This is a genomic window from Corynebacterium sp. KPL4072 (assembly GCF_037908395.1).
Lineage (GTDB): Bacteria > Actinomycetota > Actinomycetes > Mycobacteriales > Mycobacteriaceae > Corynebacterium > Corynebacterium kefirresidentii.
In genome coordinates this window covers 1-224,459 of the sequence record NZ_JBBMGE010000005.1, presented here as the reverse complement: position 1 = coordinate 224,459, position 224,459 = coordinate 1, and the positions used below count along the sequence as shown (strand labels likewise).

The 224,459-nt window shown below is 57.9% G+C and carries 219 protein-coding genes, 4 tRNA genes and 6 pseudogenes; 102 read left to right on the top strand and 127 right to left on the bottom strand.

Translation table 11 applies throughout. The annotated features are described in order from the left end of the window. Positions 1–95 precede the first annotated feature (95 nt). Together WMP97_RS07250 and WMP97_RS07245 are read left to right on the top strand one after the other, a co-directional pair. Positions 96–2,072 (top strand): galactan 5-O-arabinofuranosyltransferase, encoded by a 1,977-nt coding sequence (locus WMP97_RS07250; protein WP_034656153.1) that lies wholly within the window; start codon positions 96–98, stop codon positions 2,070–2,072. A gap of 74 nt (positions 2,073–2,146) precedes the next feature. After that, a complete protein-coding gene (locus WMP97_RS07245) occupies positions 2,147–5,608 on the top strand; it encodes an arabinosyltransferase domain-containing protein (RefSeq protein ID WP_340440170.1) in 3,462 nt (1,153 codons plus the stop codon). Here the strand turns inward: WMP97_RS07245 and WMP97_RS07240 are convergent. The 3 genes from WMP97_RS07240 to WMP97_RS07230 form a co-directional block, all read right to left on the bottom strand. Further along, positions 5,547–6,923 carry a PepSY-associated TM helix domain-containing protein gene (locus tag WMP97_RS07240; protein WP_340440169.1) on the bottom strand — a complete coding sequence of 459 codons (1,377 nt, stop codon included), beginning with the start codon at positions 6,921–6,923 and terminating at the stop codon, positions 5,547–5,549. The genes WMP97_RS07245 and WMP97_RS07240 overlap by 62 nt on opposite strands. A 63-nt stretch (positions 6,924–6,986) precedes the next feature. Beyond that, positions 6,987–7,880, bottom strand: a complete 894-nt coding sequence (locus WMP97_RS07235) for an alpha/beta hydrolase (protein ID WP_340440168.1) — start codon at positions 7,878–7,880, stop codon at positions 6,987–6,989. A gap of 39 nt (positions 7,881–7,919) precedes the next feature. Then, positions 7,920–9,854 carry a M13 family metallopeptidase gene (locus tag WMP97_RS07230; protein ID WP_340440167.1) on the bottom strand — a complete coding sequence of 645 codons (1,935 nt, stop codon included), beginning with the start codon at positions 9,852–9,854 and terminating at the stop codon, positions 7,920–7,922. A gap of 42 nt (positions 9,855–9,896) precedes the next feature. Between WMP97_RS07230 and WMP97_RS07225 the strand changes: the two genes are divergently transcribed. Beyond that, positions 9,897–10,478 (top strand): hypothetical protein, encoded by a 582-nt coding sequence (locus WMP97_RS07225; protein WP_023020337.1) that lies wholly within the window; start codon positions 9,897–9,899, stop codon positions 10,476–10,478. Beyond that, complete coding sequence (locus tag WMP97_RS07220; RefSeq protein ID WP_340440166.1) at positions 10,479–11,330, top strand: PrsW family intramembrane metalloprotease; 852 nt, start codon at positions 10,479–10,481, stop codon at positions 11,328–11,330. It abuts the gene before it with no gap. A gap of 72 nt (positions 11,331–11,402) precedes the next feature. Here WMP97_RS07220 and WMP97_RS07215 read toward each other — a convergent pair whose 3' ends face one another. Then, positions 11,403–12,302 carry a LysR family transcriptional regulator gene (locus WMP97_RS07215; protein ID WP_023020335.1) on the bottom strand — a complete coding sequence of 300 codons (900 nt, stop codon included), beginning with the start codon at positions 12,300–12,302 and terminating at the stop codon, positions 11,403–11,405. A gap of 131 nt (positions 12,303–12,433) precedes the next feature. On the opposite strand from WMP97_RS07215, the gene WMP97_RS07210 reads away from it, so the two are divergent. Beyond that, a complete protein-coding gene (locus WMP97_RS07210) occupies positions 12,434–14,104 on the top strand; it encodes a thiamine pyrophosphate-dependent enzyme (RefSeq protein WP_340440165.1) in 1,671 nt (556 codons plus the stop codon). Here WMP97_RS07210 and WMP97_RS07205 read toward each other — a convergent pair. Next, positions 14,097–15,356, bottom strand: coding sequence for a helix-turn-helix domain-containing protein (locus WMP97_RS07205; protein ID WP_340440164.1), 1,260 nt, complete (start codon positions 15,354–15,356; stop codon positions 14,097–14,099). The two genes, WMP97_RS07210 and WMP97_RS07205, sit on opposite strands and share 8 nt — an antisense overlap. A gap of 167 nt (positions 15,357–15,523) precedes the next feature. On the opposite strand from WMP97_RS07205, the gene WMP97_RS07200 reads away from it, so the two are divergent. From WMP97_RS07200 to WMP97_RS07190, 3 genes are all read left to right on the top strand, one after another. Then, positions 15,524–16,777 carry a M20 family metallo-hydrolase gene (locus tag WMP97_RS07200; protein WP_340440163.1) on the top strand — a complete coding sequence of 418 codons (1,254 nt, stop codon included), beginning with the start codon at positions 15,524–15,526 and terminating at the stop codon, positions 16,775–16,777. A gap of 72 nt (positions 16,778–16,849) precedes the next feature. Then, positions 16,850–18,175 (top strand): amino acid permease, encoded by a 1,326-nt coding sequence (locus WMP97_RS07195; RefSeq protein WP_023020331.1) that lies wholly within the window; start codon positions 16,850–16,852, stop codon positions 18,173–18,175. Positions 18,176–18,273: 98 nt separating this feature from the next. Continuing rightward, complete coding sequence (locus tag WMP97_RS07190) at positions 18,274–19,314, top strand: histidinol-phosphate transaminase (RefSeq protein WP_023020330.1); 1,041 nt, start codon at positions 18,274–18,276, stop codon at positions 19,312–19,314. A gap of 71 nt (positions 19,315–19,385) precedes the next feature. Here the strand turns inward: WMP97_RS07190 and gabT are convergent, their stop codons facing one another. Beyond that, positions 19,386–20,714: a 4-aminobutyrate--2-oxoglutarate transaminase gene (gabT, locus tag WMP97_RS07185; protein ID WP_340440162.1), complete on the bottom strand. Its 1,329-nt coding sequence runs from the start codon at positions 20,712–20,714 to the stop codon at positions 19,386–19,388. 151 nt (positions 20,715–20,865) lie between these two features. Here gabT and WMP97_RS07180 point away from each other — a divergent pair, with 151 nt between their 5' ends. After that, positions 20,866–22,359 carry a PucR family transcriptional regulator gene (locus WMP97_RS07180; protein WP_340440160.1) on the top strand — a complete coding sequence of 498 codons (1,494 nt, stop codon included), beginning with the start codon at positions 20,866–20,868 and terminating at the stop codon, positions 22,357–22,359. A 108-nt stretch (positions 22,360–22,467) separates the two neighbouring features. Here WMP97_RS07180 and WMP97_RS07175 read toward each other — a convergent pair whose 3' ends face one another. From WMP97_RS07175 to WMP97_RS07125, 11 genes are all read right to left on the bottom strand, one after another. Next, positions 22,468–23,334 (bottom strand): hypothetical protein, encoded by an 867-nt coding sequence (locus WMP97_RS07175; RefSeq protein WP_340440159.1) that lies wholly within the window; start codon positions 23,332–23,334, stop codon positions 22,468–22,470. Positions 23,335–23,361: 27 nt separating this feature from the next. After that, positions 23,362–23,679, bottom strand: a complete 318-nt coding sequence (locus WMP97_RS07170) for a DMT family transporter (RefSeq protein ID WP_340440157.1) — start codon at positions 23,677–23,679, stop codon at positions 23,362–23,364. Further along, positions 23,676–24,035: a DMT family transporter gene (locus WMP97_RS07165; protein ID WP_301715889.1), complete on the bottom strand. Its 360-nt coding sequence runs from the start codon at positions 24,033–24,035 to the stop codon at positions 23,676–23,678. Before WMP97_RS07165 ends, WMP97_RS07170 begins: the two co-directional genes overlap by 4 nt. Continuing rightward, positions 24,032–24,337, bottom strand: coding sequence for an MGMT family protein (locus tag WMP97_RS07160; RefSeq protein ID WP_301715890.1), 306 nt, complete (start codon positions 24,335–24,337; stop codon positions 24,032–24,034). The genes WMP97_RS07165 and WMP97_RS07160 overlap by 4 nt, the downstream gene beginning before the upstream one ends. A 5-nt stretch (positions 24,338–24,342) precedes the next feature. Continuing rightward, positions 24,343–25,170, bottom strand: a complete 828-nt coding sequence (locus WMP97_RS07155; RefSeq protein ID WP_340440156.1) for a VOC family protein — start codon at positions 25,168–25,170, stop codon at positions 24,343–24,345. After that, the gene (locus tag WMP97_RS07150) at positions 25,171–25,455 is read right to left on the bottom strand and encodes an RNA-binding S4 domain-containing protein (RefSeq protein WP_340440155.1); all 285 of its coding nucleotides are present in this window, start codon (positions 25,453–25,455) and stop codon (positions 25,171–25,173) included. 35 nt (positions 25,456–25,490) lie between these two features. Then, complete coding sequence (locus WMP97_RS07145) at positions 25,491–26,426, bottom strand: alpha/beta hydrolase family esterase (protein WP_340440154.1); 936 nt, start codon at positions 26,424–26,426, stop codon at positions 25,491–25,493. Then, positions 26,419–26,748, bottom strand: coding sequence for a YbjQ family protein (locus WMP97_RS07140; protein ID WP_340440153.1), 330 nt, complete (start codon positions 26,746–26,748; stop codon positions 26,419–26,421). Before WMP97_RS07140 ends, WMP97_RS07145 begins: the two co-directional genes overlap by 8 nt. Positions 26,749–26,757: 9 nt before the next feature. After that, entirely contained in the window at positions 26,758–27,432 is a 675-nt protein-coding gene (locus tag WMP97_RS07135) for a LysE family translocator (protein ID WP_317001456.1), read from the bottom strand. Between the two features lie 136 nt (positions 27,433–27,568). Further along, the gene (locus WMP97_RS07130) at positions 27,569–28,153 is read right to left on the bottom strand and encodes a LysE family translocator (RefSeq protein WP_340440174.1); all 585 of its coding nucleotides are present in this window, start codon (positions 28,151–28,153) and stop codon (positions 27,569–27,571) included. A gap of 42 nt (positions 28,154–28,195) precedes the next feature. Beyond that, positions 28,196–28,546: a VOC family protein gene (locus WMP97_RS07125; RefSeq protein WP_340440151.1), complete on the bottom strand. Its 351-nt coding sequence runs from the start codon at positions 28,544–28,546 to the stop codon at positions 28,196–28,198. Between the two features lie 112 nt (positions 28,547–28,658). Between WMP97_RS07125 and WMP97_RS07120 the strand changes: the two genes are divergently transcribed. Next, on the top strand, positions 28,659–29,384 hold the full coding sequence (locus WMP97_RS07120; protein ID WP_316981728.1) for a TIGR02391 family protein: 726 nt from the start codon (positions 28,659–28,661) through the stop codon (positions 29,382–29,384). Positions 29,385–30,293: 909 nt separating this feature from the next. On the opposite strand, the gene WMP97_RS07115 is transcribed toward WMP97_RS07120, so the two are convergent. The 5 genes from WMP97_RS07115 to betA all read right to left on the bottom strand — a co-directional run bounded on the left by WMP97_RS07115 (position 30,294) and on the right by betA (position 35,192). After that, positions 30,294–32,186 (bottom strand): heavy metal translocating P-type ATPase, encoded by a 1,893-nt coding sequence (locus WMP97_RS07115; RefSeq protein WP_340440150.1) that lies wholly within the window; start codon positions 32,184–32,186, stop codon positions 30,294–30,296. Beyond that, positions 32,183–32,542, bottom strand: coding sequence for a Cd(II)/Pb(II)-sensing metalloregulatory transcriptional regulator CmtR (cmtR, locus tag WMP97_RS07110; protein ID WP_340440149.1), 360 nt, complete (start codon positions 32,540–32,542; stop codon positions 32,183–32,185). The genes WMP97_RS07115 and cmtR (WMP97_RS07110) overlap by 4 nt, the downstream gene beginning before the upstream one ends. A gap of 82 nt (positions 32,543–32,624) precedes the next feature. Further along, positions 32,625–32,867, bottom strand: a complete 243-nt coding sequence (locus tag WMP97_RS07105) for a hypothetical protein (protein ID WP_445293086.1) — start codon at positions 32,865–32,867, stop codon at positions 32,625–32,627. A gap of 253 nt (positions 32,868–33,120) precedes the next feature. Then, positions 33,121–33,240 carry a chemotaxis protein gene (locus tag WMP97_RS07100; RefSeq protein ID WP_340440148.1) on the bottom strand — a complete coding sequence of 40 codons (120 nt, stop codon included), beginning with the start codon at positions 33,238–33,240 and terminating at the stop codon, positions 33,121–33,123. Positions 33,241–33,416: 176 nt separating this feature from the next. Beyond that, on the bottom strand, positions 33,417–35,192 hold the full coding sequence (gene betA, locus WMP97_RS07095) for a choline dehydrogenase (protein ID WP_248099306.1): 1,776 nt from the start codon (positions 35,190–35,192) through the stop codon (positions 33,417–33,419). Between the two features lie 333 nt (positions 35,193–35,525). Between betA and betT the strand changes: the two genes are divergently transcribed. Continuing rightward, complete coding sequence (gene betT, locus WMP97_RS07090; protein WP_023020311.1) at positions 35,526–37,775, top strand: choline BCCT transporter BetT; 2,250 nt, start codon at positions 35,526–35,528, stop codon at positions 37,773–37,775. A 45-nt stretch (positions 37,776–37,820) separates the two neighbouring features. Beyond that, positions 37,821–39,398, top strand: coding sequence for an aldehyde dehydrogenase family protein (locus tag WMP97_RS07085; protein ID WP_340440147.1), 1,578 nt, complete (start codon positions 37,821–37,823; stop codon positions 39,396–39,398). Positions 39,399–39,539: 141 nt separating this feature from the next. On the opposite strand, the gene WMP97_RS07080 is transcribed toward WMP97_RS07085, so the two are convergent. Next, complete coding sequence (locus WMP97_RS07080; protein ID WP_316328666.1) at positions 39,540–40,085, bottom strand: NADPH-dependent FMN reductase; 546 nt, start codon at positions 40,083–40,085, stop codon at positions 39,540–39,542. Between the two features lie 38 nt (positions 40,086–40,123). Then, a complete protein-coding gene (locus tag WMP97_RS07075) occupies positions 40,124–40,813 on the bottom strand; it encodes an alpha-ketoglutarate-dependent dioxygenase AlkB (RefSeq protein WP_340440146.1) in 690 nt (229 codons plus the stop codon). Positions 40,814–40,963: 150 nt separating this feature from the next. Here WMP97_RS07075 and WMP97_RS07070 point away from each other — a divergent pair, with 150 nt between their 5' ends. Then, the gene (locus WMP97_RS07070; RefSeq protein ID WP_301715902.1) at positions 40,964–41,431 is read left to right on the top strand and encodes a MepB family protein; all 468 of its coding nucleotides are present in this window, start codon (positions 40,964–40,966) and stop codon (positions 41,429–41,431) included. 339 nt (positions 41,432–41,770) lie between these two features. Next, entirely contained in the window at positions 41,771–42,481 is a 711-nt protein-coding gene (locus WMP97_RS07065) for an ASCH domain-containing protein (RefSeq protein WP_340440145.1), read from the top strand. Between the two features lie 70 nt (positions 42,482–42,551). Here the strand turns inward: WMP97_RS07065 and WMP97_RS07060 are convergent, their stop codons facing one another. Then, entirely contained in the window at positions 42,552–42,881 is a 330-nt protein-coding gene (locus WMP97_RS07060; protein ID WP_239206745.1) for a hypothetical protein, read from the bottom strand. Positions 42,882–43,052: 171 nt separating this feature from the next. Here WMP97_RS07060 and WMP97_RS07055 point away from each other — a divergent pair, with 171 nt between their 5' ends. Continuing rightward, complete coding sequence (locus WMP97_RS07055; protein WP_340440144.1) at positions 43,053–43,718, top strand: sugar O-acetyltransferase; 666 nt, start codon at positions 43,053–43,055, stop codon at positions 43,716–43,718. After that, the gene (locus tag WMP97_RS07050; RefSeq protein ID WP_340440143.1) at positions 43,719–45,986 is read left to right on the top strand and encodes an ATP-dependent RNA helicase; all 2,268 of its coding nucleotides are present in this window, start codon (positions 43,719–43,721) and stop codon (positions 45,984–45,986) included. It begins immediately after the preceding gene. Here the strand turns inward: WMP97_RS07050 and WMP97_RS07045 are convergent, their stop codons facing one another. Then, on the bottom strand, positions 45,987–46,757 hold the full coding sequence (locus WMP97_RS07045; RefSeq protein ID WP_200288417.1) for a TSUP family transporter: 771 nt from the start codon (positions 46,755–46,757) through the stop codon (positions 45,987–45,989). Positions 46,758–46,870: 113 nt separating this feature from the next. On the opposite strand from WMP97_RS07045, the gene WMP97_RS07040 reads away from it, so the two are divergent. Beyond that, the gene (locus WMP97_RS07040) at positions 46,871–47,962 is read left to right on the top strand and encodes an AbrB family transcriptional regulator (protein WP_340440141.1); all 1,092 of its coding nucleotides are present in this window, start codon (positions 46,871–46,873) and stop codon (positions 47,960–47,962) included. Here the strand turns inward: WMP97_RS07040 and WMP97_RS07035 are convergent. Together WMP97_RS07035 and WMP97_RS07030 are read right to left on the bottom strand one after the other, a co-directional pair. Next, positions 47,959–49,629 carry a DUF885 domain-containing protein gene (locus WMP97_RS07035; RefSeq protein WP_340440140.1) on the bottom strand — a complete coding sequence of 557 codons (1,671 nt, stop codon included), beginning with the start codon at positions 49,627–49,629 and terminating at the stop codon, positions 47,959–47,961. The two genes, WMP97_RS07040 and WMP97_RS07035, sit on opposite strands and share 4 nt — an antisense overlap. A gap of 69 nt (positions 49,630–49,698) precedes the next feature. Further along, positions 49,699–50,268 (bottom strand): LOG family protein, encoded by a 570-nt coding sequence (locus WMP97_RS07030; RefSeq protein WP_340440139.1) that lies wholly within the window; start codon positions 50,266–50,268, stop codon positions 49,699–49,701. A gap of 108 nt (positions 50,269–50,376) precedes the next feature. Here WMP97_RS07030 and WMP97_RS07025 point away from each other — a divergent pair, with 108 nt between their 5' ends. Beyond that, entirely contained in the window at positions 50,377–51,510 is a 1,134-nt protein-coding gene (locus WMP97_RS07025) for an ROK family transcriptional regulator (protein WP_340440138.1), read from the top strand. On the opposite strand, the gene WMP97_RS07020 is transcribed toward WMP97_RS07025, so the two are convergent. The 14 genes from WMP97_RS07020 to kdpF all read right to left on the bottom strand — a co-directional run bounded on the left by WMP97_RS07020 (position 51,493) and on the right by kdpF (position 66,833). Continuing rightward, the gene (locus WMP97_RS07020; RefSeq protein ID WP_340440137.1) at positions 51,493–52,089 is read right to left on the bottom strand and encodes an HAD-IA family hydrolase; all 597 of its coding nucleotides are present in this window, start codon (positions 52,087–52,089) and stop codon (positions 51,493–51,495) included. The genes WMP97_RS07025 and WMP97_RS07020 overlap by 18 nt on opposite strands. Positions 52,090–52,102: 13 nt before the next feature. Then, positions 52,103–52,456, bottom strand: a complete 354-nt coding sequence (locus tag WMP97_RS07015; RefSeq protein WP_239207771.1) for a hypothetical protein — start codon at positions 52,454–52,456, stop codon at positions 52,103–52,105. A gap of 82 nt (positions 52,457–52,538) precedes the next feature. After that, entirely contained in the window at positions 52,539–53,039 is a 501-nt protein-coding gene (locus WMP97_RS07010; RefSeq protein WP_023020290.1) for a ferritin, read from the bottom strand. 285 nt (positions 53,040–53,324) lie between these two features. After that, on the bottom strand, positions 53,325–54,806 hold the full coding sequence (locus WMP97_RS07005) for a SulP family inorganic anion transporter (RefSeq protein WP_340440136.1): 1,482 nt from the start codon (positions 54,804–54,806) through the stop codon (positions 53,325–53,327). A gap of 21 nt (positions 54,807–54,827) precedes the next feature. Beyond that, positions 54,828–55,340: a phosphoribosyltransferase gene (locus tag WMP97_RS07000; protein WP_005326355.1), complete on the bottom strand. Its 513-nt coding sequence runs from the start codon at positions 55,338–55,340 to the stop codon at positions 54,828–54,830. Between the two features lie 73 nt (positions 55,341–55,413). Next, positions 55,414–56,817: an AMP nucleosidase gene (gene amn, locus WMP97_RS06995; protein ID WP_340440135.1), complete on the bottom strand. Its 1,404-nt coding sequence runs from the start codon at positions 56,815–56,817 to the stop codon at positions 55,414–55,416. Positions 56,818–57,050: 233 nt separating this feature from the next. Beyond that, positions 57,051–58,199, bottom strand: coding sequence for an MFS transporter (locus WMP97_RS06990; protein ID WP_340440134.1), 1,149 nt, complete (start codon positions 58,197–58,199; stop codon positions 57,051–57,053). Further along, the gene (locus WMP97_RS06985; protein ID WP_005326349.1) at positions 58,192–58,497 is read right to left on the bottom strand and encodes an ArsR/SmtB family transcription factor; all 306 of its coding nucleotides are present in this window, start codon (positions 58,495–58,497) and stop codon (positions 58,192–58,194) included. Before WMP97_RS06985 ends, WMP97_RS06990 begins: the two co-directional genes overlap by 8 nt. A gap of 586 nt (positions 58,498–59,083) precedes the next feature. Next, positions 59,084–59,797 carry a response regulator transcription factor gene (locus WMP97_RS06980; protein WP_340440133.1) on the bottom strand — a complete coding sequence of 238 codons (714 nt, stop codon included), beginning with the start codon at positions 59,795–59,797 and terminating at the stop codon, positions 59,084–59,086. Continuing rightward, on the bottom strand, positions 59,790–62,384 hold the full coding sequence (locus WMP97_RS06975; RefSeq protein WP_340440132.1) for an ATP-binding protein: 2,595 nt from the start codon (positions 62,382–62,384) through the stop codon (positions 59,790–59,792). The genes WMP97_RS06980 and WMP97_RS06975 overlap by 8 nt, the downstream gene beginning before the upstream one ends. A 12-nt stretch (positions 62,385–62,396) precedes the next feature. Further along, positions 62,397–62,948 carry a potassium-transporting ATPase subunit C gene (locus WMP97_RS06970; protein ID WP_239206733.1) on the bottom strand — a complete coding sequence of 184 codons (552 nt, stop codon included), beginning with the start codon at positions 62,946–62,948 and terminating at the stop codon, positions 62,397–62,399. A 17-nt stretch (positions 62,949–62,965) separates the two neighbouring features. Beyond that, complete coding sequence (gene kdpB / locus WMP97_RS06965; RefSeq protein ID WP_340440131.1) at positions 62,966–65,029, bottom strand: potassium-transporting ATPase subunit KdpB; 2,064 nt, start codon at positions 65,027–65,029, stop codon at positions 62,966–62,968. Further along, entirely contained in the window at positions 65,026–66,741 is a 1,716-nt protein-coding gene (kdpA, locus tag WMP97_RS06960; protein WP_340440130.1) for a potassium-transporting ATPase subunit KdpA, read from the bottom strand. Before kdpA ends, kdpB begins: the two co-directional genes overlap by 4 nt. After that, on the bottom strand, positions 66,738–66,833 hold the full coding sequence (gene kdpF, locus WMP97_RS06955; RefSeq protein ID WP_005328272.1) for a K(+)-transporting ATPase subunit F: 96 nt from the start codon (positions 66,831–66,833) through the stop codon (positions 66,738–66,740). Before kdpF ends, kdpA begins: the two co-directional genes overlap by 4 nt. A gap of 535 nt (positions 66,834–67,368) precedes the next feature. Between kdpF and WMP97_RS06950 the strand changes: the two genes are divergently transcribed. After that, the gene (locus tag WMP97_RS06950) at positions 67,369–68,358 is read left to right on the top strand and encodes a lipase family alpha/beta hydrolase (RefSeq protein WP_200288427.1); all 990 of its coding nucleotides are present in this window, start codon (positions 67,369–67,371) and stop codon (positions 68,356–68,358) included. Here WMP97_RS06950 and WMP97_RS06945 read toward each other — a convergent pair whose 3' ends face one another. From WMP97_RS06945 to bioB, 3 genes are read right to left on the bottom strand one after another with little or no spacing between them, the layout of a single operon-like run. Then, on the bottom strand, positions 68,359–69,282 hold the full coding sequence (locus WMP97_RS06945) for a Sir2 family NAD-dependent protein deacetylase (RefSeq protein ID WP_340440129.1): 924 nt from the start codon (positions 69,280–69,282) through the stop codon (positions 68,359–68,361). A gap of 10 nt (positions 69,283–69,292) precedes the next feature. Continuing rightward, positions 69,293–69,565 carry a biotin synthase auxiliary protein BsaP gene (gene bsaP, locus WMP97_RS06940; RefSeq protein ID WP_340440128.1) on the bottom strand — a complete coding sequence of 91 codons (273 nt, stop codon included), beginning with the start codon at positions 69,563–69,565 and terminating at the stop codon, positions 69,293–69,295. Continuing rightward, positions 69,565–70,545, bottom strand: coding sequence for a biotin synthase BioB (gene bioB, locus WMP97_RS06935; protein ID WP_034655643.1), 981 nt, complete (start codon positions 70,543–70,545; stop codon positions 69,565–69,567). Before bioB ends, bsaP begins: the two co-directional genes overlap by 1 nt. 77 nt (positions 70,546–70,622) lie before the next feature. On the opposite strand from bioB, the gene WMP97_RS06930 reads away from it, so the two are divergent. Both WMP97_RS06930 and WMP97_RS06925 read left to right on the top strand, forming a co-directional pair. Further along, a complete protein-coding gene (locus WMP97_RS06930) occupies positions 70,623–71,933 on the top strand; it encodes a M20/M25/M40 family metallo-hydrolase (protein WP_340440127.1) in 1,311 nt (436 codons plus the stop codon). A 22-nt stretch (positions 71,934–71,955) separates the two neighbouring features. Next, positions 71,956–72,516, top strand: a complete 561-nt coding sequence (locus WMP97_RS06925; protein ID WP_445293085.1) for a hypothetical protein — start codon at positions 71,956–71,958, stop codon at positions 72,514–72,516. On the opposite strand, the gene WMP97_RS06920 is transcribed toward WMP97_RS06925, so the two are convergent. Genes WMP97_RS06920 through WMP97_RS06910 form a run of 3 tightly spaced genes read right to left on the bottom strand, consistent with a single transcriptional unit; the run spans position 72,513 to position 73,997 of the window. Continuing rightward, complete coding sequence (locus WMP97_RS06920; RefSeq protein ID WP_301732814.1) at positions 72,513–72,818, bottom strand: CHY zinc finger protein; 306 nt, start codon at positions 72,816–72,818, stop codon at positions 72,513–72,515. The genes WMP97_RS06925 and WMP97_RS06920 overlap by 4 nt on opposite strands. Continuing rightward, on the bottom strand, positions 72,796–73,635 hold the full coding sequence (locus WMP97_RS06915) for a hypothetical protein (RefSeq protein ID WP_023020273.1): 840 nt from the start codon (positions 73,633–73,635) through the stop codon (positions 72,796–72,798). The genes WMP97_RS06920 and WMP97_RS06915 overlap by 23 nt, the downstream gene beginning before the upstream one ends. After that, complete coding sequence (locus tag WMP97_RS06910; RefSeq protein ID WP_023020272.1) at positions 73,635–73,997, bottom strand: hypothetical protein; 363 nt, start codon at positions 73,995–73,997, stop codon at positions 73,635–73,637. Before WMP97_RS06910 ends, WMP97_RS06915 begins: the two co-directional genes overlap by 1 nt. A 118-nt stretch (positions 73,998–74,115) precedes the next feature. Between WMP97_RS06910 and WMP97_RS06905 the strand changes: the two genes are divergently transcribed. The 6 genes from WMP97_RS06905 to WMP97_RS06880 all read left to right on the top strand — a co-directional run bounded on the left by WMP97_RS06905 (position 74,116) and on the right by WMP97_RS06880 (position 78,210). Next, positions 74,116–74,550, top strand: coding sequence for a hypothetical protein (locus WMP97_RS06905; RefSeq protein ID WP_259824823.1), 435 nt, complete (start codon positions 74,116–74,118; stop codon positions 74,548–74,550). After that, positions 74,547–75,347, top strand: coding sequence for a PrsW family intramembrane metalloprotease (locus tag WMP97_RS06900; RefSeq protein WP_340440126.1), 801 nt, complete (start codon positions 74,547–74,549; stop codon positions 75,345–75,347). The genes WMP97_RS06905 and WMP97_RS06900 overlap by 4 nt, the downstream gene beginning before the upstream one ends. A 95-nt stretch (positions 75,348–75,442) precedes the next feature. After that, positions 75,443–76,639 carry an HNH endonuclease signature motif containing protein gene (locus WMP97_RS06895; protein WP_340440125.1) on the top strand — a complete coding sequence of 399 codons (1,197 nt, stop codon included), beginning with the start codon at positions 75,443–75,445 and terminating at the stop codon, positions 76,637–76,639. Between the two features lie 28 nt (positions 76,640–76,667). Continuing rightward, positions 76,668–77,246 carry an LURP-one-related/scramblase family protein gene (locus WMP97_RS06890; RefSeq protein ID WP_023020268.1) on the top strand — a complete coding sequence of 193 codons (579 nt, stop codon included), beginning with the start codon at positions 76,668–76,670 and terminating at the stop codon, positions 77,244–77,246. A gap of 20 nt (positions 77,247–77,266) precedes the next feature. Continuing rightward, a complete protein-coding gene (locus tag WMP97_RS06885) occupies positions 77,267–77,851 on the top strand; it encodes a TetR/AcrR family transcriptional regulator (protein WP_239206188.1) in 585 nt (194 codons plus the stop codon). Further along, a complete protein-coding gene (locus WMP97_RS06880; RefSeq protein ID WP_340440124.1) occupies positions 77,848–78,210 on the top strand; it encodes a DoxX family protein in 363 nt (120 codons plus the stop codon). Before WMP97_RS06885 ends, WMP97_RS06880 begins: the two co-directional genes overlap by 4 nt. 137 nt (positions 78,211–78,347) lie before the next feature. Here the strand turns inward: WMP97_RS06880 and WMP97_RS06875 are convergent. The 4 genes and pseudogenes from WMP97_RS06875 to WMP97_RS06865 all read right to left on the bottom strand — a co-directional run bounded on the left by WMP97_RS06875 (position 78,348) and on the right by WMP97_RS06865 (position 80,645). Continuing rightward, a pseudogene (locus WMP97_RS06875) lies at positions 78,348–79,046 on the bottom strand (IS6 family transposase). A gap of 71 nt (positions 79,047–79,117) precedes the next feature. Next, a complete protein-coding gene (locus tag WMP97_RS11850; RefSeq protein WP_445293084.1) occupies positions 79,118–79,396 on the bottom strand; it encodes a pentapeptide repeat-containing protein in 279 nt (92 codons plus the stop codon). Positions 79,397–79,465: 69 nt separating this feature from the next. Beyond that, complete coding sequence (locus WMP97_RS06870) at positions 79,466–79,798, bottom strand: hypothetical protein (protein ID WP_340440123.1); 333 nt, start codon at positions 79,796–79,798, stop codon at positions 79,466–79,468. Positions 79,799–80,336: 538 nt separating this feature from the next. Beyond that, a complete protein-coding gene (locus tag WMP97_RS06865; RefSeq protein WP_340440122.1) occupies positions 80,337–80,645 on the bottom strand; it encodes a recombinase family protein in 309 nt (102 codons plus the stop codon). 75 nt (positions 80,646–80,720) lie between these two features. On the opposite strand from WMP97_RS06865, the gene WMP97_RS06860 reads away from it, so the two are divergent. Further along, the gene (locus tag WMP97_RS06860; protein WP_340440121.1) at positions 80,721–80,930 is read left to right on the top strand and encodes a hypothetical protein; all 210 of its coding nucleotides are present in this window, start codon (positions 80,721–80,723) and stop codon (positions 80,928–80,930) included. A gap of 60 nt (positions 80,931–80,990) precedes the next feature. On the opposite strand, the gene WMP97_RS06855 is transcribed toward WMP97_RS06860, so the two are convergent. After that, positions 80,991–81,725 (bottom strand): hypothetical protein, encoded by a 735-nt coding sequence (locus tag WMP97_RS06855; RefSeq protein WP_340440120.1) that lies wholly within the window; start codon positions 81,723–81,725, stop codon positions 80,991–80,993. 135 nt (positions 81,726–81,860) lie between these two features. Here WMP97_RS06855 and WMP97_RS06850 point away from each other — a divergent pair, with 135 nt between their 5' ends. Continuing rightward, entirely contained in the window at positions 81,861–82,763 is a 903-nt protein-coding gene (locus WMP97_RS06850) for a DUF2262 domain-containing protein (RefSeq protein ID WP_340440119.1), read from the top strand. A gap of 178 nt (positions 82,764–82,941) precedes the next feature. Here the strand turns inward: WMP97_RS06850 and WMP97_RS06845 are convergent, their stop codons facing one another. Next, positions 82,942–83,220: a GtrA family protein gene (locus WMP97_RS06845; protein ID WP_340440118.1), complete on the bottom strand. Its 279-nt coding sequence runs from the start codon at positions 83,218–83,220 to the stop codon at positions 82,942–82,944. A gap of 146 nt (positions 83,221–83,366) precedes the next feature. Continuing rightward, positions 83,367–83,990, bottom strand: coding sequence for a DJ-1/PfpI family protein (locus WMP97_RS06840; protein WP_340440116.1), 624 nt, complete (start codon positions 83,988–83,990; stop codon positions 83,367–83,369). A gap of 325 nt (positions 83,991–84,315) precedes the next feature. Here WMP97_RS06840 and WMP97_RS06835 point away from each other — a divergent pair, with 325 nt between their 5' ends. The 6 genes from WMP97_RS06835 to WMP97_RS06810 all read left to right on the top strand — a co-directional run bounded on the left by WMP97_RS06835 (position 84,316) and on the right by WMP97_RS06810 (position 87,591). Next, a complete protein-coding gene (locus WMP97_RS06835) occupies positions 84,316–84,717 on the top strand; it encodes a hypothetical protein (protein WP_340440115.1) in 402 nt (133 codons plus the stop codon). Between the two features lie 105 nt (positions 84,718–84,822). After that, positions 84,823–85,287 carry a hypothetical protein gene (locus tag WMP97_RS06830; protein WP_340440114.1) on the top strand — a complete coding sequence of 155 codons (465 nt, stop codon included), beginning with the start codon at positions 84,823–84,825 and terminating at the stop codon, positions 85,285–85,287. 240 nt (positions 85,288–85,527) lie between these two features. Next, complete coding sequence (locus WMP97_RS06825) at positions 85,528–86,019, top strand: hypothetical protein (RefSeq protein ID WP_340440113.1); 492 nt, start codon at positions 85,528–85,530, stop codon at positions 86,017–86,019. A 12-nt stretch (positions 86,020–86,031) separates the two neighbouring features. Further along, positions 86,032–86,247: a hypothetical protein gene (locus WMP97_RS06820; protein ID WP_299137749.1), complete on the top strand. Its 216-nt coding sequence runs from the start codon at positions 86,032–86,034 to the stop codon at positions 86,245–86,247. A 24-nt stretch (positions 86,248–86,271) separates the two neighbouring features. Then, positions 86,272–86,724 carry a hypothetical protein gene (locus tag WMP97_RS06815; protein ID WP_299137750.1) on the top strand — a complete coding sequence of 151 codons (453 nt, stop codon included), beginning with the start codon at positions 86,272–86,274 and terminating at the stop codon, positions 86,722–86,724. 381 nt (positions 86,725–87,105) lie between these two features. Then, positions 87,106–87,591 carry a hypothetical protein gene (locus tag WMP97_RS06810; protein ID WP_340440110.1) on the top strand — a complete coding sequence of 162 codons (486 nt, stop codon included), beginning with the start codon at positions 87,106–87,108 and terminating at the stop codon, positions 87,589–87,591. Between the two features lie 126 nt (positions 87,592–87,717). On the opposite strand, the gene WMP97_RS06805 is transcribed toward WMP97_RS06810, so the two are convergent. The 3 genes from WMP97_RS06805 to WMP97_RS06795 form a co-directional block, all read right to left on the bottom strand. Beyond that, the gene (locus WMP97_RS06805; RefSeq protein ID WP_340440109.1) at positions 87,718–88,113 is read right to left on the bottom strand and encodes a hypothetical protein; all 396 of its coding nucleotides are present in this window, start codon (positions 88,111–88,113) and stop codon (positions 87,718–87,720) included. A gap of 398 nt (positions 88,114–88,511) precedes the next feature. Beyond that, the gene (locus WMP97_RS06800) at positions 88,512–88,634 is read right to left on the bottom strand and encodes a hypothetical protein (protein ID WP_340440107.1); all 123 of its coding nucleotides are present in this window, start codon (positions 88,632–88,634) and stop codon (positions 88,512–88,514) included. After that, complete coding sequence (locus WMP97_RS06795; RefSeq protein ID WP_157749111.1) at positions 88,631–88,810, bottom strand: hypothetical protein; 180 nt, start codon at positions 88,808–88,810, stop codon at positions 88,631–88,633. The genes WMP97_RS06800 and WMP97_RS06795 overlap by 4 nt, the downstream gene beginning before the upstream one ends. Before the next feature lie 436 nt (positions 88,811–89,246). Here WMP97_RS06795 and WMP97_RS06790 point away from each other — a divergent pair. Then, positions 89,247–89,956 (top strand): annotated as a pseudogene (locus WMP97_RS06790) (IS6 family transposase). Between the two features lie 156 nt (positions 89,957–90,112). Here WMP97_RS06790 and WMP97_RS06785 read toward each other — a convergent pair. Beyond that, positions 90,113–90,712 carry a cadmium resistance transporter gene (locus WMP97_RS06785; protein ID WP_239207750.1) on the bottom strand — a complete coding sequence of 200 codons (600 nt, stop codon included), beginning with the start codon at positions 90,710–90,712 and terminating at the stop codon, positions 90,113–90,115. Continuing rightward, positions 90,709–91,068 (bottom strand): Cd(II)/Pb(II)-sensing metalloregulatory transcriptional regulator CmtR, encoded by a 360-nt coding sequence (gene cmtR, locus WMP97_RS06780; protein ID WP_003849933.1) that lies wholly within the window; start codon positions 91,066–91,068, stop codon positions 90,709–90,711. The genes WMP97_RS06785 and cmtR (WMP97_RS06780) overlap by 4 nt, the downstream gene beginning before the upstream one ends. A gap of 1,110 nt (positions 91,069–92,178) precedes the next feature. Here cmtR (WMP97_RS06780) and WMP97_RS06775 point away from each other — a divergent pair. Next, positions 92,179–92,415, top strand: coding sequence for an exonuclease domain-containing protein (locus tag WMP97_RS06775; RefSeq protein WP_234288142.1), 237 nt, complete (start codon positions 92,179–92,181; stop codon positions 92,413–92,415). Here the strand turns inward: WMP97_RS06775 and WMP97_RS06770 are convergent. Together WMP97_RS06770 and WMP97_RS06765 are read right to left on the bottom strand one after the other, a co-directional pair. Further along, entirely contained in the window at positions 92,393–93,874 is a 1,482-nt protein-coding gene (locus tag WMP97_RS06770) for a multicopper oxidase family protein (RefSeq protein WP_061925641.1), read from the bottom strand. The two genes, WMP97_RS06775 and WMP97_RS06770, sit on opposite strands and share 23 nt — an antisense overlap. A 71-nt stretch (positions 93,875–93,945) precedes the next feature. After that, complete coding sequence (locus WMP97_RS06765) at positions 93,946–94,515, bottom strand: CueP family metal-binding protein (protein WP_023020258.1); 570 nt, start codon at positions 94,513–94,515, stop codon at positions 93,946–93,948. A gap of 404 nt (positions 94,516–94,919) precedes the next feature. Here WMP97_RS06765 and WMP97_RS06760 point away from each other — a divergent pair, with 404 nt between their 5' ends. The 5 genes and pseudogenes from WMP97_RS06760 to WMP97_RS06740 form a co-directional block, all read left to right on the top strand. Further along, on the top strand, positions 94,920–95,642 hold the full coding sequence (locus tag WMP97_RS06760) for a response regulator transcription factor (protein ID WP_034656116.1): 723 nt from the start codon (positions 94,920–94,922) through the stop codon (positions 95,640–95,642). Next, on the top strand, positions 95,639–96,766 hold the full coding sequence (locus tag WMP97_RS06755) for a sensor histidine kinase (protein WP_061925635.1): 1,128 nt from the start codon (positions 95,639–95,641) through the stop codon (positions 96,764–96,766). The genes WMP97_RS06760 and WMP97_RS06755 overlap by 4 nt, the downstream gene beginning before the upstream one ends. Positions 96,767–96,877: 111 nt before the next feature. Then, positions 96,878–97,202 (top strand): annotated as a pseudogene (locus WMP97_RS06750) (heavy-metal-associated domain-containing protein). Between the two features lie 51 nt (positions 97,203–97,253). Next, positions 97,254–99,488, top strand: a complete 2,235-nt coding sequence (locus tag WMP97_RS06745; RefSeq protein WP_340440105.1) for a copper-translocating P-type ATPase — start codon at positions 97,254–97,256, stop codon at positions 99,486–99,488. 93 nt (positions 99,489–99,581) lie between these two features. Beyond that, positions 99,582–99,992: pseudogene (locus WMP97_RS06740) on the top strand (IS6 family transposase); the annotation flags it as partial. Between the two features lie 151 nt (positions 99,993–100,143). On the opposite strand, the gene WMP97_RS06735 reads toward WMP97_RS06740, so the two are convergent. Further along, a tRNA-Leu gene (locus WMP97_RS06735) sits at positions 100,144–100,231 on the bottom strand. Positions 100,232–100,430: 199 nt separating this feature from the next. On the opposite strand from WMP97_RS06735, the gene WMP97_RS06730 reads away from it, so the two are divergent. The 9 genes from WMP97_RS06730 to WMP97_RS06690 all read left to right on the top strand — a co-directional run bounded on the left by WMP97_RS06730 (position 100,431) and on the right by WMP97_RS06690 (position 110,280). Further along, positions 100,431–101,264, top strand: coding sequence for a DUF3662 and FHA domain-containing protein (locus tag WMP97_RS06730; RefSeq protein ID WP_200288457.1), 834 nt, complete (start codon positions 100,431–100,433; stop codon positions 101,262–101,264). Between the two features lie 25 nt (positions 101,265–101,289). Beyond that, positions 101,290–101,742: an FHA domain-containing protein FhaB/FipA gene (locus tag WMP97_RS06725; protein WP_005329668.1), complete on the top strand. Its 453-nt coding sequence runs from the start codon at positions 101,290–101,292 to the stop codon at positions 101,740–101,742. Next, the gene (locus WMP97_RS06720) at positions 101,739–103,103 is read left to right on the top strand and encodes a PP2C family protein-serine/threonine phosphatase (RefSeq protein WP_340440104.1); all 1,365 of its coding nucleotides are present in this window, start codon (positions 101,739–101,741) and stop codon (positions 103,101–103,103) included. Before WMP97_RS06725 ends, WMP97_RS06720 begins: the two co-directional genes overlap by 4 nt. 3 nt (positions 103,104–103,106) lie before the next feature. Then, entirely contained in the window at positions 103,107–104,459 is a 1,353-nt protein-coding gene (locus tag WMP97_RS06715) for an FtsW/RodA/SpoVE family cell cycle protein (protein ID WP_340440103.1), read from the top strand. Further along, complete coding sequence (locus WMP97_RS06710; protein WP_340440102.1) at positions 104,456–105,886, top strand: penicillin-binding protein 2; 1,431 nt, start codon at positions 104,456–104,458, stop codon at positions 105,884–105,886. Before WMP97_RS06715 ends, WMP97_RS06710 begins: the two co-directional genes overlap by 4 nt. Continuing rightward, positions 105,886–107,331, top strand: coding sequence for a serine/threonine-protein kinase (locus tag WMP97_RS06705; RefSeq protein WP_340440101.1), 1,446 nt, complete (start codon positions 105,886–105,888; stop codon positions 107,329–107,331). The genes WMP97_RS06710 and WMP97_RS06705 overlap by 1 nt, the downstream gene beginning before the upstream one ends. A 3-nt stretch (positions 107,332–107,334) precedes the next feature. Continuing rightward, complete coding sequence (pknB, locus tag WMP97_RS06700; RefSeq protein ID WP_340440100.1) at positions 107,335–109,293, top strand: Stk1 family PASTA domain-containing Ser/Thr kinase; 1,959 nt, start codon at positions 107,335–107,337, stop codon at positions 109,291–109,293. A 64-nt stretch (positions 109,294–109,357) separates the two neighbouring features. Further along, on the top strand, positions 109,358–109,627 hold the full coding sequence (gene crgA / locus WMP97_RS06695) for a cell division protein CrgA (RefSeq protein ID WP_005326260.1): 270 nt from the start codon (positions 109,358–109,360) through the stop codon (positions 109,625–109,627). A gap of 74 nt (positions 109,628–109,701) precedes the next feature. Continuing rightward, positions 109,702–110,280, top strand: coding sequence for a hypothetical protein (locus WMP97_RS06690; protein WP_301732827.1), 579 nt, complete (start codon positions 109,702–109,704; stop codon positions 110,278–110,280). On the opposite strand, the gene WMP97_RS06685 is transcribed toward WMP97_RS06690, so the two are convergent. From WMP97_RS06685 to WMP97_RS06670, 4 genes are all read right to left on the bottom strand, one after another. Beyond that, positions 110,277–110,972 carry a CPBP family intramembrane glutamic endopeptidase gene (locus WMP97_RS06685; RefSeq protein WP_316330807.1) on the bottom strand — a complete coding sequence of 232 codons (696 nt, stop codon included), beginning with the start codon at positions 110,970–110,972 and terminating at the stop codon, positions 110,277–110,279. The two genes, WMP97_RS06690 and WMP97_RS06685, sit on opposite strands and share 4 nt — an antisense overlap. Positions 110,973–110,977: 5 nt before the next feature. Then, positions 110,978–112,435, bottom strand: a complete 1,458-nt coding sequence (locus WMP97_RS06680; protein ID WP_340440099.1) for a phytoene desaturase family protein — start codon at positions 112,433–112,435, stop codon at positions 110,978–110,980. Between the two features lie 306 nt (positions 112,436–112,741). Continuing rightward, entirely contained in the window at positions 112,742–113,395 is a 654-nt protein-coding gene (locus WMP97_RS06675; protein WP_340440098.1) for a rhomboid family intramembrane serine protease, read from the bottom strand. Positions 113,396–113,503: 108 nt separating this feature from the next. After that, complete coding sequence (locus WMP97_RS06670; RefSeq protein ID WP_034656094.1) at positions 113,504–114,034, bottom strand: peptidylprolyl isomerase; 531 nt, start codon at positions 114,032–114,034, stop codon at positions 113,504–113,506. A gap of 69 nt (positions 114,035–114,103) precedes the next feature. On the opposite strand from WMP97_RS06670, the gene WMP97_RS06665 reads away from it, so the two are divergent. Continuing rightward, the gene (locus WMP97_RS06665) at positions 114,104–114,763 is read left to right on the top strand and encodes an HAD family hydrolase (RefSeq protein WP_340440097.1); all 660 of its coding nucleotides are present in this window, start codon (positions 114,104–114,106) and stop codon (positions 114,761–114,763) included. On the opposite strand, the gene WMP97_RS06660 is transcribed toward WMP97_RS06665, so the two are convergent. Beyond that, the gene (locus WMP97_RS06660) at positions 114,723–116,360 is read right to left on the bottom strand and encodes a dihydroxyacetone kinase family protein (RefSeq protein ID WP_340440096.1); all 1,638 of its coding nucleotides are present in this window, start codon (positions 116,358–116,360) and stop codon (positions 114,723–114,725) included. The genes WMP97_RS06665 and WMP97_RS06660 overlap by 41 nt on opposite strands. A 142-nt stretch (positions 116,361–116,502) precedes the next feature. Between WMP97_RS06660 and WMP97_RS06655 the strand changes: the two genes are divergently transcribed. Beyond that, positions 116,503–117,141: a DedA family protein gene (locus tag WMP97_RS06655; protein ID WP_248099363.1), complete on the top strand. Its 639-nt coding sequence runs from the start codon at positions 116,503–116,505 to the stop codon at positions 117,139–117,141. Between the two features lie 48 nt (positions 117,142–117,189). Here the strand turns inward: WMP97_RS06655 and metE are convergent, their stop codons facing one another. Both metE and WMP97_RS06645 read right to left on the bottom strand, forming a co-directional pair. Then, the gene (gene metE, locus WMP97_RS06650) at positions 117,190–119,460 is read right to left on the bottom strand and encodes a 5-methyltetrahydropteroyltriglutamate--homocysteine S-methyltransferase (protein ID WP_340440095.1); all 2,271 of its coding nucleotides are present in this window, start codon (positions 119,458–119,460) and stop codon (positions 117,190–117,192) included. Then, complete coding sequence (locus tag WMP97_RS06645; RefSeq protein WP_316330811.1) at positions 119,447–120,379, bottom strand: methylenetetrahydrofolate reductase; 933 nt, start codon at positions 120,377–120,379, stop codon at positions 119,447–119,449. The genes metE and WMP97_RS06645 overlap by 14 nt, the downstream gene beginning before the upstream one ends. 282 nt (positions 120,380–120,661) lie before the next feature. Between WMP97_RS06645 and WMP97_RS06640 the strand changes: the two genes are divergently transcribed. From WMP97_RS06640 to WMP97_RS06630, 3 genes are all read left to right on the top strand, one after another. Continuing rightward, positions 120,662–121,399 (top strand): hypothetical protein, encoded by a 738-nt coding sequence (locus tag WMP97_RS06640; RefSeq protein ID WP_340440094.1) that lies wholly within the window; start codon positions 120,662–120,664, stop codon positions 121,397–121,399. A 133-nt stretch (positions 121,400–121,532) separates the two neighbouring features. Further along, the gene (locus tag WMP97_RS06635; RefSeq protein ID WP_005326240.1) at positions 121,533–121,736 is read left to right on the top strand and encodes a hypothetical protein; all 204 of its coding nucleotides are present in this window, start codon (positions 121,533–121,535) and stop codon (positions 121,734–121,736) included. Positions 121,737–121,835: 99 nt separating this feature from the next. Then, the gene (locus WMP97_RS06630; RefSeq protein ID WP_023020214.1) at positions 121,836–122,306 is read left to right on the top strand and encodes a GNAT family N-acetyltransferase; all 471 of its coding nucleotides are present in this window, start codon (positions 121,836–121,838) and stop codon (positions 122,304–122,306) included. Here WMP97_RS06630 and WMP97_RS06625 read toward each other — a convergent pair. Both WMP97_RS06625 and WMP97_RS06620 read right to left on the bottom strand, forming a co-directional pair. After that, entirely contained in the window at positions 122,303–122,551 is a 249-nt protein-coding gene (locus WMP97_RS06625) for a hypothetical protein (protein WP_005329702.1), read from the bottom strand. The two genes, WMP97_RS06630 and WMP97_RS06625, sit on opposite strands and share 4 nt — an antisense overlap. Before the next feature lie 208 nt (positions 122,552–122,759). After that, a tRNA-Ala gene (locus tag WMP97_RS06620) sits at positions 122,760–122,832 on the bottom strand. A gap of 167 nt (positions 122,833–122,999) precedes the next feature. Between WMP97_RS06620 and WMP97_RS06615 the strand changes: the two genes are divergently transcribed. Further along, positions 123,000–123,863, top strand: coding sequence for a polysaccharide deacetylase family protein (locus tag WMP97_RS06615; RefSeq protein WP_340440093.1), 864 nt, complete (start codon positions 123,000–123,002; stop codon positions 123,861–123,863). After that, positions 123,863–124,411, top strand: a complete 549-nt coding sequence (locus WMP97_RS06610; protein WP_340440092.1) for a DNA-3-methyladenine glycosylase — start codon at positions 123,863–123,865, stop codon at positions 124,409–124,411. Before WMP97_RS06615 ends, WMP97_RS06610 begins: the two co-directional genes overlap by 1 nt. A gap of 12 nt (positions 124,412–124,423) precedes the next feature. On the opposite strand, the gene WMP97_RS06605 is transcribed toward WMP97_RS06610, so the two are convergent. The 6 genes from WMP97_RS06605 to gyrA all read right to left on the bottom strand — a co-directional run bounded on the left by WMP97_RS06605 (position 124,424) and on the right by gyrA (position 128,780). Then, entirely contained in the window at positions 124,424–124,909 is a 486-nt protein-coding gene (locus WMP97_RS06605) for a MarR family winged helix-turn-helix transcriptional regulator (RefSeq protein WP_023020211.1), read from the bottom strand. A 66-nt stretch (positions 124,910–124,975) separates the two neighbouring features. Then, the gene (locus WMP97_RS06600) at positions 124,976–125,404 is read right to left on the bottom strand and encodes an MmcQ/YjbR family DNA-binding protein (RefSeq protein ID WP_023020210.1); all 429 of its coding nucleotides are present in this window, start codon (positions 125,402–125,404) and stop codon (positions 124,976–124,978) included. Between the two features lie 161 nt (positions 125,405–125,565). After that, positions 125,566–125,638 (bottom strand) — tRNA-Ala (locus tag WMP97_RS06595). Positions 125,639–125,647: 9 nt separating this feature from the next. Then, positions 125,648–125,724: transfer RNA gene (locus tag WMP97_RS06590), tRNA-Ile, on the bottom strand. A gap of 161 nt (positions 125,725–125,885) precedes the next feature. Continuing rightward, positions 125,886–126,224: a DUF3566 domain-containing protein gene (locus WMP97_RS06585; RefSeq protein ID WP_023020209.1), complete on the bottom strand. Its 339-nt coding sequence runs from the start codon at positions 126,222–126,224 to the stop codon at positions 125,886–125,888. Between the two features lie 3 nt (positions 126,225–126,227). Next, positions 126,228–128,780 carry a DNA gyrase subunit A gene (gene gyrA, locus WMP97_RS06580; protein ID WP_200288477.1) on the bottom strand — a complete coding sequence of 851 codons (2,553 nt, stop codon included), beginning with the start codon at positions 128,778–128,780 and terminating at the stop codon, positions 126,228–126,230. 78 nt (positions 128,781–128,858) lie between these two features. Between gyrA and WMP97_RS06575 the strand changes: the two genes are divergently transcribed. Genes WMP97_RS06575 through WMP97_RS06555 form a run of 5 tightly spaced genes read left to right on the top strand, consistent with a single transcriptional unit; the run spans position 128,859 to position 131,716 of the window. Next, positions 128,859–129,080 carry a CopG family transcriptional regulator gene (locus WMP97_RS06575; protein ID WP_086588404.1) on the top strand — a complete coding sequence of 74 codons (222 nt, stop codon included), beginning with the start codon at positions 128,859–128,861 and terminating at the stop codon, positions 129,078–129,080. A 6-nt stretch (positions 129,081–129,086) separates the two neighbouring features. After that, complete coding sequence (locus WMP97_RS06570) at positions 129,087–129,347, top strand: cell filamentation protein Fic (protein ID WP_301716430.1); 261 nt, start codon at positions 129,087–129,089, stop codon at positions 129,345–129,347. Positions 129,348–129,384: 37 nt separating this feature from the next. Beyond that, the gene (locus WMP97_RS06565; RefSeq protein WP_284836026.1) at positions 129,385–129,741 is read left to right on the top strand and encodes a hypothetical protein; all 357 of its coding nucleotides are present in this window, start codon (positions 129,385–129,387) and stop codon (positions 129,739–129,741) included. A gap of 20 nt (positions 129,742–129,761) precedes the next feature. Continuing rightward, positions 129,762–130,199, top strand: a complete 438-nt coding sequence (locus tag WMP97_RS06560; RefSeq protein WP_284836027.1) for a DUF6918 family protein — start codon at positions 129,762–129,764, stop codon at positions 130,197–130,199. Positions 130,200–130,240: 41 nt separating this feature from the next. Further along, entirely contained in the window at positions 130,241–131,716 is a 1,476-nt protein-coding gene (locus tag WMP97_RS06555; protein WP_340440091.1) for an MFS transporter, read from the top strand. A 70-nt stretch (positions 131,717–131,786) separates the two neighbouring features. Here the strand turns inward: WMP97_RS06555 and gyrB are convergent, their stop codons facing one another. The 5 genes from gyrB to dnaA all read right to left on the bottom strand — a co-directional run bounded on the left by gyrB (position 131,787) and on the right by dnaA (position 139,287). Continuing rightward, positions 131,787–133,856 (bottom strand): DNA topoisomerase (ATP-hydrolyzing) subunit B, encoded by a 2,070-nt coding sequence (gene gyrB / locus WMP97_RS06550; RefSeq protein WP_340440090.1) that lies wholly within the window; start codon positions 133,854–133,856, stop codon positions 131,787–131,789. A 157-nt stretch (positions 133,857–134,013) separates the two neighbouring features. Further along, positions 134,014–134,583, bottom strand: a complete 570-nt coding sequence (locus tag WMP97_RS06545; RefSeq protein WP_034655616.1) for a DciA family protein — start codon at positions 134,581–134,583, stop codon at positions 134,014–134,016. After that, positions 134,576–135,769 (bottom strand): DNA replication/repair protein RecF, encoded by a 1,194-nt coding sequence (gene recF, locus WMP97_RS06540; protein WP_301716426.1) that lies wholly within the window; start codon positions 135,767–135,769, stop codon positions 134,576–134,578. Before recF ends, WMP97_RS06545 begins: the two co-directional genes overlap by 8 nt. Further along, positions 135,769–136,950 (bottom strand): DNA polymerase III subunit beta, encoded by a 1,182-nt coding sequence (gene dnaN / locus WMP97_RS06535; protein ID WP_248100278.1) that lies wholly within the window; start codon positions 136,948–136,950, stop codon positions 135,769–135,771. Before dnaN ends, recF begins: the two co-directional genes overlap by 1 nt. 699 nt (positions 136,951–137,649) lie before the next feature. After that, on the bottom strand, positions 137,650–139,287 hold the full coding sequence (dnaA, locus tag WMP97_RS06530; protein ID WP_340440089.1) for a chromosomal replication initiator protein DnaA: 1,638 nt from the start codon (positions 139,285–139,287) through the stop codon (positions 137,650–137,652). Positions 139,288–139,956: 669 nt separating this feature from the next. On the opposite strand from dnaA, the gene rpmH reads away from it, so the two are divergent. Genes rpmH through WMP97_RS06495 form a run of 7 tightly spaced genes read left to right on the top strand, consistent with a single transcriptional unit; the run spans position 139,957 to position 144,255 of the window. Continuing rightward, positions 139,957–140,100: a 50S ribosomal protein L34 gene (rpmH, locus tag WMP97_RS06525; RefSeq protein WP_003847033.1), complete on the top strand. Its 144-nt coding sequence runs from the start codon at positions 139,957–139,959 to the stop codon at positions 140,098–140,100. 3 nt (positions 140,101–140,103) lie between these two features. Beyond that, a complete protein-coding gene (gene rnpA, locus WMP97_RS06520; RefSeq protein ID WP_023020197.1) occupies positions 140,104–140,466 on the top strand; it encodes a ribonuclease P protein component in 363 nt (120 codons plus the stop codon). Positions 140,467–140,513: 47 nt separating this feature from the next. Beyond that, complete coding sequence (gene yidD / locus WMP97_RS06515) at positions 140,514–140,729, top strand: membrane protein insertion efficiency factor YidD (protein ID WP_259887629.1); 216 nt, start codon at positions 140,514–140,516, stop codon at positions 140,727–140,729. Positions 140,730–140,742: 13 nt separating this feature from the next. Next, entirely contained in the window at positions 140,743–141,720 is a 978-nt protein-coding gene (gene yidC / locus WMP97_RS06510; RefSeq protein ID WP_239206128.1) for a membrane protein insertase YidC, read from the top strand. A gap of 29 nt (positions 141,721–141,749) precedes the next feature. Further along, positions 141,750–142,349 carry a 16S rRNA (guanine(527)-N(7))-methyltransferase RsmG gene (gene rsmG, locus WMP97_RS06505; protein ID WP_034656078.1) on the top strand — a complete coding sequence of 200 codons (600 nt, stop codon included), beginning with the start codon at positions 141,750–141,752 and terminating at the stop codon, positions 142,347–142,349. A gap of 10 nt (positions 142,350–142,359) precedes the next feature. Continuing rightward, entirely contained in the window at positions 142,360–143,208 is an 849-nt protein-coding gene (locus tag WMP97_RS06500; protein ID WP_340440088.1) for a ParA family protein, read from the top strand. 6 nt (positions 143,209–143,214) lie between these two features. Beyond that, entirely contained in the window at positions 143,215–144,255 is a 1,041-nt protein-coding gene (locus WMP97_RS06495) for a ParB/RepB/Spo0J family partition protein (protein ID WP_301732842.1), read from the top strand. Between the two features lie 594 nt (positions 144,256–144,849). On the opposite strand, the gene WMP97_RS06490 is transcribed toward WMP97_RS06495, so the two are convergent. From WMP97_RS06490 to WMP97_RS06455, 8 genes are all read right to left on the bottom strand, one after another. Further along, positions 144,850–146,211, bottom strand: coding sequence for an MFS transporter (locus tag WMP97_RS06490; RefSeq protein ID WP_396335055.1), 1,362 nt, complete (start codon positions 146,209–146,211; stop codon positions 144,850–144,852). A 94-nt stretch (positions 146,212–146,305) separates the two neighbouring features. After that, on the bottom strand, positions 146,306–147,487 hold the full coding sequence (locus WMP97_RS06485) for an N-acetylmuramoyl-L-alanine amidase (protein ID WP_023020191.1): 1,182 nt from the start codon (positions 147,485–147,487) through the stop codon (positions 146,306–146,308). Between the two features lie 85 nt (positions 147,488–147,572). After that, positions 147,573–147,896 (bottom strand): thioredoxin, encoded by a 324-nt coding sequence (gene trxA / locus WMP97_RS06480; protein ID WP_023020190.1) that lies wholly within the window; start codon positions 147,894–147,896, stop codon positions 147,573–147,575. 6 nt (positions 147,897–147,902) lie between these two features. Beyond that, positions 147,903–148,829 carry a thioredoxin-disulfide reductase gene (gene trxB, locus WMP97_RS06475; protein ID WP_340440087.1) on the bottom strand — a complete coding sequence of 309 codons (927 nt, stop codon included), beginning with the start codon at positions 148,827–148,829 and terminating at the stop codon, positions 147,903–147,905. Positions 148,830–148,913: 84 nt separating this feature from the next. Beyond that, positions 148,914–149,462, bottom strand: a complete 549-nt coding sequence (locus WMP97_RS06470) for an RNA polymerase sigma factor (RefSeq protein ID WP_023020188.1) — start codon at positions 149,460–149,462, stop codon at positions 148,914–148,916. An 82-nt stretch (positions 149,463–149,544) separates the two neighbouring features. Then, entirely contained in the window at positions 149,545–152,070 is a 2,526-nt protein-coding gene (pepN, locus tag WMP97_RS06465) for an aminopeptidase N (RefSeq protein ID WP_340440086.1), read from the bottom strand. A 253-nt stretch (positions 152,071–152,323) separates the two neighbouring features. Continuing rightward, positions 152,324–152,557, bottom strand: a complete 234-nt coding sequence (locus WMP97_RS06460) for a hypothetical protein (protein WP_301716420.1) — start codon at positions 152,555–152,557, stop codon at positions 152,324–152,326. Positions 152,558–152,561: 4 nt separating this feature from the next. Continuing rightward, on the bottom strand, positions 152,562–153,134 hold the full coding sequence (locus tag WMP97_RS06455; RefSeq protein WP_301716419.1) for a hypothetical protein: 573 nt from the start codon (positions 153,132–153,134) through the stop codon (positions 152,562–152,564). Between the two features lie 242 nt (positions 153,135–153,376). On the opposite strand from WMP97_RS06455, the pseudogene WMP97_RS06450 reads away from it, so the two are divergent. The 3 genes and pseudogenes from WMP97_RS06450 to WMP97_RS06445 all read left to right on the top strand — a co-directional run. Continuing rightward, positions 153,377–153,574: pseudogene (locus tag WMP97_RS06450) on the top strand (IS256 family transposase); the annotation flags it as partial. Between the two features lie 114 nt (positions 153,575–153,688). Next, positions 153,689–153,955: an integrase core domain-containing protein gene (locus tag WMP97_RS11845; protein ID WP_366918349.1), complete on the top strand. Its 267-nt coding sequence runs from the start codon at positions 153,689–153,691 to the stop codon at positions 153,953–153,955. A 424-nt stretch (positions 153,956–154,379) separates the two neighbouring features. After that, positions 154,380–155,015 carry a hypothetical protein gene (locus tag WMP97_RS06445; RefSeq protein WP_340440085.1) on the top strand — a complete coding sequence of 212 codons (636 nt, stop codon included), beginning with the start codon at positions 154,380–154,382 and terminating at the stop codon, positions 155,013–155,015. Positions 155,016–155,135: 120 nt separating this feature from the next. Here the strand turns inward: WMP97_RS06445 and WMP97_RS06440 are convergent, their stop codons facing one another. The 5 genes and pseudogenes from WMP97_RS06440 to WMP97_RS06420 all read right to left on the bottom strand — a co-directional run. Further along, positions 155,136–155,435 carry a hypothetical protein gene (locus tag WMP97_RS06440; RefSeq protein ID WP_301716417.1) on the bottom strand — a complete coding sequence of 100 codons (300 nt, stop codon included), beginning with the start codon at positions 155,433–155,435 and terminating at the stop codon, positions 155,136–155,138. 168 nt (positions 155,436–155,603) lie between these two features. Beyond that, on the bottom strand, positions 155,604–156,137 hold the full coding sequence (locus WMP97_RS06435; protein ID WP_340440084.1) for a YceI family protein: 534 nt from the start codon (positions 156,135–156,137) through the stop codon (positions 155,604–155,606). 215 nt (positions 156,138–156,352) lie between these two features. After that, positions 156,353–159,781, bottom strand: coding sequence for a murein biosynthesis integral membrane protein MurJ (gene murJ / locus WMP97_RS06430; RefSeq protein ID WP_340440083.1), 3,429 nt, complete (start codon positions 159,779–159,781; stop codon positions 156,353–156,355). A gap of 18 nt (positions 159,782–159,799) precedes the next feature. Then, positions 159,800–161,995: a DUF6049 family protein gene (locus WMP97_RS06425; protein WP_340440081.1), complete on the bottom strand. Its 2,196-nt coding sequence runs from the start codon at positions 161,993–161,995 to the stop codon at positions 159,800–159,802. Then, positions 161,995–162,588: pseudogene (locus tag WMP97_RS06420) on the bottom strand (NUDIX hydrolase); the annotation flags it as partial. The pseudogene WMP97_RS06420 and the gene WMP97_RS06425, both read right to left, overlap by 1 nt. Positions 162,589–162,676: 88 nt before the next feature. On the opposite strand from WMP97_RS06420, the gene WMP97_RS06415 reads away from it, so the two are divergent. Genes WMP97_RS06415 through WMP97_RS06400 form a run of 4 tightly spaced genes read left to right on the top strand, consistent with a single transcriptional unit; the run spans position 162,677 to position 165,809 of the window. Continuing rightward, positions 162,677–164,113 carry a CCA tRNA nucleotidyltransferase gene (locus WMP97_RS06415; protein WP_239206874.1) on the top strand — a complete coding sequence of 479 codons (1,437 nt, stop codon included), beginning with the start codon at positions 162,677–162,679 and terminating at the stop codon, positions 164,111–164,113. Beyond that, the gene (locus tag WMP97_RS06410; RefSeq protein ID WP_238801577.1) at positions 164,113–164,709 is read left to right on the top strand and encodes a YqgE/AlgH family protein; all 597 of its coding nucleotides are present in this window, start codon (positions 164,113–164,115) and stop codon (positions 164,707–164,709) included. Before WMP97_RS06415 ends, WMP97_RS06410 begins: the two co-directional genes overlap by 1 nt. A gap of 39 nt (positions 164,710–164,748) precedes the next feature. Continuing rightward, complete coding sequence (locus WMP97_RS06405) at positions 164,749–165,477, top strand: AzlC family ABC transporter permease (RefSeq protein ID WP_340440079.1); 729 nt, start codon at positions 164,749–164,751, stop codon at positions 165,475–165,477. After that, the gene (locus tag WMP97_RS06400) at positions 165,477–165,809 is read left to right on the top strand and encodes a branched-chain amino acid transporter permease (RefSeq protein WP_239206872.1); all 333 of its coding nucleotides are present in this window, start codon (positions 165,477–165,479) and stop codon (positions 165,807–165,809) included. The genes WMP97_RS06405 and WMP97_RS06400 overlap by 1 nt, the downstream gene beginning before the upstream one ends. A 16-nt stretch (positions 165,810–165,825) precedes the next feature. Here WMP97_RS06400 and WMP97_RS06395 read toward each other — a convergent pair whose 3' ends face one another. The 4 genes from WMP97_RS06395 to WMP97_RS06380 all read right to left on the bottom strand — a co-directional run bounded on the left by WMP97_RS06395 (position 165,826) and on the right by WMP97_RS06380 (position 168,700). After that, a complete protein-coding gene (locus WMP97_RS06395) occupies positions 165,826–166,134 on the bottom strand; it encodes a hypothetical protein (protein ID WP_023020176.1) in 309 nt (102 codons plus the stop codon). Positions 166,135–166,149: 15 nt separating this feature from the next. After that, entirely contained in the window at positions 166,150–167,115 is a 966-nt protein-coding gene (locus tag WMP97_RS06390; RefSeq protein WP_340440078.1) for a bile acid:sodium symporter family protein, read from the bottom strand. A 102-nt stretch (positions 167,116–167,217) separates the two neighbouring features. Then, positions 167,218–167,583, bottom strand: a complete 366-nt coding sequence (locus WMP97_RS06385) for a Rieske (2Fe-2S) protein (protein ID WP_340440077.1) — start codon at positions 167,581–167,583, stop codon at positions 167,218–167,220. 646 nt (positions 167,584–168,229) lie between these two features. Then, positions 168,230–168,700, bottom strand: a complete 471-nt coding sequence (locus WMP97_RS06380; protein ID WP_340440076.1) for an SdpI family protein — start codon at positions 168,698–168,700, stop codon at positions 168,230–168,232. A gap of 192 nt (positions 168,701–168,892) precedes the next feature. On the opposite strand from WMP97_RS06380, the gene WMP97_RS06375 reads away from it, so the two are divergent. Next, positions 168,893–170,104 carry a dicarboxylate/amino acid:cation symporter gene (locus WMP97_RS06375; RefSeq protein ID WP_086588375.1) on the top strand — a complete coding sequence of 404 codons (1,212 nt, stop codon included), beginning with the start codon at positions 168,893–168,895 and terminating at the stop codon, positions 170,102–170,104. A 68-nt stretch (positions 170,105–170,172) separates the two neighbouring features. Here WMP97_RS06375 and trpA read toward each other — a convergent pair whose 3' ends face one another. The 6 genes from trpA to WMP97_RS06345 are packed head-to-tail and all read right to left on the bottom strand — an operon-like array spanning position 170,173 to position 176,861. Continuing rightward, the gene (gene trpA, locus WMP97_RS06370) at positions 170,173–171,039 is read right to left on the bottom strand and encodes a tryptophan synthase subunit alpha (RefSeq protein ID WP_340440075.1); all 867 of its coding nucleotides are present in this window, start codon (positions 171,037–171,039) and stop codon (positions 170,173–170,175) included. Next, on the bottom strand, positions 171,039–172,244 hold the full coding sequence (trpB, locus tag WMP97_RS06365; protein ID WP_340440074.1) for a tryptophan synthase subunit beta: 1,206 nt from the start codon (positions 172,242–172,244) through the stop codon (positions 171,039–171,041). Before trpB ends, trpA begins: the two co-directional genes overlap by 1 nt. A 13-nt stretch (positions 172,245–172,257) precedes the next feature. Continuing rightward, positions 172,258–173,664, bottom strand: coding sequence for a bifunctional indole-3-glycerol-phosphate synthase TrpC/phosphoribosylanthranilate isomerase TrpF (trpCF, locus tag WMP97_RS06360; protein ID WP_340440073.1), 1,407 nt, complete (start codon positions 173,662–173,664; stop codon positions 172,258–172,260). Further along, complete coding sequence (trpD, locus tag WMP97_RS06355) at positions 173,664–174,698, bottom strand: anthranilate phosphoribosyltransferase (protein ID WP_340440072.1); 1,035 nt, start codon at positions 174,696–174,698, stop codon at positions 173,664–173,666. Before trpD ends, trpCF begins: the two co-directional genes overlap by 1 nt. Before the next feature lies 1 nt (position 174,699). Beyond that, positions 174,700–175,347 (bottom strand): anthranilate synthase component II, encoded by a 648-nt coding sequence (locus tag WMP97_RS06350; protein ID WP_239207699.1) that lies wholly within the window; start codon positions 175,345–175,347, stop codon positions 174,700–174,702. Next, complete coding sequence (locus WMP97_RS06345) at positions 175,344–176,861, bottom strand: anthranilate synthase component 1 (RefSeq protein WP_340440071.1); 1,518 nt, start codon at positions 176,859–176,861, stop codon at positions 175,344–175,346. Before WMP97_RS06345 ends, WMP97_RS06350 begins: the two co-directional genes overlap by 4 nt. Positions 176,862–177,190: 329 nt before the next feature. Between WMP97_RS06345 and WMP97_RS06340 the strand changes: the two genes are divergently transcribed. Both WMP97_RS06340 and WMP97_RS06335 read left to right on the top strand, forming a co-directional pair. After that, the gene (locus WMP97_RS06340; protein ID WP_340440070.1) at positions 177,191–178,666 is read left to right on the top strand and encodes an NAD-dependent succinate-semialdehyde dehydrogenase; all 1,476 of its coding nucleotides are present in this window, start codon (positions 177,191–177,193) and stop codon (positions 178,664–178,666) included. A 328-nt stretch (positions 178,667–178,994) separates the two neighbouring features. After that, positions 178,995–180,206 carry an MFS transporter gene (locus WMP97_RS06335; RefSeq protein WP_301732858.1) on the top strand — a complete coding sequence of 404 codons (1,212 nt, stop codon included), beginning with the start codon at positions 178,995–178,997 and terminating at the stop codon, positions 180,204–180,206. A gap of 168 nt (positions 180,207–180,374) precedes the next feature. Here WMP97_RS06335 and WMP97_RS06330 read toward each other — a convergent pair whose 3' ends face one another. Beyond that, positions 180,375–181,007, bottom strand: a complete 633-nt coding sequence (locus WMP97_RS06330; protein WP_340440069.1) for an MOSC domain-containing protein — start codon at positions 181,005–181,007, stop codon at positions 180,375–180,377. A 10-nt stretch (positions 181,008–181,017) separates the two neighbouring features. Continuing rightward, entirely contained in the window at positions 181,018–183,591 is a 2,574-nt protein-coding gene (locus tag WMP97_RS06325; RefSeq protein ID WP_301732860.1) for a hypothetical protein, read from the bottom strand. Between the two features lie 172 nt (positions 183,592–183,763). Here WMP97_RS06325 and leuS point away from each other — a divergent pair, with 172 nt between their 5' ends. After that, on the top strand, positions 183,764–186,610 hold the full coding sequence (leuS, locus tag WMP97_RS06320; protein ID WP_340440068.1) for a leucine--tRNA ligase: 2,847 nt from the start codon (positions 183,764–183,766) through the stop codon (positions 186,608–186,610). On the opposite strand, the gene WMP97_RS06315 is transcribed toward leuS, so the two are convergent. Further along, a complete protein-coding gene (locus WMP97_RS06315; RefSeq protein WP_340440067.1) occupies positions 186,611–187,252 on the bottom strand; it encodes a hypothetical protein in 642 nt (213 codons plus the stop codon). Positions 187,253–187,769: 517 nt separating this feature from the next. Here WMP97_RS06315 and WMP97_RS06310 point away from each other — a divergent pair. Next, the gene (locus WMP97_RS06310; RefSeq protein ID WP_340440066.1) at positions 187,770–188,054 is read left to right on the top strand and encodes a MarR family winged helix-turn-helix transcriptional regulator; all 285 of its coding nucleotides are present in this window, start codon (positions 187,770–187,772) and stop codon (positions 188,052–188,054) included. Between the two features lie 62 nt (positions 188,055–188,116). Here WMP97_RS06310 and WMP97_RS06305 read toward each other — a convergent pair whose 3' ends face one another. Then, a complete protein-coding gene (locus WMP97_RS06305) occupies positions 188,117–189,091 on the bottom strand; it encodes an MDR family oxidoreductase (RefSeq protein ID WP_340440065.1) in 975 nt (324 codons plus the stop codon). Positions 189,092–189,169: 78 nt separating this feature from the next. Here WMP97_RS06305 and WMP97_RS06300 point away from each other — a divergent pair, with 78 nt between their 5' ends. Further along, the gene (locus tag WMP97_RS06300) at positions 189,170–189,760 is read left to right on the top strand and encodes a VanZ family protein (RefSeq protein WP_301716710.1); all 591 of its coding nucleotides are present in this window, start codon (positions 189,170–189,172) and stop codon (positions 189,758–189,760) included. Here WMP97_RS06300 and WMP97_RS06295 read toward each other — a convergent pair. The 4 genes from WMP97_RS06295 to WMP97_RS06280 form a co-directional block, all read right to left on the bottom strand. Next, entirely contained in the window at positions 189,757–190,506 is a 750-nt protein-coding gene (locus WMP97_RS06295; protein ID WP_301732866.1) for a DUF364 domain-containing protein, read from the bottom strand. The two genes, WMP97_RS06300 and WMP97_RS06295, sit on opposite strands and share 4 nt — an antisense overlap. 82 nt (positions 190,507–190,588) lie before the next feature. Continuing rightward, positions 190,589–191,563: an NAD(P)-binding domain-containing protein gene (locus tag WMP97_RS06290; protein ID WP_301716712.1), complete on the bottom strand. Its 975-nt coding sequence runs from the start codon at positions 191,561–191,563 to the stop codon at positions 190,589–190,591. After that, positions 191,563–192,180, bottom strand: a complete 618-nt coding sequence (locus WMP97_RS06285) for a response regulator transcription factor (RefSeq protein ID WP_340440064.1) — start codon at positions 192,178–192,180, stop codon at positions 191,563–191,565. The genes WMP97_RS06290 and WMP97_RS06285 overlap by 1 nt, the downstream gene beginning before the upstream one ends. Then, positions 192,173–193,321 (bottom strand): sensor histidine kinase, encoded by a 1,149-nt coding sequence (locus WMP97_RS06280; RefSeq protein ID WP_316330832.1) that lies wholly within the window; start codon positions 193,319–193,321, stop codon positions 192,173–192,175. The genes WMP97_RS06285 and WMP97_RS06280 overlap by 8 nt, the downstream gene beginning before the upstream one ends. Before the next feature lie 105 nt (positions 193,322–193,426). Here WMP97_RS06280 and WMP97_RS06275 point away from each other — a divergent pair, with 105 nt between their 5' ends. Further along, positions 193,427–194,410 carry an ABC transporter permease gene (locus WMP97_RS06275; protein WP_340440063.1) on the top strand — a complete coding sequence of 328 codons (984 nt, stop codon included), beginning with the start codon at positions 193,427–193,429 and terminating at the stop codon, positions 194,408–194,410. Between the two features lies 1 nt (position 194,411). Then, positions 194,412–195,053, top strand: coding sequence for an ABC transporter ATP-binding protein (locus tag WMP97_RS06270; protein WP_301716716.1), 642 nt, complete (start codon positions 194,412–194,414; stop codon positions 195,051–195,053). Here WMP97_RS06270 and WMP97_RS06265 read toward each other — a convergent pair. Both WMP97_RS06265 and WMP97_RS06260 read right to left on the bottom strand, forming a co-directional pair. Further along, complete coding sequence (locus tag WMP97_RS06265) at positions 195,050–196,627, bottom strand: bifunctional ADP-dependent NAD(P)H-hydrate dehydratase/NAD(P)H-hydrate epimerase (protein WP_340440062.1); 1,578 nt, start codon at positions 196,625–196,627, stop codon at positions 195,050–195,052. The genes WMP97_RS06270 and WMP97_RS06265 overlap by 4 nt on opposite strands. An 18-nt stretch (positions 196,628–196,645) precedes the next feature. Next, positions 196,646–197,461: an Fpg/Nei family DNA glycosylase gene (locus tag WMP97_RS06260; protein WP_259825417.1), complete on the bottom strand. Its 816-nt coding sequence runs from the start codon at positions 197,459–197,461 to the stop codon at positions 196,646–196,648. Positions 197,462–197,588: 127 nt separating this feature from the next. On the opposite strand from WMP97_RS06260, the gene WMP97_RS06255 reads away from it, so the two are divergent. The 4 genes from WMP97_RS06255 (at position 197,589) to WMP97_RS06240 (ending at position 201,417) form a co-directional block, all read left to right on the top strand. Continuing rightward, complete coding sequence (locus WMP97_RS06255) at positions 197,589–199,085, top strand: DUF1846 domain-containing protein (protein WP_340440060.1); 1,497 nt, start codon at positions 197,589–197,591, stop codon at positions 199,083–199,085. A 112-nt stretch (positions 199,086–199,197) separates the two neighbouring features. Continuing rightward, positions 199,198–200,139 carry an oxygen-dependent tRNA uridine(34) hydroxylase TrhO gene (trhO, locus tag WMP97_RS06250; protein ID WP_340440059.1) on the top strand — a complete coding sequence of 314 codons (942 nt, stop codon included), beginning with the start codon at positions 199,198–199,200 and terminating at the stop codon, positions 200,137–200,139. A gap of 405 nt (positions 200,140–200,544) precedes the next feature. Next, positions 200,545–201,033 (top strand): hypothetical protein, encoded by a 489-nt coding sequence (locus tag WMP97_RS06245; RefSeq protein ID WP_340440058.1) that lies wholly within the window; start codon positions 200,545–200,547, stop codon positions 201,031–201,033. Positions 201,034–201,054: 21 nt separating this feature from the next. Beyond that, on the top strand, positions 201,055–201,417 hold the full coding sequence (locus WMP97_RS06240; RefSeq protein WP_340440057.1) for a hypothetical protein: 363 nt from the start codon (positions 201,055–201,057) through the stop codon (positions 201,415–201,417). Between the two features lie 212 nt (positions 201,418–201,629). Here the strand turns inward: WMP97_RS06240 and WMP97_RS06235 are convergent, their stop codons facing one another. From WMP97_RS06235 to WMP97_RS06210, 6 genes are all read right to left on the bottom strand, one after another. Beyond that, positions 201,630–202,376 carry an aminotransferase class IV gene (locus WMP97_RS06235; RefSeq protein ID WP_340440056.1) on the bottom strand — a complete coding sequence of 249 codons (747 nt, stop codon included), beginning with the start codon at positions 202,374–202,376 and terminating at the stop codon, positions 201,630–201,632. Beyond that, positions 202,373–204,232: a chorismate-binding protein gene (locus WMP97_RS06230; RefSeq protein ID WP_340440055.1), complete on the bottom strand. Its 1,860-nt coding sequence runs from the start codon at positions 204,230–204,232 to the stop codon at positions 202,373–202,375. The genes WMP97_RS06235 and WMP97_RS06230 overlap by 4 nt, the downstream gene beginning before the upstream one ends. A 19-nt stretch (positions 204,233–204,251) precedes the next feature. Beyond that, the gene (locus WMP97_RS06225; protein WP_340440054.1) at positions 204,252–204,734 is read right to left on the bottom strand and encodes a hypothetical protein; all 483 of its coding nucleotides are present in this window, start codon (positions 204,732–204,734) and stop codon (positions 204,252–204,254) included. 9 nt (positions 204,735–204,743) lie between these two features. Continuing rightward, entirely contained in the window at positions 204,744–205,715 is a 972-nt protein-coding gene (locus WMP97_RS06220; protein WP_239206486.1) for a universal stress protein, read from the bottom strand. A gap of 87 nt (positions 205,716–205,802) precedes the next feature. Beyond that, a complete protein-coding gene (locus WMP97_RS06215) occupies positions 205,803–206,303 on the bottom strand; it encodes a MarR family winged helix-turn-helix transcriptional regulator (protein WP_049359192.1) in 501 nt (166 codons plus the stop codon). Between the two features lie 54 nt (positions 206,304–206,357). Further along, positions 206,358–207,446, bottom strand: a complete 1,089-nt coding sequence (locus tag WMP97_RS06210) for an inositol-3-phosphate synthase (protein ID WP_023020139.1) — start codon at positions 207,444–207,446, stop codon at positions 206,358–206,360. Positions 207,447–207,564: 118 nt separating this feature from the next. On the opposite strand from WMP97_RS06210, the gene WMP97_RS06205 reads away from it, so the two are divergent. From WMP97_RS06205 to dnaB, 8 genes are all read left to right on the top strand, one after another. Further along, the gene (locus WMP97_RS06205; protein WP_239206508.1) at positions 207,565–207,942 is read left to right on the top strand and encodes a DUF5318 family protein; all 378 of its coding nucleotides are present in this window, start codon (positions 207,565–207,567) and stop codon (positions 207,940–207,942) included. Between the two features lie 75 nt (positions 207,943–208,017). Next, complete coding sequence (locus tag WMP97_RS06200) at positions 208,018–210,270, top strand: transglycosylase domain-containing protein (RefSeq protein ID WP_239206488.1); 2,253 nt, start codon at positions 208,018–208,020, stop codon at positions 210,268–210,270. A gap of 6 nt (positions 210,271–210,276) precedes the next feature. Then, a complete protein-coding gene (locus WMP97_RS06195) occupies positions 210,277–211,674 on the top strand; it encodes a glycosyltransferase family 87 protein (protein WP_239206490.1) in 1,398 nt (465 codons plus the stop codon). After that, entirely contained in the window at positions 211,671–211,859 is a 189-nt protein-coding gene (locus WMP97_RS06190) for a hypothetical protein (RefSeq protein WP_023020135.1), read from the top strand. Before WMP97_RS06195 ends, WMP97_RS06190 begins: the two co-directional genes overlap by 4 nt. Positions 211,860–211,981: 122 nt before the next feature. Then, the gene (rpsF, locus tag WMP97_RS06185) at positions 211,982–212,272 is read left to right on the top strand and encodes a 30S ribosomal protein S6 (protein WP_023020134.1); all 291 of its coding nucleotides are present in this window, start codon (positions 211,982–211,984) and stop codon (positions 212,270–212,272) included. Positions 212,273–212,321: 49 nt separating this feature from the next. Then, positions 212,322–212,870, top strand: a complete 549-nt coding sequence (locus tag WMP97_RS06180) for a single-stranded DNA-binding protein (protein ID WP_023020133.1) — start codon at positions 212,322–212,324, stop codon at positions 212,868–212,870. Between the two features lie 48 nt (positions 212,871–212,918). Continuing rightward, on the top strand, positions 212,919–213,371 hold the full coding sequence (gene rplI / locus WMP97_RS06175) for a 50S ribosomal protein L9 (protein WP_023020132.1): 453 nt from the start codon (positions 212,919–212,921) through the stop codon (positions 213,369–213,371). 467 nt (positions 213,372–213,838) lie between these two features. Beyond that, a complete protein-coding gene (dnaB, locus tag WMP97_RS06170; RefSeq protein WP_023020131.1) occupies positions 213,839–215,269 on the top strand; it encodes a replicative DNA helicase in 1,431 nt (476 codons plus the stop codon). 1 nt (position 215,270) lies between these two features. On the opposite strand, the gene WMP97_RS06165 is transcribed toward dnaB, so the two are convergent. Genes WMP97_RS06165 through WMP97_RS06150 form a run of 4 tightly spaced genes read right to left on the bottom strand, consistent with a single transcriptional unit; the run spans position 215,271 to position 219,437 of the window. Further along, on the bottom strand, positions 215,271–215,774 hold the full coding sequence (locus WMP97_RS06165) for a VanZ family protein (RefSeq protein WP_408910188.1): 504 nt from the start codon (positions 215,772–215,774) through the stop codon (positions 215,271–215,273). Then, on the bottom strand, positions 215,764–217,065 hold the full coding sequence (locus tag WMP97_RS06160) for an MFS transporter (protein ID WP_023020129.1): 1,302 nt from the start codon (positions 217,063–217,065) through the stop codon (positions 215,764–215,766). The genes WMP97_RS06165 and WMP97_RS06160 overlap by 11 nt, the downstream gene beginning before the upstream one ends. 9 nt (positions 217,066–217,074) lie before the next feature. Continuing rightward, a complete protein-coding gene (locus WMP97_RS06155; protein ID WP_340440053.1) occupies positions 217,075–219,228 on the bottom strand; it encodes a heavy metal translocating P-type ATPase in 2,154 nt (717 codons plus the stop codon). An 8-nt stretch (positions 219,229–219,236) separates the two neighbouring features. Next, entirely contained in the window at positions 219,237–219,437 is a 201-nt protein-coding gene (locus WMP97_RS06150; protein WP_023020127.1) for a heavy-metal-associated domain-containing protein, read from the bottom strand. A 118-nt stretch (positions 219,438–219,555) separates the two neighbouring features. On the opposite strand from WMP97_RS06150, the gene trxA (WMP97_RS06145) reads away from it, so the two are divergent. Both trxA (WMP97_RS06145) and WMP97_RS06140 read left to right on the top strand, forming a co-directional pair. After that, positions 219,556–219,924, top strand: coding sequence for a thioredoxin (gene trxA / locus WMP97_RS06145; protein ID WP_005325956.1), 369 nt, complete (start codon positions 219,556–219,558; stop codon positions 219,922–219,924). An 84-nt stretch (positions 219,925–220,008) separates the two neighbouring features. Then, positions 220,009–220,746, top strand: coding sequence for a PspA/IM30 family protein (locus tag WMP97_RS06140; RefSeq protein ID WP_340440052.1), 738 nt, complete (start codon positions 220,009–220,011; stop codon positions 220,744–220,746). Here the strand turns inward: WMP97_RS06140 and WMP97_RS06135 are convergent. After that, positions 220,743–221,840, bottom strand: a complete 1,098-nt coding sequence (locus WMP97_RS06135; RefSeq protein ID WP_340440051.1) for an NYN domain-containing protein — start codon at positions 221,838–221,840, stop codon at positions 220,743–220,745. The two genes, WMP97_RS06140 and WMP97_RS06135, sit on opposite strands and share 4 nt — an antisense overlap. A gap of 203 nt (positions 221,841–222,043) precedes the next feature. Here WMP97_RS06135 and WMP97_RS06130 point away from each other — a divergent pair, with 203 nt between their 5' ends. The 3 genes from WMP97_RS06130 to WMP97_RS06120 are packed head-to-tail and all read left to right on the top strand — an operon-like array spanning position 222,044 to position 224,186. Next, positions 222,044–222,418 carry a GntR family transcriptional regulator gene (locus WMP97_RS06130; RefSeq protein WP_023020124.1) on the top strand — a complete coding sequence of 125 codons (375 nt, stop codon included), beginning with the start codon at positions 222,044–222,046 and terminating at the stop codon, positions 222,416–222,418. Further along, the gene (locus WMP97_RS06125; RefSeq protein ID WP_340440050.1) at positions 222,415–223,218 is read left to right on the top strand and encodes an AAA family ATPase; all 804 of its coding nucleotides are present in this window, start codon (positions 222,415–222,417) and stop codon (positions 223,216–223,218) included. Before WMP97_RS06130 ends, WMP97_RS06125 begins: the two co-directional genes overlap by 4 nt. Then, entirely contained in the window at positions 223,215–224,186 is a 972-nt protein-coding gene (locus WMP97_RS06120; protein WP_340440049.1) for a beta-carotene 15,15'-monooxygenase, read from the top strand. Before WMP97_RS06125 ends, WMP97_RS06120 begins: the two co-directional genes overlap by 4 nt. Positions 224,187–224,459 lie beyond the last annotated feature (273 nt).

Sequence of the window (224,459 nt, the reverse complement as noted above, 5' to 3'; positions counted from 1 at the left end):
GGGGCGGTGGTGTATAAGGGGGCGTCGGAAAGCAAGTGTTTTCCTGCCCGCGCCAAATCTGGGTTGTAGCGCTTGGGTATGCGAAACTAATGGGCATGACAAGCACAGCTATACCCACCCAGTCAACGCCCGTGAGCGAAAATCCGCGCACCGAGGCCTACCGCGCCGATGCGCTGACTCATCGGGCGACCCTGCTGGGTATTGTGTTGACCGCCCTAGCCAGTGGTGTGGTCACGCTGCTGGGCTGGTTTGCCTTCAAGACGGTATCTCTGCCTTCTTTTAATACCTCCATGGTCACCCGCGCGCTGAGCACAGTGGGTGTGGTGGTCACGCTGGCTCTAGCCGGCGGGCTGTGCGTGTGGTGGCTTTATGACCACTACAAGGATTCCTTTACACGGCCGCGCTGGCGGGTCTGGCTGACCTACGCGGTCACCTATCTCTCCCCCGCGCTATTGACCTTGGCTGCCGTGGGCTTGCCGTTGTCCGCCTCCCGTTTGTGGCTCGACGGCGTGCAGGTGGACCAGGCTTTCCGCACCCAGTTCCTCACCCGCTCGGTGGATGAGATGGGCTATGCGGATATGAACTACCAGGATATGCCATCCTTTTACCCCATTGGCTGGTTCTGGTTGGGCGGCCGCTTGGGAGCACTATTGGGCATTCCGGGATGGGAGGTCTACCAGCCCTGGGCGCTTATCTCCATCGCTGTAGCCGGCTGCATTTTGGTGCCCCTCTGGCAGCGCCTCACCAGCTCCCTACCGGTCGCCACCGCCATCGCCCTAGTCACCACCGCGATTACGCTCACCATCGCGGCCGAGGAGCCCTACTCCGCAGTCATCGCCATGGGCTTGCCCACCGTCGCGGTGCTCAGCGCCCGCGCCTTCCGCGGCTCTTGGCTCTCCACCCTGGGTGTAACACTCTACCTGGGCATTTCCGCCACCTTCTACACGCTTTTCACCGGTGCGGCCGCGCTCACCGTGGTCAGCCTCATCGCGCTCTTTACCGCGCTATATGAGCATACGTGGCGACCCATCGTGCGACTGGCGGTAATGGCGGCAGGCTCCATTGCCATCGCGCTCATCGCCTGGGGACCCTATGTATGGGCGGTCATGCACTCGCCAGTACCGCTGCAGACCACCGCGCAGCACTACCTGCCGGAGGAAGGCACCCAGATTCCAGTGCCATTTTTGTCCTTTAGCATTGTGGGCTTCCTCTGCCTCATGGGACTTATCTACATGGTCATTCGTCTCAATGACCAAGAGGTGCGCGCGCTGGGAATCTCCCTCATCGGCAGCTATCTATGGATCGTTGTGTCTATGGTGGCAACGCTGGCCGGCACCACGCTGCTGAGCTTCCGCCTCGAAATCATCGTGGTACTCCTTTTTGCTACCGCCGGTGTCCTAGCCTTAGCCGAGGTTCGCCTCTTGGGCGTACACCGTCTCTACCCGGCGCGCTTCTCCCACACCACCAATAAGCAAATCACCGCGGTCTTGGGCATTATCCTCGCCCTGGCCGGCGTCTTCTATGCGCAGCAGATTCCGGAGGCCAACGAGGACGCCATCGACCACGCTTATAGCGATACCGATGGCTATGGCGAGCGCGCCGACCGCTTCACTAGCGATTCTGCTCATTACTACCTGGATATCCACAACTTCATCCAGGACCAGGGCTATACGCCGGATGGCACGGTGGTGCTTACTGATGAAAAGATCTTCATGTCTTACTACCCTTATTGGGGTTTCAACGCCTTTACCAGCCACTATGCCAATCCACTGGGTGAGTTCAGCACCCGCAATGAGCAGATTGAAACCTGGGCCAACGATTCCTGGGACATGAAGCCGGATGAGTTCCGCAAGGCCCTGGATTCCGCTGCGTGGCGCAGCCCGGATGTCATGATCTTCCGCGGTGATTTGGAAAATAAGGACGATGGTTTCAAGCTGCATTTGGCAGAAGATATCTACCCCAATCAGCCGAATATTCGCTATCGCGCGGTCTTCTTCAACGCCGATGTCTTTGACAAGGGCTGGAAGCTAAAGCAGACCGGCCCCTTCGTAACAGCCGTTCGTACCAAGTAAGTTCACCCACACTTCCCGCCCGTGGCAGGGTGTGCCCGCGGGCGGAGAGGGGTATCTGACGTAGACTAATCGCCGTGTCAGATAGCCTCACTACGAATACCACCCAAGCGCGACCTGCTAGCTCCCGCTTCGCCGCCGCCCCCGCGGGCCTGCGGTGGACCGCGATCATTGCCGGACTGATTGGTTTCCTGTGTTTTGTAGCCACCCCGCTACTGCCGGTGACCCAAACTCAGTCCTCTTATGACTGGCCGCAGCATGATTCCGTGCAGTCCATCAACGCGCCACTCATTTCCGTGGCGCCAGAGGATCTTCAGGCCACCATCCCTATCTCCGCAGTCGATGAGCTGCGTGAGGGACAGTCCATGGTCTACGGCACCGTCCCTCCGGAGTCCAAGAAAGCCTCCAACCGCGGCCTTTTTGTCCGCGCGAATGAGGAGGGCCTTTCCGTTGTCTCCTTGGATGAGGTTCTGCTTACCCTCAACTCCAAAGAGGTAGCCAAGCTCCCCAAGGACGCCAAGATTGAGATTTCCGCTACGGGCGATGGCACCAGCGTGCGCGTGGGGGATCATGAAAAGACCACCGAGGAGGATCTGCGCCCGCAGGTCACCGGTGTCTATACCGAAATAGACGATAAAGCGGACGTGCAGGCCCTGCTTGACGACGGCCTCAATGTGCACGTCGATATCAACTCCCGCTTCACCTCCTCCCCGACGGTGCTCAAGACCATCGCCATGTGGCTGGGCACCGCCATGGTGGTCGTATCCCTGTTCTGCCTATGGCGCATCGACCGCCTCGATGGCCGCCGCTTTGGCTTCATGCCTAAGACGTGGAAGAAGGTGCGCCCGCTCGATGGCGTGGTGGCCGCCGTCTTGGGATTTTGGTATATCTTCGGCGCCAATACCTCCGATGATGGCTTCATCTTCTCCATGAGCCGCGTCTTCGATCACGCTACCTACATGGCCAACTACTACCGCTGGTACGGCGTGCCAGAGGCGCCCTTCGGCGCCCCCTATTATGACCTGGTTGCCGTTCTCTCCCAGATTTCCACCGCCTCGGTCTTCGTGCGCTTGCCCGGCCTGATTTCTGGGCTCATCATCTGGTTTATCCTCTCCCGCGAGATACTTCCGCGCTTTGGCCAGCTTGTCGACGGCCGCCGGGTCGCTCACTGGACCGCGGCGCTTATGTTCTTGGCCTTCTGGCTGCCCTATAACAACGGCACCCGCCCCGAGCCCATCGTGGCGCTTGGCGTGATGTTTACTTGGGCCTCCTTTGAGCGTGCCATTTCCACCCACCGCCTGCTTCCGGCGGCCGTGGGCACCATCGCCGCAACCATCACCCTGGCCGCCGGCCCCACCGGCCTCTTTGCCGTGGGCGTTTTCCTGGTCAGCCTGCCGCACCTCTTCCGTGCCATGGCCGAGCGCGTGCCGTCCATGGGCGGTGGCACCTTGGGCTGGCTCGCGCTCATTGCGCCATTCCTTAGCGCTGGCACTGCCATCATGGTTGCCGCCTTTGGTGACCAGACGCTATCGACCGTGCTGGAGTCCACCCGCGTGCGCTCCGAGGTTGGCCCCTCCCTGCCGTGGTACGCGGAGTACGCGCGCTACTCCACCCTCTTCCAGGAATCGGTGGATGGCTCGCTCACCCGCCGCTTCGCGGTCTTCACCATGCTCTTCTGCCTAGTGCTCATCGTGGCGGCCTTCATCAAGGACCGCCGTGTCGTCGGTGCTGCCGTTGGCCCGACCCAGCGCCTGCTCATTATCGTGGCGCTGTCCATGTTCTTCCTCATGTTCACCCCCACCAAGTGGACCCACCACTTTGGCATCTACGCCGGCGTGGCCGGTGTTATCGCCGCCCTCGGTGCCGTGGTGCTCTCCCAATTCGCGCTGCGCTCGCCGCGCGCTCGCACCTTCGCTATCGCCGCGGTGGTCTTCTTGCTAGCCATTTCCTTCGCCGGCTGGAACGCCTGGTGGTACGTTTCCTCCTTTGGCATCCCGTGGTGGGATCGCACGGTGCAATTCAAGGCCATCGAGGCCAATAAGGTGCTCCTCGCCATCGCGCTGGTCATCTTCGCCATCGGCATAGTGCAGTCCCTGCGCCATAGCTACCGCAAGTCCCAAGCAGAAGAGGTCGGCACCCTGGCGGAATTTGAGAAAAATGCCGCCGCTAAGGTTTCGCGCTCCGCCGGTATCATGTCCGCGCCCATCGCCTTGGCCTGTGCCATCGTGGTAGCGCTATCGTGTGCTTCCTTTGCCAAGGCCACCGTCTCGCAGGCGGATTCCTACTCCGTGGGCAAGGGCAACGTAGCCTCCCTGCGCGGCAATACCTGCGCTCTGGCGGATCAGACCATGGTGGAGACCAACACCAATGATTCCTTCCTGACCCCGGTTGAAGGCGACTTGGGCGATTCCCTGGTGGACCAGGACGAGACCCACAAGGGCTTCGATCCAAACTTCATCCCTGAATCCATCGAGCCGGAAAACCAGAATTCCGCCTCCGTAGGTGCCATCGCGGATGGCTCCAGCGACTCCTCCTCCGATAGCGCGGAGACCGCTACCTCGGGTGCGGATACCGAATCCGGCGGTAACAGCGATTCCGCTGATTCCCAGGAGACAAAGAATAAGCAAGACAAAAAGGACAAGAAGTCCAAGGAAACCACCAATACCTCGGAGGGTGGAGTACGCGGCACTGAGGGTGTCAATGGCTCTACCATGCACCTGCCGTTCAACCTGGATTACACCAAGGTCCCGGTGCTCGGCTCCTATTCCGAGGAGCAAGACTCCACCTCTGAGGTGACCACCAAGTGGTACAACCTGCCAGAGGCCAAGGACAATACTCCCGTGCTCGCCGTATCTGCAGCCGGCAATATCTACCACCACGACGTCAACGGGGTAGAGCAGGAAGGCATGAAGCTTAGCCTCGAGTACGGCACCATCGATGACTCCGGAAAGGTCACCAATACTGGCGAGGAAGAACTCTCCGCCGTCGGTGCCACGCCAAAGTGGCGCAACCTGCGCCTACCGCTGGATAAGTTGCCAAAGGATGCCAACGTGGTGCGCCTGGTAGCAACGGATGACTCCACCGATGAGGATGACTGGCTGGCCTTTACTCCGCCGCGCGTCCCAGAGCTAGACACCATCAATAACCAGTTCTCCAAGGACACCCCGGCACTATTGGACTGGGCCGTAGCCCTACAGTTCCCGTGCCAGCGCACCTTTGACCACTTCGCCGGCGTTACCGAAATCCCGCAGTACCGCATCCTGCCAGACTCCTCGGCCCAGACCTCGCTGACGGACTTCCAGTCCTTCTCTGGTGGTGGTGCCATGTCCACCGCGGAGGCGGTCAACTACTCCTACGAGATCCCGAGCTACCTCAATAATGACTGGGCACGCGACTGGGGTGCCATCGAAAAGTACGAACTGCGTACCGATTCACAGGGCAATGCCCCAGTGCCAGCCGAGATTGATTATGAGGACATTACCCGTTCCGGACTGTGGAAAGACTCCGAGATGAAGATTCGCCCCGAGGGCGAGGAGTAACCTCCCCAGCGGCCGCGCCCCGATCCTGCTTCGGGGCGCGCAGGCGCCGCACGATCCAATCACCTACGAAAAAGAGCAACAGCGAAGCGCCAAAGAGCGGCGCGATGATTGAGTAGGCCACCACCCCCGCCAGCACGGCGGGGGTAATTTTTAGCTCGGGCAGGCTGCGGCGCGGTTTCTTCCACCACATCCACAGGCCCGCAATGCTCACCACGAGCAGGCCGAGGGCGAGTACCGCCAATGCAATCTGGCTATAGATTCCAAAAAGCGTCCCCATGTGCAGCTGGATGAGCCACGAGGTTAGCTGTGCCGCAAGCGGCCAATCGGCCGAATTGATGCGGTCGATGACCTCCCCGTTCGGAGTAACCGCCACGGCGTCGCTGCGTAACTTGAAGGCCGCACGAGCCTCCCGCACGCCCCACGCATCGCCGGGCTTTTCCGGCGGAGTCATTTCCAGCACCCCGGTCAAACCCTGGCTACGGGCGGTCGATTCTGCAGTTTGGGCTCCGGCGAGTTCTGCAGCATCGTGGTGTCCCGTATGCCCGGCGTGACCCGCGTGCCCGGCGTGGTTGGCATGCTCCCCTGTCCCAGTGCTAGCCCCCGCTTCTGCAACGGAGGTGGCCACGGACGGTTCCTTCCAATTAAGTTCCTCACGCACCTTGCCAATACTTGTGCCCGCTACCAGCGACCATGTCAGGCCGGTAACCGTAAGAAAGAGGAAGCCCGGCAACAACCAGGCACCCACGCGGGCGTGCAGCGCCAGTACTTTAGAGGGCTGCTTCTTATTCCTTTGTTTACGCTTGAGCCACAGGTAGAGACCGAGGATGCTCAGCGCGCCGAGCCACGAGGCCGCAAGTTCGGCGTAGAGGCGGCCAGGCTCGCCCAACCATAGGGTGCGGTGGCCATTAGAGGCCCACGTACGGAAAGGCAGCGCCCGCGAGCCGCCATATTGTTGTAGTTCGCCAGTGATGTGCAGGTCCACCGGGTCTACAAAGACAGCGTGAGTATAGCTGGAACTGGGGGCGGTGGGGTCGTCGAAAAGCACGCGGGTGGTCTCCTGCGGGTCTTCGGAAGGCTCGACTCGAACCACGGTCCCATCCGGGTGCTGGCGCTGGGCGGCTGCAATCTGTTCATCGAGGCTGCGCGGGCTGCCTTGCGCGGTGGCTGTCACCTCATCGTGGTAAATCCACGGTTCAAAGGTGGGCGCCAAGGCGTAGAGAAACCCGCTTAACGCTGCGACGATGAGAAAGGGCGCAATGATTACGCCGGCGAATTTATGCAGGCGCGATAGCGCGCCATGAGTGGATATGGTCATGCGGAACTAGTCGCGAGCCTATTGAAACTAGTTCCCTTTTAGCATGGAACCTCCAGGCAATTGTTATTTTTCCAACTCTCCTGCCAGGAACGCGGCCGCATCCCGCACGCGCTGACGGGCAACCGCCGGGGTAGACACGCGGTGGGTGGAAACATAATCGCGCGCCACGGCGCCGGGCACAGAAACACGCGCAGCAATCTCATCCTCGGTCGCGGTCTGGACGAAAATATCCGGGCAGAGCTTAGAAAGGTCCGCCGGAATTGCATAGCCGGCACGGAGGTCCTCAGGCAGATTCGCCAAGGCACCGAAATCGGGGAAGCTGAGCAGGAGGGCGTCGGCAGGCGCAAGCGCCGCCAGAGCGCCGCCGGAGGAATATCCCCAGGTGGTGACGTTGGAAGCACCCTGCTTGCGGGCATAGTCGATGGCGTGCTGTACGGCATTAACCATCTCCGCCACGGTGTGCGCGGGTGCAAGCGGATAGTCCACATCGATGATGGTGGTGCCAGATAGTTGCGCGGCGGCGGCTACCTCAGGGCGCCATTGCATCTCTAGTGCCTGGCCAGCACCGCGCCACCAGCCGCCCGAGTGGAGCGACACCGCCCAGCGGCCGGTGGGCTTTGTGGGCCGAAAAATGGTTCCCACCTCGGATTCTTCCACGCTGATGCCCTCCGTATAGGCGGTGCCCGGCAACGCATGATCCGCCGCAGTGCCGAGCACCATCATTGCCGCGTGTGTAATCCGGTCCGGCAAGAGCGCACAATATTGATCCGCCTCAGGAGAGCCGCCCCCAGCCCACGGCGGGCGGAAATCCGGGGTGTCATAGTGGGCATCGATATAGGCAACGAGCTGCTCAAGCTGCTCCTGGTCGTCCATCTGACGGTCCTGGCCGCCGATGTGCCACTCCTGGCCCGGCTCCAGCGGACGGTGCGGATCCTGGTTAGCATCTGCGTTAGTCATGCCACCGAGCCTACGCGCACCGCCTACCGGCGGAAAGGGCTACCAAATGGTGACGCGATCCTCCGGCGCAATGTACATGGAAGAATCTTCTGCCACGTCAAAGGCTTCGTAGAACTCCGAAATATTGGCCGCAATGAGGTTGCAGCGGAACTCCGCCGGCGAGTGCGGGTCAATGGCTAGGTACTGGGTGGCCATCTCCGGACGGATGGCGGTGCGCCATACGCGGGCCCAAGACAGGAAGAAACGCTGCAGGCCATTGTAGGTGTGCTCAGCCAGCTCTGGCTCGGCACCGTCTACCTCGAACTTTTCCTCCTTGCCCTGCAGGTCGATGCCCTTATCGGCACAGTAGTTCTTAAAAGCCACCACGGCGATACCCAAGCCACCCAGGTCACCGATATTCTCGCCCAGGGTAAAGCTGCCGTTCACCCCAGTAGATTCGATGCCGGCCTCCTTGAGCACCGTCGGTACCTGGCCATTGAACTGCTCCACCAGCTTGGCGGTGAGCTTTTCAAAGGCGGCGCGATCCTCATCGGACCACCAGGAGTTCAGGTTGCCCTGACCATCAAACTGCGAACCCTGGTCATCGAAGCCGTGGCCGATCTCGTGGCCAATGACGGCACCGATGGCGCCGAAGTTTTCTGCGGCATCGGCCTCCGGGTTATAGAACGGCGGGCGCAGGATTGCCGCCGGGAAGGTGATGTCATTGACCACTGGGTTATAAAAGGCGTTGACCGTTTGCGGGGTAGTCACCCATTCATCGCGATCGGCCGGCTTGCCAATCTTGGCCAGCTCGAAGTCGTGAGAAAAGGCAGAGCCGGCACGCGTATTAGCCAACAGGTCCGCGCCCTTGCCGGCGACCTCGAGGCCGGAATAATCGCGCCAGGAATCCGGGAAGCCAATCTTGGCCTTGAACTGGGAAAGTTTCTCCAAGGCACGCTCGCGGGTGGTCGGGGTCATCCACTCCAGCTGAGAGATGCGCTCGCGGTAGGCAGCAATGAGGTAGGCCACCAGCTCATCCATCTCGCGCTTGGAGGAAGCCGGGAAGTGCTTATCCACGAATACCTGGCCAATCTCTTCGCCCACGAGGGACTCAGCCAGGCCTACCGCGCGCTTCCACCGGTCGCGCTGCTGGGTGGCGCCGGAGAGCTTGGTGCCGTAGAACTCAAAGTTCTTCGCGCCGACTTCCTCCGGCAGCATGGCCGCGCGGGAGCGCAGGATGTGCCAGGTAGCCCATAGCTGCCAATCGGCCATGCGCTCGGAGGTAAAAAGGTCCTCGAAGTGCTCGAGGTAGGACGGCATCATATTGACTACGCGGTGCTCCGGCAGGTTGCCGCCGGAGAGCACGGCGCGAGCCATGGTGGGCAGCTCACCAAACTCACACGGGTTATAGGTTTTCACCGCATCGCGAGTGGAGACCACATCCCAATGGCCAGCGGCAAGTTCCTTTTCCAGGCCCACGATGCGCTGGGCGGCTACCTCGGCACCTAGGCCGAAAAGGCGGGCTGGGTCGAGGAACTCCAGCATCTCTGCCACATGCTTTTCATAGGCGGCCAGCGTTTCGGCGTGGGCTTCCTCGCGGTAATAAGCCTCATCCGGCAGGCCCAGGCCGGATTGAATGACATAGGCAATGGCGTCCTCGGAACCAGAGTCCTTGGATACCCAAAAGGTCACCGGGGAGCCGACACCGGTGCGCTCGAGTTCACCCAGGCGTTGCGCTAATTCCTCTGGGTCGGCCGCGCTCAGGCGGTCCAGATCCGCATCCAATGGAGCCATGCCGGCCGCATTAACCCCTTCGGTATCCATAAAGGAGGCATAGAGCTTGCCCGGTCGGCCGGTGTCCTTTTCCACGATTTCGTGGACGAGTTCTTCGGCTTCGTCGCGCAGCGCGTGAAAGGTGCCGTCCACGCCGCGATCATCGGGAATAACGTGGCTTTCCAGCCAGGGTCCATTGACTAGTTGATAAAGATCTTTCATGCTTGCCACTCTAGGGCAAAGCGACAAGATAAGGTGTGGTCCATGAATTTTTATCGCTTTCCTCCAGCGCATCCGCGGCGCCTTTTCTGCGCCGTCATTGCGTTCGTGGCGGTGGTTCTTGCCCTGCCCATGATCGTGCAGGCGGCGCTGGGGGATTCTTCCGCAGACGTCGAGCAGGTCACCCTAGCCGAGCCCAGCCAGGACTGGGAGATTGACGTTCCCGATCTTTATTGCGAGCGCGACTATGAATCCCTCGCCAGCATCGGCTGGAACTGCGGCGATGTCAGCGTACAAGCCACCCTTACCGAAGATGCCAAAGACGATGCCACCACCTTGCGCCGCATGGTCCGCGCCCTAGCCATGGCGCCCTTGCCGGCCGATGCCCCTACCTTCGACGGCACTAACGGGGCCCTCCTGCTTGCCGACGCCCCCTCCTCCACCGCCGCCCTCTCCCTCGACGGCACCGGCGAGGACGAAAACAAGGATTGGGTGGTCACCGTGACCGGCAAGGGTGAGCAGGCCCGCGCCACCGCTTCTCGCATTTGGCATGCCTTCGGCCAAAAGGATCTACCCGCCGATGCCGATTCAGAATTCGCTGATTTCTCCGGGGAGTTGATGTTCTAGATGTCTAAGCTCTTTCGCACCACGCTGTGGATCTTATCCGCCATTGGACTCATCGCCTTCTTTTTCCAGACGCTAAGCACATTTTTGATTTCTCCCCTGATGGGCCTGCTCAGCCTGCTCATCGCCGCCATACTCGTGGCGCTGGTCATCTACCTTCTGCAGCGCAGCCCCATGTGGGCCCGCCCGGCGCGCCTATGGGCCACGCTGGCTTTTCTTTGGGGCGGCGGGGTAGCCGTTGCCTTGGCGCTTATCAGCGCTGGGCCGGTCATGCAGCTCGCCATTGGCTCCGGCTGGGTCGACGCCATGATGTCGTGGAGCGGTGCCTATCCGGAGGAAATTTCTAAGGCCACCGGCGTAATTTTCGTGCTCATGTCCTTCCGCCAGCTCAACCGCCCATGGCATGGCTGGATGGTGGGCGCAGTGGTGGGCCTTGGCTTCGAGGCCTGCGAAAATATCCTCTACGGCGCCATGGGTGCCACCATGCATCCTGATAGCGATATCCAGGGGCTTTTTGAAATGTGGGGCCTGCGCCTTATCGCCGGTCCTGGCCTACACGTATTGCTCACCGCTCTGGCCGGCTGGGGCATCGGCTGGGCACTCTATGCCGCCGCCAAACCCGGATGGTGGCGCATCGGAGTCTTTCTCGGCGCCCTAGCCGCCTCATTCACCCTGCATTTTTGTTGGAACTACCTGCACGATTCCGAGGTGGCCTCGATCATCCAAGCCGTTGTCGTGGCGCTTATTCTTTACCCGCTGAGCATCTGGCTGGTGCTGCGCGGTAATAAGCTTGCCAAAACCGACGAGAGCTACAGCCACAGCACCGCCAAAGACGCCCTCGCCTTCATCCGTTAGCACTTGCACAAGATTATTGAGGTACCCAAGTTTCGTTTTACTAAGCGGGAAAACTTGGGGTACGTCACTCGACTATTTCGCCATCGCTGCAGCCAAGAAGCTTCGTAATTCTTGTCCCAGGTTTTCTAAGTCCGTGCAAGCAAAATGGCCAGGGTTCCACACCAAATACAGCGGTACCCCTTGCAGACTTTCATTCCCTGCGGTGATTCCTAGCGGTACCAAATCAGATTCCGCAATTTCAGTACATATAGCCAACGCTCTTCCCGCTTTAGCCAGAGCCAATAAGGTTGCGGTGTCATCGCATTCAATTACTTCTCCGAGCGAGGCACCGACAGTGCCGAGGAAAGCATCAAAGAGCGTTCGAGACACGCTTCGGTGAGTAGGTAGCGCCAATCTATATTGGATTAGCTGCGAAATATCAACACTACTTTGATGTGCGAGCTCACAATTTGGAGCTACCCAAACCCGAATAGGTGCATACCCCAATGCGTGGAAACTTAGGCCTTCCCGCGGCGGTAGCGGCGATACCACTGCGTCAGCGCTACCTTCCAAAGCCTTAAAAGCCGCATAGTGTTCTATCGGTTGAGTAGTAAGGACTGGAGTTCCTACTCTTGCGGTGGCAATCAGCGGAGCCAAAAGGGTGGAAATAGTAGTTTGCGTTGCTGCTATAGTTAGCTGCTTCACGGAACCGTGCCGCAGACTATCCGCGGCTTGCTCAGCTCTGCGGTTTTCGGCATAGAGACGGCGGCATGAAGAAACAAGAGAGCGTCCCGCCTCATTGAGCCGCAGTGCGGAACTGGAGGAGCCGCCAGCACTAGTTCCCCGCTCCAACAGCTCTAAACCAACTTCTTTCTCAAAGCGTCGCAATTGACGGCTAAGTGCCGGTTGAGTGATGCCAAGTCGGTCCGCTGCCGCCGTTACTGTGGGTGAATCCGCCAGGGTAAGGAAATATTTGACGCGTTGAATATCCACCCGACCATTTTAACCACTGATTATGTCTAATGGTAATGAAACTATGACATGTTAGGCATTAGACAGGCATGGCATCACAAATGGATAATACGCAGGGTGATTTACTGCATATTTTTCGAGGAGTGACCGTTATGTCTCATCGCCACGTTGGTACCGCTATTGCTGAATCGCTTGAAGCCCATGGCACTACCCGAGCCTTCCTCGTCCCCGGTGAAAGCTTTCTTCCCGTATTGGACGGACTGTATAACTCGCCGGTACAGGCCATTGTGTCCCGCCAAGAAGGGGGCGCGTCTTATATGGCAGAGGCATATGGCAAAGCTACCGGCGAACCCGGTGTAGCCATGGTTACCCGCGGCCCCGGAGCTTCCAATGCCTTCGTGGGAGTCCACACCGGCTGGCAAGACGGTACCCCAATGGTAATCTTCATCGGACTCATTCCCTTTTGCGACCGCGACCGCGAGTCTTTTCAGGAGTTTGATCCCAAGGCTTGGTTTGGCACGCAAGCTAAACAGGTCTTCGTACTCGATGATCCAAAGCGTGCGTCCCGGGTCGTGGCAGAAGCCTTTTTCCAGGCCAAACAAGGTCGCCCTGGACCGGTCATCGTCGGATTACCTGAAGACGTCCTCTACCAGGACTTTGACGGTGAAATCGAGGCGCCCATTCCAGTGACTGAGGGAGCCGTTTCCGGTGCAGATATCTCCTATATTTCAGAGAAGCTAACTGCTGCCCAGAAACCTTTAATGTTCGTTGGGGGCGGCCGATGGACTCCAGAATGCGCGCGAACTATTGAGAAATTCGCCGAAGAAAATCAGATTCCTGTTGTTCATGATTTCCGCGCCAGCGACCGCATTTCCTTTTCTTCACCGGCAAATGCCGGCTGGTTAGGATACGGACGTAATGAGCGTGCAGCGCAACTCCTAAAGCAAGCCGATGTGCTGATTGAAGTAGGAGCCGTCCTTACCGATGTCCCCTCCGATGGCTATACCTTGCGCCAAGATCCACACTCGGAAAATATCGTAGTCAATATCGACACTGGTCTACGCGGGCATTCCGGCACCGTCAGCCGCCACGTCTTATCCTCCCCTGTAGCATTTGCTTCAGCGGTTAAGGATATTGATGCCGGAGAGATATCGGCAGAACAATTAGAGTGGTTTGCTGCTGCCCATCGCGCTCACCAAGAGTTTGCCACGCTTCCAGACGAGGCGGAATGGCGAGAAAAATGCGCCGATTCTGCCCACATGGAAGCCGTAATTAAAGCACTCCAAGAACAACTCCCGCACGATGCTATTTTCACTTTTGGCGCAGGGAACCATTGCATTTGGGCACAACAGTATTTAGCGACCGAGCATTTTCCTTCACAGCTAGCTGCGCGCAATGGCTCTATGGGATATTCCGTACCAGGCGCCGTATCGGCCAAGTTGCAGTTCCCTGAACGCACTGTAGTTGCCATTGCCGGTGACGGAGAATACCTAATGAACGGTCAAGAACTTGCCACTGCTTTGCAGTTTGGAGCGCCATTTTTGACAGTAATCATGTCTAACGGGGAATTTGGCACTATCCGCGACCACCAGAAGAACCACTTCCCCGATCGCGTGTCAGGAACGCAGCTAGCAAATCCGGACTTTGCTGCCGTTGCCCGCGGTTATGGCGCCTTTGGAGAGTCCGTGAATGCTGATGCGGATGTCCCCGGAGCCATCGAACGCGCTTTGGAAGCAGTAAATAACGGCACCCCAGCCGTGGTCAATGTGTACACAGATCAAGGTCTTTCACTTCCCCCAGCAAAACAAGACCAATCTATGTAGCAGCAGACCTTAACCGACAAAGCACCATTTCTATGTAGGGGACGTCGCTTGGCACCATAGGTGATAATCCTGTAATTGAGTGAAAGCTCCTCAGCCGGTTAATCACTGTGTTGCGATGGCAATTTAACGCACGAGCAGTGGTCTTGACGGAGCCATCAGCAAGATAGGACTTGACGGTTTTAACCAGCTTAATGCGTTCCTTTTCTGGCAGCTTCTGAATGCAACTTACTCGTTCATCGATGAGACCAGGAAGCAAGCGGTACCCATAGCTGCTGAGCGCAATAGGGAAAGCTTCTTTAGCCGTCAATAGTCCAGCACCACCAATGGTGTCAGCGTTTTCCACATCCGTAGCCATTTCGATGAGCCCGGCAATACAGGCACGCACCGCACCAAGTCCGCACTGGGCTGGAAGAACAATACTATCCACAGCTTTTGCGGAATCCTCGCAAGGGTGTGCCCCACCTTTACAGGTTTCCTTGGCCGTGGTTTCTGAGCTCTCCTCAGCGTCAGCAGCCCCATTCGTATCTACGACTGTGGGGTAAAATGCACAAAAAGACTGGCGTATATAGATCCCCCAAGCCGCACCAGCCGCCAAGTAAGGCGCTAAAGCCTGTTCCAATTTGGCGGCATGTGCGGGACCAGCAACAAGAACGTCATATAGCGCATGCTGGTCTAGACCTACATGTTGAGCTATAGCTTCAAGATCGGTATCGCTTAACTTTGAGGCACCAAAAAGTCTTTCCAAGTGACGCTGCGCGCTAACGCGTGCATCATTACGCATCGCCGCATGCTGCTGCATAAAAGCTACCCTTACTTGGGAGGAGATCTCGTCCACCGCAGCTTGCACTCGTTCGGCGTGGGAAATAAGCGCACTTTGCGTCTGCGGTGTAGACCTTGCCGCCAGCCCGCGCCACAGAACGATGAAATCAAGGCGCATAATTTCAACAACAGCGTTGATTGAAATCCCCTGAAGAGCGCGTAACCGTCCGAGCTCTTGTAAGCGCCGATCAAGGGCAACCTGTTCAGTTGCAGGAAGAGCTTGAACCCCCCGAGGGGTGTCCCATAGCTTGGCAATCAAAGCGGTAAAGACAGCGTGCGAGGTTTGCCGTAAGTCTTCTTCATCAACTGCAGCATCGCCATAAGGACTGCGGGCAGAGAACTCCAGTATGAACTCATCAACGAATGAATCCACGTCTTTTTCAATACTGCGGACGAGGGCATTCCATTCAGAATCTTCCTCACCTGAAGCCATAGATACTCCCTCCCAGCGAAGCTAGCTACTCATTCATCTTCATTGTGCATTTGCACAACTATGAAGACTTTATTCCATCACTTTCCCAAAGCCTCTAATAAAACGTTACCCACATCGCTAAACTACTTTTGTGTGATGCATGCTACATAGAATCAAGGAGGGAATTCATGCCTGCCTCGGAAACACAAGACACTCCTTCATTTATCGATGACTTTCACACCATGTCATCATTCGGTGCCACCCCCGGAGGCGGAATCGACCGACAAGCAGCCACTGACGATGACGCTGCGGTACGCCGCTGGTTCCACTCTTGGCTTGAAAATCAGGGATTCCGTGTCGAATACGATGAAATTGGCAATCAATACGGCCTACTAGAGTTCGTTACTGATGCCGACTTTGTTTTAACCGGATCCCACATGGATTCTCAGCCTCTTGCAGGGCGTTTTGACGGTTCATACGGTGTACTTGCCTCCGCACACGCCGCACTCGAAATCAAACGTCGCGTAGAAAGTGGCGAGTTAATTCCAACCCAAAACCTTGCAGTAGTTAACTGGTTTAACGAAGAGGGTTCTCGCTTTACCCCCTCTATGATGGGCAGCTCCGTCTACACAGGAAAGATGGACCTAGATATCGCCTACGCGTCAACCGCGCTAGACGGAACCACCGTCCGCTCCGAGCTGGAAAGGCACGAGTTCGTCGGCACTTTTACCCCGCCGCAAGCAGTCTCATATGCCGAGATACATGTAGAGCAAGGTCGTGGAATGGATAACTCTGGAGCAACGCTTGGCCTTGTGGCTGAGACTTGGGGAGCTAAGAAATTCCAAGTCACCGTCCAAGGCGAACAAGGCCATACCGGTTCTACCTTGCTAGCAGACCGTAAAGATGCGCTATTTGGAGCTTCGATCCTAATTTCGGAACTCCGCCGCTATGCCGAAGCCCGCGCAGGGCACCCATTGCAGGCTTCCGTCTCCACGATGAAGGTCTTGCCAAATTCCCCAGTTACTATCGCTCGCGAAGTGCAAATGAATCTAGATCTTCGCTCACCCGATTGGGATACGCTTAATGAGGGGTACGCGGCTGTACGCAGCATCATTTCCAAGGCAGAAGAAGAAGCCAAAGTGAAAATTGAGCTCAAACCCACCCACGAGTGGAAACTCTCGCCGTATCAACCTGAAGGCCTCGAATTGGCCCATTCCGTCGCTGCCGAACTCGGAATTAAGCACGAACAAGTGCAAACAGTAGCTGGCCACGATTCAACCAATATGAAAGACATCTGCCCAACCGTGATGCTTTTCGTTCCAAGCGTAGAAGGCATTTCTCACAACGAAAAAGAGTTCACCAAAGATAAAGACATGGAAGACGGTGTGCGCATGATGACCGCCATATTAGCTGAGCTCTGCGAAGGTGTACTACGCACCTAATCGCGCTTGCTTCCGCCAATCACCAGACTAAAACCGCACCATATTCGCTCTATTCAATGACTAAGGACTACTATGAGCACCCCAATTCATGAGCTTCCAGGTACGGAAAGTTCTGACTCCTCACCTAACCAAGAACATCATTCCCCGCAGGCACAAAAGACGAAGCCGGCCGGCTCCACCCTTTCCTGGATAATTACACTTTTTGGCACCGCCGTTGGTGCCGGCATCCTCTTTTTACCGCTTAACGCCGGATCCTTCGGTTTTTGGCCATTGGTTTTTGCCACGGTATTCATCTTCCCGTTGGTATATTTTTCCCACCGCACCTATGCCCGCATAGTCAGCGGCGCCCCACCCGAGCAACACGGCAAAGATGTCTTAGAACTGGTGCGATACTACTTAGGCCGCAATAGTGGCCTTTTCATCGCTGTACTGTATTGGCTGGCCATCGTGCCGACAGTTTTTATTTACGGCACCAGTATCACCAATGTGGTCGATAGCTTCATCGTCAACCAACTCGGCGGTCCTAGCATCAACCGTTGGATTTTGTCGATAGTCTGCGTGGGCGTAATGACCGGACTTTTTGCCATCGGCCGCCGGCCCATGTTGTGGCTGGCACAAATGCTGGTCTATCCGCTCATCATCGCCCTAGCAGCGACTTCAATCTATCTCATTCCCCAATGGGATATCGATAGCTTTATCCACTTTGAATACGAAGGCGGCGCCTGGGGCATCCTCAAAGGCATCCTGCTCATTCTGCCCGTGCTCGTCTTCTCCTTTTCCCACATGGCCGCACTCTCCCAATTCTCCGTAGACATGCAGCCTACCTACGGTAAAAAGACCGAGAAACACGTTTCTCGTACGGAGTTCTACACCGCCGCCTTGCTTGTTGTCTTTACCATGTTCTTCGTCTGGTCTTGCGTTTTCGCGCTCGGCGCGGACGGCATGAAAGAAGCAACCGAACAAAACATCCCCGTGCTGTCCTATTTTGCTAATTCAACGGGTACACCGTTCATGGCCTATATGGCACCAATCCTGACGATGTGCGCGATCATCTCCTCATATTTCGGTCATATGTTGGGCTCTGAAGAAGGTACGGAATACCTGCTGCGCATTGCAGTTCCTCGTTTGGCAAATAAGCTATCCCGCCGCGCACTGCTCAACACCATCTACGCCATCGTATTCGTCGTAACCACTCTCGTCGCCATATTTAACCCCTCCATTATCAACATGATTTCCATCGTCGGTGGAATCTTCGTTGCTTTCTTGGTTTATTTGCTGCCGGTCTACATGTTCAAAAAAGTCGATGCTTATTTCCAATTCAAGAACGACATTTGGAACTACTTCGTCTTCGGCATGGGACTTCTCATCATTGCTGTGACCATATGGAATCTCATTTAGGAGCCTTCCTTTGTGGTGATTGCCGGTCCGCACCCCCTGTCTACTTCACCATCGTTCTGCCCACTAATCGATTCCAACGTTAAGGAGATGCACTACTCATGCTGCGCGACGATTTGCACAAGTTCCCTGACTATAAGCCAGGAAAATCTGCACCTAATAAGCTCAAGCTTTCCGCGAATGAGATTCCCAATCCACCGTTGCCTTCCGTCTTAGGTGCCATGACACGAGCTGCTTCATGTGCAAACCGATACCAAGTTAATGGTTCTCCAGAGCTGCGTGCAGAGTTGTCGTCCTACTTGGAATTGCCAGAAGAAAATATTGCCGTAGCTCCTGGTGCTTCTGCCATTGTGCAGCAAGCAGTTATGGCGACCTGCCATACGGGTGACGAGGTTATTTTCCCGTGGCGATCCTTTGAAGCTTATCCACTCTACGTCCGTATGGCCGGTGCCGAACCAATTATGACCTCGCTTACGGAAGATGAGCGTCTTGATCTCGACGCCGTCATCGGCGCTATAACGCCAAAGACACGACTAATTATTTTGTGCAACCCAAACAACCCTACTGGCACCACCATCAGCCAGCAGGAATTTGACCACTTTATGGCCAAGGTACCGAAAAATATCGTCGTTCTTCTGGACGAGGCTTATTGGGAATACAACGATGATCCGGATACCCCTAATGGCGCCCAAGAAGTCCGCAATTACCCAAACCTCATTAGTGCCCGAACGTTTTCGAAAGCTTTTGGCTTAGCCGGCGCACGTGTTGGTTATGGCATGGGGTCACCGGAACTAATTAATGCTCTCAATCTCCTCGCCCTACCTCTCACCGTTAGTTACATAGGTGAACTGGGCGCCATCGCAGCCCTCCACGCCCAAGACGAGCTGCAGGAACGAGTGGACGAAACTAAGCGTCAGCGCACCCGAGTGGCCCAAGCCCTAGGGGTCCCAGAATCACGGGCAAACTTTGTCTGGATACCGCGTGGAGATGCTGAAGAAGTAGAGCACAAAATTTACGAAGAAGGTGTTGTAATTCGCCGCTACCTCGATGAAGGCGTACGCGTTTCTATTACCACCGAGGAGGAAACCACAGCATTCCTAAACGCTTGGGAGCGCGCTGGTATTCAGCCCTGGGAAGGCTGACCGACCGAGTCCGCGGACCCAAGATTTGGTTCCCACCGCGCCCCAGTCACCGCAAAAGAAAACGCGATGGATTACTTGAACTGGTTAAATTTCTCTATGAGAGCCTGTAATCCCTCGCGCCATAGGTGGTCCGGAATCGCTAGCGAAGGTAGTAGGCGGATGACGTTATGGTCGAGACCGCAGGTCAAAATGAGGATCCCCTCCTCTTTCATCGCTGCTGCTATTTTATGCACCAGCTCATGATCCGGATCGCCGTTCTCAGTGACAAATTCAAGTGCCAGCATCGCACCGCGGCCCCGAAAATCAAGCACACGTTCATCCCGAGTAAGTTCTGCCAGCTCTTCCCGTGCGACTTCTTCCAAGCGAGTCGCACGAGCGCCGAAGTCTTTATCCTCAAATTCTTTAAATGTGGCTAAAGCTGCAGCGCAAGCCACGGGGTTTCCGGTATAAGTTCCGCCAAGACCTCCCGGCTGCGGGGCATCCATAATCTCGGCGCGGCCAGTAACAGCAGAAAGCGGCATTCCAGAGGCGATACCCTTTGCAGTCGTTATCATATCGGGGACGATGCCCTCGTGTTCGCTAGCAAACCATGTACCGGTACGCATCATTCCAGCTTGGATTTCATCCGCAATAAAAATAACTCCATTTTCATTGCACCACTTCACCACTGATGGAAGGTAGCCCTCCGCCGGAACGACAAAGCCACCTTCCCCTTGAATAGGCTCGATGACCACACAGGCTAAGTTGGCGGCGCCAATTTCTTGCTCCAGTGTGGCGATAGTGCGCTTCGCTGCTTCTTCACCGCTGAGCCCATCACGAACTGGATAAGACATGGGGGCACGGAAAATATCCGGAGCGAAGGGCCCGAACCCAGACTTATAAGGATCCTGCTTGGCGGTCATTGCCATAGTGAGGTTAGTACGACCATGAAAAGCGCGGTCCATCACTGCAACGCTAGTTTTCCCAGTGTAGTTACGAGCAATCTTGACCGCATTTTCCACTGCTTCTGCGCCCGAGTTGAATAAGACGGTTCGCTTTTCATGGTCACCAGGAGTCACCTCATTAAGTTTTTCCGCCACCTCAACATAAGAGGGGTACGGCGAAATGGGAAAAGACGTATGAGTAAAGTGGGCAACCGCGTCTTGGACTGCCTTTACGACGGCCGGGTTAGAGGCACCGGCTGAGGTCACTGCAATACCAGAGGCCAGGTCAATAAATTGATTTCCGTCAATGTCCACTAGAATTCCGCCGTCAGCATCCACAACGTAACCTGGCAGACCTGGATTAAGTCCAGCAGGAAGTGCTGCCTTACGCCGCGCGTCCCACTCGGCACTCTTCACCCCAGGGAGATTTCCCACTATTTTGCGGGCTTGCTCCAAACGGTACTCAAGGTCCTGCATATTGTGTCCTTTCTCAATGGTGCTTGCTCAATCTACCCAAACACATTGTGACCTCCCCCACATGCCGTTTTCTACATACACTATGGCGAATATTTTTTAATGTTCTATACAGAACGTATAGACGCACTAATGCCGATAAGGACACTCCCCCATGGGCACCATTACATTTAAGTGGCTTTTCCATCAAAGTAAACTAAAACTCCGCCCGATCCACTCCCCGCAAGAATTTTTCACCACGGTCCAAGCCAGTGAGCTAAAAGATCCCACTGAGTTCACCAAGACTGGCGCAGTCGTATTCACCTTAGGCCTTGCTTTTAAAAATCTGCCTGAGGATTTTTCAGGTTACGCGCGCACACTAGCATCGGCTGGCGTACACGGTATCGGGTTTGGGACCGGACTTTTCTTCTCCACAGTCCCTCCGGAATTAATACAGGCTTGCATCGACTACGAGCTCACACTCTTCGAAGTTCCCCGTGCCATTCCTTTTATCTCAATAATCAACGCCGTAAACGCGGAATTGACCCGCCAAGACCAAGAACAACAACACGCTTTTCAGCGTCAGCAAGAACGCTTGAATCATGCCGCCACGCAAGGAATTAGCAAACTCATCACCCAAGCTGGAAAAGAGCTCCGGGCCGCAGTTGCCCTTACAAACGCCCAGGGTGTTGAAATCACCAATGCCCAATACGACGGAATCGATGCTCTACAAGCAGCGCAGAGCGCTGTTAGTTCCGTCTCCGATTTACCACCCTCCGCGCGATCTTTAAGTTCCAAGAATGAGCGGAATGTATCGACGATCGTTACTACTTTTCAGAATAATTACCAGCATCAATACGGGCTCGCAGTCTGTGCCACCGAGAAAATAGGAACTTTTCAACGCGCTCTCATCCGCCATGTTGTAGGCCTGTCAACCCTGCTTTTGCAGCCGGCTCATTCCCACATCCAGCACACGTTGGGTCAGCTGACCCTAGCAGTCCAGTTGCAATTGGCAGTACCGAAACAGTTGGAAACTGCCTTTGGCATGCTGTCCGCATCCAATAACATCAATGCCTACTTGGTATGTACCGACTCCCCGGCACAACTGCGCCGAGTACTAGCATCGCTCAAATCCCCAACAGCGCAAGGGGGAACCCACCATTTCCACCTAAATGTCGACGACTCAGCCGTCCTCATTGTCACTCCCCCTACAGACACTATTCTGCAGGATAAAGAGAGCTTTCCCCGACTGCCTTCCACAGCTCGAGTTTCATTTCTTCCGCAATTACCGTGGCGTGAGCTCAACTCGGATCTGTTAGTGCAGATGACTACACACGCCCGCAGTCTGGACCGCGGGACTAGCCATCGTTATTCCTCACCTGCACCGGATTGGTTATATAACCCGAGCGTACAAGAAGCCTTGAAAAATCGGCGTCGCACTACCACTGATAAATTGGCCGAGTATGACAGCACCCACAACTCGGATCTGCTTCCTACACTGAAAGCTTTCTTGCTCGCTGGGTCTCAGATCGCCTCCGCTGCAGAACGCCTCGCTGTCCACCGCCATACGGTGCGCGCCCGTATCGAAAAAATTCAAGCGCTCTGCGGAATTGACCTCACAAATCCGGTTATTCGGGCAGAACTCCTCCTTCTCACGGTCAGTAACTAGCGTCCGCGGACCAGTATTTTGTAGACGGTGCTACTGACGCGTTGGAGGAAGATGCCCTGCGCTATCCAACCCCAGCACGCTTTGTAGTTCTGTCGAGCTCTGCAAGTCCTAGTTGCACACACGCATCGGCGTTACCTGCGCCAATGCCTGGTTCGCGCTCGCGCAGGCTTGACGCTCGTAGCTCGCTGCCGTGCGGGTGGCATCGCGAACGGCCTGTCGCGCGGGGCCTTGTAGATTCAAATCGCGTTCGATGCGCGCGCCAATAACTTGGCTAGAACCGCCCGCTGCGGGTAGTGCGCCTGGGTCATTATGTACGGCCCGGGTGACATCTGCGGTATGAGTGCCCGCGTCACCGTAGGTATTGGCGGCTACGGTAAATCCAGGGGCGGTGGATACCGAGGCATGGATGCGGCGATTATCGGACCAGCCAAACTTGGTACCGATAACGCCCGGAATTCGTGAGGTACCAAAATCTTGGCGGTAGCCATCGGCAGCCACAGGGGCGGCGTTAGCCATGCCGGTCATGATGGGTGCGGCAATGGGATCGTGCTGAATACGCGAGGTAAAACGCGCTACGTCCTCGGTGGACGTAGTGGTCGTTCCCCAATACCCGGTGTAGTGCGTTTCGCGCAGTCCAAACTCGTGGATGGTGCTGGGGATGGCTTGCGGGTAGCGGCGATCCAAGTCGGTAGCCACGTTGTCATCGCTGACGCGGATCATGTGCTCCACGCGGGCTTTGTCGGCCGGCGCACCGTATTTTAGGACCCAATAGCCCAAGTAGAGCTTGCTCAAAGACAGTGCGGGGCGAGACTCATGGGCGTTAGCGGTGGAGACAGTCGCGCCAGAATCATGCCGGACGGTGATCTGGGTGCGCGCGGGCACGGCGTGCGGATCGAGGGTGACAGCCTGGGCGGCAGGGGCGATTGCGAGGGAGAGTGCGGTAACCAGGGAACCTACCGCCAGCTTTTTCATCATGAAAATATAATAGCGCCCCTGCAGGTGCTACGCACCAGCTTCTACCAGCAGCACTCCTCCGACGATCAGAACCACGCCGAGGGATTTTAGCCAGGTGAATGGCTCCTTGAATAGGAGATATGAGGCGACGGCGGTAAGCGCGACACCAGTGGCAGCCCAGATGCCATAAGCCACGCCCAGGTCCATACCGGCCTTAAGCACGAGCGCCAAAAACCCATAGGCATTGACATAACACAGGGCGACGAGCACAACCCAGAAACGACGACCGGTCACCGCGGACATGCGCAGGCACAGCGTGCCGGTGACTTCAATGGCGGTAGCGAGGAAAAGCAGAAACCAGATCATTGCGGTGCCACCTCCACCGTGCGGTCTTCATCCTCGTCTGGTTTAGCGCCCATTTCCACGCAGAATACGCCGGCCATAATGAGCGCGATGCCAGCGAGTTTTACTGCTCCGAGCGACTCACCAAATAGCGCGGCGGAAAGCAGCGCGGTGGAAATTACTCCGCCGGATGCCCAGAGGCCGTAGGCTACACCCACGTTGACGCCTTCTTGCATGACGCGGTGCAGGAGCACGAAGGCAAGAATGAAGCAGAGGGCTGCTACACCGTAGATCCAGAAATTGTCCACGGCGTATTTCAGCGCGATGGTACCCACGACTTCGCTCGCAATCGCGAGAAAAAGGATGACCCAGGCCCTCACTCCATCAACTCCTGTAATTCGCGGGCGTCGATTCCGTGCTCGTGCATCTTAACGCGGCCGCCAGCGTGGGCGATTGCCTCCCGGTCCCAGTAGTCCTTCGCACGGACGGGATCATGAGAGGTGCCATCGGCGCGGACCACGCGCCACCAGGCAGTACCGGCACCGTGGCGCTTTAACACGGTACCGACATTGCGCGCACCGCAACCGGCCACCTTAGCCACCTCACCATAGGAGGTGACGTTGCCGGGTGGAATAACGGCCACGACCGCCAATACGCGCTTGACCAATGGCGACTCACTCATCGTGATTACTGCGGGTCAAGGCCCAACACATCATCCGCTTCGGTTGGCTCCTCTTCAGGGGCGTCGTCGACCTCGGTGAGGGTGATGGTCGCACCGGTGGAATCGGCCAATAGGCACATGCGGCCAAAGGGCGAATCCCATGGTTCGCGGATGACCTCGCCGCCTAGTTCCACGGCCTTCTTCGCAGCGGCGTCGATATCGCGCACGCCCAAGTAGGTCTGCCAGAAGCTCGGCACCTGGGGCGGGAACTGGCCCTCGGCGTTCCACAGGCCAGCAAAGGGCGCGCCGTCTTCTTCCGCGGTGGCGTAAATGAAGTTCTCATCCTCGGACTGCATGGCGCGAATTTCCCAATTGAAAAGCTCTCCATAAAAGTCCATTGCGCGCTGGAAACCCGAGGTTGCGGTGAGCTCGTGCCATACCGGGGTGCCGGGCTCGCCTGCGGCGACAAAGTGTTCTGGGCCGGTGGGTTGAATGAGGCCGAACATGCCACCGGCGGCGTCGGCAAGCAAAGCCATGTGCCCTAGCTGCACTTGCTGCGGCTCCACCAGGATGCGTCCGCCTAGGCTCTCGGCGCGCTGGCAATCACCAGCGATGTCCTTGGATAAGAAGTAGGTCACCCACGTATCCGGCATGGGTGCCTCTTCCGGTTGCGGGATAAGCCCGGCGATGGGCAGGCCCTGCAGGCGCGCCATCTGATAGGGCTTCTCCTCCGCGGACTCGGCGGAAATCTCCCAGCCCAGCACCTGCTCGTAGAAGTGCGCGGACTTGCGCGGGTCCGAGGTGGTCAGGTCAATCCAGTAGGGCATGCCCACTTCAGCTTCGAATGCTGGCATCTACATATTCCTCCACTTTTCCGGATCAAAGTCATCATCGGCCGTGGCCTCGTCAAAATAATCATCGTCATCGTCCGGCTCGCCCACCCGTGCGCAGGCACCCTCGATGCACACTTCGTCACCCGGGTGGAGCGTGGCACCCCGGCGCGTTTCGGGCTCGCCATTGACCGTAACCACGCCTTCCGCGATGAGTTCCTTGGCCTCGCCGCCGGTAGCCACCAAGCTGGCCAGCTTGATGAACTGCCCCAATTTGATGGAATCGCCGTTGATAGGAATGTCTAGCATGCCGCCCAGCTTACCCAGCCCGCGCGCGGCGCTTACTACGGGTGGGCGATATGGAAGAAATCCAGCACCGTATCGGTGGTCCATTCTGCCTTGACTAGGCCGGAATGGTCCGTGGCCCCACCGTTCCACGTGTGCGTGCCGCCGTGGATGGTGTACTGCTCGGTGCGCGCATCACATACCCGCCAGGTGAAGTGCTCCACCGCTTCTTTCCGACGCCTCTTTGGAAACGGATTGCACCCATTCTCTTTCGCAATCCCGCGCAGCGATTGTTTGACCGAGTGGTAGTGCGCACCGTGCTGGCGCCCACCGCCATATTTCATCAGTGCGTCCTTAGTGCCGTGGATATCCAGGTAATCGGTGGGCTCGCTGGCGCAGTCTTTTTCCACGCGGTCATACTTTGCCGCCGAAACCGTGGCCACCGCATCGAATAGGCCCGGCCGCTTGCACGTCATCGCGCGAGCGAATCCGCCGCCATTGGAAAAGCCCACGCCATAGGTGGTGTCCGTGGCGGGATAATGGCGCCGGACGAAATCAATCGTGTCATCCACGTACTTGAGGTCATCGTCCAAGCTGGTTACCGCATAGGGTGCCGGTGCCCACGCCTTGCCCGCACCTTGGACAAAGACGGTAATGGCATCGCCCTGGGATAAGTCGGTGCCTTTGAACATGTTGCCGGCGTCCATCTCATAGCCGTGCATCGCCACGACCACGGGCAGGCGGTGGTGCTTATCCGCATTAAACGGTACGTGGACCACAAAGCTGCGGTTATTTTGCAGGTTAATGATCTGGTATCGGCCATTAGCCGTTGTGCCCTGGTCCGGCAGCGTGGTGATATAGCCATCGGCCGCGCCTTGCGATTCATTCGGCACGCTGCCCGGCAACGGCGGTTCTTCCTCGCACCCCGCCATGAGTCCGGCTGCCGCGCATAACCCAGCGCACAGGGCCAGTGTTTTCTTGCCGATTTTAATCACGAGCGCGCAGCTTCACCGCCGTGCCGGTGGCCGTGACCATCAGCATGTCATTCGACGTCCCCATGGGCGAATAATCGAAGGCGATGCCCACCACACCATCGGCCCCGAGCTCCTGACCGCGACGCCACAATTCATCGAGTGCCGCCTCGCGTGCCTTGATGGCCTCGCTCTCGTACCCGGCGGAGCGCCCACCGGTGATATTGCGGATGGATGCCCCGAAATCCTTCAGCATATTAATACCGATGACGGTTTCCCCGGCGACAATGCGGATATAGTCCGTAATCTCATAACCATCAACGGTATTGGTAGTGGTAAAAATCATGGCCCCAGATTACATGGCTATAAGTCCACGCACGCCCTCAAAAAGGATGATGACACCGAGCAAGAGGAAGACCACGCCGCTGACAATATCCACCCAGGCGGAGTTCTTAGCCATCCACTTCGAAACCGCGCGGGTACTTAAAGCCACGCCGACAAAAAGCACGAGGCTTTCCAGAATCAGTACGGCACCCACCATGAGATTGGCGCCGATGCCCATGCCGGGATCAATGAAATTGGCAAAGATGGCGCCAAAGAAGATGACCACCTTGGGGTTCGAAAGATCGCAGATAAATCCCATGCGATAGGCAGTGCCCGCCTTGATGATGCCGTCCGGTGTAAACCCGCGCGGCTGCGGGGCGCGGGCTTCGGTGCCCACGACGGTTGCGGGCGCGCGACGCTCCTTGATGCCACCGGTAATGGCGGTATAGGCCATCCACAGCAGGTAACAGCCACCGAGAACCTGCAGCACCACGAGGATCCCAGGGTGCGCAGAAATCAGCGCGGACAACCCCGCCAAGGAGGCCACGGTCCAAATGGTAAGGCCGGTGGTACTACCAAGCGCCGCCCATACGGCTGCGCGCGTAGAACGCGCACCTAAGCGAATGATTTGCACTACGTCTGGGCCCGGCGAGGCCATCGCCGCGAACCACACGCCCATCAGGGTCACGAGGGCGCTAATAGCCACCTAACACCTCCATACTCGCATGCCATTGGATCAACGCATGCCACTATAAGGACGCTCTCACCTGCAGCGAAACAGGTAAGTCCTGTGATTTAGGTAGCTCCTATATCAACTCTTTTATAGAAATCCGCCACCTGCACTAACCAAAGAGCTCGATGATGCCCTCCACCGCCATAACGAGTCCCAGCACCGCAAAGATAAGACCCGAAACGATATCGATGGCCGCGGAATGATGCGCAATCCAACGCGATGCCGCGCGCACAATGAAAGCGATGGTAGAAAACCACGTCAAGGACATCGCCAAGAGGATCACCGCCACCGCAACGGTCCACGTGGGCGACATATCGGGGCGAATAAACTGCGCGAAAACCGCACCAAAGAATACGAGCGCTTTCGGATTGGACAGGTTCGTAACCACCCCGAGCTTATAGGCGCGCCACCCAGTCATGTCATTAATGCTGCCGGCCGCGATGGCCTGCTCCGTATACTCCTCGGTGCCCACCACCACCGTAGGTGCGCGGCGGGAGGCGAAACCGGAACGAACCGAAGATACACCCATATAAATAAGGAATAGCCCGCCAATGAGTTGCAGCGCGCCCAACACGCTCGGCCGCGCGGCAATCACCGCCGAAAGGCCAGCCAATGAAGCAGTCACCCACACGACGGTGCCGCTGCATACCCCCAACGCACACATCAACCCGGCGCCGGTCGACCGCGGGGCCACGCGGATGACTTGAACCAAGTCGAGTTCAAGTTCAACGTGTAGCTAGGCCCCGGGGTCACCCACGCAGAACTCGTTGCCTTCCGGGTCCTGCATGACGGTCCACACCAATCCCGGCGCTTCGTGGGTGGTGAGTTCGGTGGCGCCTAGGTCTTTGAGGCGTTCTATTAAAGTTTCGCGCTCCGCCCCGCCAACGTCGACGTGCATGCGGTTTTTCCCAGGTGTCGGTTCCTCAACGCGCTGAAATCCCAGCGCCGGGGTGGAATCAACCATCACGAAATCGCCGTAATCCGCGGCGATTTCGCAGCCGGTTGCGGCGGACCAAAACTTGGCGAGCTTTGAGGGATCGTGGCAGTCGAAGGTGATCTGGCGGATCGTGAAGTTGGGATCGCTCATGGTTTCCATGATGGGCGCGCGTCAGCGCGCCTGCAACAATGCGGGGTGTTTCTGGTGGGGTATCAGACCAGTTCTCTCCGGCCATGTCAGCCCCATACGTCATAATGGAGGCATGGCCGAGCTGGACCCCGAGTGGGCGATCAATGAGATAGACGCGTTCCTGCAAGTCACAGCGAAGGTAGTCCCCGACATGGGCCCGGGCATCGCCTACCTTGGAACCGTTATGAGTGGATCGCCGACTGAGGCTGCGGCACGCGCCCATGTCGTTGAAATGATCCTTGACCGAGTGCTTCCCGGGTGGAGACAAGGACGCCCGGTCCAGGACAAGGAGTATAGCTGGCTGAGGGGTCAAGCGGCCCGGGCCAAGACAGCGTTTGAACGTCGGTCTGAACTCGCTGAAAAGCTCGGAGAGAACACGCCAGACTTAGATGCAGCCAATCTGCATCCGTGGGCGTGGGAAAATGGCAAGGGTTACTGGAATCACGGGCACTACCATCAAGCCGTGATGCAGGCTGCCATCCGCGTCAATGCAGAGACCCAAGCGAAACTGAACCGCCTAGACGTATCTGAAACAGCACTTTTCAACGAGGCGTTTTCACTCCATGATCCGAAGCGTAATGTGCCGCGCCTTCGGCTTATGGAAAATGATGGCAGTAAGACGTTTGAGAACCTGCATCGGGGCGCCCGCGCCTTTGCAGAGGGCTTGTACGCGGCTATCCGCAATCCCGGGATGCATGTTCCACACGACGGTGGTGAGGAGCAAGTCGCATTGGAGCAGCTCGCGGCTTTCAGTCTATTGGCTCGCTGGGTTGAAAAGGCTACCGTCCTGGAAGGGTGACAACATCGGTTTACGGGATAGAAGTCCGCTTGAGCGAAGGATGTGGGGAGCACGAACGCCTGTGATGGAGGTGCCGGGTGCTCAGTCAGCAAGGCCGTCCAGGACCATCGCCGTAGTTTTGTGCAAGGTTAACGCCAGCGACTGGGCTGGGTCCAAGAATGAATCTCGCACACGTTAAACTGCGCCGACACTCTGTGGAGTTCAAATTAAACGTGTAACGCTGGGCGTTGATGACGCTTCGCGTTATTGGGGGTAGGTTGAAGCGCGGTCTGTTCGTTCGCCGACGCGGCCGCCGCCGGATTCTCGGCGGCGATTCCGGCCCGAACCTCGGGGACATCCCCCCATCTTCGATAGCTTTAGTGAGCACGACCATCTGATCTGGTGCGCTGGTTTTCGTTCGGCTCTCGGTCTATTCCGCCACCTCATGCGCGGCCGCGAAATCGCGGTGAAGAATCTGCATCTAGTCGGTTACGGCAACTGGAACGGCGAGAGCTCGGCAACGCTGATGAGGGTGGGGTCCTTTGTCAAACACACTGCCCAGGTAGTCGCGGGCTGTGTCGATGAGACTCGGCAGCACTCCGAATGGATGTCCGCGGTATCAAGGCCGCTGAACTATTCAAGTTGCGGGACAAAAAGAGTCTCGCAGTGACGCTTGGTCCCTGAGCAAGTTCGATCCTTCCACGATCTGCGCTGGAGACGCGGAGCGCTCGGGGCTCTTGACCGGCTGGGGCACGTGCCGGGTGGTGGCTCGCCCACAGCCCCCGTGCCCACCCGCACCGAGAAGGGACAGGTCACCGAGTACGATCCCGATTCCACGGAGACGGACCGTGAACTCGAATGACGTGCCTGGCCCAAGGTGTGTCCGCTCGGCGTGTGGTTTAACCCTTATGAGACTTGCCGGTCGCAGCCTCAGCGCTTCGCTTGCGCAGCCCGTAGGCCGTTCAAGATCACGATCACTTCGGCGACCTCGTGAACCAGCACGACGGCAGCCAGGCCCAGCACGCCGCTGATCGCCAATGGCATCAACACGATGATGATGGCCAGAGACAGCACGATGTTCTGGTTGATGATCCTGCTTCCTCGGCGGGCGTGCTGCAGCGCCTTCGGGATTAGCCGGAGGTCGTGGCCGGTGAAGGCGACGTCAGCAGACTCGATCGCGGCGTCAGAGCCGGTCGCTCCCATCGCTATGCCCACCGTCGCACCCGCCAGTGCCGGCGCGTCATTGATGCCGTCGCCGATCATCGCCGTCGGCGTCTTGGAGGAGAATTCGGCGACGATGCTTGCCTTGTCCTCAGGGCGCAGCTCGGCGCGCACGTCGTCGATTCCGGCGATTCCAGCCAGCGCCCGGGCGGTGCGAGTGTTGTCGCCGGTGAGCATGCTTACTTCCACGTCGTTGGCGTGCAGGGCCTGCACGGCTTCGGGCACCTCGGGCCGCAACTCGTCGCGGACCCCGATCGCCCCGGCGAGAGCGTCATCAACGGTGACCAGGACGCAGGTCTGGCCCTCGGACTCCATGCGCTCAACGTCTTCTTTCAATGGCCCGGCGTCGATCCATCGGGGGCTGCCCACCAGCACCCGTCGGCCTTCGACGATGCCGCCGATGCCATGCCCAGCTTCCTCGCTGATGTCCGAGGCGGTGGGCGCTTCGGGCCCCGCTGCCGCGATCGCCGCAGCAAGGGGGTGTGTCGATTGCTGCTCAACTGCTGCCGCGAAGGAAAGCACCTGCGGCCGATCGAATCCGCCTGCCGGGACCACTCCGTTAACCTCAGGCTGGTTGCGGGTAAGGGTTCCGGTTTTGTCCACTGCCAGGTGACGGATGCCGCCGAGTCGCTCGAACGCCGCGCCGGACTTGATGACCACTCCGAACTGGCTGGCCGCGCCGATCGCGGCCACGACCGTCAGCGGCACGGAGATTGCCAGCGCGCACGGCGACGCTGCGACCAGGACTACCAGCGCACGGGTGATCCACGTCTCAGGGTCGCCCAGCAGCGAGCCGATAACGCCGACCAGCACCGCCAGGATCATCACCCCGGGCACTAGGGGTTGGGCAATCCGGTCGGCGATCCGGGCGCGGTCGCCCTTTTCCGCCTGCGCTTGCTCGACTAGGTCCACGAGTGTGGTCAGCGAGTTGTCCGTCCCAGCTGCGGTCGTCTCGACCTCCAGCACCCCGGCGGAGTTGATCGCTCCCGCAGGCACTTCGTCGCCGGGCGCAACCTCCTCCGGAATGGATTCTCCGGTGATCGCTGAGGTGTCAAGGCTGGAGCGCCCGGACCGAATGATGCCGTCCGTGGCGATCCGCTCCCCGGGGCGCACGAGCATTAGCTCGCCAACCTCGAGGTCCTTCGCTACGACCTCGGCCGCTGTGCCGTCGCGCAGCACCGTCGCGGTCTGCGGTACCAGCTTCAACAGCGCCCGCAGTCCGCCTTGGGCCCGGTCCATCGCCTTGTCTTCCAGTGCCTCGGCGATCGAGTACAGGAATGCTAGCGCCGCGGCTTCTCCGACGAATCCGAGGATCACTGCGCCGACCGCGCTGATCGTCATTAGCAAGCCAATGCCGAGCTTGCGCTTCGTGACAAGGTTCCGGATCGCTCCAGGCGCGAACGTGTAAGCGCCCAACAGCAGGCCAACCCAATACAGTACCGTCGCGGGCGTCTCCAAGTCAGACCAGTCCAGCGCCAGTCCTGTTATGAGGGCTACCCCGGAGAAGATCGGCAGCAGTAGCTCAGGGTCCTTCCACCATGGCCGATCGAGCTCGTCAATCTCCGTGACAGGTTCGTGTTCGCATCCACATGCTGAACTCATGCGTCCTTTCCTTTCTCGCCGCAGTCGGGCACCGAGCACTCAGTGTCGATGCAGGGGGCATTCTCGTCGACGGCCAGCGTCGCGTGGAGCAGCGCTTCGAGCGCTGCCGTGAGGTGCGGATCGGCGATTTCGTAGCGGGTCTTGCGGCCCTCCGGCTCAGTGACGACAATGCCACAATCGCGCAGGCAGGACAGGTGGTTCGAGACGTTCGAGCGGGTCAGATCCAAGCTTTGCGCGAGCACGGCCGGGTAGCTCGGACCGTCTAGTAGGGTTAGCAGGATTCGGGAGCGCGTCGGATCAGCCATGGCCCGGCCGAGCCGGTTCATGACGTCGAGGCGCGAAGCAATAGTCAGCATGTGCTGCACTATACAGTGTGCGATGAACTATTTAAAAGGGGCTGAACTAATAGTCACGCGAAAGTCCTGCGACCTGCAAGAATTAGTCGATGGGATAGCCGATGACTGGTCCTTCACGGTTCAGCTGCCAACTCAACGCGGGGGCGACATGGTCGGCGAAATTCTCCATAATCTTCACGTGGATGTCCACACCCACCCCTGTGGGGATGGTGATGAACAGGGTGTCGGCGGACATGACGGCGGCGTAGGTGCGGCCAGCGACACTGACACCAGGTTCTCCATCAAGGGCTAGACACTCACGGACATTGCGTACGAGTCGAACCACACGTAGCGAAGCTTTCTAATAGCCAAATGACTAACTCTTTTCGCTGGTATCCAGGAATGATACTTCCTTGAAGTCGGCAGTGTTGGCTACCCCGCGTACGAAGTACTGGAACTGCTGCTTGGAAACCACTTTGCTCCATGAAGCCATAGCCTTCAAGTTACATCGCAGGAAAATTGCATTTCACAGTCGGTATGGGCCTTTTGCAGTTGGTTAATTCGAAATTCGTCCACCATCTCCTTAGCCACCCGCACGATTAACGCGGTGTTTCGCCATCTTCGCGCGAGGCGAGCAGCTCCTTTAGGTGCCTATCTATGTCGTCGAGCTTCTTGATAACGGCTAAGACAGAAATGACCATAGCGATAAGGATTAGCATCCACAGGCTCCTTTTCTCTGGCGCTTCAATTCACTGGGACAATCGCTTGCCAGGGTATTAAACCATGGCCCTTACCTAGACGTTAGGTAAACGGGGACAAGGGGACGTCGGCAAGCAAAAGCGCCGCGCCCCAAGAATGGGAAACGCGGCGCTAGAGCAATCCGGCGGCAGGCTGCTTAGTGGTCAGCGCCCTGGATGGAGTGCTTGTGATCGCGGACTGCTTCGCCCTCAGCGTAGAGCGGCATATCGTGCTTAGCCTTGTACCACTCGGCGTAGTTTGGCTCCAGCGGGGTGCGGCCGGCGATGAGGTCGGCAGCCTTCTCGCCCACCATCATGGTTGGGGCGTAGATATTGCCGTTGGTCACGGATGGGAAGACGGAGGCATCCGCAATGTAGAGGCCTTCGACGCCCCATACACCCATGGTGTCCGGGTTAACCACGGCCATAGGATCGGACTCCGCGCCCATCTTGGCGGTGCAGGATGGGTGCAGCGCGGTCTCGCCGTCGTTGCGAACCCACTCCAGGATTTCCTCGTCGGTCTGGACATCCGGGCCCGGGCTGAACTCGCGGGCGCCTACTTCTTCCATGGCCTTGGTATCCAGCAGGGAGCGGGCAACGCGTACGGCCTCAACCCACTCGCGGCGGTCCTGGTCGGTCTTCAGGTAGTTGAAGAGGATGGACGGCTTGTCGTGGATATCGGCGCTCTTGATGTGAACGTGGCCCTTGGTATCGGAGAACATCGGGCCAACGTGCCACTGGAAGCCGTGCTTGACGTCCGCCTTCTGGCCGTCATAACGCACAGCCATCGGCAGGAAGTGGAACATGAGGTTCGGGTAGTCCTCATTCTCATTGGAGCGCACGAAGCCGCCTCCCTCGAAGTGGGAGGTAGCAACCGGGCCCTTGTGGGTCAGCAGCCACTGCAGACCCATGAACGGCCAGCGCCACTTATCCAGGTAAGGCTGGGAGGATGCGGTGGACTTGGTGGTCTCATACTGGATGTAGACCTCGAGGTGGTCCTGCAGGTTCTCGCCCACACCTGGCAGGTGCTTGACGACGTCGATGCCGTGCTTCTCCAGAATCTCACGGTCACCAATGCCGGAAATTTCCAGCAGCTGCGGGGTGTTAATGGCACCGGCGGACAGCACGATCTTCTCGGCGTAGACGCGGTGAACGCCGCCCTGCCACTCATACTCGACGCCGACGGCCTTCTGGCCCTCGAAGAGGATCTTGGTGGTGAAAGCGCGGGTGCGGATCTCGAGGTTCTCGCGATCCATGTTGGGGTACAGGTAGGCGCGGGCAGCGGACCAACGCTTGCCGTTCTTAATATTGCGATCGAACGGAGCGAAGCCTTCCTGGCGGTAACCATTGACGTCATTGGTCAGGTTGTAGCCGGCTTCCTGCACAGACTTGAACAGGGCCTGGAAGAGCTCGGAGGTAGCCGGACCGCGGGAGAGGTACAGCGGGCCATCGTGGCCACGGCGCGGATCGTTTGGCTCAGCCGCAGCGGCGGTTTCCATGCGGTTGAAGTACGGCAGGCAGTGGGCGAAGTCCCAGTTCTCCATGCCCGGGTTCTGGCCCCACTTCTCGTAGTCCATCGGGTTACCGCGCTGGTAGATCATGCCGTTGATGGAGGAAGATCCGCCAAGGACCTTGCCGCGAGCATGGTAGACACGGCGGCCGTTCATCTCTGGCTCTGGATCGGACTCATACATCCAGTCATAGTTCTTTGCGCCGATTGGGAAAGAGAAGCCGGATGGCATGTGAATGAACAGATCCCACAAGGAATCTGGGCGGCCAGCCTCAAGGACCAGCACGCGGGTGTTCTTGTCTTCGGTCAGGCGTGCGGCGATGACGGAGCCTGCGGAGCCACCGCCAACGACGACTACGTCGCTTACTTCATCGGTGACCTTTTTAGCAGAACGCTTCTTGGTCAGCTTGTCCATAAAACCCATAAATCCCCTTCTTTCTGTGAAATATTTCACACGTCAAGATTGCCCCACCGGAAGTGAAAATATTGTAATTTATACAAAAGTCTGTAATTATTCACATCGCCTTATGTGCGGGCACTGCCTCCAGAGTACACATCCCGCTAGAAGTTTGCCCATCTTAATGTATATTTACCTTGTCCGGATGGATTTCTCTGGAGATGAAATCCGCAGTCTTTGCGCATAGTTCGCCCGAATATGATTCATTTCACTCACCTATCTCTCCCTGCGATCTTGTGAGCATTTTGGGGCACTCGTGCGAAAGATTCGGCCCAAAACAACCAGCAATAGGAGAAGTAGATGGCTAACTTTGATCCTCACAATCCTGAGGAGTCTCTCACTTCACATAAAGACCCCCAAGAAGGGGGTAAAAACACCTCTCTCGCAACCCCCTCTGGAGAGCCCAAGAAGCGCAGCCCGCGCTACCAAGTCCGCGCCCTCGTCGGCAGCTACAAGGCCGAAACCGGCGATGCCGTAGGCGCGGATCAGGTCCCTGCTCCCAAGACAAACTGGCCGGTATTTATCATCTCTGGCGTCCTCATTATTGCCATGGCGCTCTATGCCGGGCTCGGCCGCGATTCCGCGGCAGAAACCCTCGCCAGTGTGACCGGCTGGATCGGCCACAACCTTGGCTGGTTCTACGTTCTCACCGCCACCATCGCCGTGGTCTTCGTGCTCTATATTGCCTTTTCCAATGCCGGCAATATCCGCCTCGGACCGGACCACTCGCGGCCGAAATTTAATACCTTCTCCTGGGCGTCCATGCTCTTTGCCGCTGGCATCGGCGTGGACCTCATGTTCTTCGCCGTGGCCGAGCCAGTCACCATGTACATGCAGCCACCGGTCGGTGACGGCGAAACCATGGAGGCCGCCAAGGAAGCCGTGGTCTATGCCATGTTCCACTATGGCCTCACCGGCTGGGCGCTTTATGCACTTATGGGCATGGCCTTTGGCTACTTTGCCTACCGCCTGAACATGCCGCTGGCTATCCGCTCCGCGCTCTACCCGCTCATCGGCAAGCGCGTGCACGGCCCTATCGGCTCCGCGGTGGACATCGCCGCCATGCTGGGCACCGTCTTCGGTGTGACCGCTTCCCTGGGCATCGGCGTGGTGCAGCTGTCCTATGGCTTCCACCTCATCTTCGGCATCGAGCAGGGCCTTGGACTGCAGTCCGCCCTCATTATTATTGCGGTGGCCATTGCCACGCTGTCGGCTGTATCCGGCGTCGATAAGGGCATTCGTTTCCTCTCCGAGCTCAACGTCTATTTGGCCATCGCACTGATGGTCTACGTCGTGGTCTTTGGCAAGACCGCCTACCTCTTCGATGCCATCGTGACCAATATCGGTGACTACGTCGCAAAATTCCCATCTTGGACCATGGAGACCTTCGCCTTCGCCGAAGACCAAGCCAACGTAGATACCTGGATGCAGTCCTGGACCCTCTTCTTCTGGGCATGGTGGATCGCCTGGGCGACCTTCGTCGGCCTCTTCCTGGCCCGCATCTCCCGCGGCCGCACCCTGCGCCAGTTCATCTTCGGCACCCTGACCTTCCCGTTCCTATTCATCCTGATGTGGATGTCCTTCTTTGGTAACACTGCCTTGGACATGGTCCGCTCCGGTGACTACCCCGAATTCGCCGAGAACGCTATTAACGTGCCAGAGCAAGGCTTCTACGACATGCTGCACGAGTTCCCAGGCTCTGGCATCGTCATTTTCTTGACCACCTTTATTGGCCTACTGCTCTATATCACCTCGGCCGACTCCGGCGCGCTGGTGATGTCCAACTTCACCTCTCGCATCACCGATAACCGCCAGGATGGCGCACGCTGGCTGCGCATCTTCTGGTCCGTAACCGTAGGTGCGCTGACCCTTGCCCTGCTACAGATCGATGGCATCGCCACCGTGCAATCCGCGACCGTCGTGATGGGCCTGCCCTTTGCCTTCGTGGTCTACCTCATCATGTTCTCCCTGTGGAAGTCCCTGCGCCTGGAAAACGTGCAGCGCGAGGCCCGCACCACCGCTATACATGGTGTGATTTCCTCCCGTACCGAGCGCGAGCCTTCGGATTCCAACCTGTGGAAGAACCGCCTCGACCGCGCCAATACCTTCCCTTCCAAGAAGGAGATGGATACTTACCTGCGCGATACCGCCACCTACGCCTTGGAGCAGGTTGCTACCCACATGCGTACCCGCGGCTACGACGCCATCTTGCTCACCAGCGAGCTTCCCGACGTCGAATTGCCCCAGCTCGACCTAGAGGTAAAGCTGCACAATGAGCGCATGTTCCGCTACCAGCTCTTCCCGGTCGCGGCCGAGCGCCCCGATTTCAGCGCGGGCGAAGGCGACGAGTACTACCGCCTCGAGGTCTATGACATGACTGGTTCGCTGGGCTATGACGTCTACGGCTATTCCGAGAATCAGATCATTAACAATGTGCTGGATCTTTATGAACGCCACTTGGCCTTCCTCTACATGCAGCAGACCCAGCCGGGCGACTCCGATGTCTCCGATGGCGCCGAGCCTGAGCGCACCTGGCGCGAAGATAGCTAAGCTGGCCACTACAACTACCTCTATGAGAGAAAGGTTGCTTTTCACTTGAGCACCCAGAACACTTTGTTCGACCCCACCCAGACCGAGCTGCTGAAGGGCGTGCATACCGATGGCGCCCCGAAGTCCCTGTTCATCAACGGTAAGTGGGAAGCCGCCCAAAGCGGCGAAACCCGCACCATCATCTGCCCGGCCGATGGTTCCACCGTCGGTTTAGTCTCCGAAGCATCCGACGAGGACACCGAGCGCGCCATCAAGGTTGCCCGTGAAACCTTCGATAACGGCGAGTGGGCCAATACCCCGTCCGCCGAGCGTGGCAAGCTGGTTATCCGCGTGGCCGATTTCATCCGTGAACACAAGGAACTTTTCGCTCAAGCCGAGTCCGCTGATACCGGCAAGCGCTACGAGGAGTCCTTGGGCGATATGGATGACATCGCCAACGCCTTTGAGTACTTCGGCACCCTGGCCCAGCACCAGGCCGGCCGCGTAGTCGACCCGCAGGATCCCAACCTGCGATCCCGCATCGACGCCGAGCCCGTCGGCGTCTGTGGCCTGATTACCCCATGGAATTACCCGCTACTGCAGGTCTCCTGGAAGGTCGGCCCGGCCCTGGCCGCCGGCAATACCTTCGTCCTTAAGCAGGCGGAGCTCACCCCACACACCGCGATGCTGCTCATGGCCGCCCTCAAGGAGTGCGGCCTGCCGGACGGCGTAGGCAACCTCATCACCGGCGCCGGCGCTAACTGCGGCAACCCGCTCTCCCAGCACCCAGATGTAGACATGGTCTCCTTCACCGGTGGCCTGGTCACCGGCAAGATCATCGCCAAGAATGCGGCGGAGACCGTCAAGCGCACCGCGCTCGAACTCGGCGGCAAGAACCCGAACGTCATCTTCGCCGATGCCGATTTCGACGTAGCCGTGGACAACGCCCTCAACGGCGCCTTCTTCCACTCCGGCCAGGTCTGCTCCGCAGGCTCCCGCATCGTTGTCGAAGAGTCTCTGCACGATAAGTTCGTCGATGCCCTGGTAGAGCGCGCCAATAAGATCAAGATCGGCGGCCCGACCGATGACAAGGCCGAAACCGGCCCGCTCATCTCCGCTGAACACCGCGAGAAGGTCGCCGCCTACGTGGACAAGGCTCGCGAGCAGGGCGCCAAGATCCTCACCGGTGGCCGCGCTGCTACCAGCGAGGACACCAATGGCCAGCACGGCACCGGCACCACCGACTTGGGCGCTGGTGTCTACTACCTGCCGACCATCATTGATGGTGCTACCCGCGAGATGGACTGTGTCCACGACGAGGCCTTCGGCCCGACCGTGACCATCGAGACCTTCACCACCGAGGAGAAGGCCATCGCCATCGCGAACGACACCGAATATGGTCTGGCAGGCGCCGTCTACACTTCCGACGCCGGCCGCGCCGAGCGCGTCGCCCGCGCCCTGCGCCACGGCACCATCTGGATCAACGACTTCCACCCGTACCTGCCGCAGGCAGAGTGGGGCGGCTTCAAGCAGTCCGGCAATGGCCGCGAGCTTGGCCCCACCGGCTTGGCCGAGTACCAGGAGCACAAGCACGTGTACCAGAACCTCTCCCCTGCCGCGTGGGATCAGTTCGGCCTGCAGTAACTAAGCCAGCCACATAACAGTCAGCCCCCGCGCTCTTTCCGAGCAGCGGGGGCTGGCTTTTTATATGAGGCCAACATGCGGCCACGTTATCGTTCTCGTTCGCCTATTGCGGGGCCAGAACGTGGCCGCTGTGCGAACTGATTATGCGGAAACGGCATCTTCCAGCTCGGCCAGCAAGGAATTGGTGCGTTCCACCTTGGCATCTACAGGGCGGAATTCGCCTTCGATCCAGTCAGTAAAGAAACCGAAGTCGAGCTGATTGCGCAGCTGCGGCATGGAGAAGTTGACCACGATGGTGCGCCATGCTTCCACGCCGCGGATTGCGCCCGCTGGACCGTAACCGGCGAACGCAACCGGCTTACCGGTCCACTCCCCAGCCAAGCAGTCGAAGGCATTCTTGAATGGACCCGGCACGGAGCGGTTGTACTCCGGAGTAACAAATACGAAACCATCGCAGGCATCCACTGCATCAGACCAAGCCTGCACCTTTTTATCCGCATACTGCTTATTGGCGGTGGCAGGAATGACTTCAGTGGTCAGCAGTGGAACATCAAACTCCTTGAGGTCCAGCAGGGTGTACTCCACCCCATCCTGGCGCCCCTGGGCAAGATCATAAAGCCACTCACCTACTACCTTGCCGGCCGAGTTATCGCGGGTAGTGCCGATGATGATGCCGATACGAGACATAAGAGAACCTTCTTTCCTTCAAGCTTTATGTAACATCCCTAGCTTACCGCCCGTGCAGATACTTGTCTGATGGTGATGTTGATACGTCCCTCACTCAACCCGCACCCCTCCGGCAATGTGCCGTCATTAACGCGTACCACCCCGTGGTAGGCAAAGCGCTTTGGCCCACCAAAGACCACCAAATCCCCAGAGCACAGCGTGATATCATCCCACGGCCGCGTGCGCGATTCGGTATGGCCCATGCGGAAAAGCGCCTCATCCCCAATGGATAGCGAAATCACCGGGGCGGGTGACTCCTCCGAATCATCCACGTGCATGCCCATGGCCGAGCCCGGAGGATAGTAATTGACTAGCGCCATCTCCGGCACGAAGTTCTCCACCCACGGCTCTAGCTCGGGCGCTACCTCAGCCGCGGCGCGCAGCGCTCCCGGCGCAATCCGCCACAGGCTCTCCGGCACCGGCGGAACCCGCGTGCCGTCCATATTGTCCACGTACCGATAGCTGGGATAATGCCAATACTTGCCCAGATGCAGCTGAAAAACGCTCATTTGCCCGCCGGATTTTAACCGCGGCCGCACCATCGCCATCGGCGTACCCGCATACTCGCGCGCAATGCCACGCATCTCTTCTACCAAGGCCCTCTGCTTATCGACGCCCACCCATCCCGGCACATGCCCCACCCCCGAGGCCACACGCACGTTCGGCCGCGGCAGCGAATCAAAAAGCATGACCTCACCCTAATCCCAGCACCCCAATAAATCGATCCAGAAATTTCCTTCAACAAGGGTAAGAATCGTTTCAAGACAAATCGGCCCCAACCCTGGACACTTCAAATAACGTGGGAATTTGTTGCCCTCCGCCGCTTTCCTTAAGCTTCAATGCTGGACGAAAAAGATGCGGATATCGCCTTGAAGATGAAGTTTGATTCCTTTTACCAATTTGTGGCGGCCTTTAATTTAGAAGCCAACATAAATGAAACAAGTGATAATGCGAATTATGAATCGGGAATAGCCAAGTTGGGAGCTAAAACCTGGCATGTTCGCACAGCACGCACCACGCCTTCTAAGCCGGGAGCCTTCGTAGCATTCTGGCAACGCGACCATGAAGGGGAATCCGTGCCTTTTGAAGATTCTTCCTGCGGCGACGGTCTCCTAGTCTTTGTGATTCAAGGAGATCACCGAGGCGTGTTTCAATTTAGCAATCAAGATTTACAACGTCTCGGTATCACCTCCGGAACAGCCCCAGGAAAGAGAGGGTTTAGAGTATATCCACCATGGTGTGAGGGGCTGAACTCCAACGCTTTAAAGACTCAAAAGCAGCAACAGGCATCGTTTACAGAATTCTGATTTGTGCGTACACAAGCAAATCGATCACAATCTGCACACCCAGCACGCAGTAGGGTGGTAAACGCGCAACTTACGCACTAACGCGGTCTTCGGCGGCTCCACCCACCTGTTAAAGCGCAAAGTAAGAGGACTGCTTCTGTCATTGCTGCGGCGCATCGCTTATTCCGACTGCCGTCCTGCATTCTCTGCCCACATGCACGCTCCCACAGAAACAGTAGTCATAGCAATCATGAGGACCGCTATTAAGCCCAGCTATTTTGATGCATCCCAGAAACCCCGATCTTCCCAGTCTCTGTCTTCACATAGATAAAGCGCGTTGGCAATCATTACCCTTAAAGAGTGATTACCAGCGAACTTCGAAATTCACTGGCCAAAGCAACCACCTACGCACAGCGTTTTCAAGACGGAGAAGACCACACTGTAGCCGCAGCACTCCTTACCAAATCAGGCAAACACGTACTCGGTTTGAACGCGCACCACTTCCTCGGTGGTCCTTGCGGGGAAGTCTCAGCTTTAGCCAACCATGCTGCTAGTTATCCAAAGGATCCAATCCAAGCAGTAGTCGCCGTATACGGACCGACTGGTCAAGTTATTCCTCCCCGCGGTAAATGCCGGCAGGTGCTTTTTGATGTTGATCCGTCCATTCGATGTATCGTGCGCGGAAGCAATGGACTTGAAGCACCTACCGTAGAAGAACTCTTGCCATTCGCATTCAACTGGCGAGATATGGAACAAAAGCAGCGCATCTACATGCGGGAAGGCTACGAGGAATCAATTCGTAGCGGAGAAAAGCAACAGACAATTCGGGTAGATGATCCTTTCCATGAAGGAAATGCCCAAATAGTCTTCGAGAAAGAATCCGGAGAGGTCGTCACCATTCCTGCACAGGTCACGGCCGTTTCCTCTATCCAGCGAAGTAAATTATCGGAAAAGCAAGCTCGAAATGACGGCTTTGGCTCTCTCGCCGAGCTTCAGAAAGCGCTAGATGCTCACTATCCCGGATTAGCTGCCGATGATGAAGTAGAAGTCGTCGAGTTCAAACTGCGGTAATCCATCCAGACCGAAAGGTGGAATAGACTTCATCCATAACGTCATACTTGCGGTGTGAAAATTGCGGCAGCTAGCGCTGAGGGTCTTCTAATTCCCTTATCCAGAAGTTCATCATCTCACCGATAGGATCCGAGGAGGAAAACACTTCGCTCGCTATTTCCCTAGGAGACCAAGTATCCGGAAGGTCTTGAAATCCTGCGCCGACCTTTCCAAGCGTCACTGCTGAGGAGTTTTTGACTGCGCTAAGGATGGTAACGACATCGTCATACGTAGCATAAAACGAGTTTTTCCCATTCGCCCCAGTTGCATCAGCAATACAGATCCAGTCATTGAGTTCCGCCATATCGCTCAAAATATTATCGACGATTTTTCTTGAATCTGTTTCCATATGCTCACTCATTGTGCTTGGCCTTTCTACTAACACTCAACCTTAACTCTGAGAATCAGCAACCGCTTTGCCAATGTCGTCTACAAATTTTATCGAGCCAACAAAAGCGGCCTGTGAGTTTGTGATTTACCGGAACCTAAGTGATTTCCGCAGATACTTATTAAGCACCACCCACCCTCTACAATGACACCCATGGATGCACAGGAGCGGCAGGACTTGGAACGCTACGGCTCATGGCAGCGGATGACCGGTGGGGAGTGGTTCTTGCCGAGCATGCCGGAGGCGAAGGAAGAGCACCAGCGCACTTTTCGCTTGGTTAAGCAGCTCAACGAACTACAGAATACGGACCAAGAGCGTGCCGAAGGCATCCTGCGCGAGATACTGCCGGAGGAATCTGCGGTGCCGGGCCTGCACGTGCCGCTCAACCTGGAGTACGGCTGCAATCTAGTATGCGGCGAGCGCGTCTTCATTAACTTCGGCGCTACGATCCTGGCTCAGGCCCAGGTGACGCTCGGCAATGGCGTCATGGTCGGCCCCAATTGCTCCCTGATTACGGTGGGGCATCCGGTAAACGATCATGAGATGCGCGCCGGCGGCTGGGAGATAGCCAAGCCCATCACCATCGGTGATAATACGTGGCTCGGTGCTAATGTCACCGTGCTGCCGGGCATCACGATTGGAAAGAACTGCGTTATAGGCGCAGGCACGCTTATTACCACCGATATTCCGGATAGTTCGCTGGTCCTGGGATCACCCGGCCGCGTGGTGCGCAAGCTGGAAGACAATGAGGAGGCCTGGGAGCGCCAAGATCTCAACGGCCCCGTCGAGGGTTTTGGAGCCGCCAACTAAATGTTTGATCTCGCTCGCATCGGCGCGGGACTTCCCGTAGCCGAGACCATCGATTCGCTGCCTAGCACCGGAAATGTCGTCATCCAGGCCCCGCCCGGCACAGGTAAAACCACACTTGTACCACCGGCACTGGCTAATCACGCGGCAGGACGTGGCAAGGTCATCGTCACCGCCCCACGCCGTGTGGCCGTGCGCGCGGCCGCGCAGCGCTTAAGCACACTCAGCGGTACACCGGACAAGGTCGGCTTTGCCATCCGGGGCGAGTCCCGCAAAGGCAGCGAGGTCGAGTTCGTCACGCCGGGCGTGCTGCTGCGCCGTCTGCTGAAGGATCCGGAACTCGAGGGCGTAGCCGCCGTCGCCATCGATGAGGTTCACGAGCGTCAGCTCGATACAGACCTCGTGCTAGGCATGTGCCTGGAGCTGGCCGAATTGCGGGCGGACTTTCGCGTCATCGCCATGTCTGCAACCGTGGATGCGCAACGTTTTTCCCAGCTTATGGATGCGCCCGTCCACGTGACCGAGGCGGTCACCCATCCGCTCGACATCCAGTACGCCCCCATGCCGGGCAGGGCGGCGGGAACGAGGGAGTTTTATGGGGACGTCGCCAAGCAGGCAGCTCGCCAGCAGGAATCCACGCTGGTCTTTGTGCCCGGCGTGCGCGAAGTCAACCTCGTGTGTGATGCCTTAGCAGGCCATAATGTATTTCCCCTGAATGGCAAGCAGACCACTGCGGAGCAAGATGCCGCGCTGTATACCGATGAACAACGCATCGTCGTGGCTACCTCTATCGCGGAGTCCTCGCTTACCGTGCCGGGTGTGCGCGTAGTGGTCGATGCCGGGCTCTCCCGCGTTCCCCGGCGCGACGCCCAACGTGGCATGTCCGGACTGGTGACGGTTTCTACCTCAAAGTCGAGTGCCGATCAGCGCGCTGGTCGTGCCGGCCGTGAGGCACCAGGCACCGTGATTCGCTGCTATTCGCAGGACGATTACCAGCACTTTTCCCCACACACCACCCCGGAGATCCTCTCCGCGGACCTAACCCAGGCCGCGCTGTTTCTGGACTGCTGGGGCGCAGGCCCGGACTTCCCGCTGCTCGATCCGCCGCCGGCCCAAGCCCTGGCATCCGCGCAGGCGACCCTCAAGCGCATTGGCGCGACGCAGGAACTCGCCCTCCTGCCCACCGATCCGCGCCTCGGCGCCTCCTTGCTCCGCCACGGCAGCCAGGCCGCGCCCATTATCGCCTCGCTTGCCGACGCCCCCTTAACCCCCGATCTCACCCGTCACCGCCCACCTCAAAGAGAGGTCAAGCGGCTTGCACGTCTCGTAGACGATCTCGGCCCTGCCGATCCCGGAGAGGTTGTCGCCACCGCCTTTCCCGAGCAGGTGGCCAAGCGCATGGGCGAAGATTACTTGCTAGCCAGCGGCACCCGCGCGCGCCTGCTCGATAACTCGGGCTTGGCCGGAGCCCCGTGGCTCGCAATCGCGGAGGTATCCCTATCTAATGCGGGCAATGCCATCATCCGCTCGGCCGCCCGCATCGAAGAATCTGCAGCCCCAGCAGCTATCGGCGTCACCGAGGAAACCCGCGCCTTCCTGCGCGATGGCCGCGTGCGCGGCGTCAAGGTCAGGGCCGCGGGCGCCATCACCCTTTCTGAGACCCCGGTTAAAGTCACGGGCCCCGCAGCCGAGGAGGCGCTTGCCGCCGGCATCCGTGAAGAAGGCCTAGGTCTCTTTTCCTTTAGCGAGAAGGCCCAAAGATTAAAGGACCGCCTGCGCCACCTGCACTCCCACTTTGGCGAGCCGTGGCCCGACGTCGATTCCGCGGATCCCGCCGAGTGGCTCGGGCCCGAATTACATCGCATCGCCGAGGGCACTCCCGCTGACAAGCTAGACATGTACCCCGCGCTGCAACGCCTACTTCCCTGGCCGGAAGCCACCCACCTCGACGAGCTCGCCCCCGAGCACCTTGCCGTTCCCTCCGGCCGCGATGCCATAATCGATTGGTCCGGCGATCGCCCCGTAGTCCACATCAAGCTGCAGGAATGCTTTGGACTGGCCGAATCCCCCGAATATTGCGGCCACCGCGTGCAATTCCACCTGCTCTCCCCCGCCGGCCGCCCGCTCGCGGTCACCGATGACCTCGCCAGCTTCTGGTCCGGACCTTATGCTGGCGTGCGCGCCGATATGCGCGGGCGCTACCCCAAGCACCCGTGGCCGGAGGACCCGTGGAATGCGATTGCTACCGCGCGCACCAAAAATCGAATGTAGTTAGCCCCATTGCTGCCAGCCCAGGTAGCAGCTCATGACCACCACCAGGGTAAGCAACGCGTAGCGGATGAATTTGGCCCCACCGCCGAGCACGGTACGAGCGCCGAGAAGTGCGCCGGCGATATTGGCTACGCCGAGCACGATGCCGAGCGTCCACCACACGTGCCCGCCAATAATAAATACGATGAGCGCACCGAAGTTGGTAGCGGTATTGACCACCTTGGCCATGGCCGCAGAGGTCAGAAAGTTCTGCGCAAAAATAGAGGTGAAGGCCATGATCAAAAACATTCCGGTACCCGGGCCGAAGATGCCATCATAAAAGGAAATGATGCCGGAGAGTAACAGGACCACGACGGTCCGCCAACCGCCACGGGTACCGGCCGAATCGCTACTGCCAAAATCTGGCTTGAAGGCAACGAAGATACCCACGGCAACCATGAGCACGATGATGATGGGCCGCATAACGTCTTTATCGAGGCTCGAGGCCACGCTGGCCCCCAACCCGGAGCAGACCAGCGCGATGAGGATGAACCGCGCCATTTCTGCCTTGTCCAGCTTCACCTTGCGCGCAAGGGTCACAGCAGCGGATCCGGTGCCAGTCACCGCAGCAAGCTTGCTAGTGCCCAAAGCGGCGGCCGGAGCAAGGCCCGGCAGGACCGCCAGCAGCATCGGGATCAGGATCAATCCGCCACCGCCGATGACCGCATCGACCCACCCCGCGGCCGCGGTACCAAAGAAGAGAATTACCCACTGCACCACATCGATTTCCATGCCCCCGATCATAAATCTTGAATGATGTAAGGTGATAACCCGCCTACCGGCCTCCCCATAGTGGAGTAAAAGAAGGCATTATACTTTTGTCGCAGCAGAACGAGGAGGCTCGCATGGCCGCACAGCAGGAAGGCACCGGGCTTAGTGCCCATACCGTGGCACGGTGGGCCATTGTCGTTCCGGCATCGGTCGTATTGGGCTGGCTGTTTAGCATGTGGCACGTACCTGCGGCCTGGATCTTGGCAGCGATCCTCTCCTCCGGCGCCATGGCGCTTTGTACTGGGGAAGATCTGCGTGTGAACCGGAGTTTTTATAGCATGTCGCGTGGTTTTATCGGCATGATGGCTGCCATTCCGCTGACCGTGGTGCCGGTGGGCCAATTGCTTGGCTTCCTGCCTGCCGCCCTGACAATCTCCTTTGTCACACTGATGGTAGGCGTTATCGGCGGCCAACTCTTACACCGCGCGCAGCCAGACGATGTCTCCTCAGAAACCGGCATTTTATCCATGCTGCCGGGCGGTGCGTCCCTCATGCCCGCGCTTGCCGACGAACTCGGTGCCGACTTCCGCTACGTCGCCCTCACTCAATACCTGCGCCTCTTAGTAGTCTCGGTATCGCTACCGGCCGTGGTCGCCTTATTGGACACGCCTGCCGGCGAAGGAGCGGATCTTTCGGTCGACGGCGAAACTACCTGGTGGATAGTTGCCCTAGTGATTGCCATTGCCTGCATAGGAGAAAAGGTAGGCAAGTTCCTCCATCTCCCCGCCGCCGCGGTGCTCGGCCCATTGCTGCTGACGGTTCTAGCCTCTTTCGTGTTGCCGGAGGGCCACACGCTCGAACCGCTCTATGCCTTTAAGGTGATGGCCTTTTTGTCCATTGGTTGGGTCTGCGGCGGTGGGCTTTCGCTGCCGGCGCTCAAGGCCTTTGCCAAGCAATTGCCCGCCACGGTTCTTTTCATCGTGGTCATCATCGGTATCTGCGCGGCCACCGCCTGGCCGCTAACCAAGTGGCTGCACATCACTTACTTCGAGGCCTACCTGGCTACCAGCCCCGGCGCGCTAGAGACGGTACTCGCACTCTCGGCGGAGGGCGGGGCCGGCCCAGCGGTCATCGCAGTCCAGCTCACCCGCCTCATCGCGGTACTGGTCGTAGCGGGCTACTTGCCACAGCTGCTACGCCTGGCCCAGCGACTGCTGCGCCGCTAGTTATCCAGAACGGCCTCGCGCAGCACGGACATCGGCACGGAACCAAGGGCGAGGGCCTCGGAGTGGAACTCGCGCGCACTCATCCCCTGCTTCTCGGCCGCGGCGCGGGTCTCCTGCCACAAGCGCTGGCCCAAAGCATAGGACGGCGCCTGGCCCGGCCAGCCGAGGTAGCGATTGACCTCAAAATTGAGGTTCGCATCATCCATGGCGGTGTTTTCACGCATGAAGGTCTTCACGTGCGCCTTGTCCCACACGCCGGACGTCGAGCAATCCGGCAACTGCTTGCCCAAGTGCAATCCGATGTCCACGACCACGCGGGCAGCGCGCAGGCGCTGCGCATCCAACATGCCCATGCGGAAGCCCGGATCGTCCATGTAGCCCAGCTCGGCCATGAGTTGTTCGGCGTAGAGAGCCCAGCCCTCGCCGTGGCCGGAATTCCACGTCACCGCGCGGCGCCACAGGTTGAGATCCTCCTGCACCAGTGCGGAACCTAGCTGCAGGTGGTGGCCCGGCACGCCCTCGTGGTGAACGGTGGTCAGCTCTTGCCACGTGTGGAAGGTGTCTTGTCCTTCTGGCACGGACCACCACATGCGGCCCGGGCGGGAGAAGTCATCGCTCGGCGGGGTATAGAAGATGCCGCCGGTACCGGCCGGATCGATGCAGCACTCGATCTCTTCTACTTCTTCCGGAATATCAAACTCTTTGCCGTTGAGCTCTGCGATAACGCCATCGGCGGTAGATTGCATCCACTCCACCAAGGCATCGGTGCCGCGCAGGGTATAGCGCTCCTCGTGGTTGAGCTTGCGCATCGCCGCGCGTACCGAGCAATCGGAACCATAGAGCTCGTGGGCGATCTTTTCCTGCTCCGCTCGCAGGGTGCGCACCTGATCAAGGCCCCATTCATAGGCCTCATCGAGGTTGACGGCATCGCCTACAAAGAGCTTGGAAAAGCGTTCGTAGCGCTCGCGGCCCACGGCATCCTTCGCGGGCGCTTGAGGCTGCAGGTCATTGGACAGCCAATCGGAGAACTCGCCAAAGGCTTCCTTGGCCTGCTCCACCTCAGCGGAGTCGGCGTCGAGGCCGAGGGACTCGAGCATCGAGTCGGCGTCGGCAAGCCGCTCGCACTGCACAATGACCTCGGAGATCTGGCGGTGCGGTGCCACCATGCCGTGGGAGGCCGCTTCCTCCAAGGAGCTGCGGTATCCGGCCAAGGAGGTCTTCACCTTGGACAGGCGGGAGCGAATAGCATCGCGGTCCTCGTCCGTATCCTGCGGCATGAGCAGCAGGGTATCGCGGATGGTCTGGACCGGTGAGGCGATATTATTTAGGCAGCGCACATCCTCGCTGTGGTGGTGCAGATCTAGATCGAGGCACAGGCGATCACGCAAAACGGCCGCGGTGACGTAGTCCACCTCATCAAAGTCATCCTCATCATCGGATTCATCGGTGGTGTCATCCAAGGCATCCAAGTCCGCGACCATCTCACGGGTGCGATCCGCGATGGCGGTGAAGTATTCGGGGGAGAAATCCTGCAATTCGCCCTCGAAGCCGTCAATGCCCCACGCGGTGGCATCGGTGGGGGAAAGCTCGGCTAGGTCGTGAACGAAGTTATCGCACGAAGCGTCCAGTAGAGAGGGCTGGCGCTTAGCGGTCTGCTCAGAACTCATAACGAGGAAGTCTATCCCTAAGTATCAGCTATAGGCCACCCGGGGAGGATGAAGTTGCGAACTTGTTAGCTAATCGTTGTCCCACTTTGTGCCGGGATAGTTCCAGTGGCTGAATTCATCCAGGATGTCCTGCGGTTTCTCCTCCATCACCAAGGCATCGACAAAACGGGGCAGGATGAAACCGGACTGGGCCATGGCGGCGTACATGGCATGGAACGGGCGCCAAAAATCCTCCGTATTAACTAGGCCTACTGGGCCGCGGAGGTGGCCCAGCTGCTGCAAAGTGAGCACCTCGGTGAGCTCTTCGAGGGTGCCGACGCCACCGGGGAGGCAAATATAGGCGTCGGCAAGCTGCTCCATGCGCGTCTTGCGTTCGGCCATGGAGCCGACTACTTCGAGGGTGGTCAGGCCGGGGTGGGAGATCTCCAGATCCACCAGGGACTGTGGCATCACGCCGGTGACGGTACCGCCGGCGGCCAGGCAGGCCTCTGCAACCTCGCGCATCAAGCCGATATTGCCGCCGCCGTAGACCAAGGTGAGGCCGCGTCGGGCCAGTTCGGTGCCCAATTCCTGTGCCGCCTGAGTATAGGCCGGGGAGTTTCCTGTTGCTGAACCACAATAAACCGCTACTGACTGCATGCTCTCCAGCATAGATATCTGCGCCCCCACCACCACCTTTAGACTATTCGGTACATGAAACTTTTATCAGGTTAGACAAAGCAGTCTGGGATGCTTATACTCCTTTTTATGATCAAATCTGGCCCAGTGTTCACGCGGCCCCGCACGCCGGCCGCAAAGTGCCTCCATTTGGTGCGCCTGAACCCGATCATCACCCGGAGCGAGTTGGTGGAAGCCACCGGACTTTCCCAGCCCACCATCACGCGCGCTACTACTTCCCTACTCAACGCGGGCCTCATCCAGGAACGCACCGACCTCACCCAGTCCCGTGGGCGCGGCCGGCCAACTGTGCCGCTTGAGGCGGCCGATAATGACTGGGCGCTCGGCGGCATCTCCGTGGGCACTAAGCAGACCTACATCGGCCTCTATGACACCAAGGGCCGCACCTTGAGCGAGGAAGAACTAGCTACCCCGGTGGCTAACCTCAGCGAGGATGACTTCCTCGAGCACATCATGGCCGGCATCAATCGCATGATGACCAACCTGAACCACCGCTTGGTCTCCCTCGGCGTGACCACCTCCGGCACCGTGGATGACAACGGCCTGGTCACCGCGGAAAACCTCAACTGGCACGGCGTGGACATCGCCGAACGCCTGCGCTTCCAGTTCGGCGTACCCGTAGTAGTCTCCTCCGCGATCCCAGCTATTTTGGGTTCCGAAACCCAGGCGGCCGAGATTGGCACCAGCGAGCGAGTTCTGGTGCTCTTTGCGGATGATTCCATCGGCTCGGCGCTCTCCGTCGAGGACGAGGTCAGCCCCATTATTCCCGTGCCGCAAACGCACTCTGAACTCCTTGGCCACGGCGCCTCCGAGCACCTACTGGCCACCCGGCACATCCTCGAGGCAATACGGCAGGAGGGGGTGAAGGCTGCCTCGCTTACCGAGGCCGCCCAAATCGCCGAATCCAATCCCACCGTCCGCACCATTCTGGACGAGCGCGCCCGCCAATTGGGCACCGTCACCGCGGAACTGGTCAAAGCCCACTCCCCGGCCACCGTGGTCATCGCCGGCGGCGCGTTTACCGACGACCCGAAGGCCCCCAAGCAATTCGCCGCCACCGTCCGCGCCTCCGCAGGCGATGAGTTGCAGCTGCGCATGATCCCCAGCCATAAGGAGATTGTCCGCGCGGTAGCCCGCACCGTGGCCACCGACCAGCTCCTGCGCCAACCGCTGGAGCTAGGCCGCTCACTCCAGTGTGCTTAGCACCTCACGTACCGAGTCGATGCCGCGAAAGAGGTGGGCATTGAGCCCGCAGTAGCTAGCACCCTCCACGTAGTCGATGCGGTCATCAAAAAAATAGGTATCTTTCGGCTGCGCGGATAGCGCATCCACGGCTACGCGATAGGCCTCTGGGTGCGGCTTTGCCAGCCCAATATCGCAGCTGAAGGTCACCGCCGCACAGTCCTCCAGCCAGGTATGCTTCTCGCGCACCTGCCCCGCCAGCGTGGTGGGAATATTGGACAAAATGCCTACACTATAGCCTTCCCCGATAAGCCCCTTGACCAAAGCGACCATCCCCTGGTCGGCCTCCAGCAAACCGCGGTTTTCACACGCTACCGCCTCCGCGACGGGTATCTCCCCCAACCCTGCGCGGGCCGCTACCTCATTCCAAAAGTGGCTATCACTAAAGATGCCGGCATCATAGTCCGGGCGATAAAACCCGTAGGCCTCCCACATCGCCTCGGCATCGGATGGCGCGAGGAGGCGCTCCAAGGCTGCATGACTTTCTGGGGTGGCCGGGCGCATGAGCACACCATACATATCAAAAAGGAGTCTGGGCATAACGAGAGCCAGTTTATGCGCGTTTCGGCGCCTGGGTCAGCACGGCTACGATTCCCACACCGGCACCGGCCACAAAAACGGGCAACATCGCGGAGGCTTGTTCCATAGACAAGGCGAAAATGCCGCCGATCGCACCGATGAGCAGCATGCCACCAAGGCTATACAGCGAGCGAGTAACCAAGCCGCGCTTGCCCGCGGCACCGTACACCAGCAGCGCGAGCCCGGCGAATGGACCGAGCATGAGCGCCGCAGTGGTCAGGAATACCCCCAAGGCCACGTGGGTGGACATAATCGCCGCTCCCACGATGAGAAAAAGCGCCAGGATCAAAAGCGTCATGGCACAGAAAGCCTTGCGTTGTGTTGACATAGAAACAATCCTCCCACGGCACTGCAGTGCCGTGGGAGGATTGCTCTAAATCTTGATGGGTTTGTTATTCACCCAGGCGCGCTTAGGCAGCGCCGCCTTCGGTGCGACCAGCCAAGCGCTCATCGATGCGTAGCAGGCCAGAGCCGTCATTTCCTACCAGCTTGATCTGATCCAGAATCTCAGAAACGGTAGCTTCTTCTTCCACCTGCTCGCTCAGGAACCAGTCAACGAGCTGGCGAGATTCCAGGTCCTGTGCGTCCAGCGCCGCGCGAGCGATGGTGCGGATTTCCTCAGAGACCTTCTGCTCGTGCTCCAAGGAAGCCTGGAAAGCATCCTGCGGGTTAGCGGCCTTCACCGAACCAACCGGAATGTCATTGAGCTCTACGCGATAACCGCGGGAGAGCAAATGGTCCGCAATCTTTTCAGCATGCACGCGCTCTTCTGCTGCCTGACCCATGAACCAATCGCGCATACCCGGGAAGGAGAGGTTGTCCATCTCGAAGGCCAACTGGGTATAGACCATGGAAGCGCCGTACTCGCTAATGACCTGGTTATTCAGGAGGGTTTGTAGTTTCTCGTCCATTGTAAAAACCTTTCTGTGCAGGGAAATCAATAAGTGCTAAGCACCACACTACCGAAGATTCTCCCGCAATCCAGCAAGGCCTACTTAAGTAAACTTGCACGTCATTATGCTTTTTTAGATTGGATAACCTAAGTTAGCCAAGACAAAGCTTGCCACCACACGCAGGCAAAGTTCCCCTAAGAACGCGAGGTCATCGCAGATCCTTTGCATTTACGCCTACGCGAGCTCAAGGTCAGTTCGGCGCCTACTACTTAAGCCTCCGCACCCCAGTCCATAAATGTGATGTTAGTCACCTAGGCGGCCGCTAAGGCGATTAAGGCGCTGCGCACTAGCTCCCTCCAGGCCGCGGAACTCTACTTCGATGCCCCGCTCGGCGTATTTCTTCTGCACCGCATCCAGCGTCGCCACCGTAGAGGCATCCCATACCTCGGCCTCCGTCATATCTACCACCACGCGCTGGGTGTCCAGCGTGTAGTCAAAGGCATAGACCAAGTCATTGGAAGAGGCGAAGAAAAGCTGGCCGCGCACCGCATACGCGGCATCGCCTACTTGTTTTACCTCCACCAGGTGCGCCACGCGGCGGGCAAAGCCAATGGATGCTGTCACCACACCGAGCACCACACCGACCGCCAAGTTATGCGTGGCCAGCGTGCCTACCACCGTTACCAGCATCACCAGCGTTTCTGATAGCGGCATGAGCTTAAGCGTGCGCGGGTGAACCGAATGCCAATCCACCGTAGTTGCGGCCACGATGATCATCACCGCCACCAGGGCGGCCATCGGAATGCGGCCGACGGTCTCGCCAAGAAGAAGGCAGAGGATGAGGAGGAAGGCGCCCGCGAGGAACGTCGACAAGCGCGTGCGCGCCTGGGATGCCTTCACGCCGATCATGGTCTGGCCAATCATGGCGCACACGCCCATACCGCCAATGGCTGCGGCGAGGATATTGCCCACGCCCTGGCCAAAGGACTCGCGCGTTTTATCGGAGTGAGTATCCGTAATATCATCCACCAGCTTGGCCGTTAGCAGCGATTCCATCAGCCCCACCAAGGCCATGCCAAAGGCATAGGGCGCAATCAGCTGCAAGGTATCCAGGTTCCACGGAATATCCGGCACGAAAAGTCCCGGCAGCGAGGTAGGCAGCTCGCCTTGGTCCGCCACATCGGGGACCTTCCACCCGGCCGCGACCTCAATGATGCTGACCACCACAATGGTAACGAGCGGGGCGGGAATCACCGTGGTCAGCCGCGGTAGCCCCAACATAATTGCCAAGCCAATGGCCACCAGCACATAGACCATCCACGGCACATCACTAAGGTGCGGCAGCTGCGTAGTAAACATCATGATTCCCAGCGCATTCACAAACCCCGTCATCACCGAGCGCGGGATAAAGCGCATGAGCTTGGCGACGCCCACCGCAGCCAAAACTACCTGCATGATTCCCGCCAAGAGCACCGCGGCGACCACGTAGTCATGACCATGTTCATGCGCGAGCGGAGAGACAACGAGTGCCACCGCGCCGGCCGCCGCGGAAATCATCGCTGGCCGGCCACCGGTAAAGGCGATGGACATTGCCATCACGACGGAAGAAAACAATCCCACCCGCGGGTCCAAGCCCGCAAGGATGGAAAAGCTTAAGACCTCCGGGATCAAAGCAAGCGCCACCGCGAGTCCGCCAAAGACTTCCTTGCGCAGACGAGCGGGCGAGGAAAATGCATAACGGAAACTGGCGATGACGCCGGTAGGGGCAGGCTGTTCTTTAATCACGCCTGCACATACTAGTGGACTTTAGGAGCCTTCCTTAAAGGAGCCATCTGCAGTGATAACTGGCAGCACGGACCAGGCGAAGTTGATCCACTGATCGGTCTTCTTCCACGAAAAGTCCGGTTCAAAAATGGTCTTCGGCTTGGTATAAATGACGGCCGAGCGCACCTCGTCTGCGGTTTCCTTAAGCAGATTTACCACCAGATCCAGGGTCTTGCCGGAGTCCGCGACGTCATCTACTACCAGTACCTTCTTGCCCTTCAGCGAATCCGTATCCAACTGCGGGGACAAGATGATCGGCTCTTCCAGCGTCTGGCCGATATCGGTGTAGAACTCCACATTGATAGCGCCCATGGCCTTTACACCGATGGCATAACCGATAGCACCGGCTGGGATCAGGCCGCCGCGGGCGACGCCCACGATGAGGTCAGGGAACCAACCAGATTCCACAATCTGTTCCGACAGGTTACGGCTCGCCTCGCCGAAGACCTCCCAGGTGAGGTTTTCCCGGTCCGGGTGGATCCAATTTTCAGTCACGATTGTGTGGCTCCTTTTGCGTCATGGGCTTTCTTTGTAGTTTAACGAGCATTGCCTGCCAAAGAAAAGGCACCTACCGGAATGGAACCTCGCCCAAAGTCCGGCGTAGCTTGCGCGTGCGCAGGCGCTCCGGATTTTCGGCTAGATGCTCCATCGCTCGCACCGCGCACATCACGTGAGCTTCCTTCGAATTGGAGTAGAAGGCCTGCGCCTGGGCCGGCAGCTTCGGCACCGCGTGTAGCGGCAGGTCAGAGACCGAAAGGAGAGTTCCATAAGGAACGCGGTAGCGGTAACCATTGGCCGCGAGCGTGCACGATTCCATATCTACGGCCACCGCGGTGGAGGTACGCAGCCACTCCCACAAATCCCGGTTAGTGCGCCACTCCCAATTGCGATCATCGGTGGAGAGCACCGTGCCTGTTCGCATAAGCGAATTATCGTCGCCATAAACCGCTTTCACCGCAGACTCGAGCATGCGCTGTACTTCCGGAATCGCCGGGATGGGAGAGGTCGCCGCAACCTTTTGGTCCAGGATGTGGTCATTGCGTTGATAGGCATTGCCTAAAATCAAATCCCCGATGCGCATGCGGCCGTCCATGCCAGCGCAGTGGCCGATCATGATCCAGGCCTCCGGCCGCAGCACCGCCAAGCAATCCGTAATGGTCTTGGCGTTGGAGGGCCCTACACCGATATTGATCATCGTGATGCCATCACCACCGGCGGTAATCAGATCAAAGCGCGGCATTTGGAAGCGAGAGGTCAAGGTCAGACCATCCACATCGAGGTCCACCGCATCGTTGGGGTGGATGGTCTCTCCATTGGGCAGCACCAAGGCGGTATAACGCGAGTCTTCCCTGGTCAACTCGCGCAAACCAAATTTCACAAACTCGGTGGTGTGCATCGCGTAGTTAGTAAACAAAATGTATTTTTGCACCGTATCGACCTCGATGCCGGTGTAATGCTCAATGCGTGCACACGCGATATCAAAGCGCTGGGCGCCAAAATGAAAAAGCGGCTTTTCCGCACCGTGGAAGGCATCCCATTCGCCATCAATGATTGCATCATTGACCTCATCCAGCGTCGGACGTGGAATGGGCCCGCGTTCCTGCGGGGCTTTGCCCGCTCCCTTGATGTACTCCGGCGGAATGCGCTGGTCCGATTGACCGACGAAAATATCGCACGGATAGTTACCCGCCAGGCGAGTCAGCTGCTCGTGCAGGTAGTTCCGAATTATGTGCGGCTTGGAAATTACCGCCGAGTACTTGCCCGCCTCGTTGACGTAGCCAAACGGCTCGGAACGATCGATGGGCTGCCATTTGCGGATATCCACCGTGACCTTGGGATAAACCACGTAGCGATAGTCATCAAGGTTTCCTGAATCCAGCGTCTTACGCGCAAGCTCGCAGGAATTCTCGTAAATCTCGATCAGGCGGTTTACCGCCTCATCAACGGAGTGGACATGCTGCAGATCGGTCATAAGCGCGAGTGTAGCGGGGACTTCGCAGCGCGGCAGCGGTCCGCGCATTTCATTATTCTTTTCCGCGGTAGCTTCAGTGATACCAATACTGACATGATTTACTGCGAGAAAATCAAAGACCTAGGATCAGTCCTTTTAGCTGCTAAGAGTGTCAAAGCAAAGGCCTCAAAGGGAATGCGACGAAGAGCTCGACTATGTCAACTCGGGCATCGTCCCATCAATCCGAAGTATTCCTAATTCACATTGTCCCCAGTATGAGAGCGAGAAGAGGCACTAGCCTCAATACTGCAGACGATTCCTACTAGGACTGCACCTAATGCTCCTAACAGGATTCCCGTGGAGGAGGGCAACAGTAATCCACCCACTGCGGAGCCGACTGCCGAGCCAAGGTAGTTCGCAGATGCATTAGCAGCAACAGCAGTCGCCCCTTCATCAGGGTTTGCACTAAGCATCGAATGCTGCTGCGGTGCCATAGACGACCACCCCAAAAGCCCCCAAGCAAAAAGACACACCACTGCCACCACGTGGCTCGAAGGGAAGAGCAGCAGTAGAGCGAAATCAATCACGAGTAATGCAATGATAATGACCGTTAGTTTTCGTGAACTATTAACCTTGTCAAGCACCCTCCCAATCCCAAAAGCACCCACTGCCCCGCCGATACCCCAGACCCACATGCCAGCAATGGTGTCTACCTGCACACGATCAAGCACTACAGGAATATAGGTGTACAACCCCAGCGAACCCACTCCAACAAAGAAAGTAACTAAGGTCGTCAGGAAGTTATCCACTCGGCCGATGACTCGGAGTCGCTGCCCCAACGAGGAGGAGGGCACAGCTGGTACCACACTCGCCTTGCGCAACGCTAGACCCGCTAACGCCACTATTCCAATGGCCGAGACCAAAGCGATGGTAGCCCTCCAGCCTAGCTGTTTAGCTACCCCCAATCCCACCGGTACGCCCACGACAGTTCCCACCGCTAAGCCAGCCAGCACCATTGACAGTGCGCGCCCGCGATACTTTGCTGGGACAGACATCCCCGCTACGGCTGAGGACAGCGGCGAATAAATTCCCGCTGCCGCACCTGCGATTAAGCGTGACACGAGAAAAACACTCACGGTAGGCGAGACTGCGGTCACGACATTCGCCAAAGAAAACACAGCAACAGCTCCAAGCAGACCACTCCGCGGATCTTTGCCTGCCCTACCCGAGAACAGCGGACCAGATATTGCGTACGCGCCGGTAAAAGTGGTAACGCCCAAGCCGATCACACTGTCACTTGTACCCAGGTCGTTTGCAATCTGTGATAGCAGCCCAGCGATAACATATGCGTCCAATCCGAGCGCTACACTGCCCAAAACTAACGGCCACAGCTGTTTAAGCATTCGAAATCACCATATCGAGCAAACCAGGGAACCGTTCGTCTAGATCGCCTCTGCGCAAAGAGATAACACAAGTTCGTCCCTGGCTTCTTGTCCACGTCACACCGGCTTCACGCAGCTGCCGAGTGTGGTAGGTCAGGGTAGATCGAGGCAGGTCATCAGCGAGCGTCAAACTATCGTGCTCCTGACCGTCTGCCAGGCGCCTAACCATCTCTAACCGGATGGGATCACTTACCGCAGCCAGAACACGGACGAATTCAAGGTCCTCGGTGGCCGGATGCTCATACTTTCGTGGGCTCATCACAACTCCAATCGTGCAAGAATTCCTGAACGATTGACCACAGTAAGCTACCCGAGAGATTCGTGCAAGATTTCTTGCACGAATGCAGGTGCGCAGATAAAGCCCCACCCAGACAGCGATAAATGAACACCGGAGTCTTGAGGAGCTCTATTTTTAGATACCAAGCTTTCAACCTCAGACGTCTCTAATTCATAACCTTCAACGTTGGCACAATAAATCGAGCCAAGTTTATGAAAGTAGAGAGCCCTATTCCTTCTTCTAACGGTGCGTACAACGTAGCTTGATTTAATAGACCCTTCTACCCAAAAATATGCTCGAAGGTTCTTTGGTCAGGAAAGCATGACAGACACCGTCACCCCTTCAGGGAAAAGCAACTAATCTGCAGCACCAGAAATGATTTAGAGAACGAACGATCGCTGGTGACCAGTTGAAATGTTTAGTTCTCACGCGCTTGCAGTTGGTTAAATGCGCAGGGCACACCGAAGCCCTCGACGCATAAGCGTTATGGATACCAACTCGCACCCCTCCACTGCACAGAATTGCCACTGCAAGAGTAGTTCCCTGCAGAAAATGGCGTCAGCTACTCCTAGACTCCTGGGGAGGTAATGAAGCGGTATCCCAACCCGGGTTCAGTAAGCAGATATTGGGGATCAGAAGGATCGGTTTCCAGTTTGCGGCGCAGCTGCGAGGTATAGATGCGCAGGTAGTGGCTTTGCCCTTCGAAACCCGGGCCCCAAATCTCTGCGAGGAGGTCTTCTTTGCGCACCAAACCGCCGTGGGCACGCAACAGCGTCGTAAGCACGCCCCACTCAGTAGGGGTCAGGTGAAGGGGCTTTCCTGCCTTGGTGATGGAGTGTCGAGGGACGTCGATCAGCACATCGCCCGCCCGCACCATCGTGGCTTCCCGCTGGGCAGATGGATGCTGGGGACTGCCATGCCGCAAAGCCACGCGCACGCGGGCCAAGAGCTCTTCCATAGAAAAGGGTTTGGTCACATAATCATCAGCACCGCGATCTAGGGCCGAGGCACTAAATAGGGGATCGGACCGGGCCGTAAGAATCAGAACGGGAATTGCTGACCACCCTCGAATCCCATCGAGGACCTCCCGCCCATCCATATCCGGCAGACCCATATCCAAAATCACCACATCGGGCTGATGCTGGGAGACCATCTGCAGACCCTCCGCCCCGGTGCTGGCTGAATACACCTCATACCCACGCGCTTTAAAATTAATGCTCAAGGTGGTGAGCAAACGCGGATCATCATCCACAATGACAATCGTGGCCTTCTTATCAGTCATGGCTTTTCTCCTCCCGCAGCGGGAAACTCAGGATAAAGGTCGCTCCTGGAGTGGCCTCTACGGTGATAGTACCGTCCATGGCCTCCACAAATCCGCGTACGACGGAGAGGCCTAAACCTACCCCGTTGTCATTGCTGGTATCGCCCAAGCGCTGAAAAGCTTGGAAAAGCTCCTGCTGCTTTTCTGGTGAAATTCCCGGCCCTTCATCGCTCACACTCAGCTCCACACGTTCATCCTTAACCTGCGCATCAACGTTGACTGGTCCGCTCGGCGCATAGCGCAAAGCGTTATCGAATAGGTTCGCCAGCACGCGTTCCAGCAAAACGCTATCCGCGCAACAGGTGCGGCCACGGAGTCCAGAACAAATATGAATGCGACCAAGTTGGTCCTTGCTATGTCCAAAGGCACAGGAAGCAATAGCCCGATTGGCTACCTCATATAACTCCACAGTATCCCGGCGTGCAGTTACCGCTCCTGCACTCAAGCGCGAGTGATCCAATAGGTTGGTCACGAGCAGCGTGAGTTGATCGATGCTAGCTGCGGTTTCCGCCAGCAGTATTTCTTGATCCTCTGGGCTGAATTCGATTTCGGAATTCCGCAAAGAGGACACAGCCAGCTTGGCCGTTGCTAGGGGCGTGCGCAGATCGTGGCTCACGCTCGATAGCAGTGCACGACGCAATTCATCAGCGGCAGCAATGGCATCGGCACGTGCGGCTTCAGCCGAAAGCTTGTCGCGGCGCACTATGCCGGCTAAGTAACCTGCCACAACCGCCACCAAAGCACGGTCGCGGGCGGATAACGCTGGGCCTTCCATCACAATCTGGACCGTAGTGTCCTCGCTGGAGACCAACGTTTCTACCTCACGTTTATGAGTCTTTGCGGGGATATGCAGGTGTCTACTTTGCCGGGGCGAGGCCGCCGAAGCGTGCCAGGTAGAGAGTATGTCCCCGGAGGCGTCAAGAAGCACGGCCTTATGGCAGCCGAAGGTCTCTCCTACCTTGCGAAGCACTGCGTCGATGGGAGATACGTCCGCACGGCGGTTGAGGGCTGCGCGGGAAAAGACCGTCAAGAGCTCAGCATCGCGCGTGGCAATGGCCGCATTATGGTGCTCTATTTTGGTGCGCCGCACTTGTAAACCCACGGCCAGGGCAATGGCTACCATGACCACGAGGATGACAGCGTTAGCCGGCTCAGCAATATCGAACGTGTACAGGGGCTCGGTAAAGAACCAATTGACCGCCAAGCCCGAGGCAAACGCAATAATTACCGCCGGCCACAGGCCAGCGAGCATGCTCACGAGGAGGATCAGCGCAAAGTAAAAAGCAGAACACGTGCCTGTTCCCAATGCCGAGCCGTCGATGCCTTGCAACAGTGCGGTCAAGGCGATGAAAGCGACAGCCGCGCCCACCCAAGACACCGCCCGGCGCGGAAGGGAATGCAATGGTCGCAGCAGTGGTGAAAGAGGCGAGGGTTTATCGGACGGAAGATTAACAATGTGACAATCGATCTTGCCTGAATCCCGCAACACGGCCTCAGCAACGGTGCCGCGCCAGTGCAGGCCTAAGCGACGCCGTGGTGAAACCCCCAGGACCAGCTGGGTGGCGTTGACGCTGCGGGCAAAATTAAGCAGCGCTTCTGGCACCGAGTCACCGGTGACCTGATGCAAACGGGCACCCACGTCCTGAGCCAAGGATTGTAATTTGGCCAGTTGTTGAGCGGAACCTGCAACGGAAGATTCACCGGAAGAGAAGGAGTCCCCAAAAATTACGTGGACTACATGTAGCTCGGCTGAGGACTTGGACGCGATGCGGCGCCCGCGGCGAATGAGCAGTTCTGCGTGCGCGACGTTCTGAATAGCCACGACCACCCGTTCCCGCGCTTCCCAGGTATCAGTAATGTCTTGTTCAGAACGGTAGGATGCGAGAGCCTCATCAACCTGGTCCGCCAACCACAACAGGGCTAGCTCCCGCAATGCAGTCAGATTGCCCACCCGAAAATAATTATTCAAGGCTGGGGCAATGCGCGCTTCTTTATAGACTTGGCCATCCCTCAAGCGGGTGCGCAAGAGCTGCGGGGATACATCCACCAACTCGATCTCGTTCGCCGCACGCACCACCTCGTCTGGCACCGTCTCCTGCGGGGAAATACCGGTGATCTGGTTTATTACGTCATTGAGGCTTTCAAGGTGCTGGATGTTCAGGGTAGAAATCACGTCGATTCCTGCGGCTAGGAGTTCCTCTACGTCCTCCCAGCGCTTAGCGTGTTCCTCACCGCGCGGATTGGAATGGGCAAATTCATCGACCAGAACGGTTTCCGGCTGGCGCGAGATGATGGCTGCAGTATCGAGTTCTCCGGTGGATAGCCCGGCGGCGTAGCGCCGCGGGATGGTCTCAAGGCCATCACACAGCGCCCGAGTGAATTCGCGCCCATGATCTTCCACGATGCCAATGACCACATCGCGGCCGGCCAGCACAAGGCCGTGCGCCTCGTTGAGCATTGCACAGGTCTTACCAGACCCAGGCGCCGCGCCGAGGTAGATCTTCAAAGCGCCACGCTTGGTGCGCGCCGGAACTTTCTTGTCGTTCATATGGCACTCATCTTATGAGCAGGACGGTGGATTGGGCAGCGCTCGGTTGAGAGTAGTGACGTTAACTGCGTCTTCGCCCAGGAACCCGAGGCTGGCATGCTCCGTGTTGTCCTCGATGAGGCTTCGCACTTCTTCGGTGCTTATCCCCTGCTCTCGAGCGACACGTGGAGCCTGTAGTTCAGCGTACGCAGGGCTAATGCCAGAGTCGACACCAGAGCCGGAACCGGTTACCGCATCGGTGGGAACATCTTCTGGAGCGGCGCCTTCACGCTTGGCGATGTCCCCGCGCCGCTCCTGCACGGCTTTTTCTAGCTCGGAGCTACTAGCGCCGTAATTGCTCATGCCTTCGGAACGGGGGAAGAAGTACGGGCCTTCGGTCTGACCATCTTGCAGCTGGGTCGAGCCAGCTAGGCAATCACCTTGGTAAATGAGGTTGCCCTCGGCGGAGTCCGGCTTGATGCGGGAGATTCCCCACACGGCAGCGGGATAAATCATTCCCAGTGCGATAACGCACAATAGTACGGCTACGAATCCAGCGGCGAGGTTACGAAAATAGACACGCATTTTTGGTCCTTCTTTTTCTACATACCTGGAAGCAGGTTGACTACCTGGTCAATGAGCCAGATGCCTAGGAATGGGGTGATCACGCCGCCCAGTCCCCAAATGCCCAGGTTACGGCGTAGCAGGGACGAGGCGGAGGCCGGCTTATAGGCCACGCCCTTGAGCGCCAATGGGATAAGAGCAACGATGATGAGCGCGTTGAATACGACTGCAGACACAATGGCGGATTGCGGCGAGTGCAGGTGCATCACGTTGAGGCGCTCGAGGTGCGGAAGCTGGGTAGAAAACAGGGCCGGCAAAATGGCGAAGTACTTCGCTAAGTCATTAGCCAAAGAGAAGGTGGTAAGCGCCCCACGGGTGATGAGCAACTGCTTGCCAATGCGCACGACATCGATAAGCTTGGTCGGATCAGAATCCAAGTCCACCATATTGGCGGCTTCCTTCGCTGCAGAGGTACCAGTATTCATGGCCACACCCACGTCCGCCTGCGCCAGCGCCGGCGCATCGTTGGTACCGTCACCGGTCATAGCGACCATGCGGCCGTGCGCCTGTTCCTCGCGGATCCTGGCCAGCTTGTCTTCCGGGGTGGCCTCCGCGATGTAATCATCGACGCCTGCCTCTTTCGCAATGGCCGCTGCCGTCAACGGGTTATCGCCGGTCACCATGATGGTTTTGATGCCCATCTGGCGCAGTTCGGCGAAGCGCTCCGCCATGCCCGGCTTGACGACGTCACTGAGCTGCACCACCGCAATAACCCTGCGGGTGCCGTCGGATTCTTCCACAGCAACTGGCAGCGGGGTTCCACCACCTTCTGCAATCTGGGTCACGGAGTCTGCAATTTCTTGTGGCCAGTCGCCACCTGCTTCAGTTACCCACCGGCGCACAGCATCGCCTGCACCCTTACGTAGTTTTCGGCCTCTGAGGTCAAGCCCAGACATGCGGGTAGAAGCGCTAAATGGAATGACCTCAGCGGTCTTTTCTTCCTCTCCTGCTTCGGCAGAAAGGTGGTAGTTTTCGGTCAACCACGACACGATGGAGCGACCCTCCGGGGTCTCATCGGCAACCGAAGCAACGCGGGCTATCTCCGCAGCTTCCTGCTCATCGACACCGCGCGCAACGATAAGCCCGGTAGCCTGCCGGTTGCCATAGGTGATGGTGCCGGTTTTATCCATGAGTAGGGTCGCTACGTCGCCCGCCGCCTCCACCGCTCGTCCGGACGTAGCCAGAACATTGTGGTGCACGAGGCGGTTCATTCCCGCGATTCCCACCGCGGATAGCAGGGCAGCGATGGTGGTTGGGATGAGGCAGACCAACAGAGCTACCAGCGAGAGCGGCGAGAGCTCCGCGCCGGTAAACAACCCCATTGGGGCCAGTGCGGTAACCGCAATGAGGAAGAGGATAGTCAGGGTAGACAGGAGGATGCTCAGCGCGATCTCATTCGGGGTCTTGCGGCGCTCCGCTCCCTCCACCAAGGCAATCATCGTATCGACGAAGGTAGATCCCGGCTCCGAGGTGATCTGTACCAGGATGGAATCAGACAAGACCACGGTACCGCCGGTCACAGCACAACGATCTCCACCGGCCTCGCGAACCACGGGAGCAGACTCGCCGGTAATGGCAGATTCATCGACGGTTGCCGCACCTTCAATGACGTCGCCGTCACCCGGGATAGTCTCTCCGGCCTCCACGCGCACGATGGCGCCTTTGGTGAGCTCAGAAGCGGCAATGACCTCGATGCCGCCATCGGTGACCAGGTTAGCGGTGGCGTCATCGCGCACGGCGCGCAAGCTATCCGCTTGGGCTTTACCGCGGCCTTCGGCATATGCCTCAGCAAACGCGGCGAACGCAATGGTAAACCACAACCATACGGTCACCACCCAGCCATAAACGCTGGGGCTAAAGATGGACCACAGGGTAGTCAGCGCGGCGCCTACCCACACCACGAACATGACGGGGTTGCGGGCTTGGGCGAGCGGGGACATCTTGTGCGGCAACGATTTAAACGCTGCCGCAGCCAACCCACTGTTTTTGGTGGCAGAGCGCTGGGGAGTGCGTTGCTCAGTGGTCATAGTTGGTGTTGTCATAAGAGTGCCTCCGAAATGGGACCCAAGGTAAGAACGGGGAAGAAGGTAAGGGCGGCGACCAACACAATGACGCCGATGGTAAGCAGCGCGAAGGTCACACCGGACGTCGGCAAGCTGCCGGCGGTAGTGGCCTGCCGGCGTTGACCGGCTAGGCTGCCCGCCAAGTACAGGGTGAAAACGATGGGGAGGAAGCGGCCCAGCAGCATGGCGATACCGAGGGTGACTTGCCACCAGGGCTCGGTTACCGTCAGGCCCGCGAAGGCCGAGCCGTTATTATTCGACGCCGAGGTAAAGGCATAAAGCACCTCGGAGAGACCGTGCGCGTTATCCGGGGTTCCCGGCGCGCCGTAGTTGGTCGCGGAAAGCTCCACCAGCTTGCGCTGAGCCACCGATGCGCCCACGCCTACCAGGACGAGGACCGGCATGGTGAGGATGTACAGGCTCACCGCGGAGATTTCCTTGCGGCCGACCTTATTGCCCATAAACTCCGGGGTGCGCCCAACGAGCAGGCCGCCGATAAATACGGCGAGGATTGCTACCATCAGCAGACCGTAGAGGCCAGTGCCCACGCCGCCTGGTGCAATTTCGCCTAGGAGCATATTGAGGATCAACAAGCCGCCACCCAATGGTGAATAGCTATCGTGCATCGAATCGACCGCACCGGTAGAAGTGCCCGTAGTAGACACCGCAAAGAGTGCGGAAGCGTCAATACCTAGGCGCTGTTCGATGCCCTCCAAGTTGCCGCCCGCAGCCTGAGCTGCCGCACCGGTGGTAGTGTGCTGCGCCCATACCACCAAGGCAACCATAACGGTCCAAATGCCGCCGATGACGCCAAGCAGGGTCCAGGCATGTTTTTGCGATTTCAGCATTACCCCATAGGCACGGATAAAGCAGAAAGAGATAACCAGCAAAGAAAAGATTTCCACGAGGTTGGTAAAACCAGTGGGGTTCTCAAAAGGGTGCGCCGAGTTGGCACCGAAGATGCCACCACCATTGGTTCCCAGCAGTTTAATTGCCTCCTGGCTAGCTACCGGAGCGCGCGGAATATCCACGCCCGCGGAGCTCACCAGGTTAGACCCGAAGGTTTGCATGGTTCCGCCCAAGATGAGGACGAAGGAAATCAATAGAGAAAGCGGCAAAAGAATGCGCACCAAACCGCGGGTGAGGTCAACCCAGAAATTTCCGATGAGGTGCTGTCCGCTCTCAGTGCCCAGCTTGTCACGGCTATATCCCAAGTGACCGATACCGCGAATGAGCGCAACCGCCACACACATGCCAACAGCCGCGGAGGCGAAGTTCTGGACGGTCAGGCCAAGCATCTGCGCAGCATTGCTCAGGGTTTCTTCGCCCGAATAGGACTGCCAGTTGGTATTGGACACGAATGACGCCGCCGTATTGAACGCCATCCACGGTTCCACCGCTACGGAGCGGGAATTGCCAAAGCTAGGCAAAACGGTTTGTAGGCGCTGCACCGCGTAAAGAACGAGTACGGATGCCAAGCTGAAACCAAGCAATGCACGGCTGTAATTCTTGCTGTTATGCCCGCGGTTTGGGTCAACGCGCAGGACCTTATACACCGCACGCTCTATCGCCCAGTCCTTGTCAGAGGTGTAGCTGCGTGCGATCCAGTTGCCCAAAGGAACATATGCCGCCGCGAGCAAGACGACGAGGGCGAGGAACTGCGGTAACACCGCCCCAATGCCGGCGATCATGCGAAACGCTCCGGATCAACTAAGGAAATGATGAGGTAGGTCACCAACGCCACAACAATGACGAGGCCAATGACCGCTGTAATGGTGTTCATGGTTATGCGTCACCGTCCAGAAGCTCGTTGAGGACGGAGGGACAGCCAACCGTCAGGATGGCTATCAGGATTGCCACGATGTCTAACATGTGGGAAACCCCCTTGTGCGAGTGAAACTTTCCTGTGCCTGACAGGTATGCCTGCCAGGTGCCGGTACCAAGGCAGCACCTGCTACGCACAAACGTTAGGACCACACCCCCGCTGCCCTAGGCAATCTTTGCGCTATCTTTACGCCTCTCGCTCGCAATTTTTATATTTCCTTTACACCCCTTTTCCGCCACCTTTTCTTCAGGCCGGGAACCGCCCCTTATCCACAACGAAGGCCCGCCGACAGCGCATCGGCGGGCCTTCTCCCCATGACTAATCTCTCGGTACCCAAGGAGGGAATGGAGCGCACCCTCCTGCAAGCACCGCCCGTGATTAGGCAAGCCTAAGTTTATAAACCTTTCGTAGGATGGTCAAGGGTTTGCCCATAAATTTCTTAACTCCTGACAAAAACACAGTTAACCTGCAATAACGAGTACAATCCGGAACCATGGCTGAGTTGAAATCCACTATTTCCGAACAACTCCGCAAATTCTGGCGTGCCAGCGAGAAGGAATTGACCGATTCCCCGCGTCGCGGTGTCGCCTCCCCTGCCGAAGCCACGGCACTGCGCGAGGAGGTCGCGGCCGAGATTGCGGACCTCATCAAAGCGCAAAAGGTCAAAACCAGCCCCGGCGATACCGCCCTCGACGCCGATGCGGCCGCCACCCTCCCGCTAGGCGCACGCATGAAGCCACGTGGGATCTTCGAAGATGACTGGGGCGCACGTCCTACCGCACAACGCCCCTGGCCGGTCATCCTCATCCACGGCACCTGCGATACCAAGGGCGTATGGCAAATCCTCGGCAATGAGCTGCGCCAAGACGGCTGGGCGGTCTTCGCCCCTGACTACGGCCGCCGCGCCACCCAACCCCTTGCAGAATCCGCCGAGCAACTCGATGCCTATATCCGCACCGTGCGCATGGTCACCGGCGCGAACAAGGTCATCCTCATCGGCCACTCGCAGGGCGGGCTCCTCGCCCGCTATTGGATGCGCATGATTGGCGGCGCCGAGCATGTCCTCCACCTGATGTGCATCAGCGCGCCAAACCACGGAACTACCTACGGCGGTATCGTCAGCCGCCTCATTCGCACCCCGCGCCAAGAGGCGGTAATGCGCTCCGTCATCGATGGCTGGTTTGGGCCGGCGGGAATGGACCAAATTGTCGGCAGCGAAGCGCTACGCGAGGCCAATCGCGATGGCGACTTGGAATCTGGCGTGAGCTATACCTGCATTGCCACACGGTCTGATGCCGTCGTGGTCCCACCCGAAACCTGCTTCCTTGATCCCCGCGGCGTCGCAGAGGGCACCGTGCGAAATATTTATGTCCAAGACTTCGACCGCCGAGCAGTGGTCATGCACGAAGATATGCCCATGGATAAGCGCGTCCATGCCATCGTGCGCACCATCTTGGAATTAGTAGAGACTATCCCCCGCTAGTTAGAGCTCCAGCTCATCAAGGACCGCGTCAAAGGCTGGGCCCACCTGCGTGCGCCACAGCGTATCCACCTTCTGATCACCCCGGCCGGGGCCGCCATTGATGACGGCTACGCGCTTGCCCTGCTTCTTTGCCTCCAGCACAAAGCGATACCCACTCATCACCGCAAGAGAGGACCCAGCCACCAGCAGCGAGCGCGCCTGTCCCAACACGGCAAAGGCGGCATCGCGGCGCTCAGCCGGCACGGACTCGCCAAAGTAGACGACGTCTGGTTTCAATAATTCCGATCCACAGCTCTCGCATCCGGCCATGCGAAACGCTGCCACGGCGGCCTCATCCAGGGTCACGTCACCATCCGGATTCACTTGGTCCGCCTCCACCACTAGGCGCTCCAAGTACCTCGGATTTGCTGCGGCCAAACGCGCATCGAAATGCGTCCGCGCCTCCCGATATCCGCACATCAGGCACACGACGGTTTCCATATCGCCATGCAGCGCCACCAAGTTCGCGGTCCCGGCCTGTTTATGCAGTCCATCAACGTTTTGGGTAACCACGCCATTAACCAGCCCGGCGCGTTCCAGTTCCACGAGCGCGTAGTGCGTGCGATTCGGCGCCGCGGAATCCATGACTCGCCAGCCCACAAAGCTGCGGGCCCAATACCTATGGCTCGCGGCCGGGTCGTGGCGAAATTCCTGATAGGTCATCGGCCGGTGCCTACTCAACGAGCCGCGCGGCCCTCGATAATCCGGCACGCCCGACTCCGTCGACACCCCAGCCCCCGTTAGCACCATCACTGGGCCCTCGCGCAGCTGCTTGACGACGTCCCCCAAAGCCCTCCCCGGCTCCGTATGCGGCGCCGATTCCTCTACCACTCGGGCGATCGAGCGCAGCGCGGACTGATGAGCAAGGGAAACGGCTGGATCCATGCTCCCGATGCTAGCTTTCGGGCAAGTGCTCTACGTATAGCCACTCCGAATCCAGCTCCCCGTGGCGCGAGCACTTGGTATGCCAGCCATCGGGGCGTACCTGGGCCACCATGCGCCGGCCACAAATTTGGCAGTAGCGCGGCACATCGAGGCCCGCGGCGGCAGCGGGGTGCAGCGTAAAGACCTCCTCAATCGGCTTGCCGGTATTCGGATGGAAAATTGGTTCTTCCCCAGCTAGGACGGCAGCGGCCAATTCGGAAGTCGGCGCGGATAGACCAGCCACTACAGGGCCTTAATCGGCAGATCGATGCGGTTCAACATGTCCACATCCTTTTCAATCTGCTGGCCCAGGGTGGTCAGGTAGTTGCCGGCAATGATGGCGTTGATGCCGCCGAGGAGGCCGCGCTCCGTGCCGTCGTCGCCAAGCGAAAGCTCGCGGCCGCCGGCAAAGCGCAAGGTGGTAGACGGCATAGCCAAGCGGAATGCCGCCACGGCGCGCAGGCCTTCACCCAGTGGAACCAGCGGGCGATCCGCAAATGGGGTGCCCGGGCGCGGGTCAAGGAAGTTCATCGGCACCTCGCACGGGTCAATCTCTGCCAGCTGCGCGGCGAACTCGGCGCGCTGTTCCAAGGACTCGCCCATGCCGATGATGCCGCCGCAGCAAACCTCCATGCCTACCTCGCGTACATAGTCGAGGGTCTGCTTGCGTTCCTCCCAGGTGTGGGTGGTGACCACATTGGGGAAGAAGGAACGGGACGTCTCCAGGTTGTGGTTATAACGCTGCGCGCCCATGTCCTTTAGGCGCTGCGCCTGCTCGCGGGTCAGGGTGCCCAGGGAGCAGGAAATCTCGATATCGACGGCGTCATTAATCGCGGCAATCGCCTCGCCTACCTGGTCCAGCAAACGATCATCCGGGGACTTCACCGCAGCGACGATGCAGAACTCAGTAGCACCGGTCTTGGCGGTCTTCTGCGCCGCCTCCACCAACTCCGGGATGTTGAGGCGCACGGCGCGCACTGGGGACTCGAAGAGGCCGGACTGAGAACAGAAGTGGCAATCCTCTGGGCAGCCGCCAGTTTTAATGGAGATAATGCCTTCCACCGATACGTCTGGACCACACCACTTCAGGCGGGTCTGGTGGGCGATATCGGCGATCTCCTCCAATTGGGAATCCGGGACCTGTAGTACTTGCAGTAGTTCTTCCTGGTTCAGGCCTTTGCCTTGCTCCAGCGCTTTTTCACGGGCGATGTCAATAATGCTCATGGTGTGAACCATACTTGAACAGCGTTCAGCTTTGGTTAAAATCACATAAAATTTTTCCCAGCGTTAGGCTCGATAGCATGACGCTTTATGATGACACCCTCTCCCTCCTCCAAGAACTTATCCGCAATGCCTGCGTAAACGACCTCACGCCGGACTCCGGTCACGAGGTACGCAATGCGGATAGTTTAGAAAAATTCTTCGCGGGCGAAGACGTGCAGATTGAGCGCTTCGAGTCCCACCCAGGCCGCGTTTCCATCGTCGTGACCGTCCCCGGCGATCCGGACAAAGAACCGCTCACCCTCATGGGGCATACAGACGTCGTCCCCGTCGACGAACCTAAATGGACCAAGCCTCCCTTCGAGGCGCTCATCGAGGACGGCAAGCTCTACGGCCGCGGTTCCGTAGACATGCTATTTATTACCGCCACCATGGCCGCCGTCACGCGCGAAGTCGCCCGCACCGGCAATACGGGCGGCACCCTTGCCTTCGTCGGCATGGCCGATGAAGAGGCCCGCGGCGGTCTCGGCGTGCGCTTTATGTCCGAAAACCACCCCGATGCCTTTTCCTGGAAGAACTGCTTATCTGAAACCGGCGGCAGCCACCTGCCCGGCGCGGTGGGTTTCAACGTGGGTGAAAAGGGCGCCGGCCAGCGCCGCCTGCACGTACATGGCGATGCCGGCCATGGCTCCACCCCTTATGGCAAGGACTTTGCCATCGTAAAGATCGGTGAGGTGGCCCGCCGCATCGCCGCCGCTGAGCCGCCCACGGCTTCCAATGAGATCTGGGAGGGCTTCGTGCGCACCTTCAAATTTGACCCCCAGACCGAGCAAGAGCTTATCGACGGCACCGGTGACTACTCCAAGTTCGGCAACCTCGACGCCTACGCGCATGCCTTTAGCCATACCACCATCGCCGAGACCGTCCTGCGCGCCGGCGGCGCCATTAACGTGCTGCCTTCACATGCCTACCTGGAAATGGATGTGCGCCCCTTCCCCGGCCAGACCCAAGAGGATCTGGATGACTTCCTGCGCAGCGCGCTTGGAGACATGGCCGATGAGGTAGAAATCGAACACCTCATTACTGAAGATGCCACGCAATCCTCCACCGATACCGAGCTGTGGCGCGCCATTGAGGCCACCTCCAAGGAATTCTTCCCTGATAAGGCCGTCGTCCCAGTTCACGCCACCGGCGGCTCGGATCTGCGCTTTGCTCGGCGCAAGGGTGGCAACGCCTATGGCTTTGCCATGCACACCGAGGGCCGCGATATGGCCAGCGCCAATTCACAGCTGCACAGCCACGACGAGCATCTCTACTTGGAGGATCTGAAGCTCACCGTGCGCGCTTACCGCAGCCTGGTTAATCGCTTCCTTGGCCTGTCACAGGCATAACAAGTGTGGCAAGATAGCTGGCATGAGCTTTGCACGTAAGTCCGCGCTGCTATCTGCAGCTACCGCCCTGACCGTAACCCTCGCCGCCCCTGCCGCTGCCCATGCCGACGCCGTTGACAACATCCTAGCCAAGATGCCTGCCGGCCAGATTTCCTGCTCCCAGGCGAAGCAATACTGGACCAACTCCGCTGACTACAACCAGAAGAAGTCCCAGGCCCTCGCCGTTGCCACCGTGCACCCACGCGGCAACGAGGTTCGCGACGCCATCGGCCGCATGGACGAGGCTATTGCCCGCTGCGGCCTAAACGGCACTACTGGCCAGGGCAAGCCGGTCAACACTGGCGGCCAGCGCGGCAATGCTCCCGCACCAAAGCCGGCTCCGGCTCCGTCCCCAGCGCCAGCCAAGAACACCAAGGTCATCGAGCTGGGCACCATCCCTGGCCAGCCGACTGTCGACGTCCCGTTCTTGGGCCAGACCTTCCGCATCCCGGATGCGGCCAAGATTGCCCAAAACGCTGTATCCCAATTCCAGCTGCCGCAGATTCCGCAAATCCAGCAGCTACAGCAACTGTCTTCTTTCTAGCGGTCTAGCTGAAAATAGATCCCGGCATGCGCGCTGCAGCCGGGATTAAATTTATGCCCGCAGTGGGGACAGGCAGGCACGGCGGAATAAGCGTGGTAGTTCATCTCGGTGCGGCAGGCGCCGCAGAGGACTGAGGGGGCGTCGGCAAGCATGGGACCAAACTCATGGTCAGTGAGTTCGGCGTGGCACAACGCGCAAGCAAAATACTTCCCGCAGGTGGCACACTTATTGGCCACCACGTCCAACGGGGAATGCCAATGCTTGCACCGGCCTTCCGCATCAATCGCGCCGTGAATCTTCATGGCCGTCAGCATACGCGCCACCCTGCTGCCACTGCTGCTTCTTTTCTTCAGACTTCTTGGCATTGCGCACTGCCTGAATACCCACCACAATGGCAATGATGATCGGCACCCACACCTTGCTGTAATCCATCAAGAATACGAGCCAATCGGGCGGATCGATGTCAATATTGAAGTCAATATTCGGCACGGGCAGCTCAATCTGCGGCAACTCCGGCACTGGGAGCGCGATATCCGGCAGGTCGATATCTGGCAGCTCCCAATCCGGCAATAACCGAGACAAGATGCGGCTAATGATCGGACCAAGCACGATCACGCCTATGGCCCAGCCGGACTTTCCCAAGCCGCCCAGGAGCGGATACAACACCCGCTTAAAGGAGCTTTCCTCCATGGCCTTGCGGCGCTTTTCTCCTAGTGAGCGGGCCGGTGGATCGAGGGCAACTGCCTCCTCACCATTGCGGTAATAGACGTCTAAAAGCTCGCCAAAGGGAGAGGCTTGGATATCCAGATAAGGTTTGCTGCGCGAGGCGGAGTTCTCAAAAAGGGTGAGGTCTTTTTCTATCTTCTTTTTAAGCGAATACCGGCCCGCACGAGGCCGATCGTGGCGGCTGCGTACCTGACCGTTGACCACAATCTGCAGGCGCGGGCTGGGATTCTTCCGCCACAACCGGAGCCGTTCGGGGAGGGAGGCATCGCCTGGAACCGGGGTATAGTCCTTCGCCTTCTTCGGCCACTCACCTAGCTCAGCGAACTCGGCATCGTATCCGCGCTGCACCTCGATAGTGCCCACCTCGGGGTGCTCTAGGCGCCAGGTCTCCATTAGCTCTTCCCTGCCTTGGAGCCCACCACGGCACCTAGCTTGCTCGCAGCCCATGCCAAGAAAACAAACACTGGGAGGTAAATCCACGTTCCCTCATTGAAATACAGGGACATGGCGGCAAAATAGGCCAGCCCAGCCACACAGAAGATGGTCCAAGAGGCGCGGAAAGTGGCGCCGTCGACAAGAGCAATGATCACCGTCAGCACGGCCATGAGGATGAGCAGGATAAGGCCGGAAACAAGGTGGTAGACGGCGGGCGGAACAACGATGAAAACCGTGACCATGGCGATGGGTGCCCACCATTGCCACCAGGCGCGGCTGGGCTCGTCTTTCGTTTCCGCTTCTTCTAGCTCCTCAAACACTCACCCAACCTATCACAGGGCTTGGCAGAACTTATGGAGGAGAAATCCTCCCTACGTCCGGCTTAATCCTCCCCGCGGAGGATACCGCGATGAGCAGGGCATACTTAGCGTTGAGTACATGAAAAGCACACCACTCATCCTCGCGGCAGGCGTGATTTTTGGTGCCATCTACGGCACCAATGCACTCCTGCCAGATATATACGACAACCCCACCTCTGAGGTGCAGGCCGGCCAGGCGCGCATCCCCGGATTATCCTGCACGGAAGAAGATGGCTCCACCACTGCCGAGCCGCGCTGGGACTGTGACGGCACCCAGATCCGCGCTAAAGAAGTCGGCGTACAGGACAAAGACCAAGCCACCCGCCGGTACCTCCGGGCAATGAGGGAAGGTACGGCCATGCCGGAAGGAGACATCGACCGCGACGGGGATAAGCGCACGCTTAGCGATGGCGACCTCGTAGCCATCAGCATTGAGGGCGATGGCCCCACCACGTTCCTCTCCTTGCACGGACCTCGCGCTGCAGAACTTGCCCAGGAGGTAGAAAAGGCATGAAGAATCTGTACTGGCTATCTATCGCTTTCGGCCTGGTAGTTTCCGGCTTTTTCTTTGTTGATCGCCGGTTTACCGAGGTGGGGCTCATCGGTGCGCTCATCTGCGCTGGCCTGACACTCGGTCTGGGATTCTGGTGGTTTAGGCCGCGGCCGATGTGGCAGGGCATCCTATGGGGTGCGCTCGCCCAGCCGGTGGTGGTGAGCCTCAACGATCAGATGGTGGGGATCTCGGACAAGCTGGGGCTCACCCACCTAGACGCGGCCTTCTACTCGCCGCTTCCGGAAGAAACCATCAAGCTCCTCGGCGTCGTTATTATTATTGCGGCTTTTGGAAACGTGAAGCATCCCTACCAAGCCGCCGCGATCGGCATGGCGGTAGGCCTTGGTTTTGATGCCATGGAAAATGTGCCGTTCATCCTCAACGCGGCCATCGATAACTTGGACGGCGACCTCTGGGGCGTCATCATTACCGGTATCGGACGATTCTTCACTGGCGCCTTTAGCCATGCGCTGTATACGGGGGTTGCGGCATGGGGCGTCGGCAAGCTCTATGCGGGGGTACGCCACGGATACTGGCAGGTGGCCGGATTCTGGCTGGCCGCCATCGCCCTGCATACCCTATTCAATGCCTCGACCATCATTGCGGGTGATTGGCCGGTGACCATTCTCCTTATCGCCCTCATCACGTGGACACTGGTTATTTGGGGCCTGCGTTTCATACGCAAGCAAGATAGGAGATATGCGGCACAAAGAAGCGAAATTACTCTGCCCACCAAGGATCCAGAATATAGCTGTTGAGCTGCGAAAATACGAAGGAAAAGGCTCGTGTCCGAGGGGTGTTATAAGGTGTGAATCGTACACAAGTTTACACGATAATTTAGGTACGATGCGCCATGGAAGAACCCTACTTTTCCACGACCAACACCACCGACCCCACCACACGCTCAGCCTTTGAAATGCGAAAGGCGGAATACGAGTTCTGGGTGAACCAAGTGCCCGATCTCGATTCTGATTTCGAATTAGTCACCCAATCCCTCTACCGCACCACCGGCGTCAATGAAGGCCGGATTAACCATATCCTCATGGCGCTGCATCGCTTGGAGGAGCTTCCCAAGCTCCAGGCGCTGCAGCACCGCCTCTATCACTTAGACCTCGACCGGATTATTGCCATTAATAAGTCCCTCAACCGCTTAGGCAACCCGACCCCTAAGGTGGTGGAGCGGATCGATGAGCAGCTCACCACCTACCTCACCCCTACCCGGCCGAACCAGACTATGCGTACGCAGGCGCAGATTAAGCGCAAGCTCAACGAACTCATCAACCTCGCGGATGACACGTTGGCAGTCACCCAGGGCCCCACCCAACCGCGCTACACCATGGAGAACTGGGGCGATAACACCTCAGCGGTGACTTTGAGCGCGGACCCGGCGGTTATCGCGAGCGTCGATAAGTGCATCCGGCAGACCGCGCTAGAGTTAGATTGCTCGCTTGCCGACGCCGCCGTTGCGCTCCTCACCGGCCGCACCCAAGCCCCCGAAATCATCCTCAACGCCTATAAAGCCACCGACGTGCCCAATTCCCCGGCGTTTATTGAATCCGTGGGCTGGCTCGACCCGGCGCGCTCGAATGCGCTGCCCTACACCAAAATCCGAGAGATGGATCCTAACCAGGAGGTCAAGGGCTACGTCACCCCGGCGGCCATGGCTGCGTACTTAGAAGGATTTGACGGCACCTGCCGCTACCCCGGCTGCAATCGCCCGGCCACGGTCTGCCAGAAGGACCACCGCATCAACCACGCGGACGGTGGCCCGACCACTCCGTCTAACTTGGCCTGCCTCTGCCAGCACCATCACAATGTGAAGACCGATGGTCGTGCTTTCTATGTCATGGATCCACATACGCGCGACATCATCTGGCTTTTTGAGGATGGAACCTGGACCGCCACGGAGCCCTCCGGCCCGCTGGCACCCAAGAACAAGAATTGGGTGCAGACCTTTGCTCAAACCATGACTGCCCACCGCGCCCGAGCATATGAAGAGGCCCAAGAACTCATGCGCCAGCAGAAAACCACCCCTAGGGAGGAGGAATAATTCCACCAGCTGCCCTACAGTGGCTGGCATGACGCAAAATTTATTCACACTGGATGAGCTCGTAATTACCCAGACCAAGTCCTTCCTCAATGATCAGTTCATGATCACCGATATCGACGGCACCCCTGTGGGCACGATCCTGCAATCCACCAGTCTTAAAGATATGGTGTTTAAATCCTCTCGCAGCTTGGAGGTCGCACTCACGGATGCTGAAGGCAACCCCCTACAGACGGTCATGACGATTTCGGATCCGCCGAATTTTCTGCGGGATACCTATGAGGTGCACTTGCCGGGAATCGAACAGCCCATGGCCGTCATTACCAAGCGTTTCTCCATGCTCAAAACAAAGCTGGAGCTGACCATGAAGGGCTTTCCTGACGTCGAAATTCGCGGCGATTTCTGGGATTGGAACCTCTCCATCACCTCCCACGGCCGCCAGCTTGCCAACGTCACCAACGAGTGGACCGGCGTAGGCAACTACTTCATGGGTAAAAATACCTACTGCCTAGCCATCACCCCAGGTCTCAACGAGCAACAACATGCTGCCATCATCGGCGCCGTGATGAGCATGGATATGCTGCGGACGAAGGAAAAGAACAGAGAGTAGATGTCTGCTACGATATGAACATGTTCACTGAACCTGTTCATAAAAACTCACGTGCGCGCTCGAAGAACACAACGCGCCTAAAGGTGTTAACCGCTGCAGGCGAACTTTTCGAAACTACGGGATATGCCGATACCAGCATTAGAGAAATTGCGAAAAAGGCTGGTGTCAGCGTTGGCACAGTCATGTCTGTCGGCGAAAAGCGCGCACTGCTGGTTCAAAGCATCAGCCACAAAATTGCAAAGATTCATGACGGACTCAGGACTCAACCACCTGGAGATCTCATTTCGGTCATCAATCCATTTTTGGAGATGTTTGCAGGACACAGCGAACTATCCCGCGCTTACGCATCTGCTCTCATTGAACTTGGCGATCAAGGGCAAGAGCTCAGACGCTTGGAACATCTTCTCACGGAAGAAATCCTTCGACGTCTCGCGGCATCAAGATTGACCGAGGATGAGTCTCGCGATCTTGCAGGAGTCTTGTATCACGCCTATCTAGGTTTGCTAATCGGCTGGGCCGCCGGACTTTATTCGTCGCAAGAACTAAAAGACCAAGCACGCACAATCATCAATCGCCTAGAAAGCGTATTTGGAGTCCAACTATGATTTTCGACGAAACAGCCCCTATCTGGCCTTCCATTCTCCTTGCCGTCATTCTTTCAGGCGACGTCATACTGTCAATTCGTCCCGTTAAGTTCATTGAAAAATGCCTCACCGGCGTAAAATTCCCACGCCAATGGTGGTGGGCTCTCATCTATATCAAATGCGTCGCGATTTCCGGGCTGATAGTCGGACTTGCCTACCCCGGAGTCAGAGTTGCGGCACTAGCAGGCATCGTCACATATTTCTTTGCTGCAGCCTTCGCTCACCTGAAAGCCAAATTCACCGGCACCGAATTCTGGGCTAACTGTTTGGGCATGCTCATCCTCTCCATCGTAGCGCTGATTGTAACGCTCGCCGCATAATGCAGAAAGGAGTTGTACGTTCTCGCAGGTACTTTCGGGCCTGACCCCCGGAAAGTGGAGGTGTTGTTGCAAAGTTGGGCGGAGAGCAGCGAAGACTCAGTTTCTCATTCCCTGACGGCCGCTGCATGTGGGCGTTGTTAGGCCGTCTCGAAGACCCAGTTGACGATCACCGCGTCCGGGTTCAGTTGCCTGTTGGCAAACATCGCGCCTTGCCCTTTCCGCAATGAGTGCATCGCCTCCATCCCTTTCAACGTCCGATATACAGATGTCCGGTTCTTAAACGCGCCTTTCGGCCCGAGGATCCGCTTCAGCCGACCATGGTCGCCTTCCAGGATGTTGTTGAGGTATTTCACCTGCCGGTGTTCCACTGTTGGCGGGCAGATTCCCTCTAACTTCAACTCGGCGATTGCCCTGGCTAGGGAGGGTGCTTTATCGTTATTGATCACTCTGAGATACCCGGCTGACGCATTGGATCTGACGGCCTTGGCCAGGAAACGCTTCGCTGCGGCCACGTTTCGCTTCGGAGACAGGTAAAAGTCCAGGGTCTGGTCACCGGCGGTGATCGCCCGATAGAGGTAGCACCACCTGCCGCCGACCCGGATATAGGTCTCATCCACCCGCCAGGAACTAGCCTGCCAGTCAGGTACCTGCCGTTTGCTTGTCCAGCTCAGGGGCATATTTCTGGACCCAGCGGTAGATCGCGGTGTGATCGACCGGCACACCCCGCTCGGTCATCATTTCCTCCAGATCGCGGTAGCTCACCCCGTAGCGGCAGTACCACCGCACTGCCCACAGAATGATGTCACGGGGAAATGACGACCGGAGAAGATACCCATGGCTGTGATTATTTCACGTCGCTCTTCCTACTGCCCCAACTTTGCAACAACACCAATTCGTGTAGGCGCAATCAGGGGCTATAAAGTAGCGCATTACTTGCATCCAAACCTGTACATTCAGAGAATTGCCTTGGACTGGCGATAACAGGTACCAGATATGCGTTCGTAAAATTCGCGCGCGTTAATGTCGCTCCACGAAGGTCTGACTCGCTAAGAATTGCGTTCGTAAAATCTGCGTCGGTGAAATCTGCTGATTTCAAGTTAGCCCATGCCACCATGGAGCCGCGAAACGAGCACCCTTTGCATATGCTTCCTTCGAGATTGATATCCGTCAGGTCATAGTTGGACATATCTTTCCCGGAAATGTCTTTCCCAGCGAGCTCCGTGGCCCACGATTGAGGCATCGTTTTGTACATTTGCTATTTAATCCGCGGTAAATTGATAATCCATTGCGGGTAACGGCCTTGGTAGCCAAGGCAGTGGGTGGTTACAACTCCGTAAGGTTTGCCGTCCCTTATCTTGTTGAAGCCAACCACCGTTAATATGTCTGTGGTTTCAACTTTCCGGCACTTCTTAAAAGATCCCCAACCTGAGCAGGAAATATGATCCATGGGCAGGCGATATTCATAGCGGTCGCCGGAGCGCTTAATTTTTGGCGCATATTTTGTTGAAGCTTGTGAAGCACGAATGGATAGACCGTGTTTGTTCTGGTTCTCGCCCGAGCCTTTCCCGAAGGTAAACCAGCTTTCCATTTTTATCCGTCCACTGCGACACGATAGTGTAAGGGCCTTTATTTCCAAAGAAAGATAATTCCGAGTCGACAGAAGTGTCGAGGTTCTTCGAAGCGGCAGCTTCTGTCAAGATTTCCTCCGCTGTAGAGTCATAGCTTTCCACTGTTCCTGGGATTACCCCGAAATGTTCTGTAGGGGCAGAGGTAGATGCATTGGCAGCTGGTTGAGACAAATTAGCCATTAGAATTAGAGCAGCCATTGTCTTGCCTAGTGCGTTTTTGGTCCAGTATTTCCGCATGATAGAGTTTCCCACTTGTAAAAAATTACTTATCCTAAAAGTACCTTCTCTAATTAACGAAGGGAATGCTCATATGCGTGATATGAAATACAAACTGGATGAGTGGCCGATCTGTATCGCGAGGGTTTCATAACAGGAGAACAATCTGTGCGGAATAACTTCCCTACATATCGGACATGTGCCAAGAAGGTGTTTTAGCGTATTTTCTGCCGTATGGCGGGACTGACAGGTGCGCAGATTTACCGATACGGCTGCACCGCCCTAGGCGTTTTTCAACGCCCGATACACCGTAGGGCGAGTGACTCCGAATTCCCGCGCCAAGGCTGCTTTCGACTCCCCCGCTAATACGCGCCGCTTAATCTCCGCCACCTGTTCTGTGCTTAGAGCTGGTTTGCGGTCTTTGTACTTGCCGGCCTTTTTCGCCAGCGCAATCCCCTCCGCCTGGCGCTCGCGGATAATGGCCCGCTCAAACTCCGCGAAGCTACCGAGAATGCCGAGCATTAAATCTGCACGCGGGTCCGTGGTGTCTTTCGCAAACGCGAGATTCTCATGCAGGAAAGTAACAGTCACACCATTGCCTCTGAGTTGCCCGTTTCGGCGGCGGAGCGGAGCTCCGCCCTGAACACCCAGTGCAGGGTGCGGTCGATGACCCTGCCGCAGCGCATCACCGTGCCCGATAAGAAGTGGGAAAGCGAGTACCCGTTGAAGACGCGGGCATTTACCGGGGTGCGCAACAATCTGAGGGATGTCAGTGAGGCGTTGCGTATCGCCGGTTTCCTTTTGGACCCCATCCTGGGCGGGGATCCTGCCACCGCGGCTGGGGTGTGGGACCCTGTCAGCCTTGCCTGGCGGTAGGCGACGTCTCCTGCCCGCCACCGGTGCCCGGGGAGCGGGGCGGGCATGACCCGCGGTGTGTTATCGCTGGCGGATTTTCTCGGCCTGCGCCTGGACCATGCGGGTGAAATCTTCGGGTGCGACTTCGGGGGAGCCGGAGACGGTGTAGGTGGCCCCGTCGATCTCGACATAGGCGATGCGGCTGACGGAGCCGTTGTCACCGGAAAGGGGGGAGGAGGACTGCGTCAGGGTCACCTCGGCGGCGGTGACGGAGTCGGCGCCGTCGACGCGCAGCTCCATGGGTGCCGCAGTATAGAACGTGGATCCGCCGGCGAGGGCCCTGGTGATCGACTCGCATACCGACACGTCACGAGGGTGGTTCAACAGCTGCGGGTCGGATGAGACGGCCACGCTGAGTGTCGCGTCAGTGGACTCGTTGGTGAAGTCGCGGGCCGCGATAGCGTCGGGGTTCTGAACGATTTTGGAGATGTAGGTCACGCCGGTGGGGATTAAGGCGGCGCATTCGGCCGGATCGGCGGTGACTTCCTGGGCCATAGAGACCATGTCCTGGTTGATGCCGGGGCTTTCGGCTTCCTGGTCCTGGATCATTTGGTTGATGCTGTCCATGGTGTAGCCCTGCGAGGCGGCGGTGTCGTCGACGACGGTGGTGTGGGGATCGACGGGGCCCTTGTCGACTGTCGGGGAGGCAGAGACCCCGGTGGCGGGGTTGTCTCCGGTGTCCTGGTTGGTGGAGCAGGCGCCGACGGTGGTGCAGGCGGCGGCGAGGGCGAGGGCGGGCACTATGTGTCTGTTCATGCACACACGGTAACAAACACCCCGGTCATGCCCCCTGGCTGGCTGGGGATCGGAGGTGCGCGGGGCGAACATGTGTCGGGTCCCGCCGCCATGAATTCCGGTGCGGGGGCACGTGGGGTGATTTATACTTGCCGCATGCTGTCGCTTTACGAGGAATTTCCCGACGACCCTGTTACGCAAAGGAGCGCTAAGGAAGGGGAAGTCGAATTCCACTTCATCGTCTCCTCGGTGCCGGAAAAGAGGGTCGTGGATGATGACTGCGCTAAAGACAAGCTCAAACTCCAACTTATGCTTATGCCTGGTGTGGCTCTCCGGCTACTTCCCGACGGGGACGTAACCCCCGGGGGGATCAATGTGTGTTACCCGCACCTGTTTCACACCCGGCAGGGAAAGACGCTCTGGGATCCGCGGGAAATCGCCGATCTGGAGCCGTTCAAGGTGTATCGCGCGCGGGGTAGCTACTTCTTTTCCGATATCAGGAAGGAACCCTACGTCACCATTTGGGAAATACTTGACCCGCTGCCCGACCCAGAGATGGAAGAACTCTCGGCCAAGACTGCCGAACCGGTGATCTTGGAGGCCAATATCGGGCAACTGGTCCTTGACCGGACGTTCTCGACTTTCGAGGGTAAAGCGGACGACCTCGGTGTCAAGGTCAGTATGTGGTACGAGGGGCCGGAACTGCTCCTCGCGAGCCAGGGGAACATGGCGAAGAAGTTCAAGTCGGCGCTGAACTTCATCAACAACGTCCTCTCCCAAGAGTACCTCGATAGCGCGCGCATGCTGGGGGCCGAAAAAGCGCTTCCGGCCGCGAACCGGTGGCGCCACGATGTGGCCGAGGCGGAAGGGAGGCCGACACCCGCCCCGAAACTCGGGGTGGAGGACGTCTACGCCAAGCTGACTCCGACTGCGGTGAACATTCCCCACAGGGGAAACATTGGCATCGAGTTCGACGACGGGTACATGTTCGATGGGCACCCCGTGACGGTGAAGACGAAGAGGGACGGAACTCCCACCTCGATCGAGATGGACGTCTAACCCGACAGTCCTTCTCCCACCCTGCCCTGCCGGGCAGGATGAGGGATGCTTGCCGGGTTATCGCTTACTCGGCAGGGGCCTGAGGGAGCGGAATGCGCTCACCGCGAGGTGTCTTCGCTGGTGAACACCCACTTGCTCTGCAGGATGAAGTTGAGGGTAGTGGCTGTTGCCTGCGAAATCACCCACGAGAGAAAACCGTGTGTTCGAAATCCGCCAGCGGGATACGGGGAAGCTTGTTGACCAGCACCGCCATGATCAAACACGCGGTGTATACGATGAAGACCCTCAGCTTCTCGGTGGTGGACCGGTTGCCGGAGAAAGCGACAAAGCTATTGGCGTAGTAGGCGAACAGGCTACCCAGGATATAACTGATTGCCCGGCTGATCAGGGCGTTTGCCCCGGAGGTTTCGAGGAAGTGCATGGTGCCGAAGTCGATGACGGCACCGATGACTCCCACGATGCACAACAACACCACTGCCTGGGCGTTTTTCGTGCACCTGCCCGTCGGCCGTGGTCTATCATGGGCGTCGTCGACTGTCTGGCTTGGGATGAGGTGCGTCTGCGGGGGTCGGGTAGGCCAGCTGGGGCTTTTTATAAGGTGAACTAGATGAGGCCATGAATATGGGCGAAGGGGTCGACAGTGCTGTCTGTTTGTGGCTGATATTCCGCTAGCGTGGTCGCTTCTTCAAAAGCTTCTGCACCGAAGAGGTGCTGGATCAGCGAGGCAGTCATGTCCAAACCCGCCGCAACGCCCGAGGATGTCCATATTTTTCCATCCTCCACCCAGCGGGCTTGAGATTGCCATTCAACATCATCATCCAAGGAAGAAACCCAACCGAATGCCCTCTTGTTGCTCGTTGCTCGGCGCCCTTTAAGGAGACCCGCGGCTGCCAGTAGGGCTGAACCAGTACAGACCGATGCCACTATCTCGGCGCGCTGTCCCGTTTCCTTTAACCAGGACAGGAAGGTGGTGTCTTGAACTAGGGTTCGCGTCCCCGCACCTCCGGGGAACAGGAGAATATCCGGATTCTCGAGGTTTGTGTAAGGCAGATCTGTCAAGACACGTACGCCCTGGGCGCTCTGGACGGGCTCTTTTTCCTTTCCTAAAAAACTTATACGTATGTCCGGAACCTGACTCAAAAGCTCCACCGGCCCAAAGACGTCTAACACCTCGAATCCTTCAAAAAGGATGACGGAAACATGTCGCTCCCCAATCAGCTTTCCCATAGTCATAGATTACGTGATAGAGGGTGTGTCAGTGTGATACACCCTATTAATAAAGCGGAAGACTCCGTCCTAAATAAGACTTACTGTGTCTTCTTAGTCCAAGCCCTAGATTCTTATTCCGGAATTACTGACGACGCTCTAGCCCGAGTTTTCCTAAGCAAAGACTTCCGTATCGGAAACAGCCGAGCGGCAGACAATCTAACAATGAAGCCAAACTACGCCACACTTGCAGCCTAGACTGTAAAGAATATCCCCTCGTCTAAGTTGGATCTTCCAAAAGGCAGGATCGAGAAGATAAACATCTTGCGTCAAGGAGTTGTAGAAAATGAAGTTTACTTTTGAGGTACCTGAACCGTTGCAGCTGTCTGTACCTGTTTCATATTACGAAAATCTTCTGTCTGATTACCGATACCTAGACATCTCATTTCTCAAAATGGACACTACGGGTCAGGTTCTTGGCAAATGTGAGATCGGGGGGATCAACTACGCCATTAAAAGCTACAAGACTGCCGGATTGATTACCTCAATAGAAATCTTAGACGCACGGGAGTCAGATAGCTTCCTTGATATCCCACTGTCATTGTCAAGCCGAAAGTTTGTAAAAGCCCTAAAAGATGTGGGGATCGAATTTGAACACGACCGTGACGGCATAACCATTCCCCACGACAATGGGACAATCGCATTGTCGTACCAATTCGGCAAAGTTGTAGCTATTTACTGGGGGTAGCTAGCCAATTTCAATCACACGAGTGTGCAGTCTGACTTACGCGACAGCCTAACCAAATGCCTTGACGTATTAAACAACCGACGAAGAAGGAAGTGCATCGAGAAAATGAATATTGAAGGTACCTGCCCTTTGCCCGTAAAACCTGGAATGACGGTGAACCAGGCCACTAAAGCATGCTATGACTCGGAGTTAGCTGCGGATACGTATGAGGAACAGTTTGAAGGCTGGGTCGATATCGAAACACTAGAGCCTGGTGATCCTGGCCGCAAGATTGTGTGCTGCGTGGAAGACGGTAAATGCGTCACCGTTGAAATGAAGTACCTGGAGGTACCAATCACAGATACTTTCTATGGCGTTGACCTTAATCGTCGCCCCGCCGAGACCCCACAGGCGAGAACCGAACGAGTCGCACAAGAGCTACAACGCCAAGGTATCCGCACTGAGATAAATGATTTCCTCATCCTCCTGCCTGACCAATTAGTCGCTATCGAAACCAACGAGTGCGTTGCGTGGTTTGATCCTGACTATTGGAGTCTTGAGGACTTCCTTGAAACGTCGTACCTTGCCTAGTGAACAGTAAACCTTAGATGCTAGCGAATGAAGCGGCAGCAGCATGCTTTAACGGAAAATATTTAGAATGCACACCAACTGTGATGACGGTTCCAGCAGATTATGCTACTGAAACTCGTGGCATGAACACTTTCTATCCTACTGATGGAAGGATAGAAGCTCCTGATTGGTTCAGCTCGACAATTCCTAACTTTGAGGACATCGCTGGGGAATAGCGTATGCGTAACTAAAACTTCTGAAGTGAAGAATGGAAAATCTATGTGGATAGATATCGAACAAATCGATATTGACCGATTAGCAATAAAGTTGTCGGCAGCACTAGACAAATGGATAGCTGACGAAAACAGCTATAAAAGCAAGACAGACATAGCTCCATTATTCATAGTGCAATGTCCTTCTCATTTCGAGATCGCCCTTACCCTCCGTGTTAAAGCCCCAAAACGGACGGCAATTGTAGGGTATGGGGCTGGCTACCAGCGCTATGTATGGTCACCTTATTTATACGAAGAAATCGCCGAGTCAATTGTTTTCGATACATTAGCTGGCGACTATCCAATCCTTAAAGCAGATTTTTCCGAGCCGGACAAAATTGTATGGGCTGGAGGAAAGGAAGCTGCAGATGCAAAGGCGCAGTCCATCGGAGATTTCTTAAGCTACTATGAGGACTTAAATGAGCGTGCCAAGGAAAGAATCTGGATCAGTAAGGATTTTCCTTTAAAGAAGCTCTTGTAAAGTAGGAGCAAAATGAGCTCATATAAAGACATCACCACCTTCTCTACTCCCATGCTCGTCAAGTCTCTGGATACGTTGGAGATTTCTGCGAGAGAGGACAACGGCGAGTGGGGAGCCCAATTTCCGCACGGTGTTGTCATCTTCGTTCCCGACGGTGAGTATTTCACTATCCGCATTGAGTCCGCTGGAACAATCCCGTCGGACAAGAAGCTGGTGGCGCTGGTTTAGTACAGATATTCCCACTTTGGATTTATGGAAATGGCAGTAACCCCAGAGCATCATTTTGATTTAAAGGCTGCCGCGTTTTCCTTGGCAGAGATCCTTAATAAGGATGCTTTGAGTGAAAATAGGTTTAGGGATGAACCCGCCACATCATTGCCAAGGTTCCATGGCGCCGCTGCTTGGATTAATACCTTCTTATACATTATTTTGAAAGTAGAAACACCTAACGGTACAGCCTTTGTGGGGTTTGAAGCCATCTTCCACCCTGAGGGAACTTTTCGAGAATACTCGGTTGAGTATGAAAATGTCCACGACTTATGGGCGTACGAAATTGCTGGTGAATCATTTCTTAGAGAACTCGATTTTGAGGATCCGGATCGTATCACTTGGTTGAAAACAGATAGGAAAAGTTTCGTTCCTTCTACATGGAACGACTTGCTCGATTTTAATGATGCTTCGAATCAAATATGGATGCAGGAATAAAGGATTTTCCTCTTGACTATTGTCACGAAGGTACTTGACCACTTAATGCGAGATGATTCGTATCCGCCATCAGGTCATCGTAAATAGCTGCTACCCGGCACGGCCAGAACCGTCGTCTTCATTATCTGACTGACGGAAAACGGGCCTGATCCTTGTTTGGTGGATGCCTAATATGCACCCCGGTTGGTCGGGAAGAATTATAAGCTACAGCTTGCTTGACGTGGAACAAGATTGCATTGGAAACGTCGAAACCTCATTTATCGGGGTAACTGAAGGAACAATTGTTACCTCAACGGGAACCTATTATGCGAGGGCTTATAGTAATCCGGCTCGCGTTGAATGTAAGATTCCTGGCAACCTTTAAAAGATAGGACTCGGTTAATGCAAATATCTAATATTTATCTCGCCTACGTCAAACGCTTCTTTCTATCCGATCCTGATGGAGCAATCCAGGTTTTTGCAGGTGCCAGTTTTGATGAGCAAGAGATTCTCGAGTGGATTGATAAAGGCAAAAAAGTAGACCATGACATTTGGTACGAGAAAATTCCGATAGAGAACCCTCCCCATTCTCTCAGTTCCCCGAGTGAGGTATTAGTTTATTTCGATGGATGTGATTTTGACGAAGGATGGGAACATGATTTCCAGTGGACAGATCCAGTAGGTCGTAGAGCCCTTATCCCCGAAAAGTTTAATGGAGTTGTACGCCCCCAACCTGAGACAGAAGGAGTGCTACGGGAAGACGGATATGTAGGTAATGATTACTATCTGTGGAGAGTTCCTTGCCCATGGAAAAGCCGCTACCTTTTAGCTCCATTCCAGGAAAAGAGTAATGAGTACATTGACTACGGACGTCCGTTTACGGTTTGAGCGTAATTAAATCGTAAAATGGTGATGCGAGAAAAGTGACCTTAACTAGAGCAGCTAGTTAAGGTTACTTTTGTTTGTGCTAATGATTTTCATCAAAAATAAATCCAATAAGACATAAGAAAAAGGTTATCCGTGACCCGTTAGCGGAATGTAAAGCTCTGCGTCTATCCTTCTGTCTGCTTTCATCCTTCTCAATTCCATAAAATGCTGAGGAACGTTGTTGCTGACTTCCCCAAGCCACTCGATTTTATCTCCTGACCCATAGTCCAAGTCCCCGGCAAATGGGTCTCCAGCAAGCCTATCCGCCCAACCTTTTACAGCAGTATCTTCCTCCGAAGAGACGCCCCCAGTACTCGGTATTGGGGGCAATTCCATACCAACATACGCAAGTCCTCGCGTAACTCTCATTACTGAAAATACGCAGTAGACGAATTGGGGAGTTCTCCAAGCCGCTCTAAGCTCGACAGCCCCGGGGGAAATCAGGTTTTCTTCAGCAAAATATCTCTTCAAAAGAGAATTCATATAACCCCCGAAAGCTGATGAGCTCCACTCAGCCTTTATGTTCCACACTCCACACTTCAATGCGCAAAAATTTTGTCCTGCACCAATTCACTGTATTTTACAGCCGAAAAAACTCTCAAGCGTTTATTTCTAGATTCTAGAATCGTGCTCTGATTCTTATCCTCTCCAAGACGGGCGACACATGTAACAGTTGATTACGCGCAAATCGCGCACATCAAAACACCTACCCGTGTCGAACCAGACCGTGGCGGGCTGGATAACACCCCAGCATCCGTCAGCGACCGACCGACGGAAGAACCCCCGCTAGTGATCCTTTTTCACACTGGAGGCACGGCGCTCCCTCCCTCAGGAAGGCCGGGGGTTGCAGGGCTTGAGCAGCGTCGAAAAACTAGCGGCTATTAGCTGGATTGTTCGATAAAAGCTTCTAGTGCTTCAGCCACAAGGGCCTGCAGGGTGACGCCGCGCGAGCGGGCCGCATCAGTCGCTCGAGCCTTGAGGTCAGCAGGCACGCGTACGTTCATCGATACAAGCGCGGGGGGCGTGGCAGCGGCAGCTCCAGGGCGTGGAGGGTAGCGACTTGGACGTCCTCGACGGTGTAGTGCTCGCCTAGGCGGTGAGCAGCCTCCGGGGCGAAAGACTCCAGGCGGGCGCGGGCAGCTTGGGCAGCGGGTGAGGGCGGACGTTTACGTGTAGACATGATTTCATGTGTACACATAGGCGAGCTAGGTTGCTACTTTTTATTACTACCGCGCTAGCTAGCTTGCTATCTAGCATTCTTTCTAGCACCTCCTCTTTCTCCAGGACGCGGGATTTTCCTACGAAAGTAAACTCGCGTACTTCGGTAAATCGCCTGCATAATGAAGTGCCCCGAGTTTTGTTCCTAGGCTTTTGCCTTGATTTCTATTATTGCTTGGGGCGGGTTCTGCTTCCAAAACTCGGTTTCGACCTCGGCCGGGGTTCGGTATCCCAAGCTTTGGTGGAGCCTTGTCTCGTTCCGCCATGACACCCACTCGAACGTCGCGATTTCTACCAGGAAATAAGAGATGCTGCAGCAATATGGGCAGCTAGCAAGGCTGGAGGGTGCTGTTGCAAAGTTGGGGCAGTAGAAAGACCGGCGTGAAATAATCAGAGCCATGGGCATCTTCTCCGGTCGGCATTTCCCCCGTGACATCATCCTGTGGGCGGTGCGGTGGTACTGCCGCTACGGCGTGAGCTACCGCGACCTCGAAGAAATGATGACCGAGCGGGGTGCGCCAGTCGATCACACCACGATCTACCGCTGGGTGCAGAAATACCCCCTGAGCTGGATAAGCACACTCGCTGGTACCGGCAGGTACCCGACTGGCAGGCCCGGTCCTGGCGGGTGGATGAGACCTATATCCGGGTCGGCGGCACGTGGTGCTATCTCTACCGGGCTATTACCGCCGGTGGGCAGACCTTAGACTTCTACCTCTCACCAAAACGGAATGTGGCTGCGGCCAAGCGTTTCCTGGCCAAGACGCTGCGATCGAATACGACAGCCGGGTCCCCGTGGGTCATCAACACCGACAAGGCACCAGCTCTGGCCAAGGCAATATCCGAGCTGAAGGCGGAGGGAATCTGCCCGCCAACAGTGGAACACCGGCAGGTGAAATACCTCAACAACATCCTGGAAGGCGACCATGGTCGGCTGAAGCGGATCCTCGGGCCGAAAGGCGCGTTTAAGAACCGGACATCTGTATATCGGACGTTGAAAGGGATGGAAGCGATGCATTCATTATGGAAAGGTCAGGGCACGATGTTTGCTTATGGGCACCCCAATCCGGACGCGGTGATCGTCAACCGGGTCTTCGAGACGGCCTGAGAACGCCGGCACGCAGCGGCCATCAGGAAATGAGAAACTGGGTCGTCTCGGCTCTCCGCCCAACTTTGCAACAGCACCGCTTCAAAAAGACCTTCCAGGCGTTATAGGAGCCACCGATAACGCCCGGTCGGGGCCGTTTGGAACGCTGCCGCTACGTCAGAGCCCGAAGGCTCCGCCGCTGACGAGGATCACGATACCGAGGCCGATGAGAACGATGGGAAAGAGGATGTGCTCAAAGCGTTCGAGCACTTCCGCGATCGGGGGGCGGGTTGCGACGAACCTTGCCAGGGCCACCAGGACCGCAACGAGCGCGAGGAAGATAACGCAGTAGGCGACTACTGCGAGAGGCTCCACGCTGAGGAATACAGGGGTGTAGACGCCGATATTGTCGCCACCGTTGGCAAAGGTGACGCCTGCGACCGCCCCCACGCCGACCTTCTTGCCGGCAACCTTGGCCTCGTCATCGTCGTCACCGTCTCCGCGCCAGGCCTCCCATGCGGCCCAGAGGCCGAGGCCCAGAGGGATGAGACCAAAGTATGGAATGGCTGCCGGGGGCAGAAATGCTCCGGCGCCGGTGGTCACAAGGATCGCGGCGACGAGGATGCCCGCGAATCCGAGGTACTGGCCGGCCAGAATGCGGGCGGTGGTGCCGCGCTGGCCTGCCCCTCGCGCGAAGAAGAGGGAGAGCACGATGATGTCGTCGATGTTGGTAGCTGCGAACAGGCCTATCGCCTGCAAGGCCGAGGTGAGGATCATGCGTCCTCCCCAGCTGCGTAGCACCCGGGAAGCGTGCAGACGGGATCGATGCACGGGGCGTCTTCGTCTACTGCCAGGGTGGCATCGACCAGTGCTGTCAGTGCCTGTGCCAGGTGCGGATCGGCGATCTCGTATCGTGTCCGACGCCCCTCTGGCTCGGAGACGACAATCCCACAATCGCGCAAGCATGTCAGGTGGTTGGACACGTTCGGGCGTGTCAGGTCCAGATCTCGGGATAGTTCCGCCGGGTAGGCGGGATGGTCGAGCAGGGTCAAGATGATCCGGGATCGAGTGGGGTCGGCCAGTGCACGACCCAGGCGGTTCATCACGTCGAGACGCGAAGCAATAGTCAGCATGCGCTGAACTATACAGCGATCGCTGAACTAGTCAAGTTCCGGGTAGCGGTGCAGCTGTGTGCGCTGCTGAAGAGACAGTGAAAGTAGCAGAGATGACGCAGATTCCGGCAAAGTTGCGAAAACAGCTGAACCACGCTCGTTTCTGATGATCGGCCCATGTGCGATTTGTGCCGCGCCGAAGGCAACCGAATTGGCTCGAAGTTCCGTAGCGTTGAAAGTTTCCGCTCGAACCATAAGTCACCGGAGGTGCTCACCTTTGACGAACTTGTCGAACGTTCACCGTGGAGCGTGGAGCTTGCCGAGAGGCAGGAAGAGTCGGAAGCGGAATTTCCTGACTTCCCGTTCTCAGGAGCGCTCCTGCTCACGTCAAAAATTTACTTCTGTTGTGTAACCCGAGGCGAAACTGCGTGTAACCGGGGTGTTGCCGCGGACCTAATACATCTGGTCAGGAAGTTTCATAAAAGCCCCTCGTCCGTCACGGGGCTTTCAAAAAACATCTTCAATCTTTCCACGAAACCCCTGGCCGGCCGAAGGAAAACGGCGCTCAATAAAAGGAAACTCCCCTAGTGCTTCTCGTCGTTGGAAGCACTAGGGAAGAATCCATATCCGCAGTACGGGATATGCTCTTTGAAAAGCCATGCTGAGCTGCCATCGTGAACATCACACCATCGAAATCCGGAGATGGAAACCACAGAAGTTTCCACTCCGGTTCTTTTTATTTTTCCTAGTCGCAGTTCTTCTGCTTAGTACGCAGCATATCCATGCTCATCAATCATGTACTGGGTAGCAGTATTTAATTCCTGCTGGGAAATATCCCGCAAACTCGGCCCCGCCGCTGACCCTCCCCAGTGGTCGTAGTAGCGGGGGTTGGGGTGGAGTTCGGATAGTCCTGCGAAGTGCTCATAGCACTAAGGCAACCACACCCACGCCCGCTACGAAAGGCCAACCACACTAACCTTGTGGACAACCCGCACAGGGCTAGTGTGGTTATCCACAGAAATCCACGTTGGTTGCAGTGTTCGATAGCGTTTAGGCGGGCATGTCGGTATGGGCCTCTTGGCTTGAGGCATAGGCTTTTTAGAAAACCTCCTCAACCGCTACACCCCACGCATGCCGTGCGAGCCGGTCTTTGCGGTCATTGATACCGAAACCACCGGCTTTAACAAGCGCTATGACCGCATCATTGGACTTGCTGCCGTGCGCGCTGACGCGAACTTCAATCCCGTTGACTCCTGGCACACATTGCTCACCCCTGACACCAACGCCGTGTTCACTACTCGGGGGACACCCCCGCCCACCTCGGCATTCAACCCTGCTGTGGGGGTTACTCGTAGCGAAGCGAGCTGAGCATCCCGGTTTCCATGTGATAGGCGTTATGGCAGTGAAATGCCCACTCACCGGGGTTGTCAGCGATCAGGTCGGCGATCATGGTTTCACCGTGGCGGAGAAGGACGGTGTCCTTGCGTAGTCCGCCGCTGCCGGGCAGCGCCCACGTGTGGCCGTGGATGTGCATGGGGTGGGGCATCATGGTCCTGTTGCGCATGACCATCCGCAGGCGCTGGCCCTCCTGCACGGTCGCGGAGGAGGATTGGCCGTCGGTGAGAATGCTCCATTCGTACGGCATCATCTGCCCGCCCAGGTCGATGCTGACTTCTCGGTCTGGTGTGTCCTCGGGTAGGAGTGCACGGTCTGCTGGCTTCAGGGAGGACAGAAGCAGTCCGGTGGACGACAACTCGGGGAAGTCGACATCGGGGTGGGGGGCCTGGCCGCCGGCGGTGCGGATGACGGCGAAGGCGCGGTCGTCTTTACCCACCGCCAAAGCCGTGAGCGGGAAGATGCCGTCGCCGAGGATGACCTCGACGTCGACACGCTCGCCCATCGACAGGTAGATCGATTCGGTCTCCCTGGGCTGGACGGGGAAGCCGTCGGTGTGGGTGACGGTCATGCGGTGACCACCGAGGGCCACCTTGAAGATGGTGTCACCGCCGGAGTTGATAAACCGCAGGCGGGCCTTGTCGCCCGGGTGAGCCTCGAAGGTCCGGTGAGCACGGGGGATACGTCCGTTGATGAGGTAGTGCGGATACATCACATCGCCGGCATCCCCGCCCAGTACCCGGTCCGGGGTGCCGTGCATCATATGGCCGTGGCCTCCCATCCCCTTCTTCCCGTTATGGTCGCCCGAACCCATTCCGGTGAGCTTGTCGAGCTCATCGTCGGGAGTGCCCTGAATGCCATCGACCCAGTCGTCGAGCACGATGGTCCACTCGACGTCCTGGTCCTCAGCGTCTTGTGGGTCACGGACGATCAGTGGGGCGTGGAGGCCGCGATCAAGCTGCAGGCCGGAGTGGGAATGGTAGAAGTAGGTGCCACCGTGGGGGACTTCAAAAACATAGGAGAAAGACTCGCCAGGTTCAATGGGGTCCTGGGTCATGCCGGGCACACCGTCGGCTGCGTTGTGGAGTGCGATGCCATGCCAGTGGATGGAGGTGCTCTCAGGCAGTTCATTGGTGATATCGACCTGGAGGACGTCGCCGGCGGTGGCCTCAATGGCCGCATCCCCGGTGTCAGAGACGTATCCCCACGTCTTGGCTTCGATGCCGCCGATATCCAGAGAGAGGGGCCGGGCGGTCAGTGTCCGGCGCACCGTCGGCTCACCGAGCGCAGTGGGGGTGGGAGTGGGGCGAAGAGAGGAACCTGGTGCCGAGGCAGCGGGTCCAGGGTCGCTGGTGCAGGCGGCCACGGCCCCGGTGCCGGCAAGGACGAGCCCGCCGAGCAGAAACTGTCGTCGGGAAAATCCGTTCATCATGATTTAACCTTCCTTGGTGTTAGATTTCAGTGACACGGGAGACAGGCGCAGGTGAGGACCCTGCTGAGCCATCACGTCAGGTGCAGGTCTGTGACACAGGTGGCACCGTCGTCGGCGGTGGAAAACTCCGCGGTGCCGGTGCGCCCTTGGTAGCTGACCTCAATCAGGCCGGTGGCATCATCGGGAAGCCAGAAGCCAATAAACCCGTTGTCGAAGGTGGTTGTCGCCTCGTCCACCAGCACCTCACCGGTCGCCTCATCGGTGATCGTGACCTGGATATCCTCATTGTCGAGTTCCCCCAGGCAGGTCGTGAGGCTGTGGTAGAAGCAGTCGTGGGTGGAGGTGAGATAGGGTGCGATCGAGACATACGTCTGATTGTCGGGAAGATCGACCACGACTTCCTGGTCATCGCTCGAGAGCAGCAGTTCATCGGCACGCACTGAGGCGATCAGATCCGTGGGACGCTCAGTGACCTTCTGCCGGTCGAGGTGATCAATGATCTCCACCGCGTCCATGGCGGCCAGGCCATGGGTAGTCAGGAATGTATCCTGGGACACCGTCCCGTCGGCGGTGGGTTCCGGGTCCGCGGCCGAACACCCCGTGAGGGCGAGGGCGGCGGCTGCGATCGCTGCTCGTTTCACGTCAATCTCCTTGGATCGTGGTAAGACCGTGAGAAGGCACCGCCTCAAGGTCGATGCCATACCTTTATCTAGCACGGGTGCCTGACGGACTAGAAATCAAAAACCCTGCTCACAGCTTTATAACAGGGCGAAAAGAGGGTGAATTCGGTGGGCTGGGTCACCACCGGGACACCACCCCACAGCCGTGGGCGATGTCCTTCTACTCGCCCCGGGTATGCGGTGCAGGCAGTGAAATCCCTGGTGGCTCCTGCTGAACCGACCAGGGGAGGCGATGCTGCTGGCCCGGGGTGGGGCACAGGGGCGACGGCGGTCGAAGGGTGATGTTTGAAGATTTGATGAAGATTTCCCCGCCGGGCACTGAGCGAGGGTGGTATTCCCCCCTGACCGGAGCGATACTGGGGTCTATGGCTGACCGCACACCGACCACCACCACGCCCCCGGGGCGGGTGCTGGTCGTCGATGATGAACAACCCCTGGCTCAGATGGTGGCCTCCTACCTCATCCGGGCCGGTTTCGATACCCGCCAGGCGCACACCGGCACCCAGGCCGTGGACGAGACCCGTCGCTTTTCCCCCGATGTTGTGGTGCTGGATCTGGGGCTGCCCGAACTCGACGGCCTGGAGGTGTGCCGACGGATCCGCACCTTCTCGGACTGCTACATCCTCATGCTCACCGCGCGTGGCAGCGAGGACGACAAGATCAGCGGTTTGACCCTGGGGGCGGATGACTACATCACCAAACCTTTTAGCATCCGGGAACTGGTGACCCGGGTGCATGCGGTGCTGCGCCGCCCGCGCACCAGCACCACCCCACCGCAGGTGACCACCCCCTTGATCGTTGGTGACCTCATTCTTGACCCCGTCGCCCATCAGGTGCGGGTGGGGGAGACGACTGTGGAGCTCACCCGCACGGAGTTCGAACTGCTGGTTGCCCTGGCCCTGCGCCCCGGCCAGGTGCTGACCCGCCACGACCTGGTCACCGAGGTCTGGGACACCACCTGGGTCGGTGATGACCGTATCGTCGATGTCCACATCGGCAACTTGCGTCGCAAGCTCGGCACCGACACCCAGGGCCGGGGGTTTATCGACACCGTGCGTGGCGTGGGCTACCGGGTGGGGCAGCCATGAATCACGGACCCGGCCTGACCTTCCGCTTCCTGGCCGCCCAGGTGTTGGTCGTGGTGATTAGCCTGCTAGTGGCCGCGGCCGTGGCCACGATGGTGGGCCCGACCCTGTTCCATGATCATATGTTGATGACCGGCCGGGAGGACCCCTCGCTGGAGCTGTTCCATGCCGAGCAGGCCTACCGGGGCGCTAACCTGATCACCCTGGTCGTCGCCCTGCCCACCGCCTTGATCTGCGCCCTGCTGGCCAGCCTGTGGTTATCGCGTCGTCTGCGCACCCCCCTGCAGGATCTCACCCGCGCCGCTACCAGCCTGACGGCCGGCAACTCCCGTATCCGCGTGCCCGCCGGAAAAGCAGGCCCCGAGGTCACCACCCTGGCGCATGCCTTCAACACCATGGCCGACCGGTTGGAACACACCGAACAGGTCCGCCGCCAGATGCTCTCTGATCTGGCCCACGAAATGGGCACCCCCTTATCGGTGCTCACGGTCTACCTCGATGGTCTCCAGGACGGGGTCGTGGACTGGAATAATGCCACCCACACGATCATGGCTGACCAACTCACCCGCCTGACCCGGTTGATGGAAGACATTGACGATGTCTCCCGGGCCCAGGAACACCGGATCGATTTGGACCTGGCGGAGGAAGGGCTCGGGAATCTGCTCCATACCGCCGCTGCTGCCGCGGGGGAAGCTTATGCTGACAAAGGCGTCGATTTACAGGTCGAGACCATTACAGACACCGCCCGGGTGCTCGTGGACCGGCAACGCTTCGGCCAGGTGATGAGCAATCTCCTGTCGAACGCGCTACGGCACACCCCGGCCGGCGGACAGGTCCGGATCAGCGTCCACCGACAGGGGGCGTCCACCGCGCTCATCCACGTCGCCGATGACGGCGAGGGCATCCCATCTGACCAGCTCGGACACATCTTCGAACGCTTCTACCGGGGGGATGCCGCCCGCAGCCGGGACGCCGCCGGGGCCGGTATCGGTCTGACCATCTCCAAGGCATTGATCGAGGCCCACGGCGGCACTCTCACAGCCACCTCCCCCGGACCCGGTCGCGGAGCGGTGTTTGCCCTCCACCTCCCGCTGTCCCCTTCCGACAGTGAGGAGGTTGCTCGGTGACCACACCCTGCCCCGCGTGAGAGCCGCGCCCCCACCCATTGAAAATATACCCCCGGGGGGTATACGCTAGAGTGGCATCACCGCATCCCACCGACTCGTAGGAGCTTTCCCATGATCACCTCCCCGCCACGCCTCTTGCCGATGGCCTCCCACGGCTGCAGCTGTTGCGGACCTGCCTCACGTGCCGACACCGCCTCCATCCCTGCCGCCAGCGACTCGTCAGCAGGAGGGTCCTCCCCTAGCTACCAGGTCACCGGCCTGACCTGCGGGCACTGCGCGAAAAGCGTGACCCAGGCTTCAGTCCCTCCCCCAGGTCGACGACGTCCAGATTGATCTCGCTGCTGGTGGAGTTTCCACCGTCACGGTCACCGGTGTCGTACCTCCGGAGATGGTTTGCCGGGCCATCGAGGAGGCCGGCTATACCGTCTTATCCTGATCAGTCTTACCCATCATCTCGACCCCGACCGGGTTGAGCGAAAGGAACGTCATGAGCACTCCCCACCATTCCGGTGATCACCATGGTGATCACCCCGCTCCGGAAACAGACCACACCCACCACCCGGATCATGCCAGCCACGAACACCACGCAGATCCCGACACCCACGGCCAAGCGATGCCCCACGATCACCCGCACTCCGCCCTGGACGAAGACCACCACGTGCATGGTCACGGCGAACACGCCGGACACAGCACCGCAATGTTTCGGGACCGCTTCTGGTGGTCTCTGATTCTGTCCATTCCCGTCGTTATTTTCAGCCCCATGGTCGCCCACCTGCTCGGCTACCACCTCCCGGCATTCCCCGGATCCACCTGGATCCCCTCGGTGCTAGGCACGATCATCTTCGTCTACGGCGGAACGCCTTTCCTCAAGGGCGGGTGGAAAGAACTGAAATCCCGCCAACCCGGGATGATGCTCCTGATCGCCATGGCCATCACCGTGGCGTTTGTCGCCTCCTGGGTCACCACTCTGGGGCTGGGCGGTTTTGAGCTGGACTTCTGGTGGGAGCTGGCCCTGCTGGTGACCATCATGCTGCTGGGCCACTGGCTGGAGATGTCCGCTCTCGGGGCCGCGTCCTCCGCGCTTGATGCGCTGGCTGCCCTGCTGCCGGATGAGGCCGAGAAAGTCATCGACGGGACCACCCGCACCGTGGCCATCTCCGAGCTGGTCGTCGACGACGTCGTGCTGGTGAGGGCCGGTGCCCGGGTGCCGGCCGACGGAACCATCCTCGACGGAGCCGCCGAATTCGATGAGGCGATGATCACCGGCGAATCCCGTCCCGTCTTCCGCGACACCGGTGACAAGGTGGTCGCCGGTACCGTGGCCACCGACAACACCGTCCGCATCCGGGTGGAGGCTACCGGCGGGGACACCGCCCTGGCCGGGATCCAACGCATGGTTGCCGACGCCCAGGAGTCCTCCTCCCGGGCCCAGGCCCTGGCGGATCGGGCGGCGGCGTTGTTGTTCTGGTTCGCGCTGATCTCCGCTCTGATCACCGCGGTGGTGTGGACCATCATCGGCAGCCCGGACGATGCCGTGGTGCGCACAGTCACGGTGCTGGTCATCGCCTGCCCGCACGCCCTGGGCCTGGCGATTCCGCTGGTCATTGCGATCTCCAGCGAGCGGGCTGCGAAATCCGGGGTGCTCATCAAGGACCGGATGGCGCTCGAGCGGATGCGCACCATCGACGTGGTGCTCTTCGACAAAACCGGCACCCTGACCGAGGGCGCGCACGCGGTCACCGGTGTCGCGGCAGCTGTCGGCGTCACCGAGGGCGAGCTGCTGGCCCTAGCCGCCGCCGCGGAGGCCGACAGCGAGCACCCCGTGGCCCGCGCCATCGTGGCGGCCGCGGCCGCCCATCCCGAGGCCTCCCGTCGGCAAATCCGTGCAACTGGTTTCAGCGCCGCCTCCGGCCGGGGGGTTCGGGCCACTGTCGATGGCGCTGAGATCCTCGTGGGCGGGCCGAACATGCTGCGCGAGTTCAACCTCACCACCCCGGCCGAGCTCACCGACGCCACCAGCGCCTGGACCGGGCGTGGGGCCGGTGTGCTCCATATTGTCCGCGACGGTCAGATCATCGGTGCGGTGGCCGTCGAGGACAAGATCCGCCCCGAATCCCGCGCCGCCGTGAAAGCCCTGCAGGACCGCGGGGTGAAGGTCGCGATGATCACCGGCGACGCGCAGCAGGTGGCCCAGGCGGTTGGTCAGGACCTAGGCATTGATGAGGTCTTCGCCGAGGTCCTGCCCCAGGACAAAGACACCAAGGTCACGCAGCTGCAGGACCGGGGTTTGAGCGTGGCCATGGTCGGTGACGGTGTCAATGACGCCCCCGCTCTGACCCGCGCGGACGTCGGTATCGCCATCGGTGCCGGCACGGATGTGGCCATGGAATCTGCCGGGGTGGTCCTAGCCAGTGATGACCCGCGGGCAGTGCTGTCGATGATTGAGCTGTCCCAGGCCAGCTACCGCAAGATGATCCAGAACCTGATCTGGGCCTCTGGCTACAACATCCTCGCCGTGCCGTTGGCCGCCGGAGTGCTCGCCTCGATCGGGTTCGTGCTGTCCCCGGCCGTGGGCGCGATCTTAATGTCTGCCTCGACCATCGTGGTGGCCCTGAACGCCCAGCTGTTACGCCGCATTGATCTGGATCCGGCTCACCTGGCTCCGACCGAGTCGAAAGAGGAACACACCACGCCTACTCCGGCATCCACCGCCGTCCACTGATCCACCACTTCTCTCCACTGCCCCCATATGACCCTGAAAGGTGCTGTTGCAAAGTTGGGGCAGTAGGAAGAGTGACGTGAAATAGTCACAGCCATGGGTATCTTCTCCGGCTGTCATTTCCCCCGTGACATCATTCTATGGGCAGTGCGGTGGTGCTGCCGCTACGGGGTGAGCTACCGCGATTTGGAGGAAATGATGACCGAGCGGGGCGTGCCGGTCGATCACACCACGATCTACCGCTGGGTCCAGAAATACGCCCCTGAGCTGGACAAGCAAACGGCAGGTACCTGACTGGCAGGCTAGTTCCTGGTGGGTGGATGGGACCCATATCCGGGTCGGCGGCAGGTAGTGTGCTACCTCTATCGGGCGATTACCGCCGGTGACCAGACCCTGGAGTTTTACCTCTCTTCGAATCGGAACGTGGCCGCAGCGAAGTGTTTCCTGGCCAAGGCCGTCAGATCAAGACAAGACAACAAGCAAGATGAGTTGTTGACACCATCGAAAACAAAAGTACGAAAGCCGAGAGCGGGAGTTAGGATGTAAATCCCCACACTTGCAATCCTCGACCGATCAAGTTCAGAAAAACAAAGAAACCGGAGGTCACGAACCCTTTCGAGTTTGTTACCTCCGGTGTCGCAGTTTGTACAACTGCTCATGGTGCCCGGGGCGGGACTTGAACCCGCACGTTCTTATCGAACACTGGCACCTGAAGCCAGCGCGTCTGCCAATTCCGCCACCCGGGCAGGGTGTGGATGTCTTAGCGACTTGATAAAGATACCACGAATGCTGCTCAGAACTACAAATCTGCAGGAAAAATAAACTATTTCGGGGAAAGAGAAGCGAAATTTCTGGGAACTTTCGGGTCGCCATCTACGTTTCGAGGTAGTGAACAAACTATACTGATCGCTACTGATCGCTGCATGGTGGAAAGGAGAATGGCTCGTGGCGTTTTTAGAAAAGCTGGCGAAGCTGGACTCCGCCATGCAACGCGGCCTTGATAACGGCATGGCTCTTGTCTTCGGCGGCAAGGTCGTTCCCGCGGAAATTGATGAGCTTTTAAAGCAAGAAGCTCAGGACAATCTCGCGCGCGGCGACGATGACAACCTTTATAGTCCAAACGTGATGACTGTAGGTGTCTCCTCCAAGGATTTGGAGAACTTGTCGCAGGATCGCAATGTGCCGGCCGATTGTGCAGACCAGTTGTCGCGCTTCATTCGCAATAGCGGATGGTCCCTCGCGGGCCCCGTGATTGTGCGTGTGGCAGAAGAATCTGGTTTGCGCACGGGTCAGCTTCGCGTGTCCTCGTTTATTGATCACGAGCCCACGGAAGAGACCGGATTTGAGGCTATTTTCCACGACTTTGATGGTCAGGAGGACCAGATGACCGAGCAGCACGAGAATACGGCTGATGACGCGGTAACTACCGCTTTCATTGCTCCAGATAGTCAACCCGCTCCGCAGCCACAGGGCCCCGCAGTCAACCTGATGCTGCAGGATGGCTCCTCGCGCGTCTATCACGTGCAAGAAGGCTCCAATATTATCGGCCGCAGCAACGACGCCGACCTGCGGCTTCCGGATACGGGCGTATCCCGTCAGCACGCGGAAATCACCTGGAACGGCCAGGATGCGGTTCTGGTGGATTTGCAGTCCACCAACGGCACCACCGTGAATGAAACGCCGATTGATAATTGGCTGCTTGCCGATGGCGACGTGATCACCATGGGCCATTCCCACATCGAGGTCCGCATCACGGGCCTTGATTCGCACAGCTACTAAGTTCAGTTAAGGAAGGGAGGTCGCCATGGATGCAGTCATCATGCTGGCGCTTCGCATCGGCTTGTTGGCTCTGCTCTGGATTTTTATCCTGGTGGCCTTAAACGCCATGCGTCGCGATACCAATAAGTCCGCCGGCGCTATCCGCCAACAGTCAAAGAAGGTGGGGGCACCGCGGCGTCGGGAAGCGATTAAACAGCTGTCCATCGTTGAGGGCCCCTTGCAGGGATCCCATATGGAATTGGGCACACTGGAGGATTGCACGCTGGGCCGAGCTTCTGATTGCGATTTTGTCACGGGCGATGATTATTCTTCCGGCCACCATGCCCGGCTATTCCGCCGCGGTAGCGAATGGGTAGTAGAAGATTTGGAATCTCGCAATGGCACTTTTGTCAATGGCGTGCGCATCGACCAACCCGAGGTAGTCGGCGCGGACTCCGAAATTAAGCTGGGCCGCACTACCGTGAGGTTGAACGCATGACACTGAAGCTGAACTTCTTTGCTAAGTCCGATCGCGGCCTCATTCGCGATAATAACGAGGACTCAGGCTACGCCGGTCCTCACCTTTTGATCTTGGCGGATGGCATGGGTGGCCACGCAGCAGGCGAGGTTGCCTCCGAGCTGATGGTCAACCACCTAGAAATCTTGGACCAAAACCCGGGCCAGCAAGACACCACGGCGCTACTAGAAGCGGCCGCTGACCAGGCCAATGAGGCCATCAGTGACCATGTCAAGGCCCACCCAGAAACCGAAGGCATGGGTACCACGCTGACCACCATGCTCTTCAACGGCACGGATTTCGGCGTCTGCCATGTGGGTGATTCCCGCGGATACCTGCTGCGCGACGGCAAACTCGAGCAGATCACCAAGGATGATACCTACGTGCAATCCCTAGTGGATAAGGGCGAACTGGACCCAGGCGATGTCTCGTCGCACCCGCAGAAGTCCCTCATTCTAAAGGCCTATACGGGCCGCCCGGTCGAAGCAACGCTATTTACTCTCGGCGCCAAGCCCGGCGACCGTATCCTGTTGTGCTCCGATGGGCTTTCGGATCCGGTAACCGCCTCCACTATTGAGACCGCACTGGGGCAAGGCAGCATTGAGCAGGCCGGCTCCACCCTAGTGGATCTAGCCATCCGTTCCGGAGGCCCGGATAATGTCACCGTGGTTATCGGTGAGGTAACTGAGGAAAGCCCCCAGGAGCACGAACCATTCCGCGTCGGCGCCCTCGCGGGCCCGACTGAAGAGCCAACCCATCCGGATTCTTCCGCCTCGCGGGCGGCACAGCTCTCCCGCAAACCTCAGGTGATTCCGCCGGCCGTCATGGCGGATGCCGAGGACGAGCGCCCGGAGCCCACTGAGGACGAAGCGGAGGAGGAAACTTCCGGCCGAAAGACCAGCTGGAAGGTCCTTCTTGCCCTGCTCATCGTCCTCGCACTGGTCATCGGTGCCGGACTGTGGGCAAAGAACTTCTTGTCCAATAATTATTACGTAGCTACCAACGAGGCACAGGAAATCACCATCCAACAGGGTGCTGATTACTCCGTCTTTGGCAAGGAACTACACTCCACGAACCAATACGTGTGCATCAATGACAGCAATTCGCTCCTCTTTTCCGGCGAGCCATGCAAGGGCGACTTTGCACCGCTAAAGGTTACGGACCTACCGGAATCTGAACGCAGCGCCGTCGACCATCTCTCCACTGGTGATCTGGGTGAGGTACAGCAGCAAGTCAATGATTTGGGCGATAAGGCGCTCAAGCCATGTATCACTGCGCCGAGCCAAAAAGATAAGAAGGATGCCAAGAAAAACAAGCCTGGCGTCACCTGCCGGGAGGTGTAGGTTGTGAAAAAGTTTTTTAGCCGAGGGACCGAACTCGGCCTGCTCATCCTAGCCGCCATTGTCTTCGCTATTACCCTGGTCAGCCTGGAGCTTTCCCAAGACAACGCTCTGACCATGGACCTGGTTTATCTCATTGGCGGTTTCATTGGCGTCTTTACCGTCGCCCATCTGGTGATGTGCTTCTTAGCGCCTTATGCCGATCAGATCATGCTGCCCATCGTGGCGATCCTCAATGGCATCGGGCTCATCATGTTGGCCCGCCTGGATCTGGTCAATGAAAGCGGGCTCGCGGTGCGTCAGGTCATGTGGACCATCGTCGGACTCGTACTCTTCGTGCTGGTCTTGGCCATTTTGAAGGATCACAGGTCGCTGACGCGCTACTCCTATATCTTGGGTGCCGCAGGCCTTGTCCTGCTGGCCCTGCCGCTGGTATGGCCGCAGCCTGCGGACGTGGAGGCACGCATCTGGATAAACTTGGGTCCCTTTTCAATCCAGCCCGGCGAGTTCTCCAAGATCTTGCTGATCTTGTTCTTTGCCATGCTGCTGACGCAGAAGCGCTCCCTGTTTACCGTGGCGGGATACCGAGTACTGGGTATCTCCCTGCCGCGCTTGCGCGACCTCGCACCCATCCTGATCATTTGGGCCGTCGCGATCGTCATCATGGGTATCTCCAATGACTTCGGCCCAGCGCTGCTGCTGTTTAGCACCGTCCTTGGCATGCTGTTTATGGCCACGGGCCGGGTGAGCTGGCTGCTTATCGGCGTTGTCCTCGTCGGTGTAGGTGGTTTCGGTATTTATCAGATCTCCGCGAAAATCCAGCAACGCTTTTCTAACTTCTTAGACCCGCTGGGCAATTATGACGTCACGGGTTTCCAGCTCTCCCAGTCGCTATTCGGCTTGTCTTCCGGCGGCATCTCTGGCAGCGGCTTGGGCGAGGGGCATCCAGAACTCGTTCCGGTGGCCCACTCGGATTACATCCTTGCCGCAATAGGTGAGGAGTTCGGCCTCATTGGCCTTGCCGGCGTACTGGTGCTTTTCGGTATGCTGGCCATCCGCGGCTTTGGCACTGCGCTGCGCACCCGCGATACCTATGGCAAGCTGGTGGCTTCCGGTCTTTCTCTTACCTTGGCAGTCCAGGTCTTTGTGGTCACCGGCGGCATTTCCGCCCTGCTGCCGATGACCGGTTTGACCACGCCGTTCATGTCTGCCGGTGGTTCCTCTCTCATGGCTAACTATGTGTTATTGGCGATCTTGCTGCGGATCTCTAACGCGGCTCGTCGCCCCATGCAGGAGACCTCGAGCAATGCGCCGAGCGATACCTCCATGTTCCCGTCGGTCCAGGAGGCTCACCGATGAATAGATCCATCCGTCTAGTGTCCTTATTCGCCATCATTTTGACGGCCATCTTGCTGGTCAACTTGACGGTGATTCAGGCTTTTTCTGAAGATAAATACGCCCATAATCCGCGGAATATGCGCGGCTTCATGGAAATGCAGACCACCCCGCGCGGACAGATCTTCGCGGGCAATACCGTATTGGCACAGTCGACGCAGAATCCAGACGAGACCTACTCGCGCTCCTACCCCATTGATTCACCGGCCTTTGGCAACTTGACCGGCTACTTGTCGAGCCAATTTGGTGCCTCGGAACTAGAGTCCTCCCAAAATGACATCCTCAATGGCACCGATGATTCATTGATGAAGCAAAACTGGCTCGATGCTCTGGCCGATAAGCCGAAGCAGGGCGCAAATGTAGAGGTCACCATTGATCCTGCACTCCAGCAGGCTGCCTATGATCAGCTTGTGGGCCCGGGTTACGAGGGGTCTGCGGTTGCCATTCAGCCTTCCACCGGCAAGATTCTGGCTATGGCCTCCAACCCCGGCTACAACCCGAATGATCTGATGGGCGATTCCGCTGAAGATGTTTGGGCCAACCTGCAAGAGCAGGAGGGGCAGCCGCTGGTCAACCACGCCGGTGCAGAAACGCTGCCTCCCGGTTCCATTTTCAAGATCATTACCACCGCGGCCGGTCTGAACAACGGTTTTAATCCTTCCTCCACCTTGACCGGTTCCAATGTCATTACCTTGCCAGACACGGTGACGGAGCTGACTAACTATGCCAACCAAAAGTGCAACGGCCAGGATGCGGTAACCCTGCAGACCGCCTTTGCGCTGTCGTGCAATACCGCTTTTGTGGAGATGTCGGAGCAGCTCGGCGCAGATGAGTTGCGCAAATATGCCAAGGCCTTTGGCGTGGGAGAAAACTATGACTTGGGCGTCTCCACCTCCGCCGGTACCTTGGGCGATTTGCCGGATGGGGCGGCCACGGCGCAGTCCGCCATTGGTCAGCGCGATGTCACCATGACCGCGCTGCAAGCCGCTGTTATGGCGGGCACCGTGGCCAATAAGGGCACCCGCATGCAGCCTTACCTGGTCAATCGCATTACCGACTCCCAGATGAAGGACATCCGCACCACCAAACCAAAGAAGGCGGACCAGGCGGTTAACGAGGAAACTGCGGCTACGCTTACTGATTTGATGTATGCCTCGGAGCGTTCCTCCGCTGGATATGATGGCAATGGCTTTGCTTCCAAGACCGGTACCGCTGAGCATGGCGAGGGCCTAGCCCCGCACGTGTGGTACGTTGCCTTCGATCCGGAGCGGGATATCGCAGTGGGCGTCGTGGTAAAAAATGGTGGTAACTTAGGTGAGTCCGCGACGGGCGGCAAGGTTTCCGGCCCAATTGGCCGCGCTATCCTGCGCGCATACCAGGGGGAGCAGTAATGAATAGCGCCGAGAATAAGGAACATCTCCAGGCACTGATTGGCAGCGACTACGAGCTGCAGTGGGTAATCGGCCACGGCGGAATGTCCACCGTGTGGTTGGCCGATGACACCCGCAATGATCGGGAGGTCGCACTCAAGGTTCTACGCCCGGAATTTTCCGATAACCAAGAGTTCCTCTCGCGTTTCCGCAACGAGGCGAAATCGGCCGAATCTATTCAGTCCGAGAACGTGGTAGCCACCTATGATTACCGCGAATTGGAAGACAACGGCCGCAAATTCTGTTTCATGGCCTTGGAATACGTCCGTGGCGAATCCCTTGCAGACCTGCTGGCGCGCGAAAATACGCTGCAGGAGGAGCTGGCTCTCGACGTCCTCGAGCAGGCTGCGCATGGCCTGTCCATCATCCACCGCATGGAGCTCGTGCACCGCGATATTAAGCCCGGCAACTTGCTCATTACGCAAAATGGCCAGGTCAAGATCACGGACTTTGGCATTGCCAAGGCAGCCGCAGCCGTGCCGCTGACTCGCACCGGCATGGTGGTAGGCACCGCACAGTATGTGTCTCCCGAGCAAGCACAGGGAAAGGATGTGACGCCGGCTTCCGACGTCTATTCACTCGGCGTCGTTGGCTATGAAATGCTCGCCGGCAAGCGTCCCTTTACCGGAGATTCCTCCGTGTCCATCGCCCTGGCGCATATCAATCAGGAGCCGGATCCGCTATCGACAAATATCAGCGCCCCGGCGCGCGAGCTCATTCGCATTGCGTTGCGCAAGGATCCGGCCACCCGCTACGCCGATGGCAACGAGTTCACTCTAGCCATCTCCGCAGTCCGCTTGGGCAAGCGCCCGCCACAGCCCAAGTCCGCACCGCTAGCGCAGCGCGCACCAGAACCATCGCCGTCCGCCTCGACGGAGATGTTGGGCAACGTTGCCCAACCCACCACGATCCATCCGGCAGCGGGAACCGCTCCAGTTAAGGAATCGAAGGGTGGCTCCTCCTTTCTGAAGGGCCTGGGCATCACCTTGCTCCTCGCGGCCTTGGCCGGCGGTGGTTACCTCGCCTACCAGCAGCTAAGCGATAGCGAGGGAACGAGCGCACCCTCCAGCACGCCGGAAACCTCGGTGGTTACGGAGTACCGCGATCCCACCACCACCCACCAAGACACCCCGGACGAAGATACGGTAGAGGCCCCAGCACCGGTGACGGTGACAGAGACCGAGCCGCAGGAGACGGAGCAAGAAGAGACTCCGCGTACTACTCACCGTGAGACACCCACGCGCCACTCGCCCACCCATCAACAGCAGTCCCCGGCCCTACCGACGCAACAGAATCCGCAGGATACGCACGTTGAAAACACACCTGAGCTGGATACTCCAGTAAACTCGCAGGCTAATGAGCTCCCCGGAGACTTGGCTGATTTACTGACACAGGAGGGTGACTAAGCGATGGTCAATGACCGCTATCGGAGAGGCGAGATCATCGGCGCCGGCGGCATGTCTGAGGTCTATGCTGCCGAAGACACTGTCCTAGGCCGCCAGGTTGCGGTAAAGATGCTCCGCCCGGAAATGGCGCGCGACGTCAATTTCCGGGAGCGTTTTTACCGCGAGGCCCAGAACTCGGGCAAGTTGAATCACCCCAATATCGTGGCGGTTTATGACACCGGGGAAACCGAGCTGGATGGCATGACCATCCCGTATATCGTCATGGAGCGGGTCAATGGACGCACCCTGCGCGATATCATTCGCGAGGATGGAGCACTATCCGCCCAGGAAGCGGCGGATATCCTCAAACCGGTAGCGGATGCACTGCAAGCCTCGCACGAAGCCGGCATTATCCACCGCGATATCAAGCCGGCAAATATTATGCTCACCAACACCGGCCAGGTGAAGGTGATGGACTTCGGCATCGCTCGCGCCTTGGATGATTCCACCTCGGCGATGACGCAAACCTCCGCCGTTATCGGCACCGCCCAATATCTTTCTCCCGAGCAAGCCCGCGGTAAGAATGCGGATGCCCGTTCGGACGTCTATGCACTGGGCTGCGTGCTCTACGAGGCCCTTACCGGTCAGACCCCATTTGAGGGCGAAACCCCGTTTGCGGTTGCTTATCAGCACGTACAGGAAGAGCCGACACCACCGTCGGAGCTCATCGCGGATCCTTCACTAACCCCCACCCAGCGCGTCAACATTGATGCGGTGGTGCTTACCGCAATGGCGAAGCACCCTGCGGATCGTTATCAATCCGCCTGGGAGATGGCCGGCGATTTGGAACGCCTGCGCAATGGACAGGTCACCGCGGCAGCGCGCATGCATGTTAATGAGGACGAGGTCGAGCAGCCTACCGAGATGGTGGGTGCCGCTGCGGCCTCCGCGGCAGCGCACCGCGCACCGATTCAATCCACCCGCCCCTCCGAAGAGGATGAGAAGCAGGGCGGCGGCTGGATGAAGTGGTTGGCTGCCTTCTTGGCCGCCCTCTTGGTAGCTATCGTGGGCTACTTCGCATGGGACTTCTTCTCCAATGACAAGAAGGATCCCGAAAAGCCACGCCAGACCCAATCTGCCCCGCACGACAAGATCATCGTGCCAGAGGTGGAAAACCGCCCACGCAATGAGGTGGTTAAGGAACTCGAAGACATGGGCCTGCAGGTTACCGTCAACGAGGAAGCCAACCCGGATATCCCTCGCAATAATGTCATCCGCATCAACCCCGCCCCGGGTTCCGAGCTGCAAAAGAATGCCTCGGTAACGTTGACTGTGTCCTCCGGTAAGGAAATTACTGATGTCCCGGACATCACCGGCATGACCTTGGACGAGGCCTCCCAGGCCCTCGAAGAGGCCGGCTTGGCACTCAACTCCGACGTTTCGGAGGAAAACGATGAAGCACCAGCCGGCCAAATCATCAAGCAGGATCCTGCCGGCGGCACCCAACTATCCAAGGGATCGAAGGTACGGGTGACGGTGTCTAAGGGCGTCGAAAAGAAGCGCGTACCCGATGTTTCCGGCATGAATGTAGAAGATGCCCAAAGCCGCCTCGAATCCAATGACTTTGATGTAGACGTGCGCGAGGTCGATTCTTTGGAGCCGAAGGGCACGGTGCTGAGCGTATCCAATGAGGGCGCGGAGCTGGAAAAGGGCAAGCCGGTCACCGTTGAGGTCTCCAATGGCATGCTCTTTAAGGCTCCTGACCTGGTAAGACAGAGTCAGAAGCAGGCCGAAGATGAACTCCGCGCGGCTGGCTGGACTGGCCAGCTAGTGCCGGGTGAGCCCGTGCCTACCGGCGCACTGGTGGATAGCAATAAGATTGGCTGGGCCTCTGTGAATCCAGGCGATACCATGCGTAAGGATCAAAACATTGAGGTTCGCCTGTGGAATTTCGACCCCGCTGCACTTCTGCCGCAGCCATAGCTGCTGGTATCCTAAGGTCTCAGTACGAACTTAGATAAGAACTTAAATCTAGAAAAGGTATCTTATGCCGAAGTCAAAGATTTCTCAGAGCTCCTCCGTCCCTACCTCGAGCTCTGCTACCAACCGCACCCCCGTCAAGATCAATTCGGAGGGCACCCCGAAGTGGTACGTAGCCATCATGCTGGGCCTGATGGTCATCGGCTTGCTGTGGCTCGTGGTCAATTACCTCGCTGGCCAGGACATCCCATTCATGGCGGACCTCGGCGCTTGGAATTATGGCATCGGTTTTGGCTTGGCCATCATCGGCCTGCTGATGACCATGGGGTGGCGCTAAGCTAGACCTCCCAGCCTGTTCCCTCGCTCCCTGCTTCCTGTAGGTGGCGAGGGTTTTTCATATCTAGGAGCCACATGTCTCGCCACATTCTTGCTGCTGGCCTCATCATTTCGGTGGCCTACGCGGCCGTGCACATCGCGTTTGCCGACCCCACCCTACTCACCGGCGCCGCTCCCCTCCGCCTTTCCGTGCGCAACTACCTAGGCAATGTCCTGGGCTCGGGCATGGTGTGGGGAATCTTTAGCTACCTCATAGGCAAGAATTATTCGGGCCGGTGGCTCAAGGCACTCCTGGCCGGTACGGGAATTATCGTTTTGATGCTGGCCGTGCACTACGCCTTGCTCGTGGTCTTCGGTGTGTACAACTGGCGGGAGGCATTTGAGTACAACGCCCAGTGGTTTATCCTGGCGCTCATCTCTGGACCGGTATTGGGGCTGGCCGGCGCGGCCTCGGCCCAGTTCCGGTGGTTCGACTATCTCGCCGTCCTGGGCTTCCTCCTCGAGCCTGTCATAGCAGGGCTCGTCCCAGGCAGTTCCTACTTGCCCCGCACCACGACCATCCCTGAGTACTTCGCCGCTGCGACTCTCTGGCTCATCGGTGCGGGCCTCTTGTTCTGGCGGGGGCGAGCACGATTCAAAGCACAGCAGGATTAACCGGCAAGTGCGACCAAAAATACCACCGAATTGTTTACACAGTGAATGAGAAACGGCGCAGTGAGGGATCTAAACCACAGTCGTGCCACAACAAGTGATGTGCCAGCAAAGAAGAGGTAGACCACGACCATGGGGATGCCGTGCATTACTGCAAAAATGGCCACTGTTGCGGAAGCAGCTGTGGCGGTAGGCATCTTTCCTTGCAACCAATCAAAAAGGATTCGTCGGAAGGCAACTTCTTCGATTAGGGGAATGACCACTGCACCGCACACGGCCGCGAGCACAGAAGCAACAGGACTGATGCCTATACCATCAGCAATACTTGAAGATTTTTGCTCAGTACCAAAAAGCCATCCAATCACTCCCGTAGCCGCGCCACCGCCCAGCAGGGTAAGCGGTATCCACCACAGGAGGTGCCAAAGCGAATGTGTACAGGGGAGAAATCCGAGTTCGCGGTGGGACCAGCCTAGACGCCGACAGAAACCGTACCATAAAATGCCCAACCCACTAATCGCGCCGCCTAGTGAAACCCCCAGGGCAACCCAGGACCGCTGCCCGCCGGAAAACAGCCCACAGGCGATACCGACAATCGCCGCACCAGCGAACATGGCAGCTACACTTGCTGCCGCCCACGCCATATGCACACCTCGGACCGGAGGATGAAGCTGAGAATTCTTCAATACAGTAATCATACTGTCTAACGTTCCATCCCCCGTCTAATACTTGGGAATGATTTTATTTGCGAGTTCCGTGCTTCCTCGGCGGCCCACCATCCCGGCATACCGTGCACACCAGCACCGGGAGCGGCGGAGCTGGAGGCCATATATACTCCCGGAGCGAGGCGATGCGGATGGGGCGAAAGGCGTGGCCGCAGGAGAGTTTGCAGCCCAGTCATGGATCCGCCGGCAATATCGCCGCCCACCAGGTTGGGATTCCACCGCTCCAGCTCGGCTGGGCTAGTGGCGTGGGTAGCCAGGATGGTATCCCGAAAACCGGGGGCAAAGCGTTCGATCTGCGCAGTAATCAGCTCGGTTACCTCACCCGGATAGCGCTCCGCATAGCCGCGCGGGACGTGCGCATAAGTCCACAGCGTAAGCCCACGGGAAGGGTCGGCCACGTATTGTTGGCAGGCCAATACTAGGGGTCGCTCGGGCATGCGCCGCTTGCCGACGTCCCCCTCTGCCCTACAAATCTCCTCCACCGTGCCTCCCACATGCACGGTGCCGGCCTGGCCCACGCGCGAGTCGGTCCACGGCACGGGCTCGCTGAGGTGGAAATCCACTTTGAAGACGGCGCTGCCATATCGCCAGCGCGTCAGGCTGCGGCTAACACGGCTGGGAAGCTCCAGCCCACGTAGCCCCAGGATCTGCTGCGGGGTCAGGTTCACAATGATCGCCTCGGCTGCGGGCAATTCCCGCAGGTCGCGAACCTCGCAGCCGGTGTGGAGGCGGGCATGATGGGAACGGAGGAGGTTTAAGAGGGCGTCGATAAGAGCGCCGGTGCCGCCCTCCACTACGGGCCAGCCGCGGGTCATGCCTAACCCGCCAAAGAGCAAGCCGAATGCGGAGGTAAATGGCCTCGTAGGCGAGGTAATCGCGTGGACCGCGCTGCCCGCGAAGAGGGCGCGGGCCTGTGGCGTAGCCAAGACCGCTCGGCCGAGCTGACTGGCGGGCACGATGCCGGCCGCGCCGAACTGTGCCAAGCGCACGGGGCGATCGGGCCAGCGTACCAGCGGCGTTAGTGCATTCCCCACATGCTCATCAATGTGCCGGACAATGTGTCCGTGCAACCGCGTCCACGCGCGGGCATCGGCTCCCAACTCCGCGGCCGTATCCGCCAAGGAACCCTGCAAGATCCCGGCCGGGGCTCCCTCTAGCGGATGGGCCATGGGATAGGGGGCGTTAAGCCACCGCAAACCATGGGATTCCAGATCGAGGGCGCGGAACGCCGGACTCGCCACGCCAAAAGGGTGCCCGGCCGCTCCGAGATCCACAATCGTGCCCGGAAAAGTCTCCGCCGAGGAGGCTGCCGCACCACCGGCCCAGTCGGCCCGTTCGTAGATATCCACACTCCAGCCAGCCATGGCCAAACGCGCCGCGGCCGTGAGTCCATTAGGTCCTGCGCCGACGATCACAGCGCGAGGTTGATAATCCACAATGCTCCTTATGCAGGTCAGTACCCAAATTTATCAGTCTTGCTCACACAGTGGGTAGAAAGTTATCCACAGGCTGTGGAGAAAGCCTGTGAAATGTGAATTTCACACAATTATTAACACCCTGTGGATAACTGTTTTCACGAACTTCCACAGGCGGATTTTCTTACTTCCGCACGGTCTAGACCAGCGCGATCAGGGAAAACTCCGGAAAAGCGTTCGGTAAATTACAAAAATGTAGTTATCCACATTGTGGATAAACATTGTGGAATTCTTTCGCACATGCTTTCCGGTGATCAAAATTCACAGTTATCCCCAAAACCCAGCTTGTTGGGCCAAGAGCGCGAGGATTACCGCGGCCACCACAACAACACCGCCCCAGCGAAGAAAGGGGCTTTTTCGATAGAGAAAAAGGCTCAACACGAGGCCTGTGCACAACCCACCCAAGTGTCCCCACAGGGATACGCCATTGGCCAGGAAGGTATAGGCCACGTTCGCCACAACCAAGGCGATGGGCGCGCGGAGATCGAGCCCGCGCTGGCGATAAGCACCTACCAGCATGACCATGAGTGCGAAGAGCGCACCGGAGGCGCCGACGGTGGGGGTATTGAAGTCGAATTTCAAGATCATGGCGGATGCGCCTAGGCAAGAGGTGAAATAAGCGGCAAGATACAACCCGGTGCCAAGCGTCCGCTCCACTTCCCTGCCTATGAGCAAGAGCATGATCATATTCACCGCCAAATGGCCCGCGTCTAGGTGCATGAACTCCGAAGACAGCGCAGTCTGGGGGCGGAAGGGATAATCCGGTCCCCACAGGCCCCAATCCGCTGCGAGCGGGGAATCATAGAAGGTGGCTCCTAGCGTGCGCGCCTGCACCGCGGTAATCAGCCAAGCGATGATGCAGACGGCGGCGATGAGCGCGGTCGCTGGGGTAGCGCGGACATAGTTTCTCACCATGGTCATGAAGTTGTCAGTCCTTTAGGCGGAGGTCTGGCTGTAGATAGCTCGGGAAAACTGCAACGAGCCCGCCGCCGCACGAATAATGCGGTGACGGGCCCGAGGAAAAGGCGATTACGCGATATCGATGGACTCGATAACAACGTCCTCGTGCGGACGGTCCATGCGGTCGGTATCCACCTTGGCGATCTTGGACACAACCTCCTGGGAAGCAGCGTCAGTTACCTCGCCAAAGATGGTGTGGTGGTTGTTCAGGTGCGGGGTCGGCGCCACGGTGATGAAGAACTGGGAACCGTTGGTGCCTGGGCCGGCATTAGCCATGGCCAGCAGGAATGGGCGGTCGAACTGCAGCTCCGGGTGGAATTCATCCTGGAACTGGTATCCCGGGCCACCGCGGCCGGTGCCGGTCGGGTCGCCGCCCTGAATCATGAAGTTATCGATGATGCGGTGGAAGATTGCACCGTCATAGAACGGGCCGGACTGCTCGCCCTTTGCATTCTGGGAGGAGTAGTCCTTCTCGCCCTTGGCCAGGCCGATGAAGTTTTCAACGGTTACCGGTGCATGGTTACCGAAGAGATCGATAACAATGTCACCGTAGTTGGTATGCATCGTTGCAGTTGCGGTCTTCTGAGTCATGCCAGCCATTGTAAAGAATTTAACGCGTGCCTGCCGCGCATGACATAACGCTGTCAGCGATCGCGCTAGCCTGAAGGCATGATTCGCGCGCTTCTTTTTGATCTGGATGACACCTTGCTCGATCACACCCGCGCGGCCCGAGACGCGGTGGATCAGTGGTGCCGCAAGCTCGGCCTGCCCGAGGGCCAGCATGCGCGGTTCGCGGCCATCGAACGAAAGTGGTTTCAAGCCTATGAGCGCGGCGAGGTCTCCCACCACGGCCAGCGCGCGGCGCGCTGCCGCGAATTCCTCGGCCGGAACATGAGCGATGCCGAGGCGCTGGCCGCCTATGACGGCTATCTTTCCGCCTACCGGGAGCAATGGCGCGCCTTTGCCGACGCCCTGCCCACCCTCACCTGGGCCCTCGAATCCGGTTTTCAGGTCGGCATACTCACCAACGGCGAGCGCGAAATGCAGCAGGCGAAGCTGGAGGCTACGGGCCTTGCGCTTGCCGACGTCCTCCTCATCCCCACCGTCGACCTCGGCTGCCCCAAACCACAACGGGAGGCCTACCTCGCTGCTTGCCGCCAGCTCGAAGTGACCCCCGCAAACACGCTCATGGTGGGCGATTCCCTGGCCAACGACGTACAGGGAGCTCGCACAGCGGGTCTGCATGCGCTCCACCTCGACCGTACCGGTAAGGGAGATCTCAGCTCGCTTAGTGCGCTGAGAGAGGTTCTCCCCCAAAGAGCCAGCTGACCACGATGGCGCCCGGATCGATAACGCCCTTGCTGCGATCTCCCAGGTAGGAGGCGCGGCCTTTCTTTGCCGCGAGATCCTCGGTGTCGAGGGCGCCGGCATGGGCGGCGTCGAAAAGCGCCTGCAAGGTCTCCGCGTCCGGATCCTTCGCCCCTAGCTCGCTGGCTTTTTCTGCGGCGGGAATGAGGGCATCGAGCATGGTGCGATCACCGCGCTGGGCGCCGCCGAGCTCGTGGATTAGGTCAGCCGCTGCGTTGAGCCCATCCGCCAGCGACTCCGCCCGAGCCAATTCATTAAAGAGCGTGCCGAATACGGCGCCGGAGGTACCACCGGCGAGGACGAGCAGACGCTTGGCCAGCCCGGTGAAGATCTCGGTATCCGTACCGCGCAGTGGAGTCTCAATGCCACCAAAGGCCGCCTCCATGTTCTGGCCAAAGTCGCCGTCGCCGGCTTTGCGGTCCAGCTCCGTAAGCGCCTCGAAGGAGGCTTGGAGACGCTCCACAAAGGCGGTGAGCCACTGATTCTCTTCGCCCTCGGTAGGAAGTTCATCCTGGAAGGTGATGGTGGCGGGTTCTACCGCCTTCGCGCGGCCCAGGGCATGGGGCCAGGCAGGGGCGGCAGTGGGGGCGTCGATAAGCTCGAGCAGCTCCGCATCTGCCTTGAGCAGAGTAAAGGAAGCACCGTGCATATTGACTGCGGTGACATAGGATCCCACCAACGACCGGGCTACGGTGACGCCTCGCTGGGCCAGCTGCGCGGAGGCCTCACCAAAGAGCAAACTCAGCTCCAGCGGGGTGGTGCCGCCTAAGCCGTTGACCAGGCATACCACTTCATCGCCTTGGCCCAGGTCAAGAGCCGGCACGATTTTATCCAGGACCTGATTCACGATGGCGCTCGCGCTATCTACCTGCTCGGTGTGGGTGCCCGGCTCACCGTGAATGCCCACTCCCACCTCCATCTGGCCGGTTGCAAGATCAAAGGTCTCGCGGCCGGTAGTCGGCATAAAACCGGCACCCAACGCCACGGACATGCTGCGAGAATTATCCGCAGTGCGCTGCCCTAATTCAGCAACCTTATCCACGTCGTCGCCGCGGTAGGCAGCAGCTCCTGCGACCTTTTCCACCAGGATGGTCGCACCCGTACCGCGGCGACCGGGGCCGTCCTCATTGCCATCGGTGGCAATATCATCGGCCACCAGCACCGTGCGGGTGTCTACCGCCTCGGCGGCGTTGCGAGCGACGGTAAAGTTCATGACGTCTCCGGTGTAATTCTTCACCACATGGACTACTCCCCTGCCCTGGTCAGCCCACTGGGTGGCCTCGCTGACCTGGACCGCGTTCGGGGAGGTAAAGAGCAACCCCGGGCAGGCCGCTGCGAGCATGCCCTGGCCGACAAACCCGGCATGCATCGGTTCGTGACCGGAACCGCCACCGGAAATCACCGCCACTGCCGGATCACCGTCCGCGGTGCGCAGCGGCGTGGAGCGGCCAATGAAGCCAACGTCGTGCCAGCGAGCATCGGGGTGGTTGGCGATGAGCCCAGCGAGGGCGTCGGAGAGAAAAGTGTCTTGACTATTACGGAATGCGGAGTGGTTCATACTCCCAGGCTAGTGATGTTTCTTACCCGGAAGCTAGGAGGAGAAAAGAAACATATCGGTTCCATTCGGACACCCAGTGGATTCGCAGCTACTTTGCAGTTTGCGGAGGATACTAAAAGAACCACTAAGAAAGGATCCGCACATGGATTTCTTGTCCTCCCTCCACAACCTTATGGACGCAGGTTCCCTGCTCCAAAGCTTTGGACCTTATATTCTGCTCGGCGTCGCCGTGGTCATCTTCATCGAGTCCGGCGTGCTTTTCCCGTTCCTGCCGGGTGATTCTTTGCTCGTTACCGCGGCCATCCTGCGCCACGAACTCGACATCAACGCCTGGCTGCTCTTTGTCGTGGCCGCGGTGGCCGCCTTTGCCGGCGACCAGGTGGGCTTCTACTTGGGCCGCCGCTTTGGCCGCAAGCTTTTCAAGGACGATGCCCGCGTTCTGCGCACCGAACACCTCGATAGCGCGGAAGACTTCTTCCAGCGCCACGGCCCGGTGGCCCTTGTATTGGGCCGATTCGTACCAATCGTGCGCACTTTCGTCCCCTTCGCCGCCGGCACCGCGGAAATGGGCTACTCCTCCTTCTTGCGCTGGAATATCCTCGGTGGCATCGGCTGGGTAGGCTCCATGCTGCTGGTCGGCGTACTTCTGGGCGGTATCCCGGGCATTGCTCACTCCATCGACATCATCATGCTGATTGTGGTGGCAATTTCCGTGCTGCCGATGATCATCGGGTGGATCAACAAGCGCCGCAAGGCAAAGCGCGAAATCCCGGCCAGTTAAGGGCTAGTTGCCCATTTCCCAGCCGGGATTCTATGAGGTTAAGAGGACTTAGAGGGAATCACGTACCTCATCGCGAGCCAGCACCATATTGCGCAAGGAGGCCTCGGTCTCCTCGTAGCCGCGAGTCTTAAGGCCGCAGTCTGGATTAACCCACAGGCGCTCGACCGGCACGTGCTTGAGCGCAGCGCGGATGAGCTCGGCCATCTCCGCCACGGAGGGCACGCGTGGGGAGTGGATATCGTAGATGCCCGGGCCAATCTCGGAATGGAAGGTCTCGTCGATGTCTTCGAGCAGTTCCATGCGGGAGCGGGCCGCCTCGATGGAGGTGACATCGGCATCGAGGCCGGCAACGGCATCGATGATTTGGCCGAACTCGGAGTAACACAGGTGGGTGTGGATCTGGGTGGTCGGCTTGGCCTCGAGTGCAACGAGGCGGAAGGAGCGCACGGCCCAATCCAGGTAGGCCTTGCGGTCTTCCTCACGCAAAGGCAGCAGTTCACGCAAGGCGGGTTCATCGATCTGAATGATGTCGATGCCGGCCTCTTCCAAGTCCCGGACCTCATCCGCCAGCGCGACGCCGAGCTGGTCCGCAGAGATGGACTGGTGGACGTCATCACGCACGAAGGACCAGGCCAGGATAGTCACCGGGCCGGTAAGCATGCCCTTGACGTGGTGCTCCGAGAGCGACTGGGCGTACTTGGACCACTCGGTGGTCATCGCAGCCGGGCGGGAGATGTCGCCTACGACTATTGGCGGGCGGGTGCAGCGGGAGCCATAAGACTGGACCCAGCCGTTTTCGGTGGTTACGAAACCATCGAGCAGCTCGGCAAAGTACTGGACCATATCATTGCGCTCTGGCTCGCCGTGTACAAGTACATCGAGGCCGAGGCGCTCTTGCAGCTCGATGACGGACTTGACCTCATCCTTGAGGGCGGCGTTGTAATCGGCGTCGGAAAGCTCGCCCTTGCGGTGCGCCGCACGCGCTTGGCGGATTTCCTTGGTCTGTGGGAATGAACCAATGGTGGTAGTCGGCAGCTGCGGCAAGCCGAGTTCCTTTTGCGCCTCGTTGCGCTCGGCAAAGGCAGGCTCGCGCTTGACCTCGCCGGCCGGCAGCTTCTCGATGCGCGCCTTCACCGCCGCGTTGTGGATGCGCTCGGATTCGGCACGGGTGCGCACTGCGCGGTCGCTGATGCTATAAGCCTCTGGTGCCTCCAGCGGACCCTGGGAGAGGGCGACGACTTCCTTGACCTTCTCATTGGCGAAGGAGAACCAGGTGGCGACGTCTGCAGGCAGCTTGGTTTCTGCCTCCACGGTGTGCGGCACGTGCTGCAAGGATACAGAGGTCGATACGGACAGGGAGTCGAGGCTGCTCTCTAGGTCCTCGTACTTGGAGCGCAGGTCACGCAGGTTGGCGGCCCAGACATTGCGGCCGTCGATAAGCCCAGCAACCACGTGCGAGTTCAGCTTCTTCACGCGCTCAAGGTAGCCCTCATCGAGAGCCAAGGTGCCCACGGAAAGGTCCACCTGGACGGCCTCTGGCTTAAGTTCCGCCAAAACCTCAAGGCCCTTGCGCGCAGAGCCATACGGGGTGGTGAGGTAGACCTGCGGGCGGTTGTCTGCACCCAAGATCGCCTCATAGGCGCGCTTGGTGTGGGCGGCAAGCTCCTCATCGGTGGCAACGGTCAGGTCCGCCACTAGGCCAGGCTCAGCTAGCTGTACCCACTTCACGCCGGATTTATCCAGCTCGGCCAGTACCTCCTGATAAGCCTTGACAGCATCATCCAAGCGGTCAAGCGGAGACTTGGTAGCGCCCTCGGCCTGCTTGGACAAGGCCAGCAGGGTAACCGGGCCGACGAGGTATGGGCGCACGGTATGACCTGCTGCGCGGGCTTCTTCCACCAGCTTGATAACGCGCTGTGGGCGCGCCTTAAAGTCCTGGTCATCAGAAATTTCCGGGACAATGTAGTGGTAGTTGGTATCGAACCACTTAGTCATCTCTAGCGGCGCGGTGTCCTTATTGCCGCGGGCCAAGGTGAACTCATCATCCAGGGTCTCGCCGGCTACGACGCCTACGGTCAGTGCGGTCTCGAGCACCTGGTCGTAGTAAGCGACGTCGGCTGGAATGGCATAGTCCTCAGTAAGACCGAGGTCGCGCAGGCGGTTATAGGTATCCACGCGCAGGGAATGAGCGGCAGACTCAAAGGTCTCTGCATCGATGCGGCCGGCCCAGTAGGATTCCAGCGCGCGCTTGAGCTCGCGGTTAGCGCCAACGCGAGGGTAGCCCTCAATCGTCGCCTTGGGGAAATTAGTGTTCGTCATTGTTTACTCCGATTCGAGATAACAGGTCTTGCGTAATGTCGGGATTGTTGTGGGTATAGATATGGAGGCCTTCCGCTCCCCCGGCCACGATGGTGCGGGCCAATTGGGCGCTAAGCTCCATGCCGATTTCGTATTCCTCTTCTGGGGTTTTCGCTGCCGCGAGCCGAGTGCGCACCCTTTCGGGTACGGCAAGCCCGGACAGCTGCCCCATTCGTTCCAACCGGCGCAGGCTGGTCATGGGCATAATCCCCGGAATAAGGGGAATTTTCACCCCGGCCAACTCCGCCCTTTGGGCGAAGCGGAGGAAATCCTCGGCATCAAAAAAGAGTTGGGTGATGGCGAAGTCCGCGCCGAGGCGCTGCTTATTGAGCAGGACGTCGAAGTCCTCGTCCTCGTTCTTGGATTCAGCATGGCCGCTGGGATAGCACGCCACGCTTACTGCGAGTCGGCCGGCAGCAAAGCGGGCCGCTTGGTGGCTCTCCAATTCCCGGATGAGGCGAACCAGTTCATCGGCATGCTGAAGGTAGTGTTCTGGCATGCCCCCTTCGGGGAGGTCACCCCGCAGAGCTAGCAGGCCACGCACTCCGGCATCTACCAAGCGATTAATCCACCCGATGAGCTCGTCGCGCGAGCCGGCCGTGCACGCCAGGTGCGCCAGCGGGCGCATAGCGGTGTTCTGCGAGATTTTCTCAATGAAGGCCGCGGTTCCCTCTAGCCAGCCGGAGCGCTGGGAACTGGTTACCGCGATGTAATCGGGGTGATAGCTTTCCAGGACCTCTAGCAGGCGGTCGATCTTGGCGGCATCGGCATCGTGGCGCGGTGGGATTACCTCGAAGGAAAGGGCGAGGCGCTCAGGTACATGGGATTCCTCTTCGCTTTCATAATCCAAGGGCGCGGAAGCCGAAAGTCGCGGGCTCATAGTCACCTCCTTTGCTGGTCGTCGTCGGTGCGTTGACAAAAACGTACCAAGCTGTTCAGTTTGTGCGGTAGCGATTTTGCAATGGTATTACCATTGCAAGCCCGCAAACTGCGAGGTTGGCGAAAAATTGGCTGAATAATAATCGCACATTCTGAACCAAGCGGTCTATTTGTGACCCGTTCCCCCAGCACGCCGCCGCGCTCACGGTGGTACACCACCCACTACGTCACTATGCTGGGTGAAAGCGAATTGATAAACCTGAGTTAAGGAGTGTTCCACCCCATGAACCCCACCACATTGAACCTGGCCTTCAAGACCGCATCGAACCTGTGGAGCCAGTTCAACAACTACCGCGAAGAAAAGTCCCGCGAAGCCTACACCGCCCTAGAGGAGGCCGCGCAGAAGATGGACGAGCGCGATAACGGCAGCTTCGCCGAGTCCCGCCGCCAGGCAGGCGCCGTCACCCGCGCCGCACACTCCCGCCTCGAGCGCGCCCTAGAAGAGTTCAACAACTACCGCGAGGACGCCACCGAGCGCCTGAACGACGCCAAGGAAGAGGCCACCAAGAAGGCTAAGAAGGCCCGCAAGCAGGCCAAAAAGGATTCTCAGAAGGCGCAGAAGAACCTCAAGAAGAAGTCCGCCAAGGTAGCCAAGAAACAGAAGAAGCAGAAGTCCTCCAAGGGCTGGATCTTCGCCGGCATTATCGCTGTGCTTTCCGCCGCGGCCGGTGCCTCCTACTACTGGCTGCGCTCCAACGACAAGCCATCCCAGACCCCACCGCGCGTGGATGACTTCCAGTCCGCTTCCCACACCGCCCCTGAGTCCACCTTGGTCTACACCTCCACCAGCGAGAATGACACCCAGTCTGACCTCGTTGAGGAAGGCGCTGTACGCGATGAAGAACTGCTGGGTTCCATCGACGAGCAGCTGGCCAAGCACCGCGAAGAGGAAGCAGCTCAGCCGGCCGACACCACCCGCATCACGGATGACCACCAAAACGAGGGCAAGCACCGCCTGTAGGCCAAAGAATAACTACGCTTTCCACCCCGCCGTGGGGGTATATTCAGCGTTGCCTAGATCTCATTTCTTTGCTTAGACAAAAACCTCTTGATTGAATTCCCACATTAGGGATCTTTCTACAAGGAGATGAACAATGAGCTTTGAGTCCCTCACCGTCAAGCTCAAAGACGGCTCAACGTACTACTTCCCAGCGGGTGCGGTGTCTAAAGACCCTTCCTCTCGCGTGGATAACCTGCGCTTCGCCATCGATAACGGAACCACTTTCCACTCCGTAGACGAGGCCGGTATCGAGCGCGAGTTTAACGGTCACGACGTCCGCAATTACCACCTCGCCTAAGCGGCAGCCACATCCCTTCCCCACAGGTCACTGTCCTGTGCGGAGGGGATTTTCGCATGCGTACCCCGTGCTGCACCACTGGCGTCTATCGTGGATTCCATGGAACTTCGCGCAACCCAAGAATCTGACCGCACCTACCTCGCCCGCCTCAACTTCCTCACCGATACTTTCGGTGACGAGCACGGCGAGCTCTCCCCTGACTTCGCCGCTGATTTTGCCTTCTACGTGGAAAATTGGGATCCCAACCAGGGCGGTTTCATCGCCTGGGAGGAGCTTGTCCCGGCCGGTGGCGTGTGGCTCAATTGGGGCACGGAGGACAACCACGGATTTGGCTTTGTCGAGCCCGCCATTCCGGAGCTCGCCATCGCGGTCGAGGCCCGCTATAAGGGACAGGGCATTGCCACCGCGCTTATCGACGCCGCTATTTCCCTCGCCTACACCCTGCATGCCCCCGGCATCTCGCTAGCCGTCCACCCCGATAACCCCCGCGCCAAGGGGCTCTATGAGCACCTCGGCTTTGAACACGTGGGCAGCCACGAGGGACACTTTGTGATGCTGAAGCGCTTCTAAAGCGAGCGCAGGCGGGCGTGCGTAACGTAAATCGGCTCATTATCCACGGCCGTCTTAAACTCCTCGGTCAGCCCAGCCATAACCGCCTCGCGCGCCTCTTCACGAGTGCCGTGAAAGCTCATGACCTCGCCATCCACTGCGGCCTCGCCACGTTTGCGCACCACAACGTATTCTGCGCCTTCCGGCGCCGAGACTTTCTTCTCTGTGGAGGTAAAGGGATCGTTGTAGCGAACGTTGGCGGCCATGGTTAGTCTCCTAATGGTTTCGCGTAATAGTAATAATTCCCCACTTACTGTACTTAAAATTTCCTCCCCGCGACCGTGCGCGTACATCCCTGCCATTTCCGCCGACAAAAATGGAGTTTACATCGAAAAATCGCGACATCGCCCCCTAGCTGCCCTTGCGCAGAGAAAAGTCCGGCGCCCTCCGAAGAGGAAACCGGACTTCATGCTGTGGAGCATAGGAGAATCGAACTCCTGACCTTCTGCTTGCAAAGCAGATGCTCTACCAATTGAGCTAATGCCCCAGTGCCTACACACTTTACTACCGCAGCCGAAGCAACCACAAACCGCTTAAAACCTGAACCACTCAAATCACTTTGGCCCCTTTAGGCATGTCCTATCACTTTGGTTACATTCGGGCGCTAGGGTCATGGGCACATCATGTCCACTTTCCCTCATTTTTAGGAACACTATGCGCCGCATCCTCACCTCTGCACTCACCGTGCTTATTGCCGCCGCCATGCCAGCCGCCGCTCATGCACAGTTACCGCAAATCCCACGATTGCCTGCGTCTTCAAGCGCGGATATTCAAGGAGAAATCAACCATCGCCTCGAGGATGCCCGCGCACAGGTCGAAGATTTCAGCTCCCAGGCATTTCCACACACTACCTCCGGGAAGAAGGCACCCGCCGCCCCAGCTCCGAAGAAACCCCAGCCGCGTAGTGAAGATGGCGTCGACTGTGCCAACTGCGTAGCTATCACCTATGACGACGGCCCCGGTGCCGAGACCAACCGCCTACTGGACAAGCTCAAGGCGAAGAACGCGCACGCAAGCTTCATGGTGCTAGCCCCCAACGCATATCAGCATCCTGAGCTGCTCAAGCGCATGAAGGCCGAGGGCCACACCATCGGCAACCACACCAAGAGCCACCGCCAGCTCAACACCCTGTCCTATGACCAGGTATCCCAGGAAATCGACGCCGGCAATGCCGCCATCAAAAAGGCCACCGGCCAAGGCACGCGCTGGGTACGCCCGCCCTATGGCGCGACCAACGCCACCGTGGATCAGGCCACCCGCGATAAGGGCGTCTCCCAAGCGTTGTGGGACGTCGACACCGTGGATTGGAAGGACCGCAACTCCGACCATGTGTGCTCCGCGGCCGTCCAAGGCGCCCGCGCCGGCTCCATAGTGTTGATGCACGATATCCACCCCACCACCGTGGACGCCGCCGATTGCGTTATCGACGGCCTGCGCGCCAAGGGCCTCGAGCCAGTTAGCCTAGATCGCCTCCTACGCACCCCCGTGGCAGGTAAGCGCTACTACGCTCGTGGTTAATGATTGATTTTGCCCTGACTGCCGACGCCGTCGCTCCCCAACTCCTCGGCTGTACCCTCACCCATGCCGGGGTAAGCATCCGCCTCACGGAGGTTGAGGCTTACCTCGGTGCCAAGGATTCCGCTGCACATACCTTCAATGGCAAGACCCCGCGCAATGCGGCCATGTTCGGTCCGCCGGGTAGGTTCTACGTCTATATTTCTTATGGTATCCACCGCAACGTCAATATCGTTTGCGCCCCTGATGGCACCGGCCAAGGCTGCCTGCTGCGCGGCGGCGAAATCATCGAGGGCGCCGATATCGCCTTCGCCCGCCGCGGCACCACCGATTTTCATAATCTTGCCCACGGGCCAGGAAACTTGGGCAAGGCCTTAGGCTTCACGCTAGAAGATAACCACCAACCAATTCAGATTGTTGAGCGAACCTCCGAACCAGAATGGGTACGCGGACCGCGCATCGGCATCTCGAAAAACAAGGAAGCGGCCCTGCGGTTTTGGATCCCATTCGATAAAACCGTCTCGGGCCGCCGCGGCTATCCCAAAAAGTAACGAGGAAGCTGACTAATAGCGCCCACCATAGCGCTCATCATTTTCGATGGCCTTTATGATCCGCTGATTGATCTGCAGCATCTGGCGGATCTGCGTGCGGGTCAGGTTATCCATTACGGACTTCCGAGCCTGCTTAGCGTGTCCAGGCGCGGTCTCTACTACCTTATCCCAGCCGCTATCCGTCAGCTGTGCCATGGTGGTGCGGCCGTCAGTCGGGCACGGCTGGCGCACGACCCACCCTTGCTTTTCTAGGCGCGTAACGACCTGGCTCAAGCGAGACAAAGATCCATTGGCGGTAATCGCCAGATCACGCATACGCATCTCGCGATTTTCCGCCTCAGATAGTCGAGAGAGCACCGTATATTCAAAAAAGCTCAGGCCTGCGTCATCGCGCAGCTGAGCATCCAAAATATTGGTCAAGCGAATATTTACGCTCATTAGGGACATAAATGATGCGAGTTCTTCATCATTTAGCCAGTAGTCATCGCGCTCGGTCATGGGATTTATTCTATCAACTTGGCTTTAATTCTAAAGTGACTCATCACTGCCCTAAACGCAAAGACCTTAGTGCCCAAAGGACGCATCGATCGGCCGCTGCCCTCTTGGCAGCTTCTCCACCACCAAACGATAGGAATCCGTGACTAACTCCTCTATCAGCTGTTTGTGCAGCTCTGCGTGTGGATAGACGGAAACCCAATGACGCTTATTCATGTGGTAGCCCGGCGCAATGAACGGGTATTGCTGCTGTAGCGCTTGGCAGTCCTCCGGCTCGGCCTTAATGATCATTTGCTGTTGACCTGTCACTGCTGTCAGTAACAGGAAAATTTTGTCGCGTACTTTGAATACTTCCCAGTCGGGCCCGAAAGGATGCTGTACCTGCGAGCCGAGCATCTCTTCGGCGCGCTGCCGTGCAACTGTGTAGAGGCCACTGCCATCCATCATCGGCTCCCTCTTCGAGACTGGCTTAGTGCTGTCTTCAACGATATCGTCCATCCAAACCTCGGTTTTCGTCGACGGTTTTGCCGGTTTATATGGACGAAAATGGTGATCCGAGTGGAGCGCTCGCCATTGTGTCACTTCTCAGAGCGCTTGGGAACGACCGCGGAAATAAAAAATGTCCGGCCCCTCCGAAGAGGAGGCCGGACTTCATGCTGTGGAGCATAGGAGAATCGAACTCCTGACCTTCTGCTTGCAAAGCAGATGCTCTACCAATTGAGCTAATGCCCCATTGTTCCGTGGTGGGCCTAGCTGGAATCGAACCAGCGACCTCATCGTTATCAGCGATGCGCTCTAACCGACTGAGCTATAGGCCCTTGTGCGGAACGAGAATTAACTCTACATACTATCCCCGGATTTATACAAATCGCCTGCTCAAGAAGCTTTTCAGACCATTAGCAAAAGGGGAAGATTCGTACTGAAGAAAGAAAAATGCCGGCACCCGAAGGTGCCGGCATCTTCAAACGCAAGAGAGGTGCTAGCGGTTGTCTAAGTCGACTCGCAGGCCGCCAAAGACGTCCACGATGGCGTTATAAATAACCGCCATCAGAGGCGCCAGCAATGTAAGGAGAACGGCGAAAATAACGCCGATGAGCGCGGAGGCGGAGATGACGACACCGAAGGTGACCTCGAATCCGCCGCCGACGCCGCCGACGAGGCTATTGAGCGATTCCCAAATCCCCACCTGGTTCAGGCCAATATAAAGCAGGCATACGGCCAGCATCCAGGCGATCAGTCCGACGAGTGACAGGGCCAGACCGACGCGGAACGCCGAGATAGGCGAGATTCGCGTAATCGTTATGTCTCGTCGTGCCATTAATTACTCCTCATCCTTGGAAGCATCGCCAGCCTTGTGTTCCTGCTGGACCTCATCCACGGTCTTTTCGCCCTTAGCCACGGCCTGAGCGTCTTCCTCACCATCTTCTTCGACGTTGCGGTCGATGGCAAGCAGTTCGACATCGTCACCCAGGTTGACCAAGCGCACGCCCATCGTGGCACGGGAGGACGGACGAATCTGGTCCACCTCGGTGCGGATGACGCCGCCGGCGGAGGTAATGGCGAAGATTTCATCATCCTCATCCACAGAGATGGCGCCGATTAGCTTGCCGCGCTTCGGGGTGTACTTGAAGGTCATGACACCCAGGCCACCGCGGCCCTGCGTAGTGTATTCCTCGATAGCGGTGCGCTTACCGTAGCCGCCGGAGGTGGCAACCAAGAGGAATTCGCCATCGTGGACCACGGACATGGACAGCAGCTGGTCATCGCCGCGGAAGCGCATGCCCTTCACACCAGCGGTAGCGCGGCCCATGGGGCGCAGCTGGTCGTCGTCCGCAGTAAAGCGGATGGCCTGTCCCTGCTCGGAGGTGAGCAGGATGTCATCGCCCTCGGAGACGAGCTGTGCGCCAATGAGAGCATCGCCCTCGTTGAGGTTGATGGCGATAAGGCCAGCGGAACGCGCGGACTCATAATCGGTCAAACGGGACTTCTTCACGCGGCCCTGCTGGGTAGCGAGAACCAGGTAAGGAGCATCCTCGTAGGACTGGATCTGGATGACCTGGGCAATCTTTTCTTCCGGCTGGAATTCCAGCAGGTTTGCCACGTGCTGGCCACGAGCGGCGCGACCGGCCTCTGGCAGCTCATAAGCCTTGAGGCGGTAGACGCGGCCGAAGTTGGTAAAGAACAAGATCCAGTCGTGCGTGGAGCAGACGAAGAAGTTCTTGACAATATCGTCCTGCTTGAGCTCAGCGCCGCGCACGCCCTTGCCACCACGCTTTTGCGCCTTGTAGGAATCCACCTTGGTGCGCTTAGCGTAGCCCGTAGAAGTAATGGTGACTACAACGTTTTCGCGGGCGATAAGGTCCTCATCGGTCACATCGCCGGTTGCCGGAATGATTTCGGTGCGGCGTTCATCGCCATACTTATCGACGATCTCTGCCAGCTCATCGTGGACAATCTGGCGCTGGCGCTCCTCGCGGGCGAGGATATCCTTCAGATCAGCGATCTCGCGCTCGATTTCCGCCAACTCATCGATGATCTTTTGGCGTTCCAGGGCAGCCAGTTTGCGCAGCTGCATGGCCAGGATGGCGTCGGCCTGGATATCGTCGACGTCGAGAAGCTCCTTCAAGCCCTCGCGTGCCTCGTCCACGGTGGGCGAACGGCGGATGAGGGCAATGACCTCATCGAGCATGTCTAGGGCCTTGACCAAACCGCGCAGAATGTGGGCGCGCTTTTCGGCCTCATTCAGGCGGTACTGGGTACGGCGAACGATGACCTCGATCTGGTGCTCCACGTAGTAGCGCAGCATCTGATCCAGGCGGAGGGTGCGCGGCACGCCATCGACAATGGAGAGCATATTCGCGCCGAAGGACGTCTGCAGCTGGGAGTGCTTGTAGAGGTTATTGAGCACCACGCGGGCCACAGCGTCGCGCTTGAGGGTGACGACGATGCGCATGCCAACGCGGTCGGAGGATTCATCCTCAATCTTGGAAATACCCGCGATCTTGCCGCTAGCCACGGACTCCGCGATATTGGAGATGAGGTTATCCGGGTTGACCTGGAACGGCAGCTCGGTAATCACAATGGTCTGGCGGGATCCAGACTCCTCGATGGAGGTCACACCACGCATGCGGATGGATCCGCGGCCGGTGGTGTAGGCATCCTTGATGCCCTGATCGCCCACGATGAGGCCCGCGGTGGGGAAATCCGGGCCCTTGACGCGTTCCATGCAGGCTTCCAGCGCAGTCTCTTCATCGGCGTCTGGATTATCTAGTAGCCAGTAGATGGCCTCAGCCAGCTCGTTGAGGTTATGCGGCGGGATATTGGTGGCCATACCCACGGCAATGCCGCCCGAACCGTTCATCAGCAGGTTTGGAACGCGGGACGGCAGTACGTCCGGCTCGCTGGTTTTGCCATCGTAGTTGGGCGAGAAATCAACGGTGTTTTCGCGGATATCGCGCACCATCTCCATGGCCAGCGGAGTGAGCTTACACTCCGTATAACGCATTGCTGCTGGGCCATCGTTACCGCGGGAGCCGAAGTTACCCTGGCCATCCACCAGTGGGTAGCGCATATTCCACGACTGGGCCAAGCGCACCAAGGTGTCATAGATGGCGGAGTCACCGTGCGGGTGGAACTGACCCATGGTGTCCGAGACCGGGCGGGCGGACTTTACGTAGCCGCGCTCCGGGCGGTAACCGGAATCGAACATCGCGTAGAGGATGCGGCGGTGCACCGGCTTTAGTCCATCGCGCACCTCCGGCAGGGCACGGCCGACGATGACGGACATGGCGTAGTCGATGTAGCTCGACTCCATCTCCTCATTAATGTCAATGGGAAATATGCGATCAAAAAGATCGTCGTTATTGTCACTCATAACGCCAGATTCTACCCTTTAGCGCCTTTCAGGGCCCGAATTGCCGCACGCATGGTATCACCGTGGTATCACTAAGGCATGGCAATGACATTGCGGCTTACGGCCGAACAAGACCACGCGCTCACCCTGCTGGCCTCGGCGCAGGGTACCTCCAAACATGAAGCGGTAGTGCGCGCCATCGTTGCGGCGGCAGCCCGCACGCTTGCCGACGCCCACGTGCAATCCACCGCCCGCGCCCTCCTCCCCGGCCGCGCTGAACTGGAGGCGGAAATCCGCCGCGCCCGGCCCACTCAGTCCTAGGTGATTATGAGTACCGAACAGCTCTACCTTTTGGCACGCGAGTTTTGCGCGCGCTTTAACGTCCGCATCACCAATTTTGCTGCTCTTGCGGCCGCTGCGGCGGCCAGCACTGCCAAGGTGGAAGGAATAGCCATCCACGATAGCCACCGCGATGCCGCCCGCGCTATGGCGGAGGTTTTAGCCCGCGTTCCGGCGCTGAGCGGGTATAACGCAGAGTTCGCAAAGTTCACCGTGCGCGTCTACCTTAGTGTTAAAGAAGTTGCCTAAGTTTTGGGAAGAGTGACCCAAGGAAGGAACTAGCACCATGTCCCACGTCAAGAAGATCGCCGTATCGAGCCTTACCGCCGCAGCCCTAACCGCCACCGCCATCACTGCTCCTACCGCTACTGCAGCTGAGGCGGATTCCTGGAAAGACGAGGTAAATCCGGAATTTGAACAGGGCCAGACTGGTGGTTCCTCTACCGGTTCTTCCCAGCTGGATCTCACGTTGATCATCACCGCAGCGGCCGCGGGCGTCACCGCCCTGGCCAGCGCCGTGGCCCTCTACTCCCCCAACGTGGATCTGGAAAAGGCAGCCCGCGATGCTGGCTTGGGCCAGATCGCCGATCAGATTGCTGCCATTCAGGCCAACCTTCCTGGCCTGCCGGGACAGCCGGCTTAATTCGCGTAAGGTGGTGCAGCATGGCACATCTTTCTGAACTTATGTCAGGTCCGCAGCGCACTGCGGTGATAAGCGATTGTGGCGAGCTGGTTGAGAGGGTCGTCGCCAAGCAATCGGGCATTACCGGCATGGCGCTGAAGGGCGCAGTCGCCGCCGCGAAGAAGGTCGACTCCGCCATCATCACCAAGGCGCTAGGCCGCGTGCTACCGGATGTCCTCGACGCTATGGACCCGCACTGGCAAGAGTTTGAAAACAGCTCTGAGCAGGATTTCGGTTCCTTCCTGGAGCCGCGCAGCGCCGAGGTCAGTGATGCCATCATGGCGGTAGCCGATAAGCATGCCGAGCAGGTCAACTCCCCCGCACTATCCAAGCCTTATAACTCCCTGCGCGCTAAGGCTTCGAAATTCCTCACCCCTGCGGTTCCGGATTTCGGCCGCGTGCTGCAGAAGCATATGTAGATTCCGGCAGTTGAATCGCCTTCTAAACGCCAGGTATAAGTGTGGAAGTGACTACTTCCGCAGCTAACCAGACCGAGTACCCCGCCGGCCAAGATCCCGCTCGCTGGCGGGTACTTATCGTTTTGCTCACGGCGCTTTTTATGTCGCTGCTGAGCGTATCCATTGTTAATGTGGCCCTGCCCTCTATTCAATCGGGTTTAGGGGCCTCTAATTCGGATGTGCAATGGGTGCTCTCCGGCTATGCGCTCACTTTCGGCGTCATCCTCGTGGCGGCCGGCCGCGCCGGAGATCTCGTCGGCCGCGGCGGCATCTTTCTAGCTGGCATCGCTATCTATTCCATCAGCGCCGCAGTCGCCGGTTTTGCCCCTAATGCTGAGGCACTCAATGCCGCCCGCTTTATCCAAGGCATAGGTGCTGGCCTGCTTAATCCCCAGGGTGTGGGCATGATCCAGCAATACTTCCGCGGCCCCGAGCGGGCCCGTGCCTTCGGCTATTTTGGCTCCACGGTGGGCCTCGCCGTGGCCATTGGACCGGTACTTGGTGGCCTACTCATACGCCTGGGTGGCGCGGACCTGGGCTGGCGGTTGACTATGCTGGTCAATTTCCCCGTCGGCCTTTTTGCCATCATCTTGGGATTGATGTGGTTTCCGCGGCCGCTGTTTTCTCGTGTACGCGATGAAATGGGCAATAAACTGGGAATTTTCAAGACCCTAGCCACCCTTGATCCCATTGGTGCTGTCATCCTTGGCGCCGCCGTGTGGGCCATCCTCTTCCCCTTTATGGAGTCTTCTGGAACACCTGGCGTGTGGTGGCTGCTGCTCCTGGGCGCGTTTTTGCTGGTGGCATGGGTGCTGTGGGAGCGACGACACAAGGCCACCGGTCATCCACCAATGGCGGATCTTAATATCTTTGCTACTGCGAGCTTTCGCAATGGCACCATCATTGCCACCTTATGGTTCATGGGCATTACCAGCATTTGGGTGCTCGTCGCGCTCTACTTCCAAAGCGGGCTCGGGCACTCCGCCCTCGCTGCCGGATCCGTAGGCATTCCGGCCGCTTTGTTGAGCTCTATTTCTGCCACACTGGCCGGCCGGTCAGTGTCCGTCCACGGCCGCAAGGTCGTGGTTATCGGCATGATGGTGACCATCTCCGGGCTCGTTTCCACCATTGCGCTCATCTGGGCCACCGAGCAATGGGGCACCAGCGAATGGTGGATGGTCCTGTCGCTCTCCTTGGTGGGCGGCGGGCAAGGCTCGGTCATCTCCCCTAACCAGACGCTCACCTTGGCACATGTCCCTCAGGCCTACGCTGGATCGTCGGGAGCTGTCCTCCAGACCGGCCAGCGCATCGGCACGGCCATCGGTCTTGCCGTCATCACGGCCATAGTCTTTGCCACCCTGCACGGCACGAACGCGGACTGGCCGCTTTCCATCGTCGCCGGCTTCGGCGTCATCCTGTCCATGTGTCTTGCCTCCCTGGGATTCGCCGTAGCGGATCAGCGCAGCTCCCAGGCCTAGGGCTCGCGCTTTAAAACGCCACAATTAAAGCCCACCGCAGTATTTTCCACGGTGGGCTTTGTGCTGCGGTTTAGATGTCTAGGAAGCGGACGTCCTTGGCGCGGCGGGTAATGAAGGAGCGGCGGGCCGAGACATCGTCACCCATGAGGATGGAGAAGAGCTCATCGGCGCGCTGCGCGTCTTCCAAATCCACGCGGCGCAGGATGCGGGTGCTCGGGTCGAGCGTAGTTTCCCAGAGCTCGGAGGCGTTCATCTCGCCCAGACCCTTGTAGCGCTGGATGCCGTCATCCTTGTTGATCTTGCGGTTTTGCTCCAGACCCTCGGCCAACAGCTTATCGCGCTCGTCGTCGGAAAAGGCATAGCCCGGAGTGCCCTTGGACCACTTGAGCTTGTACAGCGGCGGGTTAGCCAGGTACACGTGCCCGTCCTCAATCAGCTGTGGCATAAAGCGGAAGAGCAGGGTCAATAGCAGCGTAGCAATGTGCTGGCCGTCGACGTCAGCATCGGCCATGAGCACGATCTTGTCGTAGCGCAGCTTCTTGATATCAAACTCCTCGTGGATACCGGTACCCAGTGCAGTAATAATCGCCTGGACCTCAGCATTCTTGAGGACCTTATCCATGCGGGCCTTCTCCACGTTCAAGATCTTGCCGCGCAGAGGCAAGATGGCCTGGAACATGGAATCACGGCCGCCCTTAGCGGAACCACCTGCGGAGTCACCCTCCACGATGTAGAGCTCGGAAATCTTCGGGTCCTTGGAGCGGCAATCCGCGAGCTTGCCGGGCAATCCGCCCAGGTCGGTGGCGGATTTGCGGCGCACCATCTCGCGGGCCTTGCGGGCAGCCATGCGAGCATGTGCGGAGGACACGGCCTTATTGATAATGGCCTTTGCCTCAGCCGGATTGGCATCGAACCAGTCATTGACGTGCTCGTTCACCGCACGCTGGACAAAGCCCTTGATTTCGGAATTGCCCAGCTTGGTCTTGGTCTGGCCCTCGAACTGCGGATCGCCCACCTTGACGGAAATGACGGCGGCCAAGCCCTCGCGGCAGTCATCGCCGGAGAGGTTGCCATCCTTTTCCTTGATGAGCTTATGCTCCTTGGCATAGCGGTTCATCAAGGAGGTTAGGGCCGCGCGGAAGCCTTCTTCGTGCGTGCCGCCCTCGTGGGTATTGATGGTATTAGCAAAAGTGTGCACGGACTGCTTATAGCCCTGATTCCACTGCAGTGCTACTTCCACCTCATGATCTTCGCCCTTGGCATCGAAAGAAACGATAGTCGGGTGGATCGCGGTCTTGGACTTATTGAGGTACTTGACGTAATCGGTCAAGCCATCCGGGTAGTGGAAGGTGACCTTCTTGCGGCGCTTCTTTTCCGCCGCAGCTTCCGCCGCTTCACCGGATTCTTCGTTGAAAGTATCGCCAGCGTCTGGGGCATCATCGAAGGAGGTTTCATCCGCACTGGTCTCGCCGGATTCTGCATCGGCTATTTCTTCCAGCTCAATCTGCTCTTCGGTAACGCGCTCATCGATGAGCTCAATGGATAGGCCCTTATTCAGGAAGGCCATTTCCTGCAGGCGGCGAGCAATGATGTCGTAATCGTACTCGGTAGTTTCAAATACTTCCGGATCCGCCCAGAAGCGGATCTTGGTACCCGTGCCGCGGGCGTTGCCACCCTCAACGAGATCATCCGGGACGGCATTCTGGAAGTTTTGATACCAGTGCTTACCATCGCGTTTAATTTCCGCTTCTACGCGGGTAGAAAGTGCGTTCACCACGGAAATGCCGACGCCGTGCAGGCCGCCAGATACGGCGTAGGAGTCGGAGTCGAATTTACCGCCAGCGTGCAGCTGCGTCATGACCACTTGGACGGTAGGTGCGCCGGAGGCGTGCATTTCTACCGGGATACCACGGCCATTATCGATGACCTCGACGCCGCCATCTTCCAGCAGTTTGACGGTAACCTTATCGGCGTAGCCGGCCATAGCCTCATCGACGGAGTTATCAACGATCTCCCAAATGAGGTGGTGCAGGCCGCGCGAACCGGTCGAACCAATGTACATGCCGGGGCGCTTACGGACGGCTTCGAGGCCCTCCAGGATCGTAATTGACCCGGCATCATATGCGTGTTCTTCAGCCACGGATTCGTGCTCTCCTTTTGGCTATAGCTAATTCTAAGACTTTAACTATTCTACACGGATACCCCCTACTGAAAGACACCCCACACCCGTGAGAGATAGGAATCTGGCGCGCTCTGAGGTTATTTAGGATTTAAAGGTCGGATCCAAGTGCAACTTATTAGCCATACGTATCTTGCGATCCTTGTGGTTTCACCCACTGCCGCCCCTCATAATTTCGCTGCTGCTTGGGCCCATGAATGCGCAGCTCAACAATGACATCCGGGCCTAGGCGGTCAGAGATTTTCCGAAGGATCTGTCGCTGCAGATAGCGCAGCTCCGTAGCCCAGGTGGAGTTATCGCAGGACACATAGACAACCTTGTCCTTAATCCGTTGCGGCTGCGTATGGGCGGCGATGCGCTCGCCCACGAGATTCTCCCAATTACCCATCACCCAACCATTGGCCAAGTCGTGCTCCCAGCCGCGATTGACTACCTCGCGGCTGATTTGGGCTCCCAGGCTCGGCACCGCCAGCGTTCGCCGTTTCTTCCTGCCATCTGGTCCCGTAGGAATGCCCCGTTGATAGCCCATATACCCCTGCTTTTGTGCCTTCTCTAGAGAGGGCACCGGCATCTTCGGCACAGGGCGGGTTAGCTTCGGCGGGTTCTTGGAGGTGGACCGTACCAATTTAAAGTACTGGGTGACAGGATCAATGCGCTGCTTGCCGACGCCCCCTTGTTCCTCACTCATCCTTGTCACCATCCCCATCCTCAACGGCATCCTCAGCGCTGAGCTTGGAGATGCGGCCGGTATCGGTATCTTCCACGCTCACGCGGTAGCGCACGATGGGTTCCAAGTTCCCCGGTAGGTCCTCATCTACCGCCGCGGTAATGAGCACCTGCTCGGCCTCGGCGGCCAGGTGGACAAGCTGCTTGCGGCGCTTGGCGTCAAGCTCGGCAAATACATCATCCAAAATGAGCACCGGATCCGATCCTCCCTCTTGCCGCAGCAGATTAAACTCCGCCAGGCGCAGCGCAATGGCATAGGACCACGTCTCACCATGGCTGGCAAAGCCCTTGGCCGGCTGATCACCCAGATTAAGCACCAGATCGTCGCGGTGCGGGCCCACCAGGGAAATGCCGCGTTCAATCTCGCGCTGCCGGGCGGTGGCCAACTCGGTAAGCAAGACGGCCTCTAGTACCTCGCGATCCGAGGTATCGATAGTGGACTTATATTCCACCTGCGCCGGCCGCGATTCTGGTGCCAGGCCGGAATAAGCGGCGGGGATGTGGTCCAAGAGGGCGTCGACAAGCGCAAGGCGCGCGGCGATTACTTGGGCGCCGAGCCGGGCAAGCTGCGCATCCCAGGTATCCAAGGTAGCCAATGCGGCGGCACCGTCGCTATCGGAATAGCCGCGGCGCAGGCTGCCGGAGGCTGATTTCAGCAAGGCATTGCGCTGCTTGAGTACCTTGTCATAGTCGGCCTTTACACCCGCAAGGCGCGGAGTCCGCGAGGCAATGATGCTATCGAGATAAGCGCGCCGTCCGGCCGGCTCCCCGCGCACCAAGGCCAAATCCTCCGGGGAAAAGAGCACCGTTTTTACCACGCCCAGCAGCTCACGGGGGCTGCGCAGGCGCGTGCGATTGATCTGCGCTTGATTGGCCGCGTGGGGTTTAATCAGCAAATGGGTAGTGAGCTCCCGGCCCTGGTTCACCGCGGTAATAGACACCCGTGCACTATCGGCACCCTGCCGCACCAACGGTGCATCGTGAGATACGCGATGGGAGGAAAGATGGGCAGTATAACCAATGGCCTCGACGATATTGGTCTTGCCAAAGCCATTGCGCCCGACAAAAAGGGTGATCCCGGGCCCTAGCTGCACATTAAGTTCGGGCCATGAGCGAAAATCCCGAACATCGAGATCCCTGACGTACATTAGCCCGGCAGGCGAACCGGCATGAGCAGGTAGGTGAAGTTGGTCTTCGGCGTGGGGAAGTTGCCATCTTCATCGGCCTCAGGCAGCTCTTCCGGTTCTGGGATCATAATGGCTGGGCGGGAAGGCTCGGTGAAGCCGAAGACCACGCGGTCGGTGTTGATGACGGCCAAGCCATCTTTGAGGTAGCCCGGATTGAAGGCAATGAGAAACTCATCGCGGCCATGGAAGGCGCACGGCAAGGTCTCGGTCGCATTACCGGCATCCGCGCCGGCAGATAGGGTTACCTGACCATCGGCGAATTCCATGCGAATCTGTGCATTGCGATCCGTCAGCAAAGAAACGCGACGGATTGCTTCCTGCAGCGGAGCCACCTCAATGGAGGCAATATTGGTGTGATTCTTCGGCAGCAGCGGCTGCACATTGGGGAAGTCCGCATCCAGCATGCGCGTGGTGGTTTCGCGGTTATCCGCGTGCAAACCAAAGAGACCATCCGCACCAATATTGTCATCGGTACCTACGGCAATCTCTACCGGAATGTTGAGATGCGGGTCCAGGGAACGACCGGTTTCCTGGAGGGTCTTAGCAGGTACCAATAGCTTGGCTTCGACATCCGGGGACTTCGGCTCCCATTCCAAGGTGCGCATGGCCAGACGGAAGCGGTCCGTTGCCGTCATCTCAATGTCTTTGCCATGGATATCCATGTGCACACCGGTGAGCATAGGCAAAGTGTCATCCTTGCCGGCTGCGGCAGCGACCTGATGGATGGCCTCGACGAAAAGCTGTGGCTGGATAGTGCCCGTAACCTCTGGCAATACCGGAAGCTGAGGGTAATCATCCAGTGGGATCAGTGGCAGCTCGAAGCGAGAGGAACCACAAGTAACCAGTGCCTTGGAATCTACCTGGGAGATCTCTACTTCCTTGTTGGGCAAAGAAGCAACGATATCGGAGAGGAGCTTGCCGGCTACCGCAATCTGTCCGGGCTCATCCACCATGCCGGCGATGCGGACGCGGGTAGAAACCTCATAATCGAAGCCGGTGAACTCAAGACCATTGTCATCCGCGGTGATCAACATCGCGCGAAGCACGGGCTGAGTGACCTTGGAAGGCAGGCTGCGAGCAACCCACGCTACGGCGTTGGCAAGGTCATCTTTGGCAACGCGAAATGACACGGCTTCATCCATGGTGCGAAGAGCTCCTCTGAGGCAAGTAGGAAATTTGTTACTTACAAAAGACTGGCTTCCAACTTACCGCATTGGGCGCGGTGCGCCACAACGTGTAATTCCATCTTTGCCCGCTCGATCCGCGCCTGGCCGGAGGCGGGGCGGGCCGAATTCCACACACCCTCTTTCTTCTATACAGATCAGAGAAATAATTTAGTAGTAGTAATAAGCAGTGTGGGATCTGTGGGTAACTAGGTAAATGACAAGTTCATGGCGCAGATCCGGGGTGTGGCAAATCTTGTGATCTTGCTGTGATCAATCGGGGTGAATTGTGGACAACTAGTGGGATCGCCGTTTTATCCACAGGTTTTGTCATTTGATCACTGATCTACACACAACACTGATCACAGGGTGGTTCTCCCAGCACAAGGCCTGTGGAATTAAAAACTGTGAGTAAGATCTATGAATTACAAAGTTGAAATTACACAAGTGTGAATAACGCTGTGGATAACCTTTCTTGCAGATAAACGGCCCTTTTTAGAGGGTTTCGGGCCTTATTTGTGAAATTACACGGGTGTGCCGATGCGGCGTGGAGGATTCTGTCTAGCTTTCTAGCTGGTTTCAACCCCAAGTGACCCGGGCGAAATCTGGGAAGCGGGATCGGGAAAACAAAAGCGCCCTCCTTATATAAAGGAGAGCGCTGAGGCAGCACGCTAAGACTTAGGCGCGACTGCGATTCTTGATGCGTTGGGTAAGCGCCTGGATCTCGTCATAGGTATTGCGCTTTTCAGTCATCTCTTTGCGGATTTTGCGATCGGCATAAATGACGGTGGTGTGGTCCTTACCGCCGAACTGTTCACCGATCTTGGGCAGGGATAGCTCGGTAAGCTCGCGGCACAAATACATTGCCAGCTGGCGAGCATGCGCTACCGCGCGCTTCTTGCCGGCGCCGCGCAGAGTTTCTACATCAATATCGAAGAAGTCTGCCGTGACCTCCATGATTGAGGTAGCGGTAATCTTTCGATCAGCGGAATCCGGGGCCAAATCGCGCAATGCGATTTCCGCCATCTCTACGTTGATTGGCTCATCTACCAAAGAGGAATAGGCCGAAACACGGATAAGTGCGCCTTCGAGCTCGCGAATGGAAGATTCAAAGCGCGAGGCAATGAGCTCAAGCACGGAGCGATCCACCTCGGTGCCGTCATTTGCCGCCTTCTTCATCAAAATCGCGATGCGCGTTTCCAGATCTGGTGGCTGAATATCGGTAATAAGACCGCCTTCAAAGCGCGTGCGGAGGCGATCCTCCAGCGTTGTCAGCTGCTTCGGCGGGCGGTCCGAAGACAAAATGATCTGCTTATTGGCTTGGTGCAGCGCATTGAAAGTATGGAAGAACTCTTCCTGGGTGGATTCTTTGCCCTCCAAGAACTGGATATCATCGACCATCAAGATGTCGAGATTGCGGTAGCGCCGTTTGAAGGATTCCTGGCGGTCATCACGCAGCGAATTAATATAGTCATTCGTAAATTCTTCCGAAGACACATATTTCACGCGCAAACCCGGGTGCAGCACCTGGGCGTAATTACCAGCGGCGTGCAAAAGGTGCGTTTTGCCTAGACCAGAGCCACCCCAGATGAATAGTGGGTTATATGCACGGGCGGGATTTTCGGCCACGGCAACGGCTGCACCATTGGCAAAACGATTCGAAGACCCGATAACGAAGCTATCGAAAGTGTGCTTCGGATTCAGTGAAGTTTCACGGTTGGGATCATGTGCCGGAGCCTCGCGCGGGATGCGAGCGGAATTAGAGCTAGCATCGGTGAAATTGCCCGCGGACTGCGCCTGCTGCTGGTTATAGTGCTGGGCAAGTTCATCCAAGCTGGCTGGGGCATGGCTGGATTGCCAGTTGTTTTGGGCGGGTGCCGGTTGTGAACCGGTATCAGAGTGTTGCGGGCGCGGAATGTAGTTCTGGGGAGGCTCCGTGCGCTGGGGTTGTTGCGCTTGCGGAGCCTGCTGTTGTTGCGGGGGAGCTGCCTGGGGAGAAGGCTCTGTGGCTGGTGGTTGTGGTTCTTGCGGAGTAGCCAAGGTAACCGCGAAGGAGCAGGGACGTCCGAGGTGTCGGGTTAAGGCCTTGGCGATGTACTCGCCCAATTCATTTTCGACCACATTTTTGGCGTCGAGGTTCTCGGCGGCAACGAGGGTGTAGCCCTCGACCATCATGATGGGGCGGACCAGTTGGAGGTAAAGGCGCTGTGAATGGGAAAAACTAGGGACCTCGGAATTGGGTTGCTCGGATTGTGCGAGCAGGTCATCAACGACCGCGCGCCAAATGGTATGCAGGTTCGCTTGTGGGTCAGTCACAACAGGCTACCTTTGTGGAATTTAGTCGGGAACGGGTGGACATTGAATAACAATTTTCACCGTGGATTCCACCGTGGTTTTCACAGTGGTTTTTATCGAGTCACCTCGATCTCCACAGAGTTATCCACAGGTGTGGATGAAAGAGTTATTCACAGCTTAGTTCATGGCTGTGGATAACTCTTCATTGGCCGGTTTATGGCGTTAAGCTGCGGAAACTGCAAAAGTCTCAAGCGCTGATTTAGAGTTATCCACATGCCAGGCTTGGCTGTGGAATTTGATTCTTCTGTTGTACCGCCGAAGCGGCGGGTGTGTCTAGTGAGAAAAATTCACCCCCTGGACGCCGATCTGGATAGGTCCTCCAGTGCGGTGGATTCGGCGCAGTAAGAGCCCGGAATCTGGCCGCCTAGCTGCAGGAAAAAACATTTATGTAATTTCGGGTGTACCCGGGTGTCGATTTGTTTCTAGCGGCAGAAATCACGTAATCTGGCATGGTCTATTGCAACAAAGAGTTGCGCGTGAAAGTGACAGCGTCACCTCGCACTGGCTGGGCCCGTCGGCTCGCCGTGCACCGGAGAGACTGTGATGCGTCAGGTTCATGGAATCTAATCATCAGTGGGTGCGCCGCTGTTAGCGGTGGTGTGCCTACGCACAACTTCAAGGAGAATTAACGTGGCAAAGGGTAAGCGCACGTTCCAGCCGAACAACCGTCGTCGTGCTCGTAAGCACGGTTTCCGCACCCGCATGAGCACTCGTGCAGGTCGCGCAATCGTTGCGGCTCGTCGCAAGAAGGGCCGCGCAAAGCTGACTGCGTAAGTTATGCTTCCGGCCCAGCACAAGCTCACATCGCCGACACAGTTTCGGCGCACGATGAAGGGCAGTCGCCGGGCGGGCACTCGTACGGTAGTCGTGCATGCGCGCGATAACGCAGGTACGGACAAGGAAGCCGAAATCGCAGCCACTGGGCCGCGCTTTGGCTTAATTGTTTCTAAAGCCGTCGGGAATGCAGTGGTTCGCCACCGCACCTCCCGACGGCTTCGCCATGTGTGCATGACTTTCATTCCCAAGCTGCCTGCCAGCGTGGATGTGGTCATTCGTGCACTGCCCGCTAGCGCCACTGCTAGCAGTGAGCAATTAGAAAAAGATCTTGCTAAAGCACTGCGCAAGCAATGGGATATCTAAATTCCCGCGGGGAGGAAATTCCCCCAGCCAGAGGATTGGCCACACCAATGGTCAAAGTGGTTCGTTTCTACCAAAAACATGTCTCTGGCCTTAAGATGGTATCGACCTGTCGGTTTGAACCGACATGCAGTGCTTATGCCCTTGAAGCGCTATCCAAACATGGCGCATTCAAGGGTACGGCGATGGCAATTGCCAGGGTCTGCAAATGTGGCCCCTGGCATCCGGGCGGATTTGATCCGGTTCCGGATACCAACAACAACTGAGGATTAAACACTCGTGCTTAATTTCATTTATTGGCCAATTTCGGCCGTTTTATGGTTCTGGCACTGGCTGCTTTCCCTCGTAATGGACCCATCCTGGGGCATTACGTGGATTCTGGCCATTGTGCTGCTGACCTGGACGCTTAAGGCGCTGATGGTCAAGCCGACTATCAGCCAGATTCGTTCCTCGCGCAAAATGCAGGAAATCCAGCCTAAGGTGCAGGAAATCCGTGCGAAGTACGGCAACGATCAGACCAAGGCTGCACAGGAAATGCAGAAGGTCTACAAGGAATCTGGCGTTCGTCCAATGGCCGGCTGCCTGCCGGTATTCGTGCAGATTCCAATGTTCGTTGGTTTGTTCCACGTACTGCGCTCCTTCGACCGCACCGTTGCAGTAGCCGGTGGCATTGGCCACCCCAGCGGCGATCCAATGTCCATTGAGGAAAACGCTAATACCGCAAACTACATCTTTAAGCCGGACTTGGTCCAGCAGTTCTTGGATGCCAAGATTTTCGATGTCCCGCTGGTCACCAATCTGCGCTTGAACTCGCCGATTGTGGAGGGCGTAACCACCAGCCAGGCCGCCGTAATCATCGTTCCGATGATCGCCATCATTGCGGTCATGACGCACTTCAACGCCCGCATGAGCCTAAACCGCCAGGAACAGCGCCGCGCCGCCGGTAAGACCCAAGCGCCACAGGGCCAGAATGCGGAAATGATGCAGCAGCAAATGGCCATGATGTCCAAGATGATGCTCTGGGTCATGCCAGCCATGTTGATCTTCTCCGGCTTCATCTGGCCAATCGGTTTGCTGTTCTACATGATGGCCAATACGGTCTGGACCTTCTTCCAAACCCGCATCGTCTATGCCAAGATGGACCGCGAGGAAGAAGAAGAGGAAGCCGCGAAGGCTGAGGCCAAGCGGACTTCCGCACCTAAGCCGGGTGCCCGCAAGAAGGACAACCGCACCAAGAAACAGCGCAAAAACAAATAAACACGGAGGAGAACCCCATCGTGTCCAAGATGGACCCGTCAGTAGTATTCGGCTCCCGCTTGCCCCTCGCGCAGGCTTACCATGATTCGCTCGCTACAGACGGGTCCACTCGTGGTTTTATAGGCCCCCGGGAGGTGCCGCGTTTGTGGGACAGGCACATTATTAACTGCGCCGTCGTCAAGCAGGCAATCCCCGAGGGCACCACGGTCATCGATGTAGGCTCGGGTGCCGGACTGCCTGGCATTCCGCTGGCCATTGCGCGCCCAGACCTGCGGATAACCCTGATTGAGCCGCTATTAAAGCGCTATAACTACCTCAACGAGGTGGTAGAAGAACTAGGGCTCGACAATGTGACGGTCCTGCGTGGCCGCGCTGAGGAAGGCCCGATTAAAAAAGCCGTGGCGGGGGCCGATGTGGTGACCTCGCGCGCCGTCGCGCCCTTGGGTAAGCTTGCGAAGTGGTCGCTGCCGCTAGTGCGCAAGGGGGGCGAGATGATCGCACTGAAGGGCTCTTCGGTACATGAGGAACTAGAACGCGATGCCGCTGACATCAAGAAGGCCGGCGGTGGAAAGGCCGAGGTCAGAACCATCGAGGGAACCACGATCATTCGTGTCCCGCGCGTGAACTAAAGTAGACGGCATGACTAATCCGCGCCTTATCACCATTGCTAACCAGAAAGGCGGCGTAGGCAAAACCACCTCCGCCGCCAACTTGGCCGCAGCGCTTGCCGCAGAGGGCAAGAAAGTGCTGGTGATCGATCTTGACCCGCAGGGAAATGCTTCCACGGCCATGGGTGCGGAACATAATTCCGGCACCGATTCCAGCTATGAGGTGCTCCTCGGGGACTGCAGTGCCGAGAAGGCTATGCAGCCTTCTTCGCACAACGAGAACCTTTTCTGCATCCCCGCCACCATTGATTTGGCTGGCGCGGAGATCGAAATGGTGTCCTTGGTACGCCGCGAATTTCGGCTTTATGACGCCCTGCATAACGGCTTCCTCGAGGAGCATGGCTTCGAATACGTTTTCATTGACTGCCCGCCATCGCTAGGTTTGCTTACCATCAATGCGATGACGTGCGCGGAAGAGGTCATCATCCCGATTCAATGCGAGTACTACGCCCTCGAGGGTGTGGGCCAGTTGCTGGGAAATATTTCCATGATCCGTGAACACCTCAACGAGGATCTGCATATCTCTGCCGTGCTGTTGACCATGTATGACGCCCGCACGCGCTTGGCAGAAGATGTGGCAGATAACGTTCGCGAGCAATTTGGTGCCGTGGTGTTGGGCAATGTTATCCCGCGCTCCGTGCGCGTTTCGGAGGCGCCGGGATACGGTACTACGGTTATTGATTACGCTCCTTCGTCCACCGGTGCCCGCGCCTACCTTGCGGCGGCGCGCGAGTTTAACCGGCGCGGCGATTATCGCCCGCACCCGACCACCGGGGCGATTGGCGTGAGCCCAGAGATTTACGCGGAATTGGAAGGATAGGAACTCATGGCAGAACAGAAGCAAGGTGGACTCGGCAAGGGTCTCGCCGCACTCATCCCATCCGGCCCTGATGCCCCTACCCGCAAGCCGCGGCTGGGAGATTCCGCGGCGGATATCATCTTGGGAAATGCCACCCCGCAGCCTGGCCGCAAGGGCGGCGACGGCAAGCGTGTAAAGGGCGCGCCCACCATTCAACAGGGTTCTGGCTCACAATCTTCGAAGAAGCGTCAGGCCACCCCGGCTCCCATCGGTGCGACCTACCGTGAGATTTCCATTGGGGATATCATCCCTAATCCGAAGCAGCCACGCACCGTCTTCGACGAGGATGAGCTGGGCGAGCTCGTTCACTCGATCCGCGAGTTTGGCCTCTTGCAGCCCATCGTTGTTCGCCCTTCCGAGGAGGGTGGCTTCGAGCTCATCATGGGTGAGCGCCGTTGGCGCGCTTCTTCCAAGGCGGGTCTGGCTACTATTCCAGCCATCGTGCGCGATACCAAGGATGACAACCTGCTGCGCGATGCCCTGCTGGAAAACATCCATCGCGTGCAGCTCAACCCTCTGGAAGAGGCACACGCCTACCAGCAGCTATTGGAAGAGTTTGGCGTTACCCAGAACGAGCTGGCGGACCGCATTGGCCGCTCGCGCCCACAGGTGACCAATATGCTGCGCCTGCTTAAGCTGCCGGTAGAGGTACAAAAACGTGTAGCCGCTGGTACCTTATCCGCCGGCCACGCGCGTGCGCTTCTATCTTTGGATGACACGGAGGCGATGGAATATATAGCCAACCGCATCATCGCGGAGGGCCTGTCTGTCCGCGCCACTGAGGAGGCAGTCACCCTTTATAAGCGCGATGGCAAGCCGGCCGAATCAAAAAAGAAGCAGTCGGCGCCACAGCCACAGTACTTTACCGATTCTGCCGAGCGCCTATCGGACCGCTTTGACACCAAAGTCACCGTGACCATGGGCAAACGCAAGGGCAAGATGATCGTGGAATTTGGTGATCAAGAAGATTTTGAGCGCATCATGGCACTAATGCAGCCAGGTGGATAACTTTCGAAAGATGGAAAGTTTAAACAAATGCTATTTTGCGGTCACTTAAAATATTCGATCTTTTAATCCCAAGGCAGGCTTTAGTAGCAGCACTGATTATTTAACTCCTAAAGTCAGGCTAATGGCTTTCTGAACTTTCGATTGACGTCTCCAGGTATTTAGATTTGATACGGACGTAGGATCCTAAAGGGGGGTTCTTGTGTCGTTCAATAGAATGTTGCTAACTTTGGGATGATGAATTATTTGCAATTATTGCATTGCTGCCGAATTTGCTTTATGTAGTTAACTACCTCTCTGTGAAGTTTTACAATTCACTTGCAAGGAAATCGGTACTCTTTGTCAAAGTGAAAAGTAGAAGAAGTAATTGGTACACCCCTGAATTGCACTTCTGATCTGCTCGGGTTGAAAGGCCGTCAGAGAGGGACGTTGGCGTTACTCTCCTATTCTGATTCAGAATCGTTCAATGACAGCTACAGCCTGTCAAGCAGAGCGTGTTCGACTCGGATCATTTGTCCGAAACTCCACGAATTGACCATGAAATAGTCACAGTGAAGATTATGGGAATCGGATGGCTCAGTTCTACCGTTGTTTAGGTTACTTACCAAAAATAAACGGACTTTTAGATTGTTCCGTTTCAAAATCAGGGCTAAGAGGGATACCTTTTCTTTCTTGGAGAAGCAAGATAGCAGTAAAACCTACGAGGCTTGCAGCTACTAGATAGATTGTAACCGCAACTGTTGTGCCTGTTGCATCTACTAAAGATGCAGCGATCATAGGTGCAAATGCGCCGCCGAGAATTGATCCAATGGCATAAGATATCGATACCCCTGATGCACGAACGGATGCAGGGTAGAGCTCAGCATACATGGCGGACTGGGCACCATAAGTTAGTCCTAGGCCTACAGTTAGAAAGATAAGCGCGACATAAAGAAGGCCCAGTGAAGCTGAGTTGACCAGTGGGAAGAGTATTCCAGCTCCAATTGCCTGTACGACAAATCCAATGAGATAAGTCCTTCGTCGACCGATATAGTCCGACACCCAGCCGGCGAATAGCGTGAATATTAACCAAGTTACGGCAGACAAAGTAACTGCGTTGAGCACATCACCGCGCTCAAAGGAAATGGGTCCTTCTGGGTTGGTGGCATAATTTTGAATGTAGCCTCCTGCTGTCATATAACCTACAGCTCCGTTGCCTGCAAATACCAGTGCGGCGACAAATACAAGAGGTAGATGCTGTTTGAAGAGAACTCCAATGGGATTCGGGCCTTCATGACTTTTGTTGCCCGCTATAACTTTGAAAACCGGCGATTCATCGACGCCGATTCTTACTACGTAGCCCACGATAACCAACACGAAGGAAAGTAAGAAGGGGACGCGCCAACCCCATTGAAAGAATGCATCTCCGGGCGCAATTCTATTCATAATGGATAAAATTCCCGAGGACATGAGAAGACCGATGGGAACTCCAATTTGGGGTCCGGCACCGTAAAGGCCACGCTTCTGGTTCGGAGCATGTTCAACCGCTAGCAATACCGCTGATCCCCACTCCCCTCCAGCGGATACGCCTTGAATAATGCGGAGAAAAATGAGCATAATGGGAGCCCATAGACCTACCGTTTCGTAAGTAGGTAAGAGGCCGATTAAAGTGGTTGCGCCCCCCATGGAGAAAAGTGTGACCATGAGGACGATTCGTCGACCGTAGCGATCTCCATAGTAGCCGGCTAAAAACGCACCGAGGGGCCGAAACAAAAACGATAGGCCCACAGAAGCGAAAGACACGATGCTGGCCAAACTTCCGGTTAAGGGAGAAAACATTACTTGGTTAAAAACGAGTCCGGCTACTGCAGCGTATAGAAAATAGTCGTACCATTCAATCGCCGTACCGATTGTGGTTGCAGCTACTACACGTCCCATTTCCTTGGGAGAGATCGCGGAGGGGCTCGAAGCATCCATCATGAAGATCCATTCAAATAGTAGAAATGAAGATTATCAGTAGATACTAATCGAATGATTCGCTTCGAACCAAGATTTGTGGGCAGATCTCGTTGACTTAGGACTGCTCAGCTTGAAGGAGTTCAGAAAATTTATAGGTACCTGTCACAACTGTATCCTGATCCATGAGATACATACGCTTTACCGCGATGACGATGGCCTCAGCAATATCGTCGCGGCGGGACGGATTGGTGAGGATCTTTATGTCTTCTGGGTTGGTGAGGTAGCCCAGCACGATCTGGATGACCGGCATTTGGGTCAGGCGAAGCAGATCCCAGGTGCGGCCGTGGTTGCCGCAGTCCAGCAGCTCGGTGCGTGCGACAATCTCACGCTGGATAAAGCCGGATAGGGTCTCACCAATAAGCGAGGAATTGCCGGATTCGGAACCGAAATAGAAGGTGGCAACACCATTGGCCTTCTCATTGGGGTAGGAATCACAAGCCAAAGAGATGACAATGTCCGCATCGAAGGCGTTGGCCAACTCCGCGCGGGACTTCACGTCCGCATCGGAGGTCCGAGGACGGGAGATGATGGTCTCCATGCCGGCGGCAATCATGCGTCCCTCGATGCGTTGGGTGAGGTCCCACAGGATCTCTTGCTCAGAAATATCACCAAAGCGTCCCTTGACCTGTTGGCCGGCGTCGCCGCCGCTCAAGGCGGGATCGATCACAACGCGCTTGCCCGCCAGTTTAGGGCCGGCGTTGCGCACGCGCTCGCGCTCTTGGATATTGTGCGCGGATCCGCCGGTGATACGGCGGCCAAGCAGACTGAGGGCGCGGATGGTGGCGGGACCGCATACACCATCTTCTTGCAAGCCACAGTTGTGTTGGTATTCCTTGAGCGCCGCGTAGGTATTGGTGCCAAAATGGCCGTCTACGCGCTGCTGGTAAAAGCCCAGCTCCTGCAGCTGTTGCTGGAGCTGCGAGATATCATCACCCACGAGCTCATTTGCGGGCTCGTAGGCAAGTACACGGCTGCCGAGCGTATACGAGGCCTGGCGCAGTTCGCGCAGGGTGAGATCATCGATCTCTCCCGTGGGCACGATGCCGCGCGATTGCTGGAAGGCCTTGAGGACCTCAGACAAATTGGCATCAAAGCTCTTGTCGCTCTCGGAGTACTTCTGCTTTTTCCACGCAGAAAGTTCCCCCTTGAAATCTGACAAGAGGCCGAGACGGGCCAAGGTGGCGCGAGCCTCAGCTACACGCACGCTTGTATCGCCGACTCGAAGAACGCGGTTCACGCCTTTTACCCCTTTCACAGCCCGTGTTTAGGGGCCGCATTTCAGAATTTCTACACGCTTAATCTAATAGGAATTAGATTAACAGTTAAAGTTGCTTTTTCACTTGCGCCACGATGTCATCTTTAGAACGCAGACCAACAAATTCGTCTACCTTCTCGCCGTGGTTGAAAATCAGCACGTTAGGGATGGACATGATCTGGAACATGGCACCTAGGTTGCGCTCTTCATCGACGTTGACTTTGGCGATGGTGACCTCGCCGTCTAGCTCCTCTGCTACCTCTTCCAAGATGGGGGATAGCTTCTTGCAGGGGCCGCACCATTCGGCCCAGAAGTCGACGACGACGGGCTTATCGGACTCGATGACGTCCTTGCGGAAGGTATCGGTGGTTACTTTCTTGACGTTGCTCATACTGATTTAACGGCTTTCTGCGAGGAAATGTTCCGCATCAATTGCCGCGCGGCAACCAGAGCCGGCCGCGGTAATTGCCTGCTGGTAGTGGTCATCCACCAAATCACCGCAGGCAAAAACGCCAGGCTGAGAGGTCTTGGTGGTGGGTTGTTCAACTACAACATAGCCATTGTCATTTAGCTCGACCTGACCACTGAGGAAGGAAGAGCGCGGATCATGGCCAATTGCTACGAACATGGCAGTCACGTCCAAGGTAGAGGTCTCGCCGTTGGTCACGTCCTTGAGCTTGAGACCGCCAACTTTGCCGTCGGCTTCAATGACCTCTTCGACGACCTTATTAGTCTCCCATTTAATCTTCTCATTGGCCTGGGCGCGCTCCAGCATGATTTTAGAGGCGCGGAAGCTCTCGGAGCGGTTCACAATGGTGACGGAGTCCGCGAACTTGGTGAGGAAGGTTGCTTCCTCCATGGCGGAGTCGCCGCCGCCGATAACCGCAATATTGTGGTCCTTGAAGAAGAAGCCATCGCACGTAGCGCAGGTAGAAACGCCGCGGCCGGTAAGTTCTTCCTCACCTGGTACGCCGAGGTGGCGCGGGGCGGCACCGGTGGCGAGGATGACGGCGCGGGCCTCGAAGAACTCGTCACCCACGTGCAGCTTTTTAATATCGCCTTCTAGTTCTATGGAGTCAACGACTTCCATGCGCAAATCCGCACCGAAGCGGATGGCCTGGGCGCGCATTTCCTCCATGAGCTCTGGGCCCATGATGCCTTTTTGGAAGCCGGGGTAGTTTTCTACCTCGGTAGTATTCATAAGCTCGCCGCCGTACTCGAAGCCCTCGAAGACAATCGGGTTGAGCTCGGCGCGTGCCGCATAAAGGGCGGCGGTATAACCGGCAGGGCCGGAACCTACGATGGCAACATCGTGGACGGTCATTGCTAACTCCCTTAAATCAGAGTGTGGTTTCGCGTAACGCCCTGAGTCTACCCGCCACACTGCCAAACGTCGGTATTAGCAAACTCACCCAATGGCAGCGCGTAGGACTTCCCTCGCTCGGGCGCAGCGGGATTTAATGGTGCCGGGCTTTACTCCTTGGGCGGTGGCGACTTCACCGACGCGGAATCCTGCGACGTCGGTAAGCACCAGCGCTTCGCGTTGATCCTCGCGCAGCAACTGCATGGCTTCGCGCACCGCCAGCTGCTCCGCTAGGTTTTCGGAAGGATTATGCGCGAGCAGCGGGTTGCGATCGTCGTCGAAGTCCTCCGTATCTAATGAAGCATTTTCCCTATTCGAGCGATGGTTGAGGTAGTCATAGCCGGAATTCTTCACTAACCGGTGTAGCCAGGTCGATAGTGCGGATTCGCGGCGATAAGAGTGCAGGTTGCAGCTGGCGCGCAGGAAGGCTTCTTGGACCACATCTTGGGCATCGTGATCGTTTTTGGTGTAGCGCCGTGCCACGGTGGTCAGCCGCGTGCGGTGGCGTTCCACGATGGTGGAAAAGGCCTTATTATCCCCTTCAATGAAAGCATCAACTAATTCTTCGTCACTGCGGTCATGACTCAGCGTCATATGTAGATTCCCCCCGGATCAACAACTGTTAAACACAGTGTGACCCGAGGGGAAGCAGAGCGCGAGCGCTGGACAGTACAGTCTATTGACCAGCCCGCACGCGTAGGGTGCGCCGCAAGTTATCGCGACACTCGAGCAGCACGCGGCGCAGCGCTCCTGGCAGCTCACGGTGCAGCAGACGGGTGGTGGCGGCGTCGGCCATGGGCAGCTGTGGATAAAAGCCGCGGATGAGGCGGTTGGCAATCTCAATCGGGTGCGCGGCCCAGATCTCTTCCACGCGGGAGAAGAATTCCTCCGCAAAGGCCTCCTGCAGTGCAGCTGAACGCGGAGCATTGAATCCGGCGACCAGCGCGTCTACCTCGGCATTGGAGTAGGCACCCGGCGTGAGCGCCCTATCGAACGCGGCACGCTTGGTCTCCGGCGTGGGGAAAGCGTGGCTGGCGCCGAGGAATTCCGTAGCGCCGGTCAGCGTATTATCGCGCTGTTTTTCTTTCTCCAACTCGTCTAGTTCTACGGCATTTCGGGCGGCGAGTGCGCGCAGGATGGACCAGCGGATTTCGGGGTCCAAGCGAAGGCCGGCAATGTCACCGGAGAGCAGGGCCTTAAGGCGCGCGGTGCCTGATTCCTCCGGCGTTGCGGCGAGTGCGCGGATGGCGGCGCGAGCGAGTACAAGCTGGGCGTCCGAGGCTGGTTCGGCCTCGTCCAGATGGCCCCAGATTGCCTCGGCATAGTCGGTGCGGACCTGCTCGCGGTCGGCTTCCGAAACATAGTGGGCAATCGCAAAATTGGCATTTGCGCAGGCAGTAGCCAGCAGCGTCGTGTTGGTCTCGTAGGCTTCGTGCTTGACGACGACCCCCACATAATCAATCGCCGACATTTCCCCATCGCGGGTGAGGTTCCATAGTGCGGTCCAGATGATAGCGCGGGTGAGATCATCTTCGATTTCGGTCAGGCGGTTCCCTGCCGTTTCTAGGGAGGTGTCGTCGAAGCGGATCTTGGCGTAGGTATGGTCGGCGTCGTTAAGCAGCAGCAATGCTGGGGCCGGAAGGCCGGCCGCCTCATCGATGATGGTGCGGGTGGTGTCATCGCCGACGGGGAGATCGATGTCGATCTCGCGATACTTGTGTAAGTCGGCATCAAAAAGCGAGGCGGTCAGGCGGTGTGGCCGGCAGACGTCCTCGGCTTCTGCAAGGATGGCCAGCTCCGCAATCTTCTCGCCTTCGGTGTGCAGCTCCGGGGTGAGCGTATCTGGACCCCACGTGCGCAGCCAGGCTTGCGACCAAGCATCAAGATCGCGGTCTGTGTGCTTTTTTAGCGCCTTCAGGAGGTCATCAAAGGTGGCGGCGGCAAAGGCGTGCTCCTGGAAGTAGTCGCGCGCCCCAGCGTAGAAATTATCGCGACCGACATAGTGCACCAGTTGCTTGAGCACCGCCGCGCCCTTGGCATAGGTGATGCCGTCGAAATTCTGGCGCGCGGCATCCACATCTGGGATTTCCGCCTTGATTGGGTGCGTGGTGGGCAGCTGATCCTGCAGGTAGGCCCAATTCTTGCGGGCACCGGCAAAGTTAGCCCAGGCCTCGCTGTACTCGGTGCCGTGCACAGAAGAATCCGCGCCCATGAACTCTGCGAAAGACTCCTTGAGCCATAGGTCATCCCACCACTGTGGCGTAACCAAGTCGCCGAACCACATATGGGACATCTCGTGCAGGATGGTATTCGCGCGGCCGGCATGCTGCGCGCGGGTGGCGTGGGAGCGGAAAATGTAGTTCTCCGTGAAGGTGACGAGACCAGGGTTTTCCATCGCGCCGAGGTTGTATTCGGGCACAAAGATGGAATCGTACTTGCCCCACGGGTAGGGGTAGCCAAAGTTCTGGTGGAAAAAGTCCATACCCTGGGCAGTAAGGTCCAAGATTTCCTCGTCGAAGTACTCAAACATGGACGCGCGCGCAAAGGCGCGCAACTGTGCCGAGTGGCTGCCATCCGGGGCGGTCCACGTGCGCTCTTGATACTGATAAGGGCCTGCCGCAAAAGAAGTCAGGTAGGTCGACAGCGGCGGTGTCGGCGTGAAGGTGACAGTGGCGAGATTGCCATCCTCATTGCGCTCGACTTCTGGTTGGTTAGAGAGGATCTGCCACTGCTTTGGTGCGGTCATGCGCACGTGGAAGACGGCCTTGAGATCCGGCTGCTCGAGGCAGGGGAAGATGCGGCGAGCATCGGAAGGCTCGAGGTGTGAGTACAGGTAGGTCGCGTTATCGGCCTGATCGTGCATGCGGTGCAGGCCCTGGCCGGTGCGCGAATAGCGGGAGTGACTGATGACCTCGATGGTCAGCTCCTCCCCTACCGGCACGCCGTGTAGCCGGATGATGCTGCCATCAAAGTCCACCTCCTGCGGGGTGCCATTGACCTTTAGCTCAGCGACCGATTCTCCCAGGTAATCCAGGAAGAGCTCGGGCTCATTGCTGGTCAGCTCGAGGCGGGTAGTCACGCGGTAGGTGGGGCTATCGAGTACCTCCGAGAGATCGAGGTGGAGGTGATAGGCGCGCAGGTCCACCGCTGCTGCGCGTTCTTGGAGCAACTCGTGCTGCGTCTTATTTTGTGGTGCAGTCATACTTAGGAACTATAGTTACCTCCGTCACGTAGGGTGCGGGGTTGGGGTCCTAAGTTCCGCTGCCTTCTAGGAGCAAAATACCCAGCGGTTATCGGGACCTCGCTGTGGACCTGTTGGATCAGTTTTGCCTATCCCACACTCTGCAAGTGGCGCAAGATGTCAGTGACCATCAGCAAGCGTTACACCACACTAAAGGACACAACCACTGCGCTGTCACTCTTTTGCCTATTTGGTATTTACAGTCCCTTTATTTTTAGCTGACCGATTTTAGTAATCTAACCAAGAACAAGACTAGGAAAATAATCCCGCAGGCTGTAGCGGCAATGAACATTTGTTGAGCTTGCTCGAGCAGCCGTGTTGCCTCGTCCAATGCATCTCCAGTGTGAATATAGGTCAGTGCATTGTGGGTTGCATTAAATCCGATGGCGAATCCTACACAAGTTATTAGCAACGCTGTCAGCTCGAGTAGCTGAAGAAGTAATTTCATCTGTTTAACCTATGTGGTGGCACTGCTCACCCCGGAACTTACCAGCGATGTACAAGCGCGCACATTGCTGCGAACCTGATTTTACATAAACATTATGTGGTCCATTGTCGGCCACGGCTCCAAAACCGCAACCTGTGTGGGTTTTGCCGACAAAAGTACGGTGGATTTGTGCCCCGTTGCGATTTTGATAGTCGACTCGCCAGTTGCAAACAGTTGAAGGGACTCGATACTGCACTCCTTCATTTTCAATATGGTTCCGAGAGCCGATTATCCTGTGCTGCAATTCTCCTGTGGTGACTTTGAAATTGTTTCCTTTATAGGTGAAGCCAAACCCGTTGATTGGTTGATATCCAGAGGCGCTGAGGGGTTGAATTGCTTTCCCAGGGGTGCTGTTTTCTTTCGGCACATAGTTATACGCTGTAGGGTCAGCACTTTGGGCTTCGCCTCCCTCAATAACCTGGTAAGAGGTCTTTTCTTTAGGAGGAGCAGCTTTTACATCGGTGGCATCGGCTTCCCCTACTGATGTAACAGCAGATACAGCAACCAGCACGGAAACCATTAAGAATTTTTTAATCATATGAAAACTATGTCACTGCTTCTTGTGCTCCGCAACTTCTGCAGCATGGTTTGTGTCACACTTGAGCATCATCTGAGACGGCCCACTTCTCGCCCTAGTGGGGTTGCCTGCAAATCGTGGACACGTTGTAGGGCTACCTAGTGGTTGGGCGGCTATTTCTTTTTTGCTGGTGGTTAGACCAATCTGCTTCTCGAGGTCGACGAGGCTGACCATCCCGAGTGTGGAGTGCCGGCGGTCTGGTCCGGTCGCTGAACGCTGAATTGCGTAAAACCACCCGTAACAGGGGGCAACTCCCGAACGACACTGAGGCGCTGAAAGTGCTGTGGCTAATGATCTCCAACATCGAAGACAAGCGCGCTGTCCAGCGAGCGGAGAAGGCGAAGCACAACATTGAATGCAACAGCTTTATTGAAGGGATGAATGCCACCGGGTGGAAATAATCCATCAACCAACTAGCCGTCGCTTGCCCCGACCGATTCGCGGACCACTTATAAACCAAACCCCGCACACAAACAACTTGACACGCTCACAACGAGCGACTTGCTCAGCACGGGATTGCCGCTTCCACTGGGACGGTTGGTGGCTTCTATGACAATGCTCTGGCTGAAAACGTTAACGGCTCCTACAAGAACGAGCTGATCCATACCCGAAGGTGGGATGACGTTGTCGAGGTAGAAATCGCGACGTTCGAGTGGGTGTCATGGTGGAACGAGACAAGGCTCCACCAAAGATTGAGATACCGAACCCCGGTCGAGGTGGAAACCGAATTTTGGAAGCAGAACCCGCCACAGGCAATAATAGAAATCAAGGCAAATGCCTAGGAACAAAACTCGGGGCACTTCACCTGGGTATGCATTAAAAGCATATTCAATAAGGTTTTCTTCATTGTTTCCCGAAAGTGCCACTTTGGTTGCCCCTGCCACAGACGGGGTGCCAGCCTGCGCTGCGCTTAGTGCAAGTTGGTGAAGATGGATGCCTCCGACCTATCAATCCATGCTTGGCGTCTTCAAACCCTTATGGCGTGAAACTGCGCGCGGAGGTGGGCACTCTCGTCTCAGCACGCAAGATTTGCGAAAGAACCTAGTTGCCGCCTCAGGTGCACAGTATGGTGGGCCTCACGACTAGATCTAAAGACGTGCAAGAAATTAATCGTCCGGAAAAATCAATAACCTCGGCGATTTACTCCTACTTTCGTAGTGCAGGGATCGTTCCGAGGCTTTCAAGATAGAGATTAGCATTTCCATAATGAGTAATCCAAGATCGACCCCCGTACCGCTATCGCAATGGTTTTCATCCGCGCGGATGAGCCGGTACGCCGATCACCCCGCACCAGAAGCGCTATATCTTTGGAATACTCACCTCACGAAGACCTATCTCGCCGACATTGAGCATGTTGAAGTACTTCTTCGAAACTGCATTCACAATGCCCTAACCAGAAGGTACGGTGACCGATGGTTTGATGACGATCGAATACCCTTCAACGTTGCAGCAAAGAAGAATATCCGCAAAGCGAAAAGACGAGCTGGAGGAGAAGGGGCCCTACCGGGAAAAATCATTGCTGAACTCAGCTTCGACTTCTGGCGTTACCTTTTAAGTAACCACTATCAAGCAAGCATCTGGCCTCAGGTAAAGAGGGCGTTGAAGAAACCCCCTGATAGCAGACAGCAGTTCGAAGAGCTTGTAGTCATTGTTTATGAAATGAGAAATAGGTGCTCTCACCACGAATCAATCGTTCAACAGCGCGATAGAGCCCGTGAAGTCGCACATCTCGACTCCGTTGATAACGCTATCCAAGAAATAGCGGGTTTCATTGATCCTCATGCAGCAACATGGATCAAGAACAATTCCAGAGTCTCCGCTTTACTAGCACAGCGCCCTTAGGCCCATATCGCAGTGCAAAGTGGGAAACTGAAACCGTCATCATAGTTGGTGTGCATTCTAACTATTTTCCGTTGAATCATGCCGCCGCCTCGTTCGCTAACATCCAAGGATTACTTTTCGCTAGGCAAGGAACGACGTTTCAAGAAAGTCCTCAAGACTCCAATAGTCAGGATCGAACCAAGCAACGCCCTCGTCGACTTCGATTGTGACTAAGTGGTCAGGCAATAAGATGAGGAAATTATTTGTCTCGGTGCGGATTCCTTGGCGTTGTAGCTCTTGTGCGACTCGTTCAGTGCTCTTCTGTGCGGTCTCGGCGGGGCGACGATTAAGGTCAACGCCATAGAAAGTATCCGCGATTGGTACCTCCATGTACTTCATTTCAACGGTGACGCACTTGCCATCCTCCACGCAGCACAACATTTTCCATGAAAATTACTTTTTATGTCTTCATGTTCACGCTGAAATGCCTTCCCAAGGGTAAGGAGTGGCTGTACCGCTATATCGGAAGACGACGAAAAAGCCCGCAGCCAGAAGGTGGCTGCGGGCTTGGGGAAGCTTAATGCTTCTAGTGTGTTTGGAGTTACGGGTCTACTGCTTGATAGCGGAGACCTCGAGCTCAATTTTGATCTCCTCGGAGACCAGTACGCCGCCGGTCTTCAGCGGAGCGTTGAAGTCGATGCCGAAGTCCTTGCGGTTGATCTTGGTGGTTGCCTCGAAGCCCAGGCGGGTAATGCCAAATGGGTCCTCAGCGGTAGCAACATCTTCTACATCGAGGTCGACGGACTTGGTGGTGTCCTTGATGGTGAGGTCACCGGTTACGGTGCCGTTGCCATTCTCATCAACGTTGAGGTTGGTGGCCTTGAAGGTGATCTCCGGGTACTGCTCTACTGCGAAGAAGTCCTCGTTCTTTACGTGTGCATCGCGGTCATCGTTGCCGGTGGTGATGGAAGCGGTGCGGATGGTTGCCTCAGCAGCGGACTCGGCGATGTTCTCGGCCACGGTAATGGTGCCCTCAAAATCGGCGAAGTTGCCACGGACCTTGGTGACCATTGCGTGCTTGGCGACGAATCCGATAACGGTGTGGGCTGGGTCTAGTGCGTAGGTACCTGCTGCGAGGGACATAGTGAATACTCCTAAGATTGTTGCTTGCGTTACACCCCACAGTGTACGCACTACTCCTAAATAGTCAACACTTGAAGTAAAAAAGTTTAGAAATCGCAGCGCATGGAGTTTTGTATTGAGGAAAAATGAAAATTAAGGCCGAACTGAAGGCGATTTTCTTCAGTTCGGCCGTTATTTCATGGACCGCAATGTGGGTTCACGTATCCGAAGTTTTCCTAGGGCTGTCCAACGAGCCCAATGTCTGCGATGGTTGCCTTATTGGACTTGGGTAGCTCGGTGATCATGAGCAGCAGCCCGTCGAATTGCTCGGGGGTTTTCTCCAGCTCGATGTCTTCCTTGCCGTTTTTGAACTTGCCTCTTGCCAGTTGGTACAGAGAGCCGGCCTGTGGGTTTTCTGGGTTGAAGCGGTCACGATTAACGCCATAGACGGCATATTTCGCCCCAGTCGAATTGGATTGCACCACCGGCAAGACTGCGAAGTGCGTTGGCGAATCCACAGTGACGAGGATGCCGGTGTCCTCCTCTTCGGTGGACCAGGTGGTGGCCGTTTTGCCGTCGATAAGCGCAGCGTCGTCCTTGTTATCAGGGACGGTAATCGCAGAGGAAGGCTGGAGACGCACCGGCGGGGTATCCGGAATATCGGTGCTGCCGTGGATGGTTTCGCTGACCGGGTTAGGCGCCTCCACATTGCTGAGCAAGGACATGATCCAGGTGGTCAATGCAGCCATTGCCACGACGAAGATGGTGGCGAAGATACCGATGACGATGACGCCGGAACCGGAATAACCGCGGCCGCCGAAGCCGGGTTCTTGGGCCGGGTCATCCTCTTGGGCCGGTTCCTCTTCCGCCTTTACCGGCAAGGCCTCGGGTGCTTCCTCTGGCTCCTCCGGTGCGAAGTCATGCAGGCGCTGGGCGATACCGGCCAAGGTCAGCGCCTTTGCCTCCTGCAGCTGTTCCATCTTTTCCTCGCGGCTGTCCTCATCAGCACTATCGAGGGCAAAGTGCGCGTCCTCGACGCGCTGAGCGGCCTCGTCGGCCGAGAGGTTGGCATCTTCAGAAATATCGCGCAGCTTCTTCGGCGAAGGCTCCGTGGACTCCACGAGCAGCTCTAGGGCGGAGCTGAGAGCCTCGCGGTCGGTGGCGGCGGAGGTGCCATCCAGTACGGCGGGGAAGGCCACCTTGACTACACCGTCGGTAGAGACGCGGAAGCGGTCGCGGTGTTCCACGCCGAGGATGAGGCCGGCATCGTGGGCAGCGGCGGCGTCAGCAAATAGCGGCGCAGTAGCACGAGCCACAGAATGGGGGTCGAGGTTATCGGCCTCAGACACCTGCTTGAGGGAGGTGCCCTCGAACCAATCCGCCACCACCAGGCAGCCCGTGCGGTAAGACAGAACTTGGATATTATCCGCCACGGTATCGAGCTCCAGCTCGGCAAGGCGGCGGGTATTGCGCGAAATCTCAGCGGAGCGGCGGGCGGCAACTCCCGGAGTCGATGGCGCAATCGGCGCCAGGCTATTGGTATCGACGAACGTCAACGCGACTAGGCGGCCGGTGGACTGCTCGCGTGCTTGCCAGAACTGTGCACCGGTGACCGCACCGTGATCTTGGAGCAAGCGGAAGCGACCATCCGATACCGGGGCGCCCGGCACGAGGCGTGGGCCGCGGACGATACCGGCGGACATTGGTGGCGGTACCAGGGTGGCGTTGAAGGCGTCCTGGGTGAATACCGGCCGGATTTCCGGCACGTCGGGCTCCTCCAGCTCGATAGCCTTGGAGGAATCGACCTTGATGAAGCGGGACATGCCCGGGATGCGCTGCAAGGCGCGGGCCAGGTTCTGGACCTCCGGCAAGGAGGACTTAGAGAGCACCAGGCCGGTGGCGATGAGGAAGATGACTCCAAGCACCGCGACCTTGATCAGCGAGACGATGGAGGGCAAATTCTCTGGAAGGAGGAAATTCACGCCCCAGTACAGCACCCAGGAGACAACCAAGCCTACGAGACCGGCACCAGAAGCCCACAGCACGGTCTGCGTGACGGCTTTGCCGCCGAGGCTGCCGAGCTTGCGCTTGAGCAAGAAGCCACCGATGACCGCACCGGAGACGAAGCCAAAGCCATTGGCCGTACCGAGCAAAATCACCACGCGGTCCGGGTTGGACGTCATCAACGGGGCCAAAAGCGTAAGGACGATCTTGGTCAGTGTGATGCCGGCGATGATGAAGGTCGGCGTCCAGGCTTCCTCGCGGGCATAGAACACGCGCAGGTGCAGTAGCACCAAGGCATACGGGATGAGTGTGAAGGCGGAGAAGCTGATGGTCAGGCCAAGCTGCTCGGCGCTCTCGGCGCCGTAGGCACCGTATTGGAAGAGGGCCCGGGCGATTGGTACACCAAAGCCGGTCATGAAAATGACGATGGGGATAAGCGCGATGAAGGTCAGTTTTGAGCCCAAGGTCAGATCGCGGACTACGGCATCAACATCGCCGTCGGCGGCATTGCGGGACAGGCGCGGCATGATGGCCGTCAGCAGCGTCACGCCGATTACGCCATAGGGCACCTGCAGCATGAGCCAGGCATTCTGATAGACCAGCGGGGCGCCGGCATCCGCATAGGCGGCTACGCGGGAGGTGATCACATAGCCCAGCTGGGAGATAGCCACATAGGTAATGATGGCCAGAGCCATGCCACCGAATTGCTTGATGCGGGCATCCAAGCCCCACTTGGGGCGCAGGTTAATGCCGGCCTTTTTGAGGTACGGCAACAAGATGAGGCATTGCACCATCACCGCCGTGGTGGTGCCCAAGCCCAATAGCATGACGTGGGGATCGGCCACCGGGGTGGGCTCGTGCGGGTCGAGCTGGCCGGGCAGGAAGCGATAAGCTAGCAGCACGCTAATGGAGATGACGTTATTGACTACCGGCGCCCACGCACCTGGACCAAAGATATTCTTAGTATTAAGAACGGCCTGGAAGAGGGCGAAGAGGCCGTAGAAGAGGATCTGCGGCAGCAATAAGAAGGCCAAGGAGGTTGCCTGCACGGCATTGGCCTTGGAATCTTCCGGCAGCATCATCCTCGTTAAGAAGGGTGCGAGCACCACGGAGGCGATGGTGACTATGCCCAGGATGGAAAAGGCCAGGGTAAATAGCCGCCGGACAAAGGTCTCGCCTCGGTCCGTGTCTTCTTTTTCGGCGCGTACGAGAACGGGCACGACCAGAGAGGTCAGCACGGCACCCAATACGATCTCGGTGACGAGGTTGGGGATCTGGTTGGCGCTACTAAACGCGGTGCCCACCGTGGCACCGAGAGTGGCGCCGATGAGCATCTGGCGCAGGAAGCCGGTGACGCGGGATAGCAGCGTCGCGATGGCCATCGTGCCCGTCGCGCGGATGACGTCCTGATTGGATGATTCGTTTTCCGCGTTGCGTCCGGTGAGCGCGGACTTGTCCTCCTCGGGAGGAACGGTGGTGTCCTGCACCGCGGGCGTGGGGCGCTTTTCTGGCACCGGAGCGGGAGGAGAGGCGCGGACGATTCGGCCGCGGGCACCCGCTGGGGCGGGGTGCTCTGCCGGCACGGCGGCATCCTTCGGGTCAACTACACCCGCAGGTGACTTCTCCACGTGTTCGGCCTCGCGGCCAGTTTTATCAGTCATAGAGGATACAACTTCAACTTACTTTTTAAGCCTTTGTGATTTTTTGCGCCGATGGCGGCCTAGCCGGAAGAGAGTGGCGAGGACCAGCGCAAGAGCGCCGGCTATGCCGACGCCATACACGCTTACGATACCGGCACGCGTTTGCACAGCGATACTGATCGGCTCCGAGATGGTTTGCTTTTCTGGGGTGGCAAGCCACAGGCCAATGTCTGTGCGATCGACGTCCTTAGGCATATCGGCGGTCATGGATACAGTAATAGAGCCCTTGGCCGGAATACGGACACTCTTGGGCGTGTTGAGGCGCGCGCCATCGGGGGCATCGTATTGCAGCTTGGCCTCCACCGGTAGCGGAAGCCCATTTTCTGCCACGATGAGCAGCGGCGATGACTCGGATACGCGGGTATAAACATTGCCCGGTGGGATAAGCGCCACAGAAGATCGCAGATCGCGCAAAGTATTCGAATGCACATCCATCGTGTGGGTGAACCTTCGCCGCGCTTCAGCATTGCTGCCCAAGCTATCGCGGTTGGTCAGCGAAAGCGCGGCCAGCAAATCCCGGCGCAAAGGCAGGACGAATTCATAGGGAGTCAGTGCGATATCTGGATCATCGACCATGATATTCATCAGCTCATCGGTATAGCGGGCCTGCTGCTCCACGCGGACGATATCGGATTCGGCGAAGGCGGCGGGATCACTAAAGGGGCTGCCAGGCAGTGACCCCGGAACGGCGGTTTCCTGCTTGAGGCTGCCGACGGTACGCGCATGGGACTGGCCCGAATCGATGAGCGCTTGGGCGGAGTCAAGCGCGTATTCGGCGGCGCTGGGATCCAAGTAATTGGGCAAACGCGCCACGGTGTCATCGCTAGCGGCCAAACTCAACGCGGCGCCGCCGGTGATGGCGCGGGAAAGTTCGGAATCGAGCGAGTAATCGTAGCGTAGCTCCGGGTTGGAATAGCCCACCGTCTGTGGCTTGGAGCCGGTTTGGGCTAAAAGGGCGCCCAGGGAGGCGTCGAAAGTCACGGCGTGGCCAGGCCACGAAGTATTATCAGCCACCAGTGCGGGCAGGGGCAGTTGTTGATCCACATAGCCGGAGCCAACCGCGAGGACAGAGGTTGCTGGCTTGGTGCCGAGGATTCGCTCGATGGTGTGGTTGCCGCGCTGCAGCCCCTCGTAGGTAAGGAAGGGATTATTCGCCTTGGCCACGGATGAGGCATTAGCGTTTGCCCACGGCATAGACATAAAGCAATCGAGTTCACGCAGGCGCTTGAGCCAGCGGGCGGCATCCTCTTTGCCAGTGCCGGGTTCGAGGTGCACATCGTCGTTGTTATTGAACCACGAATCACGCAGGCGCTTAGGACGCTCCGCCTGAGCCGGGCGGGACGAACCTACCTTATAGCCCTCCGCCATGCGGTTGACCGTGTCCAAGAGTGCGGGATCGATGGCTACGCAGCCTGCCCCGCGCAGATCGTGGTCCGCATAGGTGCTCACCAAGCGATCGAGCCGGCCGCCCTCAGCCAGCTCGGTGGCTAGCTCATCGGAGGCGAGAATAAGGTCTTCTCCCCCAGCGCCGCCTGGTACCGAGTCGATATCGGCGCTGATGGGATAGACCACGGTGAGATCGTGGGGTTTGGGCTCCGAGGGGGCATCGCCAAGCGCCTGTTTCTTTCCCTGCACTTGGCCTATTAGGCGTTCTTCCGCAAAGCTGACCGCTTCGCCGCCGACAGTGCCGGTGAGGGTAAATAGCAGCGGATAGGCGCCGGCGTCTTCGATGGCTAGGGTCTGCTCGCCGTGTAAGGAGGTGGGAACCTTGAAGGTAACCTCTCGGGTTTCGCCCGGTTGCAGGGGCGCGGTGGTGGTGCTGGGGCCGTAATACGGGAATTCGCCGGTGGCCAGCTGCGTGCGGGCCTGTGCAGTACTCTCCACGGCATCGCCACGGCGGCTGGTCAACTGGAGGTCTTCCATGGCCTCATCGGTGGGATTGTGTACCTGGAAGGTAAGTTTCAGTTCCTTGCCCACGGTGAAGGGTTCGGCCGCGATGAGATCGAGAGTGGCCCGCTCTGGTCCGCGCGCGCCCAACCATGCTTGGATATCCTGCTGTTTTCCCGCAGCCGAATCCATCTGCGCGGCGGCCTCTGGCAGCGGCAGGCACAATCCCCACCCCGCTACCGCCAGGCAGCCGCCCACGGCGGCCCAAGACTTCAGGCGTTGGCGCATTACCGTGGGGTCACTTTCCCCGCGGCGGCTTCCTTTCGTGCGAGATCGGGAAGGAGATCATGCGCGATGCGCGCCAATTTGCGCTCGTCGGCGTAGGCCAAATGCTCGATGAGTTCAGAGACGGGAATCCATGAGACCTCGGTGACCTCCGGATCCTCATCGTTCATGATGCCGTCTACAAAGCGCAGCAAGTGATGGTGCACTGTCTTATGGATACGCACCCCATCAGAGACGAACCAATAATCAATCATGCCGAGGTCTGCAAAAACCTCACCGGAAATGCCGGTTTCCTCCCATACCTCGCGCTCAGCGGTGACTTCTTTGGCTTCGCCATTTTCTACGTGGCCTTTAGGCATGGACCACAGCAGGCGTCCGCGACGGTCGAGGCGGCCGATGAGTGCCACATAAAGCCGGGAAAGATCTACCTGGCCAGTGGCATCGACACACTCCGCCAAACCAGAGACAACAAGGCCGCCGGCGGAGGTTTCATCGCGGGTTTCCATGGCCGTGGATTGGCCATTGCCACCGCGGTAGGGCCTGCGCTGCTGAGTGCTGCGGCGCGCGCGATTATCCGGCCGGCGGCGCCGCCTGCGCCGGGACCGGTTACGGTTGCGGCCGCCTCCCTTAGAGGGGCCCTGTTCTTGGTTAGTCATCCCTGCCAATCGTAGTAGACTCTCACCCGTGAATTTTCAGGACACTCAGCTAATTGGCGTTCTTGCCCGCGCGGAATCCACCGTCTCCTCCCTCAGTGACCTGCTGGGCGGTTTGGTGGAGAAATTTGCCGCCCGTGGTTATTCGCTCTACCTTGTGGGCGGCTCTGTGCGCGATGCGCTTTTGGGCCGCTTGGGAAATGACCTGGACTTTACCACTCCGGCCCGCCCGGACGTGGTTAAAGAGATCTTGGATGAGTGGGCTGAGACCGTGTGGGATACCGGCATCGACTTCGGTACCGTCTCCGCGGCCTATAAGGGTCAGCAGATTGAGATCACCACCTTCCGTTCCGATTCTTATGATGGCCAGTCCCGCAACCCTGAGGTGGTCTATGGTGACACCTTGGAAGGTGACCTAGTGCGGCGTGACTTTAAGGTCAATGCGATGGCCATCGAGCTGCTTGCCGACGCCTCTTTTACCTTCCACGATCCCCTCCACGGCCTCCAGGATGTGGCCGACCGGGTGCTCGATACCCCGGACAAGCCGGAAATCTCCTTCCACGATGATCCGCTCCGCATGCTGCGGGCGGCGCGTTTTGCGTCCCAGCTGGAATTTCGCGTGGCCGATCGGGTGGTAGATGCCATGCGGGATATGGCCGGCGAGATCCAGCGCATCACCGTAGAGCGCGTACAGGTGGAGCTGGATAAGCTTATCTGCGGCACTGCACCGTGGGACGGCATTGACCTGCTGGTTTCCACCGGAATTGCGGACTATATCTTTCCGGAGATCCCCGCACTGCGTATGACCGCGGATGAACACGCGCAGCACAAGGACGTTTATGCTCACTCGCTGAAGGTGCTAAGTCAGGCCATGGACCAAGAAGAAGATGGCCCAGACCTTGTCCTGCGCTGGGCGGCGCTTCTACACGATATTGGCAAACCGGATACCTTTGATAACACCGATGGCAAGGTCTCCTTTCACCACCACGAGGTGGTGGGCGCCAAGCTTGCCCGCAAGCGCCTGCGCAAGTTGAAGTACCCCAAGGCCACCACGGAGGCCATCGGCCAGCTGGTGTACCTGCACATGCGCTTCCACGGGTTCGGGGAAAATCAGTGGACCGATTCTGCCGTGCGCCGCTATGTTACTGACGCCGGCGACCTCCTCCCCCGTCTGCATAAGCTGGTGCGCGCCGATTGCACGACCCGCAATGCTAAAAAGGCCCGTCGACTCCAGCGCACCTATGATCAGCTTGAGGAGCGCATCGAAGAGATCGGCCGCAAGGAGGACCTGGCTCGCGTGCGCCCGGACCTTGACGGCAATGAGATCATGGAAATCCTCGGCCTTAAGCCCGGGCCAGAGGTAGGCCAGGCATGGTCTTATCTCAAGGAACTGCGCCTAGAGCACGGCCCCCTCGAGCGCGAGGAAGCGATTGCGAAGTTGCGCGAGTGGTGGGATTCTAAACAGTGATGTTTGCCGATAGATTATTTAACGCCCTCGAGCGCAATGACCCCGCTCCCGGCCAGCTTCTCATCGCTGCTCCGGGCATGCTTTCGCCGGAATTCGCCCGCTCCGTCATCCTCGTCATTGAGCACAATGACATGATGACCTTTGGCGTGGATCTGACTAAGCGCTCCGAGGTAGCTATTTTCAATGTGCTGCCGGAATGGCTTCCCGTGGTGGCTAAACCGCAGGCGCTGTATATCGGCGGTCCGCTCAACCAACAATCCGTTGTTGGCCTCGCCCAGACTAAACAGGGCGTCGATCCGGACAAACAAGATCGGCTCACCCGCCTCGCACCGCGCCTGGCACATGTGGATCTGCGCGCGGACCCAGAAGAGATCGAGCCACTAGTTTCTGGCATGCGCATGTTTGCCGGCTATGCCGAATGGGGGCCGGGCCAGCTGGAGGAGGAAATCGAGGCCGGCGAATGGTTCGTCTCTCCGGCCCTTGCCCAAGACGTTATTACTCCAGGCCCAGCCGACCTCTGGGCCGATGTTATGAAACGTCAGCCCATGCCGTTGCCTCTCTATTCCACATATCCAGTCAACGTGGAAGACAATTAATTCCTATCGCGCTGCAGGCAATGGGCTAGACTAGCCCGCATGCGCGCGGATATTTCTCAAGGATTAAGAGATACCTGGGCCGCCGCGATCGGCCTTATTCCCCTCGGCCTAGCCTTCGGCCTACTCATGGTCCAATCCGGTTTCAGCTGGTGGTGGACGCCGATTTTCTCCCTCGTCATCTACGCCGGCTCTATGGAATTCTTGGCCATTTCCATGGTTACTGGTGGGGCTTCCGCCTTTGCTTCGTTGGTTACCGGATTCATGGTGAACTTCCGCCATATTTTCTATGGCCTCACCTTTCCCCGGCACCGCATTCATTCACGGGTGGGCCGGGCTTATTCCACATATGCGCTTACCGACGAAACCTATGCCATCGTCTCCTCCCTCCCCGCCGAGGAGCGCCCGAGTGGGAACCGAATACTCACCATCCAAATCTTTTGTCAGGTCTTGTGGGTAGGCGGCGGCATCGTCGGTGCCCTCGCCGGCCGAGTGATTCCCTCTTCCGTGCAGGGAATGGAATTCGCTCTGGTTGCCCTTTTTGTCGTGCTTGCAATGGATTCCTTCCGCAATAACCAGGACTTTGCATTGCCGTTAAGTGCTGTGGTGGTGGGAATCCTTGCTGCAGTCTTCGCCCCAGGACAACTGCTCATGGTGGGGCTGAGTGCCTACTTCATTCTGCTTATTATCCGCTACGCATCTCCCCGCATCGATGCCGCTATTGGCTTGCGTAGCCGCGGCGAGTCTACGAGATTCCGGGAGGAACGCTAATGCCCGCTGGAGTTACGCTTGCTTCCATCGCCGCAGTGTTGGCCCCCGTCGGCCTTATTACCGTTGTGCTGCGCCAGCTTCCCTTTTCCTTTGTGAAATGGATGAAGGATAGCCAGTTCTTTTCATTGCTGGGCATGATGATGCCTGTAGGTGTGATGACCATTTTGGTGGTTTATACCGTCTACGGGCAGGCTGGTGCCCCTGGGGGCATCTGGGCGGCTCTCCTCGGCGTGGTAGTAACCTTCCTGCTCCACCTGTGGAAGCGTGAATCAGCGCTGTCCATCTTCGGAGGAACCGCTTTTTATATGTTTCTCGTTAACGTTGTCTTGTAGGCACCGTGTTTGAACCCTAAAGGCCGAACTTGGCGGTGGCTTCGGACCATAGGGCGTCGAAATGAGATTGGTCCACGTAGTGGGCGCTAATGTCTGGAAACTCATCGTAGGTATCCGGGTGCGGGACAACCTCTTGCGGCTGATCTACGTTTCCCGTGGAACTGGTCGGGGTAGCCACACCAACTATGGCATCTGAGGGATCCAGGGCGATCATGCGGACCATTCGACAGCTGCGCGCATCTTGCTCCTCCATTTCCGCCATATGGATGGCCGAGCCTACGCCGGGCACGGTTAGTTCAGTTCGTACGTATAGATAATTCGCCATAGGACCTAAGTGTAGCTAAGTGGTGGCACGCTGGGCGTAGCGGGATGCCAGCCACGAACACATCATTAACTGGACCTGGTGGTAAATCATCAACGGCAGGATAAGTAGACCAAGAGACGTTCCCCCAGAAGCAAAGATAACCGAGGCTATGGGTAGGCCCGTGGCTAGTGACTTCTTCGATCCACAGAACTCGATTGCGACTGCATCGGCGCGCTTGAATCCCAATTTTTCACTTACCTTCTTGGTGAGCCACAGCATGAAAGCAACGAAGATCGCCGCGAAGGCGACAAGGAAGGCCAACTCCCATATGGAGATGGAGGACCAAATTCCGTCTACTACGCCTTTGGAAAAGGCAGAATACACCACCATGGCAATGGAGCCGCGGTCTACCACTTTGGTGGCCTTGCTTTGGGCGAATTTGCCAACCCAGCGCCGAGTCAGCTGACCCAGGATAAAGGGAGCCAGCAGCAAGAGCGCGATTTCTCCAAATACGGAAGTGTCGATGTGGACCCCTCCCCCGGTTCCCATCAGGAGCATAACCAGCGCAGGGGTAATAAATACTCCGACCAAGTTAGAAGTAGATGCTGACACGATTGCGCCTGCAACGTTTCCCTTCGCAATGGAGGTAAAGGCAACCGAAGATTGCACGGTGGACGGTACCAGCGTGAGAAACAAGATCCCCAGGTACATATCGTGCGAAATGAAAGCGGTAAGCGGTCGTAGCGCTATACCTATTAGCGGGTAGACCACAAAGGTGAAGGCCAGGATCGTTAGGTGTAGGCGCCAATGCTTAAGCCCATTGAGGGCCTCTTGAGTGGAGAGCCTAGCGCCGTACAAAAAGAAGAGGAAAGCGATCGCAACATTTGTTAGCTGGCCGAATGTCTCGGCAAAATCCCCACGGGCTGGTGCAATGACCGCAAGGATGACCGCCAAGATGATGAGCACTATGAGGGGGTCGGGCTTCTTTAAACTCTGCAGCATTCTAAAAGTTTAAACCCTACCGCTCCTTCTTCCCCGGAAATACTCGGGCCAAAAATATGCCCTCTGTGGTTTCACGTGAAACCACAGAGGGAGGAATGCACCCTAGGCTGTAGTGACATTAGAGCCGTCTTGCTTAACTTCGTATCCTTCCAAGGGGTCGCGGCCCGGTCCGGATATTACGCTTCCATCGCTGAGGTCATAGGAGGTGTTATGTGCGGTGCAGGTGGCCGTCATGCCATCGATCTTGGTGATCGGATTGTGCTGGTGCGGACAGGTCTGGGAATAGGCCTTGAACTCACCTTCTTTCGGCTGAGTAAAAATGACGCCATCTACAATCTTCGCGGATCCGACTGGAATTTCCGTAGCTGCGATTTCCGCGGACGGAGAAGAACCACAGGCTGTTAGGTAGGCACCTGCGAAAGTGGTAGCGGTACCGAGCAAGAAGATTCGGCGAGAGCACTTATTCATGCCCTTAGTCTAGCTGGTGATGATGGTGCCTTGTGACTCAGCCGTGTAGCTGAGCGAATTTAGAGTTTCACGTGAAACACAGAAGTTAACTAACCAGATAGCCCTCCCATGTTTCAGGGGAGCCAGTGGGTGTAGGAGTGAGTTCATAGGTGCCAGATTCAATGCCTAAATCATCGACGATGCTATGGGCCGACTGCTGCCCCTCCGCTACCGGTGTGGATGTCGGCTCTTTGTGGCCTTGCTCGTTATAAGCGCCAATGACAAAGGTCGAAGCGGCGATGGCTGCGAGGGGCGGTGCTTTTCTTCATATGTATCATTTTGCCTAGCGGAGGCCTCTGATGCTCTTTACTTTCTGGGTTCCTCGGAAGCTTTACGCAATCTCCATCGCTATTGGCAGTAAGGCGAAAAGTACGGTAATCCAATTATTAACGTAGCCTAGCGTTGAATGGACCAATATATTGAAAGAGTGACGGGATATCGTAAGTGACGGAACAAGGAGATGTAACGGCCTGACCTATAACGTCACTGTGACTGTCGGGAAACATCCAATGAGCTATTCAAGCGAGAGGAAATAGCTACAAAAATTCCCCCTCTGGATGAGGCGTAATTCTTATCCAGAGGGGGAGCGGTTGTGCAGCAGGCGCTGCTATCTGTCAGATTCTCGTGCGGCGTGACGGAGTGCGTCGACATCGACCTGGGGTGCAGAAGCCGCGGCAGCCTCTTTCCCACCGCAACCGTCGGAGCCACAATTGCAGGAATCCCCACAACCTTCTTCACTAGCGTGTGCCTGTTCGTAGAGGAACGCGGCACGCGAGCCGAGGTTGGAACCTACAGATAGGGCGAGAACTGCCGCCACAAAGGTAAGAACCGGAAGGAGCCACATCCAGCCCTCAGCGCTAAGCGCGACGATTCCACCGAAAATTAGGCAGACACCGCTGAGGATCCAGAATGGACCAGCGATGCGATGGGCGTTATCCCACGCTTCGCGAGACTTGCGGATTTCTTGCAGTCGCAAGCCAATGTAGTTATTTCCGGGTAGGCGCTTGGTTGAGGCCATGGTACCTACAACGATGAGGAAGACGGCGAGGATGAAGAAGATGATTCCCACTGCGATCATGTATTCAGTTTAGCCTTGTAGTGCTGAGATAAAAATTGCGCCTAGGCCGAGTGTTCTGTCGCTGTGTGCGCTCAGGTAGTATGCATTTAAGGTCGATTGATAGATATTGAATCGACCTTGGCCTCCGCACTGCGCTGTTTCGCCTCGGTCGTTTAGTCCTAGAGGTAGAGCACCCGATCTGATTGTAAGTATATGAATCTCAAGAAACTCTCGGAATCTTTGTTGTTCCGCATTATCGTTGCCATCATCCTTGGCGTGGTGGTCAGCCGATTCGCTCCAGAATGGTTTGGTCGCGTATTCGCCACCTTCAATGGACTATTTAGCAACTTCCTCAACTTCTTTATCCCGGTCCTTATTTTCGCGCTGATCGCTCCGTCCATTGCGGGTCTCGGGCGTGGTGCCGGTAAGTGGCTGGGGGTTACAGCGGGGATTTCCTATGGCTCCACTATTGTCGCCGGTCTTCTTGCCTACGTGCTTGCCCACTGGCTCTACCCCACCATGCTTAGTGGTCAGAATCTGATTACTAATGTCTCCGATATTGATGAGGGTGCACTCTCTCCCTACTTCGAGGTGGAGATGGCGCCGCCTTTTGAGGTTATGACTGCCCTCTTGTTGTCGTTCTGCATCGGTGTAGCTATGACTACCGTGAAGTCCGATACCTTGTACGCTGTCACCAAGGAATTGGAGAACGTCGTAGTTAAGGTAATCTGGGGCTTTGTTGTGCCGATTTTGCCCTTCTATATCTTTGGCATGTTCTTGGGATTGGGCATGAATGGCAATCTGGGCTCGGTACTTTCGGCCTTTGCCAAGGTTTTGATTTTGGCGGTTGTCATGACCCTGGTTTACTTGGTCTTGCAATACATCATTGCTGGTGCGATTACCGGGAAGAATCCCTTCAAGGCGCTTCGCAATATGCTGCCGGCTTATTTCACGGCTTTGGGAACCTCCTCTTCTGCCGCGACTATCCCGGTGTCCTTGGAGTCTACGCTTAAGAATGGCATTTCAAAGCCGGTGGCAAGCTTTGTTATCCCGCTGTGCGCGACCATCCACTTGTCCGGTTCGATGATTAAGCTGACGCTCTATGCCTTTGCGATCGTGTATATGGCAAACCTTGATATTAGTACCGGTACCGGACTTGGCTTCATCTTCTTGTTGGGAATCATGATGATTGCTGCTCCGGGCGTTCCGGGCGGTGCCGTCATGGTGGCGGCCGGCCTTCTGGCAGACATGATGGGCTTTGATGATGGCATGGTGGCGCTCATGATCGCCGCCTACATCGCCATCGACTCGGTCGGCACTGCCGCCAATGTCACCGGCGACGGTGCTATTGCGATGATCGTGGACAAATTCGCAGGCGACAAGAAAGACCCCTCCGAAGAGGAATCTGCAGAAGCAACCGCGTAGAGGCTCACCAAAACCACACCCCTCGTTCAGCTGTCGAGAGCTGACGAGGGGTTTAATGCGTTGTGGGGCTATTTTCGGGTCGCCGCCTTCATGCGGGTGACAAATTCAGCGAGTTCTTTGTGCAGCGCGGGGTCCACGCGAGCGCGGCCTGAGGTCCCTTCGATCTGGGTCCGCTCTGCAGCGGTTTCACGTGAAACGTGGCGATCAATGATTTTAGTAATGGCCGAGCCAGTAATAGCCCCCTCCGCTCCGGCTGCCACGGCATCGCGCACATGCTCGGGTGCTGAAATGCCGAAGCCGAGCAGTACCGGCGGGCCATCGAATCTTTTGATGTTTGCTACGACTTCTTCAAGCCCGATGGTTTTAGATTCTCTTTCGGTACCTGTCACGCCGTCGCGGGAAACGGCATAGATATAACCCCGCGAGCTGTGAGCGACGCCTTCGAGGGTGCTCGCGGTGGCACGAGCCGGGGCGATGAGGATCGGATCTATGCCGGCCTTTTCTGCTGCAGCGATGAATGGAGCGCCTTCGCGTACGGGGACGTCGGGATGCAAGATGCTATCCGCGCCTGCATTAGCGAATTCGGAATAGAAGCGCTCGAAGCCGCGCGTGAAAGCCACGTTGCCATAGATCAACATGCCAATGGGAAGCTCAGGGAATTCTGAGCGAATCGTCCGCACCTGTTCTAGGGCGGAATCTACGGTGGCGCCAGCCGCTAGCGCCCTAAGGTGAGACGCCTGAATGGTCGGTCCATCGGCCACGGGATCAGAAAATGGGACGCCAAGTTCTAGTGCATCTGCACCGGCCGCGACAACGGTTCGTACAATGTCCAGCGTGTCTTCCGGGGTGGGATCGCCCAACATGAGGAAGGGGACGAACGCGCCCTCTCCCCTTTCGCGCAGTGATCGGAATAGGTTCTCGTATCGATTGCTCATTAGTGCTTCTCCTGCAGTTTAAATTCTGGGTGGGCCTCAAGCGTGCGGCGAACATGGTCGATATCTTTATCGCCGCGACCAGACAAAGAGACCACAATAGTGATGTCCTCATCCTTCCGTTTCAAGGCATAAGCAAGAGCATGGGAAGACTCAAGGGCGGGAAGGATCCCTTCCCGCTGGGATAGCAGTTGGAACGCTTCCAATGCCTCGGCGTCTGTAATGCCCACGTAGTGTGCTCGGCCGCTGGAGTGAAGGTAAGCATGCTGTGGACCGACTCCCGGGTAGTCGAGTCCGGCGGAAATGGAGTATGACTCTTCCACTTGGCCGTCTGCGTTCCGCATGAGGTAGCTGCGTGCGCCGTGGAGTATTCCTACGGTCCCGTTGTTGATGGTGGCACCGTGCTTGCCGGAGTCCAGTCCTTCACCGCCCGGTTCAGTGCCGACGAGTTCCACTTTTTCCTCCGCAATGAAGTCTGCGAACATGCCGATTGCATTGGAACCGCCTCCGACACAGGCGACGACTACATCCGGCAGGCCGCCAGTGCGCTCAAGCATCTGCTGCTTAGCTTCTTCGGAAATGACCTTATGGAACTCCCGGACGATAGTCGGGAAAGGGTGTGGCCCAGCCGCAGTGCCGAGGAGATAGTGGGATTCATGGAACGTAGCGGTCCAATCGCGGAGCGCTTCATTCACCGCGTCCTTAAGCGTTCCGGACCCGGTATCAACGGCTACGACTTTCGCGTTCATTAGCTCCATACGGAAGACATTGGGCTGCTGCCGCGCGACGTCTTTTGCCCCCATATAGACCACACACTCGAGCCCTAAGAGTGCGCAAGCCAGTGCGGTGGCGGTGCCGTGCTGGCCCGCTCCCGTTTCTGCAATGATGCGAGTCTTTCCCATACGTTTGGCGAGGAGGGCCTGTCCGAGGACTTGGTTCGTCTTGTGCGCGCCACCGTGTACGAGGTCCTCACGTTTGAGGAAGATCCTCGCCTTACCGCCTAAATTTTTTGCCTCTGTCAGTGGCGTGGGCCGGCCAAGGTAGTCACGCAGAAGGTCGCTGAGCTCTTCGCGAAAGGACGGGTCATTCTGTGCTTCTACAAAAGCCTTCTCAAGTTGGTCGAGGGCGGGGATAAGGGATTCTGGGACGAACTGTCCACCGAATTCACCAAAGTATGCTGGAAGGAGTGTTTCACGTGAAACGGTCATGATCGTGTCCTTTCTATGGGTGTGTATAGCGTCGGATGATGTGGAAGGCTTGGGACACAAGCGAGGAATCCTTGCGGCCGGGTGCGTACTCTAGACCCGAATTGAGATCGAGCCCCATCGTGCCGATCGACAGAGCCTCTTCGAGGTTGTCTAACCGGAGGCCACCGGCGAGGAAGGATTTATCCTTAACTTCAGGGGGGATAGTGCTCCACTCGAATGAGCTTCCTGACCCGCCGCTTCCGGAGTCCAGGACTAGCGCTTCTACTTCTGGGACAAGGTCAGTTGCCAGTCCTGCGAAATCGGGGCTGAGCATATCGACGGCACGCCACACGGATAATCCGCCCGCGACGCTGCGTACCTGGCGTAGGAATTCTCTTTCCGCTTCCCCACTTCCTTGGAATGGGGTGTGGAGCTGAAGTGCCTTGAGTCCTGGGAGCTCAGAAAGTCTCTGTAGCTCTTCGATATCCGAAGAACGTGTCACGGCCACGTAGTCCAGACCCGGCTCTGCGGAGATGATGTCACGCGCGGTTTCACGTGAAACACTGCGCGGCGATTCCCGTACGAAGATAAGTCCTCCGTAGCGGGCCCCTGCAGCACGCGCCGCTTGCGCAGCGGAGGCAGAGTTAAGCCCGCATACTTTATTGCCACCGTAGACAAGATCGCGAGCGGCGCGATCGATATCCTCTTGACGGCTGAGTTGTGAGCCTACAAGGAATGCGTGCACGTGAGAGCCCAGCCGGCGGACGGTGGCATTGTCGCGGATTCCGGATTCCGAGAGGATCGTTTTTCCTTCAGGGATATGGCTAGCGAGGCGCTCGGTTCGTTCTAGGTCGATGCTGAGATCGTGGAGGTTGCGGTTATTGATACCGATGATGTCGCCACCTAACTGCAGCGCTCGTTCCACCTCTTCCTCGGTGATGGCTTCAGTCAGGACGTCTAACCCCAGTTCATCAGCCAGCGCCTTGAGTTTAACGTAGGTGTCATCATCCACGATGGACATCATGAGCAAGATGGCATCGGCTCCGTAGTGTCGCGCGGCGTAAACCTGAATGGGGTCAACAATGAAGTCTTTGCACAGCACCGGCAGGTGGGTAGATTGGGCGACGGTTTGCAGATGGTCATAGTCGCCGCCAAAGCGCGCAGGCTCGCACAGCACCGAAATGGCGGAGGCATAGCGTGAGTAGATGCGAGCGATATCGCCCGGACGGTAGTCCGCGCGAATCAACCCCAGGGATGGCGAGGCAGACTTACATTCCATGATGAAGCGATTGGTGCCATCGAGGGCTTCGACAAGCGAACGCTCCGAAGGCGGTACGCTAGCGAGGTCCACGTAGGACAACCTGTCGCGAATGGCCGGCAGATGAGTGCGGCGCTGGGCGACGATCTCTTGTAGCACGGTTGGCAATTCCTTCGCCGTCATTAGTTCTTCTCCCCTACCGCATAGTTGGCGCTTTCGTGGATATGGAGCCACTTTTCGACAGCGCCGCTATTAATCAGATCCTTAGCGTGAGAGACTCCTGCTGCGATACTCCTCGTGGTCCCGTTGAGGTAAAACATGGCTCCGGCGGTGGCAGCGATGGCGTCCACGTGGGCGGGCTTACCGTGACCGGCAAAGACCGCGCGGAGGGCTAGGGCATTTGCAGCGCCATCCCCACCGGCAAGCTCCGTGAGCTCGTGGCGCTCGATACCGAGCTCTTCAGGGGTGAGCTGGTAGGTGATAATGTCGCCGTTCCTGAGCTCCCAAGCCTGCGTGGTGCCATGAGTGGCAATCTCATCCGTGCCGGCTCCATGGACGACTAAGGCGCGCTCGCGGCCAAGTTCTCGAAAGACCTCTGCAATGAGTTGGCCTTGATCTGGGTTTGCAATGCCCATGATTTGGAGTGATGGGTGTCCTGGGGACAAGAGCGGGCCGAGGGTATTAAATATGGTTGAGATGCCCAGTGCCTTGCGCACCGGTTGGACGTGGGCGATGGCTGGGTTGTAGGCGGGGGCGAAAAGAAACGTAAAGTTCGAGGCCTCAAATTGGCGGACCGCTCGGGCGGCGTCTAAGTCGAGCGGGAGATTAAGAGCCTCGAGTACATCCGCAGATCCGGACTTGGAAGAGACCGAGCGGTTGCCGTGCTTGATCATCTTCACTCCCCCGGCAGCGGCGACGAGCGAGGCCCCCGTCGTGATATTGATGGTATTTGTGCCATCGCCCCCAGTGCCGGCCGAATCCATAAGGCCTTTTCCGGTGATGGGGAAGGGATAGCCCACCTTTAAGAAAGCCTTGGCGGCGCCGGCAACGTCCGCGAAAGTCTCGCCCCGAGCCCGGATATGAGCGAGCAATGCCGCGATATGGATATCGTCGTAGGCGCCCACGGCCAAGGGGGTAAATACCTCCGTGGCTTCTTCGATGGTGGGTTGTGGATTGCTTAGATAGGCCTGAAAGGTCCGCAGTGGTGTTCGGCTCATTTTAGTTTTCCTTCTCCATAGTGGTGTGGGTAGATAGTTGGTGAATGCAGCGTTGGAGCATTACGGGTCCAGTGGGTGTGAGGACGGATTCTGGGTGGAATTGCAGACCTAGCCCCATACCGTCTTTTGTCTCCGCGGCCATCACTACTTCGCCGATATCTGAGGAAGTGTGTGCTAGGCAGCGCATCTCGTGCGGGATATCCGTACAGCCGAGCGAGTGGTAGCGTGCCACCGGAATCTGTGTGCCGAGACTATTTGGTTGATCAGGTTCGGTATCGGTGGCAAGCCCTTGGAGTACGGGATGCTGAACCCCGGCTGGCGTGAGAGTCATCGGAACGGATTTCCCGTGTACCGGGCCGCAGGGCGCAACTGCCCCACCGTGGTATTCAAGAAGCGCTTGGAAGCCGAGGCAGACGCCGAGAATGGGAGTGGTGCCCAGGGTGGCGTCGATAAGCTCCATCATGCAGCCGGCCGACCGTGGATGGCCGGGGCCGGGGGAAAGCACAATTATGTCGGGCCGCGCCCCCAATACTTCATCGACCGCAACGGTATTACGAAATACTGTGGTATCGAACCCAGCTAGGGCATCGACGAGGTTATAGACAAAAGAATCGTGGTTATCCAGAAGGACAATGTGTGGCGAACTCATCGCTGCACCTCCAAGTCGGCACCGTGTGCTACGGCAATGGCATTGAGCACGGCGTAGGCCTTATGCACCGTTTCATCGGCCTCGGCCTGTGGGACGGAATCTTTGACAACACCGGCACCGGCTTGCACTACTGCGGTGCCGTCTTGGACGTAGGCGGAGCGGATGACAATGCAGTTATCCATGGCGCCATCGCCGCGCAAGTAACCTACTGCCCCGCCGTAGGATCCGCGGCGTGTCCCTTCCGTTTGCCGCACCAGCTCGGTGGCACGAAGCTTGGGCGCGCCCGTCAGGGTGCCCATGTTCATACAGGCTCGATAGGCATCGAGCGCATCGAAATCTGAGTGGAGCTTCGCCGTGACTCGGGAGACCAAGTGCATCACACGGGAGTAGCGGTCCACCTGCAATAGCTCTGCCACCTGGCGGCTACGAGGAACGGCCACCCGCGCGAGATCATTGCGTGCTAGGTCTACCAGCATCGTGTGTTCCGCAATCTCTTTGTGGTCAGTACGCATCTCTAATTCATTGCGGATATCAAGCTCATGGCTGATGCTCCCATCCGGGCGCAGCCCGCGCGGCCGAGTGCCGGCGATGGGATAGAGCTGCACTCCCCTATCTTCCGGCGTGAACCTGAGATTGGATTCTGGCGACGCGCCAAATAGCTCATAGTCGTCGCCACGAACGTAAAACATGTAGGGCGAAGGGTTAGTGTCTCGTAACGTCCGGTAGGCAGCGAGGGCGCTAAGGCATTCCAGCGTGAAGGAACGCGCGGGCACTACTTGGTAGATATCGCCGGCGTGGATATTGCGTTGTAGCTTTTCCACGTCTGCGCGAAACGTTGCGTCATCCGCGTCAGCCACCGCACGGATCTTGCTTCTCTGTGGTGTCGTGGGGCGTGGGGTCTCCGGCCGCGTGGCTAGGGAATCAAGTTCCGCTTTAAGGTGGTCTTCGTCGATATCCCAGCCCTCTAGGCGCGCAGTTCTTTGCAGGTGGTCTACCTCCAGGACCGTTTGAGCCACCAAGAACTCATAGTCTGGGTAGGAATTCGACCCCGGTTTAACCTCGGGGAGATCTTCGAAGGTGGCCAGGTAGTCATAAGCGAACCCGCCCCCTAGAAATGGTAGTAGCGGAGAGGAATAGGTGGCCTCTAATTGGAAGAATCGCAGAATGTCAGCGGTTGATTCAGCAAGGAGTCGCTGCCGCTCGTCGGGTTCGGCAGAAGGCGGGAATTCGAATACAGCGGTAGTAGTTTCACGTGAAACTAGGCGGTGGCGGAACCGGTCTCGGAGAGGAGGAAGGAGCACCTCCCCCGCGTTGGTGAGGGCCCGCACCTCCACCCTGTGGCCATGGCACGTGACTCTGAGTGCTGCCTTGAGGATGGCTAGACAGTTGAGGTTTTTCTTAGTCTCGATGTCTGCGCTTTCGAGCAACAGGGAGTCGTGCGGTTGCGCGAGCGCGTCAAATGTGGCGGCCGCATCGCTGTCGTAGGGTATGTCGCGGGTAGCGGTGTATGGCATTGCAGTGCCCTTTCGGAGAGGGTGGGTATGGGAAACGAAAATTAAGCTTCCACGAGCACAGGCACAAAAACGCCAAAAGGCCCGCAGAATGCGAGCCTGAAAATAGGTTGCGAAAGATGGCCCGCGGGTTACGCGCGCCACCACCAAGCAGTAGTCATGTTCTTCATGGCAGCTACTTTAACCCAAATTTCTATAACTCGGAAGATATTGCCGATAAATATTCTCACAGCCCGAGCTGGCTTTCTCGCAGCAGAAGCCGTATTCGGGACTTTAAAGAAACGAGTGGGGTACTGTTGGGTGCATTAACAAAGGGAAGAAAGGTGATGTAAATGACTATGAGCCTTAATGAGGTAGTGGCAAAGGTTCCTACCCAACTTTTGATTGGAGGCGAGTGGCGAAAGGCATCTTCCGGCGAGACTTTCACGGTGGAAAATCCCGCCACCGGAGAGACCATTGCTACGCTCGATTCTGCTAATTCCGCTGATGCGGTAGCCGCTCTAGATGCTGCTTGTGCGGTGCAAGATGAGTGGGCACGAACCACCCCGCGCGAGCGGGCGAATGTCCTCCGCCGGGCCTTCGAGCTGGTACACGAGCGCGCCGATGAGTTCGCGACGCTGATGACACTTGAAATGGGAAAGCCTTTTGCCGAGTCTCAAGGTGAGGTCACCTATGGTGCTGAGTACCTGCGCTGGTTTAGCGAAGAGGCAACGCGCGATTATGGCCGCTACTCCCCCGTTCCGGAGGGCACTTTGCGTATGGTCACACGCCGCAAGCCGGTCGGGCCATGCCTGCTAATTACCCCATGGAACTTTCCCCTCGCGATGGCCACGCGCAAGGTTGCGCCTGCTGTCGCGGCAGGCTGCACCATGGTTCTGAAACCGGCCAAGCTCACCCCCCTGACTACGCAGTACTTTGCGCAAACCATGCTCGATGCCGGCCTGCCCAAGGGTGTGCTCAATGTGGTTTCCGGAAGCTCTGCCTCAGCCATTTCGGAGCCTTTGCTTGCCGACGATCGCCTGCGCAAGCTTTCCTTCACCGGCTCCACCCCAGTGGGCAAGACTCTACTGAAGGGTGCCGCGGATAATGTGCTGCGCACCTCCATGGAGCTGGGCGGCAATGCTCCGTTCATCGTCTTTGAGGATGCGGATATCGATCAGGCCGTAGCAGGGGCTATGGGTGCGAAGATGCGCAATATTGGTGAGGCCTGCACTGCAGCCAACCGTTTCATAGTGCACGAGTCCGTGGCGGAAGAGTTTACGCAGAAGTTGGCGGCGGAGTTTAACAAGCTCGTCGTGGGTAATGGCCTGGACGAAGGCGTTACCTGCGGTCCCCTCATTGAGGCCAAGGCGCTCGACAATATTGCTGCCTTAGTGGATGACGCAGTGGAAAAGGGTGCCACCGTTGTTACCGGTGGCAAGCGTGGCGAAGGTGAGGGTCACTTTTATGCCCCCACGATCTTGAGCAATGTTTCACGTGAAACCCGCGTGGCCCAGGAGGAAATTTTCGGCCCGGTTGCACCTATCTTTACCTTCAGCGAGGAGGCGGAAGCCCTAGAGTTAGCAAACGAGACGGAATATGGTCTTGCGTCCTATGTTTTTACGGAAAACTCAGACCGCCTGTGGCGCGTGGCCGATGGTCTCGAATTTGGCCTGATGGGATTCAATGCCGGTGTCATCTCCAACGCCGCTGCCCCATTCGGCGGCGTCAAGCAATCCGGTTTGGGGCGCGAAGGTGGCGCCGAAGGTATTGAGGAATATACCTCAGTTCAATACCTGGGTATCCGCGACCCTTATGCCAATGTCTAGAAGCGCTAGCGTTTGAAAAGACACACAGGCCAGCCGGGCTCCCTTTCGGGGCCCGGCTGCGGCTTAATAATGTAAACATTCATTCAAAATGAGCCTGCCTCCCCAACCTAAAGCATTTATCCTGCTCAAGCCGTCAACATTGTTTGCATTTGAGTGCAAAAATTGCGGCCGAATCAGGCCAAGAGAGCTTTTTGATTAACCATTGAAGCTTGCGAGGCGTATAGTTCCTATCCGTATAATTTAATTCGTATTTCCTTCGACTGCGCAGCGTGGCCTGATGGCCTGCTCGTGGAGAGGGAATTTTCTTTTTGTTATTTGGAGTGAGTATATGACGTCTACAGAATCTGCGGCGGATAAGCCGCAGCTGATTACACCCACGTTCGTTCTCGCGTGGGTAGCTAATTTCTGTCAGTTTTTGGTTTTCTACCTGTCCGTGACCACCATGGCCCTCTACGCAGTAGAGAGCTTCGGGGCATCGGATACCGTGGGTGGTTTTGCCTCCAGCGCCTTTGTTCTCGGTGCGACGTGCATGCGCGTATTCTCCGGCTGGCTCGTGGACCGCGTAGGCCACAAGAAGGCCGCCCTGACCTCCCTAGTCTTCGTCACAGTCGTTGCTGTGGCGTATTTTTTTGCACAGAACGTCGCCGTTCTTATTATCGTCCGTTTCCTGCACGGCACGGGTTACGCTTTGACCTCCACCGCGCTTATGGCAGTGGCACAGTCCGTCATTCCGCACGAGCGCCGCGCGGAGGGTACTGGCTACTTCGCCCTCGGTACTACCTTGGCAACGGCCTTCGGCCCAGCACTCGGCCTCTTCTTGGCTAATAACATTGGCTACAACACGCTCTTTGCTGTAGCGCTAGGCGCTAATGTCGTGTCTTTGGTCCTGGCCTTGGTGCTGCGCTACCCAGCTGAAGTTTCCGCCGAGAAGCCGGCCTTTACTTTGCGCAATGCCGTGCACCCCAACGTGGTTCCCATCGGCCTGTTTATGTTGTTGGTCGGAATCGCCTACTCCGGTGTGGTTACTTATCTCAACGCTTATGCGCGCAAGGAAGACCTTGTGACTGGCGCAGGCCTATTCTTTATTGGTTATGCGGTAACCATGCTTATCATGCGCTTTGTTTTGGGCCGCATCCAAGACCATAAGGGCGATAACGCCGTGATGTACCTCGGCCTTGCAGCCTTTATTATCGCTCTGCTCCTCATGGCCTTCCCCACCAACGACGTCATGCTGGTGGTTGCAGGCGCCTGCACCGGTCTGGGTTTCGGCACCCTCAGCCCCGCCTGCCAGGCCATCTCTGTGCGCTCGGTACCCACCGCACAGATGGGCGCGGGTATCTCCACCATGTTCCTCCTGATGGACCTAGGCATTGGCCTGGCTCCGTTCGGCCTAGGCCCCATTGTTGGGGCAACCGGCTTTGACACCATGTACCTCATCCTTGCGGCCCTCGTAGTCATCGCAGCCATCTACTACTTCTTTGTGCACGGTCGCTTCCCCAAGGCCAAGGGGCACCATCTACACTTTGACGAGAGTAAGTAATACAGTTACTCCCCTGTTTGCCTGAAGCATTAAAAGCACACCAGCCATCGAGGCTGGTGTGCTTTTACTTTAGGCGCACCTGGGGATCGTCGCTTGAGGATATGGATGTAGGGTGCGGTGCGTAGCGTAGGGACTGAAAACTAGCCCCAGGGGGCTTACGTTATAGGGCTAGCTGCGAAGATCGTTGTGCTGGTGCGCGGGCAGGCAGCCGGCCTCGATAACGCGCTGGGCAAGAGTACGGTTGCCCGTTTTGGCGGCAAAGGCGATGCGCATAGTGATGTCATGGTTGGGTGGCGTATCCATCGTGATGCTGTCGCCGGGTTGGATGCGGCCGGGGGAAATAATGCGCAGATAAGTACCGCAATCGCCACGGGCGGTCCAACGCTTGAGCCACCCGCGCTCCCCTAGCCAGCCGGCAAAGGTGGAACAGGGTTGGCGGGGAACGGATACCTCAAGTACAGCGGTGCCGATTCTTAGGCGTTGGTTAATGAGTAGAGCGGACAGGTCGACGCCTTGGGTGGTGAGGTTTTCACCAAAGCAGCCAGACGCCAGCGGGCGGGAAAGCTCGGATTGCCAGTAGTCCAACTCTTCGCGGGCGTAGGCGTAGATGGCTTTATCATTGCCGCCATGATGTTGGGTGTCACCAATTATATCGCCGCGCACGCCGGAACCATCGCCATAATGGGGGCCGGGCGCGGCCACATCGATGAAGGATTGCGGCTGCTTGTCGATGCCCGAAAACTCGTGCCGCCCGCTCGGGTCTGGCCGGCGGACGGCGACATTGGTGGAAATGACCTGCATGCCTGCCACACTAGCTGAGCGTGAGCGCCTCCGCGGTGAGAATATCGCGGTAAAACAGCTGCGGCGCGAGGGAGACTGCTTCAGCTAGCTGCGGGAGGGCGCCGTCAAGCGCAGCGGCGAAAGCGGGGTCGGCCAGCTTGCCATTGGCCATGCCGCGCGCCGTGATGGCAAAGACGTAGGAGATAAACGGCATCCAGGCGGAATCGCCGAGCTCCGAATTGCCATCACCAAAGGCATCGAGCGCGAGCAAGGTGTGCAGTACGGACTTATCCACACCTAGCTGCTGCAGCGTTACCCGCAGCTGCATGGCGGTGCTGCGCAGGTTGGAGATGGTGCCTAGGCGGGTGAGCGCGAGGTCGTTGGCAAAGCACTCGCGCAGTGCAGCGATGCGGTGAGCATCGTCGCAGAGCTGATCGCTGGCCGTCGATGGTGTGGGCGCCTCACCCGTGGCGCTCATCAGCAGCATTGGGCGGGTGAGATCGTCGACGCCGGTGGATGGCACGCGCGCGAGCGCGGCGGAGCCGTGGGCTTCGATGTAGTCATGGGCGGCGTCGGCAAGCGCGGCCAGCAGTGAGGAAGGCTTTTCGGCCGGCTCTTCACGGCGGAAATTGCGGGAGACCAAGCCGGTGCGGACAAAAGCGCGCATGCGCTGACCCGGCTCAAAATCCGCCGCCATGAGGGCATCCATGCTGGCACGCGGATCGGCCTCAATCTCCTTGATGATCGCCTCGAAAGTTTCCTTGGCCTTGGGCGCTAGGCGGCGCATAGCCGCGTAGGTGGGCCACATACCCTCGGTGTTTGCGGTTTCACCATCCTGGAAGATGATGAGCGCGCTCGCCGGCGGGTACTGCGGCGCGGCCAAGTCGCTGGCCGGCTCGTCCTCACGGAAATCCACGATGAGGTGGCCGGCATCCAGCAGCTCCTCGGGCAGCTCGAAGCCTTCCTCGGTGGGTTCCAGTGGCAGCGGCTCGCCTGCGGGATTGCCCAGTGGCCAAGCCCATGCCAGCAGCTCCACCTCTTCCTCGTGTGGCTGCTCGGGGACGAGGATGCCATCCTCGATGGTGGCGCGGGAGACCAACGGAGCTTTGCGCACGGTGGCGATGGCGGCATAGATGAGGTCGCTGGCCGCCGTGGCTTCATATTCCATAACGCGCCGGTCAAAGCTGCGCTTCTGGTGCGCTGCGCGCTCCTTTTCCGGCAAGCCCTCGAGATACTCCCCATAGGAGAGCGTGGACCACAAGAGATAAAGCTCCAGCGAGGTCTTTTTCGTCAGTGCAGACTTCAGCGCGCGATTCGGCACGGATAGGCTGGTAGCCGCCTCCGTAGAGCCATTGGCGGTGACGAGGTCCCTGATCTTTTGGTTTTTATCAATCACCACGAATTTCGCTAGCGGCAGAGGCTCCGGCGAGTGGATGGTAAAGAGGGCATCGGCATCGAGCTGATCTGCCAGGATGACTTGTTTATCGAGGTAATCGACTGGTTCGGCCGCGGTGCGCTTGACCCGGGTACGAATCGTCGCCGGTTCCACCTGGAAGGTCAGCTCATAGCCGGCCTCGCTGCCGATGGTCTCCTCGCGTACGCTCTCGTCCTCACCAAAGACGCGCTGGCCCTTTTCCATCTGGATAGGCTTATTCGGCGCAGAAGCCAAGGCATAGCTAAACGGAGAAAGGTTGCCCAGGGCGTCGATGAAGCGGAAGTTAGTGCCACGCGGGCCCTCGTTTTTGGCGCGCATATGCAGTGTTTCCGCGAAGTTAAGGTACTGGATATCCACCAGTTCCTCATCCTTGTACAAGCTAAAGCGGTAACGGCCTACCCAGGGATCTTCGAAGGCATCTGCCGGGAGTACCTCGTGGATGCCCTCCGGTAGCTCATCCTCTAGCACGGCCTCCTCTTCCCCACCGATGGGGACGTAGGTCAATTCCATGCTGAGCTCAGTGTTCGCGATGACGCGCGGTGACTGGGTATAGACCAGCTCGCCATCTAGCCCGTGGGCATTGGGCAGCGACTTGACGGCCATATCCCAGGCAAAGTCAGGGCTGCCAGACACCTTGATAGTGGCGGGCTCCTGTTGTGGTGCCTCCACCGTGAAGGATTGGCTCACCTCTAACGGGAAGATGGACCAACCCTCCCAGGCGCCGTGTGGGCGAGGCTCGCCGGCCTTAGCCTTGGTGAATTCCGTGCCAGCAGGGGCGATGCAGGTATATGAGCCTTTAGGCATCGCTGCGGTGGTATCGACCGGACGATGGGTGGAATCCAGCACTAAGCCGCCATTGGCCACGCCAGCGAATTCCAAGGTGTGCTCTTCAAAGGAGACGCTCAGGTGGCTAAAGAGGTGGGGCATGCTGATCCACAGCCCGGGCTCCTCGCCCTCCACGTAGTAGAACTTACGAGTGTCCTCGCTGTCGTCGAGCAGCTGAGCGGACACGGTCCACTGGGGATCCTCTGGCTCATAACCTGCGGTTAAGGCTGGTAGGTACAGCTCCAAAGTGTGGGTAGCTGGGGAGAGGCGCAGGTGCGGAATCCCCTGAAATACCGCTGCGTCTGCAAAAGATGAAAGCTGGCTGCGAAACTTCTCCTGGCTCATTTACCCCAGCCTAGATCATTTTCATGCAGATCTGCATTTTGGCTGCGAGCGGGGAAATGACCCAAAAGCCGGGGGTGAGTCCAGCGGAGAATTTGGGAGCGCGTGCCCAGCGGGACGCGGAACGGGCAGCGAACTACACCGCACCGGCACCCGGCTATTACACTGTGTGATTATGAATACCCAGAGCGATTCCACTTCGTACCGCTATACCCCGGAGCTGGCGAACCAGATCGAGAAGACCTGGCAGCAGTACTGGAAAGACAATGGCACTTTCAACGCCCCGAACCCGGTAGGCGAGCTCGCCACCGATGCGGGCGAGCTGCCTAAGGAAAAGCTCAATGTGCAGGATATGTTCCCCTATCCCTCCGGTGCGGGCCTGCACGTGGGACACCCGCTGGGTTATATCGCTACCGATACCTATGCTCGCTATAACCGCATGCTGGGCAAGAACGTGCTGCACACTTTGGGCTACGATGCCTTCGGCCTGCCGGCCGAGCAGTACGCCATCCAGACCGGTACGCACCCACGGACCACCACCGAGGCGAATATTGAAAACATGCGCCGCCAGTTGGGCATGTTGGGACTCGGCCACGATCCGCGCCGCTCCGTAGAATCTACGGATCCGGAGTTTTTCAAGTGGACGCAGTGGATTTTCCTGCAGATTTATAACTCCTGGTTCGATGAGGAGCAGCAAAAGGCTCGCCCCATTGCGGAGCTCATCAAAGAACTAGAAGCCAATAAGCGCACCACTAAGGACGGCCGCTATTACGAGGACCTCACCGAAGAGGAAAAGGCCGCAGCAATTGATGAATTCCGCCTAGTTTACCTGTCTAATTCCACGGTGAACTGGTGCCCAGGCTTGGGTACCGTGCTGGCAAACGAGGAGGTCACCGCAGAGGGCAAGTCCGAGCGCGGCAACTTCCCCGTATTTCGCAAGAACTTGTCCCAGTGGATGATGCGCATTACCGCCTATTCCGATCGCCTGCTCGATGATCTAGAGCTTTTAGATTGGCCGGAGAAGGTCAAGTCCATGCAGCGCAATTGGATTGGGCGTTCCCGCGGCGCGGAGGTCTCCTTCCCCGCTGAGGGCTATGAGATCGAGGTCTTTACCACTCGACCGGATACGCTTTTCGGCGCCGAGTACGTGGTGCTGGCCCCAGAGCATGAGCTTGTCGACGTCCTCCTCTCCCCCATCCCTTATGACGATGACGTAGACGAGCGTTGGACCTACGGTCACGATGATCCCAAGGAGGCCGTGGAGTCCTACCGCACCGATATTGCCGCCAAGTCTGATCTAGAGCGGCAGGAAAACAAGGAAAAGACCGGCGTCTTCCTGGGTACCTATGCCACCAATCCGGTTTCTGGCAAAAAGGTCCCGATCTTTATCGCCGACTACGTGCTGACCGGCTACGGCACCGGCGCCATCATGGCAGTTCCAGCGCACGATACCCGTGACTACGAGTTTGCCAAGACCTTCGGCCTGCCCATTACGGAGGTTGTTTCTGGCGGCAACGTGGACGAAGAAGCCTGGACCGAGGACGGTGCCCTAGTTAATTCTGCCAATGACAAGGGCCTAGATCTCAACGGCCTGAATAAGGCCGAGGCTATTGCCAAGGCCATTGAATGGCTGGAAAAGGACGGCTCTGGCCGGGAAAAGGTGCAGTATAAGCTGCGGGATTGGCTCTTCGCCCGCCAGCGCTACTGGGGCGAACCCTTCCCCATCGTCTATGACAAGGATGGCTTTGCCCACGCCCTGCCAGAATCCATGCTGCCAGTGGAGCTTCCAGAGGTAGAAGATTATAAGCCGGTTTCTTTTGATCCAGAGGATAAGGATTCCGAACCACAACCCCCGCTAGCTAAGGTGCGCGACTGGGTCGAGGTAGAACTTGACTTGGGTGACGGCCCGCAGACCTACTTCCGCGATACCAACGTAATGCCGCAGTGGGCAGGTTCTTCCTGGTACCAACTGCGCTACATCGATCCCCGCAACGATGAGGCATTCTGCGATATTGAAAACGAGCGTTATTGGACGGGCCCGCGACCGGACCAGCATGGTCCACAGGATCCGGGCGGTGTCGACCTTTATGTCGGCGGTGTCGAGCACGCCGTATTGCACCTGCTTTACTCCCGCTTCTGGCATAAGGTGCTCTTTGACCTGGGATTTGTCAGCTCTCAAGAGCCCTACCGTCGCCTGTACAACCAGGGGTATATCCAGGCCTATGCCTACACCGATTCCCGCGGCGTGTACGTGCCAGCTGCTGAGGTAGAAGAAAAGGACGGCAAGTTCTACTACAACGGAGAAGAGGTCAATCAGGAATACGGCAAGATGGGCAAGTCCCTGAAGAATGCTGTAGCTCCGGACGATATCTGCCGCGACTTTGGTGCCGATACCCTGCGTGTGTATGAAATGTCCATGGGTCCGTTGGACACCTCCCGCCCGTGGGCTACCAAGGACGTCGTCGGCTCCCAGCGCTTCCTGCAGCGCCTGTGGCGCCTTGCCGTCAATGAGGACACCGGAGAGCTGGCCACTACCGACGCCAATTTGAGCGAGGATGATCTCAAGCAGCTGCACCGCACCATCGCGGGCGTGCGCGATGATTATGAGAACCTGCGGCTCAATACCGTGGTGGCCAAGCTCATCGAGTACGTCAACTACCTGACCAAAACCTATCGCACCGAGGCACCGCGCGCCGCCGTCGAGCCAATCGCCCAGTTGGTCTCCCCCATCGCCCCGCATATCGCGGAAGAACTGTGGCAGCGCTTTGGCCACGACGAGACCATTACCTATCAGCCCTTCCCCACCTTTGAGGAAAAGTACCTGGTAGATGATGAAATCGAGGTGCCCGTACAGATCAACGGCAAGGTCAAAGCCCGCATCAACGTGGCTGCCGATGCGGACCAGGATGCGGTCTTCGAGGTTGCTCTGGCCGATGCCAAGATCGCCGAACTGACTAGTGGAAAGAACGTAGTGAAGAAGATCTACGTGCCGGGCCGCATGGTCAACCTCGTCGTCAAGTAATTACTCCTCCCAAAACTCCGTGGCGCACAGCGCTATGCCGTGTGCCCGGATTCCCTGGCCGACCTCCAGTTTCTCGTTCACAATGAGCGGCAGGCCGTCGAGGTCGCATACCCAAAACTCCCCCATGCCCAGCTTATTGCTGTGCTTGGCGATGCCCCCGATGGTTCCCGCCACCTCTACCTGCGGGTTGAGCATGCTGGGCTTTAAGTTCCGATAAAAGCGTTCGGTAGCAGGAGAATTCAAAGAAAATTCCTCCGGCTCCCCCACCTCGTACCGCAAGGCCACAACCGCCGGCTGGACCTGTCCCTCTAGCTTTTCCCCTCCGACGGGGTTTCCCGCTGGCAGGGCAAAGGGTGCATCCGCCAGTGCTGCGAACCGTAAATCCCCCGTCTCCACAATGCCGATATAGGGCGTTGCGCGATAAATCGTTCCTAGGGCCTGTTCCCCTCCCCGATACGAAGGAACTGCGGCCCACTCCCCTTCGTACTCCATCGCGGTGACCGCCATATCGGACGGATCAGCGTGAAAAAGGACTCGATCAAATCCAGGTGCATCCCATATTTCGCGGCTTGTGGGTAGCTCGGCGATGAGCTCTTCAATATCCATTAGATCGAAACCACATGTGCTAAATAGCTTATCCATGCTCGCCATTTTAAACACTTCGGTCGCTTCTCCCGAGACGCCGTTTGTTCCAGCGGACGGATCGCTACCAAGACTCTTTGTTTAACTATTTAATTTTTATGCCAATAACATAGCAGTTAAAACATTTGGATAAGCCCGCCAATAGTGTTCCAAAAGCAAAGCAATTATGATTTTGGCCCTAAAGATGTAGAGGCATTAAATTGTTGACGTGCTATACGCCCGCCGTATTAAAGTAGTAGGAGTTGTTGTATCAACTCCCGATCGCCTAACGGGTTGCTAGATCAACTACGCTGTATAAGCTGTTAAATAACGGCAACCGAAGGAGGATAGCCATGCGTGTGGAGCAGAGTGCGGCATGGGGAGATTTTGTCACTATGCAAGAGCTGCTGCATGCGCGACTTTCTGCACAGTTGCAGAGAGACTCTAGTCTAAGCGAGGCGGACTATGCGGTCTTGGCGGTGTTGCATCGCCGCCGCAAAATTCATACCCGTCCGCACGAATTGGGGACGGAACTACGATGGGAAAATCGCGCCTGCATCGACAGCTGGTGCGCATGGAATCACGAAAATTAGTCTCCAGGCGGGAAGCACCGGAACTTGGGCCTCGAGCCATTGAAGTCACTGTGACGGAAAAGGGAAGTGCCGCCTTCGGTGCGGCAATAGCGCGCCACACCGCCGCAGTTGATGAAATCGTGGTGAGCACCCTTAGTGACGAAGACCTACAAACTTTGGGGGAAATTTCTCGGAAGTTGTTGCGTGGGATTGATGAGCAGGGCGCTGGAGAGTTCGCTTCTGAAGCCTAACCGCGTATGCAAAAGGCACCCGCCATGACGGCGGGTGCCGGGGAATATTAGCAGGGCGCAGCCTAGGCAATTTTAAGGACGGTGCGTCCGTGGTGGGTGCCCTCTAGAAGGGACTTGGATTCCTCGACCACGTCCGAAAGTGGAATCGTTGTGGTCAGGGACTCAAGAATGGAACGGTCTAGCTTCCGAGCCAAGAGCTGCCAAGCGTTCTGGCGGTAGTGCAGTGGGGCGTCTACGGAATTGACGCCGGCAAGGTGTACGTTGCGCAGAATGAACGGCAGCACGGTGGTGGCAAGATCCGGGCCGGCGGCCATACCGGTGGAGGCGACGGTGCCGCCCCAAACCGTGCGAGCCAATACATTGGCCAAAACGTGGGAGCCGGAGGTATCGACAGCACCGGCATAGGTTGCCTTCTGCAAGGGTTTTCCGGCCTCGGCGAACTCGGCGCGGTCCACAATGGTGTGGGCACCGAGCTCGTGAAGGTACTGGGAATAGTCATCTGGACGGCCGGTCATGGCGTGGACCTCGTACCCGGCATTGGACAGGAGGTTCACGGCGATGGAGCCGACACCGCCGGTCGCGCCGGTGACCAGAACGGGGCCATCGGGAAGCCCGCGCAAAGAGTTGACGCACAGTGCAGCGGTATAGCCCGCGGTGCCGACAGCGGCTGCCTGCTCAGCGGTGAAGTCTGCGGGGAGCGCGACCGTGGCCTGGGAGTTAACGCGCTGCTTCGGGGTGTAGCCGCCGTGGCGGAATTCGCCAAGGCCATCACCGAAGGAGGCAACCAGGGTGCCTACCGGTAGGCGCTCTACGCTGGACTCGGAAACGGTGCCGACCACGTCGATGCCCGGGACAAGTGGGCTGGTGCGCATGACACCGCGGTCGCCCGCGATTGCCATGGCGTCCTTGTAATTCAGGGAAGAATAAGAAACATCAACGGTAAGGTCGCCTTCGCCGAAGAACTCTCCCTCTTCAAAGGAGGTCGTGACGGTTTTATCTTCGTTGCGAGTTACTAGTAGCGTGCTCATGCTCACCATCGTACGTTAAATGTGATGCAGGGATTCGACAGCGAATCTCCCGGGAATTTTTCAGACAGGCTTGTTAAATTGGGCATTATGACGACGACCACTGGATCCACCCGCACTTCGCACCAGGTAAGGGCGCAAGGCGCGCCTTCCAAGCGCACGTTGTGGCGCAGTGCTGGCGTTGCCTGCGTGGTCGTTGTGGTGGCTATTGCCGTAGCTACAGTGGGCAAGCCGTTTATTGATATTCCCGGCGTGCTCGATGCCTCTGCACATGCCCGCCGCAGCCTGGATCTGCAAATGTTCAACGGCTTTAATAACCCTCATCCGTGGTGGGGACCGTGGACCAATACCTTGGGCAATATAGCGCTCTTTTTCCCACTTGGCGCGTGCTTGGTAGTGATGGGGCAACATTCGCGCCACGTCCGCTTTGGCCGTGGCGGAACCATCCTTCTAGCCATGGCGCTCAGCTTGGGCATCGAAACTACCCAATATCTATTCTCACTGGGCTTTAGCGATGTCGACGATGTGGTTTTCAATACCCTTGGAGCGGCCTTGGGCGCGTTCCTAGTTAGCCGCAAGAGCGCACAGGCGCAGCTGCGAGCCGTCCGCGCTATCGGCTGGATGGCGGCTTTGGGCTTGGGTGCCCTCGCCGCCGCGATTGTGGCCGGAGTAATTGTCTAAGTACCCAGGCTGACGCGGTGCCCGAAATTAAACATATCGAGGGAATCTCCCTCTTCGAGGCACTCAAACATACCGGCGGCGTCGGTGGGAACTATGCCGGTGACCTGTGATACCCCGTAGTCCTGAAGGAGAATAGGGGCCAGAGGCGTTGAGGGCCCCAAGACTACATTGAAGGACTCGCGGGAGAGCTCGAGCAGGCGGGGCGCGGTCTTATTAACAAAGGCGGAGCCGGTAATGAAGACATAATCGCACTCGGGCAGTATGTACTCGGCGGCGGAATCGGGGTAGTCGCCCTCATTGAGCGAACGCTCTAACATATAAAAATCCGCCGCCTGGTTGAGCGCCTTAGGCGCAAAAGGGAAGTGGCCAATGACGGCGACCTTCTTACCCGCGACGGCTTCGCGGAAGGGACCGAAGATGTGGGGCCAGGGGGCGTCGGCAAGCGCAAAGCCATGTTCATTGGCCACGGAAGGCGTGGCGTAATAGGAATTGAGCGCAGCCATGCCGAAGGACGCCTCTGAGAAATTCCAACTCTTGGCCAGCTGTGCGATGGCACGTAAGGGAACGCCGGAGTACTCAGCGCTCATCTGGGCGGGGCGGGAGGTTGCTGACATGGTCATGGCCACGCCGCAGCTAGGACTTTCGGTGTAAACGCGGGTCCACCGCGGGTTTTGGGCAGCGCGGGAGACCACTATGTCACGGGGAATGGCATCGATGAGGTCATCGTAGAGATCCCAGGCGGACATGAATAAACCAGCTTTTCCTTATTGTTTGGCACTGCTTGTGAGGAGGCAGTTTAGTCGAATAGGTGGGGAGTACCCTATAGCTTTAGTCACATATATTCGCAACGGCTTGCGCAGTCTGTTTAGCAAAGGGGCTTACCCCAGTAATGGTGGCGGAGCCGGGTCCGGTCCAGGTGCCGTAGCCTACGAGGAAGAGACCGTCGACGGCGGGGGAGGTACCATCAAGGAGCCCGCGGATAGGCCGGAGAGCAGGCCGGAAACCGGTGCACCAGATGAGATGGTCCGCGTTGACTTCAGCAAGAGAAGAAAACATGGGGGTGGCCTGCAAAAGCCCAGAATCCCGTGCCCGCAGGACAGGTGGAACCATCACAATATCGCCCAAGTTGGAATCCGCGCCGGGGTCTGGCTCGCCGCGCAGCATTGCGTTGAGGCGGGCGCGATTGCGCTGAAACAGGACTCGACCATCAACATCATCGGGCATCCACCGCGGGGAGCTGCGGGTGTACCAGGTTGTCTCTACGCCGGAGAGTAGGAGCTCGGCCGCGATTTGGGCACCGGAATTGGCCGCGCCCACGACCGCCACGGTAGATTCGGCAAAGTCCGCGGGGCCCGGATAGAAGGCGGAATGCCATTGCCTTCCGCCAAAGTTGCCGGGGTAGTAGGGGATAAAAGGTGCGGACCACGTGCCCGTTGCCGCTACGACCGTGCGCGAGGTGAGTTTCTCTTCCCCCGCATAAACGTGGAAGTACGCGCCGTCATGGGTCACCTCATCCACTGTGACTGGCCGACGAATGGGCAGTTCATAACGCTGCTCATAGCGTGCAAAATAATCAATAACGTGGCTGGCCGGTGGAAAGCCCTCGTAGTGGGGCATGGGCCATCCCGGCAGGTTGGAAGAGGCCGCATTGCTAAAAAGCGTCAGGGAGGGCCAGGTATGGCGCCAGGCTGCGCCAGGACCGGATTCTGCATCCAGAAGGACAAAATCTAGGCCCTTCTTGCGCAGGTAATAACCCACCGCGAGGCCTGCCTGGCCGGCACCAATGACTATGCAGTCCAGCATCAAATGAGCTTTCTCTCTCGTGCCACGGTCACCGCGGCGGTGCGGGTTTCCACGCCCAACTTTTGGAAAATATGGATGAGGTGGGTCTTGACCGTGGCCTCGGAAATGAACAGCTGCTTGGCTAGCTCCTTATTAGAGGAACCGCTAGATAACGCCCGCAAGATTTCCAGCTCGCGGGTGGACAGTGATTCTTGCGGTCGGCCTACACGCTGGGCGAGGAGATCCACAACCTCCGGCGCTAGGGTGCGGCGGTGCGCGGCGGTATTGAGGACGGCTTCGTGCAACGCCTGCTCGGGGGAGTCTTTGAGCAGGTAGCCCATCGCGCCGGCTTCCACGGCGGCGAGGATATCGGCCTGCGTGTCATAGGTGGTCAAGATGAGCACGGGCGGGCCGCCGGCGTCTACTACGCGCTTGGTGGCTGCGATGCCATCCACGTCGGGCATCTGGATATCGCAGACTACAGCGTCTACCTGCGGGGCATCTGCAGTAAAAAGCTTATCCACATCCGCGCCGGTGGAGCCCTCCATTACTACCTCGACATCGGAGAAGGTATTGAGAATGGCGCGCAGGCCGGCGCGGATCACTGGGTGATCATCAATAAGCATGACATTAACCATTGCTTCGCTCCTTCAGCGGTATACGGACGGCCAGGGCGGTGCCTTCGCCCGATTCTAGGTTCATAGTGCCGCCCACGCTCTCCACGCGGTCGCGCAAGCCGGTAAGCCCGAAGCCATGATCCTTATTATCCCTGCTAGGGGAGGCGGTTACGCCGCATCCATTATCAACAACGTCCAGGGTGACAGCATCTTCGAAAAGTCCGAGCGTGACCACTGCACGCGAGGCGTGGGCGTGTTTGATGACGTTATTGAGACCCTCCTGCGCGGCCCGCACAATGACCTTTTTGATCTGGGCAGGCACCTTGCCGCTGCCGGAGACCACCAGTTCAAAGGTGGTATCTTCGCCCAAGGCTTTCACGCGGCTGCGCATTTGGGATAGCAGGGAATTGAGCTGGGTTTCCAGCCGCTCATCGGGGCCGGCGAGCTCCCGGACAAAGCGGCGGGCCTCGGCCAGATTCTCGCTGGCGACTTCCTCGATAATTTCCAGCTGCTCCTCTTTGGTTGCTGGATCAGTGGTGCCGCGGGCCGCACGGGAGAGCAGCAGAATAGAACTAAGACCTTGTGCGACGGTGTCGTGAATCTCGCGAGAGAGCCGCTCGCGCTCCTCCAGCCGGCCGGCTTGGTGCTCGCTTGCGGCTAGCTCGGCCTGGGTTTCGCGCAGCTGCTTGGCGATGTCCCTATGGTGCGCCGCCTCCGCCTGCAGTCGCCGCTGGATGAAAAAGACCGTGGCCGCAAAGGCGGTACCGATAAGCGGTCCTACCGCAGCAGCGATGGTCCAGCCCTCAGGATGTAGCCAGGCGGGGATGAAAGCGGCAGCCGCCCACAATATGGCGATGGAGACCAGCCCAGGCACGGTGGGCAAGGCGCGCAGAAAGACAAAAATAAGTGGGAACTCCAGCCACATGAAATCCTGCGCATGGACCATCAAGCCCAGCCAGAGGAGGCAAAGTCCACCCAGCCACAGCCACGTGGGCAACCAGCGTTGTGCGGCATACACCACGGCGAGTGCGATGGCTAAGCCAATAACGCGGGCATCGAGCCGGCCGTCCACGTAGGCACGCGCTACGCCGAAGACCAGCAGAAACGCGAACATGGCGTGCAAACCATAGACCCATAATTTCTGTCCTTTAAACACAACCACCCAGGATATCCGCGCAAGGGTGGACAGTGAATCAACCACTTGGTTGACTAGAGGTTCAGCGAGCTGGCCGATTACTTCTGACCTGCATAAAGCGAATATAGAAGTATGTTTCTAGCAATCAGAGAAATCACCACAGCGCGCGGCCGTTTCGCGCTCATTGGCGGCACGGTTGCGCTCATCACCCTTTTGCTCGTGATGCTCTCCGGCCTAACGGAGGGCCTTTCCAAGCAAAATACTTCCGCTTTGGAGTCCCTGGAAAAGGAGTACCCGTATATTTCCTTCTCTACCGAGGACCCCTCCTTCAGCGAGTCCGCGATGCATGCCGGCGATATCGCCAGCGACGGTATTCCCCTCGGCGCGGCGCAGACCAAGCTGGAGGGTCACGGCGGCGTTGCCGTCCTCAGCTTGCCAGCCGGCACCCAGGTTCCGGGCACCGATAAGACCATCCCAGAGCAGGGCGTGCTCCTGCCAGATTCCATCGATGCGGCCGAAACCGTCCCCCTAGGCGGCGCCGACTTCTCGGTGGAGGGCACCGTCCCGGAGACCATGTACTCCCACTCTGCGGTGGTATGGGCTTCCACCGAGTCTTGGCAGCAGATTAGCCACGCCCCGAAGGGCGTGGTGGGCACCGCCGCACTGTATAAGTATGAGGTTCCCGGCTCCGTCAAGGTTTCCAAGTCCTTCACCGGTCTAGCGGGCTATCAGTCTGAACGCGGCTCGCTGCTTACCATGCAGGGCTTCTTGTACGGCATCTCCGCGCTAGTCACCGTCGCTTTCTTGACCGTATGGACCATTCAGCGCACCCGCGACCTGTCTATTTTGCGCGCGCTGGGCGCCACCGTGCGCTACCTGCTGCGCGATGCCCTGGCACAAGCCGCCATCATCTTGGCTGCCGGCACCATCCTGGGCGCTGTCGTTGGGTGGGCGCTCGGCGCGCTCGCCTCCGGCACCGTTCCTTTCGATGTCTCTTTGCGCAGCATTGCCGTTCCTGCGGTTGGTATTTGGGTCCTCGGTATGGCCGGCGCCCTCGTCGCTACCCGCCGCGTAGCTAAAGCCAACCCACTCGATGTACTTGGAGGAAACGCTTAACATGTCCACCATTCTTGATATTCGCAATGCCACCGTGACCTACCAGGACGGCGAGACAACCACTACCGCGCTTGCCGACGCCTCCCTCAAGGCCGAATCCAATAGCCTGACCGCCATCGTGGGTGAGTCCGGTTCTGGTAAATCCACGCTACTATCCGTAGCCGCTGGGCTGATCACCCCGGATTCTGGTTCCGTACAGGTAGATGGCACCCGGTCCATCATCTTTCAGCAGGCCAACTTGCTGTCCTCGCTCAATGTGCGCGACCAACTATTGATTATGGATCACATCGCTGGCCGCAAGCTGCGCCCACAGCGCGCCGATGAGCTATTGGACTTTGTGGGCCTGGCAGGTATGGGAAACCGCCGCATGGGCCAGATGTCTGGCGGCCAGCGCCAGCGCGTCAATATCGCTCGTGCGCTCATGGAGCAGCCAGACCTGCTGCTGGCGGATGAGCCTACCTCCGCGCTCGATTCTCACCTTTCCCAGGAGATCATCCGCCTTTTGCGCGATGTCACCCAAGAGATGAAAACCGCCACCGTGCTGGTGACCCATGACCGTTCCCTGCTGACCTTCGCTGACCGCGTGGTTGAGGTCAAAGACGGTCACGTTTCCGAGCAGGAGAAGGTTTCCGTGCTCAGCTAGCGCCGCATCACTAGCAACCTTGCGATTGCTTGGGGCACCGCCGCGGCAATCTGGGAGGCAGAGCAAATCCCAAAGCCGTCTGGGGTGTGGGCGGCAATAGCGGCAGCGTGTTGGTGTATGGCTGCGGCGTGCAAAATCTCCGCAATGATCCCCTTCGCATCTACCTCAGCAAAATTCAGCTGGGCTAGCGTGGCGCCGAGGATGCCAGAAAGCACGTCACCGGATCCGGCGGTAGCTGCATAGGAGTGCCCCGCGTTCATGCCATAAATTTCCTGCCCGGGGGCCGTGACCGTGGTGATCCGGCCTTTGTGCAGGATAAAGCAGTCGAGCGCTAAGGCAAGCTCCTGCAGGCGTACGCCTAAACCCTCCGAAAGATCGAGTGCGCGGCCAAGCGTAGCCGTATAGAGCCGCTCAAATTCCCCGGCATGCGGGGTAAGAACCGCGCAAGGATGATCGTGTACAAGTTTGCGCAGGTCCTCATTGCTAGCCAGCACCGTGAGCGCGTCCGCGTCGATAACTGTAGGCAGCTTGCGTGCCAGCACAGCCCGTAATTCCGCTGCCGCTTCCGGCCCGGTGCCTCGTCCTGGGCCTACTACCCAGGCTTGAGCATGGACCTTTTCTTCAGCGCTTGCATGGGGCACTACCTCCGGCAGGCTTGCGACCACAGAGTCATTTCCTACGACGCGGACCATGGAGGGGGTGGCCCGCACCGCGCCCGTGGCGGCGAGTATGCCCGCGCCGGGAAAGGTAGTGCTGCCAGCGCATACCGCGGTAACCCCACCGGTGTACTTGGTGCTTTTTGCCCCCGGCGTCGGATCCAGAATTGGCCCCGTGCAGCCCACCGGCTTTGGGGCGGTAACCAGGCCTTGGTCACCTGTGAGTACCGGCTCGGTTGGCCACTGATAGGGCAAGGGGATGGTGGGTTCATTGGCGATATGGCCCACCGGTTCTGCGGTGGCAGACAGCTCTTCTGCAAAAGAGCGCGGCGCGCCTGGCAAGAGGAGATCGCAGAGCACCACCGCGCCGCATTCTGGGGCACAGACGTGTCCGGCGCGGGCCCAGCCAAAGCTGATGGTCACGTCCGCTTCCACCGCATCGGTCGCAGCCACACCGGTATCGGCGTTAATCCCGGAGGGAATATCCACCGCGAGTACTGGAACTCCACGTTTTTTGGCTTCGGCATAGGCGCTGAGCGGGGCACCGGAAAGGCCGCGGGTGGAGGAGAGGCCGGCGACGGCGTCGATAAGCAGATCGGCATCCCCCAGACTGTGCACAATGGTCCCGCCGGCTGCGGTAAACGCCTGCAGTGCGGGTTCGTGGGCGCTATTCGCCGCGAGGATGGCCTCGACTGAATAACCATCCTCCGCCAGGAAAGCGCCAGCGTAGAGGCCATCGCCGCCATTGCCGCCTGGGCCGACGAGGATACTCACTCGCCGCCCAGGGCCGAGCATAGCTGCGGACGTGGCTGCTACGCCGCGCGCGGCCAAGCGCATGAGCTCATCGGCAAAGTTTTGCTGGGCTAGAAGGGAATCCTCCGCCGCACGGACGGCAGCAACGCTATAGGCATATCGCATGCCCGCCAGGATAGGCCTTTAAGGAGCCGGCTGGCAGGTCGGACACCAGAATAGGTTGCGTCCCTCCATGACTCTTTCCGCCACTGGGGTGCCGCACACATAGCAGGGCAAACCGGCGCGGCGATAGACATATACCTCCCCGCCATGGTCGTCTTTACGCGGTTCGCGCCCCATGGCTTCGGGAGAATGCTCGGGCCGAACCGTATCGATGCGGCCGTGCTCCACCCCGTACTCCATTAGCTGCACTAGGTCGGCCCACGTGGCGTCAAAGGTTTCACGGGAAACGTCGCGGCCAGGCAGGAAAGGGGAGAGGCCATGGCGAAAGAGGGTTTCTGCGCGGTAAATATTGCCCACGCCGGCATAGAGGTGCTGGTCCATCATCAGCGAGCCAATGCTGCGTCGCGATTTGTGCACCTTGGCCCATAAGGCCTCCACATCGGCGTCTGGGCGCAGCGGATCCTGGCCTACCTTGGCCAGTTGTGCGCGGTACTCCTCTTCTGTAAGCAAGCGGCAAAACTGTGGTCCGCGCAGGTTGGCGGCCTCGGTGCCATTATCAATGCGCACCCGAATCTGTCCGCCGGTCTCCTCGCGGGGCTCGAAGCGCAGCTTGCCGATGAGCCCTAAGTGAATATAGAGGATATGGCGCGGATCCGGAGCGGTGAAGTGTACAAAAAGATGCTTACCGTAGGTTTCGGCCAGCTCGATGCGCTCGCCATCGAGAATCTCCGCCTCCGCCGCGAAGCGCCCCTGCGGGCTGGTCACGCGCAGCGGCATACCGCGATAATCCGCGTTGAATTTATTGGCTAGGCGGTGGATGACGTGACCTTCAGGCATAGAAGCCAGTCTAATCGGGAAGAATTTTCGGCCAAACCTGCCGCTAACCAGCCCACTTATTTGGGAGGTGATAATAGCGTAAACTCGAAATGCGGAATGATTTAACTCAGGGGAAGGCTTTCAAATCATGACGCACAAAATCGGCTTTGACCGCGAGAAATATATCGAGCTGCAGTCAAAGCACATTCACGCCCGCCGCGAGGAAATCGGCGGCAAACTCTATTTGGAGATGGGCGGCAAACTTTTTGACGATATGCACGCCTCCCGCGTGCTGCCGGGTTTCACCCCGGACAATAAAATCGCGATGCTGGAGCGCATCAAAGAGGACGTAGAAATCCTCATTTGCATCAATGCCAAGGACATCTCCCGCCAGAAGGTGCGCGCCGACCTAGGCATCCTCTACGAAGATGACCTGCTGCGCCTTGTAGATGTATTCCGCAGCCGCGGATTCTTGGTGGAAAACATCGTCATGACCCAGCTGGAGGAGGGAAACTCCCAGGCCGAGGCCTTCATCGAAAAGGCAGAGCGCCTTGGCCTCAAGGTGGCCCGACACCGCGTTATCCCTGGGTACCCCACCAATACGGACCTAATCGTGTCCGAAGAGGGTTTTGGCCGCAATGAGTTTGCGGAAACCTCCCGCGATCTTGTCGTTGTCACCGCGCCGGGCCCTGGCTCCGGCAAGCTGGCCACTGCGCTCTCGCAGGTTTACCACGAGCACCAGCGCGGCAATAATGCTGGCTACGCTAAGTTTGAAACTTTCCCTATCTGGAATCTCCCCCTAGAACACCCCGTGAACTTGGCCTATGAGGCCGCCACGGTGGACCTCAACGATTCCAACATTATTGACCACTTCCACCTGTCCGCCCACGGCGAATCCACCGTGAATTACAACCGCGATGTGGAAGCATTCCCGCTGCTGCGCACGCTTTTGGAAAAGCTTACCGGCACCACCCCATACCAGTCTCCGACGGACATGGGCGTGAACATGGCCGGATTCTGCATTACTGATGATGCCGTGTGCCGTGCCGCCGCCCAACAAGAAATCATCCGCCGCTACTTCAAGGCGCAGGTGGAAGAAGCTCGTGCGGGCTTGGGCACCGAGCAGTCCGAGCGAGCCGCGGTCATCATGGCTAAGGCCGGCATCAAGGTTGAAGATCGCCCTGTGGTGGCGCCTGCTCGCCAGCGTGCGGAAGAAACCGGTGAACCCGCCTCCGCTATGCAGCTGCACGACGGCACCATAATCACCGGCCGCACCGCGCCCTTGCTGGGCTGCTCGGCGGCGATGCTGCTCAACGCGCTGAAGCACCTGGCGGGCATCGATGACGATATCCACCTGCTGTCGCCCGAGTCCATCGAGCCGATTCAAACGCTTAAGACCAAGCACCTGGGTTCCAAGAATCCACGCCTGCATACCGACGAGGTGCTGATCGCCTTGTCCGTGTCTGCGGCGAAGGATGACAATGCCCGCAAGGCGCTGGAGCAGATCAAGGAACTTGCTGGTTGCGACGTCCACACCACCACCATCCTGGGTTCTGTGGATGAGGGAATCTTCCGCAACCTTGGCGTGCTCGTGACCTCTGACCCAGTCTTTGCCCGCAAGAAGGCGCTGTACCAGAAGCGCTAGGTTCTGCGTATTAGAGAGTCGGCCCTTTCAGCTTGTGCTGGAGGGGCCGCAGTCATATAAGGAAGAGCTACAAGATTGGGGATCTGCGCAGCTGCGGGCCTAAGATTAGGGCGTGACTATTGGCAAAGTTCTCCTATATTACTGCTTTACCCCCATCGAAGATCCCACCGCAATCATGCTGTGGCAGCGCACCTTGTGCGAGTCCCTGGGGCTCAAGGGGCGCATCCTCATTTCCGAGCACGGCATCAACGGCACCGTTGGCGGCGATATGGAAGCCTGTAAGCGCTACGTCCGCCAAACCAAGGAATACCCCGGCTTTAAGCGCATGCAGTTCAAGTGGTCCGAAGGCGGCGCGGATGACTTCCCGCGGCTTTCGGTCAAGGTGCGCGATGAAATCGTGGCCTTTGGCGCGCCGGGCGAGTTGAAGGTGGATGAAAACGGCGTCGTTGGCGGCGGCGTGCACCTCAAACCAGAAGAAGTCAATAAGCTGGTAGAAGAACGTGGCGAGGAGGTCGTCTTCTTTGACGGCCGCAACGCCATGGAAGCGGAGATTGGCAAGTTTAAAAATGCCGTCGTGCCCGATGTGAAAACCACGCATGATTTCATCGAGGAAATCGAGTCCGGCAAGTATGACTGGATGAAGGATAAGCCGGTGGTGTCCTACTGCACCGGTGGCATTCGCTGCGAAATCTTATCCTCGTTGATGAAGAACCGCGGCTTCAAAGAGGTCTACCAGATCGATGGCGGCATCGTGCGCTATGGCGAAAAGTACGGCAATGATGGCCTGTGGGAAGGCTCCATGTATGTCTTTGACAAGCGCATGCACCACGAGTTTGGCCAAGGACTCCAAGACCCCGGCTTTATCCAGCTGGGCCACTGCGTGCACTGCGGTAAGGGCACGAATACCTTCCACAATTGCATCAATGAAGATACCTGCCGCCAGCAGGTACTCATCTGTGATGACTGCATCCAGCACGTAGAAACGCAGCATTGCGGCCGGCCAGATTGCGCCGAGGTGGCAGCAAAATTCGTCGACCAAGATTCGAGGTCTTGATTAGAAACTGCCAAGTGCTGTCGAAACAGGCGTGAGATCGGGAGAGGCAACGCTCGGCAGATGCTTTGCTTCGGCGCAGGGTGGGCTGAGCGTTAACTAAAAAGTTAATAGAGTTTTACCGCCATTTTACTTGCTGCAAATTACTTTCAAGTATGTTGATTTTTATAGGTTCCGGCTTTGACCGCTGCGTTGCAGGATCGCACGTATCGGTGGCAGGCGGGCCGAAGGCTTTCACATTCGACTTGAGGAGTTTAATTTTATGCTCAGTTTTAAGATGAAGGGGGGCGCGTTGCCGCAGCTGCACTCGTTGCCCTAGGTACGATTTCTGTCGCGGTTCCGTCCGCCGTTGCGGCTGAACAAACTAATGAGGCGGTCAGCGCGGTTAGTGACGCTGCTGGAAAAGAAGTGGCTCCTGAAATTGCGAAGAATTTGAATGAGTGGGCAGCATCGCAGGATCTTGATCTCGATGCCGAATTTCAAGAGGAACCTGTAACTATCTCTACCGAGACTCAAAAGGCCCTTGCTGATAAGCACATTGTAATGTTCAACCGCGCAGGGATTGAACCCCCACCGGGTTATGTGTATGACCCTTCAAAGGGAAGCCTGAATGACTATTGTACGAAGTCTCCGGATCAGTTCCCCGCTCCCGGCGACAACGCTGATTTCTCTGGTGCATGTGCAAAGCACGACATGTGCTATGGAGCCCATAAGGATCCCGGTGAGCGTGTGGGTTGCAATGTTCAACTAAATAAGGACATGGTTCATATTTGCAAGAGCGTCTATCCAAATGCCGCAGATCCGCGTAGGGGAGGCTGTCTTGCGACTGCAGGAACCTATTTTGCTGCCGTGACTGCAGCTCATCCTAGCCAGTGGAACCCTACGATTTCGGGATAAAAGAAGCAAAGGAGAGTAACTATGGCAAGTGGAAAACTCCGTCCGGTTTGGCCTGAATTGGTGGCGGCTGTCTTAGGGGTGGCTCTCGTTCTTATGGCCCCAGTCAGAATCGGTTGGATCGGCACTGTGGTCATTTTTCTGTCTGTGGTTTCCGCAATTACCACGTTAATTCTCTCGAAACAGTCCGCGAAGGTCCAGTTTATAGGAATGATTATCGGCATCATTGCGATTGCAGTCGGCCTGTTAATCGGTTCAAAGGGCGATGGGGAAACTGCGATCTTCTCGCCGGCCCTTGTTTGGGTGTTTGGTGCGGGACTAGTGATGTCGACCCTTTGCACCTTGATAGCTCGAAATTTGAAAGTTAATTCAAAGCAAACAGCTTAGGATTTTGAGTCTTTTCTCCGGCGGCCTCGTCTACCTATCGAACATAGTAGGCGGGGCCGTACTCATGCTTGCTGGACTGGCTGGTTAGGTGTTTGTAGGGGACAGTGGATTCAGAGAGTTAAGGCCGGTCTTGGAAAGTCAGTACCTATGACTGGTTACGATCAGCAAGTAGTGTAAACGCATTTGGCAGCCCAGGTAGCCAAGCAGGAGAGCTAGTCGCGCGCCGCTTCCTTGTGGAAGGAGTCCCACCACCATTGCTGCCATGCGGTGGCGTGGGGGTTGCTGGGCGGATAGATAACGCCACTGGGTGTGTGCAGTTCGGTCACCGGGCTGATGCCGTGGAGCGAGTTGAGGAACCACAGGGGGCACTCGGCGGCGAGCTCGGGGGTGATGGGGCGCGTTTCGGTGTGAATTCCAAGGTCTGAGGCGCGCCGGGCAACTTGGCGCAGCGTGATGCTAGGCAGCGCCAGCCCGGTGGGGAGGATGAGCGTTTCCCCATCCCAAGCGACGAGCGCGCCGGTGGTGGTCTCCACCATGGCGCCGGAGGAATCCACGATGGCGGTGTCATCGGTACCGTCTGCTTGGTATTCGGCGCGGAAGCCTGCCAGCGCTGGGAAGTCGGGGCCCTTGACCAAAGGCTGCGTGCGCGGGTCCGGGGCTTGCACATAGGTCAGCCGGGTGGTTCTGCGCGCAGGGGGTGCGGGTCGAATATCGAGGCGCAGGTGTCCGCCGGCTAGCGAGATGCGGGGAAAAAGATCGCCGGGGGCGAAGCGCTGCAGCATCGCGGGCACGAACCCGGCGGGAAGCGGCCCCGCCACCGACTCGAAGCGCCGGAGGTGAAGGCGAAGGGCGTTTGAGTGGGCGTCGGCAAGCATCCGCCAAGAATCCGCCACGTCAAAGGGGCCGGTGTGGGCCTGGCTTGGAATGAAGCTGCTTTCGTGCCAGAGGTAGGTGCTCATTGCCACGCTCCCAACACGGATTGGGCCTTGAGGTTGCGCTCCTCCAGCTCGGCGGCCGGATCCGAATCCAAAACGATGGCCCCGCCGGCCCCGATAGTGACCGCAGCGCCCGCGCGTAGGGCCGTGCGGATGACCACGCTGAGATCGGCTTGCCCATCGAAGCCCAAGTAGCCCACCACGCCGGAGTAGACCCCGCGCGGGCCGGTTTCGAGCTGATCGATGATTTCGCAGGTGCGCAGCTTTGGCGCGCCCGTCATCGAGCCGGGAGGAAAGGTGGCGCGGAGGGTATCGATCGCAGTGGCATTGGCGCGCAGCGCTCCGGTAATGGTGGACACCAATTGATGGACCGTGGCATAGCTTTCTACCTGCATCAACTTCGGTACGCGCACGCTGCCGGGCTCGCATACCCGGGAAAGGTCATTGCGCAGCAGGTCGACGATCATGAGGTTTTCGGCGCGCGTCTTCGGGTCCGTGGTCAGCAACGCCGGATCCTGGTCGGCGGAGATAGTGCCCTTAATCGGCTTGGCCTCCACCTCACGGCCGCGCACGGTGAGGAAGCGCTCAGGCGAGGCGCTGCAGACTTCCACGCCATCGAAGACGAGGTGCGCGGCATAGGGAGCGGGATTGTGTGAGCGCAGTTGGGAATAAAGCTCCCCCTCGGCCCCGGCCGAGTAGGTATCGGTTAGGCAGACTTCGTAGCTCTCCCCGGCGTGCAGGAACTCCTGAGCGCGCTTAATCCGCTCCAGGTAGTCGGGGCTGCGCCAGGCGCCTGCGCTTAGCGACGCCCTGCGGCCCTCCCCAGTCTCCTGTGGTTCATCCGTACTCAAGGCGGCTTCTAATCGGTCCAGCAGTTGCTCGGCGCCGTCGCCAGCCAGGCAGCACAGATGCGCTGTTTCTTCCTGGTGGTCATAGACCATAAAAGACTGCGGCCGCACAAAATAAGCATCCGGGTAAGGGGAGCGGTGGCTTAGCTCAATGGGCAGGGTGAGCTGGGCGCACTCATAGCCTAGGTAGCCGATAACCCCGCCGGTGAAAGGAAGTTCTGGAGCGTTGGCGATGCGGGTAGCGAGCTCGCGGTCCAAGAGGGTAAGGATATCGGGGGCGTCACCAAGCCTATAGCGGAAAGAACGACTCAATGCGCCAGCGGTATCTCCGAGGATGGAGTAGCGCCCGCGCGGATCCGCGGAGTCGAGGAAGAAGGCATCTTTTCCTTCGGCGCGCAGGGTAGCAAAGACCTGCGGGCAGTCCACCGCGCCGGGAACCTCGCGGTGGAGCAGGCGGAACCCACCCAGGAAGTTGCGCATAATATCCCGGCCGTGCTGGGTAAGCACCGACTCCGGGTGGAATTGCACGCCCCAGTGCGGCAAACCATCGACCTTGAGCGCTTGAATGACGCCATCCTCGCTGCGGGCATGAACGGTGATACCGGGGACCTCGTCAATCTGCAGGGAGTGGTAGCGCACTACCTCGAAATTTTGCGGGATTCCGGCAAAAATACCCTCGCCCGAGTGGCTAATAGTGGAGACAAAACCGTGGCGCGGTTGTGGTGCACGAGAAACCTGAGCGCCGGCCAAGAGGCCCAGCCCTTGGTGGCCAAGGCATACGCCCAGCACCGGAATCTCGGCCGCCGCTGCAGCGGTGATGATGGCTCGGGCAGCACCGAAGTCCTCCTCCCGCTCAGGCGTGCCCGGACCGGGAGAAATCACCACATGAGAAAATTCGCCGGCACGGACGCGCTCGGCCAGCCCTTCCGCCTCGCCGGCAGCAATAACGAGTGGGTGACGCCCGTCTACCTCTGCAATGAGGTGAGCCAGGTTGAAGGTATAAGAATCGTAATTATCAAGCAGGAGGATCATCGGGAGGGGGGGAAGTTTTCTATGCGGCAGCCGAGTCCATGAGAAATAGCTGGATATCGGTAATGGTCCAGAGCATGAAATTGCAGGCCATCACCCAGAAAATGGCCATCCAACTGCGCCAGCGCAAATAGCGGTGCAGCTTGCGCACCATGATGATGGCGCAGCCAATCATGCCGAAGAAGGGAATGATCGGGGTGGTCAGGCTAAAGAAGGTGCGCTGCCCATCGGTGCAGAGCCACGTAGCGGTGCCATCTTCGCATAAAGGACCGCCCATAAGCCTAGCGGCGAGCGCGACCGCGAAGCCATAGAGCGCGGAGATGACAAGGACTGCGAGCATGTACCAGACGGCTTGCCGGGTAGAGCGGCGGTTAGCAGCGGCAATCTCTAAAGGATCCGGCTCATCGGCCAGCTCATCGAAACTCTGCGGTTCAGGGCGGCGCAGATTGGCATAGTCAGCATCGGATGTCAGATCGTTTTCGGGATGCTTTGGTCGCTGGCTCATACCCCAATCCTAACCGCAGGCTGGGTGGACCAAGATGGGCACCCGAATATGCGGCAGCAGCTCCGTGGCAGTAGAACCCAAGAATACGCGGGCGATGGGGCCTTGCGGGGTGGAGGCCATAAGCATGAGATCGCCCTTTTTCCACTTGAGCGAATCCACTGCGCCGCCCCAGCCGGCACCGGAACCAATTTCAGAGGTGACATCCAGCTCTGGGAATTTCTCCTGGATGCAATCGCGGGCGCGATCCAGCATGGCAAGGGAATCCTCGAGCCACTCTGCCGCCAGCTCGAGCGCCATATCGTGCTTATCCTTCGACGGGGTACTGAGCAAGCCCTTTGCCGAGAAAGCCAGCAGGCGCAGCGGCAGGTTCCAGCGATTGGCAAGCTCGGCTGCGGCGAGCATCTCATGATCTTCGCGCGGGCTGCGTTCAGTAATGGCAAAGTTAAAGCGGGTGACGCCGTGCTTGGACAGCTTTACCTTGCGAGGCACCAAGCCCAACGGTTGAGGAGAATAATGTAGCAAGGTATCGGCCGTAGAGCCGGCGAAGAAACGCCCCTTGGGTGCGGCCTGGTTGGGCCCCAAAATGATGAGGTCTGCCTCGAACTTCTTGGCCATTTCCGTCAGCAGATGGGGGCGCGAAGGGCCGTCGACCAATAGGGAGGGTTTCTCATCCCAGCAGCTACGCGGCACTCCGGCCTTATCGAGGGCGGCACGGGTAGCGGCGGCACAGGCCTCCTTTTGTCCTTTAAACCATTTTTTATATTTTCCGCCCAGTTTGCTGAGGGAAGTAGTAGTCCACGGCTGGAATACGGTAGAGATGACGCGTACCTGGATATCAGCGGTACGGGAAAGCCACGCGGCACACTCGAGTGCCTCGGTGCCGGAGGAAGAGGGGCTCCAAGAAATAAGGATGCGAAGTGGCTTTTCAGCCGAGCCCTTGCTCAGGGCTGGGAGATGTCCATCGGAAATATCAGTTGCCATACTGTACGAACTAGTGAGAGATTACGGTTTTCGCTTCTCTCAATTATCACGTTAAGCCGGAGAAAAATGAAATCACCGCGGGCAAAACTAGCGCTGTTCGCCGTTCATTGTGGGGCGATAGACATCTGCAAGCTTGGAGATGACAGTGGCTACTTCATTCGCGGTATCCAAATCTTCAGGCTCTAGCCACCGCATGATTTCTGCCAAGGCCGAGGCGCGCTGCTGTGAAACGATGGCGAGTTCAGATTCGCCCAATTGCGTCAGCGCTACCAGGACACCGCGGCGGTCTTCCTCATCGCGGTGGCGTTCCACGTAGCCGCGGCGCTCTAGCTGATAGAGCGCATTAGAGGCGGTGGGCATGCGGATAAGCTCTGCCTGCGCGATGGTGGATACGCGTGATGGGCCCCGCATACGCAGCTGGTTCATGATGGATACCTGGGAGGTGGTCAAAGAAGAGCCCTCTGCCGTGCGCTGGAAAATAAGGATGAGCTTATTGAGCGCCGGTTGGATGGAACGCGCGACCTCGACGGCATCCTCGTATGTAGACGGGGATTGAGCGGGGCCCTTCTCCTCATGTTGCTGCGTCATAGAAAACGATTGTATAGCTCGTTTTCTCTGCGCGGTAGTTTGGAAGTCAAAAAGTTAGCTTCCGGCAATAAAATCTTCCAGCTCGGCGCGTGCCACGTCATCGGCCTTTTGCACCGGCGGGGACTTCATCAGGTAGGACGAGGCAGGCAGTACTGGGCCGGCAACCCCGCGGTCGAGGGCAATCTTGGCGGCGCGCACGGCATCAATGATGATGCCGGCAGAGTTAGGTGAGTCCCAGACCTCCAGCTTGTACTCCAAGTTCAGCGGGACTTCGCCGAAGGCAGATCCTTCCAAACGGACATAGGCCCATTTGCGGTCATCGAGCCATTCCACATAATCCGAAGGGCCGATGTGAACATTGCGGTCCTCGCGCTTGCCGGCGATAGGCGAGTTGTGCAGGTTAGAGGTGACGGCCTGCGTTTTGGAAATCTTCTTTGATTCGAGGCGCTCGCGTTCGAGCATATTCTTAAAGTCCATATTGCCGCCCACATTGAGCTGCATGGTGCGCTCCAAGCGCACGCCGCGGTCCTCGAAGAGTTTTGCCATGACGCGGTGCGTAATGGTGGCACCTACCTGGGATTTAATATCATCGCCCACAATGGGCAGCCCGGCGTCTTCAAACTTCTTCGCCCATTCTGGATCAGAGGCAATAAAGACCGGCAGGGCATTGACGAAGGCGCAACCGGCATCGATGGCCGCTTGCGCGTAGAACTTATCCGCATCTTCGGAGCCCACCGGCAGGTAGGAAACTACGACGTCGGCGCCGGATTCGCGAAGGACAGCGGGGACGTCGGCAAGCGGGGCTTCTGATTCCGCAATGGACTCTTGGTAGTAACGGCCCAAGCCATCCAGGGTAGGCCCGCGCTGCACGGTAACGCCCAGGTTCGGGACGTCGGTAATAGAAATGGTGCAATTGCGGGAGCTGCGCGTGGCCTCCGCAAGGTCCTTGCCCACTTTGTCCGCATCCACGTCGAAAGCGGCAACAAATTCCACGTCGCCGACGTGATACGGGCCAAACTGGGTGTGCATCAAACCGGGAATATCTGCATCGGCAGCGGCGTTGCGATAAAACTCCACGCCTTCAATGAGGGACGTGGCGCAATTGCCGACGCCCACGATGGCGACCTTTACCTTCTCGGACAAGGTTTACTCCTTTTATATCCATGAATTGTGGTTGTCAGTGACTGCGCAAGACTAAGCCGAAAATTATGCCCTGCGGTGGCATAACACCATGTGGATCGATCAAGAAGAGGTAATTAGGATGATCCGGGTGAATTCCGTTGCCTATAAGCATGTGCTCTCCCACGAGTGGGAACGCGCCCACCATCTGCGCGAATTTCGCGCCGGGCAGCTCACACGGGAAGAGGTATGCGATGCCGATTTTCTGCTGCGCGCCGCAGCTGAGCACCACGGGCACACCATGGATAAAGAATGCCCAGTGTGCGGCGAGCCTTTGCGGCTTACCCGCTGGGTCTATGGAGAGAACCTCGGCCGGCGTGCTGGGAGCGCCCGTAGTGATAAAGAAATAGCGGAATTTGTAGCCGAGGGCTTGGAGTTTACGGTGCACGAGGTGGAGGTATGTCGCCAGTGCCGGTGGAACCACTTGTTGCGTTCTGCTACTGCTTTTAACGCGTGTTAGTTTCCGGCGCACCGCCTTAGGCAGTAAGCTGCAATTATTTAGTTTGTGATCAGGGATGAATGAGGACACGAATCAGTGACCGAGAAGGAATCTACCGGCAAGTCCACTAAGGTGGCTCGCCCCAGCAAAAAGCAGGCGAAAAAGAAACGCCGCATCTGGCCGTGGGTCGTTTTGGCGTTCCTACTGGTCTTTGTGGCATTGCCCGCAGGACTTTTTGCCTATGCGTACTCGCAATACACCGTTCCGGAGCCCAAGGACCTGGCCAATAACCAAGTCTCCACCATTTACGCGGGCGATAACCAGACCCAGCTCGCCCGTTTGGTGCCGCCGGAAGGCAACCGTACCCACGTAAACCTGGATGAGATCCCGGACTATGTGCAGGACTCCGTGCTTGCCGCGGAGGACCGCGATTTCTGGGATAACTCCGGCTTCTCCTTCACCGGCCTCGGCCGCGCCGTGGTGGGTAAGGTAACCGGCAACGCTGATGCTGGTGGCGGTTCCACCATTACCCAGCAGTATGTGAAGAACACGCTGGTGGGTAATGAGTACTCCTATGTGCGCAAGATTCGCGAGCTTATCTACTCGGTGAAAATGACCAATGAGTGGGAAAAGAAGGATATTCTCAACGCCTACCTCAACACCGTGTACTTCGGACGCAATGCCTACGGCATTCAGGCCGCATCCAACGCCTACTTTAATAAGGACGCCAAGGACCTCACCCCGGAGGAAGGCGCCATGCTCGCCGGCCTCATCCAGTCCCCGTCCGGACTCGACCCCCGCGTGAACCAAGAGGGCTCCGAGGACCGCTGGAACTACGTCCTAGATGGCCTCGTGGGCATGGGTGACCTCACCCAAGAACAGCGCGATGGGATGACTTTCCCGGAGACCCGCGACCCAACCGAGTACTCGGCTTATACCGAGGCCCCGGGCGCCAACGGTCACATCAAAGATCAGGTCATCCGTGAGCTGGAAGAGGTAGGCATCACCGAAAACGAGGTGTCCACCGGTGGTCTGCGCATTACCACCACCATTGATATGAACGTGCAGAACAACACCATCCAGGCAGTCGATGAGCAGATGGCTCCCCTGCAGGAAGATGCACGTGCGGCTTCCGTCACCATCGACCCAAAGACCGGTGCGGTCCGCGGGTACTTCGGTGGCCACGATTCCAATGGTTGGGATTACGCCAACTCCCCGCTGCAGACCGGTTCGACTTTCAAGATCATGGCCCTAGCAGCTGCCCTGCAGCAGGGAATTAGCCTGGATACTAATTACTCTTCTGCTCCTTATCAGCTGCCGGGATCCGATGTGGTTACCAACGTGGGCGGTGGCTGCGGCGTATGCAACCTGCGCGAGGCTACCAAGCAGTCCCTGAATACCTCCTTCCTGCGCCTGCAGGCGGACCTGAAGAACGGTACGCAGGACACCGCGGATATGGCGCATGCCCTGGGTGTGGCTAAGTCCCTGCCGGGCATTGAGAAGACGCTGACGGAAAAGGGCAAGCAGCCATTCGAGGGCATCGTCCTGGGTCAGTACCAGTCCCGCCCGCTCGATATGGCTACCGCGATGTCCACCCTGGCTAACCAGGGTGTGTGGCATAATCCCCACTTTGTGCAGCGCGTAGAAAACGCCGCCGGCGAAGTGCTGTACGAGCACCCTGAAGATGAAGGCGAGCGCCGCGTATCGTCCAATGTGGCCAATAACGTCCTCGAGGCCATGGAGCCGGTAGCCGCGTGGTCCAATGGCGCCCTTGCGGGCGGCCGCGCTTCTGCCTCTAAGACCGGTACGACCCAGATGGGCGATACCGGAAATAACAAGGATGCCTGGATGGTTGGTGCCACCCCGCAGCTGGCCACTGCCGTGTGGGTAGGTACCGCAGATAACACCTCCGCCATTTTCGATCAGTACGGTGGCATCATGTACGGCGCGGGCGCGCCGACCAAGATTTGGAAGGCCGTGCTGGATAACTCCCTGGCCAACTCCGAATTCCAAAACTTCCCGGCCGCCTATCCACTGGGATTCGGCAATATGGGCGCCGGAACGGCCGCCCCGGCCTATGACCCGAGCTGGGATAGCGGCGCTGGCGATACGCAAAACTACGAGGCTCCAGAGCAGCAGGCTGCGCCGGAAGAAGAGACCAAGCCGGTCCAGCCACAAGAGAAGCCGGAGAGCCCGAAGCCAGCGCCAAGTCCACAGCGTGGCAACCGTGGCAACAATGGCAACAATGGCAACAATGGCAACAACAACCAAGCACCGGCCCAGCAAGAGGCTCCGTCCTTAGATGACCTCATTGGTCCGAATAGCGACCTGGCAGACCTTCTAGGGTAGGCGGCAGTGACAGTGAATTCGCACCAGCGCATTCCCGTCTCCTCAGAGCCGTTGGCCCGCGGAGTAATTGAATTCCTCGGCGGGCCAATGGGCCGTTTTGCCGGCGTTCGCCCCACTCAATGGTGGACCCCGCTGCGCGCCATCATCGCCGTCGGTTGGGTATTTCTGGCTTGCGGATTCCTCTCCAAAGCCAATTGTGCCGGCGGTACCCGCGGTGATGACGGGGTTATTAGCTTGAATTGGGCAGCAAACCGCCAGTACACCTCTTTCTGCTATAACGACATCATCCCGCTCTACGGCGGCCGTGGCCTCGATGAAGGCGGCTTCCCCTATGCCTATTCTTGGCAGGAGGGCGACCTGACCCGCTATATGGAATACCCGGTCCTCGCGGGCTTATTCCAAGGAATGATGGGGTGGATCGCCCGCAATACCTATTCCCTTGTGGAGTGGGCCGGAATCCCGGAGGCCGGTTGGTACTTCGGCCTCACCGCCCTGGTCATGTCCTGTATCTGGGTCGGCGTGCTTTATATGGTCTACCTGTTGGTAGGCAATCGCACGTGGGACACCATCCTCGTAGCGGCCAGCCCCCTTATCATCATTCACGCCTTTAGCAACTGGGATATCCCCTCCATCGCCTTTGCCGTAGGCGCGCTTCTGGCCGCCGCGCGCAAGCGGCCGGTGGTAGCAGGTGTCCTTATCGGCCTTGGCGCCTCTTTCAAGCTATGGCCGGTCTTCATCTTGGGGGCATTCTTGGTCTTGGCGGTGCGCAACCGCCGTTGGTCGCAATTTTTCCTAGCCTTACTTGGCGCGTCCGTAGCTTGGATTGCGGTCAACGCGCCGGTGGCAATGAAATACCCGGATGCGTGGCGAGAATTTTTCCGCCTCAACCAAGAGCGCGGTGCGGAGTGGACCACCATCTACTCAGTGCTCAGCCGCAATACCGGCATGAGTTTTAGCCCAGAGTTTCTCAATACCTTCAGCTTGGTGGCTTTTTTGGCTCTTTGCGCAGCAATTGCGGTGCTGGGTCTGCGCAGCGCGCGAACCCCGCGCATGGCAGAGCTGGTCTACCTCATCGTGGCTGCCTTTTTATTGGTCAACAAGGTGTGGTCGCCGCAGTATTCGCTGTGGCTGGTGGTCCCCGCAGCTCTGGCGTTGCCGCGCTGGCGTCTGGTCTTTAGCTGGGCGCTTGTCGACGCCCTGGTATGGCCGCTATTGATGTGGCACATGCTGGGCACGGACAATAAGGGCATTCCGCACGAGCTTCTCGACGTCGCCGTTATTTCCCGCGATGCCCTCATTATCGCCATGGCTGTATTTATCATTCGCCAGATGTGTGGGAAGGTCACGGATAAGGTGCGCGATGCGCATGGTGGCAGTGATCCTTTGGCAGGAGCATTCGCATGATTGTTACCTATATCGGGATGGCCTCCATCTTCTTAGGCTTTCTCTGCGTGATGGGTGCCTTTTGGCTGTTTCATAACCGCGAGGATCGGCGCGGGCCCATCGTTTTAGGGATCTTGGCTATCCTTTTCCTCACCATCATTCCGGCGACAGCCGCTGTGTTTTTCGCCGCAACTACCACCGGTTAGATTTCTTTTCGCCGGTCACTTGCGGTACTGTAGTGGGGTTGCTTGACGCAACGTACCCTCCTGCTGCATCCGCAAAGGTGATGCAGCCGAAAACTACTAGACCATAGGAGGTGATGAGGTCCGTGCGTCACTACGAAGTCATGATCATTCTGGATCCTAATCAGGATGAGCGCACCGTAACCCCGTCCCTGGATAAGTTCCTCGAAATCGTCCGCCAGGATGGCGGCAAGGTTGAGAACCTTGATGTATGGGGCAAGCGTCGTCTTGCATACCCCATCAACAAGAAGGAAGAGGGCATTTATGCCGTCGTCAACCTGGAGTGCGAGCACACTTCGGTTGCCGAGCTCGACCGCCGTCTGAACCTGAACGACACCATCCTGCGTACCAAGGTTCTGCGCACCGACAGCAAGTAACGGATACTGGGATCAAGCACAATCCACGTAACCGATAAGGAGTAAAGACATGGCACAGGGAGATACCAATATCACGGTGGTAGGCAACATCGTTGCTGACCCCGAGCTGCGCTTCACCCCGGCGGGTGCGGCAGTAGCTAACTTCCGCGTCGCCTCCACCCCTCGTCGCTATAACTCGCAGACGAACCAGTGGGAAGACGGCGAAGCTATGTTCCTGACCTGCAACGTATGGCGTCAGGCGGCAGAAAACGTCGCCGAAACCCTGTCTAAGGGCATGCGCGTCATCGTTACCGGACGCTTGAAGCAGCGTTCCTTTCAGACCCGCGAGGGTGAAAACCGCACCGTATTCGAGATTGACGTCGACGAAGTCGGCCCGTCTCTGCGCTACGCCACCGCACAGGTAAACCGCAATCCACGTGAGGGCGGCAATAACTTTAGCGGCGGCCAGCAGCGCTCGAATAACAATAATCAGGGCGGTTTTGGAGGCGGCCAGCAACAGCAGCCGCAGCAGCAGAACCAGGCTCCTTCTGAGGATCCGTGGAACTCCGCGCCACCAGCTGGTGGTTTCGGAGGCGCTGATTCTGAACCTCCGTTCTAAGTCTGTCACCCGCAACTATTCAACTAACTCAATTGAAAGGCAGGGATCATGAAGCTGATCCTCACCGCTGCCGTTGAGAACCTCGGCGCCGCTGGCGAAATTGTTGAGGTTAAGGACGGCTACGGACGTAACTACCTGCTTCCTCGCGGCCTGGCTATCGTGGCTACCCGCGGCGCAGAGAAGCAGATTGAGGGCATCAAGCGCGCCCAGGAAGCTCGCGAGATTCGCGACCTGGATCACGCACGTGAGGTCCGCAACCAGCTCGAGCAGCTGACGGATGTCAAGGTAGAGGTTAAGACCTCCGAATCCGGTAAGCTCTTCGGTTCCGTTAAAGCAGAAGACATTGTCAACGCCGTCTCCAAGGCCGGTGGCCCAAAGCTGGATAAGCGCATTGTTGTGCTTCCAAAGGGCCTGGTCAAGAAGACCGGCAATTACCAGGTCGAGCTGAAGCTGCACGCTGATGTTATCGGCAAGGTGAACTTCTCGGTCGTTGCTGCCTAACTAGGCGCACGACGGTCCATATAGACCCAAAGACAACAGCAACGCTTTAGGCCTCAAGTTCCTGCTATGTGAGGTGGCAGGTTCTTGGGGCCTTTAGCGCGTTTTCACCGGCTTGTGGATAACTGTGGAAATCTGTGGATAACTCTCCAGCTCATTAACTTTGCGTTTACACCTCGGTTGCTTTATTAACCCGCAGGTCAGGGCCCTTATCCACTGTTAATGTGCCACTTTTCACATCTGCGAAAACCCGTCGTGAGAAGGGGATATGATGTGTGCAGGTCACGGAGGTTTTGAGTTATCCACAAGCATATGCAGGGCAATTGCGGCCCGAGTATGCCGCGACCAGCAATTTCCACACCATCCTGTGGATAACTTCCGGCTTTATACCCAGGGGGTAGTGTCCCGGCGCTAGACTAAACTGAAATTCCGTTACGCTCGCTCGCTCGAATAGCTACAAGGGGGAAGACATGACCAACGCCAGCTTTGACGATGAACACCTGCCGCCGGAGCCGCCGCCCGAGGAGGAACCGGCCCCACGCCGTCGCTTTCAGCAGGAAGAGCCAAAGCGCTATGGAGAATTCCGCCAGCCCCCCGCAGACCGGGAGGCGGAGCAGGGCGTCCTAGGCGCAATGCTGCTGAGTCCCCATACGGTGATGGAAGTCATTGAGGAACTGGAACCGGAGGACTTTTACTATCCGGCCCATACCCTGATCTACCGCGCCATGCTGGACCTTTATTCTGAGGGTAAAGACGTCGATGCTGTCATTTTGGCCTCTCAGCTGGATCGCTTTAATAACCTCGAACGCGTTGGTGGCGCCCCCTATCTGCACACGCTGCTGGCCACGGTGCCGACGGCGGCAAATGCCCGCTATTACGCAGAGATCGTGGCGGAGAAGGCCGTGTTGCGCAAGCTGGTTGATGCCGGCACCCGCGTAGTACAGCTAGGATTTTCCGGCACCGAGGATGCAGAGATCGAGTCCGTCCTGGACCGCGCCCAGCAGGAAGTCTTCGCCGTCGCCCAGCGCAAAACTGCGGAAGATTATCGAGTCTTGGGTGACCTCATTGACCCCACCATTGATGAGCTGGCAGCACTGCAGCAAGCCGGCGGTGTGGAATTAGGCGTGCCAACTGGTTTTATCGATTTAGATAAGCTGACTAACGGTCTCCACGCAGGCCAGATGGTCATCGTCGCTGCTCGTCCCGGTGTGGGTAAATCGACCCTAGCCATGGATTTCATGCGGTCCTGCTCCTTGCAGCATGGTAAGTCCTCGGTAATCTTCTCCCTCGAGATGTCAGCCTCGGAGATTGTCATGCGCCTGCTCTCGGCGGAATCAGAAGTCAAGCTGGCCGATATGCGCGGCGGCCGTGTCTCCACCGAGGACTGGGCGAAAATTGATGAGACCCTCAACCGAGTGCAAGACGCCCCGCTGTTTATTGATGACTCTCCAAACCTGACGATGATGGAGATTCGTTCCAAGGCTCGCCGCCTAAAGCAGCAGCACGGGCTGGATTTGATCGTCTTGGACTACCTGCAGCTGATGTCTTCGGGTAAAAAGGTTGAGTCCCGCCAGCAAGAGGTTTCCGAATTCTCCCGCCAGCTCAAGCTTTTGGCCAAGGAGCTAGAGGTTCCTCTCATCGCAATTTCGCAGCTGAACCGTGGACCCGAGGCGCGTACTGATAAAAAGCCGCAGCTTGCTGACCTCCGTGAGTCCGGCTCCTTGGAGCAGGACGCCGATATGGTCATGCTGCTGTACCGTCCTGACTCCCAGGATCGCGATAATGAGCGCGCCGGCGAGGCGGATATTATCCTAGCCAAGCACCGTGGCGGTCCAATCGATACCGTGCAGGTGGCACACCAGCTGCACTACTCCAAGTTCGTCAATATGGCCCACGGATAAATTACAGGTCGACCACCGCATTGGGATCGCCCAATCGTGGGCCGAGGATAACCAACACCAGGAAAACCGCAGCTGCGGCAAGCGCTAACCAGCGCCAGACGGGGAAGAAGCGTTCGCCACATAGGCGGGCGAACGCCGCACCGATGAGTGCGCCCACGGTGTTAAATATGAGGTCATCAATATCCGTTCGCCCAAGGGCAAACGCATATTGGCACACCTCCAGCACTAGGCTCAGGCCAAATCCCCACGCCACAGTGGTTTTAATGGAACGGCACAGACTAAACACCAGCATTCCAAACGGGATAAAGAAGGCCGTGTTTCCCGCGTACTCAAATAGCGGACCAAACCAGCTGCCGCCGGAGAATTCATCCAGCGGCACCCAGCGCAGTTCTCGCGCACGCTGATTTTCCGGTTTCCACAAATAGCCGATTTGGTAGAAAGGCTTGAGCGTGGTCAATGCGACCATAACGGCCGTCCACGCGGCGAGGGAGAGCCTACTGAGCAAGCGCTATTCCTTTCTGCTCGGGCAGACTGAAGGCGGCGGCAGCCGCAATGCCAAATGCTGCGGCGAATACAATAAATAACCAGGCCGTCCCACCCGCAGCAAGCAGTGGCGGGACGATTAGTGGGGCCGCAATAGATGCTAGCCTACCGAAGCCTGCTGCCGCTCCCGTACCACGCCCTCGCAATGAAGTGGGATACAGCTCCGGACCGATGGCATAGAGGGCTCCCCAGGCGCCGAGGTTGAAGAAGGAGAGCAGACAACCAGCCAGGATGATCAATGCTTCCGTAGCTGCTGCTCCATATAGGCCGGCTGCTGCTGCCGAGCCGAGCAGGAATACCGCGAGGGTTACCCGCCTGCCCCAGAGCTCGATGAGCCAAGCTGCCACCGCGTAGCCAGGCAGCTGGGCAAGGGTGATAATGAGGGTAAAACTAAAAGACTTCACTAGGGAGAAACCGTCGGCTACTAGCAGAGAGGGAATCCAGATGAAGGCGCCATAGTAGGAGAGGTTTACACAGAACCAAATGGTCCACAACGCTGCGGTCCTCCTTCGTAGCTGCGGACTCCAGATAGACGCTGCGGGGGAAGGTGTGGGCTCTGGGAGGGCATCGTCCAGCGGGCGATTTTCCGCCGCGGCTTCGAAACTGGCAACGATAGCTTCGGCCTCATCATGGCGGCCTTTGGATTCAAGGAAACGCACAGATTCTGGTAGACCGCGGCGCACATAGATTGAATACGCGGCTGGCAGCATGCCAAGGGCCAGGGCCCAGCGCCAACCGGATTCAGATGTGCTCACCACGAAAGTGCCGATGATGGCCGCAAGGATCCATCCCAAGGCCCAGAATGCCTCGAGAATGACTACCATCCTTCCGCGGACCCGCCGAGGCGCGAATTCGGATATGAGCGTGGAGGCAACTGGTAGCTCGGCTCCGAGGCCCAACCCAACGATGAATCGGAAGAAGATGAGAACCGTAAGTCCCCCAGCTAGCGCGGATGCCCCTGTTGCCAAGCCGTAGACAAGCAAGGTGAGAGAAAAGACATTGCGGCGGCCGAATTTATCTGCCAGCAATCCGCCAAAGGTTGCACCGAGCGCCATGCCAAGGAAGCCTGCCGAGGCCAACCAGGAGGTCTGGCTGGCACCTAGATCCCAGTGAACGGCAAGGGCGGCCATGATGAAGGAGATTAACCCGACATCCATAGCATCAAGCGCCCATCCAAGGCCGGAACCTAAGAGTAGGCGCTTGTGCTTAGAGGTGACGGGAAGGCGATCGAGACGTTCGGTGCGGCTGAGCATGCGATAATACTATCGCTGAACAGAAAAACCTTTCAGGCGTAGTGAGTTGGTAACCACAAAAACCGAGCTCAGTGCCATCGCGAGGCCGGAAAATAATGGGTTGAGCAGGCCAAGTGCGGCAACAGGAATGAGTATGACGTTATAGGCAAAGGCCCAGAAAAGGTTGCCCTTGATAATTGCTAGCGTGCGGCGCGAGAGCCGAATGGCATCAGCAGCGCAGCGTAGATCGCCGTTCATCAGGGTGATATCAGAGGCTTCAATTGCCACGTCGGTACCCGCGCCCATGGCGAGCCCAAGGTCCGCCTGGGCAAGGGCGGCGGCGTCGTTAATGCCGTCGCCGACCATCGCCACGGTATGCCCGGAGCGTTGCAGTTCCTTGATGCTATCTACCTTGTCTTCTGGGAGGACTTCGGCTCTGACGTGCTCGATTCCTACCTCGGCCGCCACGGCGTGGGCGGCTCCAGCGTTATCACCGGTTAGCAGGTAAGGGGTGAGCCCAAGCTCTTTCATCTGTGCCACTGCGGCGGCAGAGCTGGGCTTGATGGTATCGCGGACCTCAATGATTCCGGCAGGTTGGCCGTCCACGGAGACAACCACCGGCGTGGCACCAGAGTCTTGTGCCTCGCGGAATGGTGCTTCTAAGTCCCCCAAGGGGCCTTGCGGCTTGCCGACGCCCACTCGGACCCCCTCTACAGTTCCTTCCACGCCGCCCGGAACTACTGCGAATTCGGTAGCCGGTTCCACGCTGCATTCCTGGGTAATGGCACGGGCGATGGGGTGTTCGGAATTGTGCTCGACGGCCGCGGCCAGCTCGAGCACGTCACCGTGGACGGCGGTAACGGACATCTCTCCAGCCGTGACCGTGCCGGTTTTATCCATCACAATGGTGTCGATTTGGCGCGTAGACTCCAAGATTTCCGGGCCTTTAATGACAAGCCCGAGCTGTGCGCCGCGGCCGGTGCCGACGAGAATCGCGGTGGGCGTCGCCAAGCCCATCGCGCATGGGCAGGCCACAATGAGAACGGATACGGCGGCGATAAAGGCCGGGGCTACCCCGCCGAAGAAGAGGTGAACAATCAGCGTAAGCGCAGCTACCGCAATCACCACAGGGACGAAGACCTGCGCGATGCGGTCCACGAGGCGCTGCACTGGTGCCTTGGAGGTTTGGGCATCTGTGACGAGCTGGGCCATCTGGGCCAGTACCGTATCCTCGCCCACCTTGGTGGCTCGCACCTCAATGCGGCCCGAAGCGTTGATGGTTGCACCAGTGACCGCATCGCCGGTACTCACCTCAACGGGTACTGGCTCGCCGGTAATCATGGACGTATCGACGGCCGAGTTGCCCGCCTTCACGATGCCATCGGTGGCGATCTTTTCGCCTGGGCGGACTACGAAGACATCGCCTACCTGCAGCTGTGCAATAGGGATGCGCCGCTCGCCCTGTGCGGTAAGTACCGAGGCTTCCTTAGCTCCTAAGGAGAGCAGCTCCCGCAGCGCCTCCGAAGACTGGCCTTTGGCCCGCGCCTCGAACCAGCGGCCGAGCAGCAGGAACGTAATGACCATGCCTACGGATTCAAAATAGATGTGGTCCATCTGTGCCGCGTTTGCATCCAGCGACATGTGCATCTTCATGCCCGGCTCGCCCGCGTTGCCGACAAACAGTGCCCACAGCGACCAGAAGTAGGCCGCCGAAGTTCCCATGGTGATGAGCGTGTCCATGGTGAAAGAACCGTGCTTAAGGTTCGTCCACGTGGCGGTGTGGAAAGGTGCGCCACCAAAGATGTAGACGATGGTAGCGATGATGGCGCAGGCCCACTGCCAATTGGGAAATTGCAGGGCCGGCGACATCGATACCACCATGAGCGGCAGCGATAAAGCTCCGGCGACAATGGTGCGGCGCAGCAACGCGTCGCCATCATCCTTCTTAGGCTGGGGATCCTCTGCCTTCGTCTCGGCCATGTCGAAAGCGCCGTAACCTGCGCCCTCAACCACCGAGATGAGCTCCTGCGGGCTAACCGTCTGGGAGTCATACTCGATGGCCGCTGCCTCGGTGGCAAAGTTGACGCTGGCGCTTACCCCGTCAAGCTTGTTGAGTTTGCGCTCGACGCGGGAGGAGCAGGAAGTGCACGTCATGCCCGTGACGCCAAGGTCCAAGTGGGACATGGCGGTGCCTACTTCAACGTGTAGCCGGCCTCAGTTACAGCGGCCGCTACCTGTTCATCGGTGAAATCGGTGCCACTAACCGTAACCGCGCCGGTGGTGTGGTCTGCGGTGACTTCGCTAACGCCGGAGATTTCGCCGACTTCTTCCTTTACTGACATTTCGCAATGTCCGCAGGTCATGCCCTCTACGGTGTAGTTCTTGGTGCTCATAATGATCCTTCCTTTGGGTTGATTTCTGTACCGATTTTATACCCCCTAGGGGTATGTGGCAAGGATGATTCAGGTACGTTGGGGGAATAAAGCGATACGTAAAGGAGTTAGAACAAGCATGGCTACTATCGACGTCACCGAAGAAAACTTTGAAGAAACCGTTACCGGCGAGGGCATTACGCTCGTAGACGCTTGGGCCGATTGGTGCGGACCGTGCAAGCGCTTTGCACCGGTTTTTGAAAAGGCCTCCGAAGAGCACACGGATGCTACCTTTGCCAAGCTGGATACCGAGGCTAACCAGGGCCTCGCATCCGCACTGGAGATTCAGTCCATTCCAACGCTGATGATTTTCCGCGATGGCATCTTGGTATTCCGTGAGGCTGGCGCGCTGCCCCCTGCAGCATTGGAAGACCTACTCAAGCAGGTTAAGGAACTCGACATGGCAGAGGTCCGCCGCCAGGTAGAAGAGCAAAATGCGCAGGGCTAATACCTACTAGCTTCCTCGGCGCTTTCTGGTGAGTATCGCTAAACTCGCTAGAAAGCGTCTTTTTTATTTCCAAAGGAGAAGATAATGGCTAACCCTTTCAGCAAAGGTTGGAAGTACATGATGAGTTCCTTCGATCAGAAGATTGATGAGAACGCTGATCCGAAGGTGCAGATCCAGCAGGCTGTTCAGGCAGCCAAGGAGCAGCACCAGCAGATTTCTGAGCACGCCGCAGAAATCATCGGCCATAAGTCTCAGCTGGAAATGCAGATGGACCGCCTGGTGAAGTCCCAGCAGGACTACCAATCTCAAACCCAGCGTGCATTGGAACTGGCAGATGCGGCGGAGGATCCGCAAAAGGCTGCCGAATATAACCAGGCTGCGGAAGTTGTTGCTTCTCAGCTGGTTGCAGTGGAGCAGGAACTGGAAGACGTCAAGCAGCAGTACGCTGCCGCAGATCAAGCTGCCGCGCAGGCCAAGAGTCAGCAGCAGCAGTCTGAGGCGCGCTTGAAGGAGCAGCTAGCCCAGGTTAGCCAGCTGGAGGCCCAAGCGGATCAAGCAGCGATGCAAGAAAAGAACGCTCAGGCCATTGAATCCATGAATCAGCTAAACCCGGATGATTCCGTGCCTACTCTTGATTCTGTGCGCGCCAAGATTGAAAAGCGCTACGCCGATGCCTTGGGCGCGCAAGAATTGCAGCATGCTACCGGCGGTGATCGCATTAGTGAGATTAAAGCCGCCGGCAATGACATGAAGGCGACTGCGCGCCTTGATGCCATCCGGGCGGATATTAAGAAGAAGAAAGAGCTCGAGTCCGGCGATTAATTCTGCCGGCGAACGTTAATTAAAACCCCACGAATCCCCGAGTGGAAACCATCGCGCAGGTTCACGCGCTGAGTTTCGGTCAGGGTGTATTCGTGCAGGGTTTCGCAGGCAAATTGCAGTAATGGGCGGTCGATCTCCGGGGGAAGCCCGCCGCCCGAAAGCAGGTGTGCCTGGTCGCGCTGCTCGGTGCTAGCAGCGTTATCGAACCACCACGAGGCGTATTGCTGGCCCACGTCAAAGGGGGACTGGAATCCAGCCGAGCTCCACACTTCTTCTGGCAGCGGAACATATTTAGAGCGCAGTTTGCGGCGAGGAGCCATCATGGATGGCTTTGGTGCTGGTTTCTCTGCCGGAGAATCCTCCTCGGCAGCGGAGTCCTCTGTGGCGTCAGCCCTTGGCGGCGCTGGCTTGGGCGTTGGGGCCGGGGTGGGCTTTTCGGTAGCACCGAAGGCTGCTTCCACCTCCGAAGGCTCGCCGCATTCGTCCGGCTCCGGCATTTCCTCGCTGTCCTTGTGCGCGTTTTCGCGCACCACTGGCGGAAGCGGGCCTTCCAATACCTGCAATTCCATAGCATCGGCGAAGTCCTCGCGCGGGTCCAAAATGGTGGTGGAATCGCACGCATGGCGCAGGGCGGAGGACATGGAGTCCCAGCCAAATCCATAAAGATGCACGCGGATGCCATTGTCCACGGCTGCCTGGGCACCGGGAATCATGTCTGCATCGCCGCTGACGAGAACAAAATCAGTGAATTGACCCTTCATGGCGGCGATGACCATATCCGCCACCAACCGGGTATCCACGGCCTTTTGGGTGCGGCGCTCGCCCCACTCGATGAGCTGGCCAGTGCGTAGTTGTACGCCTTCGCAGGTGCGCAACGCCCGTTGGTAGCGGTGCGGGCCGGTATCGGGAATGCCGTCATACCAGTATTGGCGTTGGATCGGGGTTCCCAGTTGGTTCTCGATCATCCCGCCCATCGTGCTGACCACCTCGGGTAGATCGATTTCTAGTTGCGCGCGAGCTCCGGTGTCCCATGAGTTATAAAAGCTTGCGAGCAAGTATGAGGTATCGACAAAGACAAGTGTGCGTTCAAGCATGGCTCCTAAGTTCCGTTCTAATTGTTCTAAATAAAATTCTTTGTGGTTTCCAGTGTGCCCCATTAGTCACAAAACGTCGATAACCTTGGACAAAATCCCAGCGCAGTAGGGGCAAAAAAGTTTTCACTTCGGAAGTATTGCAGAGGTGGGTTGTTGCCTATATGGTTAGTTACACAAGTAACTAACCAACGAACCGAGGGTTAATGGATAATTCCACCCAACCACTCTTCCGCCAGATTGCTTCCTTGGTGGAAGACGCCATTGTGGACGGAACCCTGGGCGAGGGGGACCGGGCTCCGTCCACTAATGAGCTTGCTGACTTCCACAACATCAACCCGGCCACCGCTCGCAAGGGGATAAGCCTCCTAGTGGATATTGGTGTGCTGGATAAGCGTCGCGGCATCGGCATGTTTGTCGCAGACGGTGCCTTGGCGAAAATCCGTGAGCGCCGCCGGGCCGATTTCGCGGCGGAATACATGGCCCCGCTTGTGGATGAAGCTGTGCGGCTGGGGTACCACCGCGCCCAACTCCATGACCTATTTGATCGCGTTGCAGAAAGCCGAGGAATGTACTCATGATTAAGACACGAGATTTCACCTTTGCCGATGGCCTGACGCACGGCCTAGTTGGCCCCAACGGCATAGGTAAAACCACGCTCCTGCGCAAGATCGCCGGCCAAATCCAATCAGGCGGTATCACGGTCTTCGGAGAGCAGCCTTTTGATAATCAATCGGTCCTCAACCGAGTCATTTTGATGGGGATTGATAACCCGCTACCGGATTCCTGGGGCATCGGAAAGCTGGGCGTCATAGGAAAGGCACGGTGGCCGCATTGGGATGATGAGCGGTTTAATGACCTGCTGGTTCGCTTTGATGTTCCGGCCAAGGCTTATTCTTCCCTTTCCCGCGGGCAAAAGTCTGCGGTGGGCTTCATCTTCGCCGTTGCTTCTGGCTGCGAAGTCATGCTTCTCGACGAACCCTATCTCGGCCTTGACACACAGCGCCGCGAGCTCTTTTATCAGGTGCTGCGTGAGGAACACGGCCGCACCATGATCATTTCCACCCATCACCTCAATGAGGTGGCGGGCCTCCTCGATACCGTCTCGCTGATGGGAGATAACCCCATTTCCGGTCCCATCGATGACTTCATCGAGGGAATTCTGGAGCTCACCGGACCATCCGAGTCCCTCACCGCAGCGGCCGAGGAGCTGGGCCTCCCTGCGCTGAGTAGGCAAACCACGCCCTTAGGGGACCGTGTGCTTATCGACGCCCGCTCCGCTTCGACCGATCCCATTTTTCGCATTGCCCAGGCCAACGGCCTGCGTGTCAATGAGGTCTCTTTAGAGCGTGCGGTGCTGGCATTAGAGGAGAGAGCATGAAACTACTGTGGTACCTAGGCGATTGGTGGCTCTGGTCTTTTTTCCTGTTCGCATTATTGGTCATGCCAGTCATGGCAGAGGGAACATGGAGCGTGCTCCCCGTAATCGCTTCCTTGGGGCTCGTGCTCTCCCTGCAGCCTGACTTTCAGAAATATCAACTAGTGGGCCTGGGTTCGAGAATCTGGAACGAACATCGTCGCATTCTCGTCGCACTATTCGCACTAGCGGCGGCCGTGGGCGCTCTCACTGTGCAGCTGTGGTGGGCATTGCCTGTTTATGCAGTCGCGGCGCTATGGGCCATGTATCGCAGCGCCACTCCGAAACGCTCCGGGTACACCACTGTTGGCGTGCAACCTTCGAGCGGATTTGGTTGGTTCCCCCGCACCTTGGCCGGGCAAACGATCTATCGCCCGCAGGCCAAAGCTTGGTGTGGGGCGTGTTTGGCACAGATGATTGGCTTAGTTCTCTACCAGTATGAGGACGCGGCTTCAGTGCTCGAATTCCTCGGCATCTTCATCTGGGTACTGACTGTTGTGCTGCTCGGGGCGGTCTTGGGCAGCTTAAGAAAATCCCTCCGCGAATACACGGTTATGGGAGGAAGTCGTAGAGATTGGGCCCTGCATACTGCAGTGCTCGGCCTGATACCTGTCCTCGCAGCCATCAGTATCAGCGCAGCACTGACGAATGACAGTGAACTCGTTACGGCCATCGCATTGCTTAGTGCGACCTGTGCCCCGGTTTTGGTCACGCTGGAATTTCTGGGAAAGAAGAACTGGTACCTATTCATCCTCTATGCGGTCCTCATAGCCGGAATAGTCGTCATTTACGTCCAGACCCCCATCCCCGCAATTGCCAAGTTCTTCTTGGCGGTGGCCTTCTATGCAGTATGGGCATTGACCCTCCCCAGCTACATTCGCCGAGCGAATGTTCACGGCGGCGGAATGAGTCGTTGGATGGGCGTATCTTAAAGCTCCCAAAATAGTAATTGTCCTGGGGATTTGTGTTTGTTTGAGTCGCTGTGTAACTTAATACGAGTCAGCGCGACCGACAGCGCCCCACAGGAACAAGAAAGTTCCTGGCTGAAGCGGCGATAGGAAAACAGGCCCTGACAAAATAAATTTTTCGCTCACGACGAGCTACACGCGCAAGTGTGTCGCTGTTGTGTGGTGGTGATGTTTGAGAACTCAATAGTGTGCCAATGTACTTTTTATTTTTTGTGTGCATGGTTGTGTGTTGATTGG

Bases quoted from the DNA above. Each gene is read 5' to 3' on its own strand.
- WMP97_RS06945 (WP_340440129.1), bottom strand. From the start codon at position 69,282: ATGGATCCAGCCGTTTCCCTTGCTCATCAGTCCGCGCTGCGCTCGATC.
- WMP97_RS06285 (WP_340440064.1), bottom strand. From the start codon at position 192,180: ATGGTTAATGTCATGCTTATTGATGATCACCCAGTGATCCGCGCCGGC.
- WMP97_RS06800 (WP_340440107.1), bottom strand. From the start codon at position 88,634: ATGAACGTACGCGTGCCTGCTGACCTCAAGGCTCGAGCGACTGATGCG.
- WMP97_RS07220 (WP_340440166.1), top strand. From the start codon at position 10,479: ATGTCTAAGCTCTTTCGCACCACGCTGTGGATCTTATCCGCCATTGGA.
- WMP97_RS06425 (WP_340440081.1), bottom strand. From the start codon at position 161,995: ATGCGCCAACGCCTGAAGTCTTGGGCCGCCGTGGGCGGCTGCCTGGCG.
- WMP97_RS06915 (WP_023020273.1), bottom strand. From the start codon at position 73,635: ATGGAGACCTGGCGCCTAGAGCACCCCGAGGTGGGCACTATCGAGGTG.
- WMP97_RS06685 (WP_316330807.1), bottom strand. From the start codon at position 110,972: ATGATTACTGTATTGAAGAATTCTCAGCTTCATCCTCCGGTCCGAGGT.
- WMP97_RS06660 (WP_340440096.1), bottom strand. From the start codon at position 116,360: ATGAACCACTCCGCATTCCGTAATAGTCAAGACACTTTTCTCTCCGAC.
- WMP97_RS07120 (WP_316981728.1), top strand. From the start codon at position 28,659: ATGGCCGAGCTGGACCCCGAGTGGGCGATCAATGAGATAGACGCGTTC.
- WMP97_RS07225 (WP_023020337.1), top strand. From the start codon at position 9,897: ATGAATTTTTATCGCTTTCCTCCAGCGCATCCGCGGCGCCTTTTCTGC.
- WMP97_RS06345 (WP_340440071.1), bottom strand. From the start codon at position 176,861: ATGCCATACACCGCTACCCGCGACATACCCTACGACAGCGATGCGGCC.
- WMP97_RS06470 (WP_023020188.1), bottom strand. From the start codon at position 149,462: ATGACGCTGAGTCATGACCGCAGTGACGAAGAATTAGTTGATGCTTTC.
- WMP97_RS07015 (WP_239207771.1), bottom strand. From the start codon at position 52,456: ATGTCAACACAACGCAAGGCTTTCTGTGCCATGACGCTTTTGATCCTG.
- WMP97_RS06275 (WP_340440063.1), top strand. From the start codon at position 193,427: ATGTTTCTAGCAATCAGAGAAATCACCACAGCGCGCGGCCGTTTCGCG.
- WMP97_RS06240 (WP_340440057.1), top strand. From the start codon at position 201,055: ATGGCAAGTGGAAAACTCCGTCCGGTTTGGCCTGAATTGGTGGCGGCT.
- WMP97_RS06855 (WP_340440120.1), bottom strand. From the start codon at position 81,725: ATGAACAGACACATAGTGCCCGCCCTCGCCCTCGCCGCCGCCTGCACC.
- WMP97_RS06300 (WP_301716710.1), top strand. From the start codon at position 189,170: ATGACGACGACCACTGGATCCACCCGCACTTCGCACCAGGTAAGGGCG.
- rsmG (WP_034656078.1), top strand. From the start codon at position 141,750: ATGGACCCGTCAGTAGTATTCGGCTCCCGCTTGCCCCTCGCGCAGGCT.
- WMP97_RS06130 (WP_023020124.1), top strand. From the start codon at position 222,044: ATGGATAATTCCACCCAACCACTCTTCCGCCAGATTGCTTCCTTGGTG.
- trpB (WP_340440074.1), bottom strand. From the start codon at position 172,244: ATGACCGTTTCACGTGAAACACTCCTTCCAGCATACTTTGGTGAATTC.
- WMP97_RS06835 (WP_340440115.1), top strand. From the start codon at position 84,316: ATGAAGTTTACTTTTGAGGTACCTGAACCGTTGCAGCTGTCTGTACCT.
- trxA (WP_005325956.1), top strand. From the start codon at position 219,556: ATGGCTACTATCGACGTCACCGAAGAAAACTTTGAAGAAACCGTTACC.
- WMP97_RS07040 (WP_340440141.1), top strand. From the start codon at position 46,871: ATGGCCGCACAGCAGGAAGGCACCGGGCTTAGTGCCCATACCGTGGCA.
- WMP97_RS06755 (WP_061925635.1), top strand. From the start codon at position 95,639: ATGAATCACGGACCCGGCCTGACCTTCCGCTTCCTGGCCGCCCAGGTG.
- WMP97_RS06900 (WP_340440126.1), top strand. From the start codon at position 74,547: ATGAAGAATCTGTACTGGCTATCTATCGCTTTCGGCCTGGTAGTTTCC.
- WMP97_RS07190 (WP_023020330.1), top strand. From the start codon at position 18,274: ATGCTGCGCGACGATTTGCACAAGTTCCCTGACTATAAGCCAGGAAAA.
- WMP97_RS06840 (WP_340440116.1), bottom strand. From the start codon at position 83,990: ATGGGAAAGCTGATTGGGGAGCGACATGTTTCCGTCATCCTTTTTGAA.
- WMP97_RS07025 (WP_340440138.1), top strand. From the start codon at position 50,377: ATGATCAAATCTGGCCCAGTGTTCACGCGGCCCCGCACGCCGGCCGCA.
- WMP97_RS06305 (WP_340440065.1), bottom strand. From the start codon at position 189,091: ATGGTGAGCATGAGCACGCTACTAGTAACTCGCAACGAAGATAAAACC.
- WMP97_RS06675 (WP_340440098.1), bottom strand. From the start codon at position 113,395: ATGACCATGGTGAGAAACTATGTCCGCGCTACCCCAGCGACCGCGCTC.
- WMP97_RS06125 (WP_340440050.1), top strand. From the start codon at position 222,415: ATGATTAAGACACGAGATTTCACCTTTGCCGATGGCCTGACGCACGGC.
- WMP97_RS06745 (WP_340440105.1), top strand. From the start codon at position 97,254: ATGAGCACTCCCCACCATTCCGGTGATCACCATGGTGATCACCCCGCT.
- WMP97_RS06630 (WP_023020214.1), top strand. From the start codon at position 121,836: ATGGAACTTCGCGCAACCCAAGAATCTGACCGCACCTACCTCGCCCGC.
- WMP97_RS07055 (WP_340440144.1), top strand. From the start codon at position 43,053: ATGACACCCATGGATGCACAGGAGCGGCAGGACTTGGAACGCTACGGC.
- WMP97_RS06970 (WP_239206733.1), bottom strand. From the start codon at position 62,948: ATGCGTGTCTATTTTCGTAACCTCGCCGCTGGATTCGTAGCCGTACTA.
- WMP97_RS07045 (WP_200288417.1), bottom strand. From the start codon at position 46,757: ATGGAAATCGATGTGGTGCAGTGGGTAATTCTCTTCTTTGGTACCGCG.
- gabT (WP_340440162.1), bottom strand. From the start codon at position 20,714: ATGCAGGACCTTGAGTACCGTTTGGAGCAAGCCCGCAAAATAGTGGGA.
- WMP97_RS06390 (WP_340440078.1), bottom strand. From the start codon at position 167,115: ATGCTGCAGAGTTTAAAGAAGCCCGACCCCCTCATAGTGCTCATCATC.
- WMP97_RS06760 (WP_034656116.1), top strand. From the start codon at position 94,920: ATGGCTGACCGCACACCGACCACCACCACGCCCCCGGGGCGGGTGCTG.
- metE (WP_340440095.1), bottom strand. From the start codon at position 119,460: ATGACGAACACTAATTTCCCCAAGGCGACGATTGAGGGCTACCCTCGC.
- WMP97_RS06640 (WP_340440094.1), top strand. From the start codon at position 120,662: ATGAACCCCACCACATTGAACCTGGCCTTCAAGACCGCATCGAACCTG.
- WMP97_RS06815 (WP_299137750.1), top strand. From the start codon at position 86,272: ATGGAAATGGCAGTAACCCCAGAGCATCATTTTGATTTAAAGGCTGCC.
- WMP97_RS06585 (WP_023020209.1), bottom strand. From the start codon at position 126,224: ATGGCACGACGAGACATAACGATTACGCGAATCTCGCCTATCTCGGCG.
- WMP97_RS06920 (WP_301732814.1), bottom strand. From the start codon at position 72,818: ATGAAGATTCACGGCGCGATTGATGCGGAAGGCCGGTGCAAGCATTGG.
- WMP97_RS07180 (WP_340440160.1), top strand. From the start codon at position 20,866: ATGGGCACCATTACATTTAAGTGGCTTTTCCATCAAAGTAAACTAAAA.
- trpCF (WP_340440073.1), bottom strand. From the start codon at position 173,664: ATGACGGCGAAGGAATTGCCAACCGTGCTACAAGAGATCGTCGCCCAG.
- WMP97_RS07250 (WP_034656153.1), top strand. From the start codon at position 96: ATGACAAGCACAGCTATACCCACCCAGTCAACGCCCGTGAGCGAAAAT.
- WMP97_RS07080 (WP_316328666.1), bottom strand. From the start codon at position 40,085: ATGTCTCGTATCGGCATCATCATCGGCACTACCCGCGATAACTCGGCC.
- WMP97_RS07115 (WP_340440150.1), bottom strand. From the start codon at position 32,186: ATGAGTTCAGCATGTGGATGCGAACACGAACCTGTCACGGAGATTGAC.
- leuS (WP_340440068.1), top strand. From the start codon at position 183,764: ATGAATACCCAGAGCGATTCCACTTCGTACCGCTATACCCCGGAGCTG.
- WMP97_RS06375 (WP_086588375.1), top strand. From the start codon at position 168,893: ATGAATCTCAAGAAACTCTCGGAATCTTTGTTGTTCCGCATTATCGTT.
- WMP97_RS06570 (WP_301716430.1), top strand. From the start codon at position 129,087: ATGAGTACCGAACAGCTCTACCTTTTGGCACGCGAGTTTTGCGCGCGC.
- WMP97_RS06980 (WP_340440133.1), bottom strand. From the start codon at position 59,797: ATGACTGATAAGAAGGCCACGATTGTCATTGTGGATGATGATCCGCGT.
- WMP97_RS06150 (WP_023020127.1), bottom strand. From the start codon at position 219,437: ATGAGCACCAAGAACTACACCGTAGAGGGCATGACCTGCGGACATTGC.
- WMP97_RS07195 (WP_023020331.1), top strand. From the start codon at position 16,850: ATGAGCACCCCAATTCATGAGCTTCCAGGTACGGAAAGTTCTGACTCC.
- WMP97_RS06830 (WP_340440114.1), top strand. From the start codon at position 84,823: ATGAATATTGAAGGTACCTGCCCTTTGCCCGTAAAACCTGGAATGACG.
- WMP97_RS06235 (WP_340440056.1), bottom strand. From the start codon at position 202,376: ATGAGCACCTACCTCTGGCACGAAAGCAGCTTCATTCCAAGCCAGGCC.
- WMP97_RS06775 (WP_234288142.1), top strand. From the start codon at position 92,179: ATGCCGTGCGAGCCGGTCTTTGCGGTCATTGATACCGAAACCACCGGC.
- WMP97_RS06635 (WP_005326240.1), top strand. From the start codon at position 121,533: ATGAGCTTTGAGTCCCTCACCGTCAAGCTCAAAGACGGCTCAACGTAC.
- WMP97_RS06460 (WP_301716420.1), bottom strand. From the start codon at position 152,557: ATGAAATTACTTCTTCAGCTACTCGAGCTGACAGCGTTGCTAATAACT.
- WMP97_RS06190 (WP_023020135.1), top strand. From the start codon at position 211,671: ATGATTGTTACCTATATCGGGATGGCCTCCATCTTCTTAGGCTTTCTC.
- trxA (WP_023020190.1), bottom strand. From the start codon at position 147,896: ATGAGCAACGTCAAGAAAGTAACCACCGATACCTTCCGCAAGGACGTC.
- kdpB (WP_340440131.1), bottom strand. From the start codon at position 65,029: ATGACAACACCAACTATGACCACTGAGCAACGCACTCCCCAGCGCTCT.
- WMP97_RS06295 (WP_301732866.1), bottom strand. From the start codon at position 190,506: ATGTCCGCCTGGGATCTCTACGATGACCTCATCGATGCCATTCCCCGT.
- WMP97_RS06215 (WP_049359192.1), bottom strand. From the start codon at position 206,303: ATGACGCAGCAACATGAGGAGAAGGGCCCCGCTCAATCCCCGTCTACA.
- WMP97_RS06795 (WP_157749111.1), bottom strand. From the start codon at position 88,810: ATGTCTACACGTAAACGTCCGCCCTCACCCGCTGCCCAAGCTGCCCGC.
- WMP97_RS06545 (WP_034655616.1), bottom strand. From the start codon at position 134,583: ATGAGTGAGGAACAAGGGGGCGTCGGCAAGCAGCGCATTGATCCTGTC.
- WMP97_RS06260 (WP_259825417.1), bottom strand. From the start codon at position 197,461: ATGCCTGAAGGTCACGTCATCCACCGCCTAGCCAATAAATTCAACGCG.
- WMP97_RS06690 (WP_301732827.1), top strand. From the start codon at position 109,702: ATGTCTCGCCACATTCTTGCTGCTGGCCTCATCATTTCGGTGGCCTAC.
- WMP97_RS07020 (WP_340440137.1), bottom strand. From the start codon at position 52,089: ATGCCCAGACTCCTTTTTGATATGTATGGTGTGCTCATGCGCCCGGCC.
- WMP97_RS07160 (WP_301715890.1), bottom strand. From the start codon at position 24,337: ATGAGTGAGTCGCCATTGGTCAAGCGCGTATTGGCGGTCGTGGCCGTT.
- bioB (WP_034655643.1), bottom strand. From the start codon at position 70,545: ATGAGCATTATTGACATCGCCCGTGAAAAAGCGCTGGAGCAAGGCAAA.
- WMP97_RS06720 (WP_340440104.1), top strand. From the start codon at position 101,739: ATGACACTGAAGCTGAACTTCTTTGCTAAGTCCGATCGCGGCCTCATT.
- WMP97_RS06140 (WP_340440052.1), top strand. From the start codon at position 220,009: ATGGCTAACCCTTTCAGCAAAGGTTGGAAGTACATGATGAGTTCCTTC.
- WMP97_RS07230 (WP_340440167.1), bottom strand. From the start codon at position 9,854: ATGAAAGATCTTTATCAACTAGTCAATGGACCCTGGCTGGAAAGCCAC.
- betT (WP_023020311.1), top strand. From the start codon at position 35,526: ATGGCTAACTTTGATCCTCACAATCCTGAGGAGTCTCTCACTTCACAT.
- WMP97_RS06155 (WP_340440053.1), bottom strand. From the start codon at position 219,228: ATGTCCCACTTGGACCTTGGCGTCACGGGCATGACGTGCACTTCCTGC.
- WMP97_RS07200 (WP_340440163.1), top strand. From the start codon at position 15,524: ATGCCTGCCTCGGAAACACAAGACACTCCTTCATTTATCGATGACTTT.
- WMP97_RS06990 (WP_340440134.1), bottom strand. From the start codon at position 58,199: ATGCTTAAACAGCTGTGGCCGTTAGTTTTGGGCAGTGTAGCGCTCGGA.
- WMP97_RS06975 (WP_340440132.1), bottom strand. From the start codon at position 62,384: ATGAACGACAAGAAAGTTCCGGCGCGCACCAAGCGTGGCGCTTTGAAG.
- WMP97_RS07240 (WP_340440169.1), bottom strand. From the start codon at position 6,923: ATGACCATATCCACTCATGGCGCGCTATCGCGCCTGCATAAATTCGCC.
- WMP97_RS06400 (WP_239206872.1), top strand. From the start codon at position 165,477: ATGCCCGCTGGAGTTACGCTTGCTTCCATCGCCGCAGTGTTGGCCCCC.
- pknB (WP_340440100.1), top strand. From the start codon at position 107,335: ATGGTCAATGACCGCTATCGGAGAGGCGAGATCATCGGCGCCGGCGGC.
- dnaB (WP_023020131.1), top strand. From the start codon at position 213,839: ATGACCAACGCCAGCTTTGACGATGAACACCTGCCGCCGGAGCCGCCG.
- WMP97_RS07235 (WP_340440168.1), bottom strand. From the start codon at position 7,880: ATGACTAACGCAGATGCTAACCAGGATCCGCACCGTCCGCTGGAGCCG.
- WMP97_RS06135 (WP_340440051.1), bottom strand. From the start codon at position 221,840: ATGCTTGAACGCACACTTGTCTTTGTCGATACCTCATACTTGCTCGCA.
- WMP97_RS07035 (WP_340440140.1), bottom strand. From the start codon at position 49,629: ATGAGTTCTGAGCAGACCGCTAAGCGCCAGCCCTCTCTACTGGACGCT.
- dnaN (WP_248100278.1), bottom strand. From the start codon at position 136,950: ATGGATGAAGCCGTGTCATTTCGCGTTGCCAAAGATGACCTTGCCAAC.
- WMP97_RS06310 (WP_340440066.1), top strand. From the start codon at position 187,770: ATGGGAAAATCGCGCCTGCATCGACAGCTGGTGCGCATGGAATCACGA.
- WMP97_RS06160 (WP_023020129.1), bottom strand. From the start codon at position 217,065: ATGCTCAGCCGCACCGAACGTCTCGATCGCCTTCCCGTCACCTCTAAG.
- WMP97_RS06885 (WP_239206188.1), top strand. From the start codon at position 77,267: ATGTTCACTGAACCTGTTCATAAAAACTCACGTGCGCGCTCGAAGAAC.
- WMP97_RS06455 (WP_301716419.1), bottom strand. From the start codon at position 153,134: ATGATTAAAAAATTCTTAATGGTTTCCGTGCTGGTTGCTGTATCTGCT.
- WMP97_RS07100 (WP_340440148.1), bottom strand. From the start codon at position 33,240: ATGCTAATCCTTATCGCTATGGTCATTTCTGTCTTAGCCGTTATCAAG.
- rplI (WP_023020132.1), top strand. From the start codon at position 212,919: ATGAAGCTGATCCTCACCGCTGCCGTTGAGAACCTCGGCGCCGCTGGC.
- WMP97_RS06605 (WP_023020211.1), bottom strand. From the start codon at position 124,909: ATGACCGAGCGCGATGACTACTGGCTAAATGATGAAGAACTCGCATCA.
- WMP97_RS06810 (WP_340440110.1), top strand. From the start codon at position 87,106: ATGCAAATATCTAATATTTATCTCGCCTACGTCAAACGCTTCTTTCTA.
- WMP97_RS06560 (WP_284836027.1), top strand. From the start codon at position 129,762: ATGGCACATCTTTCTGAACTTATGTCAGGTCCGCAGCGCACTGCGGTG.
- WMP97_RS06930 (WP_340440127.1), top strand. From the start codon at position 70,623: ATGACGCTTTATGATGACACCCTCTCCCTCCTCCAAGAACTTATCCGC.
- WMP97_RS07210 (WP_340440165.1), top strand. From the start codon at position 12,434: ATGTCTCATCGCCACGTTGGTACCGCTATTGCTGAATCGCTTGAAGCC.
- WMP97_RS06315 (WP_340440067.1), bottom strand. From the start codon at position 187,252: ATGGATAAGCTATTTAGCACATGTGGTTTCGATCTAATGGATATTGAA.
- WMP97_RS06205 (WP_239206508.1), top strand. From the start codon at position 207,565: ATGATCCGGGTGAATTCCGTTGCCTATAAGCATGTGCTCTCCCACGAG.
- WMP97_RS06500 (WP_340440088.1), top strand. From the start codon at position 142,360: ATGACTAATCCGCGCCTTATCACCATTGCTAACCAGAAAGGCGGCGTA.
- WMP97_RS06225 (WP_340440054.1), bottom strand. From the start codon at position 204,734: ATGAGCCAGCGACCAAAGCATCCCGAAAACGATCTGACATCCGATGCT.
- trpD (WP_340440072.1), bottom strand. From the start codon at position 174,698: ATGAGCCGAACACCACTGCGGACCTTTCAGGCCTATCTAAGCAATCCA.
- WMP97_RS07010 (WP_023020290.1), bottom strand. From the start codon at position 53,039: ATGGACGAGAAACTACAAACCCTCCTGAATAACCAGGTCATTAGCGAG.
- WMP97_RS07050 (WP_340440143.1), top strand. From the start codon at position 43,719: ATGTTTGATCTCGCTCGCATCGGCGCGGGACTTCCCGTAGCCGAGACC.
- kdpA (WP_340440130.1), bottom strand. From the start codon at position 66,741: ATGATCGCCGGCATTGGGGCGGTGTTACCGCAGTTCCTCGCCCTCGTC.
- WMP97_RS06725 (WP_005329668.1), top strand. From the start codon at position 101,290: ATGGATGCAGTCATCATGCTGGCGCTTCGCATCGGCTTGTTGGCTCTG.
- WMP97_RS06380 (WP_340440076.1), bottom strand. From the start codon at position 168,700: ATGATCGCAGTGGGAATCATCTTCTTCATCCTCGCCGTCTTCCTCATC.
- WMP97_RS06985 (WP_005326349.1), bottom strand. From the start codon at position 58,497: ATGAGCCCACGAAAGTATGAGCATCCGGCCACCGAGGACCTTGAATTC.
- gyrA (WP_200288477.1), bottom strand. From the start codon at position 128,780: ATGAGTGACAATAACGACGATCTTTTTGATCGCATATTTCCCATTGAC.
- WMP97_RS06710 (WP_340440102.1), top strand. From the start codon at position 104,456: ATGAATAGATCCATCCGTCTAGTGTCCTTATTCGCCATCATTTTGACG.
- WMP97_RS07070 (WP_301715902.1), top strand. From the start codon at position 40,964: ATGCTGGACGAAAAAGATGCGGATATCGCCTTGAAGATGAAGTTTGAT.
- WMP97_RS06610 (WP_340440092.1), top strand. From the start codon at position 123,863: ATGATTGATTTTGCCCTGACTGCCGACGCCGTCGCTCCCCAACTCCTC.
- WMP97_RS07175 (WP_340440159.1), bottom strand. From the start codon at position 23,334: ATGATGAAAAAGCTGGCGGTAGGTTCCCTGGTTACCGCACTCTCCCTC.
- kdpF (WP_005328272.1), bottom strand. From the start codon at position 66,833: ATGAACACCATTACAGCGGTCATTGGCCTCGTCATTGTTGTGGCGTTG.
- WMP97_RS06350 (WP_239207699.1), bottom strand. From the start codon at position 175,347: ATGAGTTCGCCACACATTGTCCTTCTGGATAACCACGATTCTTTTGTC.
- WMP97_RS06895 (WP_340440125.1), top strand. From the start codon at position 75,443: ATGGAAGAACCCTACTTTTCCACGACCAACACCACCGACCCCACCACA.
- WMP97_RS06575 (WP_086588404.1), top strand. From the start codon at position 128,859: ATGGCAATGACATTGCGGCTTACGGCCGAACAAGACCACGCGCTCACC.
- WMP97_RS07075 (WP_340440146.1), bottom strand. From the start codon at position 40,813: ATGCTTTTTGATTCGCTGCCGCGGCCGAACGTGCGTGTGGCCTCGGGG.
- WMP97_RS06405 (WP_340440079.1), top strand. From the start codon at position 164,749: ATGCGCGCGGATATTTCTCAAGGATTAAGAGATACCTGGGCCGCCGCG.
- WMP97_RS06325 (WP_301732860.1), bottom strand. From the start codon at position 183,591: ATGAGCCAGGAGAAGTTTCGCAGCCAGCTTTCATCTTTTGCAGACGCA.
- WMP97_RS06625 (WP_005329702.1), bottom strand. From the start codon at position 122,551: ATGGCCGCCAACGTTCGCTACAACGATCCCTTTACCTCCACAGAGAAG.
- WMP97_RS06340 (WP_340440070.1), top strand. From the start codon at position 177,191: ATGACTATGAGCCTTAATGAGGTAGTGGCAAAGGTTCCTACCCAACTT.
- WMP97_RS06950 (WP_200288427.1), top strand. From the start codon at position 67,369: ATGGCTGAGTTGAAATCCACTATTTCCGAACAACTCCGCAAATTCTGG.
- WMP97_RS06385 (WP_340440077.1), bottom strand. From the start codon at position 167,583: ATGAATAAGTGCTCTCGCCGAATCTTCTTGCTCGGTACCGCTACCACT.
- murJ (WP_340440083.1), bottom strand. From the start codon at position 159,781: ATGACTGATAAAACTGGCCGCGAGGCCGAACACGTGGAGAAGTCACCT.
- trpA (WP_340440075.1), bottom strand. From the start codon at position 171,039: ATGAGCAATCGATACGAGAACCTATTCCGATCACTGCGCGAAAGGGGA.
- WMP97_RS06565 (WP_284836026.1), top strand. From the start codon at position 129,385: ATGTCCCACGTCAAGAAGATCGCCGTATCGAGCCTTACCGCCGCAGCC.
- WMP97_RS06655 (WP_248099363.1), top strand. From the start codon at position 116,503: ATGGATTTCTTGTCCTCCCTCCACAACCTTATGGACGCAGGTTCCCTG.
- WMP97_RS06805 (WP_340440109.1), bottom strand. From the start codon at position 88,113: ATGAATTCTCTTTTGAAGAGATATTTTGCTGAAGAAAACCTGATTTCC.
- WMP97_RS06890 (WP_023020268.1), top strand. From the start codon at position 76,668: ATGACGCAAAATTTATTCACACTGGATGAGCTCGTAATTACCCAGACC.
- WMP97_RS07205 (WP_340440164.1), bottom strand. From the start codon at position 15,356: ATGGCTTCAGGTGAGGAAGATTCTGAATGGAATGCCCTCGTCCGCAGT.
- WMP97_RS07060 (WP_239206745.1), bottom strand. From the start codon at position 42,881: ATGAGTGAGCATATGGAAACAGATTCAAGAAAAATCGTCGATAATATT.
- WMP97_RS06270 (WP_301716716.1), top strand. From the start codon at position 194,412: ATGTCCACCATTCTTGATATTCGCAATGCCACCGTGACCTACCAGGAC.
- WMP97_RS06645 (WP_316330811.1), bottom strand. From the start codon at position 120,379: ATGAGCCCGCGACTTTCGGCTTCCGCGCCCTTGGATTATGAAAGCGAA.
- WMP97_RS06230 (WP_340440055.1), bottom strand. From the start codon at position 204,232: ATGATCCTCCTGCTTGATAATTACGATTCTTATACCTTCAACCTGGCT.
- WMP97_RS07030 (WP_340440139.1), bottom strand. From the start codon at position 50,268: ATGCAGTCAGTAGCGGTTTATTGTGGTTCAGCAACAGGAAACTCCCCG.
- WMP97_RS06445 (WP_340440085.1), top strand. From the start codon at position 154,380: ATGAGTAATCCAAGATCGACCCCCGTACCGCTATCGCAATGGTTTTCA.
- crgA (WP_005326260.1), top strand. From the start codon at position 109,358: ATGCCGAAGTCAAAGATTTCTCAGAGCTCCTCCGTCCCTACCTCGAGC.
- WMP97_RS07170 (WP_340440157.1), bottom strand. From the start codon at position 23,679: ATGATCTGGTTTCTGCTTTTCCTCGCTACCGCCATTGAAGTCACCGGC.
- WMP97_RS07150 (WP_340440155.1), bottom strand. From the start codon at position 25,455: ATGCTAGACATTCCTATCAACGGCGATTCCATCAAATTGGGGCAGTTC.
- WMP97_RS06290 (WP_301716712.1), bottom strand. From the start codon at position 191,563: ATGCTGGACTGCATAGTCATTGGTGCCGGCCAGGCAGGCCTCGCGGTG.
- WMP97_RS07125 (WP_340440151.1), bottom strand. From the start codon at position 28,546: ATGAGCGATCCCAACTTCACGATCCGCCAGATCACCTTCGACTGCCAC.
- WMP97_RS06785 (WP_239207750.1), bottom strand. From the start codon at position 90,712: ATGATCCTCACCTCGGCCTTGCAGGCGATAGGCCTGTTCGCAGCTACC.
- WMP97_RS06440 (WP_301716417.1), bottom strand. From the start codon at position 155,435: ATGTTGTGCTGCGTGGAGGATGGCAAGTGCGTCACCGTTGAAATGAAG.
- WMP97_RS07155 (WP_340440156.1), bottom strand. From the start codon at position 25,170: ATGCCAGCATTCGAAGCTGAAGTGGGCATGCCCTACTGGATTGACCTG.
- WMP97_RS06180 (WP_023020133.1), top strand. From the start codon at position 212,322: ATGGCACAGGGAGATACCAATATCACGGTGGTAGGCAACATCGTTGCT.
- pepN (WP_340440086.1), bottom strand. From the start codon at position 152,070: ATGACTGCACCACAAAATAAGACGCAGCACGAGTTGCTCCAAGAACGC.
- WMP97_RS06495 (WP_301732842.1), top strand. From the start codon at position 143,215: ATGGCAGAACAGAAGCAAGGTGGACTCGGCAAGGGTCTCGCCGCACTC.
- WMP97_RS11850 (WP_445293084.1), bottom strand. From the start codon at position 79,396: ATGTCCAACTATGACCTGACGGATATCAATCTCGAAGGAAGCATATGC.
- WMP97_RS06670 (WP_034656094.1), bottom strand. From the start codon at position 114,034: ATGGCTGGCATGACTCAGAAGACCGCAACTGCAACGATGCATACCAAC.
- WMP97_RS06395 (WP_023020176.1), bottom strand. From the start codon at position 166,134: ATGGCGAATTATCTATACGTACGAACTGAACTAACCGTGCCCGGCGTA.
- cmtR (WP_003849933.1), bottom strand. From the start codon at position 91,068: ATGCTGACTATTGCTTCGCGTCTCGACGTGATGAACCGCCTGGGTCGT.
- recF (WP_301716426.1), bottom strand. From the start codon at position 135,769: ATGTACGTCAGGGATCTCGATGTTCGGGATTTTCGCTCATGGCCCGAA.
- WMP97_RS06880 (WP_340440124.1), top strand. From the start codon at position 77,848: ATGATTTTCGACGAAACAGCCCCTATCTGGCCTTCCATTCTCCTTGCC.
- WMP97_RS06705 (WP_340440101.1), top strand. From the start codon at position 105,886: ATGAATAGCGCCGAGAATAAGGAACATCTCCAGGCACTGATTGGCAGC.
- WMP97_RS06820 (WP_299137749.1), top strand. From the start codon at position 86,032: ATGAGCTCATATAAAGACATCACCACCTTCTCTACTCCCATGCTCGTC.
- WMP97_RS06435 (WP_340440084.1), bottom strand. From the start codon at position 156,137: ATGTCCCTCGCAGCAGGTACCTACGCACTAGACCCAGCCCACACCGTT.
- WMP97_RS06220 (WP_239206486.1), bottom strand. From the start codon at position 205,715: ATGGCAACTGATATTTCCGATGGACATCTCCCAGCCCTGAGCAAGGGC.
- yidD (WP_259887629.1), top strand. From the start codon at position 140,514: ATGGTCAAAGTGGTTCGTTTCTACCAAAAACATGTCTCTGGCCTTAAG.
- WMP97_RS06330 (WP_340440069.1), bottom strand. From the start codon at position 181,007: ATGCAGGTCATTTCCACCAATGTCGCCGTCCGCCGGCCAGACCCGAGC.
- WMP97_RS06490 (WP_396335055.1), bottom strand. From the start codon at position 146,211: ATGATGGATGCTTCGAGCCCCTCCGCGATCTCTCCCAAGGAAATGGGA.
- WMP97_RS06860 (WP_340440121.1), top strand. From the start codon at position 80,721: ATGACCCTGCCGCAGCGCATCACCGTGCCCGATAAGAAGTGGGAAAGC.
- WMP97_RS06335 (WP_301732858.1), top strand. From the start codon at position 178,995: ATGACGTCTACAGAATCTGCGGCGGATAAGCCGCAGCTGATTACACCC.
- rnpA (WP_023020197.1), top strand. From the start codon at position 140,104: ATGCTTCCGGCCCAGCACAAGCTCACATCGCCGACACAGTTTCGGCGC.
- WMP97_RS06850 (WP_340440119.1), top strand. From the start codon at position 81,861: ATGCTGTCGCTTTACGAGGAATTTCCCGACGACCCTGTTACGCAAAGG.
- WMP97_RS06615 (WP_340440093.1), top strand. From the start codon at position 123,000: ATGCGCCGCATCCTCACCTCTGCACTCACCGTGCTTATTGCCGCCGCC.
- WMP97_RS06925 (WP_445293085.1), top strand. From the start codon at position 71,956: ATGAGCTTTGCACGTAAGTCCGCGCTGCTATCTGCAGCTACCGCCCTG.
- WMP97_RS06410 (WP_238801577.1), top strand. From the start codon at position 164,113: ATGTTTGCCGATAGATTATTTAACGCCCTCGAGCGCAATGACCCCGCT.
- WMP97_RS06120 (WP_340440049.1), top strand. From the start codon at position 223,215: ATGAAACTACTGTGGTACCTAGGCGATTGGTGGCTCTGGTCTTTTTTC.
- WMP97_RS07140 (WP_340440153.1), bottom strand. From the start codon at position 26,748: ATGATTTTTACCACTACCAATACCGTTGATGGTTATGAGATTACGGAC.
- WMP97_RS06600 (WP_023020210.1), bottom strand. From the start codon at position 125,404: ATGGACGATATCGTTGAAGACAGCACTAAGCCAGTCTCGAAGAGGGAG.
- betA (WP_248099306.1), bottom strand. From the start codon at position 35,192: ATGGGTTTTATGGACAAGCTGACCAAGAAGCGTTCTGCTAAAAAGGTC.
- amn (WP_340440135.1), bottom strand. From the start codon at position 56,817: ATGACCGATCTGCAGCATGTCCACTCCGTTGATGAGGCGGTAAACCGC.
- WMP97_RS06255 (WP_340440060.1), top strand. From the start codon at position 197,589: ATGACGCACAAAATCGGCTTTGACCGCGAGAAATATATCGAGCTGCAG.
- WMP97_RS06870 (WP_340440123.1), bottom strand. From the start codon at position 79,798: ATGGAAAGCTGGTTTACCTTCGGGAAAGGCTCGGGCGAGAACCAGAAC.
- cmtR (WP_340440149.1), bottom strand. From the start codon at position 32,542: ATGCTGACTATTGCTTCGCGCCTCGACGTCATGAACCGGCTCGGCCGG.
- WMP97_RS06770 (WP_061925641.1), bottom strand. From the start codon at position 93,874: ATGATGAACGGATTTTCCCGACGACAGTTTCTGCTCGGCGGGCTCGTC.
- WMP97_RS06665 (WP_340440097.1), top strand. From the start codon at position 114,104: ATGATTCGCGCGCTTCTTTTTGATCTGGATGACACCTTGCTCGATCAC.
- WMP97_RS06265 (WP_340440062.1), bottom strand. From the start codon at position 196,627: ATGCGATATGCCTATAGCGTTGCTGCCGTCCGTGCGGCGGAGGATTCC.
- trxB (WP_340440087.1), bottom strand. From the start codon at position 148,829: ATGACCGTCCACGATGTTGCCATCGTAGGTTCCGGCCCTGCCGGTTAT.
- WMP97_RS06905 (WP_259824823.1), top strand. From the start codon at position 74,116: ATGAAAAGCACACCACTCATCCTCGCGGCAGGCGTGATTTTTGGTGCC.